This window comes from Spirosoma profusum (genome assembly GCF_014699005.1).
In the GTDB taxonomy this organism is placed as follows: Bacteria; Bacteroidota; Bacteroidia; order Cytophagales; family Spirosomataceae; genus Spirosoma; species Spirosoma profusum.
In genome coordinates this window covers 1-193,348 of the sequence record NZ_JACWZY010000012.1, presented here as the reverse complement: position 1 = coordinate 193,348, position 193,348 = coordinate 1, and the positions used below count along the sequence as shown (strand labels likewise).

Below are 193,348 nucleotides of genomic sequence, written 5' to 3'. Positions count from 1 at the left end.
TGCCCACAATGCTTACAGGAGACTGCTTCTAAGACCATTCACAAAGATGCTTGAATCAACGCAGTTAAGCCACTACCGAATTATTGCCGATATAGCAAAAAAAATAGGATTCGAACCGTTAGAATTGGCCGAACTTCACAGTCGAAATGGCCGTAAAAGGGATAGCTTTTTACGAGAAAGTGTACTTTGCATGAGAAAAACTTCGTGAACTAAATTAAAATCGCTGATTCCTTAAACCCGGGCCGCTCCCGCTTCTTCGACGCTTGCTCATACGCGTAACCCATAGCAAGTAACGGCCCTTCCTGATACGAGCCGGTCATAAACGAAAACCCGACGGGGAGGCCGTGAACGGTGCCCATCGGAACGGTTAAGTGGGGATAACCGGCCATAGCAGCAGGTGGGCAGAAGTAAAAACCGGTGTCGTAATCGCCGTTGATGAGGTCGATGCAGCAGGCGAAGCCGATGCTGGTGCCGGCGATGGCGTCTAGCTTGTTGGCTGCCATCAACTGGTCGATACGTTGCCGCCAACTTTTTGTTTTGGTCAGAGCGTCGGTGTATTCTTTGCTGGTTAGATCACCCTTGGCTTCGCTGCTTTCGAGGATTTCCTGCTTGAAATACGGCATGGCTTTGGTTGCGTTCTGCTGGTTGAACGTAATGACCTCGGCTAAGGATTTTACTCGTGCGTTGGCTTTCGATAGGTAGCGATTCAAGCCATCTTTAAACTCATATTGCAGCACCGTAAATTCGGCTCCGCCCGTTTCCCGAAGTCCTTTGCGCAACTCCACTTCTACGACCGTAGCGCCCTGTTTTTTCAGTACGTCGATAGCCGCTTTGTATAAGGCCACTACGTCCTCATGGCCTTCCAGAAACGATTTTTCGATACCGATACGTTTGCCCGACAAACTATCTGCTTTCAGAAATTGGGTATAATCGGTTACGCTCTTCCCACGACTTTCGAGGGTGACAGTATCCTCCGCGTCAATACCCACAAGAGCTCCCAGCAAAATAGCCGCATCTGTTACGGTACGTGCCATGGGACCAGCGGTGTCTTGGGTGTGCGAAATGGGAATGATGCCGCTGCGGCTGACCAGTCCGACGGTTGGTTTAAGGCCAACCAAGCCGCAATGTGATGAAGGTGCAATGATGGAGCCGTCGGTTTCGGTGCCAACCGCTACGGCGCATAGATTAGCCGCTACCGCTGCACCAGAACCTGAACTAGAGCCACTCGGATTACGGTCCAGTACGTAGGGATTTCGCGTCTGACCTCCCCGACTGCTCCAGCCGCTGGTTGATCGCGTTGAGCGAAAATTAGCCCACTCGCTTAGGTTAGTTTTACCCAGAATCACTGCTCCGGCTTTTCGCAGCTGCGCCACCACAAACGCATCTTTAGCGGCTTTGTGTCCTTCCAAAGCCAGCGAACCAGCGGTGGTCATCATCTGGTCGCCGGTGTCGATGTTGTCTTTGATGAGAATCGGAATACCGTGCATTGGGCCCCGGAGTTTGCCGTCTTTTCGTTCCCCATCCAGGGTTTTTGCCATCGTCAGAGCATCGGGGTTGATTTCAATGACGGAATTCAGGTGCGGCCCTTTTTTGTCAATGGCATCAATACGGTCCAGATAAAGTTTGGTAATGGCTTCGGAAGTAAGCTCACCCGACTGCATTTTGTGTTGAAGATCGTTGATGGTCAACTCATTGAGCGCGAACGTATCAACAAAAGGCGCGTCTGTATTTTCTGATTTTTCAGATTGGGGAGAGGAGCAAGCCGCCAGCGATGTGGCGGATACGGAAACAATTGAACTGGTTTTAATAAAGCTACGTCGGTTCATAGGATAAATCGGCGAAATGCGGGATGACACAAACGCACAAATTACCAAATTTTGGTATGTCTGCACCAACGTAGCAGCGCTACGTTTATGCCAACACGCCCTGAAATAAGCCCAGCCGTTCGCGGAGGACGTAGCTGCTCACATCCGAATTCCAGCCGCCCCGACCGCTTAGCGAAAAGATCCGTACATCGACTGGTAACGTAGCATATTTCTCCAGCGCTTTAAGCCACACACGTTGATCGCGGTAGGGAGCCAGCAACTGACGAGCCTGATTCAGCGCGCGGTGCTGGCGGGGAGACCAGATTGGACGAAGCCGGTAAGCAGCGCCCTGGCCGTTAAGCAGGTCGGGCAGAAATTGAGCGGGAATCAGCGGTAGTAATTCCGCCAGCAGATACAGCCCAAGTTCAACATTGAGCATCCGGTTGGCAACCATGCCAGGCAGCGCGTGCCGGAAGCGAAGGCGAGTGGCCAGCGGCTCCTGCCAACGTAACAAATTCGTCAGGCCGGGCCGAACGGTCAGAGGAGCAGAAGTCAATGCAGTGTTCATTAGTATCGTTGTTTTACTGTTCGTATCAAATTTCACACTCTCAGGACGTAATTATTTTACGTTGTTCTTTTTCCGCAACATTATTTTACAATTTATTTCAGCGCTCAGGCCGCAAATCGATTTTCGGGGAAAGAATAGACCCGAAATAAACCTTTGTCCTCAACAGCCCAGCCAGCTTCCTCAGCGGCTACATTGAGCCATTTCGATACTTCGGCCTCATACGATTGATACCCCTGATTGCGTAGAAATTGTTGAACAAGCAGTGTCGACGTACCGCCCTCGGCTACCATTAACGTAGCAGCGGCCTGAGACACCACAGAGGGCGTAATTGATTTCACAATTGTTTCCATTTCAGTTCGTGCGTTTACGCGTTTACAGCTATTTTTTGATCCACTTTATGACTCCAATGCGCCATTGAATCATCCGACGTAGCAAAGGAGCCGTGCCGCTAATTACGCTGCACAGGGAACGTATCAGTAGTGCGCTCACCCGTCCTCGTACCATCGTGTTCGTCAAGGTCATCATTGGTTGAATTGGTTGATAATCAGATAGTAATATTAACCAACCATCTGACGTAATGTTATAATCCGGTTCCGGAAGAAACCAACAGTTTTCTCGCCGAAGCGGCTGCGGTCGGCGCTGATATCGTATGCCTGTAATCGGTCGGGGATAGTCGTGTAGGCATCCAGCAGCGCCGACCATACGTTACGTTGCTGAATGTGGCTCAGCAGCATACGGCCGCGATTCAATAGTTTATGTTGTTTAGGTGTCCAGGTCGGCCGATCCAGGAACGACGTACCGTTATCGGCCAGCAGAGTAGGCAATGCGTCGGGCGGAGCCGTTGGCAGTAATTGCGACAACAGAAACAACCCCATTTCAATATCGAACAATTGACCTGCCGACAACGTAGCACGTTTACCAGAACGCGTAGCTGCCGATGAAGCCGACCATTGAGAAGACGTATTCAGCGCTGGAAAAAGCGAGGGCGTTAAGCCAGTTGAGCGATTCGAGTAGGTGTTCATAAGGGTGTTCATTAGTATTGTTATTTAAAATTCACAGAACAAAGTTCTACCGGCCAAAACGTAATCTTTTTACGTTCATCTTTTTTTGTGAAATTTTTTTTGATTGTTTTGTGGGGTAAAAGCTGGGATGCAGAAATGCACAGCTATACGCAGAGATTTATTTTAAAAATAACTCAGTGAATCTCCGTGTCTTTGCATCTCTGCGTCCCAGCTCTAATTCGAAAACTATGCCCATAACTCGTTCCGCCTTTCAACGTTATCGATTAATCGACGAGATTATCAGTCGATACCCGCGTCAGTATTCCAAGCAGCGTCTGTTCGAACTTTGCCAGGACAAATGCGGCATCCGTTCCATTTCGTCCTTGGAAAAAGATATTCAACGATTGCGCGAGGACCACGAAGCGCCCATCGCCTACGACAAACGACGTAACGGCTATTACTACACCGACCCGCAGTTTCGGCTGCTACGTTTGATGCTCTCGCCCGATGACATGGAAGCGCTCGACTACGCGCGTGAAGTACTTACGGCCACGCAGGGCGCATCGGTAGCGGGCGAACTGGCTAATGCGTTACAGAAAGTGCGGCAGAGTCTGGATATTATCCGGGAAGTGAAAACCGAAACGCTGACCCGGCGAGTGGTTTATGTAGAAGAGCGAATTCTGGGCGGAAACCGGCAGTACGTACCGGTATTGATTCGGGCGATCAATCAGAACCGGCAGATTTCGTTTCGATACTCGCGGCATGATAGTCCCGAAATCGACAATAAACTACGTACGTTGCATCCCATTCTGCTGCGTGAAGTGGCCGATAGCTGGTACGTAATTGGGTACGACGAAGCTTCTGGCAAAGAACGCACCTTCGCCTTTGACCGCATGCGCGACCTCGAACTGACCGACGACCTTTGCGAAGTGCCCCCAACGGTGCTCACCAACGTAAGCGAATTGTTCGAACACATTTACGGCATCACCGATAGCAGCGGCCCGGTCGAAGAAATACTCCTATCGTTCACTCCTTTGTTTGGCCGCTACGTCAAAGCCAAGCCCATTCACCAGACGCAGGAGGTGCTGAGTGACACCGATACCGAATGCGTAGTACGGCTGCGTCTGGCTCCCAACCGCGATCTGCTAATGCACCTACGCAGCTATGGCGAACACCTGACTGTCTTGCAGCCGGAGAGTCTGGTTCAGGAAATGAAAGAATCACTGGCTGCTACGTTGTCCCGATACGAGTTACCAACGTAGTGTCGATGTAGCCAGCCGTTCAGGCAGAATTTAGAAAAGAATTTGTTACCGCCTGCTACGTCGCTTGCGTACATAATCAGGCATATTTTAGCTATAAACAATCTATCTGTGGTACTATAGAAAGAAAAAGCTAAATAATTATACGATATGTTCACTCAAATACGTAGTGGTAACGTCTAAAGAAAATAGCGCCTGGATCAGCGTATCAAGACTGCACTAAACCTTCCATTCGTTGAATTGTTAACTTAGCCGTAACACTGCCGCGCCGTATGAATACGCAAATACGTTTAGCACTCGACCGTACACCTAATACAAACCATACCGGATTTTATGTAGCTCTGGCGAAAGGCGCTTATGAACAAGCCGGTCTTGATATAGAGTTTATTATTCCAGATCAGGAAAAATACCAGATGATGCCCGCCCGACGGGTAGCGCAGAACGATGCTCATCTGGCCATTACGCCTTCTGAAAGTGTAATCAGTTACCAAACCAATGGCACTCAGCTCATCGCTGTTGCTACGTTGCTAGCCCGCGATATTAGTGCTATTGTAACCCTCCGGGAGAGCGGAATCAGTCGCCCAAGCCAGTTAGATGGAAAGGTGTATGCCTCCTATGGAGCTCGTTATGAGGAAGATATCATTCGGCAGCTCGTTCAGAACGATGACGGACGCGGTAATTTCGTAGCCCATAAAATACCCTGGACGGGCATCTGGAAGGCGTTGCTCACCCGCGAAGTTGATGCCGCCTGGTTTTGGCTGACCTGGGAGGGCGTCAAAGCCGATATCGATGGTATTGATCTGAACCAGTTTCTGTTCGATGAATACGAAATTCCTTACGGCTACAACCCCGTTCTGACGGCGCATCAGGACTGGGCAAATCAAAATAAAGAAGCGCTGAGCCGTTTTCTGGAAGCAACAGCAGCTGGCTTTCGATTTGCCGTGAAAAACCCGGACGATGCCGCCCGAATTCTCATGAAAACGGCGAATCACCCGTCTCTTAGCAATCGAAACTTCGTGGAGCAGAGCCAGCAAATGGTATCGGGCTATTATCTGGACGGCGATGGGCATTGGGGATTGATGCACCGGAGCGTCTGGATGTCGTTTATGAACTGGATGATTCGTAACCGGATGCTAACCTCTTCCGAAGGTGAAATCATTCAGCAAATGGACGTTAATACCCTCTTTACCAACGAATACCTTGAGGGTGTTCCGACGATTGTGAGACTTTGATAAGATGTATGAAGTAGGGTATATGATATATTCCCCTACGCTGCAACACTTATATTATACATCCTATCTCAGACATAAAAACTTATCCTCCAATCGTAGCCATCGACTCGGTCACGGTGTCGCGTTGTTGCTCGGCTTCGAAGCCGTTGAGTGGCCGATGGGCGAACGCTTTCTGAAAGGCTGCTATCAGTTCGGTATCTGATGCACCCGAACGTAGCATGGCCCGAATATCGAGTACTCCGTTGTCGTAGAGACAGGTTTTAAGCGTGCCCTGAGCAGTCAGGCGAATTCGGTTGCAGGTGCCGCAAAAGGTACGACTGAAAGCAGCAATTATACCAATCGTGCCCAGATGCCCCGGAACCTGATACGTGGCCGCCGTTGAAAATGGAGAATCAGTGAGTTTCTGCAAATCCGGAAAGAACTCACGCAGTTCATCGGCAATACGTTGGTGCGTCCAGTAGAGAACCGGGTAATGAGTGCCTTCACCGTTGAACGGCATTTCTTCAATAAACCGCACATCAATCGGGAAGGATCGAGTTAGTTCGGAAAGCGGACGCAAATCTTCTATGTTTTGCCCGTCCATCACTACCGCATTGAGTTTAGTCTGAATACCTGCGTCCAGCAGCGCGTCGAGGGTTTTCAGAACGGCTGGCAATTCATCGCGACGTGTGATTTTTCGAAACCGTTCCCTGTCTAACGTATCGAGACTCAGGTTCACGGATTTAACGCCCATAGCTGCTAAATCCACTACGTGTGGGGCCGTCAAAACACCGTTGGTCGTTATGGATACATCTGTGAGTCCGTCAATTGCTGCCAACCGATGTAAAAAACCCATCAAGCCCGATCGCACAAACGGCTCTCCGCCCGTGATACGTACTTTATGCACACCTAACTGCGCCAGCACACGTACCACTCGCTCCATTTCTTCATAGGTCAACACCTGATGTTTGGGCAGGTACTTGATACCTTCTTCTGGCATACAATAAAAGCACCGCAAATTGCAGCGGTCAGTTACAGCCAGCCGGAGATAGGTAATGGGACGGTTATGGTTGTCGTAAATCATCGGTTTTGGACTAACACAAAATTACAACTTTTGATTGCAATAATGTATTTGTAACGGGGTTGGGCCAATACGTTCGACGTATCGAAAATAGACGTATGACTATATACGCCGACGATGTATGTGCTGCTAAAAGCAGAAATTATCCGATACGGCCTATTATTTGTTTAAAAATTAGTATTATTTTTGAACAAACTTTCCTTATTGAGTTCGTGAGAAAAGCAGTTTCTATTGGTCTTTTTGGCTTACTCCTCTACCACACACTGGCCTATGTGCTGGTGTTTGTGGGTACGTGGTGGCAGGCCGAGCACGACCTGTCGGAGCGGCTTTTGGTGTATCGCTCCGTCGATAGTATTGTTGAATTCCAGATTCCGCTGAAGGATAAGCCCGATGCCAGTGCCATTGCAAGTACTACGTCGGATGGATTCACGTATCGGGGGCAGTATTATTCGGTAGTGAGCATGGAGATTCAGGGTGATACGTTGCATATCGCTGGCCTTCAGTCGGAAAGCCATTCGTTCTGGCGTAGTGATTTACTGTCATTTCTCAACAAACACATTGCCGGTGCTACCGATTCGCAGCAAAAAGCGAATCAATTCCTGAAGTTTCTGTTGAAAGAATATTCGCCCAATCCGCGAGTTATTTTTAGTTTTCTTGCCCCTCAATGGCGCGAAGCTATTCGCATTCCAGACGTATTGTTTGTGATTGCCGCCCGTGCCCTACCTGTACATTCGCCCCCTCCCGAAATCTGATTGGCATTACCAATCGTGTGCTACGTGCCTGTTTTCTTCCGAAACAAGTCGGTTAGTTGATGCCGTCCTGTGGGAATGAATAATGCTTAATGAATTATACGTACAGGGTGGTTATCAACCGTTTGCTATTTATTCGTTAAACGCTTTTCATTAGGACTACGCTACTACGTCCCGGAAAGGATCTACTGCTCACGATGCAGGTGATACGTAATGAATAATGCTTGATAGTCTGGCTGTTAGACTAATTATTCATTACGCATTGACCATTAATTTTTCTTTTCCAACTCAGATAATCTTACTTATGAAATCGATTTTTACCATCGCTTTGGCGGCTGCGTATACATTATTTTTTACCTCAAAGACGTTGGCGCAGGGTTGCGTGGCCGTCCGGCACATGAGTTGTTCGGCGCCCGGCGGTGCTACGTCGGCCGATTTTTTTAAGCAACGTAGCGGACACTGGCAGGTGTCGGCGGGGTACCGTTATTTTCGATCGTTTCGCCACTACAAAGGCGACGTAGAGCAGCACGAACGACTCGAACAAAACACCGAAGTTGTCAACGTATCGCACGCGCTCGATCTGGGGCTGACTTACATGGTGAATCAGCGGCTGTCGTTTTCGGCGAATTTGCCGATTCAGTATAACGACCGCTCGTCGCTGTATGAACATTATGGCAACGCTGTAGCGCAGAATCCGCAGCAGAAACGGTTTCACACAGGGTCGCAGGGAATCGGTGATCTGCGTATTTCGGGAAGCTACTGGCTGATCAATCCAGTGAAACTTCCTAAAGTGAATCTGGCAGTAGGAGCGGGTATCAAATTACCAACAGGCAATTCTGGCGTAACCGATGATTACCACAAGCTGACCAAAGAAGGTACTGACTACGTAGTGAATAAGCCGGTTGACCAGTCGATTCAGTTAGGCGATGGGGGCGTGGGTGCCAGCATCGAGCTTCAGGGGTATGCACAACTCACCAGTACGTTAACGGTTTATGCCAACGGCTTTTACCTGTTCAATCCACGCGAAACCAACGGTGTTGTTCGCAATCCTGAAGTGTCGACCATCGATCTGGTAACCGGCTCGTTCTCCGTCGCCGACCAGTTTGCGGCTCGTCTGGGATTGTCGCAATCCATTAAAGCGATTCCGGGTTTGTCGGTGATGCTGGGTGGCCGGGTTGAAGGTGTACCGGCTACCGATGCGTTCGGTGGCAGTTCGGGTTTCCGGCGTCCGGGATATATCGTGTCGGTAGAGCCGGGCCTGTCGTACATGCGTAACAAAACGTCGGTAGCCGCAACCGTTCCGGTGGCTGTGTATCGCAATCGTATTAAAAGCTATTCCGACCGACTCGATCCACTGGGTGTTCGTCATGGCGACGCGGCTTTTGCTGATTACCTGATTTCGGTAAACGTATCACGCTGGTTTTAGCAACTGAAAGCTGTCTGGAGCCGATCTCACTGTTTCAGACAGCTTTCGCCAATTGATTAATAACCTTGATAATTCGTTTTTAGTAACTGTACAATCCAATTTATGAAAACAAGTCTAAAAAAGCTGGCCGTTGCTTTATTGATGGCCCCGCTGGCTGCTCACGCGCAGATGCCTCACGATGCCATTTACATGAGTAAAGGACAGGTATGTGTGGCGGCTATGTATGGGCATAGCTCCTGGAAAGAATACTGGGAAAATTCGTTCAAACGCGAAAATTTCAACATTGGTACGCACACCACTCAGAGTGTCATGCTCATGCCGGCCATTGGTATCAGCAATCGGGTCAACATTATTCTAAGCATTCCCTACGTCTGGACCAGCACGAGCGCGGGCAACCTGATGGGGCAGAAAGGCATTCAGGACCTTTCGGCCTGGCTGAAAGTGAAAGTTTTGAATACAGGTGGCTTCTCGCTGCACGGCGTTATAGGCGGATCGATTCCGGTTGGTAACTACGTGCCGGATTTTCTTCCCATGTCGATTGGAATGCAGTGCCGCACAGCCACAGGGCGGTTGATAGCGAGCTACAAAGAGCCAAAAACGGGGCTGTACGTAACGGCACATGGAAGCTATGGCTGGCGCAGTACGATAAAAGTAGATCGCGATGCCTATCAGGCTGATGATCGGGTTTATAATACAAATATGGTAAGTGTTCCAAATACGTATGATGCGGGCATTCGGCTAGGCGTACAACGGAAAGGCTGGCAGACAGAAGTGTGGGCAGAACGTAACAACTGTCTGAGTGGCGACAACATCCGCCGGAACGATATGCCATTTCCGACCAACAATATGAAGGCTACGTCGGTAGGTTGGTACGGTAAAGTACAGCCACGTAACATCGGCATTAACGCCCGTGTCGGCTATGTAGTTGACGGATTAAATGCAGGACAGAGCACGAGCTACATGGTGGGTCTGCTTTATCAAATCAATTTCAAAAAATAAGCTATCTCTATGAAACGCTATAAAAAGTTGCTCGTGATCGGTGGTGCCATTACCGTACTGGCCAGTTCCCTGATTTCCTGCGATAAAACCATTTCTGAAACCCAACGTGTTGGCTATACTCCGACGAGCGTAGACGAGAAAGCTGGTACGTGGAAAACCTACGTTTTGACGTCGCCCAACGACGTAACGGTTGCAACACCAGCCACTACGTCATCAGCCGAATATCAGGCTGACCTGGCTGATTTGAAATCGAAATCGGCCTCACTAACGCAGGCGCAACAGGAAGCTGTGGTATATTGGGGCACCGGGGCCGTGTATCGCTGGAACGAAATTGCCCGCGAACTATGCGCCCGGTACAACATACCTCCCGCATCGACTGCCGATGGCAAATACCCGGTTCCTGATGCCGCCAATCCGCTGGCCGATCCGAAATTTCCGTTTGCCAACCCACCCTACTCGGCTCGTGCACTGGCGTATGTGGCTGTAGCCCAGTATGATGCGCTGGTAGCAACCTGGAGTGCCAAGTACAAATTCAACCGGGCCGCCCCTTCGAAAGTTGATCCCAGTATACGTGTGGCGTTGTCGGTAACAACTATTCCGACGTATCCGTCTGAAGATGCCGTAGTCGCTGCTGCGTCGGCGGTGGTGCTGAAAGCCATGTTTCCAGGTGAAGTGCCATTTATTGATGCCAAACTGGCTGAAAGTCAGAACAGTCGTTTGTGGGCTGGCATGAACGTAAAGAGTGATCTGACGGCTGGCGTTGATCTGGGTAATCAGGTGGCAGCCAAGGTGATGACCCGCGCCCGCGCTGATGGAATGGGTGCTGCTAATAACCAGGCATTGACAGCTGGTATGATTGCTGATGCCCAAAAACGGGGATTGCGGGAAGCCTGGGTTAGCCAGGAGAGTCCTCTTCGGCCACCTATGCTGCCGAATTATGGTGCCGTGATGACCTGGAATTTCGATGCCGCAACCAAAGTCAAACTGCGCCCCGAAGCACCACCGGCTCTCGATAGCCCAGAGTTTACCAAAGCACTGGATGAGTTGAAGTCGATTGAGAAAAACCAGACGCGTGAGCAGGCACGTATCGCCAATTACTGGGCCGATGGCGCCGGTAGCTACACGCCACCAGGACACTGGGACCGTATAGCCGCTAATGCCGCCCACGAAGCGCGCTATAGCGAGGTACGTATGGCGCGGACGTTGGCCCTCGTTAATACGGCGGTTATGGATGCGGGCATCTGCTGCTGGGATACCAAATCGTACTATTACTATCCACGACCGCAACAGTTTGGCGTGAAAACATCGGTAGGTCTGCCAAATTTCCCGTCCTATACGTCGGGTCACTCGACTTTCTCGGCGGCTGCGGCTGTTGTGCTCGGAAGCGTTTTCCCCGAACGTACCAACGAGTTTTGGGAGCAGGCCAAAGACGCTTCGAACTCACGCATTTACGGACTCATTCACTACCGTTTCGACTGCGAAGCAGGACTGAGCGCCGGAAAAAACATTGGCACTTATGCCATCAATCGCGGTAAGGCCGATGGGTCTGGATTGTAACGGAATTCTGTATAAAATCAACGTATCGGCTGAACTGGCACAATAGTTGGAACGAACAGATAGGGCGCACATTTTCAGGGATTTGTTCCTGAAAATGTGCGTGCGTCTGACCCTGAAAATCGACAGTTTATTATGAAATACAACCGTACTAATAATAGCTATAAGAAGGGAGCGCTGCCCGCACTGATGGTCTATCTGCTAAGTGCCCAGATAGCTGCTGGTCAGCAGGATGCGGTCGATACGTTACGTTCCCGCACGCTGAATCCGGTCACGGTTCGGGGTGTCCGCTCGACCGTAATGGAAGCCTTGCCTGAAGTACATGGTACGTATCTGATGGGTGGTAAACGTAGTGAAGTGGTTCGCCTTTCAGATATCGACGTAAACGTAGCCGAGAAAACTCCTCGCCTGATTTTTTCCCGAATTCCCGGCGTGTTTGTCTATGATATGGACGGAACAGCCAATCAGATCAACGTATCAACACGTGGCCTCGACCCCCACCGCTCCTGGGAAAATAACATCCGACAGAACGGCGTCATTACCAATTCCGATATGTATGGCTATCCCGCCAGCCACTACTCGGCCCCGATGGAAAGCATTGAGCGGATTGAGATGGTACGGGGTACAGCTTCCTTGCAATACGGAGCCCAGTTTGGCGGTATGCTCAACTACGTAACAAAAGGGGCCGATACGACACGTAAGTTTGGGTTCGAAACCATTAACTCAGTGGGCTCTTTTGGCCTGTTGAGTACGTACAATGCCATCGGTGGACGAATCGGCAAATTAACGTACTATGCCTATTATTACCGACGTCACTCGGATGGGTATCGGGAAAACAGCCGATCTGAGTCCGAAGCGCAGTTTGGGCGGCTGCATTTTCAGGCAAACCCTCGGCTGGGAATCACAGCTGAACTGGGGCGTTCTATGTACCTGTATCGAATTCCCGGTCAGCTAACCGATGCCATGTTTGCTCAGGACCCGCGTCAATCGACTCGCAGCCGAAACTACTTCAATCCAGATATTTACATTCCATCGCTGAAGTTTGACTGGCAACTTTCGGATCGTACGCGGCTGCTCTGGACAAACTCGGCTGTATTGGGCGACCGTAACAGCGTGTTATTTGACCGGCTGGCGAACGTACCGGACACCATCAGCCGTGTTACGCGGACGTACGCGGCCCGGCAAGTCGACATCGACAATTTCAACAGCTACACGTCCGAACTTCGTATACTGCACCGGTATCGTATCGGTTCAGTTCAGGCTACGGCAGCAACAGGTGTGCAATTGATTAGTACGGACTTACACCGTCGGCAACTCGGCGGGGGCAGTACCGATACCGATTTCGACTTGTCGCTGGCGAGTCCGTTCCGACGCGATATGCACTTCCGCAGCAAAAACATAGCAGTATTTGCCGAAAGCCAGTTTTCGCTGACCAACCGACTTACGGTGTCGCCCGGTATTCGTGTGGAGAATGGAAAAACGGAATTTCGGGGCATGATCGATTACTACGATCCTGTCAACCTGCCAACCGACATTAGCCATAAGTTCGCCTTGCTGGGTATCAACGCACAATATCGAATCAACCAGTTTGTGAAACTGTATGGCGGTTGGTCGCAATCGTATCGTCCGGTGATTTTCAAGGACATCATTCCGACTTCGGTGTACGAACGTATCGACAAGGGTCTGAAAGATGCTTTTGGGTATAACGCTGAGGTAGGCGTCGATGCGCACTGGCAGAATCTGCACATCAACATGACAGTTTTTGACTTGCTCTATCGCAACCGACTTGGTACGTTGCTGCTGAATAGCTCGGATGGTTCGACCTATATTTTCCGTACCAACATTGGCGACAGCCGCAGTACAGGTGTTGAAGCACTGATTGAAACGCAGTTGCTACGTACTGAGAAACTTCTGGTAAGTGGCTTTACGTCAACGGCTTATAATAACGCTCGTTACATCAGTGGCCGCGTTTCGGCGGGAACGGAGAACCGGACTGTTACGGGCAATCAGGTAGAGTCGGCTCCCCGCTGGACAAGTCGCAACGGCCTGACCGCCCGCTACGGAACCGCCAGCCTGACGCTGCAATACAGCTACGTCAGCGAAACGTTTTCCGATGCACTGAATACCGCCACGCCTTCGGCAAATGGAGCCATTGGACCAGTACCTTCGTATGGCCTGTTGGATTTGAACGGAAGCTGGCGCGTGCGGAAAGGACTGCATATCCGTGGAAGTATCAGCAACCTGGCCAACAGACAATATTTCACGAAACGACCGACATTCTATCCAGGAGCTGGAATCTGGCCATCCGACGGACGTAGCGCCACGCTGACGGTAGGTTTAACCATCTGATAGGTTAGGCAGAATTCCTTAGTCCTTTCGGATTAAGTTCTCTAATTTTAGTACGATTTATTCAATCATAGGTTAGTTGCAGTACCCGGTTGCCTTGCGGCCGGGTACTCTTTTATTATAGTTACTAATTTTAATAAAAAAGTTGCATATTATTTTAAGGTATTGATAATGAATTATTAATGTTCTGGTAATGATGAATCTGAAATGTAACGGAAATAAAGTGATCGATTTATTTATGCTACGTATGATTTCATGAAAATGGTTTAGGGAAGAACAGATATTTTGGATTTTTGCAAGTTTAGAAAAAGGCTTAGCCATTCCGTTTGATAAGCAATCAACTAACAATATCAGACCGAAATGAACGAAACAGAACAACTCTTGAAACAATTACTGGAAAAGAACTAATACGTTCCTCCGGCTCAGGATGTAGTGAAGATGGATGCTACGTTGCTCAAAAAGATTGAGAAACTCACCCTCTACAATAGTCAACTGGAGAAAGCCAATCGTCAGCAACAGCAGAAGCGGCAAACGCTACGTATCGCCAATAGCCAACTCACCGAAAAGGTGCAGGTATTAGAAGCCCAACAGCAACAAAGCCAGCAGGAATTGCGGGCCATTCAACAACTTTTGCAGAAAGTCCTCAAAAATCAGGAAGGTTCTAAATAATAGCAGTCGATAGCCCGACGTTGATTTCTGGTAAAGGCTTAGTACCAACGTCGGCCCGTCGGTAGCAACGTAGCATTCAACTTCTGTCTATTCGTGCAGAATATTCTTTGCCAACGCCCATATTTCGGCTGAACAACCCATTTTTGTGTGTCTAAAACAGCCGTATGCGACTTATTTATTTTTTCCTCATTGCATTCACGATCCTCGGTTTTGTCCAGCCGATTCACGCACAGGGCCTTATGGACGGGTTTATGCGGGGGGCACGTAACGGGAGCCTCGGCATTATCGCGTCGCAGGAAACCTACGATACGTACTACGTCAACAAAACCGAAACCCGTAATCCGAATCTCGGAACCGTCACTACGCAGGCTCTGACCGTAATGGCCACCTATGGCCTCGGCTACGACCTTGATCTGATTGTAGCGGCCCCTTACGTTAGAACCGAAGCCAGTGCAGGTTACTGGGCAAAACAGGAAGGATTTCAGGACGTATCGGCTGCGCTACGTTGGGAAGCTTACGACTATAAGTTCGGCAATACGCGCTTGTCGTGGCTGTTTGGGCTAGGCTATTCCATTCCGATGCAGAACTACGTAAACGACGCGATGGTGGCTATCGGAAAAGGTTCCCGTAATCTCGACGGACGTACCATTCTGCATTTTAAAGCGCCTTCGTTCTTCATAACCGGCCAATACGGCTACATCCGTAGGGGGCAGGTTTCCCTCGACCACCCGGTGAATTTCTACGATCCTAGTCAGCTTTTGCCCTACGGTGGCTCGAAAGTGAATGTACCGGATGTTACTGAATTGATTGTTCAGGCGGGTATTGTTTCAAAATGGTTTAATATCAACGTTTGGGGACAACGCCAAACGCCTTACAACGAAGGGACGAATATCGGTCCCAGTATTCCATACCCAACCAATGCTATCGGATTCACACGGGTGGGCGCCACCGCTTATCTGCGCTTGCTGAAACAACTTGGCATAACCGGCAGCTACGGCGCCACCCTCGACGGACGTAACACCGGCAAAAGTACATTGCTAAGCGCAGGGCTAATTGTTGGTTACTGGAATAATAACAGGTAAGTAACGCGGGTTTCCACCCGCAGTCTGTATTTCAAAACTGCGGGTGGAAACCCGCGTTACACATTCAAATGAGAACAATTTTTTCGATCATACTGACAAGTAGTTTTGTGTTTTGGGTGGTAGGCTGCAAGGAACCAACCATCGACGAAGGTATTCTGCCCTTCACCGACATCACGGCAGTCGATGCTAACGGTGGTAACTGGCGAACGGTGATATTGCCATCAGCTACTACCATCAGCGTTCCTCAGCCGACAGCTACTACGTCGGCTACGTATCAAAAGGAACTGAGCGATGTAAAAACCAGTGTACAGAGCGCAACTCCCGAACAGAATACGGCTGTCAACTACTGGGCAGCAGGAGGTGTGCTACGTTGGAATCAGATTGCCCGCCAACTGGTAGCGAAGTACAACATCGTGCCGGGTTACGATGCCGCTACGGGACAGACAACACCCGCTGAATCGGCCAATGCGCTGGCTGGTGCTCCGTTTGCGGCACGTGTGTATGCAATCCTGAGCGTAGCGCAATACGACGCGCTTGTGGTAGCCTGGCGGGCAAAGTATCAGTATAATCGTCCATCGCTTGATAAACAGGGCGTTATTGCCCGCGTTCCCGTTTTGGACGTACCGTCGTATCCATCGGAAGATGCGGCTGTTGCCGAAGCCTCCTCTCAGGCGCTGGCCTATTTATTCCCGAGCGAAGCGGCCTGGCTGAAAGCCAAAGCTACTGAACACAAACAGAGTCGACTATATGCCGGTGCCTGCGTCCCGAGCGACCTAAAGGCAGGAGAAGATCTCGCCAATGCCGTCATGGCCCGTGTGCTTGTTCGCGCCAAAAGCGACCGGTTCGCGACCGCCGACGATCCGACAAACACCTGGCAAACAGCACTTACCAGAGCATCGTATGACCAGAAATGGAAAAGTCTGGAACTGCCTGCCCGTTCGCCTTTGCTGCCACTGGCCGGACGCGTGAAAACCTGGTTCGATTCCACAACCATTTATCGGGCACTACCCACAGCCCCTCCGGCCACTACGTCTGCTGATTTTCAGAAAGCGATAACTGAGGTTCAGGACGTAGCAAACAGCCGAACCCGCGACCAGTGGCGTATTGCCAATTATTGGGCCAACGGAAACAATACGTATGGATTAGCAGGATTATGGAATGCGCTGGCCGAAGACCTCATTCGGCAGGTAGGGCAGAATGAACTGCGGGCAGCCCGTACATATTCTCTTTTAAATCGGGTGATGCAGGATGGCGAAACGGCAGCCTGGGCTACTAAATATACCTACTTTGTGCCGCGCCCCTCACAGATAAACCCAGCCATTAAAACGGCAATTCCCATCCCTAATACGCCATCTTACGTAGCAGACCAGGCCACAGTATCGACAGCTGCTGCGCTGATTTTAGCCCATCTTTTTCCGAACGAAGCGACTAACCTGAATGCACAGGCAACCGAAGCGGCTATGGCAGGTTTGTATAGTGGCACGCAGTATCGGTTTGATAATGAGCGGGGAACGCAGTTGGGTACTGTAATTGGGCAGCAGGCCATCAATGGCGCTAAGGCTGACGGAGCTAACTAATAACGCTTTGTGTTGGAAGGTTTGCAAAAATATATTGACAGCAAGGCAGTAAAACCGTTTAATATATTTATTAGTTTAGTCTAAAATGTGTCTTCTCCCTAATCAAGAAGTCTAAAGTAGACCAACACCCCAAAACATGGACACAATTCACTATCTCAACGAGGAAAAGCCACTGAATGGCGAGCTGGAACAATTAATCGACACGGATGGATTAGAGAAATTTTGTGATCTAATCATCAACTGGAATGGACGTGGTGTATCGCCAAATGTGAAATTTCAACGCATTCGGGAAGTATGGAGGCTGGCGCAACGTGACTCTGAGTGAGGACATATTGTAGAGGCTGGTTCTTGCACCTACCTCCACAATACCCTGAAAAAAATACCCCGCTACGTTCTGGAACGTAGCGGGGTATTTTTTTCAGGAAGACATTTACAACGTAGCGTCTAGAAATCAGCGTCGAACGTAATGCCTTTAGGCTCTTCAACTGGTTTTGTCACTTCGGCTTCGGCATCCTGCGGATTTTGAGCAGCCGCTTTAGCTGCTTTGAATTTGGACATGACTTCACCCCGCTGGTATTCACCCACACGCTTCTCGAAGAAGTTGGTTTTGCCCTGTAACGAAATCATATCCATGAAATCGAAGGGGTTTGTTACGTTGTATAATTTCTTAAGGCCCAACGTAACGAGCAGATGGTCAGCCACGAACGCAATATACTGCTTCATCAGGTCGGCGTTCATGCCAATCAGCGATACCGGTAAGGCATCCGACACGAATTCCTGCTCAATCTCCACAGCGTCACGAATAATGTCATATAACTGCGACTCCGGCATTTTGTGCAAAATGTGGTCGGTATAAAGCATACAGGCGAAATCGCGGTGCAGCCCTTCGTCGCGGGAAATAAGCTCATTCGAGAACGTCAATCCCGGCATCAGACCCCGTTTTTTGAGCCAGTAAATCGAGCAGAATGACCCGGAGAAGAAGATGCCTTCTACGGCGGCAAAAGCAATAAGTCGTTCAGCAAAGGAGCCGTTTTCAATCCAACGTAGCGCCCACTCGGCTTTTTTCTGCACACACGGAATGGTGTCGATGGCATTGAGCAGCCGGTCTTTCTCGCCCGGATCTTTGATATACGTATCAATCAGCAGCGAGTAGGTTTCCGAGTGGATGTTTTCCATCATCACCTGAAAACCGTAGAAACATTTAGCTTCGGCATACTGCACCTCCGACAGAAAGTTAACCGCCAGATTTTCGTTCACAATGCCATCCGATGCCGCGAAGAAGGCCAGTACGTGCGAAATAAAGTGCCGTTCGTTATCATTGAGGTTGTTCCAGTCTTTCATATCCTGCCCGAGATCAATCTCTTCGGCAGTCCAGAATGAGGCTTCGTGGGTTTTATAGTACTCCCAGATATCCCAGTGCTTGATTGGAAACAGCACAAATCGGCCTTTATCTTCTTCTAAAATCGGTTCACTGACATTGTCTTGCGTCATGGCTTGCGGATGCGGTTATTATGTGGAAAAGCCAATCAAAACGAGTGGCTATGTACAGAGCAGACTACCTGAATTCTGGTTAACAAAATTAATCTTTATGCTAGCTTCTGCAAGATGTAAAAACAGAATCAGTGCTATAGAACAAATGACGTAACGTACTAGTATGGCTAGAATCAATACGTTACGTGTAATGGAGTTGAATAAGTTCTTGGAATAGTTCTGTTTGTAGGATTAAAGAGGGCTATGACGCAGAGATGCACGGAGGAGAACAGAGATTCGCAGAGAAAATTAATATAATCTCTGTTCTCCTCCGTGCATCTCTGTGTAACAACTCTTAAGGCTGAGCTAATTGATTCGGATAATTCCGGTATTCTTTCGTCCAGTTCCAGGCACCAACGGCGGCAATAAAGCAGAATACAAAATACTCAGCCCCAACCAGTTTGACGCCTTTTTGAAAATACATATACGTCAGTATGATATCGACAACCAGCCATACGTACCAGCACTCGACCCGTTTTTCAATCATCAGGAACGTAGCAACGATGCTCATCACCGTCGTAAACGAATCAAGGTAAGGGAACGCGCTGGGCTGGCTGAACAGGATGGGAAACCACTCATGCAGGTTGCTGGCGAACGTACCCAAAAGGAACGTAGCGATTACGCCTGATACGCTCCAGATAATGAATTGCCGTATCGGTATCCGGCTGATACGTAGTTCCTGATGCTGATCGGCTTCGTTCTGCTTTGGATGCGTCCACCGCCACCAGCCCTGTATGTTCGTAATGAAGAAAAACACCTGCAAAAACATGTCGGGATACAACTGAATCTGGTAGAACAGAAAGAAAAACAGCAGTACACTAAACGCACCAATGGGCCAGCTCCAGATATTGGCTTTGGCCGAAAGCCATACGGCTACGGCACCACTCACACCCCCGAAAAATTCGAGGTAACTCATGGGGTAATCCCAGACGGTAAAGAAAATGGTACGTATGTCAAAAAAATCGGGCATGGGATTCAGCAATCAAGCAGGATTTACCATCTTTAACGCCACGAAAGTACAGCTTAACCTTTTAATAAACCCTTATGCAACGTATTGCCATGCTTGGGGGCGGCTTCATTGGCCGCTTCTACGCCGATTCACTCCACGGTCAGCGCAGTCGCGATAAAGTCGTCGCTATTTACGCCCGTCGTCAGGAAACTGCCGATAAATTCAAAGCCGATTATGGCTGTAGCTTCGCTTCGACTGATATGGAAGAAGTCATTGCGCACCCTGATGTCGATATGGTTTGTATCGCGCTTCCAAATAACATTCATGAAACGGCGGTCAATCTCTGCGCAAAACACAAGAAATCAGTGGTTTGTACGAAGCCGCTGGGACGCACGGGCGAGGAAGCGTTACGTATGATGAAGACGGTGGAAGAAGCAGGCATCTTTGCGGGCTATCTCGAAGACCTTTGCTACACGCCCAAATTCCTGAAAGCGCTGGACAGTGTAAAAAACGGCGCACTGGGCCGTATTCTCTGGGCAAAATCCCGAGAAACACACCCTGGCCCGCACTCTGACTGGTTCTGGGATAAGGAACAGGCGGGCGGTGGTTGTATGCTCGATTTGGGCTGTCACTGCGTTGAAATCGCCCGGAATTTTATTGGAAAGGACGTAAAGCCAGTGGAGGTGATGTGCTGGGCCGCCACGCAGGTGAAACCCATCGACGCTGAAGATCACGCCATTGCCCTGGTTAAATACGAAAATGGCGCCATCGGACAGTTTGAAGTGAGCTGGACGTTCCGGGGCGGCATGGACCTCCGCGATGAAGTGATGGGAACAGAAGGTACCATCTGGATCAATAATTTCCTGCGAACGGGTTTCGAAATGTTCACAACGGGCAAGGGTGGTGATTACATAGCCGAAAAAGCCGAATCGAACACAGGCTGGCTCTTCCCTGTCGGCGACGAAGTGAATGACCTGGGTTATAATCACATGTTCACCGACATGTTTAAGTCGCAGGAAGAAGGCCGCGAACCCGCCGAAACGTTCTATGATGGCTACGTAGTGAATGCCGTTCTGGACGCTGCCTATCGGTCGGCTGAAACGAAACAGTGGGAAAAAGTGAACCTACCCGTCTGGCGCGGTCAGGAAGGGCTCAAGCCTGAATCAACCCTGGTGGAATACGACGCCGATCATTACCTCATCAAACAGGAAATGACTCACGACGGACGTAACAAGGTGATTTTGAAAGAAAAATCCAGCGGTAAGATTATCGAGCGGGACGTAGTATAATAGCCATTTTTGTCATGCTGAGAAACGAAGCATCTTAATGATTCTCTGTTCTCAAGTTAGGAAACATTAAGATGCTTCGTTTCTCAGCATGACAAAGTCGCACGTTTTAAAATATTCGCTCACATCAACTTCTGTTATTTCATTTCTTCAGCGTTGTTGCCCCAAGCAGTTTAAGCAACGTAGCGTATTCCTGCAACAGATACTTTTCGGTAGTGAGTATATCGGCCAGATAAATAGTGATCAGTTGATGAGTCCGGTACTGGCTTTGCGGGTCGGTCGTGATCATGTTGTGAATAAATTCACTCAGAAAAACCTGTGTCAGTCCGTCTACTTTCTGCTGGAGCGTATACACTTCATTAATCTTGTGGTAAATAGTGTAGGGAAGCAAATGCGAGACACCAGAGGAGGTTGCTGACTGGAAAGCCGCATTTTTTAGAAAAGCGGGATTCAGGCCTCTAACGCCAAATAATTTAGCTCCCCGATTTAGTGCCTCTCCTTGTGGTAATCGCAATCGTCGCCAGCTAGCCAGCGAGTCATGTAATAACTGATGATAATTTACGGTAGCTTTCAAACCAGCCTGATTGTCGCGAATTTCCTGGCGAATGGTCGCCGTGAGCTGATTTTTCAATTGCTCATCTTTCTTGTCTTCCTGCCAATCGCTTACCAGTAAGCCAAGGTATACCCCGATCATGGTAATGAAAATAGGTAACAGTATGTCTTTGAAGATCGCGATCTCGATAAGTTTTAGAGAGCGGAATAAGTTTTTCATACTCGTAAATTATAGCCTTGTCGACTAAATGACAAATTAGTTGCAGTGTCGAACAGGAATCAATTGCTGATCGAACGTAGCGACCATCGTAACAATCTTAACGAGTTGTTGGCGATAGCCAGTTGATTTCGTTTCTTGCAGTACAAAACAGATGTATAGGATTGATGTGGTTAGAAGATAAAAAGATTGTCGTCATTGGCGGTACAACAGGCATGGGCCTGTCGGCTGCGGTTGCATTTGTGCGCGAAGGGGCGCAGGTTGTTGTGGTAGGCAGAAATCCAGAAAGTTGCGCAGCCGCTGAGAATCAGCTTGATGGAAACGGTTTAGCCATGTCGGGTGATGCGTCAGATCCGCAAACGACACCCAAAGCTATTGCCCTTTGTCAACAGATTTTTGGTGATTTCGATGGCCTATACCACGTAGCTGGTGGCAGCGGACGGCGGTTCGGTGATGGCCCCCTGCACGAGTTGACGCTCGACGGCTGGAATTATACAGCTAATCTCAATCTGACGTCGCTGATGCTCTCCAATCAGGCCGCCGTGAAAGCGTTTCGGGCGCAGGGGAAAGGCGGAAGTATCCTGAACATGGGCTCTGTACTGGGCGCCAGACCGTCGCCCGAACATTTTGCTACTCACGCCTATGCCGCCATGAAATCGGCTGTTATTGGCTTCACTAAATCAATAGCTGCGTACTACGCCAACGACAATATTCGTGTTAACGTACTGGCACCGGCTCTGGTCGAAACCCCAATGGCGCAGCGGGCTTCACAGGATGATGCAATTATCGCATTCACCAAAACCAAACAGCCGCTCGACGGCGGACGTATTGGCCAGCCAGAAGACCTGGATGGTGCAGCCGTTTATTTCATGTCCGATTATTCGGCCTTTACCACTGGCCAAATTCTGACGGTCGATGGGGGCTGGAGTGTAAGCGAAGGGCAGTATTGAGAACGTAGCACTCGTATGATCACTACGTCCCGCCTGACGCTTATTCCTTTGACGCTCGACCAGCTTCGATTGTATATTGCAGACAATTATCGGCTGGAAGAGTCGCTGGGGTTGCAGAAAGGCAATCGTGTGGCCGGGGAACTCGTGTTAAGCATCATTATGCACTTTACGATTCCCCGACTTCAAGATCCTACTCGTGATCCGCTTTTTCATACGATGTGGCTGGCCATCGACCGGCAAAAACAGCAGTTTGTAGCCGAAGCCAAATTCAAAGGAGAACCCGACGAAACAGGGACCGTTGAAATTGGTTACGGTACGTATCCATCCCTCCACCGGCTAGGCTACATGAGCGAGATGGTGAGCGGATTAGTGGCCTGGGCTGAGCAGCAACCCGGTGTTCGGCGCGTAGTGGCCGATACTGATACCGAGAACGTAGCATCGCAGAAAGTGCTCGAAAAAAATGGTTTTCGCTTGTTCGACAGAATCGAAAATATGCTTTGGTGGGAGTACACGTTTGACTGACTAGTATCGGCAAAAATCAGATTCTTTCCAGTTGAAAATTGAATTGTCATTAAATTTCATCCATCAATAACGTAGCAGTTCTTTGCTACGTAGTATCCATATCCGCCAATTGTCCTGAACTGAATTAGTTGGATTTCAACCCCTAACCGTCTATTACGTTGCAACTCGTTCCTATTAAAACTACCGTTGTCGGCTCGATGCCTTTCCCGGGATGGCTCGAATTTTCGAGTCAGCATCTGACGCAGTTGGGTCCCGCCGACATTAACGAAATGATTGAAGACGCCGTCGTTACGTCGGTACATGACCAGGTTGCAGCCGGATTGGATGTTATTACCGACGGTGAACAAACGCGCTTCGATTTTAACCTGTCGTTTTACGGCTATATAAATGGTATTCAGAACAACGACACCGAATTACGTCGATTTGGGCCGCCCGCTCATGACCAGCGCGGGAAGCATAACATCATCGAAACGCTAACGGCTCCCAAAGGCCTCGGCGTGGTTGAAGAATATTTGCGTCTGAAACGGTTAGCACCCGAAGGACAATGGTTAAAGGTGTCCATTCCAGGGCCTTATACGCTTAGTGGGCGCTTACTCCCCGGCCATTTATACAAAGACCGCTGGGAAGTAACGGAGGCTTTATTGCCGCTGGTGAATCAGGAAATTGCTAGACTGGTCGAGTTGGGCGTACCGGAAATCTGCGTCGATGAGCCGTCCATGTCGTGTTACGCATACCGTGAGGATACCAAACGTTTCGTCGATATTTTCAATCGGACAGTAGCGCCCGGCGTCGGTAAAACCCGTCTGTCGATGCACCTCTGTTTTGGAAACTACAAAGGTCGGTCAGTCGGAAAAAAGACCATCGCGCCTATGCTACCTGATTTTCTGGATATGACCGTCGATGAATTGCATTCAGAAATGACCATCCTGAATTTTGCGGAAGTAAATCTATTAGAGCGTTTCGCTGAGAAATTCGACGTAGCAGTCGGCGTCATCGACGTAAAAAGTTATTACATCGAAACGCCCGAAGACGTAGCGGAACGCATCCGAAAATGCCTGCCGTACGTTCCTGCCGAGAAATTAGCCGTTGCCCCCGACTGTGGCCTGAGCCAAACGGCTCGCTGGGCCGCTAAACAAAAACTGGCAAATATGGTGGCTGGCGCGAAGCTTGTCAGAACCGGGATTTAGCCGATTGGAGGATTGTCAGGATTTTGTTTTTCGCTTCTCTGAAGCGCATAATCTGATGAAAACAAAATCCTGAAAATCCATCAATCGGCTAAATCCCGGTTCAAAGACCTACCACACACCGCTCGTTGGCCAGTTTATCCATACTTTCATCAAGCAGCATCTGGGTTTTGGCGTTGTCGAAATACGTAGCAAACGAGGTACGTAACTCTTTACGTTTCATGGCTTCCAGAAAACGCCGAACGTCATCTGGATTTTCGAGAAGGAGAGGGGGCACTTCGATAGGTTGATCATTTTCGCCTTTGGCGACCATCGTAAAATAGCTGGTATTGGTATGCTTCATGACGGACGTCGTTACGTTCTCCGCTACTACCTTGATCCCAACCACTAATGATGTTCGCCCGACGTAGTTAACCGAGGCCATTAGCGAAACCAGTTCACCAACTTCCACTGGCTGCCGAAAATTTACCCCATCGACGGACACTGTTACGCAATAGTGCCCCGCGTGCTTCGCAGCGCATGCGTAGGCAACTTTGTCCATCAGCGACAAAAGAATGCCCCCATGTACACGACCGCCAAAATTGGCATACGACGGAATCATCAACTCCGTCAACGTAGTGCGTGAATGATTAACAGGCTTAGCGGTCATCAGAACCGGGTTTAGCTGATTTAAGGATTGTCAGAACCGGGATTTAGCTGATTGCAGGATTGACGGGATTTTGTTTTCAAAATAAGCGCTTCGAAGAAGCGAAACTAAATCCTGAAAATCCATCAATCGGCTAAATTCCGGTTCTGACAAATATCTGGTAATCTATGCAGTTTAAAAACAAAAAGCCGCTACGTAGCGGCTCTAAACAAAATCCTGAAAATACTTAAATCCGGTTCTGACAATTAAACAGCAAAACTCTCTCCGCAGCCACATGTACGGCTTGCGTTCGGGTTTTTGAACTGAAAGCCCTTACCATTCAGACCGTCCGAGAAATCGAGTTCGGTACCGGCCAAATAAAGCAGGCTTTTGCGGTCGACTAGTATCTTAATGCCTTTATCTTCAACAACGTGGTCAGTCGGTTGCTGCGTAGCGTCGAACTGCAGGTCGTACATCAGACCCGAGCAACCACCGCCCTGTACACCTACGCGAATGGCGTATTCATCAGCAAGGCCATCTTTCTGCCGCAGCTCAATGATTTTATTTTTAGCAACTTCCGAAACCGTAACCATGATCGGTTAATGTATAATGAAAAATGTTTTAGCAACGTTCTGGCGATGCATTCGTAGGTTTGCAACACCATACAAATAACTTTTACGGCTTGAGAAAAGTTTCCTGCTAGACCATACCCCATTACTCATTGTACATTAAGCATTATTCATTCGATAGATGTTCACCAACGTAGAACACATTGGGATTGCCGTCCGCGATATAACCGCATCGAACAATTTGTTTACCAAACTTCTGAACGTAGCACCCTATAAATCGGAAACGGTTGCTTCGGAAGGTGTTACTACGTCCTTTTTTCGGGTTAATGAGACGAAAATCGAACTTCTGGAAGCAACCAATTCAGATAGCCCGATTGCAAAATTTCTGGAGAAAAAAGGGGAGGGAATCCATCACATTGCCTTTGAAGTAGATGATATTCAGGCCGAAATGGACCGGCTAAAAGCTGAGGGCTTTACGTTACTTAATGAGACACCCAAACGCGGAGCCGATAATAAATTAGTGTGTTTCCTGCATCCGAAAGGTACCAACAGCGTGTTGGTGGAACTGTGTCAGGAGCGTAAGGAGTAACCGAAAATGAACAAAACCATCCAGAGACTTTTAGGAATCGCTATTCTTTTCATAACAACGTTTGCCTGCGGGCAACAACTCAGTTATACGGCCCGATTTACCCAGCCGGGCGTTGACGTACTGCATTATGGATTCTCGCTGACACTCAGTGATTCAAGCAACCAGATTAAAGGCGAAACCACCATCCGGTTCACCCGCGCCGACGACCGGCAAACCGTCTGGTTCGACCTCATTAGCAGCAAATCTGATTCGTCTGTAACTGGCATGAAAGTACGTAGCGTAGCACTGGCCGATGGCAAAGCCGCACCGTTCAGCCAACGTAACAACCGGGTTTTTATTAACCTGCCTGCCGCACCCAATCAACCAACCGAACTGGTGATACGTTATGACGGAATACCTGAGAAAGGGTTGATTATCAGTAGGAATAAATTTGGTGAGCGAACGTTTTTCGGTGATAACTGGCCAAACAATGCCCGCAATTACCTACCCGTCGTCGACCATCCATCCGACAAAGCAACCTGTACATTTGCGGTTAATGCGCCCGCTACGTATCGCGTTATTGCTAACGGTAAGTTTATGGGTGAAAGCAGTTTGCCCAACGGACGAAAGCTAACCCGCTGGCAGGAAACTACGCCGATTCCGACCAAAGTGATGGTGATTGGAGCCGCCCAATTTGCTGTTGAAGAAGTTGGAGCCGTGGGTGGCGTTCCTGTACAAAGCTGGCTCTATCCCAGAGATAGCCAGAAGGGGTTCATCGATTACCGGCCAGCTAAGGAAATTCTCCAGTACTTCATCAATAAAATTGGTCCGTATTCCTATGAAAAACTCGCGAACGTAGAATCGACGACGATTTTCGGAGGCATGGAGAATGCCAGTTGTATTTTTTACAATGAGAAAGTCATTGTTGGACGTAAGGATTCGGACGTAGAAGCATTGCTGGCGCACGAAATTGCTCACCAGTGGTTTGGAAACTCCGCTACCGAAACCGACTGGTCGCAACTGTGGCTGAGCGAAGGATTTGCTACGTATTTCTCAGCGCTTTACCTCGAACATGCGTATGGCAAAGACACACTCAACGCCGTTCTGAACCAGAACAAAGGCCAGATTTTCCGCTATTCGGCGCTGAAACCAAAGGGGACCATTGTCGATTCAACGGCCAACGATTTGATGGATTTGCTGAACCCAAACTCCTACCAGAAAGGCGGCTGGGTACTGCATATGCTACGTCATGAACTCGGCGATGATACGTTCTGGAAAGGCATCCGGGCATATTATGAGAAATTCCGCAACCGCAATGCGCAAACCAGCGATCTGCAGGCAGTTATGGAAAGCGCGTCGGGCAAGAAATTAGGCCAGTTTTTTCAGCAGTGGCTCTATCAGCCCGGATATCCTGAAATCGTTTGGGGCACGAGTTATGACGAAGCGAAAAAAGCGTTAGTCATCGACATTCGGCAGGCGCAGCGAACGGGTGCGTTTTTTGCAATACCACTCACGTTCAGCATCCGCGACGCGCGCGGTCGTGAGCTTTCTCGCACTGCCCGCCTGAACATGACTGAACAAAACCAGACGTTCACCGTACCCATGGCCACTAAACCAGCCGCCGTCGCCATCGACCCCGACAATACCGTACTGATGCGCGCTGTACAAATGGGAAAGTAAATTCCTGACTTGCTGAGTTTGGAAGCTAAGCAAGCCATTTATGGTGAGACAAACGTGGTGAAAAAACAGATTCCCATCGCTAATGACATCTTGGAATCATGAGACGTTTCGTGGTTAGAATCTCGTTCCGAAAGCTTCAGACACTTCCACAATCAAGTCAAAGAATTTCTAGCCAGTTATCCATAAACACCAAAAAGCCACAGCTTCACAGCCGTAGCTTTTCTCGTTAAAAATAGCTACTGTTTAGTTCAACGTAATGGTGCGAGTAACTGTCTGAGCCGGCTTGGTCGATAACGTAACGGGATGCACCGATACGTCTTCACCCGAAACGATTTCTACTTGATAGGCACCGTCTTCCAGATCAACCATATTGAATTGGAAGTGGAAATTGCCTTGTTTCTTGTTGATCATTTGTTTCGCCAGTAGGTCGCCACTTTTGCTTTTCAGCAAAACGACCAGCACCTTACCGGGTTCGCGCTCCACAAACACATTCAGTTTGGAAGGCGTTGCCGACGGGAAAACGGCCGCTTTGTAGGAGGCCGTAATAGCGGTTGGATTGGAAGCTGGTGTGGCCGGAGCGGCAAACGTAGCAGTGCTTAACAGGACAGCAGCAATGATGGATGTGACAAAAGTTTTCATGAGTGTTATGTATTTGTTGTTGTTTGAATGAGTCAAAGGTATGGTGGTAAAAATCGGTTGAGAATTGGGATAAGTATAGACTGTCAGAAAACCCCCATGAATGGTGAAAATTCGATAACAGAGTGTTTTAGGCTTTACTCCATCTGAACATAATGATTAGCCGTTAACAACAGCCGTTACGTTCAATAAGCTCACATCAGAACGTAGCACGGCGGATACCAATAAATAGTAAGCATATTATATTTTTGGGCGCATTGACTTCTATATACTCCTGCCTGGAAACGTATCAGATAAGTATTGCTACGTTATTTGTGATATATCTAATCGCTCAGTGCCCTTATCCGACAATGATAAAGCTCATATTCACCGTTTTTTCTGTTTTCTTCCTTCTGTTTTTCAGTCCGTTACGTCCTCAACGTTCCGAGACAGCGGAATCCTCTCACCTGCTAAGCAGGGCCGACTCTCTTCCCAATGCCAGCAACTGGCCGTCTGAACTTAAACTCACTAATTTTACAGGGCCTGACCTCACACCTAGTCCCGCCTGTCTGGCTGTAGCGCCTACGGGCGAAGTATTCGTCGGTGTCGATATGATTGGTTCGCTGGGGAAAAAGCCGGGGCAGGGACGTATCATTCGACTGGTCGATTCGAATCACGATGGGAAAGTAGACCAACATACTACGTTCGCCGTGGTCGATAACCCGCGTGGTATTCTGCCTGTTGGTGATCAGGTATTTGTGCTTCATACGATGTTTTCCAAGGAAACGGGTATAGCGTCGGGAATGGATTTGGTTGTCTTTGCCGATAAAAATCATGATGGGATAGCCGACGGCCCTTCGTCGCCGATTATTGAACACATCTGCTCGCCTAAGTTCATACAGAGTCGTGGTACTGACCATGCTACCAACGGTATTCGGATGGGTATCGATGGGTGGATTTACATTGCAGTGGGCGATTTTGGTTTCCACGGCGCAACCGACCGGTCGGGAAAAAAAATGACGATGCTGGGTGGAGGCATCGTTCGGGTACGACCCAATGGTACCGAAATGGAGATTTATACGCACGGTATGCGTAACATCTACGACGTAGCCATCGACCCTTACATGAATATTTTCACTCGTGATAACACCAACGATGGTGGCGGGTGGAATATCCGGTTCAGCAATCAGATTCAATCGGGCGAATATGGCTACCCGGTTCTGTTTAAGCACTTTACCGACGAAATTATCCCGGCGCTGGTCGATGTAGGCGGTGGTTCTGGTACAGGATCGTTTTACATGGATGATGACACCTGGCCCGAAAAATACAACCACGTACCGATGATGGCCGACTGGGGCCGTAACCAGCTCTATCTTCACCGCGTTACGCCCGATCAGTCGACGTTCACGCAGAAAGAAGAAGAGTTCATCAAGCTATCACAGATTACAGACGTTGACGTGGATGCGTCGGGTGAGATGTACCTGTCGGCTTGGGCGGGAGCGGGGTATTCGGGTAATCCAAATAAGGGATTTGTGGTACGTGCCGTGCCCAAAAACTGGACGTACAAAGCGTTTCCGGACGTAACGAAATTATCGGAGAAAAAACTGGGTGCTTTGCTGAAATCGGGTAGTTCCGTAGCTCGATTGGCCGCTCAGCAGGAATTGATTACACGCCCTGCCAAGAAGTCGACAAAGCTGGCTTGGAGCATCGCAGACGATAAATCAGCTCCCCGTTACGCTCGTGTGGCCGCTATGTATACTTATGCCCAGATCACCGGCGCTGATGGCCTTGCCAATCTGGTGAAATTGACCGAAGACAGTGACATGAAGGAGTTTGCGCTACGTGCCCTGTCCGATCGAAAGCCGCTACGTCAGTCGGTGCCTATTGAACCATTTCTGAACGCATTGAAAGACCCATCACCCCGTACTCAAACGGCGGGTATCATTGGGTTAGGGCGCTTGGGTCGACCTGAGGCAGCACAAGCGTTGCTGGCCGTGAACGTACCGTCGTCGTTTGCACCACCGGCAAAAGGTACCGAAGGACCACACGCTACGCCTAATTCCGCTATCGTACCGCCACACCTGGCTGTTCGGGCTTTGGTAAGCCTGAATGCAGTCGATGCTTGTGTGCAGGCCATCGAATCGGCTCATGGTACGCTGGCACTCTGGGCGTTACGTTATATGCATGATCCCAAAGCTGTAACCGGATTGATGGCCGCCTATAAGCATACGCAGAATGAAGCGCTGAAAAAACAGATACTCGTTACGTTGTCGAGGCTGTATCGAAAAGAAGCTGATTACGATGGTTCGTGGTGGTGGAGTACACGCCCTGATACGCATGGCCCGTATTACAAAACCGTTACGTGGGAGTCGTCGCCGATGATTAAAGATTTTCTGGTTGAGGAATGGAACAAAGCTGCTGACAAAACATTTTTTGCGGATTTAGACAGCCGTCATCGTACCGAAATTCCGGAATTTGGTGCTAAGGATTCCGTTGTAGTAGCCAAGGAAGAAACCAAAGTTGATCTGGAAAAAATACGTAACAAAAAAGGCCAGATTGGCGAAACGTCCATCGAAGACGTCATGCTGGCTATGGCTAAGATTCCGGGAAATGCTACGTTGGGCAAAACCTTGTTTACGCAACAGGGCTGTGTTGCCTGTCACAGTCTCAGCAAGAGCGAAACCATGAAAGGACCATTTATGGGGCAAATCGGTTCGATTATGACACGCGAGCAGATTGCCGAATCGATTCTTAAGCCGAATGCGTCGATTTCGCAGGGATTTGCTACGGTACTTATCACAGCAAAAGGTAATAAATCATATACCGGATTTGTAACCGAAGAATCAGCAAGCCGGGTTGTGCTACGTGACATTACCGGGCAGGTTACCACGTTGAAAGCATCTGATATTCTGAGCCGCAAGGAAATGGAGACGTCAATGATGCCCAGTGGTCTGGCAAACGCGCTGTCGTACGAAGAGTTTGCGTCGCTGATTACGTTCCTGTCGCAACAGAAGAAATGAATGTTTTTGTCATGCTGACGCAGGAAGCATCTTAAAGTATCCTTACTATTTTGTTTAGATACTTTAAGATGCTTCCTGCGTCAGCATGACAAAAACTACTCTCGAATTAAATTTTAAACAGGTTCAGTTCAATAAATTCAAGTTAACACTCAACCCGACATGAAATCACAAATTACTACGTTGCTGCTTTGCTGTACGCTGGCAGCTTTTGGACAGGGAAATTCGGCCAGCAAGGAAGAATGGAAGCCGCTATTTAACGGTAAAAACCTGGATGGCTGGGATGTTAAAATCCGGGGAAACGACCTGAACGACAATTTCGGCAATACGTTCCGGGTGGAGGATGGTAAAATGGTGGTCCGCTACGACCAGTACGACGACTTTAAGAAGAAATACGGCCATATTTTTTACAAAGGCGACTTTTCGTACTACAGAATAATTGTTGAATACCGGTTTGTGGGCGAACAGGCGCCAAAAGGAGAAGGCTGGGCATGGCGTAACAGCGGTATTATGGTTCATGGACAACCGGCCGCCAGCATGGGTAAAGACCAGGATTTTCCGGCGTCTATCGAAGTTCAATTGCTGGGTGGTAGTGGTGACGGAAAGAAACGTACCACTTGTAATCTTTGTACGCCCGGAACCAACGTAGTGATTGATGGGAAGTTACGCACGCAGCACTGCATCAATTCTACGTCGAAGACATACGACGGTGACCAATGGGTACAGGCCGAAGTGCTGGTGCTGGGCGATTCGCTGATTCAGCATTTTGCCAATGGCGAAAAGGTGCTGGAATATAACAAGCCACAGCTTGGCGGTGGTTCGGTGAGTGGCCACGACGCGTCTCTGGTTGTCGATGGAAAACTGCTTGACCATGGGTCTATATCGCTCCAAAGCGAAAGTCATCCGGTCGAATTTCGGAAAGTAGAGATCCTGAATCTGAAAGGTTGCATGGACCCCAAAGCGAAAAATTACAAATCGTATTTCGTTAAAGCCGACAATAGCCTCTGCGATTATGGGAAGAAATGAGAAAGGTTGGTTTGCCAGATAACGTGAATTATGTTTTGTCATCCTGACGCAGGAAGGATCTTAAGATTTCCCGACACTCTAGTTAGGAAACCTTAAGATTCTTCCTGCGTCAGGATGACAAAAATCTTGGGAAGTTTTGTACTCGTCCGGTAATAAAAACAGTTATCGGTCCCGGAAGCGCTTCTAAGTTGCTGTGGAACGTAGTAATGAAACGTAGCGAATCGAATGCACCAGTCTGACTTACTATTTGCATCCAATAATCAGCGTGTGGTTACCATATCGACAATGCGATAATGTTTTCTATATTTTTAAATTGAAAACTAATCTGACAATTGGGTACATACCAACATTTAATGTCAATATAGCGTTGGTTCTTGACTTAAGAACAATTCTGGAAGCCTCTACCATTACGTTGTCAAGCAATGTTCAGTTAAATGCAGGAGACACAATAGACTTATTTTATTTTCCCAGTGGGCTGACACAAAATATTACCCTGAATAACACGAGCTGGACAATTACTAAAATAAATTAAACACTACGTAGCACTAGCCTTCGAAGGATTGAACGTAGCGGGTAAATCCGTTCTTATAACCGATACTCTTCACTACGTTGCTGGCTTTTATACGCTACATGCGTCTGTCAGAACGGATAGCCCACGCCGATATTGAATACCAGATTTTCTTTACGCCAGTCGCGGCTGCGAAAATTGATTTTGTCGATAACCCACTCACTGCCATCCGTTTGGTAGGGCTTACGTAGCGGTGTTCCCAAATCGAACCGAATCAGGAAATAAGACAGATCTATTCGAATACCCACGCCGGTACCGATGGCTATCTGCTCATAAAATGTTTTCGAGAATTGAGCGCCATAACCGAAAATATCGGTATTTGCATACGTCCAGACGTTACCTGCATCAACGAAAACAGCGCCCTCAAGGTATTTATTGAACTTGAGTCGCAGCTCTGTATTCGCTTCAAGCCGAATGTCACCTCCACCATCCTGAAATATTGGAACGTTACGTAGGGTATCGCGGGTAAATAAGCCCGGCCCTATAGCCCTCGGCCGAAACGCTCGTATGCTGTTACTGCCGCCAACAAAGTATTGCTTCGTAAAGGGCAACTGGTAACCTTTGGAGTTCCCGTACGTGATACCGACACCAGCAAACACCCGATTGGCTAAGGTTAAATTCTGAGCTAATTTCCGGTAGTAGCGGAAATCGGCATCCAATCGCAGAAACTGCGCATAAGGCACTCCAAATATGCCTTTCCGGTCATCGTTAGGAACTGCTTTGTGAAAGAATAAGCTGGCCAGATTCCCGGCGGCTTCAACGTTTGTCGTCAGCCGAAATGTATTCGGTGAAATGGAACGGGCTGGCGAGTTATAGTTGAAGGTATATATACTACTGAGAATTAATTGGTCGGAATTGAGAATATTGACGTATTGACGTCTTACTATCTCGGGAATATCTGTATTTCCAATTAAGTCATAAAGACCTGTCGCTTTATTTGATGGTACGTAAACGTAGTTGATATTAAACGGCTGAAATACGTGTTCAACCTGCTGATTCTGCCGCCAGGCATAGCCAAACGTAATCTGTGCCGAGTTGATACGGTATAATCCGCCCCGGATAATGGTCTGATAACCAATGGTGGTATTGGTTTTGGGCAAGGCCTGCCGCTGGTCGTAACGGAATCTGTATGGCGATACTAAACGCGGAAAACTTAACGTAGCGTCGGCACCGAACCGGTAATTGGTGATACCTTCACCATCCACGGCTGACTGAAATTCGATACCGGCATTAGCGTTGATCACCAATGACTCCGCCCGACGTAACGCATTCCGGTTCCGCCAGCTTACTATAAGCTGCGTACCCGTGAAATTATTGGAACGCGACGTACCATCTAGTTCGGCCCGCATTGATTTGGCAGGGTAGGGGGTCAGGTAATAATGCACATCCAGTACCGCCGAATCACCCTGCTGATCGGGGTCGAAACGGTTACGGACAAATTTGAATGCGCCTACGTTGATAAACCGCGACAAGGTTAAATCCTGCATTCGGCTGCTATAGAGCTTGCCCGGTTGCACAGTCACTATATCCCGAAACAGTTTCGGATTGAACCGGCGCGTTGAATCGACCACCCGAAAACTTTCATTCGTCTGATAGGCTCGTCGCTGGTTGGTGTCGTTGCGCGCTGTCGATAAGTTATAGTTCGGGTAAATAAATACGTTGCGGATGGTGTAAGGCACGCTGGCCGCTTCGGGAATATCGGGCTTGACGGCGAAATAGAGCTTGGTTTTATGCGCCACCGAATCATTATCGGCAATTACCGCTACGTAGTCGGGAAGGAAATAGTAAAAACCACGCTGCTTGATGGATTGACTGATACGTTCGCGTTCGAGTTTGATGTTGTCGAACAGATAGGGATCGCCTTTTTTGATAATGGTACGTCGGGAGGCAAACCGCAGGGCTTTCTGAACTGGGGTCGAATCGACCAGAAAACCAACAGAGTCAATGTGATAGCGTTGTTTTACATCTACGTCATAAACCCCACGCGCTTTATAACCGTCTTCTTTTAGCTGAGCCGTAGCGTCGGAGCCGAAATAGCCCGCATTTTGCAGTGTAGCCTTGAAAATAGGAATGTTTGCCGAAAGCGCTTTAGCACTGGCAAATACAGGTTCCTGCCCAAATTTCCGACGAAACCACGCCCGAAACCCCTTTGGCTTCCTAGGTTCGCCAAACAGGTAGTAAAGTCCTACTTTATACGGATAACCGAAGAGTTGCTGGTTGGGGCGAGGGCGGGCCAATCCGGATAGTTCTTCCTGTATGGCTTCCTGTTCGGAAGACGGTACGGTAGAATCGGCCTTCACAACAATGTCGGTGCCCATGTAAAGCCGCTCATTGGCTGGCAGGTGCTTGGCAACGTTACAGCCGTTGAGCAGCCAGACCGTGAGCAAAAGGCATAGACAGGTAACTAAGTTTTTCATAATACGTTAATTCAGCACGGCACCTGGCGACGTACGGCTGAAAATTTCGGAAAATGAGTTATAATCCATTGTGATGATGAACCCAATTCCGGTTTCAATGACGTAACCATCGAGTACAGCCTGGTAATCGTTACGTCGATACGCCCGCAATACGTAGCGACCGTCGCGTGTGATGCTATAATTGGCCGATACGTTGTCAAATACCTGATTCTGACTAGGTGTGGCGGCACTGGCCGCGTTGTCGAGTACAAAGTTTTTACCCACCGAAACCGTCACGCGGCCCGCCAGAAAACTACGCGATATGCCTACGTTCAGGTCGGTACGGGAACCGTTGGTAACACCGCCCGTATTGGCGCTGCCCGTTTGCGAAAGCAGGTTAAAATCAACGTCGAAGCCCTTCAGTACGTTAGAAGCCAGTCTACCTAACTGGTCAGAAATAAGTTTGCTTACACTGCTACGTGCGATGTTTTCAGCCTGTGTATTAAGCCCGCCATTGCCCGACCCAGAAAAGAAATCTGACGAATTCTCCGGCAAAAACCGGCCCAGCACCAGCAAAGCAAACACCTGTTTGTTCATCAGCGACTGATCCTGACGCAGCGTTCGGAGCTTACTATCGATGTTGCTTCCCAGCGCACTCGACTGAGCGGCATTACTTTCTTCTTCGGGCAACCGAATGTCAAAGCTCAGTTTGGGTGCCGATAAATTGTCGGAAATCGTAAGTAATACCTCGAATGGTAATTTACGTTTGGCGGCTCCTGCATCCACACTAGTCGATTCGTTGCCAATCAAATCGCCGGGCGAGGTCGACACTTTGTAAATCGCCGTCATATTGATGTCGGCCTTTAGCGGGTCGCCGGTGAAATTGATATAGCCGCCTTTCTGTAACTGGAACTGCCGTTTCAATACCTGATACGTCATCGAATATTCACCTTCCGTTACGTCATAACGGCCCAGCACCGTCATCTGACCCGCTGCATTGATGCCCACATTAAGTCGGGCGTTGCCCCGCGCCCGTAGGTAATCGCCGTTGAGCTCATCGACCACAATGGTCAATTCTGACTTTTCATCGGCTTCCAGATCAAGTGAGATGGTTGAGTTACTTAACTCATCAAATGCCAATCGAGTCGTTTTAGTCGTATCGCTTTTGGGACGGTATAGGTACTTGCGGAGAGCCAGCGAATCGCTGTGGTTTATAAACGTAACAATGCCATTGGCTTCGTTCACATTGACCGATTCGTCGGGTAGCACCATCGAAATTTTACTACCATCCTCCAGACGTACCGTACCGTTTATCGACGCGTTGGACCCTGTTCCCTTAATCCGTAAATCGGCGCTGATAGCTGCTTGTCCATACGCGTAATCGTTGTCTTTACGAGCGGCATTTAGCACCTGAAAATCGGCCGCTTTTACGCGAAGGTTGTAGGCTACGTCGGGTAAATTACGTAGCACGACGGTGCCATCCGTTGTGAGGGTACGGCCCAACGTATCGCGCACGTTGAAATCATTCAGCGTAATGGTTTGCCCCGCGAAAGCCAGTTTTTCCTGGTCGATGCGATACGTAGCGTTGAGTTGTCTGATGTTGAACGCTACCGAATCGAACGCTACACTGCCGTCGATTTTTGGATTATCGGTTGACCCGGCCACGGTGAAACCACCAACGAGTTTGCCCTTCGCCTGACGCAGCTCACCGAAACTAAACGCTTCGATGGTTCGGGCATCCAGCCGGTTCAATTTGATGGCCAGATCGAGGGCTTCTTTAGCATTTTCGGGGTTGTAAAATCCTGTAACCGTAGCATCGTTAAACGGCCCAATCAGCGTTGTGTTGACGTTGATACGACCATCCGAGGTATTGTTGAATCGGGCGGTCAGGTTGCCGATGGGCTTAGCCATCACCTGTAAACTATCGACGTAAACAGACCCGGTAAACGCCATATTATTATCCTCACCCATGTAGTCCCGAACGATGATCGTTCCATTGAGTTCGCCATCGGCCAGCGTAGTGTCCTGGTTGGCGAGTCGGGCCATACTTGCTATGTCGAGGGCGCGGGCGGTTACGCGGATGGGTGCATTTGGGTATTGTTCTGTACTACTTATTTCGAGCGATTGCTGTTGCTGCTCCAGATGCAGTCGGTTAATCAGGACACCATCTTTTCCGTACTGCGCAAAGCCGCTGGTATCGGTCTGCCAGCGTTGATAGTTGGTAAGCAGACCATTACGTGCAAACTGGAATCGGTAACTGGAATCGACAATGCTGAGCTTACCCGAAATTCCGTGCAAATCCTGATTGACCGAATCTTTGTTGACCAGGGCAAACCTGAACTGGTTGTTGGCGGCTGTCCCATTCAGATTCGTTTGCCGGATAGTCATCCCATCGTAAAGAACGCCGTCGATACGTCCATTCACAACTAACTGATTACCAACACCACGTAGCAGAAAACTACTTCCCTGCAACGTAGTGGTATCATACACGACCACGCCCGTACGGAACGTAGCAGATAACGTAGTATCGCGCGCATTGTCCAGATAGGCATCCAGACGTACCGTATCCAGCTTGGTAAGACCGGGAACGAACCCTAGCAGCAGTGGATTCTGATAGGCTTTCATATTCATCGTGAACGCGTGCGGGGGCGGAATCGCCTTGTATTTCAGATCAGGCAGGGCAATATATCGACCGATTTCTCCCGCAATGATGTCATAAAGCTGTGCGTACTCGAACTGCCCGTTGAGGTTAACCTGCGCACCCGGTACCTGCGCCGTCACCGACTTTGTATTGCCATCAGCACCCAGTTGGGCATAAAGCGAGTCGATGGGGTAACTTTTGCCATCTAAACTTAACGTAGCATCATTAACCGAAACCGTACCAACAGGTTTGGCTGGATCGGTCGAGGCCATGTCCATGATGATACGTCCCTTGATCGAAAGTGGGTCGTCATAAAGCTTGAGTTTTTGCAGATCGAGTTCATTCAGAACCGTCTGGCCTTTCACGCTTGGGAATTCACCCTTCAGTCCAACCTGCGCATCGATGTCGACGTTGGCATTCGGGTCTTTAAGTGCGCCCTTAATATCCAGATTCCCACTCGCCAGTTTACCTTTTGCATCGAGATTCTGATAGCGATACCCATTCAATTCGGCTGATTTAATCGCCAGATCGAAATCAGTTGTCAACGTATTGACGTCGATGCCGCGCCCATTGACAGTAGCCCGGCCCGTTACCTTACCAATCGTTCCGGTCTGTTTCAGCCATTTGCCCGCGTCGAAATCGGTCAGATTTAGCGTGCCTTTGTAGGTCTCATTTTTGCCCGCCACAAAACCCGCCAATCGACCGTCGAAAGCGGCTGAACCCCAAACGGTATTAATTTTTGCATCCAGAATCAGGTCGTTCAATTGACCTTGTATTTTACCAGTAAGTTTTAAGCCGGGTGGTAAATCAATCGTTGACGGAATTGAACCTTTGGGTGCCAGTTTATTAATATCAGCTAACGTAGTGCTAACTTCCCGGACGTTCATGTTTACACCAAGCCGATTGGGGTCTGTTACGTTCGTCAGTTGCCCACTCGCACGTAGTTTGGTGCCCGACAACATATCGAATTCGAGCACAGGCAAATTCAGCGCGGCCAACGTACCACTCGCCTGTGCATTTGCCTTGAACACACCGCCACGATTTCCCGCAAACGGTGGTGTATCGGCCAGATCCGGGGCCAGTTGCAATACGTCATTGACCGACAAACGACTTTGCTTCAAATTCACCCGAACGGCGACACGTTTAGCAAATCGCGGATTGCTCAACTGCGCCAGCGAATCGTAACGTAGCACCATTTGGTCGCGGAGCAACGTAGTGGGCGTCTGGATATAGAGTTTGGTGAGCGTGGTGGTTGTATCGGTATACAGCAAATTGCTCTCGAATTTCTGAAGCACAAACCCGCTCGTAGCGCGGAATCGACCGTTACGTAGCTGACCACTGATACGTTGACCGCGTTTGCCTAAATCCTGATAAACCAGAAACTTACCGTCGATGCCCAGATTGCGCAGGTCGAGATGACCATAATCGAGTCCCTGTTTCTGGCGCGGGGCCGTTTCATCATCAAATTGAATGCGGTTATTGGCAAATCGCACGTTGGTAAGCCGTGCCTGCCAACCGGGGGACGTAGTAGTTGTCGACGGCGGTGGTTCGGGCGAGGCTGCTTTTTTGGCTGGTCGAATTAACGTAGCGGCAATATCGCCGTCGGTCAACTCCAGCGTTTTAAGGCCAATTTTCGATCCCTCCAGGTAAAAATAATCGGATTCCATCGCGAGTCGATTCACCGCTCCTTTCGTCCGGAAATCGGCCGTTTCGACGCGAACGTCCCATTTCGTGTTGTTGAGTTGCCACTTACCCAGTGCCAGATTCAACGTATCGCCCGGTTTGGAAGGCGCTCCGGGTGGCGTTGGCAGACCTTCATACAAGCGTGTGAATACGTTCAGCCCATTACCAGTTACGTCTGATAAATGGTATTTCGACGTATTGACGTCCATATCGCTGAATTTGGCGTTCAGGCTGTCGAGGACAGCATTTACGTCGGCGCCTGCTACGTCGTCTTTGTATCGGATACGTACATCGCGCAGGGCAATTCCCGTGAGGTTGATTTTCATCGGTGTCGACACTGTATCAGACGGTTCGGGTGCCGTACCTGTATCGAAGGCATCGAGAATGTATTGAAAATTGAAGGCAGTGTCAGGCAATGTGCGGGTAATGTTCACACGGACGCGCTCCAGTTCAATCTGGTTCAGGGCAATGCGGTTATTGAGCAAACCCCACATATCGAGGTCAACGCGCATTCGGCCTCCGTCGAGCAACGTATCGCCTTTGGGCGTTTTAAAAAATACGTCTTCCAGCTCAATCCAGTCAGGAATGGAATAGCTGATACGTCCAATGTGAAAAGGCGACTGAAGCCGTTTTGCCAGGTACGAGTTTACCTGCTTCGTGACGAATTGCTCACCCCAGGGAGTCGTGGCGATGAGCACAACGAACCCGGCGACGAGCAGCACGAGGGCTATAATTCCCAGCAGAATACGAACAAGTATTTTTGCCACAGGCAGTATTAATTAATGAATAATGGTTAATGAATAATAGATGGCTCAGAACAGTATTCATTAACCATTATTCATTGCGCATTACCCATGTTATTACGTTCATAACGCGTTGGCGAAGTATTATGTTACGAGCCTTTTTTAAAGCTATTAAATGTCCATAATAATCACGCCTTCATTCTATTCAGTCGTTTTGCTGCTCATGAAGTCAGACGAACGCTATGTACATACGTAACAGAATGAATACGCCAATGTTGGCGTGGATGTGGCAGAAATGACTGAAAACACCCGTAACCGACCATAAAAACAGCTAACCTTTTGTCCGGATTAGGGTTCTTTCGTAAAGAATTGTTGCAGACCCGGTCGCTAGCGGGTAATTTTGGGCTTCTTAGTTCTATTCAACGGATGAGTGATCTCTTAACAGCTGAATCGATTATCAGCTTACTGACCCTGACGTTTCTGGAAATCGTTCTGGGTATTGATAACATCATTTTCATTTCCATTGCTGCCAACAAGCTGGATCGTAAAGATCAGCCAAAAGCCCGCAATATTGGTCTGATTCTGGCGATGGCCTTCCGACTTATCCTCCTTATGGGCATTTCGGTTGTTATATCGCTTAGTAAGCCATTTACGCACATCGATGCGGGCTGGTTTAAAGCTGCTTTTACGGGTCAAAGCCTCATTCTGTTTGGTGGTGGAATTTTCCTCCTATACAAAGCTACGTCCGAGATTCACCATAAGCTGGAAGGCAGCGACCATGAGGAAACGGCAGGCGGCTCGAAATCCAAAACGACCATTTCGAGTGTAATCACTCAGATTGCGATCACCAACATCGTTTTCTCGATTGACTCTATTCTGACGGCCATTGGACTGACGCAGAACGTAACAATCATGATGATCGCTGTTATTTTGTCTGTCCTGATTATGATGTTCTTTGCCGGACCCGTCGGTAGGTTTGTGAACGAGCACCCAACAATTCAGATGCTGGGACTGGCCTTTCTGATTATGATTGGCTTCATGCTGGTAGCCGAAGGGGCTCACCTGTCTGAAGTAATCATTTTCGATCAGGAAGTCGGTTCGGTGCCCAAAGGCTATCTGTATTTCGCCATTGCATTCTCGCTCTTGGTTGAGTTTCTCAATATTCGACTTCGTAAAAAACAGAAACCGATTCAATTGCACAATTATGGAGGGCAGCCCCAGCAAGACGGAATTGTTTAGTTTTGCAGGCGATAAGTCAATAGTCATTAATCAACAAGACACGTATCAACTGAAAACTAACGACTATTGATTAACGACTGACGACTCTTACTTCACTACCTTGTCTCTTACCGAACAATTACTAGACATTCTAAGCAGCCTCGGCGGTTTTGGCCCTGAGATCTGGTTAGCTGTGTCGTTTTGCGTGGTGCTGCTGATTGAACTGCTTGGCTTACAACGTAGTAAGGCAACGGTACGTCGGCTGTTGGCGGTGTTGAGCGTAGTAGCTGTGCTGGTGGCTGGACTTTGGGCGGCATTGATGCCGGTACGTGGATTCTTGTTCATGCATCTGCTTTTTGTCGATAACCAGGCCATTTTTGTGCAGGTCGTGATTGCGCTCGGCGCCGGATTTGTCTTACTTTATGAAGCCTTCACTACGTCTGATTCTGACGTAGTATTACGTTCAAACTCAGCCGAAAGACCAAACCTTCCACTGGAATGGTACTCGCTGTTGATTGCGATGACGCTGGGCCTGTTTCTGATGGCCGTATCAGTTAATCTGCTTAGTATTTACCTAAGTATCGAACTGGTGTCCATCTGCTCCTACCTGCTTACTGCGCTGGTTGGTGATCGGAAAGCGTCGGAAGGGGGCATTAAATACCTACTATTTGGGGCGATCAGTTCGGCCATTATGCTTTATGGGATGTCGTTGCTCTACGGCATGACCGGCACCCTCGATTTAACTGCCGACGTGTTCGGAACCGAACTGGCTCAGCAGGATGCGCCCGTTGTAGCCGTCGCAATGTTGCTGACCAGCGCGGGTTTGCTGTTCAAACTTGCGGGTGTGCCGTTTCACATCTGGACACCCGATGCCTACGAAGCGGCTCCGGTTCCGGTGGCGGCTTTCTTTTCAGTGGGGCCTAAGATCGCGGGTGTTTTAGTGCTGATGCGGGTTGTAACGAGCCTGCCCCTCGAAGCGCCTGGAGGTACCACGGCAGTAGTCTTGCAAACGCCCCTTGCCGTACTGGCGCTGGCTGGTATTCTGATTGGAAATTTGTCGGCCCTGCGCCAAACCGATGCTAAGCGGCTGCTGGCTTATTCGACCATTGCACACGCTGGTTTTCTGCTGGTTGGCGTTGTGGCTCTGAATGAGGCTGGTTTCGAAGCTACGCTGTTTTATGCCGGTACGTATCTGTTTATATCACTGGCGGCCTTTTTCCTGGTCGATCTGCTGGCACGTAGCAACAATAGCGATCTGACTATCAGTAGTTTTGCCGGACTTGCTCCAAAACAACCATTGCTTTCGGTGGCGCTTTTGGTAGTGATGCTGGCATTGACAGGTTTGCCGCCGACGGTTGGATTTACGGCCAAATTGCTGTCGTTTTCGGCTCTTTACGAGGCTTATCAGCAATCGGGTGATTCCTGGTTGCTGGCCTTGTTTGTGCTGGGTCTGCTGAATGCGCTGATTTCGTTGGTGTATTACCTGAAAATTCCATTCCTACTCTTCTTTCGGCCTGCTGATACGTCTTCAGAATCAGATAGTTTAGTGCCAATGTCAAAAGCTGCTGTCTGGCTAACGGTTGGTGTTACGTTGCCGGTAATTATCCTGTTCCTGAAACCGGATTTGGTGCTACGTTGGCTGGCCAATCAATAAACGGCTTTCTCCAATAGATCAGGTTTTTGTTTCTTTGTACCGAAAACATCCTGAAAGTGCCCCTATGAATCCAGTGCTGGATATGTCTATTGATGAGCTATTCGACCAGTTCGATAACCTCTGCGTGCTGATTATTGGCGACGTAATGCTTGATTCCTACGTGTGGGGTCATGTCGAGCGTATCTCGCCCGAAGCACCCGTGCCGGTAGTGACGGTCGACCGGCGCGAGCTGCGGTTGGGTGGGGCTGGTAACGTATTACTGAACGTACAGGCATTGGGCGCCGAAGCTATTATTTGTTCAGTAATTGGTACAGATCAGGCGGGCAATCAACTCGAACAACAACTTGACGAGCGAGGACTGAACAGTTCCGGTCTGATACGTAGCCAAACCCGAACTACAACCATCAAGGAACGTATCATTGCCGGTTCGCAGCAAGTAGTACGTGTTGATACAGAATCAGATAAATATATCACTGCCGACGAACGTGAGTTATTGATTGCCAAAGCCAAAGAACTGATACCGAGTTGTCACGTAGTGATTTTCGAGGATTACGATAAAGGCGTACTGAGTAAAGAAGCCATTGCCGACATTATCGATTTTGCCAATGAAAAGGGCGTTCCAACGGTAGTCGATCCTAAAAAACGGAATTTCCTTTCTTATCAGAATGCGACTTTGTTTAAGCCGAACTTAAAAGAACTAAGAGAAGGCTTAAAAGTGGATTTCGATGTGGATAACCCTATTGAGTTGGGTAACGTAGTACGTCAGTTGACGCAAACACTGAATCTGAAAGGAGCACTCATTACGTTGTCGGAGCGGGGCGCGTTCATTGATTACAATGGCGAAACGCAGAAACTGCCCGCACACATCCGCCAGATTGCCGACGTATCGGGCGCTGGCGATACCGTTATCAGCATTGCCGCCTGCTGTGTGGCGCTGAAACAATCGCCGAATATTATTGCTGGTTTATCGAATTTGGGTGGAGGGCTCGTTTGTGAATCCGTTGGCGTCGTTCCGATTGACAAGAAACAACTAAAGGAAGAAGCCAAAGAGCATTTTGGATAAATTAACTCATTGTTGACAAAATCAACAAATTGTTTTCATGTGTTTTAATAAGTTTGCTGAACGTATCAAACTGTTAAAACAATTATGAAAACATTCTTTTCAATTCTCTTCGTCAATATTTTAATAACTACTTCAGTATCGGCTCAGGTTGCACCAACGCGGGAAATTGGTCTGCGAATGAGCAATTTCAATAGTATTGGCATGGTTTACAAAAAACAGATGCGGGAAAATACGTTCCGCCGGTATCGACTTGCTTTTGGAAATCTGAGTGCCAATTTCGATCAAAACACGTCTTTGTTTAGCCTTTCTGCTGGAGGGGCTATCGGTAAAGAAAAACGCCGATCTGTTAATGATAAACTTCAATTCATTTATGGCACAGAATTGATTGCCAGCGTAACCCTTTATTCTGGTGTCAATGGTCCGGTGACCATCGATACTGGCAACGGTGGTAGTACTACCATCACGGGATCGAATAGATTTTTGGCGTCGCCTTCTATCGGTATTGGGTTTGTGCTGGGGGCTCAATACAACTTCAACCCTAGATGGTATCTGAGTGCCGAACTGATTCCCTCCATAATAGCCACTGGTACGTTCGCTAATGGAAATTCTATTTACTCGATAAATGCGGGTTTCAATTCGGGAAGCGCGGGCGTTACGGGTGCGTATCGGTTTTAAGCCAATTAGTTAACGTAGCACCATTTTCTGGAGTTTTTTTGTCATGCTGAGGAACGAAGCATGACAAAAAAACTCCAGAAAATGGTGCTACGTTTGGTTAATAGCATACTGATGATTAACATATTGGCTTAACAAACAGAAGTAGTACGTTCTAAACGTTTACTTTGTCAGTAAAAATAGACGTATGCGGCAACGGTTGGTTTCTTTGTTGGTTTTTCTGGCTATTATCTGGAATAGCCATGCTCAACAACCAACTTTGACGTTTGAACACCTGACTACCAAAGAAGGGTTGCCATCGAACGATGTCTGGTGCATCACAAAAGATAAGGAAGGTTTCCTGTGGATAGGTACAGGACGTAGCGTTTGTCGCTATGATGGCTATTCGTTCTATACGCCTGATAATCAGAAATTAGGATACAGTTCTGGCGTCTCCGTTGATTCGTCGGGAACCATCTACACCTCTATTGCAACGAAGGGTTTGTGGGAAATTGATCCCAAAACGCTGACGGCCCGAACGGTTCTCTACAATAATTATCAGGACACTGACCAAAGCAACGATATGCACGATCGGGCTTTCGTGGATTCGTATGGTCAAATCTGGGTGTGCGATTATACATCGGTGAAACGCTATGATAAGACCCATAAAAAGCTAAAGTTTTATTCGCTTTCGGCCAGGCACACCAGGCAAGAAGACGCTTCGTTTTTTGAAGATCGTCAGCGTAGGCTCTGGATTATTTCGGAAATAGGATTATACCAGTACGACCGTAAGCGTGATAAACTCATCTGTTTGCTGGGGCACGAAGCCAGTCAGCTCACGAACCAAAAGTCAGTTCGACTTGAGATGGCCTTTGAAGATTCATCGGGAAACATCTGGATGGGGGCGTACGATAGAGGTTTGGTTTGCTTTTCGCCCGCGAACGGAACATTTAGGTTTCTGACGAAAGAGTTTGTTAACCAGAATGTAATTTGTGGACAGGAATCTGTGGACGCAAATGGGCAAAAACTATTTTTTGTCGGAACTGAAAAAGGGCTTAGTGTTTATTATCCAGACCGGGATGAAGTATATCACCTGCCTGAATTCTACCGAAAAGGGATTCACGTTAAAACGATGTATGATGATCGGGCCAATGGAATACTCTGGATCGGTACGCGTAAAGGCCTGTTTAAATACCGCTATCGCAACCCCGGAATTCACACCATTGATATACCGGCCAAGATCGCTCAAGCGCAGGTGGACGTAACGAGCTTCCTGCCCATGCCTGACAAAGGCTATCTACTGGGCTTATCGAACTCAGGGGCATTGGCCTGGCAACCGAAAACGAATCAGTTTCGCTTGTGGCGCTACCCGGTTAATAGCTATACATTTCAACTGCGCTGGATTCAGGGAAAGCCCGTAGCTTTTACTGATAAGGGCATGTTTGTAGGAAATCCGACCACTGGTACGTTCTCAACTGCGGACGTAGCGCCCCATCTGTTTACTTCCACCGAGTTTAGAGATGGTTTGCTCGACCGAAAAGGGCGGCTTTGGATTGCCAATCTTACAGAAGGTTTGAAGGTAATTGATCCTAAAACGGGCGTCGAACACAAAATATGGGCCGAATCGGAGCATCGACTGCTTATTCAAAATAATTACGTTAAGACGATTTGCGAGGCTGAAGACGGAAAAATCTGGATAGCCACCTGCCCCAAAGGCCTTTACTACGTAGATGAGCAGGCTGGTTCGGGGAAGGGTAAATTTGTTGATATCAGAACGCTGCCGGTTAATAAGGGTAAGAGTTTGGGAGGGCTTTGTCTCAACGCATTGCAGCGAGGTACCAATGGATCAGTACTGGTAGCCAGCTGGGGGGGAGTCAATAAAGTTGCGTCGAACGGGCAGATTCTAACTTCTTTCGATTATCAACGTGATGAACTAAATGATACGTATTGCACCAATGTTTGTGAGGATAATTTTGGCAATCTTTGGTTTAGTACGAGCGAAGGAATTCATATTGCAAATATAAAAACGCGAAAAATTAAGCATCTGACCACTATTGAAGGATTGAACAGCAATGCACCAACTGGGTTTTTCAAAAATGGAGCCAGTGAGTTGCTGCTAGGCTATTTGAATACGGTTAATAAGCTGGATATTAATGCATTGATTCACACGCAGTTTATTCCCCAAATTGCGCTGAGTTCGGTAGATGTAAGAGGGAAACGGCTTCATCACGACACTAGTAAGGAGATTGTTCTGCAACCCGACGAGAATTCGATTACACTGAATTTCTCGACATTGAATTTTGAACCTGCCTCTAAAAACGTATATAGCTATCAGTTAGAAGGTTATGAACCGGGCTGGGTTGATATTGGCAACCAGCATACGGTATCGTTTACAAATTTGCCGGGTCGATCCTATACGCTACGTGTCAGGAGCAGTGATAGTTTCGGATTAACGACGGATAAACCACTGGCTATTCGGTTGACCGTGGAACCGTATTTTACGGACACCTGGTTTTTCAAAATTCTGATTGGGATTTTCATTGGCGGCCTGATTGTGCTGCTAATGCGCTGGCGGTTCAATACGTTGGCCGAACGAAATCAATTGGACCTTCAGATTGCCGAATGGCGGCTGAAAGCATTACAGTCGCAGATGAATCCGCACTTTTTGTTTAACTCGCTCAATTCGGTACAGAATTATTTGCTGACTAACCGAGGGATTGAAGGCGCCAAGTATCTGTCGAAATTTTCGAAGCTGGTACGTCGAATCATGGAGAATTCGAATCACCAGTATCTTTCGTTTGAACAGATTATTGAAACGCTGAAAATGTACGTTGAGATCGAATCGTTTCGCTTCAACCACGAGTTCAGCTATAGCTTCGACATTGAAGATAACGAGCAGTTACTGGATGCCATGCTGCCGCCGATGCTGTTGCAGCCCTACGTCGAAAATGCCATCTGGCACGGCCTGATGCCGAAAGAAGGAAAAAAGATACTGACTGTAACGGCCCGAATTCAGCAGAGCCATATTGTGTGTGTCATTGAGGACAATGGCGTCGGGCGAACGTTTGCACCCCGCGTCGAAGGTCATATTTCACGAGGTCAGGAAATGACCCGAGGTATTTTCGAATCACTTCGCCGAAAAGACAGCAAGGCAAAATTGGAAATTGTCGATTTGTTCGACGCTGATAATCAGTCGGCTGGTACGCGGGTAATTATGACCATTCCCCTTGCGCAGACGTAGCTTTTTTGTCATACTACTTTTGTCATGCTGACCGGGCCGCCGGAGCGGGACCGAAGCATCTCAAGGCAACTGAACAAACGAGTTAGGATGCCTTAAGATGCTTCGGTCCCGCTCCGGCGGCCCGGTCAGCATGACAAAAAATCAAGCCGCTCCTAACTCCTTCACGGCATCCACAAAACATTTCGCTTTATCCGGATCAGTATCGGGATAAATACCGTGGCCCAGATTGGCAATATAATGCTGGTGGCCAAACCCATCGAGCATACGCTTCACTTCGGTGCGAATTTGTGCGAAATCGGCATAAAGCACACAAGGGTCCAGATTACCCTGCAAAACCCGGTTTGGAATGAGTTGACGTGACTCGTGCGGGTCCATGTTCCAGTCCAGCCCCACTACGTCGCAACTAAGCTGACCGATATCTTGCCGGGCAAAGAAAGCTCCTTTGGCAAAAACCGTAACTGGTACGTTGCGGTCCGGCGGTCCGGCTATCAAATCGCAGATTTGTTTGATGTAGGGCAGTGAGAACGTAGTATACTGCTCAGGCGAGAGAATGCCCGCCCAGGAATCGAAAATCTGAATCAAATCGGCCCCGGCGCGTATCTGTGCTTGTAGGTATGCAATCGTGCTATCGGTAATCTGCTGAAGCAGCGCATGGGCAAAATCGGGATCGGTATAAAGTAGTTTTTTCGCAACTGAAAACGTTTTAGAGCCTTTTCCTTCGGTCATGTAACAGAAAATGGTGAAGGGCGCTCCTGCAAAACCAATTAACGGTACGCGATTGTTCAACTCTTTTTTAGTGAGTTTGATAGCGTCTAATACGTACCCAAGATCACTCTCGGCATCGGCTACCCGCAGGCGGCTCAACTCGCTCATGCTACGTACCGTTTGCGGGAAAACCGGGCCACGACTTTCAATCATTTCGTAGGGAAGGCCCATCGCTTCGGGCACCACCAGAATATCGGAGAAAATAATGGCAGCATCTACGTCGAAAGCGTCTACCGGCTGAATCGTCACTTCGGCAGCGAGTTCGGGAGTTTTCGCTAACGTAATGAAACTGCCAGCCTGCTCACGAACGGCCCGGTATTGAGGTAATACTCGGCCGGCTTGCCGCATCATCCAGACCGGTACACGTTCGGTCAATTCGCCCCGCGCAGTGCGGAGCAGCAAATCATTTTGTAAAGTCATGGTGCAAAGATAAACCGGGATTCAGCAGATTTAAGGATTGACTGGATTTTGCTTAGAGAGAAGCAGATTGGCTAAGATTTCTCAAATTTGCCAAAATTATACAATCGAATGCCGTCTCTTTTCATCGACGCCGAACGTCTGCGCGACCTCAATAGTGGTTTAGGACAAGTGTGTCTGCATCTAGGGCACGAGTTGGTACGTCAGTGTTCGCCTTCCTGGCGACTAACTTTTCTGGTACCCAAAGGCAAGATGGGTATTTTCGGCGATACGGTCGAGTACATCGAAGCGTCCTGGCCAAGGAAAATCTGGATTCCGGGGCAGTACGATGTCTGGCATTGTCTGCATCAGGATTCCGCCTATTTACCTTCCAGTCGGTCAACGAGACTGATATTAACGGTTTACGACCTGAACTTTCTGGAACGTACTGATTATTCGACCGCCAAGAAAAATAGGCGACTGGCGAAACTTCAGCGTAAAATCGACCGCGCTACGTTGCTGACGGCTGGCTCTGCCTATACTGCTTCCGTTATGCGGGAACATTTGCATATTCCAGCCGCTAAACCGTTGAACGTAGTGTACACAGGCGTAGCGGTCAATCCGGAAAACGCGCCAACAGAATTGCCCGGGAACCAACCGTTCGACGTATCATTTACGGACGTACCGTTTTTTCTGTTCGTTGGGGTCATCCATCCCAAAAAGAATGTACATACGCTGCTTCCTCTACTTGAAGCTTTCCCCGATTATCGGCTGGTGCTGGCTGGCCCCGATCGGCATCCATACGCACAGCACATCCGTGAGCAGGCTCAGCAACTAGGAATTGCCGACCGACTCATAATGCCCGGCCCGGTTGATGAATCAACGAAATTATGGCTCTACGCCAATTGCGAAGCATTTTTATTCCCTTCTCTGGCCGAGGGTTTTGGTCTGCCAGTTGCCGAAGCGATGACATTTGGCAAGCCTGTTTTCATTTCCCGGCTGACAAGTTTGCCCGAAGTAGGCGGAAAGGAAGCGTATTATTTTGAGGATTTTGAACCCGAAAATATGGCCCGGACGCTCGATGAAGGCTTACGTGATTTTGCGCAGAATCCACTACGTCAGGACCGACTACGCCGGCGGGCTAACGGGTTTTCGTGGCCAGCGATTGCTGCCGACTATTGGAAATTGTATGAAGAACTGGGCCGAACGTAGTAGCGCTACGTAACGCGGATCGTCTGTTTTACTGGAAAACAAAACAGGCCACAACTTAATCTAAGTTGTGGCCTGTTTTATAAAATTTGCTACGTAGTAACTAACTATTAAGCATTCGCCAACGCTTCGGCACCCCCCACGATTTCGAGAATTTCGGTCGTGATGGCGGCCTGACGTGTCCGGTTGTAGACCAGACGAAGCTCTTTTAGTAATTCACCCGCATTTTCAGTCGCTTTGTCCATAGCCGTCATCCGGGCGCCATGTTCGGCAGCGTTGGAATCCAGAACGGCTTTGTAAAGCTGAATCTTGATCGTTTTCGGAATCAGCTCCGTTACGATTTCTTCTTCCGATGGTTCGAATATGTAATTGATCGAGCTGGATGAACCGGCTGTTTCGGTAGCTACGATAGGAAGCATTTGCTCCGTCCGAATAATCTGCACGGCAGCGTTACGGAACTCGTTATAGATGACTTCTACTACGTCGTAACGGCCTTCAGCAAAACCAGCCATCGCTTCTTCGGCAGCCGCACGAACATTAGCGAAACTCAGCGAACTGAACGTATCAACGTGCGTCGTATTGACCTTCATGCCGCGACGTGCAAAAGCTTCAGCACCTTTTTTGCCGATAGCCATAATTTCTACGTTGCCCGAACGAGCCTGCGACGCATATTTTTCGTCAATCAGCGCCAACGCTCCTTTTACGGCGTTTGAGTTAAAGGCACCGCACAAACCCCGGTCTGACGTAACAACAATCAGCAACACCCGATCAACTGTCCGAGCCTGCTTATAAGGGCTTTCCGACGCCGTTTCGGCTCCCGCCGATACAGTACCGAGCATTTGGCTCAGCTTCTGAGCATAAGGGCGTAACTGCGTTATGTTTTCCTGCGCCCGACGCAGTTTTGCCGCCGACACCATTTTCATGGCTTTGGTAATCTGCTGTGTCGAGTTGATCGATGCGATACGGGCGCGTACTTCTTTAAGAGAGGCCATAGTGGTCGACAGTCGATAGTCATTTGTCAATAGGCGCTAGTTTTCTACTGACGGCTATCGACTAATGACTATTGACTAAATGTTAATAATTCGCAGACAAATCAGCGGCTACTTTCTTCAACGTAGCGGTACCCTCGTCCGTCAATTTTCCGGCGCGAAGTTCGTCCAGTACGTTCGGATGCTGAGCGCTCAACACCATTCCAAACTCGCTTTCGAACGCTTTTACTTTGTTGACAGGCACTTTATCGAGCAGACCATTCGTCGATGCGTAGATGATAGCCACCTGCTGTTCTACAGCTACTGGAGCGTATTGAGGCTGTTTCAGCATCTCCTGGTTCCGACGACCGCGTTCGATGGTCAGTTTGGTTGACGCATCGAGGTCAGAGCCGAATTTCGCGAAAGCCTCCAGTTCACGGAACTGCGCCTGGTCGAGTTTTAACGTACCAGCCACTTTCTTCATCGACTTGATCTGAGCGTTACCACCTACGCGCGATACCGAGATACCTACGTTGATAGCTGGCCGGATACCCGAGTTGAACAGGTTCGATTCCAGGAAGATCTGTCCGTCCGTAATCGAGATTACGTTGGTCGGAATATAAGCCGATACGTCACCAGCTTGTGTTTCAATGATTGGAAGCGCCGTCAGCGAACCACCGCCTTTCACTTTGTCCTGCAACGAAGGTGGCAGGTCATTCATGTTTTTGGCGATGTCGTCGTTCTGGTTAATCTTGGCGGCCCGTTCCAGCAAACGGCTGTGGAGGTAGAAAACGTCTCCTGGATACGCTTCACGGCCCGGTGGGCGACGTAGCAGCAGCGATACTTCGCGGTACGCAACGGCCTGTTTCGACAAATCGTCATAAACAACCAGTGCCGGACGGCCCGTATCACGGAAGAATTCACCAATAGCGGCACCCGTAAACGGCGCAAAGAACTGCATCGGCGAAGGATCGGAAGCGCCAGCGGATACAATTACTGTGTAGTCCATGGCACCGGCTTTGCGCAGTGTTTGCTCCACCTGCTTCACCGTAGACGATTTCTGACCGCACGCTACGTAGATACAGAATACCGGCTGGCCTTTGTCGTAAAATTCTTTTTGGTTGATGATGGTATCGATGGCTACGGCGGTTTTACCCGTCTGCCGGTCACCAATAATTAACTCCCGCTGACCCCGGCCGATGGGAATCATAGCATCGATAGCCTTGATACCGGTTTGAAGCGGCTCGTTTACAGGTTGCCGGAAAATTACGCCCGGCGCTTTCCGTTCCAGCGGCATCGGAAATACGTCACCCTGAATAGGGCCCATTCCATCAATTGGCTGACCGAGGGTGTTTACAACGCGTCCCAGAATGCCGTCGCCTACGTTCACATAGGCAATCTGATTGGTACGTTTAACCGTGTCGCCTTCTTTAATTTCTGAATAATCGCCGAGCAATACTGCTCCAACGTTATCTTCTTCGAGGTTCAGGGCCATTGCCTGAAGCCCATTGTCGAACGACAGCAATTCGCCGGCCTGCACTTTGGAGAGGCCGTAGATACGCGCTACGCCATCGCCGATTTGCAGCACCGTACCGACTTCTTCGAGTTCAGCTTCGGTTTGTGTTCCGGCCAGTTGCTGGCGCAGAATGGCTGATATCTCGTCGGGTCTTACGGAGTCCATATATGAGAGGGATATTTAGTTTGATTTTTCGGCCGCAAAGGTACAATTAAAATTTCATAAAAATGCGACGAAATGAAGAAATAACGGCTGAATGTTAGACTTTTCCGGTATATAACCCGGATTTGTTCGACCATTAAGCCTGCCCGTCGAACCGTTTATCCAAAATCGCCGTACATTAGGCTGTCAAAATTGTCATTAGCCAAATTTTCAGCTACTTTTAGTAGATGGATGTCGTTTAAAATCATGACTTTGGGGAAGACGGGTTTTTTTTCGAAACCGTTCTATAAATAAACTTTTATCCTATTCGTTCATGTTTTAGGAATAGTATGGTTCTGTAAGTTCACACGTTTAATTTTTCGCATGAAGTTTAATCAATGGATGCTGGCCGGGATGGTTTCAGCCGTTTTTATGGCCGGTTCTGCGGCTGCACAAGGGAAAAAACCTGCCGTTTCAAAACCAAAATCAGCGGCCCGTCCGACTGCTACAGCAAAACCGAGTACGTCGGCTTCAAGTCTGGCATCTACTCAGGATTCGATCAGTTATAGCATTGGCCTGTTTATGGCCCAGAACCTGAAACAACAGGGTTTGGCTGACGTTAATACTACGTTGCTGTCGCAGGCGCTAAACGATGTGCTGAAAGGCAATGATACACGGCTGACAATGGCCCAGGCTGGGCAACTTATGAACAACGTTATGCAGAAGAAGGCTGCTGTTCAACAAGCTGAAATGTTGAAAGCTTCGGCTGAGAACAAAAAGGCAGGAACAGCTTTTCTGACTGAGAATAAAGCCAAGCCCGGCGTAGTCACTACGTCCAGCGGATTGCAGTACTCTGTTGAAAAAGAAGGGACCGGTGCTAAACCAACTGACAAAGATCGGGTTAAAGTACATTATACCGGTCGCACACTCGATGGCCATGTATTCGACAGTTCAGTTGAACGCGGCCAACCCGCCGAATTTGGCGTTACTGAAGTAATCAAAGGCTGGACGGAAGCGCTACAACTGATGCCTGTCGGTTCGAAATGGAAATTGTACATTCCGTCCGACCTGGCTTACGGTGATCGAGGTACCGGTCCCGACATCAAACCCGGCGCTACGTTGGTCTTTGATGTAGAGTTGCTTGATATTGTTAAACAATAACTGAAAGAGTGAAATCGGACCGCCGAAGCGGAGCGAAAGAATGAAAGAGTGAATAGGTAACCAGATCACCACCACTCTTTCGATCTTTCCCCCCTTCGCCATTAATCTGGATCGAATGAAAAAGTATCTGGTAACCCTTTTGCCCGTGCTGATGCTGAGTTTTCAGCCGGATTCGCCCTCAGATGCATCTACGCTGAGACGTGCTTCTAGCCATGTGAGCCGAACGACTTTGCCCACCGACGACCTGAAGCCTACAGTATCGCAGGAACAGGTAGAGACGCTCGTGGCCAAATTGCTGACAACGTATCACTACCGTAAAGTGAGGCTCAACGATTCGCTGTCGTCGGTAGTCTGGGATAATTATCTGAAAGAAGTCGATGGCAACAAGACGTATCTGCTGGCATCGGACGTAGCCGCTTTTGAGAAATACCGTTACCAGATCGATGACGCCCTTATCAATGGCGACCTTTCGGCCGCTTACGAACTTTATAACGTATTCCGGAAACGGTATCAGGAACGTAGTGCTTTTGTTAAAGAGCAACTTAAAAAACCGTTTACGTTTACGACCGACGAGAGTTTTAACACAGATCGCGAAAAAGCACCCTGGCTTACATCGACCGCCGAACAGGACGAGCTCTGGACGAAAGTCCTGAAAAATCAGGCACTAGAGCTACGTCTGGGAAACCGGAAAGACAGCGCTGTAGTGGCCCTAATGAATCAACGGTATGGTAATCTGGACAAAGCGATCAATCGCATTAAGAGCGCCGACGTGTTCCAGATGTACATGAACTCGTTTGCGGAAGCGCTCGACCCGCATACGAACTATCTGTCGCCTAATAACGCTGACCGCTTCAATCAGGAAATGAGCCAGTCGCTCGAAGGTATTGGTGCTATGCTACGTGAAGACGGTGAGTACATTCGGATTTCGGAAGTGCTGCCGGGAGGGCCTGCCTTTAAGAGCAAACTCCTTCAGAAAGAAGACAAAATTGCGGGCGTGGCGCAGGGCGATAATGGGCCGATAGTAAATACCATGAACTGGCAGGTCGATGAGGTTGTGAAACTCATCAAAGGGCCAAAAGGCACCGTGGTACGTCTGCAAATTATATCGCCCAACGCCATTGCGGGAGCGCCACCCAAAGAAATTCGTCTGGTTCGTGAGAAAATCAAGCTCGAAGAGCAACGGGCTAAGAAAGAAGTCATTGAGGTGTCGGACAACGGTCGGCCATTTAAGATTGGTGTGATTAATATTCCGATGTTCTACCGGGATTTCGAAGGCGCACGTCGTCGTGAAGAAGGCTTTAGCAGCACGACCAGCGATGTGAAGAGGTTCGTTGAAGAGCTTAAAGGTGATAAAGTAGACGGTATTGTCATCGACCTTCGCGACAACGGCGGTGGTTCGCTGACCGAAGCCATTAACCTGACGGGGCTATTTATCCCGAAAGGCCCGGTTGTGCAGGTACGTGAGTCGACTGGCGAAACAGAGGTTTACACCGATCCTGACCCATCTGTTACATACGATGGTCCGATTGCAGTTCTGGTGAACCGTTTCAGTGCATCGGCCTCCGAGATTTTTGCCGCAGCCATTCAGGACTACAAACGCGGTATCATCGTTGGCGGTCAGACGTTCGGAAAAGGGACCGTACAAACCTTGATCGACCTGAATCAGTGGCTGCCCAAATCGCAGGAGAAAGTCGGTCAGGTAAAAATGACCATTCAGAAATTCTATCGGATCAACGGAAGCAGCACGCAGCATAAAGGTGTAACGCCTGATATTGAGCTGCCATCAGCTTTCTCGGCTGAAGAATACGGCGAAAGTTCACAGCCGAGCGCCCTACCCTGGGATCAGATTGGTTCAACTCGTTACGAGCAATCGACTGCGTTGAACGACAAAATTCTGACCCGCCTGCGCGAACGGTTCGATCAGCGGCTAAAATCTGACCCGGAATTGAAACAACTGGCGCAGGATCTGGCCGATTTCAAGAAGGCAAAAGAAAATACAGTCGTATCATTACAGGAAACCAAACGGCGGAAAGAGCGGGATGAAGCCGAGAAGAAACGGGCAGCTGCCAACAAAGTTTCGCAGGCTGCCAGTGCGCCCGTCGATGAAACGGGAACTCCGGCTACTCCTAAAAAGAAGAAAGACCCTTATCTGACCGAAGCGGGACTAGTGCTAGCTGATTATATTCTGGCCGTAAACAAATAAGTAATACGCCCAAACGTCATAAAATCCCGTGTGGCAAACTGTCACACGGGATTTTTCGTTTTCTCAAAGTGAACCGTTACGTTGTGCAATAACGTAGCAGTTTTCTTTCATTCATCAATAGTAACCGCTACGTCCTTTGTGGTATTTCCTAATTAAGCAGAATGCGCTCGAACAGGCGCAGTACAAACAATTGCAAAAACGCGCTTCACTGACTGAAGTCGAGATTTTCAGCGAGCCTTACGAAAACTGGTACGTCTTTTCCGTTGAGAAAGAGCAATACGCTACGTTCATGGATTATCTGGATAAGGATGGAATCGCCTATGATCTTAGCTCCGACCGACCTAGCCGCGATGAATTGCTGGATAGTATGCGATAATGTAGTCTGGACGTCCAGGCTACATTACTGGTAGAGTTCGCTTCACCCGCCGAAAGAATCGCCATGTCAGCAACGCACCTGCCAGCGTTAGTCCGGTTAGTAGGCCGATCCAAACGCCAATGGCATCTAACTTGAACGGGAATGCCAGTACGTAGCTGAGCGGAAGGGCGACCCCCCAATACGAAAACAACGAAATTATCGTCGGTACGTTCACGTCGGACAGACCGCGCAAACCGCCCAACGCCACTACCTGTACGCCATCGGAAAGTTGAAAAAAACCCGCAATAATGACCAGTGAAGCAGCTATCTGCATGACTGCTACGTTATCCCGGATATAAAGCGTTACCAGCCAATCATTAGCCGTCAGAAAGAGCAGGGCAGCCAGACTCATGAAGCCGATAGACAGTACAAAAGCAGCCACACCCGCTCGCCAGATACCTTCCCGACTGTTACGTCCCAGCGCGGCACTGACCCGAATCGCAGCGGCCGACGAAATGCCCGTTGCCATCATATACGTAACAGAAGCCATATTGATGGCAATCTGATGAGCCGCCAACTGGTTTTCGCCCAGCCATCCAACGATCACGACGGCCAGCGCGAACGTAGCAACTTCGAAAAAAAACGTTAGCCCACCCGGAATTCCTAAGCGCAGAACCGTCCAGGCTTCAGCGTTGGTTGGTTGTGGTCGAAATTCTGGTTTTAAGTATTCCTGAAAACGTTTTGCCCGATAAATGTACGTTAGCATAGCTGCAGCCATAAACAATCGGGAAAATAACGTAGCAGTTGCCGAACCCATCAGACCAAGCTCTGGAAATGGTCCAATGCCTTTTATCAAAACGTAGTTGAGCAGCGCATTGACCAGCAGCGCCGATAACGTAATGGTCATAGCAACGCGCGGATAACGTAGCCCGTCGCAAAGTTGGCGCGCTAATACGAAAATCAGCAGAGGAAACAACGATGCGCTCAGAATGAGCATAAAGTCACGTGCCAATCGCGTTACGTTGGGTGTTTGGCCGAATAGACTGAAGTTAAATGCTAATAGTGCCGATAAGCCACCCAGGATGAAGCTAAGCAACAGCGCCACGCGAATGCCCGCCCGAAAAAATCGATTGATAGCCGCCGGATCGTCCTGACTGCGTGATTTCGATACCAGAGCGGCCACAACCGACAATCCACCTACGCCAATACTCGACATCAGAAACGAGAGCGAATTGGCCAGACCAGCCGCCCCTAACGATACTGAACCCAGCAGCCGCCCGACAAATAGATTATCGGTAACACCCATGAGAACAACTCCCAATTGCGCAATGATGATCGGTACGCTCAGTCGAATCGTATCAATGAGTTCAGAACGATACGTAAAGGGTGTAGGACGTAGGAGAGCAGACATGAGGCAAAGATGCACAGTCGCTGTGCATGAAATGTGCCCGCAAAAGTAGTTTATTCTCTACGTTTGCCGATGGAACTTACGCCGATTTGAGTAATACGTTCAGGTCTAACAAAAAAAACTCCCCGAAAATGCTACGTTTCCGGGGAGTCGGGTGGAAAATCGAAACGGATTATGTCAGTGTAAAATAGACTGACTGTCAGAATGTTAATTTTGACGTGGAATTACGCCGGCGGTGGTCACGGAATAATCGAAGAGCTTAACAGCAAATAAAATACCACTCAGTCTGCTTTCTTGTTTGATCGGATAGCCATCCTGATTCAGGGTATAATCGTAGGTAAAACTGGCGATGGGCGTATTGTTGCCGGGCTTGTAATGATACTCCGCAGGAACCAGGTGAACCTGATCAAAGCCGCCAAATATTTTCAGATACGGGTCTAACACCTGTACCTGTGTCGATGGATTGAGTCTGTTTTTATTAACGACGCCCTCGTTCTGGCTACCGTAATCAAACCAGATTTTCAAATCATTCACACCAACATTATCGAAGTGGTAAATCCAGGCGATACCGTGGTTAGAGTTGTACATGAAATCCCATTGCTCATCAGTTGCTGTGTTTGTGATTTTCTTGAGGTTTCCCTTAAAGCCGAGGTTATTGTCGGAGTAATACTCGTAATCATACGATTTTTCAGCCGTAAACTGCCCCTGATTGGAAAAAGTTTTGTGTTGCGAATGCGTTGCCTTACCGTCATTGTTCAGCGTGTAGATCTCCTGTTTAATAACTTTGCCACTTTCGTATCTGGTCTTTGTGATCGTTCCTCCGGTATAGCTATAGTCGATATAAGTCGACGGACCATACGTAGCTTTCATCAGTTTACCATCACCGTAATACGACAGCTCTATATTACCGTCTTTCGTAAGGGTATATTTTTTAAAAACACTTACTACCGGTAGCTCGTTTGATACGTTAGCAGCCATATCTACTGATCCACTCTGCTGCGGCATTGGATCAACCAGGCTATTCTTATCACAGGAAAACAGACCAGACGAGAACGTAAGAATTGAGGCCACAAAAGCCAAATTTTTCACTAACTTGATCATTGTATTTGTTGTTTTGTTTGTTTTGACGCTGCGAAACTACCGCAGCTACCCAGTCGCAACCAGCCTGAATCAACAATTAGTGGGTTTGAGTCAATAGCTGGCGTCAGGAGCGGAAAACAGTACGTTTCCCCCGCGCTTAGTTACTTGCACCCTGTGGCTTTCTTCGTACTTTTGTTTTCTTAATTAAATCAGGCAAAGCCTTTGAAAGAATACGGCAGCAGTATCCAAAAGCTGGTTGACAACATGGTCAACATTGAGGATCGGGAAAAACGTACGCGTTACGCCCACATCCTGATCGAATTAATGCGGCAAATTCACCCCAACATGAAAGATGGGCAGGACTACTACAATAAACTGTGGGACGACCTGTATATCATGTCGGAATTTACGTTAGATGTCGATAGCCCTTACCCACCCCCTTCGGAAGAAGCCCTGGGCAAAAAACCGCAGCGGGTTCCATACAACACGCATCATCTGAAATTCAAGCACTTCGGACGTAACGTCGATTTACTGGTGGCGAAAGCTTCGTCGCTGGAAGACCCCGAAGAACGTCGGGCGTTTGTGTCATATCTGACCCGCCTGATGCGTACCTTCTATCAGGCCTGGAACAAAGAATCGGTTGAGGACGAGACCATTTACCAGAGCCTGATTGACTTGTCGAACGGTAAGCTTTACGACGATATTCAATTGATTCGGGAGCAGGGCCTGGTTGAATCGACTCCGCGCGAACGTACTGGCGATCAGCCACAACGTATCAGCAATACCAATTATCGGGACGGCAATCAGCGACCCAATAACCAGAACCGACCGAATAACGGGCAGGGTGGTCAGCGTAATTTCGGTAACCGAAACAATAACCAGCAGGGTCGTTCCAACAACCGCAACGACGGACCGGGAGGCCAGCGCAATTTCGGCAATAACCGCCCTGGCAATAACCGCAACGACGGCCCTCGTCGAAGACGGTAAAACATTTAGTGATGAGTAAAGAGTTATGAATGATGAGTGATGGACAGGCGATTGCGTGTGTTTATCACTCATCATTTATCACTTATAGCGCATCACTTATAATTCATCATTCATCATTCCAAAAATGGCATCTTTTCAAATCACAGGTGGACGTACGTTAAAAGGGGAGCTGATTCCACAGGGAGCAAAAAACGAAGCGTTACAAATTCTTTGCGCCGTATTGCTCACCAAAGAACCAGTTACTATTCATAATATTCCAAGCATCCGCGACGTCAATCAACTCATTGATTTACTGGGTGATTTAGGTGTATGGGTTACTAAAATTGGGGGAAATTCCTATCGTTTTCAGGCCAGCGACGTCAATCTCGATTATCTCGATACGGATATCTATAAACGTAAAGCTGCTGCGCTACGTGGATCGGTTATGCTACTTGGTCCCATGCTGGCTCGTTTCAAAAAAGGACGTATTCCCCGGCCTGGTGGCGACAAAATTGGTCGTCGGCGGTTGGATACGCACTTTCTGGGTTTCGAGAAACTGGGTGCGCAATTCAACTATGACGCAAATGATGGAGGCTATTATCAGGTCGATGCCAGCAATTTGCGGGGTACGTATATGCTACTTGACGAAGCGTCGGTAACGGGTACGGCCAACGTATTGATGGCTGCTGTAATGGCTGAGGGAACTACGACGATTTACAATGCTGCCTGTGAGCCTTACCTCCAGCAATTGAGCAAAATGCTCAACTCGATGGGCGCAAAAATTTCGGGTGTTGGGTCGAATTTGCTCACCATCGAAGGCGTATCAGAACTGAAAGGAACCGAGCACACCATGCTGCCCGACATGATTGAAATCGGGTCGTTTATTGGTATGGCTGCCATGACTCAATCAGAAATTACCATCAAAAATTGTCAGATTCCGGAGTTAGGTATCATTCCTGACCAGTTTCGGCGGTTGGGTATCCAGATGGAATTCCGGGGCGACAATATTTTCATTCCAGCGCAGGAACGGTATCAAATCGACAGTTTTCTGGATGGTGGTATGATGACCGTTGCCGATGCTCCCTGGCCGGGTTTCACCCCCGATTTGTTGAGTATTGTGCTTGTGACGGCCGTACAGGCGCAGGGTACGTTGCTCATTCACCAGAAGATGTTCGAAAGTCGCCTGTTTTTCGTCGATAAACTCATCGATATGGGTGCCCAGATTATACTCTGCGATCCCCACCGAGCTACGGTTGTGGGTTTGAATCGTCAGATTCCGCTGAAAGGTATTCGCATGTCATCACCCGATATCCGGGCGGGGGTTGCGTTGTTGATTGCAGCTCTGTCGGCGAAAGGCACCAGCATCATCGACAACATCGAACAGATTGACCGCGGTTACCAAAACATCGATTCTCGTCTAAACGCCATCGGCGCGGAGATTATCCGGTTATAGGCTTCATGATAATGGATTTTGTAAAAAGACGGATGAATTACATTCGTCTTTTTTTTTGCCTCAGGTAGGTATTAATAGCAAGCCACTAAACCTTCCCGACTTTTTTTTGTCTTTATTAGGTAACTCGTTAAGGTTGACGTCATCACACTAATTTAATCATCAGTACACTAATGAAAACGCTCCCATCCAATCTAGTTATTCTGGCTTTCGTGGCCCTTTTTTCAAGTGCTTCGTTGAGTGCCTGTGCGCAGGCTACCTCTGGAGCTGCTACGTCGAATGCGCCAGCTGCCGATCCGGCCAAAACAGCGCTTGTTCAGCCTCTGCAACAGACTATTGCAAAAATGAAAAAACTCGTTGCTACGGGCGATCCTGACTTCGACTACGCGTATCAGGCTAAACTGCATGCCCAGGGTGTCCAGGACTTACTGAATCAGGAAATCCAGAATGGCAAAGAACCTGCAATACAGCAACTGGCGAAAGATATGCTGCCCACTACCACCAATGATGTCAGCATGCTCGATGGTACCATAAAGCAGTTGAAACCTACGCGCCCAAATCAGGCATTTACCCAACAGCAAAGTCGTAACATTGAGGCTATGAACCTCAAATTACAGCAGAATGGTGCCAGCGATAAGTTGACGAGCAGTCTGGATAAAAATTTCACTACGTTGCTGCTCGATCAGCGGCAGGATGCTATCGATATGGCCACTACGTATCTCCAGTATGGCAAGAATGAAGGATTACGTGCCTATGCCCAACAGTTGATCGATAAAGCAAAGAAAGACATGGAAACAGCAAAAGCTGCCATGCCTAAATAAAACCTTTATGCCCTAAATGCAGTAATGGTAGTATCGTCAAACCTACCGTTACTGCATTTATGGAGATTACCGATACGTTTATTCCAACAGCGGGTACTGCGGGTCTGTTAGCAATGGTTACTTATTTTTTTCTACAAGTAGCCATGTATGGGTTCCTGGCCAGTTTTATCTTCTCACTGACTGTTCGCGATCAACTTCACTCTGAGCAACGTAGTACTTTCCTGTTAACAGCATTGGCATCAGCCGTGGCCGGGCTGGTCTATTACCAGATTCAAAACCACTACGTTATATCCCTTTCTGAATTAGCCACCATAACCGACAGCAACGACCGACAAACATCTATCCGTGAAGCGTATAATGCTGTCGGTCAATATCGTTACGTTAGCTGGTTCGTTACGTCTCCACTGCTCGTTATTCAACTTCTTTCTTTTCTTGCAGTGCCTTGGGAGCGTATAAAACGTCAATACGCAGGGTTGTTGATGGCTGTGCTATTTATGTTTCTGGCGAGTTATATTGGTCATCAGCAGCTTTCGTTCGATAATGAGATTCAGACCGGGCCGAAACTGACCTGGGGACTCATTGCCTTAATTGACTACGTGTTTATTGTTTTCACGCTGAACCGCCTTTGGAAAGATTTAGGTACACAACTTCCGGCTATCCCGCAAGGAACATTTCGCCTGTCGATGTTCCTACTGCTGTCAGTATGGGGAGTTTACTTAGTAGGTTATTTTCTAACACTGCTACGTCTCGATTTCAACTGGATTCACATTACGTTTACGCTGGCCGACATTGTAGGGATTCTAGTGATAGGAGTGATACGTTATCTGACCACTATAAAACCATTGAAGTCTTGAATCGGAAGAAACTTACTTCCTTGATAAGAAATCGTTTAATTGTATCCCTACTACCCCTAAATCCCCTTTAGGGGTAGTAGGGAGCTTACAGTTTTTATCTTACTGCACCTGCCCTTCAACCAGAAATTCATTCTTGTTGAAATAGGGTAATTTCTGATAACCGGTCAGTTTGTAGTGTTTCACCTGCCATTCGCGCCCGGCTGCGGGACCGCTTTCGAGCAATACGTGTCGTTCTGAAGTGTATAGGGGATTGCTGGTTTGCATCACTGCTTCGATTCGGCGGGGTTGATGCGACGTAGCATCCAATTGCACCGTAAGCGACTGGACGGCCAGATGCTCTTCAGGTTTCAGAGTGTATTGATACGTTGCTGAATCGGGGCGCGTAATTACGTAGCTGCTACGTAGTGCGGGTTTATTGATGTCGGCCTGAACAAATAATTCCAGCTCTTTCGCCCAATTAATATCGTGGGTATTCTGCTGATTTCGCTTTTCGTTGATTGACACCGTTTTACTGACCAACGGTTTCTGCGCCGATAAACCGGCAATCTGTTTCTGCACAAACCCTACTACGTCGTAATAAACAGGGGCCTGATTCTGTTGAGCTGGGTTGGTACAATTGCTGAGTAACAGCGGAACAATACTAAAAAGTATAGGAATTAAGCGCATAGATAAACCGAAATAGACCTAAAAGCCGGTAGACTTTACTGAACTACCAACACGATTTTTTGTAAATCGGTTTGGGTAATCAAATTCTCGCCCAAATTTGCATTTTGTTTCGGCGAAAGATGTTAGATAGATGATGAACAGTATGATACCGTTCAATTTTCTTTTTCTTGCGTCTACAGTCTCTCTACTTAGTCGCTTTTAAATTAATTCTATGGAATACGACGTAATTATGATTGGCTCCGGCCCGGGTGGGTACACCGGCGCGATTCGGTGTGCACAACTCGGACTCAAAACGGCCATTATTGAAAAATATCCTTCGCTGGGCGGAACCTGCCTGAACGTTGGTTGTATTCCGTCGAAAGCACTGCTCGATTCGACGGAACATTACTACAATGCCGCCCACACCTTTGCCGAACACGGCATCAAACTGGCTGATCTGCAGGTCGATCTGGCGCAGATGATTGCCCGCAAAGCAAGCGTTGTCGATCAGACAACCAAGGGCATTACGTTCCTGATGAAGAAAAATAAAATCGATGAAATTCACGGCGTCGGTTCGTTTGTTGACCCGCATACGATAAAAATCGCCAAAAGCGACGGCAGCGAACAAACCATCAGCGGTAAAAATATTATTATCGCGACCGGCTCGAAACCATCGTCATTCCCGTCGATGCCCATCGACAAAAAACGGGTCATTACGTCGACCGAAGCCCTGACGCTTCAGGAAATTCCCAAACACCTCATCGTGATCGGTGCGGGTGTTATTGGTGCTGAGTTAGGCTCGGTATATGCCCGGATTGGCTCGAAAGTGTCTTTTGTGGAGTTTGCCGATTCGATGATTCCGACCATGGATAAAACGATGGGTAAGGAATTGCAGAAAGTCGTTAAAAAACTCGGCGCGGATTTCTATTTCAGCCACAAAGTCACGAAAGTAGAAAATAAAGGCGATGAAGTGGTTGTGAGTATCGATACACCCAAAGGCGAGCAAATTACGCTTACCGGCGATTACTGTCTGGTATCGGTTGGCCGTCGCCCGTACACTGATGGTCTGAACCTGGAAGCCGCCGGTCTGAAAACCGACGATCGGGGACGTATCGAAGTCGATAATCACTTACGTACCAGCGTACCACACATTTATGCCCTCGGCGACGTAATACGTGGTGCCATGCTCGCGCACAAAGCCGAGGAAGAAGGTACGTTCATTGCCGAAACTATTGTGGGTCAGAAGCCGCACATTCATTACCGACTGATTCCGGGCGTTGTGTACACCTGGCCGGAAGTGGCTTCGGTGGGATATACCGAAGAAGAAGTGAAAAAAGAAGGGATTCCGTATAAAGTGGGTTCGTTTCCGTTCAAAGCGCTGGGTCGTGCGCGGGCCAGTATGGACGTTGATGGGCTGGTAAAAGTGCTGGCACACAAAGAAACCGACGAAATTCTGGGCGTTCACATGATTGGTGCTCGTGCCGCCGACATGATTGCCGAAGCTGTAACTGCCATGGAATTCCGTGCATCGGCTGAAGACGTATCACGCATGTCGCACGCCCACCCGACCTATACCGAAGCCTTCAAAGAAGCTTGCTTGGCGGCAACGGATAACCGGGCGATCAATATGTAATACGTTCCTGTCAGAACATAGAAACGCCCGGCTGCTACGTAGTAAGTCGGGCGTTTTTGTATCTTGCTACGTTAACCAATACAACCCCAATCATGAAAAAAACGATTACACTTCTTCTCATTCTCGTTGTTCACTACGTTCAGGCGCAATACACCGACTCGGTTACCATCCGAAAAATTTACGATGAAGCCCTCTCGAACGGAAAATCGTACGAATGGCTCCGGCACCTGACCAAGAAAATTGGCCCGCGATTAAGCGGTTCGGCTGGGGCGCAGAAAGCTGTTGACTGGACCAAACAATTGATGGAACAACAGGGTTTCGACCGGGTTTATTTGCAGGATGTCATGGTGCCCCACTGGGTACGTGGCGCCAAGGAGGAAGCATATATTCTGAATGGGAAAAAGAAAACAGTGGTGCCCATTGCGGCTCTGGGTGGCTCCGTAGCGACTCCTCCCAAAGGTATCGGCGCGGGCGTCATTGAAGTAAAAAGCTTTGCCGAACTGCGGGCAATGAGTCCTGATAAGGTCAAAGGGAAAATCGTGTTCTTCAATCGCCCGATGGACCCGACCAAAATCAATACGTTCGAAGCTTACGCCGGAGCGGTAGAGCAGCGAGCCAATGGGGCTACCGAAGCGGCCAGATTGGGAGCGGTAGGGGCCATTATCCGGTCAATGACCAACGTTCACGACGATTACCCGCACGTGGGTGGTATGCGCTACGCTACGGGCGTACCCCTTATTCCGACGGCGGCCATCAGCACCAATGGAGCCGATCTATTGAGTAAAACCCTGGCCGAAAACCCGAATGCTACGTTCTTCTTTAAACAAAACTGCGAAACCTTACCCGATGCCAAATCGTACAACGTAGTAGGCGAAATTCGCGGGAGTGAGAAACCCGACGAAATCATTGTCGTTGGCGGCCACCTCGATTCGTGGGATTTAGCCGAAGGTGCTCACGACGATGGCGCTGGCTGCGTACAGTCTATTGAGGTGCTACGTATCCTGAAAGCGTTGGGTATCAAGCCGAAACGTACCATTCGGGCGGTTATGTTCATGAATGAGGAAAATGGACTGAAGGGCGGTATTCAATACGCCGACGTAGCAAAGAAGAATAACGAGAAACACATCGCTGCCGTTGAATCTGACAATGGTGGTTTCACCCCGCGCGGTTTTGGTATTGTCGGAACGCCGGAACAACGGGCGAAGGTAATTCCCTGGAAACCACTCCTGGCTCCCTACGGCCTCCACGAAATTGGTCCCGGTAGTGGCGGGGCTGATATTGGCCCACTGGCGCAGTTAGGCACAGTACTCTTCGGTTTTAAGCCAGATTCTCAGCGTTATTTTGATTACCACCACACAATGGTCGATACGTTCGAAACCGTTAGCCAGCGTGAACTTGAACTCGGTGGTGCGTCGATGGCTGCGCTGGTTTATTTGCTGGATAAAAACGGTTTGTAGCGTGGCAAAGGGCATGGGGCGTTGGGCAGAGGGTTGCCTTTACTTTTACCCTATGCCCAACGCCCCATGCCCTTTGCCACTCAAAACGATTCGCCGGTGAGGATGTAGAAGCCTACGCCTTCGCGGGTAATGCCCATATCGGCGCGTAGAAAAACATCTTTTTTCTTGAAGAGAAGGTAGCGGATACCTGTTCCGCCGGTTGGTAGCAGGTGATTAAACTGAACCTGATTGATAGCGGGCGCGACCGTACCGACAGCTGCAAATACGACGGCTCCAAATCGCTGGCTGAATGGAAAGGGTAACCAGCGATATTCGATCTGGGCAGCCGCGTGAAACTTATCCCGATAACGGCCCATGTAGTAACCCCGCATGATGGTTTCGCCACCCAGCAGAGCCAGTTGGTTAAACGGAACGTTACCTGACGTTAAATTACCGTAGACCTGCCAGGCCAGTACCTGATTTTTTCGCATTGGATGATACATCCGTACATCGGCAAACAGATTGTGAAAGGAAAGAGCGTTGTCGCGTGATTGCCCATAATTGAGGTAAGCTACTTCACCAAAAAAACCGCTACGTGGATTTAGCGCACTCGGACGACTATCGTAAATAAGTCCGGGTCCAAGACCAATGTTCGACGTACCATTGCTACCCAGCGGAAGGTCATGCGTCATGCCTTCGGGCTGCTCGAACTCAATATGACTTAAGTGTTGAAAATCAAGCTCCAGTCCACCAAACAGGTTAGGTCGAAGTCGGCGCATGGCTCGTTCGCGAAGTTGAACCGAAAACGCATCAACTGTGGCAGGATGATCTGGTTTCGTTTGGGGACCAATGCCGTAATAAAGGATTGGAAATCGTTGGATGCGCCCGCGTCCCAGAAAATACCAGCGGTCGTTATCACCGTAAATGGTATGGTCGAGGAAAAGGCCGTATTGACCACGTAACGTAACAAAACTGAACGCCTGAAGCTGACTCAGCCGGTTCTGTTGCACCTTGTTGTTGGCATGATAAAGGTAAAGCGCCGACGCTCCAAGCTCGAAGCTGGTTTCTGGCGCATACGCCAGCGTCGGATAAAACGATACATGCGGATTGGAAGACGACGTAGTATCGTTCAGAAAACGGTTGAACAACCGCTTCACCAGCGTCTGAGCCAGTACGTCGGCAGACTGGCCCATGAATAAGCCAATCAGCAACAAGTGCCTGACAAAAGAACTGGAGTATGGTTTCCGCATAGAGTTGTTTACTTCACTACGCAAAGCATAACCAGAATTTCGCTACGTCGGTTTTGAACGTATCGACTTTAGATTAGGAAGCTGTTTAAACTTTCGAGAATACAACGCTAAAGAGGGTTTTTTGTCATGCTGAGGAACGAAGCATCTTAAACTATCCTTGTTTGTGTGTCTGGAAACGTTAAGATGCTTCGTTCCTTAGCATGACAAAAATGGATTTTAAATAGGCTCCAGAGCTAAAGACGAACGTAGCATCACAAATTTTTATCCAGCAGCTTCTGAGCTTCTTCAAAATCAGCCGGGAGCGGAGCGTTACGTTTAATGATTTTACCCGTTCGATTAATCACCATAGCCGAGATTTCGCCATCGGCACGCATCCGTTCAACGGCATCGAATAACTGGTTGTCAGTCAGCAGCAAATGGTCGCCGGTTAGGTTGTATCGGGTCGCGATTTCGGGCCAAACCTGTTTATTCGTGTCGGGCATGGGTACGTAAATCAGGGCAAAATCACGTGGGCGGTACGCACTACGTAGCCGTTGCGCGTCCTGTGCCGCCTGCCTGCCCGCTTCGTCGTTTGGTACCATCAATACGTAGATAACCTTTCCCCGATTCGAGTTTATTACCTGGTCGAACAACGTAGCGCCACTGCCCAGTCGATTCTGCGTAAAAAATACGCCGGGAGAAATTTCAACGGCTCCCTTTGCCGTATTGGCGTTCTGCAACGTCTGTACAGCCGCCCGAATACGTGTACTATCCTTTATTTCAAGTCGATACAATTCATCCAGCGACTGACCTAAGGCTGAATCGTTCACCTGCGGACGAGCATAATCGTACAGTAAATGGGCAAAATCGAGAGTAAGTCCTGGCAAGGTACTGGCCAGCCAATACGCTGCCATGTAGCTCACCGCCGGGCCGTCAAATGTCTGCCTGCTACGTTCGATCATGGTTTCGTAGTTGACCAGCCGTTGCAACGTATCAGGACTACGTTGGACTAATCGTTCAAAGAAACGCAGGTCAGCGGCACGGGCCGAATTTTTCAGGGCGTAGTCATTTAATCGTAAACGCTCGTCGGCGGTGAGGTCTTTACCGTATCGGTCGAGCAACGTAGACAGCACCCGAACCGACAGGCCATTCTTGCCATTATTGGAAATCGTTGTAGATACGCGCTGGGTAACGTAGTTGGCAAACCGGTTCATAGCCGAAGCCCGCGCCAGTGTCAGAATCTGGTCGTCGACGGGACGTAGTGAATCAATGGATATCTCCGATAAATCGTCATTTTCATAAGCAGCTTTGTCATATAGAAAGGCCGCAGCATTGTATCGATTGGTATAGCCCACCCAGCGAACCAGCAATGGAAATGGTTTTTCTTTCGCGGCAAAAGCTGCGAAGGGCGCCCGATAAGCACTGGCTACCAATTTATAAGCAGCTTCATTGCCCATGTTATTGACCTGATTCGATAGTTTTTTACCATCAGGTTTGTTGGGATAACTGGCCTCGAAAGCCTTGTAGCGGGCAAATTGCTGATTCACCTGTGCATTTACGCCACCAAATTTGAACGGCACAGCGGTCGAAAACAAAGAATCTGCATCCAGGTCAATCGTGAGTGTACCGGGTGAGGCCAGCAGAGCCGTTGAAATGCGTCCGTAATTGAAAAACAGCTCTTCCTGCGGATAAATGAGTGGCAGGGACACCCGGAACGTACCGTCGAGGTTGAGTGGGGCGGGACGTACCAACTCGCGATTGGCCTGCAAAATATTCGTCCGACTCATAAAAACAGTCGGAGCTTCGCGGTAGAGCCGAGCCGACAAATTTCGGATACGTCCGGTCACGATCACCGAATCGACTGACTGGGCGTAAGACGATACGTAGTGGAAACAGCCTGTAAAAAGCAGTAAGTAGAAATAGCGTCGATTCAGGGTTTTCATTGCTTCGAAAAAACAGATAAAGCAATAACAAACGAAAAGCCGAAACTGTCAATAGCTGACTATAAATGTCGCTGTTTTACTTTGTCTTTATGCCGTGATATTGTTCTTCTTCCTGATAGTCAACCCGGAGCGGATGACCCACCCAATCGGCGGGGAGCAGAATTCGGCGCAGGTCGGGGTGATTCTCGAACTGAATACCGACCAGATCGAAGGCTTCCCGTTCGTGCCAGTCGGCAGTTCGCCAGATGTGTGCGACGCTCGGCACCGACGGCAGACGATTTCCTCCGGCGTTACGTGGCACCACGACTTTCAGCATCAGGTTATGTTCGTAAGGAATGGATGTTACGTTATAAACAACCTCCATCGTATTGGCATCCAGACCATTATCAATGCCTGTCACGCAGGCCAGCAGATCAAAAAACAACCGTTCGTCGTCGCGAAGAAACTGACATACCGCTACCAGACGTTCGGTGGGAACGATGAGAAAAGGCTGTAGATTTTGGGTGTTGATTTGCAGGTCGCCAAATTGAATGGTAAGAAGGTCTGCGATTTCGGGGAATGTCATTCGTTTTAAAAGCCCATGCTTTTAAGCGTGGGTTGGAAATAAGGTTGTCGTATCACTCAACCGTTTTAACGGTTTGTGTGCCTATTAAACCGTTAAAACGGTTGAGTAAATGCGGTTTCTATTTCGTGAACCTACAGCTAAAGCAGTGGGCTGATATTATTAAATCAGTTTCGATTTTAACCTAAAGATACAAAAAATCACCCTAACCTTACGCCAGCCAGGCCAGCCACTGCATCCAGTTTTCGACCCAGAACAGGAATTTTGTGGCAAATTTAGCCGCCGGTGCCGACGAAGGTTCGAGGGTTAAGCTGTTGTTGTTCAAATCCGTATCCATGTAAATTTTCTGCTTTGGATCAACCTTCGCCCATACAGCTCTGGCATTTTCAGTCATCGTAAACTGCCGTTGCCGACCTTTTCCGTCCCAGAACAGCATCAGCTCTTTACCATTGTCGAAATGCACCAATACGTCTACTGGCATCCGGCCGTCGCCCTTTCGCTCAACGGTCACCGTCGACTGATAACCGCCACCCAACGTCTTGTTACGTAGTGATGCCAACCGATAATCTACAACCTGTTCGCCGTAGAGCACCTGCTCAAAAAACCAGTTCATGTCGGGGCCATATTTCGAGCTTAGTCGCTTCGGCACGATTTCGTTAACAACGTCGATGAAGTTTTGCCCGCTCGGATGTTTAAACTTCCAGCGGATTAAATACGTCTGCATAATTTCGTCCATCACCGCCCGGCCAACCAAGCCCTCCAGCGTTCGCATCCACGTAGCGGTTTTGGTATAAGTCAGTACAGCGTATTGTCCTTCAGGGAGTTGCCACGTATTGCCAAACGACGATCCAATGGCCGGGTTGTCCTGATGCACGTAACTATCCCGCGAACTTTCCAGGTCGCCCATCCGAAAGCCAAACAGATTTACGACCGACATACGGGCGCCATACGTAGCATCCATGATCCGGCCTTCATAATACTGATTTACGCCCTCATCAAGCCAGGCTTCTTCGAACTCGTTGGTGGCCAAAAGCTGCATAAAGTATTGATGGCCAAACTCATGCACAACTACCTGTTCAGGAATGCGGAAGCCTTCAGACAAAAAAGAAGCTGTTCCGGCGGTGATAAACGTTGGATATTCCATGCCGGCTGCACCGTCGGCACTCAGGGGCGGATCAACGATGGTCAAATTCGGGAATGGATATTTGCCGAGGTGTTTGTCGAAGTAAGCCAGCGCGGCTTTGGCTGCATCCAGGTGACGTTTCGCCTGATGCACGTGTTCGGGCTGCATGACCAGTTCAATATCTACGTTGCCACCCGAAGGACGTTTCCATTTATCGTTAATCACCTGAAAATGCGGAGAAGCGGTCCAGGCAAAATCCACTACGTCCTCGGCATGATACAGAATGGTTTTGGTGCCATTCTTATGCATTTTTTCGGACGTAAACAGGCCGACCGCGCTTACCCAATACTCCTTCGGTGTTGTGATATTTACATCGTAAACGCCATAATCGGCGTAGAACTCCGAATGAGCGTGAAACTGGTGGCAATTCCATTGGCCCACTTTTGCCGGTCCGACGGGGCGGTAGCGCGATCCTGCTGGCTCATAGACACCAATTTTAGGAAACCATTGTCCCACCAGAAAAAAGTCATCGTCAAAACCCGTGCGGGCAAAGATTTTCGGCAATTTAGCCCGGAAAGCAATGTCCAGCGCGATGGTTTGGCCCGGCTCCAGTGGTTTGCTCAACGGCACCCGAATTACCGTCTGGTCGCTGGTGTTGTTATCGTCGGGTTGAATGAACTGATACGTTAGCGATTGCCCTCCCTTTTCCTGCATTGAAACAATGTCGATGGAGCCATACGGATCAATGTCGGCGTTTCGGTCAATTTCGGTGCCTCGCAACTGCCCACCCGATTCGCGCATGAACGTAGTGCGGTCGTTCTTAAACGCATTGAGATACAGGTGAAACTGCAACTCGGTAATAAGGTCGGGCGATGCGTTGCGCCAGGTCAGTGTTTCGTGTCCGGTGATTTTTTTCGCGACAGGGTCAAGCGTTACGTCGATCTGGTAATTCGCCAGACGCGGGCTTAAAGGCGTCGGGAAAATGGGTTTCGTCGGTTGCGCAACACCGATAAGCGTAGTGAAAATCAGGAAAAGAAACAGGGCTTGTTTCATGGGAAATCGTATTTCTGGCGGTGGATGCAAGGTAGTTGAAAATTCGTTTTAACCTGCCAAACACTGCTGACATAGGGCTGTCACAGGGGCCATTTACCTTTGTAACGAACAATAAACCAAACAAAATCCTATGCAACTGATACCCGTGTTTTTGACCGAACTTGAGCAGGAGACCCAGACAACGCGCAAAATGTTACAACGCATTCCTGACGATAAATACGATTGGAAACCCCATGAAAAAAGTATGACAGTCAGGCAATTGGCTACGCATATCGCGAATTTGCCAACGTGGGTAACTATGGCGATAGCAACCGATGGACTGGATTTTGAGGCAAACCCGTACAAAGAAGATGAGATCAATAATACTGCTGAACTGATGACGTATCTGGAAACCTGTCTGGCTGATGGTAAATCGCTGCTTGTGCCTGAAAGTGAGGCTGTCCTGAATGATCCCTGGACGTTACGTAGCGGAGCCGAAATCTACTTTACGTCGCCCAAACACGAAGTTATCCGTACCGCACTCAACCAGATTGTTCATCATCGCGCTCAAATGGGCGTTTTCCTTCGATTGCTCGATATTCCCATTCCTGGCAGTTACGGGCCAAGTGCTGACGAGAATTAAATGATGTATGAACTAGGATGTATGATGTATTTTTCACAGCAGATATATCATGCATCCTACTTCATACATCATTCCGGTTGATTTTGCGCAGAAAAAGAGTCATATTGGTTCATTCTCTTTTTTAGCCCACTGACTCGATCTATGTATTCTCGTCTTTACGTACTGCTATTTTCTATTTTTCTTCCCGGTCTTCTTCTCGCTCAACCTTATGATCTGGTTATCCGAAACGGCCGCGTTGTCGATGGAACGGGTAATCCATGGGTTTATGCCGACATTGCCATTCAGAATGGACGTATCGCCCGCGTCGGAACGATTCCGGCGGCCGATGCTAAACAGTCCATTGATGCTAAAGGGCTGATTGTGGCGCCGGGTTTCATCGATGTACATGCCCATGTAGAAGGTAGTCTCGAAGCTCAGCCCGGCGCTCCCAATTTTATTCATGATGGCGTTACGACAGTGATAACCGGCAACTGTGGCGGGTCGAGTTCAAATCTGAAAATGTATTTCGATACGTTGCGACTGATGAAAACGTCGATTAACGTGGGTGCGCTGATTGGCCATAATTCGGTACGTATGAAAGTCATGAAAATGGCTTTTCGCGAACCAACCGCCCGCGAACAGATTGATATGGAAGCGCTGGTTGAACAGGCTATGAAAGACGGAGCTGTGGGCATCTCTACAGGGCTCATCTACACGCCCGGTACGTATGCCCGTACGCCCGAAGTGGTGAATCTGGCCAAAACGGCAGCGCGCTACGGTGGTGTGTACGCATCGCACATACGTAACGAGGGACAGAACGTAAAGGATGCTGTTACCGAGGCAATTCAGATTAGTCGCGAGGCAAATATTCCAGTAGAAATTTCGCATTTTAAAGTAGCCAGTAAGCCATTATGGGGCAAAAGCACCGAAACGGTTGAACTGGTGGAAGCCGCTCGTCGGGAAGGTTTGGACGTAACGGTCGATCAGTATCCATACACCGCTTCCAGTACGTCGCTAGAGAGTATTTTACCATCATGGGCGCTGGCTGATGGGGATTCTGCCGTGATGATCCGTTTTCATGATCCGGCGATACGTACCAAAATACGTAATGAAATGCTGGAAACACTCAGGAAGAACCTGCGGAAGAATTACGAGTACGCGGTCGTGGCCAGCTACAAACCCGATACTACGTTCAATGGTAAGAGTATCAGCGCCATCAATCAGAAATTGGGCCGTAAGAACAACGCCGAAACGGAGGCTGAACTGGTCATGGAATTGATGGAAAAAGCCAGCCTGAAACGTATTCAGATGGTGTACCACACTATGTCGGAAACCGACGTAGAGAATATTCTTCGGTATCCAAACACTATGATTGCTTCGGATGCGGGCGTAGCGAAATTTGGGTCGGGAATGCCGCATCCCCGCGCGTATGGCACCAATGCCCGCGTACTGGGCCACTACGTTCGCGAACGGCATATTATCCCTCTTGAAGAAGCCATCCGCCGAATGACATCACTTCCCGCGCAACGTTTCCGACTCGCAGATCGGGGTTTGCTACGTCCGGGTTATGCCGCCGATGTTGTTCTGTTCGATGAAAAAACCGTTGCCGATCGCGCTACGTATGACCAGCCCCACGCTTACACAACCGGCATCTCTTACGTATTAGTCAACGGAACGCCTGTGGTTGAAAATGGAAAACACAACGGCCAGCGACCGGGTCAATTGCTGATGGGACCGGGATATATAGTGGGGAAATAATTATATGTAGGCTACACTAAACTGCGAGTTGAACTTGCCATGCCTATTCAGCAAGCTTCTTCAGTCCGTAATAATATATCTATTTAATTTTTTTAAGAAATTTTATATTACGGTAGAAAAGTCTACTGTTAAATAAACTATATATCCGACAATATATACAAGATTGTTAATAATAATCGACAGCGATTTAGTGACAGTTAGGGTGTTCATGTGTAAAAATTACAACATCTGTATACTTGTTAATTGACTATCTTATTAAGAGTGTTGTTTGTACTTTTTTTATTATTAGTAACTATTCTCTTGGTAAACGGTTTCAAATAGTAAAAGCCCCACGACAGTTTGGCGACCGGACGCGGGGCTTTGAGCAGTTCAATGTTTCACTATTAAACCAGTCAAAGTTATGAACTTTTTCGTAAAGTCAATTCGGTATGCAGCTACTACTGTGCTCTGCGTTGGTCTACTCCTAATTACATCTTGTCATCCGGATGACACAATCCCAGCGGCCTCAACGGTCAAATTGGACGAAACAGACGTTGTTTTAAAAAAGATCTTAGCCTTGGGATTTAAGAAAAGTGATGTCGTTGATAAAGGAGACTACTGGGTTGTACAGGGAGATATCAAATTTGATAAGCCTAAAAAATCAAAGAATGCTAAAAAGAGCCAGACACTTGTCGACTTCACTCCTCTGGTATCTTCCTGGCATGCACCAAACGTAGCTGTAACCGTTGACCATAGCTTTCCGAATGAAACCTAGAGGCAAAAAGTCATTGTGGCAACTCAAGCGGCAATCAATAGTTGGAATGACGTTTCCTTTTGCCGAGTTAACATGTACTATACTGAACTGTATTCCCCAGATATTACCATACGGTATAATTCAAGTTTCGCGGCTGGAGAATATGGGTTGGGTACGTGGCCGTCAAATTGTAATCCTGGGCCAACGATTGATCTTAACTTTCAATCTGAATCAATGACAGATAGTCGACTGCATTACACAATCGCTCATGAAATTGGGCACAACTTTGGTTTCATGCACACAGATCTTGGTAATTTCAACAATTTCCAGGCTCCATTTTCACCATCAAGTGACCCACAGTCTGTTTTCAATAGTGGTCCAGCCACGGGCCTTACGACCGACTCAAACTCTATTCCACAGTGGAGTTCGTTTTCTGAATGGGATATATCCGCTCTAAGAGCCGTATATGGAGATGATGTAATGACCCAAATATGGTTTGATCTTATTGCTCCGCAAGGTTTCTTTAGGGAATGTCTTATCCGATGGCAAATATCCCGTTTCTGTTCAACAACTGTTACGTGTAAGATTTTCAAATCAGGTGTTTTGATTAACAAGGCAGATATACCGAATAATGCCAATTTTCGCCCTCTTCTTACTCCAGGTGTTTATGATATCTGGATACATGAAGTAGGAAATCCGGGAGGAACAATTCTTAAAACTGGAGATCGTACATTGAATTGATATTTTGAAGTACTCATTACATTGAAATGAACATACAGCGAATTTTATAACCATACTTCTCCCTTCTCAATTAAAGAATTGATTTGAAGATAGTGAGGAGTATGGTTTATTTCGGAGAAAGGTATTCCAACCCTTTGTCTATGAATATGGTCATTGGGATAAACATTAGTACCATGAAAAGTTTACTTAAAATCTTGCTAGCTTCTGTCCTTATGATAGGATCGAGCTTACTGGTTAACTGTCAGCAAAAATCAATTGCCCAAGAAGATTGTGGATCATCAACCATTGGTCTTAGTGAAGCTAAAAAACAAGCTGTAGGACGTTGGCGACTGGTATCAAGTAAATCTGGATGGACAGGAGATGTCAAAACCCCGGATAAATTACTTGAAATGGCCATTGATGATCAACAGAAAGCTACTTTATACGAGGAAGGTAAAGAAACCATCAGTTATCAATTAGTTTTAGAGCAGCCTGACAAATCGATCAGGTACAAAACGATCAATAAGTCATCAGGTACATCCGTTGTAACATTGAATCAGGGTGTTTTTAGCGTTTGTTCAACGAAACTGATTTTCGATAATACCGAATTAGACGGCAATCTCTATACCTACGAAAAAAGCAAACCTTAATGCCCTCCCACACCTGACACCAGCTTCACTTCCCGGCCGGTTTTCTGCTGCATTCGGTGAAATATGGTGATTAGCAGCAGAAGCAGGCCGATGGGGATTAGCGAAAAGTAAAAGGCTGTCTGACCGCCGTAGGCTTCAAAAACGTGTCCTGTGATGATGGAGCCAGTTGTTCCTCCCAGTGCGGAGAAAATGACGATCAGACCAGCCATTGGCCCGTGCTGACGTAGCGGCAGACTGCTTAAAATTGCCGAGTTGATGGCCGGGTAAATTGGCGCAATGCAAAGGCCAATGAGCGGGAAAACAAAAGCTGCAACCGGCGCATCGCCCCAACCCGTTACGTTACTCCCATCGACCGAAGCGGCCAGCGGAAGCGCCAGCAGAACCAACCCCGCCGATACTACAAGGCAAATCATCAGAAGCCAGTACCACGAAATTCTGTTCAGTAGAACTCCCGCCAGAAAACGTCCAGCCGCCGTTGAAGCCGCCAGAATGCTGGCCATCTGAATACTCAGCGAAACGGGTAACTTTAGAATCTTGCTGTTGAATGTTGGGAGCCAGCTCATGATGCCTTGCTCCATCAGTACGTAGACGAAGGCCGTAAAAATAAATACGAGTACAACGGGTAAAATGGCCAGACGTAGCATATCGCCCAGATCGTCGGCAAAACTCTTTGTCGCTTCGTGACGAACGCCCGACTCGTCGATGGATGTGCTGAGTAGGAGAAGGAAAGCTATCAGCGAAATTCCAGCCAACACGTAGTACGTTGTTAACCAGCTCGTCGATTGGGGATTCTTGTCATCTACGAAAGCACTGAACAGGAAATATCCCGACAATACGCCAATCATGAAAAACGATTCGAGAAAATTCATGAAACTGGCGTGTTCGTTGGCATCGTTCGTTATCAGACCGATAGTGGCAAAAACGGACACTTTGATGAGGGCAAATCCAGCACCGGTAGCGGCAAAGAGCAATTTGGTCGTCCAGAAGGCGGGTACCTGCGGCATCAACAGACAGGCCAGTGTTACCAAAGCAAGTGCGAAAAGCATCGCCCGTTTGTAGCCAATCCGGGTGATGTATGACGCGATCAGAAACGAGACAAGGGCAATGGTGAGGTCTTTAAATGCTTCGAGCACGCTGGCCGAAGATTCGGAAACGCCGTAGTTATTCTGAACCTGTAAGATAACTGTGCCTACACTATTGAGCAGAATCGCAAATACGAAATAGTTGAGAATCAGTGAAAGTTTAATACGCCAGTGGGTCATTGTACTGATCAGCTTAGGAATTTAGGTGGATAAACATACGCTTTTATTCAGGATTTCGCTTTTCAAACCGCAAAGAGCGTAGAGGTTTACGCAAGGATTCGCAGAGTGCTTCGCGGTACTTTGCGTAAACCTTAGCGCTCTTTGTGGTTAAAAAAATAACCATAAAGAATAAGGGTAGTTTAAAGAAGTATGAATACAGAACATCCTTCGCTTCAGGAGATTGGGGATTTCCTGCGTAGCGAACTGACTACTGAAAACTATCCAGCCGATGAACAGGGTGGAATTTATTACCCCTCAAAACGATCCATACGACGTATCGGCCTGGCACTGGAACCGTTTCCGACGCTGGCCGAATGGATAGCTGAACAACACCTCGACGCCATCTGGCTGCACCGCCCCTGGCAACTCGATCTCTCAACAATACCCGCCGATATTGGCGTACTGTCGCACCATCTGCCTTTCGATGAAACGATGACGGTAGGCCATAACAGGCAACTGGCGCATGAACTAGGTGCTACGTCTCCGCCTGAGCCAATTGGCTATAAGCAGTCGGTTACCGACGATGGCACAATCCTGCCCCAACGACCGCTGGGCATGATTGTGAACGTAGCGGAAGATGAGTTCGATAGCTGGCTGACCCGAATTAAAGAATTGTTTGGCGGCTACGACAGAGCCGAAGCTGGGCACCTCGCTAGTGGCTGGAATGCCGAAAGCTCTCGCATTGCCGTAGTAGGTGCCATGACCGATGCCCTTGTTCGGGAAGCGGATGGGCGAGGGGCGAATATGTACCTGACGGGAGCGTATCGAAAGCCTGCCCAAGTGGCTGTCGATGAGACTGGTATAGCCGTGGTCGCTATTGGGCACCAACGTTCTGAAGTGTGGGGATTGCAGGTGTTAGCTGAGTTAATTCATACGCGTTGGCCTGTCGAATGCGTGATTTACATGTAAACCCATAACCTGTTACGTTATCCGAATGCACTACGTTCGTAGATTGGATAAATACCGTTAAATTGTTTTTTAACGAATTTTTAATTTTTGCAAATCTATTTTATGATCGTAGCCGTATAGCCCTGTGAGTATCGTTTTCATTTATCATTTAACGACTCCCGAATGAAAAAAACTACAGTTATGCGCTACAAACAACCACTCCGCCTTTTCATGGGTTTGCTGACTGTTGGCTCCCTGATGACACTCGAATCCTGCCGTGATGCTCAGGTACAACTTGAGCCACAGGTAAATACGGCTAACGCCCGATTATCGGCTGATTTCATGTTCTACGTATTGACCGATAATAATCAGCTTATTAAGCTGAATACCCAGAATCCGTCGGCTAATATGGGCACCATAACGGTTACCGGTGTACTGAACAATGAACGCCTGACAGCGATTGATTTTCGCCCGGCAACGGGGCAACTTTATGCGGTTAGTAACGGGAGCCGGTTGTACATGATCAACCTGGCGAGTGGGGTAGCAACAGCCTTGGGAACAGGCCCTTTCTCGCCCGCTGTCAATGGCGACGTTGTGGGCTTTGATTTCAACCCAACCGTCGACCGGATTCGCCTTATTACGAACAAAGGCCAGAACCTACGGCTGCATCCAGAAACGGGAGGTCTTGCTATGGCAGATGGTGCGATTAATGGTGTTCCGGGCGTGGCACTGTCGGGTGCAGCCTATACCAACAACCGGTCGGGCGCAACCACCACTACGTTGTATGACATCGATCCGATTACCGACAAATTATACCGGCAGGACCCCCCTAATAATGGTACGTTGGTGGAAGTAGGTATGCTGGGCATCGACATCGCTGGTACGGGAAGTTTCGATATTGCACCTAATGGCGACGCTGTGGCTGCCCTGATCAGCAACAATACGCAGGGTTTTTATCAGGTGAATCTGAGCAACGGCCGCGTTGAATATCTGGGTGGTTTGCCAGGAGGAATGAGCATCGTAGGATTGGCCATTCCAACGGAGCCGGTGGCTTATTCGGCTGATGGTTCGAACAATCTGTGGATCTTCAACCCGATGTCGCCATCGCCTGTTGCGAAAGCGATTACAGGTATGCAACCGGGCGAAACGGTTTATGGGCTTGATTTCCGTCCGGCGAATGGACAGTTGTACGTACTGGGCAGTACGAGCCGTCTGTATACCATCAATCTGGGTACGGGAGCTGCTACAGCTGTTGGCGGTGGCCCATTCAGTCCGACGCTGTCCGGCACGGACATTGGCTTCGACTTCAACCCAACCGTTGACCGGATTCGGGTGGTTACCAACAGTGGTCAGGATTTGCGTCTCAATCCAAATGATGGAACGCTGGCCGCTCAGGACACACCGTTGAATCCAGGCTCGCCCGTTGTAACAGCTGCGGCTTATACCAACAACTTCGCTGGTTCTACGGCTACTACGTTGTATGACATTGACATTCGTACGGCCAACGCTACGTTGGTTATCCAAAATCCACCAAATAATGGTACGTTGGTTCCAGTTGGTGGTCTGGGCTTTAGTGCCGAAGGGGGCAATGGATTCGATATTGGCGGCACGAGCAATATGGGTTATGCACTGCTACGTTCTGGTGGAACAACAACCATATATAGCATCAATTTAGGGTCTGGTGCTGCTTCGGCTGTGGCCACCATTCCGGGTAACCCGACCGTTCGCGGCTTTGCGCTCGGTTTAGGTTTTTAAGACAGGTTCTCCTGAATAGAGTCATCCCGAACGCCCTGGTGATGACAAACGTCATCACCAGGGCGTTCGGGATGGATAAAAAAAATAATCGGCACCGGAAGCTTAGCTTTTCGGTGCCGATTATTTTTTGTAGACGTTGGCTCATTAACAAGCGCCATAGTAATAGATTGTTACTATAGCCGATCGTGTGAAGTTGAGTTGTAATTTTGTGCTAATCAGATACTTTCTCCCATTGAGCGTCTGAACTCTTAATCCGTAACAGCCATAATCAGTTTATGAAGCACGTTTCCTTGCGTCGTGTTTTTCTGACTTGCTTTCCCCTTTTAGCGCTATGGCTAATGGGGTCGGCCAGTTGGGCGCAAACGACTATCACTCAATGGAATTTCAATTCTGTTCCCTCTGATGTATCCAACAGTACGGGCACGACAACGCCGTCGACGGGCACAGGTAGTTTAAGCACTGTCGGTGGTACAACAGGATCGTTTGCCAACGGGTCTGGCTCAAGTGATCCGGCAGCTTCTGACAACACAGGCTATGGCGTTGCCAACTTTCCGTCTGCTACCCAAAACAATAAAACCGCCGGTATCGAATTCCGGGTTGCAACGACTGGTTTCCAGAGTCTGACGGTTTCCTGGGATCAACGTTTTAGCAATACAGCTGTCAATAGAGCTCGCCTGCAATACTCTACCGATGGGGGCACGTCTTACACGGATGTCACACCGCCCTTTTCCGCTACAGCAGGCGATCAATTCTATAACAACAACCAGTACGATTTATCATCCATCACGGCCATTGATAATCGTACCGATGTTCGTTTCCGTATCGTTGCGGAATTTTCGGTTCCAGCGGTTAGTCCTACAAGTTATACGGCTGCCAATCCAGGCTCAACGTATGCAACATCAGGAAATTGGCGATTCGACATGGTAACGGTAAAGGGAGTTAACATTCCGGCTCAACCCGATCTGACCGTGTCTGTGGCAGGCCCATCGTCGGCCATTGTGGACCAACCCTTTATATATAGTTTGGTTGTTGGCAACATAGGCAATGCTACGGCTACCAACGTACCGGTTTCGTTTACGCTGCCAGCGGGGGTTTCTTACGTCAGTGCAACTGAAGCAGACAATTTCACGGCGACGCAATCAGGTGGTGTCGTATCCTTTGAAGGGGGGGCTATATCCGCCAGTAGCAGTGCTAGGTTGACAGTTACTGTATCGTCGCCCACTGAGGGTACTATTACTGTACAGCCCGGTGCTGCTGTTGTTGATGAGGCCAACACCATTACAGAATCGAATAAGGTTAATAACGGCTCTACGGCCACAGTTAGCACGACGGTAGGCTCGGCTAATCTGCCCCCCGTTGCTCCTGCTATTTCCGACCAGAACGGTGTTGTTGCCGTACCCTTCAGCTATACTGTACCCACTTTTACGGACCCGGAGAGTCAGACACTTGCTTACATCATCACGGGTGTAGCGGCTGGTCTGAGTGCCGATAATGTGACACGTATTATTTCTGGTATACCAACGGTCAGCGGCCCCAATACGGTAACAGTAGTAGCCACCGATCCGGCAGGAGCTTCAGTAACGGCCACTTTGGGGATACTTATTAACGCCAATCAGCCATCGGTTGCCGCTTCGCTCAGTAATCAGACTGCCACCGTGGGCGTCTCGTTTAGCTACGTAGTACCGGCTTTCACCGACCCAGAGAGTCAGACGCTTCTTTATGCCGCTACAGGCCTTCCCAATGGCTTGTCGTTTAATGTCGTCACCCGGGCAATTAGCGGTACACCTACTACGGGAGGGTTGTCGTCGGTCACGATCACGGCCATCGATCCGGCAAGTAATATGACCACTGCTATGTTTTCCTTCTCGGTTAGCTCGACTCCAGTGGGCATCATCCGTATCACCGAATATATGTACAGTGGTACGCCCGGCGAATATTTCGAATTAACTAATGTGGGTAATGCATCCGTTAATCTGACTGGCTGGAGCTACGACGATAATTCGCGTCAGGCAGGTTCATTTTCACTGAGTGGCTTAGGCATCGTGCAACCGGGCGAATCGGTTGTTGTGACGGAGGCCGATGTGTCCGTTTTCCGAAGAGCCTGGTATCTGCCCACTTCGGTTAAAGTGCTTGGTGGAAATACAGAGAATCTTGGACGTAGCGATGAAATAAATATTTACAATACGTCGGCTACACTGGTGGATAGACTGACGTTTGATGATCAAACTATTTCAGGTTCGGTACGTACAAACGACGTAAGCGGTTGGACAGCACCTGCCAATCTGGGCTTAAATCAGACTGCTACGTATCAACTTGCCGTCGTTGGCGATGGTCAGAATTCGTATATAGCCACAACGGGTAATCTGGGTAATCCGGGTGGTTATTACGTTCCGCTGAATCGGGTGCTGGTCGTTGAATCCGGCAGCAGCACAACCGTTGTTGAAGGCGGAGCTACTGATTCATATATGGTTAAGCTCAACAGTCAGCCGGTGGCCAATGTAATCGTGTCTATCAATCCTGGTTCACAGTTGTCAGTTAGTCCTACTTCGCTGACATTCACACCATCTTCCTATAGCATAGCCCAGACGGTGAGCGTAACCGCTATTGATGACAACGTAGTGGAGGGCATGCATACTGCCCACATAATTCAAACTACTACCAGCACCGATCCGGCCTATAACGGCATTGCTACAAATTCGGTGAGTGTAACGATTACGGATAAAAATACACCACCAACTGTAGCGCAGGGCATTGGCTCACAGACTGCTACGTTAAACGTAAGTTATATCTTTACCATTCCTTCTGCTACGTTCACCGACGCCCAAACGCCGAATAACCTTACACTAAGTGTGGCTGGATTGCCTGCTGGACTTAGCTTTACTTCACCGAATATCATCTCAGGAACGCCCTCTACTACGGTCGGCTCTCCTTTTTTAATAACAGTAATTGCCACTGATCCAGGCAATTTGTCGGTAAACACTACGTTCCTGCTGACGGTAAGCCCTCCACCCCAAACACCTCCAACGGTGGCGCAGCTTATTGCTTCACAGACGGCAACTGTAGAGACGGCCTATTTATTTACTATTCCCTCCGGTACGTTCACTGATGCAGAAACCCCCAATAACCTTACCCTGACGGTGAGTGGATTACCCAATGGACTTAGTTTCTCCGCCCCAACTACCATCTCAGGCACTCCCTCTACCACGGTTGGTTCACCATTTACTGTAACGATCGTGGCTACCGATCCAATCGGTTTGTCGGTTTCGACTACGTTTACGCTAAGTGTGTTGCCGGTATCCAACACAAATCCTGCTGTGGTTCAGAGCATTGGGCCACAAGTAGCCCCTGTGAACCAGCCTTTTCTTCTGCTTATTTCCGCCAGTAATTTTACCGATGCAGAAACGCCGAACGGCCTCGCCCTGGAAGTGAGTGGATTACCAATTGGGCTCACGTTTACGGCCCCGTCAACAATCAGTGGCACACCTTCCTCTACGGTTGGTTCGCCTTTCACGGTAACGGTTGTGGTTACCGATCCAGGCGGACTGACTCTTTCGACTACGTTCCAGATTACAGTGACTAACTCGACGGCTTGTGTAAATATGTTTACGATCAAAGCTGGCGCCTGGGATGATCCGACGGTCTGGTCGTGTGGACGTTTACCGGTCAGTACAGACGTAATGACGCTGAATCACGCTGTAACGCTGCCAGCTAGCTATACGGGAAATGCCCTTCGAGTGACCTTCAGCCCGTCAGGCCAACTGATATATGCTTCAGGAAGTAAACTTAGATTGAATTAGCGTTTGTGACAGAAAAGCGGTTCAAAACCACTTTTCTGTTTTCACTTCACAGGCAATTGAACCTCTACGATACGTTGATTTCGCATCACGCGAATGGGTATGGTGCTCATAAAATGCAGTTGCTGCTGCATACTCACCAGTTGAGTGATGGTTGCTACGTCGGTGCCGTTGATGCTTCGTATTACGTCGTCTTTCTGTAAACCTGATGCGGCCAATTTGCTTTCTTTGGGTACGTTGAGCACAACGACCCCCTTTTCATCCGGCAATCCAAACGCCGACCGGTCGCCCGGACCCTGCACGTTACGTATCCGAATGCCTAACCAGGTCGTCTCCGCTACGTTCGATTCTTTGTGCGAATTGATTAACTCAGGGAGTTTCGGCGAACGGGCTAAAACTCGTAAAGACGCTTTCTGAACGCCAAACTTATTCATCGGGAAGTTCTGAAAACCAACCGCCAGCGCGGGACTTCCCTTTTCTACACTGTAATCGCCCTGCTTAGGATTAGTAAATTGTGGGTCGCCAAATTGGCTGTGGGCATCGGTGCCGTTTTGTTGTGCTTTTTGTAGAGCGGTCTGGTCGGGGAAGAAATTGTTGTCCAGCTCTTTGCCCCAATAATTCACCTGAATCGGGAAATAGCCACGCATGACGATGTTTTTCCGAAACACATCCTCACTGTTTTTGAACCAGACGTGCGGATGAAAGGAATTATTCAGAATCACATTGTTTTCGGCGGTACGGTAAAATCCTTCCCGAAATTTCAATCCGCCATTCAATAGTAGATTACTGGAAATGAGAAAGTTACTACTGCCATCGTCGAGGTCTATGTCCCAGCCGTGGTCGCAGCGGAACCGGTTATTTCGGATGACAACCGGTTTCTGCGCATCGAGCTTAATCAATTCGGGATGAGCCGCTACCAGACTATCCATCGTTTTTCGGTTGGGATGCCAGAAGCGGTCGCGCCCCCAGGAATTGAATGAACCATGATCGCCGGTTTCGAGAACCGTATCGAACACATCGTTGAACTCAATCAGATGCCCACCCCACGTACCGTCGCCAATGTTGATGCCCGCGCGGGGTAGTTGATAAATCGTATTATGACGTACCGTAATGTCGGAAGCCATGGATATTTCGACGCCGGTAGCCTGTTTTTCAATCTCGCCGATGTGGTGAATGAGGTTGTCGCTGGCTGTGCAGTTCGCCGGATACCGATTATTTTTCGGCCCCGGCCGAAGGTCCATCTTGGCATAAGGCACAAACCACTCATACCGATATGCAGGAGAACGAACCGCCGACGTATCCCCCACAAAACCAATGGCCGTAGCGCCCACGTGATGAATATGGCAACCATTAACCGTTGCGTTCCGATTATATCGACTGACGAGAATGGCGTTTCCACCCAGATGGGTAAGTTCGCAGGACTCGATACGGCAGTTTTCAGTGTTTTCCAGATAAACCGCTGCCCCTCTGTACAGCATCCAGTCGCTACGTAGCAGCGGTTCATACGGCTCCATAAACGTGCGTTCGGTGTTAGTCAGCCGGATTCCCTGAATACGTACCTGACGTAGCGGTGCCTCTGGCGCCCCAACCAACTCCACCAACGATTTTAGGCGCGATACTTCCACAACGGCTGTGTTTAGGTCAAGACCGGCGGGAGGGATGAACGAAAGCGTTTGGGTGGTTTTGTCGTAAAACCATTCGCCGGGGGCATCCAATTCCTCGTAAATATTTTCGACAAAACGCTGGTTCTTATGCATCCCCATCGGTCGGTTATTCTGCCAGCCACCTTCATAGCTAAGCGTATCCCCCGTTTTGCCCGTTATGCGGTAATGAAAACCGCCCCACTCGTGCCGGTGAATGGCGTGAACGTAGCCACCCACCGGATTTTTCCAGCGACTCGCCCGCGTTCGGCTGATGGCGTCGGCGGCTGTTCCGTTAAATACGTGGGCCGTCGAATCGTAGTTTGGATAACGAGCCAGCACCTGCTTCTTCCCGTTGACGTACAACTGCTCAAACGGTTCGCCTGCTACGTTCGCTGTCCAGATTCCGTTGTCGGATTTTTGCCAACGTAACGCCAGTTTTCGTCCGCCATTTAGCTCGACTTGCTCACGTTGGTAAGCACTGATTAACAGCGTCTTATTGCCAATTTGCTGCGGAGTGATACGTAGCGTTTTGGGTAAATAATAGACGCCGTTACGTAGATAGATGTGTACCTCGTTCTGCGGGGCTGTTTTTACGTTCGCCAGCGCTTTGTCGAGCGTTGCCAGTGGCGATGCCAACGTACCAGCCTGTTTATCACTTCCCGACGGAGCAACAAAAATTCGGGTTTGGGCGTACCCCGACGTAGCAAAACCCAGCCAGCCGACCAGCGTACATCTTATTACGTTACGTACCAGTTGGAAAGGATGGGTCATTTTCCGTAAGATGGATTTTGGTCAATGGTATTATTTTGAATCTCGTTATCAGGAATGTACCACGTATCATTATACGTACCAATTGGACGTACCAGATCGGCGCTACGTATCGTCTGGATTTTGGTCAGGGTCCCGGTACGTTTTAAGTCGAACCACGCGTTGCCTTCCTCGTGCAGTTCCCATTTGCGTTCCATATACACTGCTTCCCGGAACTGTTCTTTCGACAGGCTGGCCAAATCCGGTACGTTCGTCGCATCGCTTTTGGTAACCCGCGCCCGTTGGCGAATACGATTAATGTACTGATAAGCATTGGCCGGACCACTGACTTCGTTCTCGGCTTCGGCAGCGATCAGGTAGATTTCTCCCAGGCGTAAAAATGGTACGGTATAGCCATTGATGACACCTGAAGGCGTGGCTCCTGCGTCGATGAACGTAGTGTTTACAAACTTCTGGTAAAACGGTGCCAACGTAGCGCCATCGGGCCCTTTATAATTCTGTTTGATTCCCCATTCTTTACGTTGGTCACCTTTGGCAAAACTGCTGATGAACCAGCTCGACGGCAAGAGTATCGGTATAAATCCTTTTGCGGTGCTGCTCAACGCCTGCAAACCGTTGCCGCCAACTTCAGTTCGAAAAAGTTGCTCCCAGATACTCTCAGTCGTGTAAGCCGTGTTGTGAAATAACAGTGCATAATCGGAAACGAGCTGGAATTTACCCGAATTGATGACGGCCAGCGCTTTTTCCCGAGCATTCTGAAAATACTGCGTCTGTTTCAACGGATTACCGGCCATCGTCAGATACACTTTAGCCAGTTGGGCAGTTGCTACCAGTTTATAAACGCGCCCCTGCTGAGTTGTTTGCTCCGGCAGATTCGCTTCGGCGTATATCAAATCGTCAAGAATTAACTTATACACATCGGCCTGCGGAGAACGGGGAGCCTGCGCCTGATTGTAATCGCTCAGTGGGGTTGTGCGAATAGGCACATCGCCGAAAAACTGCACCAACTGGAAATACGCAAAAGCGCGTAAAAACCTGGCTTCAGCAGTAAGTTCCTTCTTTTTAGTAGCTGACAGATTGGTGGCGGGGTCAAGGTAACTTAGAATGAAATTCGCATTTTTTATGATCGTGTACTCATTCGCCCACTCGCCCCGCACATTGTAGAAAAAGGGTTGGTGATTATTCTGGTACGTTGGCAGCGCCTGCTCATACGAGGGCGACGGTGAACCACTGTAATCGCTGAACATTTCCCGCATCATCATGCCATTGGCAGTGAACAGACTGGGCAGCGTTGAGTAAATGCCTTTCACAACCTGTTCGTAACCATCGGCATTGGCAAAAAACGTGTTTGGACTAACGAACGTCTTGGGTTTTTCAATTAGATCTTCCTGACAGCCAGACAACGTAACAGCCAGAAAACATCCAATAACTAGAGCGATTATATAATTTTTCATGGTCGTGTTTCAGTTACATTAAAAATCAACTTTCAAACCAGCGGTGATTGATTTCATAGATGGATAGTTCCCTCGGTCCCAGCCATTTACAGAAGCTGCACTCCAGGAAACTTCCGGGTCGTAACCCGTGTATTTGGTAATGGTGAGGTAGTTCTGCGCACTCACATACACATTGACTGATGAAATCTTCGCCGACTTCAGCAACGTAGTAGGTAAGGTGTAGCCTAACGTAATGTCGCGCAGCTTTACGTAGGAGCCGTTTTCGACCCATAAACTGTTGGCGTAATCGCGAATGGAACTACCACTCTTCGAAGAGGGAACATCGAACCCATTCCCAGAGCCGGTCCAGCGTTGGTTAAAAGCTTCCTTGGTAGGTGTCCAGTTGCCGTTTAACGTAATATTATATTTCCTGAACTCATTGACAATGTCATTTCCCAATGAACCCACGAACAGTAGCGACAGGTTGAAATTCTTGTACGTCAGGTTGTTATTGAAGCCAAAGGTCACTTTGGGCGTCAGGTGCGTAAGCGTGGACCGGTCGTTGCCATCTACTACGCCATTACCATCGCGGTCCCAGAATTTATAATCGCCAGCCCGTTTGGTGGGTTCGCCATTTTTCACGGCTTCATCGTTGGTCTGATAAATGCCCAACACTTTGTAGCCGTATAATTCATTGATCGACTGTCCCACCTGTATCGGGAACCAGTTGCCGCCAGCGCCGACTTCCTTATACGTAACAGGATTGCCCTGCGGGTCATTTTCCAGTTGTAGTACCTTGGTGTTGTTGTGCGAAATGGTTACGACCGAATTCCAACGTAGCGCGCCTGTGGTGTTTACGGTGGTCAGCTGAAACTCAAAACCACGATTCTGAACAGCACCAATATTTTGCAGAACCGTACTAAAACCCGACGACGTAGGCAGACCAACATTCAGTAGCAGATCTTCGGTTTTCTTGTCATAATAGTCCAGCGTGAGTTGGATTCGGTCGCGCAGGAAACCCAGATCAAGGCCGATGTCTAACTGGCGGGTGGTTTCCCATTTCAGGTTATTGTACGCCAATGAGCCCTGCACGTAGGCAATGTTGTTGACATTGCTAAATACTACGTTCGTATTGGTAAGCCGGGCAAGCGTCTGGTAATTGGCAATTGCCTGATTGCCGGAAAACCCATACGTTGTTCGAAGCTTCAGGGTCGAAATAGTCGGAATTTGTTTCATAAATGGCTCTTCCGAAATACGCCAGGCGAAGGCCCCCGATGGGAAGAACGCAAACTTTTTATCTTCTGAAAACCGCGACGAACCATCGTATCGACCGGTTACCGTAACGTAGTACTTATCGCCGAAATTATAATTCAAGCGACCCAGATACGACACCAGTTTACTGTCTGAATAACCAGTGCTGGGCAGGCCCGGCGTGGTGGCGGCACTAATGTTATTGTTGGTAAAGTCGTTGGTAATAAAGCCAATACCGGTACCGCTGTTTAGGTTTTCGGACTGATTACTTTGATACGTAAAACCGCCCAGCGCATCAATTGTGTGTTTGTTGATGATTGTGGAATAGGTCAGGTAATCTTCGGTAACGAACGTACTGGTGTTACTGTAACCCTTGGACGCCTTTCCACCCGGCTGCCCAATGCTGATTGTCGATGGGGCGTAGTAATCGCTTTTGGTGTAGCCGCCATCGATACCCACGCTGGTATTCAGCTTCAGTCCCTTAACCAGTTCATACACAAGCGTCGTATTGCCGATGAGTCGTAGGTTGGCCGATGGATTATACAGTTCGGTCGATAGGCCCAGCGGGTTGGTTTCGCCATACGAGACGCCGGTAAATTTTGTGTAATTGCCATTGGCGTCGTAGGGCCCCTGCGTTGGTGGTATCACCATCGTGGTAAAGGGAATACCACCACCGCCATCGGCTCCGGCGTAAATCGCCTGGCGGTAGATTGAATTCTGGAGCGAAAAACTGTTGCTGACCGATAATTTTTTGCTGATGTCGTAGCTCAGATTAACGCGGAAAGACATGCGCTTGAAATTGGAATTGCGAATAATCCCATCCTGATCGTAGTAGCCGAACGAGGTATAATATTTCAGATTCTGCGAACCGCCACTAACCGATAGATCATGATTCTGAACAATGGCATTTCGATACACCAAATCCTGCCAGTCGGTGCCTCGCCCGCCCAGCGAGTCAATTTGCGCAGTCGTCCAGGGTAAAGCTTTCTGTGGCGTATTCAGACCCGACGCATTATCGTTGGTTATTACTTCATTCTGTAAAATGGCAAAGTCGCGGGCGCCAATCAGATCAACTTTTTTGCGGAGACTCTGAACACCATAATAGCCATTATACGAAATCTTTGGTTTGCCTTCTTTACCTTTTTTGGTAGATATAATGATAACACCGTTCGCCCCTCGTGATCCGTAAATGGCTGTAGATGAGGCATCTTTGAGGACTTCAATTCGATCTATATCGTCGGGGTTAAGCTGGGCGCTCAAGCCATCCAGCGGAAGCCCATCCACTACGTATAAAGGTGCGTTTCCTCCGCTGATCGAATTTGTACCCCGTATTTTAATGATCATGGCCTCGCCCGGTTGCCCCGACGACTGATTAACCTGAACCCCGGCGGCAAAACCCTGCAAAGCCTGCGCTACGTTGGAAATACCTTTTACCTGCGTGATCTTATCCGCACCGACCGACGACACCGAACCTGTTAAATCCGACTTTTTGACCGATCCATAGCCAACCACCACGACTTCGTTCAGCGATTGATTATCAGGCAGCAACGTTACGTTCAATTGAGTCTGATTCCCGACCAAAACTTCCTGACTCCGATACCCTACAAAACTGAAAATCAGGACGGCACTGGCATCGGGAACGTCAATTCGATACGTTCCCTGGGCATCGGTTGTAGATCCGCGATTTGTTCCTTTGAGGACGATACTTACACCCGGCAAACCAATTCCTTTTTCGTCCTGAACCGTACCTGAAACAGATACATCGGTAATTTTCGGCGGCTTGTTGCTGTCGAATTGAAGGTCTGGCACCAGTGATGCTTCCGGCTCCGTCCGGGAAAAAATTATCTGTTTACCAGCCACTTCGTACTGAACATGGCGCGGTTTAAGTAATCGGTTCAGTACGTCGGCCAGCCGTTCGTTGTGGGCCGTAATCGAAACACGCTCATCCGAACGTATCACTTTTGAGTTGAAAACAAATTTTACGTTGGCTACCTGACTGACCTGCATCAGCGCCTGTTTCAGGGTAGCCTGTTCAATGGTTATGTTGACTCTACGTTCGAGAACTTCCTGCGCTTCTACGTCGCCAGCGTAGCTGACGGCGGTTAGTATCAACGCCACAAAAAGCTGAATGGCAGTGATTTTCATTAGCGTAAGCGTTAATGATTTTTTCATTAGATTTAGCGGGTTTTTGTTGAAAAACAGACAAACCAATTCCTCTCATCCAAATTTTTTGGATGCTCGGGCTGAGAAAATAGAGGGAGCTTTAGAAGCCGATGGTGCCTGGCCGCACCGTCGGCTTCGTTCGTTTATCAGGTGAGAAAGTTGAGTTGGGGCATAGGCAGGGTTAGGTGTTTAGTTGATTTTTTGTCATGCTGATTATTTTTTGTCATGCTGAGGCACGAAGCATCTTAACGTTTCATCACTCACGAATCAGGATGCTTTAAGATGCTTCCTTCGTCAGCATGACAAAAATATATAGATCGTTTATAGCCAATAGTTTAAGCCACTTCATTACCGGCATCCTGTTGAATGAATCACAATTTTACCGTCGATAATCTCATACGTAGCACCGATGCCCTTACAAACGATCGCCAGTTTTTCGGTCATGGTTTCGTCGGCAAGGGAGGCTGTCAGTGCGCAGTCACGTAGCAAATCAGAATCGTAAATGATGTCGATTCCATAGGCTTTCTCAAACCGCTGAAGTACATCGCTGACGGGCGTTTCGTCGAAATCAAAATCGTTGATTTTAACGGTCTGGTCAATCACCGCTGGCTTTTCGACCAGCGTTTTCCGGAAGGCGGCATCTGCTTTTGAGAAATTGACCTGCTGATTGGGCGTGAGCGAAATAATACGTTTATCGACAACGCCTTTGTGCGTATTTTCTGACGTAGCACGGGCATACACGGCTACTTTTCCCGTACGTACCGCTACGGTTAATTGCTGTTGTTGAGGGTAGGCACTTACGCGGAAACTCGTTCCTAATACACGCGTAACAATCTGGTCAGCATACACCAGAAACGGTTTGTCAGGATTACGGGTTACCTCGAAGAACGCTTCACCAACCAGATTGACTTCCCGGCTCGAATCGCTAAAAACCGCTGGGTACGTTAGCACAGACCTGGGCGACAACGTAGCAACACTGCCGTCGGGCAGGCTCACTCGAAGAGGTTGTTGCGTATCGTTACGTTGCTCCTGCATGCCATCTGATTTTTGAACCGACGTTAGCTGCGGCCCAATAACTGCCCCATTTTCGGGACGAGTAAACCACCAGCCAATACCCAGCAAGAGCAGGACCGTTGCGGCTATAGCTAACCACCTGATGTTGTTCGTGCGCGATACAGTCTGGAAAGGTTGCCGGTGATTTTGCACGCTGATTTTTTGCAACATTCGCTGTACATCCTCCTGAATCTGCTCCGGACTGATAACGGGCTGTTCCGTCTGCAAACTCAGTAAAAGCTGACGAGCCAGTTTCACTTCATCCATTCGTTCAGGATGCTGCGTGAGCCATTCCTGCCAGAAGGCTTCATTCGCAGCCGTAGGATTCCTGACCCAGCCCTGGAAAAACGGATCGGCCAGAAAATCTTCGGTAGTGAATGTTACGTAGTCAGGCATGATAAATCACGTTCATTACCTGATAGGGAAAACAAATAAGCGGATACTGCTTTTGGTGGAAAAATTCCGGGAATTATTTCAGAGCCAGTAAAAAAGCAGCAAACAGAGCCAGAAGAACTCGGTATTTATTTGCTGACGTAGCTGCCGAAACGTGGTCTGAAACAAATTAGAAACGGATTGCTCGGATATTCCCATAATCTGGGCAATGGAAGACCTGTCTAAATTTTCGTAAAAGCGAAGATATATCGCTTCCTTAGCCCGACGCGGCAGTTTATCCAGTAATTGACCGACGCGATTTGCATGTTGATGCAGATTCTCATTGGAAATAAACTGATCTTCCGGCGAAAATGAAATGTCGAAGAATGACGTATCACTATCCTCCGAAATAGGCTGAAAATCGTATCGCTGCTGGTCCAAATAGTGTTGATGCAGCAGCCGACGTAGCATCGTCATCAGGTACGGCCTGACTTGCGCCGTACTAAGCGAACTCAATGTTGCCCGCCGATTCCAGAGTTCCACGAATATATCCTGCATGCAATCGCGGATGAAGTCGGTATTTCGATTGAACTTCGTACCGTAGTGAATCAGCGCCGTATAATGTTTGGTCATCAGTTTCCCGAGCGATGCCGAATCGCCCTGCTGAAACTGATGCCATAACAGCGCATCATCATCTACCGTATTCGAATGCATGGGGAATAAAAACGAAAAGATACTGTCAAATTTAAATTTATACTTTAAAAATAAATATTTTGAAACCAATGTAGGTGATTAAACTTTGGTTGATTTGAGCTTTTGATTTTAGGTAAAATCAACGTACTCATTGTTATTTGTGCCAATACCCATATATACGCTTACTGATGCGAAAACCGATCCTACCAGGCTTACTTATACATCTACTACTTTGTTTCTCCAGCCAGTTCGTTCGCGGACAGAACGTAGCAGAACCATTCAATTTCCAATCGGGCGACCGGGTCGTATTTCTGGGTAATTCGCTGTTCGAGAACGACATGCAATTTGGCTATCTGGAACTGGCTTTAACCACGCGGTGGCCAGACCGGGACGTAACGTATCGAAACCTGGGCTGGTCGGGCGACGACGTTTTTGGCGATGGACGTAGTGATATTACGACGCCACCGACTCCCTACGAAGCGTTAATCAACGAAATCGCGAAGGCCAAACCGACGGTGGTTTTTATCGCCTACGGAGGTATTGAAGCGCAGGAAGGCGAATCGGGACTGCCACGTTTCCAGCAGGGTTTAAACCAGTTGATCAACAAGATTGACTCGCTCGGCGCGAAAACCATTCTTTTATCGCCAATTCCAATTCTGTCGGGGCAATCCGCTGATAAACTGACGCAACGTAACGCCGAACTGGAGCAATACGCATCGGCCATTTCCAAATTGGCTTCGGATCGTAAAAAACGCTACATCGATCTGTTTAAACCGGTTCAGGAAGTCAGTAAAAAGGCCATGATAACCGACAACGGTATTCACCTGAACGAAACGGGCTACTATTATCTGGCTACTATTCTTGAAAAAGGACTTGGTCTCAACTCGCGTTTCGGCGAAATAAATATCGACGTAACGAAATCGGCGGATGCCATTGCGCCCGCTAAAATGATCAATTTCGATAAATCGACCGGGAATCTGAGTTTCAAAGTGGATGATACGTACCTGCCATTAGTGGCCCCGCAACAGGACGGAAAAATCATCGATGTGAACAACGGACGACTGATTAAAATTTCGGGACTGAAAAAAGGATTTTATACGCTTACTATCGATAACGACGATGTAAAAACGGCGTCAGCAAAAGAATGGGCCGATGGTGTTGTCATTCGGCAGGGGCCAGCTTTTACGCAATCGGCGGAGTTGCGGCAAATGATTTTGAAGAAGAACGAACAGTTCTTTTTTCAATACCGCCCCCTGAATCGAACCTACATTATCGGCTTCCGATCTTACGAGCAGGGACGGCACAAAAAGGGGCTGGAAGAGCAAAGTTTAATCATTAAATGGCTGGAAGGACAAATTGCGGTAAGCCGCCAGCCCAAATCCGCAACGTATCAGCTTACTCAGCTAAAGTAGAGACTCGCGAAAATAGAGACCATGCAACGAATTAACTCCATAAAATCCTTTCTGCGGAAAAGTCTGCTCATTCCCGTCATTCTGCTGACGACCGCATTAGTTACTCAGGACAATAACCCCGACGACGTGCCCGACCCGGACGTAAAGCGCGAACTCGAATCGTTCAAGATTGCCGACGGCTTTGAAGTAACGCTGTTTGCGGCTGAGCCAATGGTAGCGAAACCCATTCAAATGAACTGGGACAGTGAAGGGCGACTGTGGGTAGTGAGCAGTACGGCTTACCCGCATCTGAAAACCGGCGAACAGGCCAACGACAAAATTTTTGTTCTGGAAGACACCAACGGCGATGGCAAGGCCGATAAATCGACCATTTTCGCTGAAGGGCTATTGACGCCAACGGGTATTCTGCCGGGTGACGGTGGCGTATACGTAGCAAACTCGACGGAGATTCTGCATTTCGCGGATACGGATGGCGACGGAAAAGCGGATAAAAAACGCCGGATTCTGAGTGGTTTTGGCACGGCCGATACGCACCACCTGATTCATACGTTTCGTTGGGGCCCGGAGGGAAGCTTGTATTTCAACCAGTCCATATATATATATAGTCACGTCGAAACGCCGTCGGGTATCAAGCGCCTTGAGGGCGGGGGTGTCTGGCAGCTACGTCCCGAAAAACTTGACCTCGATGTGTATGCCAAAGGGCTGGTCAATCCGTGGGGTTTGCAGTTCACGCGTTGGGGCACTACGTTTCTGACTGATGGTGCCGGTTTCGAAGGCATCAACTACGCCTTTCCGGGTGCTACGTTCCTGACCGCTCCCGGTGCAGAACGTATCCTGCGTGGTCTGAATCCCGGTCAGCCGAAACATAGCGGGCTAGACGTTATTTCAGGGCGACATCTGCCCGAAGCCTGGCAGGGCAGTTTGATCACCAACGACTTTCGTGCGAACCGAATCAATCGATTCAAGCTGGAAGAGCAGGGCAGCGGCTTTGCATCCCGCCAACTGGAAGACCTGATGTGGACCGACAACGTAGCGTTTCGTCCGGTCGATATTTCGGTTGGGCCCGATGGCGCGATCTACGTAGCAGACTGGTACAATCCCATCATTCAGCACGGCGAAGTGGATTTCCACGACCCACGCCGGGATCAGCAGCACGGACGTATCTGGCGGATTGTGGCAAAAAATCGCCCGCTGGTTAAAAAGCCGCAACTGGAAAAAGCTAGTGTTCAGGAACTGCTCGACGCGCTACGTCAGCCCGAAGACTGGACTCGCCTACAGGCCAAGCAGGTACTCAAACGACACGGCGCCAAAGAGGTAATTCCCGTACTAGAACAGTGGGTTTCTAAGCTAGATACTAAAGACGCTGACAATGAACATTTGCTACTCGAAGCCCTCTGGACGTATCAAACCCTTGACGTAGTGAATGAGCCGCTATTGCTGAAACTGTTGAAAGCGGAAAAACCTGATGCGCGGGCGGCAGCGGTACGTGCATTCCGGTTGTGGCATGGCAAAATAAAAGATGAGCCGACTTTGTTGTCGAAGGCGGTAGCGGACGTGCATCCTCGCGTTCGGTTGGAAGCGGTTATTGCCCTACGCAACGTAGCATCGCCCGAAGCAGCCAAAACCGCTTTGAGCGCGCTGGATCAGCCGATGGACGAATTTCTGGATTTCGCGCTCTGGCAAACCATTCGTGAACTGGAGCCGCAATGGGCCAACCGCCTGAAAACCGACCCTAATTTTTTAGGTGATTCTCGAAAAACAGCTTTTGCGCTTAAATCACTGAGTAATGCCGAAGCGGCTACCCAGCTAACGCAGCTCTATCAAAAAGGCCAAATACCCGACGAGTATCAGAAAGATGCTCTGGCGTCGATTGCCAAATACGGTAAACCCGCCGAACTCACTACGTTGTTCGATATGACGGTGCAGGGATATGGCGCACGCGACAAAAACACCGCAGCCCGACTGAGCGCCCTAGCCGATGCTGCTCGCCAACGTAACGTAAAGCCAACCAACGACCTGAACCGAATTGCCAATTTCATCACCAGCGACGACGAAGCTGTTGCCACGAGCGCGATTCAGTTGGCTGGATTATGGCGGCTGGAATCTCTGAATGACAAGTTGGTCAGTCTGATTCGGCAGGGCAGTAAGCCCATTAAAAAAGCTGCCTTAGGTGCCCTTGCTTCAATGGGTAACGACAACGCCAAAAAGATTCTGGTCGATATGAGTGGCCCGAAAAATACGGCGGAGTTGCGTCTGCTGGCTACAGCTCAACTGATGTCGCTGGATGCAGCCGAAGCGGCCCGTATCGGCACAGACCTCCTGCGAACACTACCCGCCGAAACCGATGCAACCGAATTATTTCAGGCATTTTTCGCGAAAAAAGAAACCACGCAGGCATTAGCTGACGCTATTGACGCTAAAAAAATACCCGAACAAGTTGCGAAAGCCGGTCGCCAACTGATGCCGCGTAACATTCCGTGGAATCGGCAACGAACCGATGAGACGCTGCATTTAATAAAAGCATTCGAAGCGTCGGGTGGTACGTTACCCGTCGAGCGAATGCCGCAGCAACTCAACGATCAGGAAATTACGGCGCTGGCGAAAACCATTAGCCAGTCGGCCAATCCGATGCTGGGCGAAAAGGTATTTCGAAGAAGTGAGTTACTTTGCCAGACCTGTCATGCCATTGGCGGAGCGGGGGGACGTATCGGCCCTGATTTGAGCAGTCTGGGTACGAGTTCGCCGGTCGAGACGATCATCCGGTCGGTGCTTTATCCCACGTTATCCATCAAAGAAGGGTACGAACTGCAACGTATCGTAAAAAAAGATGGCAGTGAAATGATGGCCTATCTGGTCAGCAACGGTACGTCAGAAGTCGTGGTACGTGACGTAGCGGGTACGGAGATTGCCATCCCCAAAAACCAGATTAACACCGTCGAAAAAACGCCCGGTTCACTGATGCCCGCTGGACTGACGGCGGGTCTTGAAAAAGAAGAATTCATCAACCTGATTGGATTCCTGTCGAAAATTGGTGAGTCAGGAGATTTTCGCGTACCGACGGCCCGATTTGTCCGGCGTTGGAGTACGGTTTCAGGATCGAAAGAACTAACTCAGAAAATTGCGGCAGATGCTGGGTACGTAGCAAAAGACAACGGAAAGCTTCCCTTCACGCCTATTTACAGCAACGTATCAGGTGGGTTGCCGATTAGCGAATTGCCGATTATTGAGGTGAGTCCAACCAAAAAATACAGTATCGTGCGGTTCGACGTAGAGGTTGTGAGCAAAGGAAACGTAGAGCTAGCCCTAAACTCGACTGCTGGCGTAACCGCCTGGGCTGGACAGAGACCTCTGAAATTGACCCCAAAAGGAGCAATTGCTGAGTTGCCGCAGGGTGTGCAAACCATTACGTTAACCATCGACAGATCGCAGTTTAAAGACGAAAAACTGGCTATTCAGCTTCAGGACGCTCCGCAATCGCCCGCCCAAACCCGGCTCATTATGGGACGGTAGGTACCTTTTTTGTCATGCGGTTTTTGTCATGCTGAGGCACGAAGCATCTTAAAGCGTCCTTACTAGCTCGTTAGGAAACGTTAAGATGCTTCGTGCCTCAGCATGACAAAAAATTTCTACCGCCACCGGCTTTGTGCCAGCAGCACTTCCTTTCCAGATTCCTGCTGAATGATTCGGTGCAACAGCGTCTCTGTGGTTTCGGCTACTGACTGAATGTTGAGCTGATCGCGCCAGTGGCTTTCGGTTCGGAACACTAAATCAAGCTCGGCTAATTCCTGCGTTTGCAGCAACGTATCGGGAACGGCTTCGAGCAGCCAGCCGACATACGCTACGTTGTTAACATGGTGGTTCTGGTCGATGCTCAGCCAGCCAACCTCAACCAATTTTTCGGTATCAGGCGAGAAAGACGTAGTGGAGAAATCAGGCTTGGTTGACAGCTTGGGAAGTGGTTCAAGAATCGTTGGCGGAGTCAACTGACGAATAAAATCGGGGAGGGGAACCATCGCCCGTTTTTCCATCCCAAACACCAGCCACGTACTGGCGGCATCGGCCAGTAACGTACCATCTTCGGACAGTACCTGAAAATCGCGGTAGATGAAATACTTCTCAACAAGCGTCGGATACGTAGTCAGGCGGATGGTTTGCCCGTAGCGCGGGTACTGGTGCATCCGAAGATGAAACCGCATGAGCATCCAGCCAAACCCTCGTTGCGCCAGATCGCTGATACCGATGCCGTAATCAATCGCATTTCGGTTTGCCGATTCCTGCATCTGGTTCATCAGGGCAGTCACACTCATTCGCCCGAAGGCATCGCACTCATAGCCACGTAGCGTGAACGTATCGGTCTGCATAAAAGCCATGTTGCAAAGGTACAAAGGCCTGTTAGAGTACAGGTTGAAAAGTGCCGTTTTTGTCATTCTGAGGAACGAAGAATCTTAACGTTTCTAAACGCTAAAGTCAGGACGCCTTAAGATTCTTCGTTCCTCAGAATGACAAAAACGTATCAATACTTCTGCACTTGTAACAAAGAAGATCGATACGTTTTTATTCGAAGTGCACAGCTTTACTCCACCGCAACCGCCAGCGATTTAGGCTTGTGCGTCATGTTGTGCCGGTAAAACATTCGGTAGATAATCGGGAAAATCAGCAGCGTCAGAATGGTTGCCGTAATCAGTCCGCCGATCACAACGATGGCGAGTGGTTTCTGCGTTTCGGAGCCAATTCCCGTCGATACGGCGGCTGGCAACAGACCGATGGCGGCCATGAGTGCTGTCATAATCACGGGACGAATCCGCGATTGAACACCTTCCCGAATTGCTACGTCGAGAGGCATTTTCTGCTGCCGATTGTTATTGAAAACCGAGATCAGAATGACGCCATTCTGCACGCAGATACCAAAAAGGGCAATGAATCCAACCCCTGCCGAAATGCCAAAGTTGATGCCCGTTATGTGGATGGCCAGAATACCGCCAATCAAGGCAAACGGTACGTTAAGTAGTACCAGTCCGGCGTCTTTGGCGTTGCCAAACAGAACAAAGAGGATAACGAAAATGGCGGCTAAACTTAGCGGGACCACCTGCCCCAGCCGTCCGGTTGCCCGTACCTGGTTTTCAAATTCGCCAGTCCAGTTGATGGAATAGCCTTTGGGCAGGCTTTTTAGAGCCGCGTTGACCCGGTGCTGGGCATCGGCAATAGTACTACCCAAATCGCGTTCGCGCACCGAGAACTTCACGCCAATAAATCGTTTATTGTTGTCGCGATAGACAAAAGCAGGGCCGGTTACTTCACGGATTGTAGCAATTTCACGCAGTGGGATTTTACTGCCACGTAGCGTTGGTACCATCAGCCGCATGATATCGTCTTCGGTTTTCCGGTAACGCTCATCGTAACGGACCCGAATATCGAATTTGCGTTCGCCCTCGTACAGAATCGACGCCGTTTTGCCACCAATCGCCATTTCGATAACCGCCTGTGCATCAGCCGGAGATACGCCGTAAAGGGCCATTTTGTGGTCATGAAAGAGAACGCTGATTTCGGGCTGGCCGATGTTTCGAAGAATACCCACGTCTTTCACGCCCGGTACGTCGCGGATGGCGCCAAGGACTGTATTGGCCAGTTTGTTCAATTCGTTAAGGTCATCACCGAAAATTTTGACGGCGTTACTGGCGTTCATCCCCGCAACGGCTTCTGCTACGTTGTCGATAATGGGCTGTGAGTAGTTGTAGTTAATGCCCTGAAACTGCTTCAACTTCGCGTCCATTTCCTCAATCAGCTGGTCGGTCGTGATCTTACGTTTCCAGTCGTCTTTGGGTTTGAGGTTCACCTGCATTTGCACGTAGTAAAATCCCGATGGGTCAGTGCCATCGTTGGAACGTCCCGTTTGCGACAATACGCCGTTTACTTCGGGGAATTCCATCAGTTTTTTTCGGAGAATTTTCACCATTCCCACCGTCTGATTCAGCGAACTACTCATAGGCAATTTGGCTTCTACCCAAAGGGCCCCTTCGTTGAGCGTCGGCAGAAATTCCGTACCCATGAGCGTGGCCGATGCGAACGTAGCACTCATAAATAGAATTGCCGCCAGCAAACTGAGTCGTCGATTAGCGTAGCATCGATTGAAACCTGCCATCACGATCCGATTGAAGAAATTGACCAGCGGATTGTTTTTCTCCCGCACATTTTTCTTCAGAAGAATAGAGCACAGCAACGGCACCAGCGTGAGGGTAAACAGCAGCGCGCCAAGGAGAGCAAAGCCGAGTGTCCAGGCCAGGGGCGAAAACATTTTACCCTCTACTTTCTGGAATGAGAAGATGGGTAATAAGGCCGTGATAATGATAAGCTTAGAGAAGAAAACGGCTTTGCCCAATTCACCACCTGTTTTCTTGATAAGCCCCAGTTTCGACATCCGGTTGAACTTGCTCATACCCGTCTGATGGGCCAGGTGGTCGAGCGTAACGAAAATTCCTTCGACCATTACCACAGCGCCGTCGATGATGATACCGAAATCGACTGCGCCCATCGAGAGCAGATTCGCCGACATACCACGTATCCGCAGGCACATGAACGCAAACAGCAGGGCTAGCGGAATAATGATGGAGACGATGACCGTGGTGCGCCAGTCGGCCATGAACAGGAACACGATGACCGTGACCAGAATAATCCCTTCGGTGAGGTTATGCAGCACCGTTCGCGTACAGAAACTAATCAGATTGTCGCGGTCGTAGAACGTAACCATCTTGACGTCAGAGGGTAATATGCGTTCGTTGAGCTCATCGATTTTGGCTTTTGTGCGGGCCAGCACTTCACTCGGGTTTTCGTTTTTCCGCATCACCACGATGCCTTCCACTACGTCGTCGTTGGCGTCCAGACCCACCTGCCCGACGCGGGGCAGATTCGATTCGGCCACTTCTGCTACGTTCTTCACCAGCACCGGATTACCGTCGAGGTCTTCTACAATCAGGTTTTCGATGTCCTGAATCGACGTGAGTAAACCGATGCCGCGTACTACGTAGGCTTGCCCGTTACGTTCGATTACATCACCGCCGACGTTGATGTTGCTACGTGTAACCGCCTGATACACTTCCAGTGGCGTAATGTCGTATTTGGCTAACTGCGTGGGATTTACCCGAATTTCATAGCTCTTTTCCCGTCCTCCGAAGGCCACTACGTCGGCTATACCCGGCACGGAACGTAGCTGGCGGTCGATGATCCAGTTGTGTAGGGTAAGTAATTCGCGGCTGTCGCGGGAAGCCGATTTAAGGGTAAAGCGGAAAATTTCACCCGTAGGGCCGTAAGGTGGCTGAACGTCGGGTTCAACATTTTCGGGGAGCGAAACCGTTCGGAGCTGGTTATTAACCTGCTGTCGGGCGAAAAAATCCTCTACGTCATCATCAAAAATCACCTTGATGATGCTGAGGCCGAACATGGTGATGGAACGGACATTGGTTTTTCGCTGCACCGAGTTCATGGCGACCTCAATCGGCACCGTCACGAACCGTTCGATTTCTTCCGCCGACCGGCCGTTCCATTCCGTTACGATAATGATTTGCGTATTGGTGACGTCGGGAAAGGCTTCGAGTGGGGTATTCAGATAGCTGACCACACCGGCAATCACCAGTCCGATGGTCATGAAAAATATGAAGAAGCGGTTCTTCAGCGAGAAACCGACAACATCCCGAATGAATTTGTTCATTGGCAGAGGGGTAAGGGCAGAGGGCAGGGTTGTAATTTACCCTATGCCCTGAGCCTATGCCATTTAGTCGTTTATCGCGTCGTAGACCAGTAGCTGGTTTTTGGAAATCACTCGTTCGCCCGGTTTCAGGCCGGATTTAATGTAGGCTACATCACCCACCGATTTCAGGATGTTGACTTCGCGGGTGTCGATGTCGGAGCGGCTTCGGAACACCATGACAAAGTGTTTCGACTGGTCGAATATCACCGAGCCAGCCGGTACGGTAGCCATTTGCCCGCCATCTTCGTAATGCAACGTAACAGTGGCGTGCATCTCCGGACGTAGCTTCATGCCCTTGTTTCCCAGTCGAATACGAACGGTCATGGCTTTGGTGCCGGGATCGAGGACGGTATAGATTTTATCAACTTTGCCCCGGAATAATTCATCTGGATAGCTAAGTGTCTGAATCGTTGCATCCATGCCGATACGTACCCGCCCGATATCGCTTTCGTTGACGTTGGCCAATACCGAAACTTCACTGATTTGTCCAATGGTGAACAGATTGTTGGCGTTGTCGGAACGTAGCTGCATACCCCGGTTCACGTTTTTCTCGATCACGTAGCCGTCGATGGGCGCTTTAACCGTATACATCGACGTTTTCCCCAGCCCGTAAATCCGGGATACTTCAGCAACCCGATTGGCTTCGGCCTGCGCTTTTTCCACTTCTTTCTGAGCGGCTACAACTTCGCGTTGCGACGTGAGTTTGGTTTCGAACAGGTCCTGAGCAACGCGCAGGTTTTTTTCGGCCAGCAGCAGATCCGATCGGGCCTGAATCCCCTGCCGTTCGATATCCGCCACCTCGCCCGACCGAATGGAAGCAATTGTCTGACCTTTTCGAACGTAGTCGCCCAGTTCAACCTTTACGTCCTCTACGTTGCCGCCAACCAGTGGGAAGACTTTAATGACGCGGTTTTCGTCGGCCATCACTTTGCCCACCAAGGTGAGTTCGCTACGTACCGGCTGCGTGGTTACGCTGTCGATTGAAATCCGGTGCATCATCGTATCCGACAGCATAAACGCTTTTTCCTGTTCGGGTTCGGGTTTTGGCCCGCAGGAAATCAGGAGTGCTACGTTGCTGATGAGTAAAAAAAGAGTGGTTTTCATGGTTATTCCGGTTGATACGTCCGGTTATCTGTGGTTTCTAATTAAATGGGTAATGAGCAATTTGTATTAAGTGATGATGTCTGGGACAACCTCATCACGCATTCTACATTCTCCATTTACTTAAATAAATCTTCCCCAATGAGGTAGTTCAACTCTTCGTATGCACTCACCCGGTCGGCTTTCAGCCGGTTGAGCTGGCTGATGCTGTCGTTGTACGCTTCAATCAAATCGACAAATTCGAGTAGTGAAATATTCCCCTTCTGAAAACTGGTGACCACTCCACGGTTCAATTCATCGAACTGTTCCGTAAACTGTCCCTCAACTGATTGCACCCGTCGTTCGACTTCCCGGACTTTCTGGAGAGAGGTCGCCACTTCGTTGTTTACCTGCACGACTTTCTGCCGCTGCAACTGGTTCTGGTAACTGATCTGGCTACGTGCCGCCCGAATCGCTCCCTGATTGCGATTGAAAACCGGAAGATCAGCTGAAACTGACAAACCAACATAGTTCTGGACGTAACTACCGGCCTGGTCATACGTACCGCCTACCCGCAAATCGGGGGTTGCCAGGGCTCGTTGCAGGTTATAATTCAGTTCGGCTTGTTTGCTGAGCGACTCCGATGCTCTCAGGTCAGGGCGGTTTCGTAGGGCTATCTGCTGGAGTGTATCTTCCGACTGGATCGGTAATTTGTACTGCGCCAACGTTTCGTCAATTACTACTGGCCTAACAGGCTGATCTACACTAATCAACGTTCGTAGGGCACGCTGATCATCAGCGAGTTGAAACAGAATAGCCGTACGGTCATTACTGATCTGGAACAGAAGGGCTTTCAGACGTAGCAGCTCGCGCAGTGATACGTTGTTTCGATTATACTGCACTTCGTAAGCCGTTACGGTATTCTGCAACGTAGTAAGTTGCTGGTTGAACCGGGCCAGTGTTTTTTGCTGAAAATAAATCGAATAGAATCGGCTTCGGAGATCAAAGCGGAGACCACGTAGCAAATCCAGTACTTCAAATTGCGTAAGTCGGGTAGCTTCGGCGGCCAGCGCAATCCGTTTGTTACGTTTGCCAGCGGTGTACAGAAGCTGTTGTATACCAACGATTTTTTCGCCCTGACGCCCTACGTCCAGCACGCGCCGGGCATCACCGTTGTACGCACTCACCTCCAGACTGACGGTCGGATTGTCGTATAAACTGGCTTGCAATTCCTGCGCCTGACTGGCTTCCAATCGAAATCGCTCGGCGAGCAACAGAAGGTTGTTTTTTACAAACAGGCTGTCGGCCTGACGTAGCGTCAAGCGAAGCGAATCCTGCTGCAACGCCGAAGTCGTTTGTAACTGAGCAAATGAAAAGTCAGGTAAAGACAGGGTAGCTACGAAGACAAAAAGTAGTAGCCGCATAGAGAACTGGATGTTGGGCTACAAATGTCTTTAACCTACATTAAGACAGGATTAGAACCGGATTATAGAGGCTTTAAAAAAACATTAGAAAAATATTAGAGAAAAGCTGTGAAGATTGTCATTGGTAGTCATTCTCAGCGTGTGGCCCAAACAGGCTCTGTCTGTTTGGGCCACACGCTGAGAATGACTACCAGTTTACAGATGTGGTAGTGAAATGGTGAACTTGCTTCCTTTCCCTAATTGGCTTTCGACGGCAAGTGTGCCCCGATGCAGTTCGATCAACTTGGCCGAAATCGATAGCCCAATCCCGAAACCGTCATACTCCAGTACGTTCTGGGCGCGGTAGAAGGGCTCAAAAATATGCTGGACATCCTCAGCGCTCATGCCAATGCCCTGATCTTCAATGCTAATCTGGCAGTGTTGGGCGTTGGTGCTGATACGTATCTGAGCCGTTTGATTGGACGAATATTTACAGGCATTATCGAAGAGGTTCAACAAGACTTGCTTGAGCAAATCCTCGTTTCCGTAAACAACGGTTTCCGTTTCGGTTTCAGGGATGTTCTGATAATCGACCTCAATCCGATACGTTGATTTAGCTCCAACCAGTTCGTCTTTCGCTACGAAAATAACATCGTCGATACGTACCCGTTGAAAGAGGACATGACTACTCGACTCCATCGTGCGGGCCAAAAACAACAGGCTGTTAGTCAGACCAATAAGGCGGTCTGTGTCTGACATCAGGTTCGTTAGAATTTCCTCATATTCGCCTACCGTCAGCCGTTTGCGCAGGCCCAGTTGTATTTCCGACTTCAGGGCGGCCAAAGGAGTTCGAAGCTCGTGCGATGCGTGTGAAACAAAACTTCGCTGCTGGTCGAAAGCCTGCTCCAGCCGTTGCAGTACCGTATTAAAATTGATGGCCAGCCGGGCAATTTCGTCCTGACGATTGCCCTCGTCCAGGCGTTGCTGAAGATTGCGGGCCGTGATGGTCGATACCTGCTCATTAATCTGGCTGATAGGACGTAGCGACTGCCCCGCAAAGAAAATTCCCAGCCCGATACTAATACTTATACCGACAAAAAGCCCCCATCCCAGAGTCAGGCGGAGGTTGTCTAATTTACTTTCCCCGAATTTGTCATAGGCCGATGCCAGCACCACCAGATTGCGATCGTCGTGCTGGTAAAGCAAACCGACCAGTTCATTATGCCCGCTAAACGTTTCAACCTCTTTCCGCTGACGTACCTCATCTAATAAGGAAGACTCAAAATGAATGACCTGATCATCGACGCTGGCATAGATCAACTTGTTTTTGGCATCGAAAACCAGCACTTTCTCGTCGAACAGCGCCGTCAACGTATTACGGTCGATAATTTTGAGTAGCTTCTGATCTACCTCTTTCACTTCAATCAGAAAGCGAACCGTTGTGAGCGCTTTGTTCTTCAATCGGTCATAAAATTCCTCCCGCCGATACGTTGCCGAAATAAAATAAATCAGCACCGAAAACACCACCAGAATAGAAGCTACAATGAGCGAGAACTGAAGCGCGATGCGGTTACGAATGGTCATAGAGCATGGGGGTGAGGGCATGGGGCATGGGGCGAAGGGCGTGGGATTGGAACGTTTACCCTATGCCATTACCCCTATGCCCTCTGCTCTACGCTTCTTCTTTCACTACGTACCCCAGTCCGGGGCGGGTGTGAATGAGCTTGGGTTCGAAGTCGCGATCTATTTTTTTGCGCAGGTAATTTACGTAGACTTCCACTACGTTGGTACCAGGGTCGAAATTGAGATTCCAGACGGTTTCGGCAATATCGGCTTTCGAGAGAACTCGGCCTTTGTTCCGCATCAGGTATTCGAGTAGGGCAAATTCGCGGGCTGTCAAATCGATCAGCGTGTTATTACGCCTGACTTCTTTAGTTGTTACGTTCACCGTCAGATTTGCTACCTGCCAGACTTCCTCGCGGCTGGTTTCGGTCGTATGCGACGCCCGCCGGAAACAGGTGGCTACACGGGCGACCAGCTCGCGGAAATCGAAAGGCTTTACCAGATAATCGTCGGCCCCCAGCGACAGCCCTTCGACTTTATCTTCAATCTCGCCCAGTGCCGTAAGCATAATAATGGGCAAGTTTGGTTTCTCCGACCGCACACTCCGACAGACTTCAAAGCCATTCAACCCCGGCAGGTTAATATCCAGGATTAGCAAATCGATACCGGGTTGTAAGGCTATCTGGCGGCCATTGAGCCCTTCATACACCACTTCGGTGGAATACCCTTCTTCCTGAAGCCCCCGGCTGATGTTCTGGGCGATACGTCGGTCGTCTTCAATAATCAGGATTTTTTTCATCTGGAGAGCGATACGTCAATGGATTAACGTGAATTATGACTATGTGAACGTACTGCTGTCGAAGCTCCATGCGACAGCAGTACACTTAAAATCAATCGATTATCCTGTAAATTATAGATAGTTCAAGTTGGATCAGAACGACGGCAACTGACAATTTATGACCAACGTAGCAAATTGCTAAAAAAAACTCCCCTGTTACGTTGGCGCAACAGGGGAGCGTGGTAATTGAGGTTGTAGAACCGCTTATTTCGTGCCGTAGCGCTTGCGGAACTTATCGACCCGACCGGCAGTATCGAGCAGTACGTTCTTGCCGGTATAGAAAGGGTGCGATTGCGAACTAACTTCAATCTTAACGAGTGGGTAGGTTTTACCTTCGAACTCGATGGTGTCTCTGGTCTGAACTGTTGAGCGCGTCAGGAATTTATAATCGCTCGACAGGTCGTGGAATACCACATCGCGGTAATCCGGGTGAATGCCCTTTTTCATGATTTAATGCTCAGTTTCTTGTCATCTTCTCGGTTTCCGACCGAAAAGGACTGCAAATGTACGGCGTTTTTTGAGGATTGTCAAACGTTTTTAATGCTTCTTTTATAAGCTGATTATGAACACAGTAAATACCCCCGTTTACTAACAATCAGGTCATAATCCCTTGCATTGGGTTACTTTTCTTGTTACTTTTCCAAACGGTTTTATCTCCCTGTCAAGAACAGCGTTGCTCAGTTTCTGACCTCGTTGTCTTCTATAAAAAATCGCTGTTTATTTTCTTAGATTATTTCTGAAGTAAGACTGTTGGTAAGTCGTTCAGGATGATGACTTAACAATTTCTTAACCTACTTCTTAGAATTGTATGTTTTCAGGATTGACCAAAATCATCGAACCTTCTGAGTTGTTTTTCCGTCTGATTCAATAGAACTTTAACACGCCGTGCGCTGTCAGTATGTTTAATTCTATGAATTATTTTCTGGAGTTACTTTGTAATTGTTGCCCTGGCAGGCTCGCTTCTTCTTAACGACCAAATCGAGTCAATAATCCGCTTCAACTTTCAATTTGTACCAATCATTTTTCCATACATAACTAGCCCATCTACTCATGTTCGTACTTAAACGTGATGGCCGTCGGGAGTCTGTCAAGTTCGACAAAATCACCGCTCGAATCGAAAAACTATGTTACGGTCTCGACCCTGCTTATGTTCAGCCTGTTGAAGTTGCCGTAAAAGTCGTGAGCGGTCTCTATGACGGTGTTAAAACCACCGAACTCGATAACCTGGCTGCTGAAACAGCGGCATCGATGACCACCAAGCACCCGGACTACGCCATTCTGGCCGCCCGGATTGCCATCTCGAACCTGCACAAGGAGACGAATAAATCGTTCTCCGGTACCATCAAAAAACTGTACCAGTACGAAGACCCAAAAACCGGCGAAAATGCGTCACTGATTTCGCGGGAAGTGTATGAAGTGGTACGTCAGCACGCGGCCTTGCTCGATTCAACGATCATTTACGACCGGGATTACGGCTATGATTATTTCGGCTACAAAACCCTCGAAAAATCGTACCTGCTGAAACTCGACGGACGTATCGCCGAACGCCCGCAACACATGCTGATGCGTGTAGCTGTCGGAATCCACCAGGAAGATATCGACGCGGCCATTGAAACATATAACCTGCTGTCGGAGAAGTGGTTCACGCACGCAACGCCTACGTTGTTCAATGCCGGTACGCCGAAGCCGCAAATGTCGAGTTGCTTCCTGCTGACGATGAAAGATGACTCCATCGATGGTATTTATGATACGTTGAAGCAGACGGCCAAAATCTCGCAGTCGGCGGGTGGTATTGGTTTGAGCATTCACAACGTTCGGGCAACGGGTACGTACATTAAAGGCACTAACGGAACCTCTAATGGAATTGTGCCAATGCTACGTGTCTTCAACGATACGGCTCGTTACGTTGATCAGGGAGGTGGAAAGCGGAAAGGCTCGTTTGCGATTTATCTGGAACCCTGGCACGCTGATGTTTTTGAGTTTCTGGATCTGAAAAAGAACTCGGGCAAGGAAGAAGGTCGCGCCCGCGACCTGTTCTACGCACTCTGGACGCCCGATTTGTTCATGAAGCGCGTGGAAGCGGATGACGTTTGGTCGTTGTTCTGTCCGCACGAATGCCCCGGCCTGGCCGATTGCTACGGCGATGAATTCGAAGCTTTATACGAACGGTATGAACGTGAAGGCCGCGCACGTCGGACAGTGAAAGCGCAGGAATTGTGGTTCAAAATTCTGGAATCGCAGACGGAAACCGGCACGCCTTACATGTTATATAAGGACGCGGCTAACAAAAAATCGAACCAGAAAAACCTGGGTACCATTAAGTCGTCGAACCTCTGCACCGAGATTATCGAATATACGGCTGCCGACGAAGTAGCGGTTTGTAACCTGGCGTCTATCGCGCTGCCGAAGTTCATCAAACGTGATCCAGATGGCATTATGCGATTGGATCACCAGAAACTGTATGAGGTAACGAAAACGGCTACACGCAACCTCAACAAAATTATCGATATCAACTACTACCCGGTTGAAGAAGCCCGTCGGAGCAACATGCGCCACCGGCCAATCGGTTTGGGTGTGCAGGGGCTGGCCGATGCGTTCATCATGCTACGTATGCCGTTCGAGTCGGATGAAGCGCGTCGGTTGAACGAGGATATTTTCGAGACGATCTACTTCGGTGCCATGACGGCGTCGATGGAACAGGCGAAAGAGTACGGACCGTACGAAACCTGGAAAGGGTCGCCGATTTCGCAGGGTGTTTTCCAGTTCGATATGTGGGGTGTGAAACCAAAATCAGGTCGCTGGGATTGGGAAAGCCTGCGCAAGGACGTAGTAGAACACGGCGTTCGGAACTCGCTGCTGTTAGCACCGATGCCAACCGCATCAACCTCGCAGATTCTGGGTAACAACGAATGCTTTGAGCCCTACACCAGCAACATTTACACCCGTCGCGTACTGTCGGGCGAATTCGTGGTGGTGAACAAACACCTGCTCAAAGACCTCGTGAAACTGGGCTTGTGGAACGACGCCATGAAGAATAACCTGATTCTGGCCAATGGTTCGGTGCAGCAGATTCCGAACATTCCGCAGAACATCAAAGACCTGTATAAAACGGTTTGGGAGATTAAGCAGAAGCACATCATCGACATGGCTGCCGACCGGGGTGCCTACATTTGCCAGTCACAGTCGCTGAATATTCACATTCAGGATTCGAACTTCGGCAAACTGACATCGATGCACTTCTACGCCTGGAAAGCGGGCCTGAAAACAGGTATGTACTACCTCCGCACGAAAGCCGCTGCCGACGCTGTGAAGTTCACCGTAGTACAACCACAAGCCGAACCCCAACTCGAACCCGCCCTGGCCGAAACCGCGCCCGTTGAGAAACCACTTGATTACGCGCAATACGCCAAAGAACATGCGACCAACGCAACGCCAGCGCCTGTACCAATGGTTACAGATTTAGAACAGCAATATGCCGCCATGACCTGCTCGCTCGATGACCCGGAAGGTTGCGAGATGTGTGGTTCGTAAACGAGTTTTGATTTAAGGATTCAAGTTTCTGCTCCCGGCTGTGGTTCACATGGCCGGGAGTTTTTATTTGCCATTTGATCGATTTACAGCGAATGATTGACAGACTGATTCAGTTTGCTATTTGGACTGAATACTAACCACTTTTGAAGATTCTAAGGAAGTGAATTAAGAGTAAGCATCTTCCGTGTATAACCTATCTTCGTCCAACGACGAGAGAATTCGCGCCACTGCAAACCTTTAGGAAGTTGCCGGTCAGTTAGTTCTAAATGAATGACACGCCGGTTCGTGTTACTGGTGCTTTTGCCTGACGCATGTACTAAGAGCGGTCTCATGATCAAAAGCCCACCTTTAAGTACAGCGCAAATTGTTGCTTGGCTTTTGTTTAACGTCTGTAAGTCAGCATCGGGTAAGATGCCTAGTCGATGAGAGCCTGGAATAACCTTCAGGGCACCATTTTTCTCATCACAATAATCTAGATGAATACGAACTGTGTACAGGTAATTAAGATAATAATGGGAAGGCTGAACTGACCATGACCCATGTCGTGAATTCCAATTAGTCCAGTGGGCTACTTGCTCTTGACGATCTACCGAAATCTGTAAATCTTGATGATAAGGTACAACCTAATTCGATTGGGCGGGTTTGTCGAAATAAATGCCTTTTACACAATCGTAGCCGTAGCCAACTACAGTATCGAGTAAGCGGTTAAATGGGATAGTCCAGAGGAGCTCAGGCAAAATCGGGACTTCCTGTAATAAGTTACGAATAGCGAATAAATCGGTAGTACGCCGGAAATTAGGACTTATTGCTGATGCTTGTTCAATAGCTTCTGTAAATGCGTGAAGCACTTCATCCGTAAAGAAATCGGGAATGATGGTAAAGCCTTTTTCTGCTAAATCGGTTCTAGCCTGACTAAACATTAAAGTAAGATCCTGACTTATTGTGGGAGTAAATCTATATCAATGCCCAGCCACCGCTTTCGAAGCCTCAAAGCGTTTTAACATTTCGTAGGTCTGTCGAGCGATTGGGTCTTTTTCAATCATTTCCTGTTCAATCTCATCTAAGAAGGGTTGCATACTATCTCGGACGGCTTGCCGTTCAGCGGCAGAAGCATGGTAATACTGTAAGTGAATTTGATTTTTGATTGATTGTTGTTCAGCCTCATTACTGGTTGCATTATACTGATCAATAAGGGTGTGAAGTGTCGTTTGCATAGCTTTTTTAGTTATCGCCTGAGTTTAAGAGGTCATCTAACTTATTAATCATATCCTGATAATAAATGGCTTTCCGAGTCAGAAACAAGTAATCTTCATCGTTTGCTTTAGCTGGGTAATCAATAATTTGTTGTTGAGTTTCTTCAAAATAGAAAACTAATCGTTTACGTTGAGCCAGCCACTCAGCGCGTTCTTCATCACTCATACTTGGGTTGTTACGGATGGGTCATCAAACATACTTAAATAAACTATTATAGCCAAATGATATATTAATTACTTCGGGGTAGCTATCAGTAACAATCAATCGCCCGGCCTTCTCTGCGAAAACCGGGCGGTTATATTTACAAACCCTAAAATTAAACTAAACTGGCTGGGTCGATTTCGTCGATGTTAGCGCGGTGGTCGTGGGTGTGGTTACCAAAACGCTTTTCTAACTGGCGTTGGAGCTTGCCCACTACGTTATTGATTAGCTCATACCAGTTATCGCCGGAGTCTTCGGCGAAAGCATCGTTACCAGGGATGCCGTATTTGATGCCTACGTGTCGGTTGTTGCTACGTTGACTCGGTTCTACTTTCAGATACACATCGGCTGTGATAACATCGCCTTTGTAGAAACGTCGAAGCTTGGTGAGCGCATCCAGGACGGAGGCCCGCATATCGTCGTCCAGAGTGAACCCTACGGCTTCAATATCTAAGCGTACATTGTCTAAACTTTCGTCTGATTGCATGGCACTGTGGTTTTACGTTGAGTTAACTGCCCGTTCATAGTGGCAGCTTTTCTCTATAAAGCCTGATAGCGTCATTTTGTTTGTACCAACGTCGCCAATTAATTCACATCTTTCCCTTGCTGCAACTGACCTAGTAAGCGCTCAACGTTGGCTTTGTTGTTGTTATCAGGAGCCACAGCGAGTGCTTTTTTGCCCCAGTCGGTGGCCGATTTGTAATCGCCTACCGCCGAGTAAGCCCGCATCAGGCCCATGTTCGCCGTGAATACGTTAGGGTATTTTTTTGCATAATCCTGAAAAAACGTGAGTGCTTCTTTACCTTTTTTCTGGTTAATCAACTGTCGGCCGTATTGATAGCCCTGCTGCATGTTGGCCATCGGCAGGGCTTCTTTCATAAGCGCGTCGGCTTCGGCTGTTCGGTTTAGCATAGCAAGGAGCCGGGCTTTGGTTTGTAACGTACTGAAATTCTTTTCGCCAACAAACTGTCCGTTGATGGAATAATCCGCCCAGCGCAGTCCTTCTTCAAGGTTAGTTTTATGGTCCGCTACGTAATTAGCCGCTTGCTGATAGGCATCCCAGCGGAACCCTTTTTCGCTCCGTAGTTCGTTACGTAGCGAAGCCAGCTGCGTTTGCACGAGGTTAACCGAAACCGTAAATGGAATTGTCCATTTTTCCCATAGCAAGGCAATGACCGCCGAACTGTCGGTTTCGTTCATGAACTCATACTTGAGTCGTTCCACCGACGGCTGATTTTTCAGCGGTTTCACCGAAACACGTAGCGCATCCTCTTTGGGATCGTAAAAGTAGCTGCCCCAGGACGTAGCATTCTTCGAAAAAATCACCGTTACGTCATTTTCCTGAACGCCCATCATCAGACCATACGTACCCGCTGCCAGTGGTTTGCCTTCTACGTTCACGTCGGTGCTGAACGTAATAGTAGTGTTTTCGTTGGCCCCCGCCCGCCAGGGAGATTCTTTACTGGAACCAAATCCTAAATCTTTGTAACCATAATGCACCAGTTCACCCCAGACTTTTCCTTCGCGACCTTTCACGGCGGGTCGGTCGTAGTGAATCGTTACGTCGGTGATGCCGATACGTTCGGAGACAGACGCTTTTTTGTTGCCGCCATCGGCTGGAAATATAAGCTGGGCAACGGCAGACAGCGAACTTAAACATAGCGCGGCTGCACTGAACAGATAGGTAATTTTTCGCATGATTAGTTTGAAAATGGAGTTTAGTAAACGGTTGTTCAATAACCTCCAAAATACTGATTTCCAGACTAAGCAGGCAAGGCGAATTAGATGAACGGTTTTGCTGATACGTTATGTGGTAAACCACCAAACCGCAGACGTGAGAGTCTAACGTCACAAAGGCACATAACTCAGTTTTTGAAACGGTTCAATCTTTAACGCCTTTTTTGTCATGCTGACGAAGGAAGCATCTTAACATATCCTAACGAGCAAATTAGGGAACGTTAAGATGCTTCCTTCGTCAGCATGACAAAAGCGTTCATTTTCAAGTTGTTTCCTGAATTTTGAAAGCTTCTTTTCAACAAAACAGTAGTGGTAGGCAGATGGGTATTTAGGATTTCTTCAATTTTCTTACCATCCCAGCCTTACTCCTCCCAAACCTGATCAGCGCCGTTGATCGCTTTTTGTGCGAAATACTTCACAATCATGCGTTTAATGGCTATCCAATCCGCATCATCAACCTTGTGCGAGAACATCTTCAGCAACTCTAACTGAGGTTCGGTAAGCGGGGTTTGCAGGTTGTTTTCCATCTTGATAAATGCAGCGACCTAATCTATGAACGTTCTGACCGATGCGTTTTGTTTACTTACTAAACAAAGGTAACGAGAAATCTGAACCCATACGTAGTCTGCCCGTTGCGGCAAATTTCCGTATCTTTGCACTTATTTTTTTACCGGCCAAGTCGCTGCTGACGCAAACAGAGCGATTTAGGCCGTTTTGATTCTCTCAGCCGTGAAGTATCAGCAATATGAGTCCCTCGATTACGCGAAGATCGCGGCCGAGGTTTTGACCTACTGGAATCAGAATCAGATATTTGAGCAATCCGTCGCCATTCGCGATGGGAAGCCAAACGGTCCGGAGCTCCGGTTTACGTTCTACGAAGGTCCGCCGTCGGCCAACGGAACGCCGGGTATTCACCACGTCATGGCCCGGACAATTAAAGATATTTTCTGCCGGTACAAAACGTTGCAAGGCTTTCAGGTCGAACGGAAAGGCGGTTGGGATACGCATGGGCTGCCCATTGAGTTGCAGGTCGAAAAGGAGCTTGGTATCACGAAAGACGATATCGGCAAACCTGAATCGGAGGGAGGCATCAGCGTAGAGGAATATAACCGCAAATGCCGCGAAACGGTAATGCGGTTTACCGACCAATGGAACGAAGTGACCCAGAAAATGGGCTACTGGGTCGATCTCGACAATCCCTACGTTACGTATAAAAATGAATACATTGAATCCGTCTGGTGGTTGCTCAAACAGCTGTACGATAAAGGTTTACTCTATAAAGGGTACACCATTCAGCCGTATTCACCCAAGGCGGGAACGGGCCTGAGTTCGCATGAATTAAATATGCCCGGTACGTATAAAGATGTGCGCGATACGACCGTAGTAGCCCAGTTTAAGGTGAAGCCAACGGGTAAATCAGGATTTCTGTTCTTCGATTCGGCCGATGCCGATATCTATATTCTGGCCTGGACAACGACGCCCTGGACGTTACCCGCTAACTCGGCCCTGACAGTTGGGAAAGACATCGACTATGTACTGGTCAAGACATTCAATCCGTACACGTTTGAGGCAATCCACGTAGTACTGGCGAAGGCGTTGGTGAGCCGTTGGTTTAACGAAAAAGGCCATCAGACCGACCCAAAGAGTCCGGCCTTCGACGCGTATCTGCCAAACGACAAAGTTATTCCGTGGTATGTTGTTTCGGAGTTCAAAGGCGCGCATCTCGAAGGAATCGAGTATGAACAATTGCTGCCCTACGTAACGCCTGAAGTTCCCGCTTTCCGGGTGATTTTGGGTGATTTCGTAACGACAGAAGATGGTACCGGTGTCGTACATACGTCGCCAACGTTCGGGGCTGACGACTTTCGCGTGGCGCAGGCTGCCGGAATTCCTCCCATTATGGTGAAGGATGAAACCGGTAAGGACGTACCGATTGTGGATAAACACGGTCTGTTTGTGGATGAAATCACGGATTTTGCCGGACGCTACGTTAAGGAGGAATATTATTCCGATGAAGAACGCGACGCCCCTGATTTCAAACCAACCGACGTACTGATTGCGATCAAACTAAAGGAAGAAAACAAAGCCTTTCGCGTTGAGAAATATGAACACCCGTACCCGCACTGCTGGCGGACCGATAAACCGATTTTATACTATCCGCTCGATAGCTGGTTTATCCGCACAACCGCGGCAAAAGATCGGTTGGTCGAATTGAACAAAACCATCAACTGGCAACCCGAAAGCACCGGAACGGGTCGCTTCGGCAACTGGCTCGAAAACCTGGTTGACTGGAACCTGAGTCGCAGTCGTTTCTGGGGAACGCCGTTGCCGATCTGGCGTAGCGAAACGGGCGAAGAAGTGTGTATTGGTTCGGTGGAAGAATTGAAAGAACGCGTACAAAAAGCGCAGTGGAGCGATGCCCTGACCGATGAGCAACGTAGCAAAAACGGAGCTTTCCTGCATCAGCTTTCTCTGGGAGATTATGACCTGCACCGGCCTTACGTCGATGAGGTGTATTTCGTTTCGGACAGTGGCAACGTCATGCAGCGTGAGTCTGACCTGATCGACGTCTGGTTCGATTCGGGTGCGATGCCCTATGCGCAATGGCATTATCCATTTGAGAATAAGGATATTTTCGAAAAAGCGTTTCCGGCTGATTTTATCTCGGAAGGTGTCGACCAGACGCGCGGCTGGTTCTTTACGCTTCACGCTATTGCGGGAATGCTGTTTGATTCAGTGGCGTTTAAGAACGTAGTATCTACGGGGTTGGTGCTTGATAAAAACGGCAACAAAATGTCGAAACGGTTGGGTAACGCTGTTGACCCGTTTGCTACGTTGGCGCAGTATGGTCCCGATGCGACGCGCTGGTACATGATCACCAACGCCGAGCCCTGGGATAACCTGAAATTCAATATTGACGGCATTGGTGAAGTGCAGCGGAAGTTATTCGGTACGTTGTCGAATACGTATAATTTCTTCGCGCTTTACGCCAATCTGGATAATTTCTCGTTTGCCGGACGTACCGTTCCTGTAGCCGAGCGGCCCGAGCTTGATCGCTGGATTATCTCGAAACTGCAATCGCTCATTCAGGAAGTGGAACGCCAGTTCGACAGCTACAACCCGACTAAAGCAGGCCGGGCTGTTCAGGATTTTGTGAACGATCAACTCTCGAACTGGTACGTTCGGTTATCGCGTCGGCGTTTCTGGCTGGGCGGGGCCGACCTTTCGGTCACGTCCGACGGCGAAATGACGACCGACAAACGGGCTGCTTACGAGACTCTGCACGAGTGTCTGACTACGGTGGCTCAACTGATGTCGCCCATCGCGCCGTTCTACGCGGACTGGTTGTATCGGAATCTTACGGAAGGCGCTACGTCGGTTCACCTGACAGATTTTCCGAAGGCTGACCAGTCGCTGATTAATATCGAGCTGGAAGAGTCGATGGATGGCGCTCAGGGTGTTTCGTCGCTGGTACACTCCTTGCGGAAAGGCCACAAACTGAAAGTACGTCAGCCACTTAGCCGTGTGTTGATTCCGGTTTTGAATGCTGATACGCGTCGACAACTTTTGCACGTAGCACCGATTATTATGTCGGAAGTGAACGTAAAAGCGGTCGAGTTTGTCGACGATGCCAGCGGAATTCTGAAGAAACGAGTGAAACCGAACTTCAAGGCGTTGGGTCCGAAATTCGGAAAGCAGATGAAAGACGTAGCAGCAGCCATTACGTCCATGAATGAAGAACAACTTCGTGAACTGGAAGGGACTGATTACCTGAAAATTGGCGAGTACGAACTACGTCTGGCTGATGTCGAAATTCAGACCGAAGATATTCCCGGCTGGCTGGTGGCCAGCGAAGGCGGTCTGACGGTTGCCCTCGACGTGAACGTAACGGACGAACTACGTAGCGAAGGTATCGCCCGCGATTTTGTGAACCGCGTACAGAATCTGCGTAAAGACCGCGATTTTGCCGTGACCGACAAGATAAAAATTCAGCTCGAACGTAACGATGCGGTACTGGCGACCGCTATCGAAACCAACCGGGATTACATCAGTCAGGAAGTTCAGGCCGTTTCGCTCGAACTGGTGCCAGATTTGAACGGTTCGGCAACGGAAATTGATATGGACGAATTCCGACTACGTATCAAAGTAGATAAGGCGTAACGATTTACGTTCGCTACGTATCATAAAGAACGTAGTACTCAAAAGGGTATCTCTCAAATTTGGGAGGTGCCCTTTTTCTTTGTCAGACGTTTTTTTGTCATGCTGAGGCACGAAGTATCTTCACGTTTCCTTACTCTCAGGTTTGGGTACTTTAAGATGCTTTGTGCCTCAGCATGACAAAGAAACGTCTAACCAAAAGGTTAATAGGTCTGTTTTAGTAACTCATTTAAAATCAATAATTTATATAAACAATTCGAGTAAATCGTGCAACGGCATGAATGTTGTATAAGGCTAATTATTCCAGTAGTCATTATCCCTGATTACCCTGCGGGCATAGCTGCGTAGCACGAAATCGCGCAAGGGTTTACACCATTTGGTATGGACAAATACTACGTTCACTTTTAATCTTGTACGACTTTGATCGATTATTTACGCACAACGCTGCACTCATTCGTCAATAATTATCAGGCCGTTATGTGGCGGTTACGGGAGTGCCCACTCAATGATGAACAGTTAGGAATTTCGATCGGACTTAGTGGCAATGCCATCCGGAATCGTCGGGCTAAACCCGATCTTTGGAAACTGTCGGATGTCGAACGACTGGCGTCTCTTTTTGCGTTGCCGTCAACGGCCAGCATTCAATTAAGTCAGGTACTGGACGATATGCCCTCGCGTATGAAAACGCTTCCTGCCGACGAACGACGACGGATCGAGCGAATGCTGCTGCTGAAAACCAGTCAGCTCGAATCGTACAACAAAAACGACTGGCCTGTTCGGTATCTTCTACGAATGCACCGTTCCTTACTGACAATCAGCCGATAAACGGCGGCATCAGAAAGGGTAAATGTAGGATGTTCTGACTAGCGACTGTATTTTTGCGGTAATCTCTTTGATAACCGTATGAAATTCAGTCGCTTTGTCATTATCCTGTACCTCTTAATTTTTTGCCAGGCTGTTTATGCACAGAATGCGAAAATCACGCGAGGTCCTTATTTGCAGGTGCTTACGCCAACTTCGGTTGTCGTGCGGTGGCAAACCGATCAGCCTACTGTTGGTCGAATCTGGTACGGACCGCAAACGAATCAGCTAAATAGTAACATAAGCGAATCGCAGTCGGGAGTTGAACACAGCCTGACTATAAAGGGATTGCAACCCTCCACACGCTACGCTTACGCTGTTGGGTACGATGATAAACAGCTCGGAGCAGGCGATGATTACTACGTTAAAACAGCACCAGTTCCAGGTGATAAGCAATCGATTCGACTCTGGGCGCTAGGCGACTTTGGGGCAGGTAATGATAATCAGAAAAACGTTTATCAGTCCTACCTGAATGCGACTGTTAACAAGCGCGCCGATGTTTGGGTCTGGCTCGGCGATCACGCCTATTGCTGTGGTCAGGAAGACGAATACAATAAGTATGTTTTTTCGGCCTATCCGCAAACTCTCCGAAATTTACCCATCTTCACAACACCCGGTAATCATGACTATGCCGATAGTGAAGTAAACTTTAATATACCGTATTACAACCTGTTTTCATTTCCGCAACAGGGCGAAGCAGGTGGGGTTCCATCAGGTTCAAAATCGTATTTTTCTGCTGATTATGGCCCGGTTCATCTGATTTCACTCGATTCTCAAGGTAGGCAGGAGGGGCAGTTTCGGCTTTATGATACCACGACAACGCAGGTACAATGGCTCAAGCGCGATCTGGCCGCTAATAAACTGCCCTGGACGGTCGTCATTTTCCACCATCCACCTTATAGTAAAGGGGGGCGTAACTCCGACACCGAAGAGGCCATGCGGCTCATTCGGGAAAACCTGACGCCCATTCTGGAGCGTTACGGCGTTGATTTAGTCCTGAACGGGCATAGTCATGGGTATGAGCGAACGTATCGAATGAAAGGACATCGCGGACTGGCCAATACCTACGACAAAAATGCTTACGTTGTCGAGAATACGACGGGTCGCTACGATGGATCGCCGAACTCGTGCCCAATTCTGACGAAGGGACAGGGAACCGTATACGTAGTGAATGGGTCGGGTGGGCAGCTTGGCGGGCAGGCTGTTGATTACCCGCATCCGGCTATGCTGTATTATAACAATATCATCGGCGGCTCCATGTTGCTGGACGTAGTGGAGAATCGGCTGGATGCGCAGTTTCTGACCAGCGATGGCTCCGTTCGAGACCGTTTTACCATCATGAAGAACGTAGCAAAAACGACCGCTTTGGCTACTGAGTTTGGTGATACGTTGCAATTTTCGGCTTCGTGGATAGGCGATTACCGATGGCCCGGCGGGCAAACAGGGCGTTCGTTTCGCTACGTTGCCGACAAGGCGGGTGCTTTCCCGATTTCGGTTACAGACGGCCAGCAGTGCTTAACCGACCAGTTTAATGTAACGGTACAAGCCCCTCCTCGCTTAACCGCTAAAGCAACCGGTACGACCTCCGTTTGTCCAGGTGGTACGTTCACCGTAACGGCCACACCGGAGAATACGACCAAAGCGGCTGGCTGGCAATACGACGTATTACTTTCGGATGCGTCCGGTAATTTTGCGACGGAGCGAATCGTAGGTTCGGGCACACTTGCTACGTTAAAAGCGACGATTCCGGCGGGTCTTCCGGTTGGTTCTGGTTACCGGGTGCGCGTTCGTCCGCGCGGAGTTCCTTACGCCGAACTCGTGGCAAGTGATGGTTTTGCCATTAAAGCACCACCCACCGCCACCCTGACCGGTCCTGCGACGGTATTACAGGGGCAACCTGCGTCGTTAACCATCTCCCTCACCGGCGACGGACCCTGGACTGGTACGTTATCGAATGGCTCGTCATTATCGGCTTTTTCAACAACGATTACCCCCGCCGTCATCCCCATTCAGGTTACGGCAACCACTTCTTACTCCATTGCAAGCGTTGAAAATGCTTGCGGCAAAGGAACGGGATCAGGGCAGGTAGCCATCAATTTTTTGCCGCCGAAAGTGACAGCTAAAACCGTTACGTCGGTCTGCATCGGCGGAAGTTTCGACGTAACGGCGGTTTCTGAAAATGCGTATCAGCCCGAAAACTGGCAGTATGACATAATACTTTCGGATGCAACCGGTAATTTCTCCGGCGATAATCTGGTCGGTTCTGGTACGTTAGCCAGCCTGAAAGCTACCATTCCCGCTAACGTACCGGCTGGCTCGGCGTATCGCGTGCGGGTTCGTCCACGTGGTATCGCCAATCCGCAACTGGTTCCGAGCGATCCGTTCACCATTAAACCGTTGCCAACTGCTACGTTGACGGGATCAATGTCGGTTTTGCAGGGGCAACCCGCTTCGCTTTCGCTGGCGTTCACAGGCGATGCTCCCTGGCAGGGTAGTCTCTCCGACGGAACTAACTTTTTAAGCAGCGTCACACCAACCGAACTCCGTGTTCGGCCCGCCCAAACCACTACGTATTCGGTAGCGAGTGTCGAGAACGGTTGTGGTAAAGGAACGGCAACTGGGCAAGCCCTTATCAACGTAGTGATACCTACCGAAGCCGAGAAATTTGCGGGTGGTCAGTTATGGATTTATCCTAACCCGGCTCACGACGTAGTACGAGTCGAACTTACGCTGACACAGAAAAAGGACGTAACGCTACACTTGCGCGATTTACAGGGGCGATCTGTTTTTCAGAAACCTTTCGGCCCGGTTTCTTCGCTGACCGAATCCATACAAATGCCCGACATCGTGGGGACGTATCTACTTACGATACAGGTCGGTCAGGAAATGCTGACGCGCAAGATTGTGCGGGAATAATAATGCTTACGGCAAATGGATAAGCAGCGTTTGGTTTCTCAAAAATGAAATAGTTGGGCACATACAAGTGTGTTTTATTTTGTGCCAGATGAGGGTCTATCTGGTATCGTTTGCTGAAATTTCGACTGTTGCAAAGAAATGAATGGAGATTAAAAAAGTGGCCTGGCTTACCGCTGTAAACCAGGCTGACTTAACTCTGCATAAAATGAAATGGTTCTATAAGAATGGCATATAGACTTATTCCTTAGCTTCATCTTGTTCGGCGTGCCCATGAATATATCCATCGGCCAATTCTTCCTGATCGTCTAAAGGCGTATTTCCTGGTTGGTGCTGTCCTTCCTGACTCTGATTGGAGTCATTGTCATTAGCTGTGTTTCCTCCTTGGTCTGCGTCGCCCCCTGGCGAATACCATCTAATCGATTGCATATGAGTCTGGTTTTTGAGCGAATTATCTCCTGAAAAACTAATGAACGAAGAGAAAGTTTATTAATAATTGAATTTGGTCATTGTGTAATACATACGACCTCGCTAGGCAGATTAATCAGGAATTTAGTGCCAAATGTAATTCTTACTAGCTGTTGTAATTGTCAAAACAGACGGCCATTTTCTATAAAACCTGGCCCACGCCAAACAGAATCACAAAGAGCAAAGTAGAAAGTGCCAACTGCCCCAAACGAGCGTTCAACTCGACAGGGCGTTTGTGGGTAGCGACCGCACGACCGTTTAGAATGAAGAGCGGAAAAGCAAGAAGATAAAGGTAACTGACCCAGGCAGCATTGGTCAGGAAGGAGTAAACCAGGGCGCAGAACATACCCGTCAGCAAAAGTCCCCAGTGATAACGAATGGCCAATAGCAAACCGATTCGGGCTGGAATCGACTTTTTGCCAGTTAACGTATCGGTTTCAATATCGCGAATGTTGTTAACGTTAAGTACACCCGTTGCAAACAAACCAACGCTCGTGGCAGGAAGCAGTAAGAGTGGATTAAATGATAGCGTATGCAGAAAATACGTACCCAAAACGCCTACCCAACCAAAGAAAATGAGTACGGCAATATCACCAAAACCGGCGTAGCCATAGGGTCGCTTGCCGTTTGTGTATCCGATAGCAGCCGCAATACTCAGTAAACCAATCACCAGAAAAAACCAGAACAACTCCGCACTGACCTCCCGAAAGGCAACCACCAGCAGTCCGATACCACTAATGAGCGAGAGAACACTAGTAACAATAATTCCCCGAAGCATTGCTTCTTTGGAGATATCGCCCGTAGCCACCGCCCGACGTGGCCCAACCCGAAGTTCGGTATCTTTCCCCGAAACCGCATCGCCGTAATCGTTGGCAAAGTTGGAAAGGATTTGCAGGAAAATGGTGGTGAGAACGGCCAGTAAGGCAATCAGCCAGCTAAATCGCCCGCTGGCTGCTGCCAGAAAACTACCCAGAATAATGCTGGCCAGAGAGAGTGGTAACGTACGTGGCCGGGCAGCGGCAATCCAACTTTTCATAGTCAAACAGTGAATGAGCGAAAGAGTGAATGAGCGAAAGTACCTGCCGGATAATTGCTACCGGATGGTCTTTCGCTCATTCACTCTTTCGCTCATTCACTAATTAAATTCCAACAGCTTTCTTGAATTCTTCATCTTCGGGTTTCACTTTCGAACCGAAGAAATTGGTCAGTTTGCCTTCTTCGTTGATAACGTATTTGCAGAAATTCCAGGTAGGGACCTGCTCGTTCCAGCCATTCATTTCTTTGGTTGTCAGCCATTTGTAAAGCGGAGCCTGATCGTCACCCATTACAGATACTTTCTCGAACATCGGGAACGTAACACCGTAGTTTTTCTTGCAGAACTCAGCAATTTCTTCGTTAGAACCGGGCTCCTGGCTTTTGAAATTGTTGGCCGGGAAACCCAATACTACGATTTTGCTACCGTGTTCTTTATAGAATTTTTCCCAGTCGGCGTACTGAGGAGTAAAGCCGCATTTCGACGCTACGTTCAGAATTACCACTTTTTTGCCTTTAAATCCACTCAGCGCTACAGGTTTGCCATCAAGTGAATTTACTGTGAAATCATACAGGCTTTTGGTGGGTGCTTTGGCATCGGCTGGTGCCGAAATAGCTGCATTACGGCCAAAGAAAATACCTTTCAGTGTTGAGAAGGACATAAAGCTGGATAAAATGAAGACAGACGCGAGAGCCGTCAGGGTCAATGCAAAATTCTTTTTCATGGTTGGTTGTTTGGTCAAAAGTGAACTTTAAAATCAGATACGTTAGATAAGTGACAATAGATTGTGATGAATTTCCATTACCAAAGGTAAAGCGAAAACCGTGGCTTTATTAACTACTGAAACTGAACAATTTAATCACATTTTATCAGGAACGTCTATTCCCATTAAACCCATTGCCTTCCGAATAGTTTCACCAACCACTTTGGCCAAAACCAGGCGCGTGTGCAGCTTCACTGGATCGACCTCCTTCAGAATCGACAATTTATCGTAAAACTGATTGAAAGTTTTGGCTAACTCGTAGGCATACTGCGCCAGATAGGAGGGAGCGTAGTCTTGCCCGGCCTCTTCAACTCGCTGCGGATACTGACTTAACAGAAATACAAGTTGCTGCTCAATTTCGTCAAGATCGGTTGCCTCCACCGGCTTATCAGTCAATACGTTTAATTCGACAGCTTTACGTAAAACAGACTGAATACGAGCATGAACGTACTGAATATACGGCCCCGTATTGCCATGTAAATCAACCGATTCGGCTGGATTGAATTGCATCCGCTTCTGCGGATCGACCTTCAGCAAATAGTACTTCAACGCACCTAAACCCAACGTAGTGAACAAGGCCGCTTTCTCGGCGTCACTGAATTCGTCGAGTTTTCCTTTAGCCGCTTCGTCGGCAGCCGTAGAAGCCGCTTCGGTCGTTTCCTGAATCAGATCGTCGGCGTCAACTACGGTGCCTTCCCGTGATTTCATCTTGCCCGTGGGCAGATCGACCATACCGTACGACAGGTGATACAGATTGTTGGCATACGGGCGCCCCAGCCGACGTAGTATAGCAAATAATACGTTAAAATGATAGTCCTGTTCGTTGCCAACTACCCAAATCTGGCGGTCATTATGAAAATCCTGAAACTTCAAATCGGTAGTGCCGAGGTCCTGCGTCATGTATACCGACGTACCATCGGAACGTAGCACCAGTTTCTGGTCGAGTCCTTCCTCTGTCAGATCAATCCAGACTGAACTATCAGGTTTTTGATAAAAAACGCCTTTCTGAAGGCCTTCTTCAACAATCTCTTTTCCAAGAATATACGTGTTCGATTCGTAGTACGTCTTGTCGAAGCTAACGCCAATTGTCTGATACGTAGCGTCGAAACCTTCATACACCCAATTATTCAATTTACGCCAGAGCGCTACCGTTTCGGCATCGCCCTGTTCCCACAGACGTAGCATTTGCTGGACTTCCTGCATCAGCGGAGCCTGCTTTTCGGCCTCTTCTTTGGGCGTTCCCTGCGCCACCATTTCTTCGATCTGCGTTTTATACGCTTTATCGAACAGAACGTAGTATTTGCCAATCAAATGATCGCCTTTCATACCAGCCGATTCAGGCGTTTCGCCATCTCCGAACATCTTATAGGCCAGCATCGATTTACAGATATGAACGCCCCGATCGTTAACAATGCAGGCTTTCACTACGTCATATCCGTTGGCAGCCAGAATCCGGCTCACTGAATCGCCCAGGAAGTTATTCCGTAAATGCCCCAAATGCAGCGGCTTGTTGGTGTTTGGTGACGAAAACTCAACCATTACCGACTGATTTTTAGCGGGTAACGTACCAAATGCTACGTCGGTAGCCATGTCGTTCATCACCGTAATCCAGGCAGAATCATCAATGCTGAGGTTCAGAAATCCCTGTACTACGTTGAATTGACTAACTATAGGGCTGTTATCGACCAGCCACGTACCAATCGACTGACCGATTTGCGCGGGATTCTGGCGGAGAATTTTGGTCAATGGAAACGTAACGAACGTGTATAGTCCGTCAAATTCTTTTTTAGTAGGCTGTAATGCAACCTCACCGATTTCCTGCTGATACAGTTCGGTGATGGCTTGTTTAATGGCAACTTTTAACTCTTCCTGAATATCCATCCGATGACGACACTACGTAAAAAGCAGTTTCGTGGTGCAAAAGTACGAAATGTCGCAGGATGTAGCGTGGGAAAAGCGACGGCGTTACGTTAAGGCTGTAAACGCGTGGTTGATTCGGCAACTGTCTGGATTTTTTCTTTCGAGAAATAGACCGGGAAATAACCATTCTCGGCCCACAACGGAAACAAATCGGCGTAGTGCGGATCGTCAGGGTTTCCAGATTGGCCGGGATTGTTAATTCCCAATGTTTTATCCCAGTTTTCTGTATCGATCAGGATACGAAACGAAGCACCATTTGTCTGGTTCAAATTCGCCGACGTAGCGTTGACCGTTTCGGCGTACCCACCCCGAATAGCCGGACCGAGGTTTATTTTTTTACGCATGGCCTCGTCGACCATGTTGCTCAGTGGGTGCGTAATAGTAATGTGTTTATTTTTCCGTTGCCCGTAATTCCAGTCGTTCATATCGTTGCCCAGGCGAGTACTCAATTCGGCCACAGCACGGTCAAGACAGCCTAGCAGCAACGTATCGCGGTCGGGCGTTGGCACCAGTATGACGTCGAAAACGCGCTTCGACGGGAGGTTTTCCAGATAAGGCCGAGCTTTTTTCGGGACCAATTTTTCGTAAACAGTCTTCTTCAATTGATCCTCCCATGCTACGTAAATAGCGGCTGCAATGGAGTTAGGCTCCAGTTTATAATCCCAACGACGCAGGTAATTCAGAGACTGTTCGGTCTGGTTAGTAGACGAGGCCAGGTTTTGCAGCAACGGTACCAGTGTGCGGGCCGGAATCGACAGGTAATCAGCTTGTAAAGCCGTGAAATCACTCATGGTTTTTCGCGTCCCGTTTGCCAGTACTTCTTCGATACGATGCGCTCTATTTGGTGATGACCAACTCCAGCCAATGGCGTTTCGGTACGGGAAATTGGGTGGGGTGAGATTGTTGTTTGCTGTCGCAATGAAGCCTTCTGTTGGATTCAATTTATTGGGCAACTGCTGAATGGGTAAATAACCACTCCACTCAAAACGGCCGTCGCCGGGAACGGGCACCAAACCACTGAAATTTTTTCGAATAGGCGCTAAGCCAACCGTCTGCCAGCCAATAGTGCCCGTTCTGTCGGCCCAAATCATATTTTCACCCGGCACTCGACTGAACATGCAGGCCTGTCGAAATTCGGTCCAGTTCCGGGCCTGATTCATTCGCAAGCTTGCCAGATAAGGCGCACAGCCCATTTCCAGCGAACCCGCCCGAATCGCATACGCTTTATGGCGAATTCTATCTTCGAACACAACCGGTCCGTGCCGTGTGTATTTCAACGTAGCAGTAACAGGCTGGCCACCCTTCACGGCGATACGTTCGGTCAACGTGGTCATTGTCAGCCAGCTCCCTTTGTATTTATATTGATTCGGATTGGTCGGATTGGTTTCGTAAACGTAGAGATCTTCGTTATCAGTCTCGAAAATGGTCAATCCCCACGCGCCGTAATCGTTGTGGCCGATGGAAATTCCCGGCAGCGTCGGTTCGCCTGCACCCACTACGTTCCAGCCGGGAGCATTTAAATGGACCCAGTAACGTAACGAAGGTGTTGCCTGAGATCGGTGCGGATCGTTGGCCAACATGGGATAGCCACTGGCCGATTTATTACCCGAAATCACCCAGTTATTCGAGCCAACGTACTGTTTTTCGGTATTCCACCAATCGTCGATTGACTGTTTTGTGCGATTGCTCGCGTCTTCGTCGGCTTTGCTGGCCTGGCCCTGAAATTTCAGCGGAAGCCGAAATGCTTCGTATAGTTCCAAAATGGGCTGAAACAATTCGTCGCCGTTTACACGTAGCGTCAGATCGGGTTCGGTTGGTTTGGTAGTGGGGTGAAACCATTCCAGTTCACGGAGTTTGTCGGCACCAATCAGTTTCACCAGCCGACCATAATCCAGTTCGTCACGGACGTTGTAAAGCAGTCCCTGATGCCGACTGATAACTACGGCAGGTGTCCAGGGTTGTGGTTTTGTCTGAAGTACATTGAATTCGAAAGGTAGTTTTTCGGGTGTTTTCAAAATTTCGGAAATGTAGGCGTTAATGCCATCCACAAATGCCTGAACAATCTGCGCTCCGCGTGGATGATAATGCGTTAATTCCTGCGCCATGCTGCCCCGAAACTTGAACAGCCGGGTACCAATGTCGCGTTTAATTTCCTGTGGTCCCAGCAGTTCGGCTACGGTACCGGTCGCCTGTCGACGCCAGATTTCGAGCTGAAAAAGCCGATCGCGGGCGGCCGAATAACCCTGTGCAAAAAATAAATCGTGTTCGTTTTTGGCGTAAATGTGATTGACTCCCCAACGATCACGAATGATGTCAACAGGTTGCTGAAGGCCGGGCGTACGTAGCGACTGCGTGGATTGGGAGTGGCAGGCTATGGGCAAAAAGAGTACGAGCAGGAAAAGCAGTTGCGGCATAGCGTTGATCTATTTTCTGGTAAGATAGTTAACAATCCATAGTAAGGATCTTTAACTGGCATTTAACTATTTATTTGGTATATGTAGTTATCTTAATAGACGAAAATCAACGCTTCTTAGTTATGAAAACGCTCTACAAATGGCTTGTTGTAACTATAATGGTTAGTTTGACAGGCTGCGTCACGGTGAAATCGAATGTTCAGGCAGACGCTATCCCAACGTTCAAGCGCGTGCTGATTGTGACGAAACTACGGAAGGCTTCGGAAAAGTATGTCCAGGGATTCGCCCGTCAGTTTCCAAGGAATTACGACGTATGCACGCTGGCATTGACTCCACTGTCGTTCGGTAATCCAGACGAGGAAATCCGTAAGCAGGTAGCCAACTGTCAGAGTGACGTCATACTAACACTCGAACTAGTTCAGCGGGGCCAGTCGAGTCAGTATACCAACGTACCATATGAGTATGATGTTGACATGAAAACTGCGGCCACAGGTCAGCCATTCTGGAAAGCCATTGTTTCCTCAAATCCAACGTATGGCGAACAGGTGCCACCCAGCAGTATCATCAAACGCTTACTTGAAGACCATGTTATTACGGGCAAAATGGCTTCGGGCGAGACTGCTCAAGCCATAAATTGAACTGTATTCGCGTTAAAATGTAAAAGCCAGTGATCTGATAGTCAGATTACTGGCTTTTACATTTTAAACGTGAATTTCCTTATTTCTTAGCGAAATTCTGCAGGTTTGTTAGCGCGATTACATTGATTATTTTCCAGTTGCCGTTAATCTTCTCGACTACGCGTGTCTCTTTCGAGGTCGTTTTGCCGTGGCTATCCAGCAACGTCTGGTCGTACGTAACAAACGCCATATTGCCATTCTGATGGATGGTGTAATTGGCGTTCTGCACCGTGACTTTATCGATTATCTTCTTACTCTTGAACTGGCTCGCGAACTGTTTTTCCAGATCGGTCCAGCCTTTGATTAGCCTGAAATCTCCGCCATACAAATTAGCGGCAAAATTGACGTAAGGTGTATGAGCCCAGGAGTCGGCCCATCGCGCTTTATCACGTGTAAAAAAACCTTCAGTCTCATTAAACAGTACCCGTTTAATGGCCTCGTTTTCTGACTGGGCGTAGCTGCCCGATATACCATTCAACAAAAGGGCGAATACTAGAACGGAAGTTTTCATGACCTTAACATGTTGATTGTACGGTCAAGATAGCTAGCATTTTTGAATTATAAAAATATTAATTTGTGTTTTTCCGCCGTTGCTTCCCCTCCAAAAGGTTGTGACAAAGATGCACGGAGACACACAGAGATACGCAGCGTTTTTAGTTTCTTTCTCTATGAATCTCTGTGTGTCTCCGTGCATCTTTGTGTCACAACTCTTTTAACGCTTTATCACCCTGACCGTCTGCTGCTCACGGGCCGTTTGTATACGTATCAGAAATAGCCCATTGAGATTATTAAGCGGCACCTGCACCTGCTCCTGTGCGCCCGCCTGTCCGATACGTTGCTGGTGTAACACAGTTCCCTGCTGACTAACCAGCATCAACTGTACTGGCTGCCCTTCGGCTCCGCTGATCTCCAGTTCGGCAGCTGATCCGGTCACGGGGTTACCCAGCACGCGTACCTGTAGTTTCGGGCCAATTTCCGATACGCCTTCCCGCGCCCGATTACAGACCGATTTTAAATTCCAGACATAGCTCACCGTTACGCCACTCTGACGCGCCATCAGGTTGAATGGTGCTACGTCGTTGGCCGTCCGGCTATCCTTGTCCACAAACTGATTGGGATTAGTGGTCCAGCCGGTGATGCCGGGGGCGAAGTACTCAATCGACGTACCATCGCCCCCGGAGGTATTGAAGCGGAAAGCACCTGTGGCACAGTCGTAAGTCGGTGCCAGCAAGCTAAGCGAACTTCCTGTTGGAGGTGTGGGCGGTGTTGGTGGGTTGGGTGGCGTAGGCGGATTGCCAGAACAGTAGGCACCAAAATCGAACGTATACGTAGCCGTTTTACCACTCTGCATGGCCGTAATGGTAATGGGTTTAGGGTCGCCACGTAAGCCCGCTTCTATGGTCCCAAAATTATCTGTGACCGAAGCGCGGGAGATACCGGGGGCCATATACGTAATGGGCGAGCCATCGCTCCCGCTAACATTGAACGTAATGGCACCCGTCTGGCAGTTGTACGTAGGCTGAGTTAGCGCGAAGCTGCCACTTGGTGGCGTAGGCGGTTGCGTTGTTGTTGACACCGTAATTCTAAACGTAGTGCTGGCCGAACCTCCGGTTGTTGAAGCTGAGATTCTAACATCATAAACACCTATAGTAGTAGCTGTGCCGACAAGGACGACGGCTGGTGTGAACGGAAGCTCAGAAATCTTGGCAGAGAGGCCCATTCCCGGCGGCAGACCGCTGGCAGAAATATTCCAGTTAGATCGATAATTGGCGTTGATACCGAAGTTCGGATCGGAGAAATACGTACCAACCGGAATGTAAACCGATTCGTAAATTCCAAAAGTCCTGTCAGGAATATTCTGAGTCACACGAGGAGGTAACAGGCCCGTAGGGGAGCAGGCAGCTTTTAAATCAAAATCGACACTTACACTTACTCCTTTTTGTATGGCCGTAATTGTAATCACTTTGGGATCGTTACGTAGTCCGGGTTCCACAACACCGAATCGATCGGTTGGTGAATTGCGCTGGATGCCGGGCGAAATGAACGTAACGGCCGAACCATCTCCGCCCGATACATTGAACATTATTTGGCCCGTTGGGCAGTTATAGGATGGCGAAATCATCTGGAGTGGGTAGACGGTCGGTGGTGTTTCTACCTTCAGTTTAATTACCTGAAGATTACTGCTAATCAGTACCAGACTACCGTCACCAGCCCGTGTAATTCCTTTCAAAAAGCCATCCGATGGGCCATCGAACGTACGCTCATTTATCACAGCAAACAACCCCGGATCGCTCAGGCCAACGTTGGCCGTACTTACCTTTATGACGTGCGGATCAGCCCCATTAGTGCGGGACGTATTACCCACTACGTAGTAATTAAGTCCATTCGGGTCAGTATAAGGCGTAATGAACGCTTCGGTTGGCTGTGGATTGACACTTCTTGCGCGTTTGAAATTTCCGTCCCAGTCGACTTCAACCAGAGCGGTTACGGCGGCTGCCGGTACGTGCGCACTAGGCGTGAGTGCCGTTCCTACCAGCGCATATCCGTTTCCATCGGCGGCAGGAATTACATCATTGATGGTGAGCATTCGAACAACCGAATTCCCTACAGGGCCATTACTGGTATTGGTAATGGGCAGTGCACCCAACAGCTTTTGCCAGACCACATTCCCTTGCCCGTCGAGTTTTGCTATCCACCCAGTGTTATCTAACGACGTACTGTTATTCAAATCCTGTACAGTGCCTGTTGTGTTATGATAGCCCACAACCAGAAAACCGCCGTCGGGTGTGTTCAGCACGGCCTCGCCTTTGGTAACACTCTGGTCTGGGTTAGCTGTTGGGTAGGCAATCGCCCAACTCCAGCTACTTGCACCAGTTCTCTGGACAGAAACCACTGTTTTGGTAGTTGACGGGGACAGGGTGTTCAGAAATACTGTTCCACCGTCGGGCGTGTTTATCATGTCTTCCTTAGCACCCCCGTATTGCGAAGTTCCAGGGGCTGCACCCGATGCATTTATGGTATTGTGTATCCCGGCTCCACCCCATTCCTGACCCGCCAGCACAATTGATCCATTAGGTAATGGGGCCAGTTGATCAATGTTCGTGACAACGGCGTATCCACCTACACAGGGGCAATTGGTAGGGATTTTTCCGGCAATGTACGATGCGCCTGGTAGCGGCCCTGTGCGCCAGACCTGATTGCCCTGCAAGTCATACTTTACCACATGAGCCATCTCGTCCGATACGACAACGTTACCATCGGATGAGATAGCCACTGCCGTTCCAATTCGGGCCCACTGAGCGTCTGGAATGGATTGTGCTCTTACGCTCAGACCAATCAGCAGCCCCATACCAAACAGGGCCAGCCAAACGCCTTTTGCTACTGATAAATAGTTCTTTTTCATGGTTATAGAAATTTAGCATGGCTGTTTTATTCGACAGCCCAACCGTTAATCGGGTTGGGCTGTCGAAGGTAAGTCATCAGGTTACGATTTTTTTTAGGACACGGCCAAGAGTCCCTAAATTGAAAGCAATAGAGTCAGGTTTATAAGTGGGGAGGGATGAGGGGTTATGAACCCCACCCTAAATCCCTCCCCAGAAGGGAGGGACTTTACTTCGCTCGTAGTTGAAGCCCCTCCCTTCTGGGGAGGGGTTGGGGTGGGGGTTTATTAAGCTTTCGTCAACCCAGACGCTATAAATTCGGTAGGCGTTTTCTGGTAAAAATCCTTGAAAACAATAGTAAAATAAGAAGGTGTTCGGAAGCCAACCCGATAGGCCGTTTCGGCGACAGTATGCCCTTGCAGGAGGAGTTCGGCTGCCTTGCGGAGCCGGTATTGACGTATCAGTTCGTTGGGCGACAACTGAATTAAATTATGAATTTTGCGATAGAGCGTTTTACGACTCATAGCCAGTTCATCGGCCATCCAATCGACATTGAGCGACGTATCAGTCAGGTGTTTGTCAAGCAACTCATAAACCCGGCGGAGAAAAATATCCTGCACGTTTTCAGGTGATTGCGACGTATCAGGATGCGCTAATTGCTGACGATATTGCTGTTGTAGTTTTTCGCGGTGCAAGAGCAGATTACGTAGCCGCAACTGTAGCTCGTCCAGATGGAACGGTTTCGCCAGGTAATCGTCGGCTCCTTCCTGCAACCCTTCGAGTCGGCTCTGATGCGCTGCTTTCGCTGTAAGCAACACCACCGCAATATGGTTTGTATCAGGATGTTGCTTGATATGACGAGTTAATGCAAAGCCATCCATACGGGGCATCATTACGTCGGAAATAACAATGTCGGGCAGTTCGGTTTGAGCGAGTTGCCAGCCCGCTTCGCCATCGCTCGCCCGTAGAATCTGGTACGACGTAGCCAGTTCACCCGCCAGAAACTCACGCAGTTCATCATTATCCTCTACAATTAACACCAGAGGATCCTGGTTCTTTTCCCCAGTTAGCTGTTCAGATGTAGCAGAAACGACCGGAATTGGCGGTTTCTCCGTAATGGTCGGTTCATGAACTGGCAGCACCACATACGGCACTTCCCGATTAGCCGATACGGGTTCAACAGGCAGTGTTACGATGAACGTAGTACCTACATCAGGCTGGCTCGCTACGTTAATCGAACCACCGATCAATTCCACCAACTCTTTAACCAGCGACAGCCCAATGCCTGTACCTTCATAAGCTCGCGTACGGGACGTATCAACCTGATAAAATCGGTCGAAAACATGTGGTAGATTTTCCGCCGAAATGCCGATACCGGAGTCGCTGATTGTTATGGTAAAATGAGTAATTACGCCATCTGACGACGTAGCATTGGGTGTCAACGAAACCGCTACGTTGCCGTTCTGACCCGTAAACTTCACCGCATTCGCCAGCAGATTAGTCAGAATTTTTTCCCACTTGTCGGCATCGAACAGACAATCGTGGGTGCTACGTTCGCTGGTGAAAATTAGCGTTACGTTCTTCTGCTCGGCCGCCTGCCGGAACGATTCCACTACGTGTTCGACGAATTCAATGGCCTCTCCGCGCATCAACGATACGTCCAGCCGCCCGGCTTCCAGCTTCGAGAGATCGAGAAGTTGGTTAATGAGACGTAGTAACTGGTCTGCGTTACGTTTCATCAGCCCCAGTGTTTGTCGGGTCGAGGTATCGAATCGGTTGTCATGAAGCAGTTTTTCAACTGGCGAAATGATGAGCGAAAGGGGCGTCCGAAACTCGTGTGTAATGTTCGAGAAAAAGCGCGTTTTCAGTTCATCGACGGTTTTGAGCTGTTCGGCTTCCCGGCGGTTCAGTTCCAGTTCCTGCTGCTGCCGAAGCCGATTCAGGTAGAAACGTATCAGCCCCCAGATAATCCCACCTAATAGCAGAATATATAGGCTATATGCCCACCAGGTGGCCCACCATGGCGGCTGGATAACAACCTGAACAGCAGCTTCGTTTTCGGTCCAGGTACCATCGCTGCTAGAGGCTTTTACCCGGAACGTATAATCGCCGGGGGGAAGATTGGTGTAGTTGGCAAAATGGCGGGTTCCGTTCTGAATCCAGTCTTCATCGACGCCAACGAGTTGATACGCATACTTGTTCTGCTGATTCTGCCTGAAAGTCAGTGCCGCAAAGCTGAACGACAAAAAATTTTCATTATACGTTAACGTAACGCGAGATCCGGTAATTGGTCGGATTTGGTCATGAACGTTCAACTCGGTGATTTGTACGGGTAACTGGCGCGTATCGTCGTGAATGCTGTCAGGATTAAAATGAACGACGCCATTCAGCGTACCGAAAAAGAGCCGATTTTGCTGTTTAAATACAGCATTTTTGAGAAAATCATTACTAGGTAACCCGTTCGTCGTCTGATAATTACGCGCCCGCTTCGTTCGTGGATCGAACCGGCACAGGCCCTTGTCGGTGCTTATCCAAAGATTACCCGCCTGATCGCTGGTAATACCGACAATGTTATTACTCGGTAGTCCGTCGCGGATGGTAAAAGCCGAGAAACGCTCTGTTTTTGCGTCGAAGCGGTTGATACCACCCTGTTGCGTACCGAGCCAGATGGTTCCTGATCTGTCTTCGTGAACGGTAAGGACAGCATTGTTATTTAAACCACTTTTCGAACCAGCCAGATAATGATCAAAACGACCCGTTTTCGAATGTAACCGGGCAATCCCCTGTTTGCGGAACGGTATCCAGACATCGCCATTCCGACTGGCGAGCAGCCCATGAACGTATTGATCGGGCAAACCATTCGGACTTTTCGGGTCAAATTTATAATACCGATACCGGTGCGTTTGCGGATTAAAAGCGGCAATTCCGGACTCAGGCGCAATATACCCACCTACCCATAACTCACCCGTTGGCCCCCAGCTCATGTACTCGACCGGAACCTCAGCCGGGTAACTACTAAACCGATTCGTTGCTCTATCGAAATGGTACAAACCCTTCCAGGTTCCTAGCCAGACGCCATTCCGACCATCGGGTGCGAGCGCCTGCGTGTAATTTTTATACGTACCAATCGAGCCCAGTATGGCGGGAGGAATCGGTTCGGATGTCTGTCTGTTACGTGGTCGATAAACGGTATAGCCGTTGCTGGTCCAGAAACCGCCGTTTTTATCGGGTAGTAGCGCAACTACTTTGTTCTCAGATAGATTCGCCGTGCCTTTGTTCGGACGTACCTGATACGTAACGAATGGCTTATCGTGCATGGACTGTTGGTCGATACCGTTATCCGTACCTACCCAGAGCGTGCCCATTCGGTCGATATACACCGTCTGTGCCATACTGCTGCTGATGCCTTTGGGCTCATTTGGATTAGGCCGATACGTATAAACCTGATTACGTACTGGGTCGATACGTTGTAAACCCGTAGTGGTTGCCATCCAGAAAATACCGTCGGCATCGCTACGTAGCGAATTCAGAAATGTAAACGGATTGATTTGGCCGTTCGGATTATAAGGCTCCAGTTGCCAGGGCTGCCGTTTCAAATCGAGCCGGAACAAACCATAACCCGCTGTGGAAGTACCCATCCAAAGAACCTGCCGGGCGTCGAGATGGAAGGCAATGAATGTCGGTTGATAATCGCCCGCTGGCACGGGAACCGGCACCAATGTATAGCGTCCTGATGTGCGGTCGAACAGGTACAAGCCCCGGTACGTGCCAACCCAGAGCCGGTGCTGTGGGTCTTCAAACACGGTTTTTAAAGTGGCTTCAGGATCAGGAACCGGAAAAAGCGTAAAAAAATGTTTCTCTGGTTCATAACGAGCTAGTCCGGCTAACGAACTAATCCACAATACGTGTTGACTATCTTCAAAAACGGAATGCTGGAAATTCCACAAATCGGCGTTGCGGACGGAACGTATCAGGTGCGGAATTACCTGCCCCGTCTCCTTATTGATTTCGTGCAAGCCGCCCTGCGTAACGGCCCAAAGTCGGTTGGCGTGATCTTCGCACAGGCCAGACAGTAAGTCATTCTGAAAACTATGCTGCGGGTCGTTCGGGTCCGATTTGAGTACGGTGAAATTGTAGCCGTCGTATTTATTTAAGCCATCGTTGGTACCAAACCACATGAATCCTTCCCGATCCTGTAGAATGCAGTTGACCGAGTTATCGGACAGCCCATCTTTTACCGACAAATGCTCGAACTGATTGACAATGGATTTTCCGACGGGTGCTGCTACGTTCGTCCTGCCAGCCTGACTGGGCTGGGTGAACCCCGGCAAGTGGGGAGTCAGCAGAAGCAAAAGCAGCGAAAGGCGCACCATACAAGCCAGCGACAGATTTAGCTCGCAAAAAAGAACGATTTCTCTATTTTCTCATTGTGCGAATAGCCAACTAACTGAACGGCAGACCCAACTAGGTCGATTGCCTCACGAACCAATACGTAAAATTAGATGGAAAACTTAAACTATTCGTCCTGTTTTTTTACGATGTGCACGACTTTCCCATTTTCGATAAGCCGGGTTTTCAGGACGGTTTGCTTCGGAATAGTAAACAACAACGTAGGATGAACGGCTGTTGGTAATGGGTTTTTCGTTAACGTAGTATCGGTCATCCGAATGTAGCGTATCGTCAGGGTCGAATCCTGCACAAAAACTCGACTGACAGCCAGCTTAGGCGGTTTGTTAGTCGATGGGAGAACAATACCGATGGCTGTTTCTTTAGTGAAATTTGGTACGTTCGATTTCTTCTTCGACGATGTTTCGGTGGCGTCTGGCGTAAACGCCTTCTCGAAATCGTCGGCTTGTTCCAACATAAGTAAGGTAGGTTTGCCTCTGGTAAGCTTGGCATCGGTGTTGAGCGTATAGGCAGTCAGCAAACGATGCGTCAGGTTAATCTGGGCAAGCGTAATGACACTTAAAAGCAGACTAAAAACAGCAAGAACAGAAAAAAAACGAAAACGAGGTGATTGACGAAATGAAGCGAAAAAAGACATAATCAAACGTAACGAGGTAAGCATACTCTACCTCTTAACGTCTGGTTGCCCGATTCTGTGTATATATGAACAGAAAAGATAGAGTAAATGGAGATTATTCTCAAAAAAGAATGCCATTACCTGAAGTAAGGGCATTCGTCATTTTATTGTCTGTTAAGCGTATTAACGCGGATTTTGGCTAGTTGATTGGTCTGGATTCCGGATATTCATTCCCGATACGTTGAAGCAGGAATTATAATTATCGCTCTTGCATTCGAACAAATCGAATTGTTCGATTCCATTATCAAGTCGTTCGAAATACAGAATAAACGGCACAATTTCGCTGTTTTTGATCTCGCGGGAATCGGGCGTCATCGGAATTCCCTCGGTTTTCAAAAGTTTAAACGTCCGCTTCCCATCGGCAGAGGCTAACAACGCTTTGGGATTAAACGAAATGCTACTGCTGCCGTAGTAATTGTTATCACGGTCGTTCGGACTTTTCCCGTAGGTCATGTACAGCACCGTGTAACTGGCCGTCAATCGGATGTCTGTTACGCGAATATCCGGGTCCTGCGAATGGCCAAGCCCGCCCTGAGGGTCGGGGTAAAGCCGCTGTTGAAAGTTAGCGAGTGGCTGACTGGTCTGATAATATTCGGCCCCATCAGCGGGCGCATCTACGCTCAGTGGCCGAGTTGATTTACAGGCTGTAAACAGCAGGAGAACGGCGATCAGGGCTTTCATGGTTTTAAATTAAAACCTTTCCTACGAATAACCAAGAAATCAGGCCTTCTGTTTTTTGGGCGATTCAACCGCCAGTATTTCCCAAATCTGGTCATAAACATCGGTGGCAGCCAACGACTTCCCTAGGTTTTGGCTGCTAACAAAAACCGGATGATGTTCGGTCGGCACACCCACCCGCCCGTGCGAACCTTTTACTAACGTAGCATCCAGCGAAATTACGTTCATCAGGTAGCGGAAACCGAGCAATTTTCGCCCCAGTTTGTAGCCCGCTTTCAGCTTAATAAGCGGGTTTGTCTGATCCATGAACATCTCGACGGGGTCGTAACCGGGTTTTTGGTGAATAGCCACCAAACGGGCATAATCAGGGGCGCGCGCATCGTCGAGCCAGTAATAATACGTGAACCAGCTAGTAGCGTCGGCCATCACGACAAAATCGCCCGAACGGTCGTGGTCGATATGATATTTTTTCTGCTGCTCCTTGTCCAGAACTAGTTCAATACCCGGCGTTTTTTCGAGCAGCGAACGTACTTTGGTATAAACCGAAGGATCGTTGACATACACGTGCGCAATCTGGTGATCGGGTGTAGCGAATGCCGGGGAAGCCCCCCCATCGAATACTTCCAGGCCGCGTTCTTCTCGGTAACGTATCATCCCCGCTTCACGTAGTATCCGGTTGATATGAATGGGCTTCGATACGTTGGTAATGCCATATTCCGACAGCACAATCACCTCGGCGTTTTGTTTCTCGTAGAACTGAATCAGGTCGCGGCAAACGTCGTCGATTTCGCGCAGATCGTTGCCAATTTTTGAGAAATCCTGGCCAAATTTCTGGAGACAATAATCCAGGTGGGGCAGGTAAATTAGCGTGAGCGTCGGGTTGTGCCACTGATCTACCAGCATCGACGCATCGGCAATCCAGCGACTGCTTTTAATGGTCGTAGCCGGTCCCCAGAATTGAAACAGCGGGAATGTACCAAGCTCCTTTTGAAGCTTGTCGCGGAGGTCGCCGGGGTGGGTGTAGCAATCGGCAATTTTCATGCCGTCGGATGGGTATTGCGGGCGTGGTGTAGCCGAAAAATCGGCGGTAGAATACATGTTGTACCACCAGAACATTTTCGATACAGTGAAATTCGGGTCGATTTTCTTGGCCCGTTCCCATATTTTTTCGCCACCAACCAACTTGTTCGACTGTTTCCAGAACTTCACTTCGGAGTCGGTCCGGTCGTACCAGCCATTGCCCACGATACCGGTTTCGCTCGGCCATTTGCCCGTTACGTAGGTCGATTGTACCGACGTAGTAACGGCGGGCAGCATGGGGTCAATAGTCGCCTGATGTTTACCCGCGAACCACTGTTTCAAAAAAGGTGTATGTTCGCTAATCAGCGAATAAGACAGCCCAACTACGTCGAGTACTACGGTTTTTTTCATGTATCAATGCAGGCTAATGGAGAACGAACTTGCCTTATATTATTCATCAGCGATTTTTTTGTCATTCTGAGGTACGAAGAATCTTAAGGTTAACTAACCTGAGAGCTATGACGCTTTAAGATTCTTCGTACCTCAGAATGACAAAAAAATGCTCATTACTCATTTTCAATTACCCACTTCATTTCTCGGTCAATGGAATCGACGATGTCTTTTTTCAGATCGTCGGGTAATACGCCCCAGGTATAGGTTTCGACTTCGAGTTGATTGGTGAACCGTCGCTCCGCCTGCAAACGTAGCACTTCCCGAATATCATCTTGGGTCGACTGAAGAACGCCGTAATCGTTCACAAAAATCGGTACGTGGAAGTGAGAGCGCCATTCGGCATGATTTTCGTTGAAAGCCACCAGCGCGTCGGGTAAATCCCGGAAACGTAGCAGTTCATCCGACGTAGTACGCGCTACTACCTGATGCAGATACGTTGGCTCGTTGAACTGCGCAAATGCCTGTCGAACGGCTTCACGGTCAGCTTCGGAACTGGTTGGAAACTGAGCTTTTAGCGCGGCACTGATTTGTATTTTACCAATTCTCAAACCGTATTCCTTCATCTTGTCCAGTACGTCGGCGGGTCGTTCGTAACCGACTGCAAAATGGCAAACATCGTAGCAAAGCCGGACGTGTTCGCAGATAACAGTTTCAGCTTCAGTATCTGACATTCCGAATTCTTCGGTCAGTTGCTCAATGCCCATCGGCAGGAGATAGTCGGTAAACCACGCGATGAACTCGTCGGCAGTTTCGATAACCCCATCGGGTTCAGGCTCCAGATCGAGGTGCATCAACCGGTCGGTTTGGCGATGGAGACGTACCATCTCCGAAACCACTTCCAGTACGTTCTGGGTCGTTTGCGACAGAATATAATCGCGGGCTGCGGGCTGTTCCCACTCAAACCAGTAACGATAGGAAAGGGGCGACGTAGAAACGCCACCCTGAATGGCATTGCCCAATTCATCGACCGGCAGTAAAACCGACAAAATCCGAAACAACCGTTTGGTGTATTCGACACGCGCTTCGGTGGTCCAGTCGGGCGTGTGAACGTGGTCTTTCACGACCATATCGTGGAATCCGCCAAACGGGAAACCATTCATTGTGAAGACGTAGCAGTTAGTATCGGCCAACCAGTGCTGAAACTGGATCAGATTTTCGGGCTGCTCCAGTTCTTCGCTCGCTTCGTTCGACAACCGCAGGCCGATACCAAAAGGAGCATCGGGCGACAGTCGTTTTTTTAATTCGGGAATTGCCTGTTGGAGAGCCGCAAAATGAGCTTCCCAAGATTCGCCCGCATGAATATTGGTGCAATAGCCGAGGTGACCAAGAGATGTTTGCATAACCAGCAGCTACAGAGTTTCCAATACGTTGTATGTTAGGTCGTTCGATTCTTTCAACGTAGCGATGGACTGCCTGATTCGTTCATTGTCCATGTCATGAACCTCCACACCGCGACCAATGCCTTCGAGCAACATGATCGTCAATTGACCGCCCAAGTGTTCACGGAATTCAGAAAGTCCTTTCAATAGACCCGCGCTATCATCGGCATCAAGCATCGGATGGTAGAGATTGAAACCCAGCGTCCGTAACGTACTGAGAATCCGGTTGGTATCCGTTTCATCCAGCCAACCCAATTGCTGTGAATACAACGTATCAAGCGCAATTCCGATAGCAACGGCCTCGCCATGACGTAGCGAAAAATTGGTGAGTTGCTCCAGTTTGTGAGCGCTCCAGTGGCCAAAATCCAGTGGACGCGACGAACCCATTTCAAACGGATCACCACCGGCAATGTGCTGAAGATGCAATTGTGCGCATTGGTGTATCAGGTAATCCATTGCTGCACGATCGCGGTGGGCGAGTGCCTGAGCGTTGGTTTCGAGCCAGTTGAAGAACGTAGCGTCTTTGATAAGCGCAACTTTTACGGCTTCCGAAATACCCGAACGCCAGTCGCGGTCGTCGAGTGTGGTTAAAAATTGGCTATCGTTGAAAACGGCTACGGGTGGCGCGAATGTGCCCAGAAAATTCTTCTTGTGGCGGTAATTCACGCCATTCTTTACGCCAACTCCCGAATCATTTTGTGACAGCACTGTAGTCGGAATCCGAATGTGGCGAATACCCCGGTGCGAAATTGCAGCCGCATAGCCCACCAGATCAAGCACAGAACCACCACCAACAGCCACTACGTATGCGTGACGGTCGATGCCGAAGCGGTCAACAGCATCGACTATTTTTTCGACCAGCGCCGGATCATTTTTAGCCGCTTCTCCACCCGGAACAGTCAGTAATTCAGGCGTAAAAGCCGTGTGTTTTGCCAGATACGTAGTAATAGAAGCAGCAAGCTTCGGATGCGCTTCAGTAACGCCAGCGTCCAGCACAAATAAGATCGGTTTGGCTAATTTGTCAGCTGCTTGCTGTCTAAAAAAATCGGCAAAGAGTAAGTTCTTGGTATCAAAAAGCTGTTCGGTAAAGAAAACTGTATAAGTAAACCGAACGGCAAATGTCTGCTTTAGGTGGTCCATAACGGATAATGGCAGCTTTAGCCAACTGCCTTCATCCTTCAAAAATACAATCGAATCGTTAATGGTTCCTCATTGGGAGTTATAAAGTTGTAGGGTTATAGGGTTGAAAGGTTTTGCTACAGCCCAAATGCGTCAGCCAACTTTACGACCCCAGATAGATGCTCAACCATCCGGAGTTATTTCATCAAACTGAAAGGTTTCCTAACTTTCAAAGTGGGACAAAATCCGAGCCATTCTGTATGTATAATTTTTTAAAGAATTTTCTATCCTAAAACATTACAACTGACAATCTCCCATCTTTTAGTTGATAGCAATCAAACTTAAAATTGATATAAAATAACAGTGTTTTCCTGAAATTGAATACGAATATGTGTCTATAAAATATGTATAAATTATTTAATAAGTATTAAAATAATACTTATAGATATACTTGAATTTTGTTACTTGGCATAATAAAGCCCTACAACAGTTTGACGACCGGAGGTAGGGCTTTGAAGGTGTCCAATGTTTTGCCATTAAACAATTCAAAATTATGAAAAAGTTATTGACATTCCTTTTCTTGGTATTGCTTGTTGGTTGCAACCGGCCAGGAAATGATCAGACGCTAAAGCCAGGTGATCAAATTCTGAACTATGGAGCAAAATTCGATAAGCTTCTATTAGGCGAAGAGAGCAAGAACGATGAGATTACTTTAACCGAAGAATTAAAAATTGGGAATCAGGGGCTTACGCTACCAATAGGCACCATTTTAAGAAAGATCAAAGATGATCCCAGTAGTTTTTCCTATACGTTACCTAATGGGTATAAGGTAATTGGACAAACTACGGACGGCAAGGCAAGATCAGCAGCGGGAGGTAGTGTGACCTGTACCTGCACTAGAGGAAATGGATGTTCCCCTTATTATGCTACACTCGGAGGAAAAGTAAGCATGGGCTGTGCGGCCAAAAATTGTACTGCATGCAACATGACGACTAGCGGTTCGGCCAGGATTGGTGTTTCAGAGGAAACATTCAATACCGCTGAAATCATCAATTTTAATCAACCCATCCACTTTGTAACAAGCAAAGCAGAGTTAAGTACGTTGGTATCTCCAAGCCATTCAATGATGCAGCTAGAAGAAATACGCAAGCAGATTGTGGCATTTGCTAAAGGCTATCAGGTTGATGATTTGGATGCTTTAAACAAGAGTACTGGGCCTGCCGATTTACCTTCCAGTTATCAGTATATACATGTAAATCTCTTTGGCAGGTTAATCATGCTTCCCGTTCAAACCAATATTACGCTCTCCGTAGATCCACTGGTGAATGAACTAATGAGAGATGACAAAAACGCTGGAGCCAGAGCCGCAGCAACTGTTTACAAATGCAAGTGTAACAGTGGTAATTCAGGTTGTTCTTTAAATTCCGGCAGCTTACTTTTTGCTAAAGCAGTTTATTGTGATGCTGGTGGTTGTGCTAGTTGCACATTGAGTTGGATCTAGTATGATATATTTTCTGTGAGTTTTACGAATTAATTATTGTGTATTGATAGAATCGCGGCTTTTCAATAGTACCGCGATTCTCAGTTCAAAGTTTAATGAAAAAACTTCTTCTTTTCTTTTTAGCCCTAGTGTCAATTAATACGGGAATTTGCCAGAAAAATTTTACGCTTGGTGTGCTGGCAGGTGTGGGCAAACCTGAATTGATCCTTGGCTATATCTCTTCATCATCCTGGCAATTAGGTGGTCTCTCTTTACTAAGGCCAGTAAACCTTGGAATTTATGGTGATTATGCTATTACGAAACAAATTCATGCCGGTACTGATGTCAGCTACTATCGACTGATTTTACAGGAATCCAATAAAAATGGTGACCCTATTATCCAGGATAAGTTTCATTATCTAAATATCGCGCCCTATGTTGCCTATGAGCCTATTAAGTGGGTTTCGATTGCTTTCAATATAAGCCTTAGACCCCTACTTAAATTTGAACAGGGAAATGCTCTGTATTCGACGGCGGCTACTTTACTCTCCTATTATGGGCCTCGTTTAACGTTGAAACCAATTAAGCAGATCGGTATTGATATTGGTTATGAGAATGGAGCCCGATCCTTCGCTGTGGGACATATCGGACCTGACCCGACTCTTCTAACAAATACTGTGTGGTATACCAACATCCGTATTGCTGCCTTTGCTAAATAGCGTAACTCATAATCAGTAAATCTTTCTACCCCATGCCCTTACCCCTCTGCCCTATGCTAAAGATAAAGTACCTTATACTTGAACGCTCCGTAGAGACGCCAATAGATCGATAAAAAAGGGGTCGCAATCGCAGTTACAACAGCATGTTTAATGTCGAGCCAGGTGAGCGGATTGCGCGGAAGATGACGTATCACCAAGTCGGCCGTGAAAATTGTCCAGATACTCAGGCCAATCAGGGTGAAGGCTAGCTGACCGGTTATCAGGCAAATCAGGCTCAACGCAATGCTTAGAACTGCCGAATAATATTGCCGGGTTTGTCGACGGTACGACGGAATGCGCTTTTTGAATAAGTCCGGGTGCCGTTTGTACAGTAAGGCGTCGTAGCTATTTTTTCGTTCGTCCTGCAGCAACCCATACCAGGGATACGGACGAATATGATAAACAACCACCGCTTCCGGGCACTTGCTGATCAGAATACCGGCACGTAACAATTTGAATTGCAGGTCGCTGTCTTCGCGCCACGACGTATCGAAAGCTTCTTCAAAACCGCCTACCTGCTCCAGAGCGGATTTTCGGACAAAACAATTCGAGGAAACAAATTCAGTACGTCGGAGGAGCGTTGCGGTTCGGTCGAGTGGTGAAGGATGGTCGGGCAAAAGCACGCGCATTTGTCCGCTGACCACCTGCGCCCCCCTCTGAAAACAGGCCAGCGCCGACGAAAGCCAATCCGGTTCGGGTAGACAGTCGTCGTCCGTAAACGCAATAATATAGCCCCGTGCCGCCTGCCAGCCCCGGTTTCGGGCGGCTGCCATACCCCGGCGTTCAGGCTGTCGGAGGTAACGAACTTCGAGAGGACTTCCGTCGCGGGCAATTTGTTTGGCAAAAAGCTGAACAGCGGTTTCTGTCTCCGACGAGTTGCCCTCATCGACCACAATAATTTCAAACTGATGACGCGGGAGCCGCTGCCGTCCCAGTGCATCAAGGCATTTAAGTAGTAGTGCTGGTTGCTGATACGTTGGAATCACAACCGAAAATTCAGGTGTCATGGAGTTGTACTAAAAATAAATTGATTGAGCGCAGCAGAGCTCTATCGCAACTTCTGTCGATACGTTGAGGAATCGAATGGGGTTGCTTAACTCTGATCGGTCTAATACAAAAACCTAACCAAACTTCGAACCACCGGCCAAAGACTGCATATTTTCGACTGAATTGTTTGGGAAAGGCCCAAAACCTTTTGTCGGGGCTTTATCTTTACCGTTCCATCTATCGTTTATTGTATCTATGTCTCGTATTGCTCTTATTACTGGTGCTACGTCGGGGATTGGACGCGCAACCGTCGAAGCTTTTGCCGATCTTGAATTCAGGTTGATTCTTTGCGGTCGTCGGCAGGACCGGCTGGATGAATTGCAGGAACAGTTAAGCCAGAAAACGACGACGACTACGCTCAATTTCGACGTGCGCAACTGGGTAGAAGTCTATGAATCCATCAATACGTTGCCTGAAGAGTGGCAAAGCATTGATATTCTGGTGAATTGTGCGGGAAATGCACACGGGATGTCGGCCATTCAGGATGGCGACGTAGCGGACTGGGACCAGATGATCGATGGGAATGTGCAGGGCTTACTCTACGTATCAAAAGCCGTGATGCCGGGTATGGTTGAACGAAAGAAGGGACATATCGTGAATATCAGCTCGATAGCCGGTAAAGAAATCTACGCCAACGGAGCTGTGTACTGCGCCAGTAAAGCCGCCGTTGAAGCGCTCAGCGCGGGTATGCGTCTTGATTTAACCCAGCACGGAATCAAGGTAACCAACGTAGCACCAGGTGCCGTCGAAACGGAGTTTTCGCTGGTACGTTTCAAAGGCGACCAGGAGCGTGCCGCAAAAATTTATAATGGCTTCACACCCCTCACCCCCGACGACATTGCCGATGCCATTGTGTATGCCGTAACGGCTCCCGCGCACGTTACCATTGCCGATATGACCATTCTGGCGGGTGCACAGGCAGGCGCTATGACGATTCACCGTAAGCAGAGTTAATCGTTTTAAGGATAAGTCTTCCTCGGTGGAAGCCATATTAGCCCACTGCTGAAGCGGTGGGCTGTTACGATATCATTCTCTGGATATTGCGTATATGTTGCTGATTATTAGAAACTTGAAAGTAAAAATTTAAACTTATTATAATAAGTTATTTATTCTTCAAAAGATTGTCTTTACTTTCGTCAGTGTAAATCAACAACGTCGCTTCGGCGTTCATTACCTTTTTACGTATTGAAAACCATTGGCATCGACCTCGGCGGCACCCGCATTAAAGGCGTCTTACTCGACACAGATACCGGCGAGGTGCTGCATAAACAATTGACACCCACCAACGACGGCGAAAAAGGGAGCGGCTGGAAAGGGGCTATCGCGCAGACTGTTACCGATCTGAAAACACTGATTTCAGAACCTATAGAGCATATTGGGTTGGCAGCTCCGGGGCTTCCCACGGTCGATAATACGGCCATCGCCTGTATGCCGGGTCGATTGGAGGGGTTGGAAGGATTCAATTGGTCCGAATATCTGGGACAGCCAGTACACGTACTGAACGACGCGCACGCAGCTTTAATGGCCGAAGCCAGATTTGGAGCGGCTCGGAACCTCCGACACGTAGCGATGCTCACGCTGGGTACGGGTGTAGGTGGAGGACTGTTGGTGGATGGGCAGTTGTATCAGGGCTTTTTTCAGATGGCCGGTCACGTAGGGCACATCACCGTCGATGCCGACGCTGAACACCTGGACGTAACGAATATGCCCGGTAGCCTGGAAGACGCCATCGGCAACGTAACGGTGAGCCGCCGGTCGTACGGCCGTTATCAAACCACACACGAGTTGGTAGATGCGTATCGGCAGGGCGAACCACTCGCTACGTTGGTCTGGCTCACATCGATACGTCGATTGGCGGTGGCATTGGCGTCTATAGCGAATTTGTGTTCGCCGGAGGTTGTCATCATCGGAGGAGGCATTACGCAGGCGGGTGATGCACTGTTTAGCCCACTCGCTACGTTCATGGACCTGTTCGAATGGCGACCGTCGGGCAAAAAAACAACCATTGTCAAGGCGCATTTCGATGACTGGGCAGGCGCTATCGGAGCCGCTTCTTTCTGAAACTGAAAACATCACGCATGATGAGCGTAATCAAACAATATCTGCAACGTACACAGGGTATTTTGAACACCGTTGAACAACAGGAAACTGCTATTGAACAGGCGGCCAAATGGTTCAGCCAGACCATTTTGTCGGGCCGGATGGTACACCTGTTCGGGAGTGGCCACAGCCGGATTATGGTTGAAGAAATGTGGCCGCGCTACGGGTCGTTTGCCGGTTTCAACCCCATTGTCGAACTCTCGCTGTCGTTTCATAATCTGGTGGTAGGAGCTAATGGGCAACGTCAGGCCATGTTTCTGGAGAACGTATCGGGGCTGGCCGACCGGATTCTGCGGAATTACGATCTTTCTCCAACAGATTCGGCGCTGGTGATTTCGTCGAGCGGTTGTAACGTAGTACCCATCGAAATGGCCGAATTGTTTCAGCAACGGGGCGTTAAAGTAGTGGCGTTGGTGACGAAACAACACGCCGAAAAAAGTACCAGCAAACGAAAAGACGGGAAAAAACTGACCGACTTTGCCGATTTAGTGCTGGATACCGGCGCACCGATGGGCGATGCAATGGTGACTGTTCCGGGCCTTGATACGCCTGTATCCCCCGGCTCAACGGTTGGTGGAGCGCTGATTGTAAACTGCATCAAAGCCGAAGTGGCGCGTCTGCTTACCGAAGCAGGACAGCCCCCCAAAGTATTATCGGCCGCGAACGTAGTGGGTGCTGAACGGGCCGTTACGTTGTTTGAAGGAGCCTACGACGAACACGCCCACAGGCTAGCCAAACTCTATCAACAGGTTGGAATTCCGTCCTACGTCAGCGGTGCTACGTCAACGGTTCAAACACCGGAAGCATGACTACGATTATTAATCACGTAGCGGTGCCGTTGTTGGCTGAGGTCGACGTACTGGTTATTGGCGCGGGATCAGCAGGGTGCGTAGCGGCTCTGGCTGCGGCAGAACGGGGCCAAGGATTGTCGGTCATGCTGGTGGAGCGGTACGGTTTTCCGGGCGGTACGTCGACGCAGATGCTCGATACGTTCTACGGCTTTTTTACGCCCGGCGAAACACCGCGAAAAGTGGTTGGCGGCTGGCCCGACCGCGTCGTGAACGAACTCGACAAAACGGGTAATATTTTTCTGCGTCCCAATACGTATGGAGCTGGTACAGGCGTCAACTACAACCCCGAACGGCTGAAACTCGTCTGGGATCAACTAATTCAGCAACAGGGTATTCGCTACTTACTGCATACTACATTGATTGATGTTAATTCAGCCGGTGAACGCTACAGTTGTGTTTTCTGGAACAAAGGCGGTTTTTGTAAAGTACTGGCCCGGCGGGTTATTGATGCCTCGGGCGATGCCGATTTTTGTCATTTAGCCGGTTTTGCTTACGAACGCGCAGGTGAGCACGAACCCGCTCAAAGTATGACCACTACGTTTCGGATGAGCAATGTCGATTTGGACGAATATGAACGGGCGGGTGGCAAGAAAATGTTGGTGCGAGCTATGCAGGAAGCTGTCGATAGTGGCCACCATCCATTGCCTCGCAAAGAAGGTTCGGCACATGAAATGAACGCGAAAATGTGCATCTCGACGGTTGCCGTAAAAGTAGCAGGGCTGTCAGCATTGAATGCCGAAACATTAACACAGGCCGAAATTGAAGGTCGACGACAGGCTTTTGTGTACGAAGATTTTTTCCGCGATGACGTACCGGGGTATCAGGAGTCGAATATCATCGGTCTCTCGCATCAGATTGGCGTGCGCGAAACCCGGCGCGTCTACGGCGAACATCGGCTCACAAAAGACGAATGCCTGGCGGGTCTGCTCCCCAACGACCGTATTTTCCTTTGCGGTGCCCCCATCGAAGACCATCGACAAGGCGCAGACGGATCGTCGGAGACGTATTGGGAGTACATTCCCGGCGCGGGCGTGTATGGAGTTCCCTACGGTACTATAGTCCCGAAAGGAAGCCAGACGGTCTGGGTGGTGGGTCGGTGTTTTTCGGCCACGCACGATGCCCATGCGTCGTGTCGGTCGATGGCGCAAACCATGTCGATGGGGCAGGCTGCCGGACTCGCAGCCGTACAGTCACTACGTAACGATGAGCCAGCAAATGCTATAGCCATCAAGCAGTTGCAGGAGGATTTGCTGCAACTTGGCGCTGTTCTGGACGTACCAGATGCTGTTGCTGATACGTCGCGTAACGGCTGGCGACATAATGTTCCGGCGCGGCATATATACAACGTAGCATGACGTTTATTCGAACCGTTCTGGGCGATATTGATCCTTCACAGGCGGGCGTTACGTATGCCCACGAGCATATCATTATCGAGGAAAGTTTCCCGACACAAACGAACCCGGATTTTCTGCTGAACGACGTAGCGAAAATAACGGCAGAATTGACGCAGGTGTACGCAGCCGGTGGACGTACAATGATCGATACAATGCCTGTTAACTGTGGGCGTAACGTAGTGAAACTGGCCGACGTATCAAGCCGATCGGGTATTCATATTGTAGCACCAACGGGTATTCATCTGGAAAAATATTACCCAGCTTCACATTGGCGGTATCAGTATTCAGAAGATCAGCTAACGCGCCTGTTCATTGCCGACGTAATGGAAGGTATCGACCGTTACGATTACAACGGCCCCATTGTTGAGCGAACCTCTCACCGTGCGGGAATGGTCAAATTAGCCACTGGTGATGAAGCCATTACGTCTCATCAGGAGGTTATTTTCCGAGCAGTGGTCAATACGCACCGCGAAACGGGCGTACCGATCCTGACTCATACAAACGAGGGGCGACAAGCGATGGAACAAGTGAAACGCTTCGATACGTTAGGAGCCAATTTGAGACACGTAGTACTTTCACACGTGGACCGTCGCCCGGACGTAACGTATCATCAGGAACTATTGAAAACCGGTGTGCGACTTGAATATGACAGTGCGTTTCGCTGGAAGAAAGACGAACCGAATGGAACGTATCATTTACTGGAAACCCTTCTGCCCGATTTTCCTGATCAGATAGTAGTGGGTATGGATGCCGCCCGCAATACGTACTGGCAATCTTATGGCGGGAAGCCAGGTTTGGTGTTTTTATTGACCCATTTTCGTGAAGAACTTGAGCGCCGGGGACTGAGTGGCTACTGGCGAAAACTCATGGTTGACAATCCAACTGCTTTATACACGTTCAAAAAAGTATAATCTGCTACGTTGGTAAAAAAGAAGCGGTTGCTGCTACGTATCGAAAATGCGTAGCAGCAACCGCTTCGGATTAATGGATAGGAAGCCTTACAACTGAGGTTGTTGAGCCACTAATTTTTCATCGACATGGCCGGGTTTGCGATTGCGCATCCAGAACCAAAGAACGACGAACGCTACGATGAGGAAAATCGGGAACATCGTCATTTTGGCCAGAGTTGCCTGACCAGCAGCCAGTTCCAGCGCGTCACCAGTAATACCCGTTGCCGCTTTTTCAACACGGGCTTCATCAATCCAACGGCCAATGATAGGTTGCCAGATTGAGGTCGAGAACATACCCACGCCACCAATAACCGACATACCTAAGGCACCACTGGCTGGTATATTTTCGGCAATGAAACCAATCATGGTTGGCCAGAAATAACACACGCCAATCGCAAAGAAAACAGCGGCCACATAAGCCATAGAGCCAGTTTGCGTACTAAATAGATAGATACCAATGGTTGCAAAGACGGCACCGCCCAGCAGAACTCCTGTCTGGTTGAGGCTATGGATGATTGGCCCACCGAAATAACGACCGATAGCCATCAGCCCCGTTGTCAGAGCGAGAATGTACATGGGTGTAGCTCCACTTTTTGCCATGATCAAGCCAACCCATTGCTGTGGCCCAAATTCAGAAATAGCCGTGAAGGCCATACAAACAAACATAAACAGGAAAAGCGGGGTAAGCATCGCCTGGAAATTGCTACTTAACGACGTAGCATTCACCACTTTTGATGTTGGAAAGGCCTGGCCGAAGAACAGGAATACGTAAATCAGCGTCGGTATCATAATTATCCAAACCTGCGTCTGCCACGAGTAGCCAGCATCGGTCATAAATTTGGAGAGCAGACTTCCGATAACAATACCACCCGGAAACCACATGTGGAAGCGGTTCAGCATTTTGTTCATTGTATTGCCCGAAAACATATCAGCAATCAATGGGTTACAGGCAGCTTCCGTACAGCCATTACCGATACCAATTAACAGCGTAGAAATCAGTAGCGTATTGTAGCTTCCCGCGTAGATTGTCAAAAGAATGCCTAGTGTATGGCACGCAAAGGCAACCATCATGATTGTACGGGGACCTACTGTATAATAAACCAGCCCACCGATAATCATAGAAATGGGGAAACCAAAGAACCACATGGAGTTGATAAAACCGAGTTGCTCGGCCGTCAGTCCGAGTTCAGTGCCTAATTGAGGCAGAATACCGGCTCGGATACTAAACGAGAAGGCCGTAGTTATCAGCGCGAAGCAACTGGCGTAGAAGAGCCGGTTTGGATTAACTTGGTTCATTTTCTGCAGGAGGGGATTTAGTAAGTTATGGATTTGATTATTTCGTAAAGGCAAAACGAAGCATAAACTCCCCGTTTCGGTGTCGTTTTTGTGCAAAATTTCCGAAAAATAAGAGAAAACAGCTAATTTCCGCCCACAAAAAAGCGAGAGCTACAGGGAAACGATTTTTCGGTTCAGGTTCCAGGTTTGATGGTCAAGGTTTTAGTCAACCAGTCCTGAAAATCAAACCTGAAACAAACTACAGTAAACCCAACCCTGTCGCGATCTTTTCCAATCTGTTTTAATCAACTTCATTACCGATGCACAGAAAATTGCGAATGGGTATGGTGGGCGGAGGGCTTGATGCCTTTATTGGTGCCGTTCACCGTCGGGCGGCTGCTTTCGATAACGAAATCGAACTGGTGTGTGGCGTATTCAGTGGAACGCCTGAGAAATCGAAGGCAACGGGTCGTGCGCTTTATCTTCCCGAAAACCGGACTTATACCTCGTATGAGGAAATGATTGAGCAGGAAAAGAAGCTCCCGGAAGGTGAACGCATGGATTTTATTTCCATCGTAACGCCGAACCACATGCACTTTCCACCCGCGAAAATGGCCCTCGAAAACGGTTTCCACGTTATCTGCGACAAACCGATGACGCTGAATCTGGAAGAAGCCAAAGAACTGGCGCAGATTGTCGAAAAGTCTGGTTTGGTATTCGGTCTGACGCACAACTATACGGGCTATCCAATGGTGAAAGAAGCCCGCGACATGGTACGTAACGGCAAACTGGGTCCGCTTCGGAAAGTGGTTGTGGAATATCCGCAGGGGTGGCTGTCGAAAAAAGAAGAAGACAACAATTACAAACAGGCTATCTGGCGTACCGACCCGGCTAAATCGGGGGCCGCTGGTTGCATGGGTGACATCGGGACCCACGCCGAAAATCTGGCTGAATACGTAACAGGCTTGAAAATCAGCGAGCTCTGCGCCGATCTTACTACGTTCGTTCTGGGACGAATGCTCGATGACGATGGCAACGTATTACTTCACTTCGAAGGGGGGGCCAAAGGGGTATTGCACGCTAGTCAGATTGCAAACGGTGAAGAAAACGCACTGAAAATCTTCGTGTATGGCGAACTGGGCGGTTTGGAATGGCATCAGATGGAACCCAATACACTTAAGTACAAAACCCAGGAAGGACAACGTATCATCCGCCCCAACGTAGGCGATTTATCGGCATCGGCGAAGGCACACTGGCGGATGCCGTCGGGACACCCTGAAGGATTTTTCGAAGCCTTTGCCAACCTATACCGCAACTTTGCTTTTGCTGTAAAAGCGCACATGGAAGGCAAACCCGCCGACCCTCTTTACGATTTTCCAGGTGTTGAAGATGGCGTGCGTGGACTCGCTTTCATCGATACCGTCATTGCGTCGAATACCTCTTCGGAGAAATGGACAAAGTTTGTTGAATAAATTGCTGAGACAATGCTGGGACGCAGAGATGCACAGAGAGACACGGAGACACACAGAGAGTTATTTTAATTTCTCTGCGTATCTCTGTGTTCCTCTGTGCATCTCTGCGTCCCAGCATTGTGTCATAACCTTTTCCCCCTAAATCAATGCAAAAAATTAATGTTGGTGTCGTTGGCACCGGATTCATCGGGCCTGCGCACATCGAAGCCCTGCGTCGTTTACCCAACACCAATGTTCTGGCGCTCTGCGAAGTAACGCCTGAACTCGCTCGTCAGAAAGCCGACCAGCTTGGCATCGAACGTTCCTGTACGTTTGACGAACTACTTAAGATGGACGATATCAAAGTCGTACACATCTGTACGCCTAATTTCCTGCACTACTCGCAGTCGAAAGCGGCTCTGGAAGCAGGTAAACACGTAGTATGCGAAAAACCACTGGCGAAGGATTTACACGAGGCTGAAGAACTGGTTGCGCTGGCCGAGAAAACGGGCTTAGTCAATGCCGTACACTTCAACCTGCGTTATTATCCGCTGGTACGTCAGATGAAAGTAATGCGCGAGCAGAATGATCTGGGCGACATTTATTCAATCATCGGCTCTTATTTACAGGACTGGCTCTTCTACGATACCGATTATAACTGGCGGCTCGAACCCGATAAATCGGGCGATTCGCGGGCGATTGCCGATATCGGTTCGCACCTGATGGATAGTCTTGAATACATCACCGGCCTGAAAACGGTAGCGGTTATGGCCGACTTTAACACCGTTCACAAACTGCGTAAGAAGCCCCTTAAGCCTGTAGAAACGTATTCGGGTAAGATGCTGAAGCCGGAAGATTATGCCGACGTACCGATCAATACCGAAGACCACGCCAACGTACTGCTACGTTTCGACAATGGTAACAGAGGAGTTATTACGGTATCGCAGGTATCGGCCGGACGTAAGAACCAGATGAAACTGGAAATTGCTGGTTCGAAAAAAACCTACGCCTGGAACTCGGAATCGCCTAATGAAATGTGGATTGGTAACCGTGATGGTGCCAACGAATCGTTCATGCGTGATCCATCCCTTGCCCACCCCGAAGCACGTTCAGTTATCTCGTTCCCCGGTGGACACAACGAAGGTTTTCCCGATACGTCGAAACAATTATTCAAAGAAGTTTACGACGCGATTGCCGCTGGAAAACAACCCGAAAAACCAACGTATCCAACCTTCGCCGACGGCTACCGTGAACTGCTTATCTGCGAGAAAATCCTCGAAAGCAACCGCAAACAAGCCTGGGTAGAGATTTAATTTTCAATGAGTGAATGATAGAATGGCCTGAGCGCGGAACAGTGAATAGCACAAGGCTTTTGACCTATTCTATCCTTCACTTATTCACTCATTCAAAAATTGACCATACATGAAAACAATGAAAGGTCCGGGCATATTTCTTGCCCAATTCCTGGGCGATACGGCCCCCTTTAATTCCCTGGAAAGCATTGCCAAATACATGGCTGATTTGGGTTACAAGGGCGTTCAATTGCCAACCTGGGACCCGCGCGTCATCGACCTCAAACAAGCGGCTGAAAGCCAGACCTATTGCGATGAACTCAAAGGGAAACTGAAAGATATTGGTGTTGAAATCACCGAACTGTCGTCGCACTTGCAGGGGCAGTTGGTTGCGGTGCATCCGGCCTACGCGGCCATGTTCGATGGTTTTGGTCCGGCTGAATTGGCTGGTAGACCGAAAGAACAGCAAGCCTGGGCCGTCGACCAATTGATGCTGTCAGCTAAAGCGTCGAGAAATCTTGGCCTGACGGGTCACGTTACGTTCTCTGGTGCGTTGCTGTGGCCGTTTATGTATCCGTGGCCGCAACGTCCGGCTGGGCTGGTCGAAACCGGTTTTACGGAACTGGCGAATCGATGGAAGCCCATTCTGGACGCTTTCGACGAAGCAGGTGTGAACGTTGGGTATGAGCTTCACCCTGGCGAAGATTTACACGACGGTATTACGTTCGAGATGTTTCTGGAGAAAGTGGGCAATCACCTACGGGCCGGTATCAACTACGACCCGAGCCACTTTGTGCTGCAACAGCTTGATTATCTACAATTCATTGATTTCTACCACGAACGTATCTACGCTTACCACGTGAAAGATGCCGAGTTTAACCCAACCGGCAAGCAGGGCGTTTACGGTGGTTTCCAGGGCTGGGTCGAACGGGCCGGGCGGTTCCGTTCGCTGGGCGATGGACAGGTTGATTTCTCCGGTATTTTCAGCAAACTAGCTCAGTACGATTATGATAGCTGGGCAGTACTGGAGTGGGAATGCGCCTTGAAACACCCCGAACAAGGTGCTGCTGAGGGAGCACCTTTCATTGAAGGGCACATCATCCGCGTCACCGAACGCGCTTTCGACGATTTCGCCGGTACCGGCGCCGATGAGAATTTTAATAAGAAAGTACTAGGATTGTAAGCAGTTAAAATTACTGATTTTTGTGGTGTCGGGTTAGACAACTCGGCACCACAATTGTTTATATCATTACGTAATCAAGCAGATAGACGTAACGATAATAATATGGCAGGCCAAGGATCGGGTGGTAACGTATTAGCCGCCCTTTGTAGTTTTTTCATTCCAGGGCTGGGGCAACTTTTGCAGGGCCGGCTAGGTATTGCAATTGTTCAGTTCGTGCTGGCAGCCATTCTGTGGTTTATCTTGCTGGGATGGATTATCCACCTGTGGTCGATTCTGGATGCCGCGCGTTATAAGCCGAGCGCTTAGAGGAAGTGAACGATTCGGTCTGGACCGTCTTTCCGTAAGGAGGGAAAAATTAAGAAAGCGAACACGCAACTGGGTGAAGCTTTGCTGACTACCAACCTATGATAACAATACGTTACGTTGACCTACGTGCATAATAGGCCTGGAGCGTCTGTACCTACAAAAGAATATTACATTTTGATGAATTAGTTACATTGAATTGGCTAGTTTTGCCATTATTTTGGCAAGCGGCCAGACGAGATCGGATGGCGAGTGTTAATACGTCGGTATGAAACCACAGCTCCTCAAAATTTCTATCGCATCCGATTTCTCTTTTAGTGTCCGCCACGACATTGGGCCCCATTTTTACAACCGCTGGCACTATCATCCCGAACTGGAGTTGTTGCACATCGAAGCCGGAACCGGAACGCAGTTTGTCGGTGACAGCATTCGGAATTTTCAGGCGGGCGATACGTTGCTGATTGGGGCTAATTTGCCCCACTACTGGCGGTGCGACAAAGCGTATTTTGAACACCGGCCAGACTTATTTGCCAAAGCGACAGTCGTGCATTTCCGCGCCGATTTCTGGGGCGATACGTTCCTGCATTTACCCGAAAATCGACCGATGGTTAAACTACTTAACCTGGCACAGCAGGGGTTGCGTATTTATGGGCAGACGAACCAGCGATTGAAGGCATTATTGACTCGAATGCTGGACGAATCCGGTCCTGAGCGATTGGTTACGCTTCTGAAAACGCTGTCCATTCTGGCTAATTCCGAGGAGATGGAAGTGCTATCGACAATCGATTATCCCAGCCATTTCGATGAAGGAGATACCGACCGAATCAATCGGATTTATGCATATTCGATTGCCAATTTCCAGCGCAAAATTTCACTGGAGGAGATTGCAGAAGTTGCCAGCCTAAGCGTTAATTCATTTTGTCGGTATTTCAAAATGCGCAGTCGTAAATCGTATTCCCAGTTTCTGCTCGAATTGCGTGTACATCATGCTTGTAAATTGCTCATCGATAGTACGTTGAGTATTAGCCAGATTGGTCTGGAGAGTGGCTTTAATCAATCGTCTGGTTTCAATAAATATTTCCGTCAGATCACCGGTAAATGTCCGATGCAATACCGGAACATGTTCGGAAAAGTGTTATAACGTAACGTTTTAAAGAACGTATCAAGTAGTACAACCACCTAATGAAAACATTTCCAGTTTCATCCTCTATTTTATCTACTACCCATCTGGCCGATTTCCTTCGTGAGCAATACGGGTTTAGCCAGAATGCTACGTGTCAATTGCTGAAAGCAGGTGTTAATCATTCATACCTGATTACCGATGTCGAGTTTAAAGCCGTTTTTCGTATTTATAGTCTGAACTGGCGCACTGAAACGGACATTTCTCAAGAGATCAGCCTGTTGAATCGAATTAACGAAGGCGGCATTCCCGTGTCTTACCCGCTGACTGATACAAGGGGGCACTACATTCAGCAACTGAACGCACCAGAGGGCAGCCGTTTTGGTGTATTATTTTCGTTTGCAGCAGGTGAAAAACTGCTGACGTTTCCAGCGGAAGTGCATTATAAGCTGGGGCAAATTATGGCGCAGTTTCACCAAATTACAGTGAATCAGACCATCGACCGTGTTACGTATACGCCCGAAGTTATGTTGGTCGATCCGCTTGAAAAGCTCAAACCTTTTCTGTCTGAAGACACGCCTGAAATGCAGTTTATGCTGTCTACACAGCGTTTTTTGCTGAACGAGTTTGCGAATATAGACCATGCAAAAACTCGCCAGGGAGTTGTGCATCTGGACATCTGGTTCGACAATCTGAACATTGCGAAAGACGGCACCGTTACGTTGTTCGATTTCGATTTTTGCGGAAATGGTCTTCTGAGTTTCGATATCGCGTATTACATTTTGCAGATTCATAGCACCGAAACCGACGTAGCAGAATTCCATAATAAAAAAGAAAGCTTTCTGCAAGGATACGAGTCCATTACAGAAATTAGCGAAGAGGAAAAACGGTTGTTTCCGATGCTGGGCGAAAGCATTTATTTCTTCTACATTGGCGTGCAGTGTGAGCGGTTCGAGAACTGGTCTAATACGTTCCTGAATGAATTATATCTGAAACGCCTTATTAATCTGCGCGTCAAACGCTGGTTCGATTTTAACGCATTGGCGGTGAGCTAACGTAACGTATTACATCTCTTAATCGAAATGGGTAAATTCCACGAATTCATCAAACCGACTCATCAGAAATTCATCGAAGAGCAGCACATCTTTTTTGTTGCAACGGCCCCCCTTAGCGCCGACGGCCACGTCAACCTGTCGCCTAAAGGACTTGATTGTTTCCGGGTTTTATCGAAGGCAAAAGTGGCGTATATGGACTTGATTAGCAGCGGTAACGAAACCTCAGCGCACACGCTCGAAAATGGACGTATTACGTTCATGTTCTGTTCGTTTCAGGGCGCGCCTAATATCCTGCGACTATACGGCAAAGGGCAGACTGTACTGCCCGGTACGTCGCTTTGGGATGAGTACGCTCCGCACTTTATCATTTACCCCAGTACGCGTCAGCTCATTGTGGCCACTATTGACTTAGTGCAAACTTCCTGTGGCTTTGGCGTTCCTTTGTTCAAGTATACTGGCGAACGGGATGTCCATTTTAATTGGGCGGAGAAAAAAGGAGCTGACGGCCTTCAGGAATATATTCAGGAGAAAAACCTGGTAAGTCTCGATGGCTTGCCTACCAATTTAGGACTGCTGCAATGAACGTCATTTTTTTCAAAGATCAGACTGAATTTCGTGCGTGGCTGGCTGAGAATCACGATAAAGCGACGGAAGTACTAGTTGGTTATTACAAAGTTAGTTCAGGAAAAACCTGTATGAACTGGTCGCAGTCGGTCGATCAGGCGCTTTGCTTTGGCTGGATCGATGGTGTACGACGAACCATTGACGACGAAAGTTATTGCAACCGCTTCACCCCTCGAAAGCCAAAAAGCAACTGGAGTGCTGTGAATATTCAGAAAGTAGCCGAACTGACTCAACAGGGACTCATGCAGCCTGCTGGAATAGCGGCTTTTGAAAAGCGTGAAGAAAGCAAATCGCGAATTTACGCCTACGAACAGGTCGAAGCGGGCTTGTCTGACGAGTATGAAAAGATATTCAAAGCCAACGAAACTGCCTGGTCATTTTTCCAGAAACAAGCACCCTGGTATCGGAAGCAGGCCAGCAATTGGGTCATGACGGCCAAACAGGAAGCTACCCGGCTCAGCCGGCTTGAACGACTGATAAGCGTCAGCGAAGAGGGCAAGCGGTATTAACGGATAAGCGCATCGAAATCGAATGAAAAAAGCACAATACTGGTTCGGGTGTGTTACGTTCTGCCTGCTGCTTCTGGCTATTAACCGGCCAATTTTCGGGCAGACAAAACAGCCCCATTTTCGGGTAGTAGCTATGGCTGAGCCGGCAAGTATGCATGCGCCTTTTGTGGCAGCCGCAAAAGTATGGTTAGGAAAACTTGCTACTGAAAATGGATTTACCGTCGATTACATCGAAAATGCTGAATCGATAAACGCTACGTTTCTGTCTAACTATCAACTGTTTATTCAATTAGATTATCCGCCCTACCGGTGGAGTGATACGGCAAAAACGGCTTTTCAGCAATACATTACCGAAGGCAAAGGTGGCTGGGTTGGCTTTCATCACGCGAGTTTGCTGGGTGAATTCGATGGTTTTCCGATGTGGACGTGGTTTTCGGAATTTCTGGGTGGTATTCGTTACAAAAACTACATTGCTACGTTTGCTAAAGCTACCGTCAACGTAGAGGCTACGAATCACCCGTGCCTGAAAGACGTTCCAACTACGTTCGTTGTTGAGAAAGAAGAGTGGTACACGTATAACAAAAGCCCGCGACCGAACGTAACGGTGCTGGCTTCGGTCGATGAATCGACGTATTCGCCCGACAGTAATATAAAAATGGGCGATCACCCCGTAATCTGGTCAAACGAGCACCTTAAGGCACGTAACGTGTACATTTTCATGGGCCACCATCCCGACTTGTTTAAAAACGAAGCCTTCGTGAAAATTTTCCGAAACGCCATTTTCTGGGGAGCCGGGAAGCCCTAATTAGAAATTTTATGCGTAACGATACGTCTTCGGTTTCGACTTTGAACTGGGAGCAATACAGTCATCTGGTAGAGGAAGTGAGTGTGCCTGCCCGAACTGTTTTGTTGCGTGAAGGAGACGTAGCAACGAATGCTTATTTTGTGAAGAAGGGTTGTCTTCGGGTTTGGTTCAACAACGATGGCAAGGACGTAACGTTTCAGTTTTTCTTTGAAGATCAGGGTGTTTCGTCAATTGAAAGTTTTCGTTCGGGTAAACCGAGCCTGTTCAGTATCGAAAGTATTGAGCCGTCGACGCTGTGGGTGATCAGTAAAATCAATCTGGACGTATTGATCAGGGAAATTCCTGGTTATCAGGAACTCATGCAGGACCATATTCTCCAGCGCATGAACCACTACGCCCGATTGTTTATGTCCCATATCAAACATAATCCGGAAGAGCGTTACCTGGAACTCATGGCCGAAAGTCCGCACATTATCCGGCGTGTACCGCAGCACTACGTAGCGTCGTATCTGGGTATTACGCCTGTGTCGCTAAGTCGAATCCGGAACAAACTCATGCGGCAGAAAAAATAATCACTACGTTATTTGTTAACAATTGTTATCGTGCCCCAGGCGTCGTCAGGCAGACCTTTGTCTGAAAAAAACGACGATAACTATGAAAGCCGCAGTCATTCATCAATTTGGCGAAGTGCCTCGCTATGAAGATATTACCGATCCTGTTCCACAAAACGAACAGGAATTAGTGATGACGGTAAAAGCCGCATCGCTCAAAAACATCGACAAAGGACAGGCCAACGGTTCACATTACGACAGTCATAAGAAATTTCCTGCTGTTGTAGGAACTGATGGGGTGGGCGTACTGCCCGATGGAAGCCGGGTCTTTACATTTTTTTCGGGTGCAACCATGGCCGAGAAAGCGATTGTTCAGAAAGGTAGCTTCGTCCCATTACCCGATACTATTGACGACGTAACGGCGGCTGCTTTGCCCAATCCGGGTTTATCGGCCTGGTTTTCGCTGGTTACGCGAGCGGGGTTGCAACCCGGAGAAACGGTGTTGATAAATGGAGCCACCGGCATCACTGGAAAAACGGCGATTCAACTGGCTAAACAGTTGGGAGCCGGGAAAATAATCGTCACAGGACGTAACGCACAAAACCTTGCTATGTTACCTGAACTGGGTGCCGATGTTACGATCTCGCTGCTGCAATCCGATGATGACCTACGAACCGCTTTTAAGGAAGAATTCAAAAAAAGCCCAATAAATGTAGTGATCGATTATACCTGGGGGCATCCGGCTGAAATCCTGCTTAGTGCCCTTACTGGTAACGATTTGATGGCGGTTGCTCATCGAACCCGCTACGTTACCGTTGGTTCAATGGCTGGCCCAACTATTCAACTGGCGTCGGATACGCTACGTAGTGCAGCCATTGAACTGTACGGCGTGGGAGGAGGAAGTATTCCGAAAGAAGTCATGCAAAAAATCCCAACCGAAATTTTACCGCAGCTTTTTGACCTGGTGGCTACTGGCAAACTAAAACTGGACACCGAAGCAGTGCCGCTTAGTGAAGTGAGTAGCGCCTGGGAACGTAGCGGAACTGCTGGAAAACGATACGTGCTTGTGCCCTAGAAAGCGTTTGAATTAGTCGAATCGTCACGTAGCGACCTGATGTTTGTAGAGATATCAGCGGTAAAAAGAAACGTCGCGTAGCGACCAAACAAATCAGCTACGTTGTTAGGTCCCTACGCGATGATGCAATTAACGGAGTATACTAGAGGAACGTAGCCTGTTACGTTCCTCTGTAACTAACGAAGAGTTTCTTAGAACAACTTTACTACGCGGGATAGCACGGCTGAAATGATCAGAATAACCGCCACGAACCCTAATCCGTAATAAAGCCCAAACGCTTCGGCTACGAAACCAATCACTGGCGGTCCTGCCAGAAAACCGATGAAGCTGAACGTAGCAAACGTAGCGAGACCAGCCGCCGGTGGTATACCCGGTACGCGCATCGAAGCACTGTAGAGAATTGGCGCTCCTAACGAACAGCCGGCTCCCAATAAAGCAAATCCGATTAAGGCAGTAGCCGGATAGGGAAAGGCTATAGCAATCAGTAAGCCAATTGCTGCCACCACAGCCCCGAGTTGCAGCCAGTTTTTTGCGCCAATTTTAGGAATGATACCGTCGCCGAGGAAACGAAACGAAGTCATTGTCAGCGAGAAAGCGCCGAAACCAAGCGCAGCAATCTGGCTGGTAGCTCCCAGTGTTTCGCGCAGGTACACCGCACTCCAGTCGAGGGCAACGCCTTCGCCCATTGCTACGGCTAATCCAATCAGAATCATCAGCAACAAATCCAGATTCGGTACTACGAATGACGAGCCCGATGGTTGAGCCGGGTCAGTTTGGCCATCTACCGGGCGGCTGCTTGATGGGACGGTTTGCAGAATGGGCTGAAGCAGGAACGTAGCAAGCAGTACCAATCCCGACATGATGGCCATGTGAATAGACGGCGATACATGCAGTGCAATCACCAGACCAGCGATTCCCGAACCGATTAAGCCACCCAAACTCCACATGCCATGACACGACGACATGATGGAAATGTTCTGTGAACGTTCTACGTTAGTAGCGGACGTATTCATTGCTACGTTCAGCAGCGCACTACTCAGTCCCAGCAGAAAAAGCCCCAAGGCCATTACCAACGTATTGGGTGCATTAATCGGAACGCAAACGGCTAGTGCTACGCCAACTGCCGACCAGAAACAGGCTTTTGCTTCACCAAGTTTAGCGACGATCCAGCCGGTTAGCGGATTCATGATCAGTAAGCCAACGGGCATGGCGAAGAGCGTAAGACCCAATTCTGCATCGGAGAGGTGCAGGTTCGCTTTTACATGCGGAATGTGCGCGACCCAGCTCCCAAACAGGAGGCTGTCCGACGCGAATACCAATCCAACGGCCAGCGCTTGCCGATTCAGAAAAAACGTCAGCAGGTTTTGCAGAAACACGTTTCGATTGGTCTTGTTGAGTGAAATGGTTGTATTCATGGCACAAAAATAGCCGCCCGGAAGCGGCTCTTTTGGCAATCTATTAGCAAATACTAATGCTGTATTGATGTTTTAAGTCGACTACTTATTGGTCCATTGTTAACGCTGTATTATTTTTGAGGTGACCGGCCATCGCTTTACGTAGTTTTTCGACCTTTGGGAGCGAAACACGCTGTATGTATGGTTGGTCGGGGTGGAGGGCAAAGTAATTCTGGTGATAATTCTCGGCGGGATAGAATGCTGTAAGCTGGGTTACCTCCGTAACAACCGGGTTTGGATAGTGCTTCGATTCGTTGGTACGTTTGATAGCAGCCTGAATCTCAGCTTTTTCTTCGGGTGTCCGGTAAAAAGCAACCGACCGATAGTCGCGGCCAACGTCTGGTCCCTGGCGGTTTAGTGTTGTGGGGTCATGACCGGCAAAGAAGGCGTCGAGCAGTTGGGCGTAGCTGATGACTTTGGGGTCATAATACACCTGAACCGATTCGGCATGGCCAGTTTTGTCGGTACCGACCTGTTCATAGGTTGGATTTTTGACATCACCGCCGGCATAGCCCGAAACTACTTCCCGGACTCCTTTAAGCTGGTTCATGCCTTCTTCCAATGCCCAGAAACATCCGCCGGCAAACGTAGCAACGGCCTCGCCAGATTTCAGGGTTGGTAATTTTGCAGGAGCGTAATCTTTCGATTGACCCTGTGCGCAGCCCGCGAGAAGAAGCAGGCTAAGCGCGTATAAATGAATGCGTTTCATGCTGTGTTGTTTTAGTATATAAACGATAAAAAGCCGAATGCGGTTTCAATGGCAGAGGGCATGAGGATAATGGCAAAGGGTAAAACCAGCACTATCCCTCTGCCATTGTACCCATCCCTCTGCCCATTACTTATGAAACTTCAATTTGAAAAAATAGAGCCCGAAGCGGGGAGTTCGTTTCGGGTCATTCATAACACCGAGCCGGAAACCTGTCGGGTATACTGGCATTATCACCCAGAATACGAAATTGTGTACCTGCCGTTTGGCAACGGACAGCGACGTGTTGGTACGAACGTAGCACGCTACGAATCCGGCGAATTGGTGTTTATCGGGCCGAATATGCCACACCTGAACTTTAGTTATGGACGTATAGGGCAGTTCGAAGAAATTGTGGTGCAACTGCGGGACGACTTTATGGGCGATAAGTTTCTGCAAAAACCAGAACTATCTGCCGTTCGGCGGTTATTTGAACGCGGACACGTAGGACTGGCTTTTGGTGAAGATACCAAACGACGTGCAGGAGCGTTGTTGTCAAAACTTCCCAAAGCGGGTTCTTTTGAGCGATTTCTGTCCCTGCTCCAGATTTTACAACTGCTGGCTAATGCGCCCGATGCCGAAGCCCTCCACACGAACGGCGCCCGGTTTGACCTAAATCCAAAAGAACAGGAACGTATCAACCACATTTGTCAGTACGTCGAACAGCACTACGTTGAACCAATTGATATTCAGGACGTAGCAGATATAGCCAGCCTGACTGTGCCGGCCTTTTGCCGGTATTTCAAACGTATGACACACCTTACATTTACTGATTTTGTGAACGAATATCGGGTCAATCAGGCGCGTCGGTTACTGCATTCTGCCCGAACAGTGGCTGATATTGGTTTCGCAGTGGGGTTCAATAATTTATCGCATTTCAATAAGACATTCCTGAACGTAACGGGCCAAACACCTAGCGCTTATCGGAAAGCATTTGTAGGATGATACGTTGTCATTGGTTCTAACGTAGTAATCTTGTTACGTTATCTGCCATAAAAAACGCCCCAACGATTATCAATCGTTGGGGCGTCGTTATTAAGATGCGTTAGGTATTAGTTTGGATAACCTGGATTCTGAGGAGTCAGATTTGGGTTATTCAACATCTCCTGTCTTGGCAATGGTAGCAGTAAGTGTTTCTGCTCCAGTGCTTTGTTCGTGCTGAGGTTTACGTGACCCACAAAATTATCGAAGCCTTTGGTGGTTTCGTTAAACACTTTCCGCAGACGAACCATGTCGAACCACGTAAGTTGTTCGTAGCAGAACTCATACCAGCGCTCACGCCAGATGGCTTCACGAAGGCTGGTCTGGTTGTACGTACCAATCGCAGGCGTTGTCAATTTAGCCCTGTCGCGAATACGCTTGAAGGCGTCGTAAACAGGCTGTGAAGGTCCTGCTACTTCGTTTTGTGCTTCGGCGTAAATCAGCAGCGTTTCAGCAAAACGAATCTGCGGAACGTTCAGGTTGTTCTGACGAGTACCGGCTACACCCGACGTACCATTTGCCGTACGGTTGAAGTGCTTGAACACATAAGGAGCTCCCAGTTCGAAGCGAGCACCCGTACCGTTGGTGAAGTACGTCGTGTAGAAATAGCCATCCTGATCTTTTGTCCGTAGGTCACCAGCTTCGAACGATTTGTAGAACGAAGGGGTAGGTACAGAGCTACCGGTTCCTGTTGGCCCGTTGTAGTTGATAGGCTTAAAGTTTCCGTAGAAATTGTCCATCGGATTGCCAGCGACAGTCGTATTGTACTGAAGCATGTAGATATGCTCCAGCCTGTTTTCTGTGCTTTCTTTATGAATATCTTCATAAGTCGGGAACAGGTTGATGGTCGATGGGTTCGCGTTAGCGTATGTAATGACTTCTAACGCCTTGTCGGCTGCCAGTTTAAAATGCGAAGCGCCTTTGCTCAGCGGAAAGCCAGCCATCGTTAGATAAACCTTGGCTAACTGTGTTTTTACAGCGGCCAGATTTACACGACCACTTACGTCCATCCAGGCTAGACCAGCGGATTCAGCAGCCAGCAGGTCATCAACAATCAGCTTATAGATGTCTTCCGTTTTTGCACGAGTTGGCATAAAATCCGCAGAAGCCGCTGTTTGAGGCTTGGTAATCAGTGGAATATCGCCCCACAACTGAACGGCCGTGAAATACGCTGACGCACGCAGAAACCGGGTTTCGCCCAGAATTCTCGTTTTCTGAGCAGCGTCCATAGGCGTAATGGCAGGCACTTTCTCAAGTACCTGGTTTGCCTGGGCAATTACACGATACAAGCCATTCCAGTAGTTGACAACGTGTGCAGTGTTGCCATCGTGCGACATACTATACAGGTTGTTCAGATCGGAATTCTGAGCTGTTTCGGTAGTCGATGTTCCCGTCATGGCTTCCAGCAACTGCCAGTTTGACGAGAAGATACCAGCTCCATCACCAAAGAAACGTAGCGAAGCATATACAGAAGCAAGGCCGGCTTCAGCGTGGTCAGGAATGGTGTAGAAGCTGTCGTTCGTCAGGTTCGAAGGAGCTTTTTCCTCCAGAAAGCTGGAGCAGCCAACGGGACCCATTAGAACAGTGCCACACAACAGAGCCTTTGTAATGGTTTTTATTACGGTAATTCGCATGATAAATGTCGTTCTAGTTAAAAGTAATTTGTGGGTTAGAAGCCAACCTGTAGGCCTAATAAATAAGTGGTTGGTTTCGGATAGTTGTGCCAGATCATCCCTTGGGAGAAAGCACTGTTGCCATCACCTTGGTTAGTAGGCGTAACTTCTGGGTCACCCACGATTGGGTCTTTAACCATCAGGAAGAAATTCTGCACCGTAGCGTATACCCGCAAACGGCTCATTTTCATCCGGTTCGTCAGAGCTGACGGGAGCGTATAACCCAGCAGTACGTTCCGACCACGTAAGAACGAACCATCTTTAATCCACCAGCTATCTACGTTCGTTACGTAACCGGCACGTGTTTCCCGAATCTCGGCAATCATCGTGTTCTGGTTTTGGGGCGTCCACGCATTCAGCACCGATTTGTAGCTGTTAGCAATAGCCTGACGGTCTTCGCTGGGGTGCAGGTTCATGAGCATTACGTCGTTGCCAAACATGAACTGTAATTCCACCGTAGCGTCGAATCCTTTGAATTTGAACTGGTTTGTAAAAGAGCCCCAGCCTTTCGGGCTACCGTTACCAATAATGCTGCGGTCGGCATCGGTAATGGTTTTGTCGCCGTTCACATCCAGATACTTGATGTCACCGGGCAACATGGTCAGGTTGTTCCGATAGCTGGTGAACTTAGCCGCTTCTTCACGTTCTGCTTCACTCCATACACCCAGACGGGTCAAACCGTAGAAAGCTCCTACTGGCTCACCTACACGGATCACGTTGGTTGGGTTGGTAAAGTTAGGACCACCTACGTTAAAGATATCGGATGGCGTTGCCAGCGAGAGTACTTTGTTCTGGTTGAAGGAAATATTGAACGTAGTGTTCCAGCTGAAATCGCCCCGGTTGATGTTGATCGTGTTCAAACCAAATTCAAAACCGTAGTTCTGCATCGAACCTACGTTCCGACGAATGGTTCCGTAACCGCTGGTACGTGGAACAGGAGCATCAAGCAGCATGTCGGTCGTCAGACGGTAGTAGTAATCTGCTTCCAGGTTAACACGACCTTTGAATAATCCAACTTCTAAGCCAACGTCTGTTTGAGCTGTTTTTTCCCAGCGCAGATCGGGGTTAGCCAGACGGTCGATACCGGTTCCACCAACCCGTGTATCGTTGAGGATCGTCGAATAGTTTGAGCTGAGCAACGCCAGCGACGTATATGGCGGAATTTCAGAGTTACCCGTCAGACCGTAGCTGGTACGTAATTTCAGGTTATTCACAACTGGGTTGCCTTTCAGGAAGGTTTCTTCCGACACACGCCAGGCCAGAGCCGCCGATGGGAAGAACGCAAACTTATGGTTCGCTCCGAATTTCGACGAACCATCGGCCCGACCTGTTACGGTCAACAGATATTTGTCGAAGAGGCTATAGTTGATCCGACCAAAGTACGAGTTAAAGGCAAACCGCGATGCGCCAGAACCAACCTGTGGGTTAACCGAACCAGCGCCCAGGTTATTGAAACCAAAATAGTCAGTGGCAAAATTATTAACGTTTGCACTAACGTTGAAAATGTTGGTTTCCTGCCAGGAAATACCCAACAGCCCCGTAAAGTTGTGCGCAGTACCAATCTGTTTGTTATACGTCAGGTAATTTTCCAGCGACCAGAAGCTTTCTTTACGGTTCCGGGCGGCTGAATATCCTAAGGCGCCTGGGTCCAGTACCCGCGTCCGATACTCATTGTTTTCCTGTGTCTGAATATTTACGCCCAACACAGTACGCATTTCCAGTCCTTTCGCCAGATTGATGTTGGTATACAAGCTACCCAGCGTGGTTTGCGTATTCAGAATGAATCGGCGATCTGCCAGGCGAATTGCCGAGCTAAACGTTCCTTCTGCGTTTGGATAGTCACGGTTGTTAGCATACGTACCATCAGCATACTTCACAGGTAAGAATGGGAAGTCTTCAACAATCTGCCGGGCAACGGCATCATTGATATCAACAAGGTTCTCAGTCTGGTTGTTGTAGCTTAACGTACCGCCTATTTTCAGCCATTTCTTCACTTGATCATCGATGGTGAACCGGCCAGAGTAGCGTTTCAGGTATGAGGTTTTGATAAGACCTTCATCGTTCCGATAACCCAGCGAGAGCGAATACTGCGTTTTTTCGTTACCACCGCTGAAACCCAACTGGTGGTTTTGCGACAACTTATTCTGAACGGCTTCCTGGAACCAGTCGGTATCATAAAGAGGATTCAGGTTGGCATCAAAAACACCTGGGTATTTAGCGCTGTAGGCTTTCCGACGAGCTACTGGATCAAGATAGGTGTATTTGCCAGATGCCCAGCCTGCGGGGTCATACTTCGCGATGTTTGCATAGGCCAGGTCTTCAGTCGCCAAATATTCACGAGCATTGAGCACTTGAGGACGGTTTGGACCAATTGTGTTTACGCTGAAATCAGCATTATACGTAACAGTACCTTCGCCAGCCTTCCCTTTCTTGGTGGTTACCAGAATAACGCCATTGGCACCCCGGGCACCATAAATAGCCGTCGAGGAAGCGTCTTTCAGTACCTCAATCGAAACGATATCGTTCGGGTTGATGTAGTCGATAGCCGAGCTGAATTGGTTCTGGTTCCCTTGTGGCAGCATTACACCGTCCACTACGTAGAGTGGGTTGTTAGACGAGTTGATCGAGCTAAAACCCCGAATCCGAACCGTAGTACGTCCACCTGGGCGACCTGAGTTCGTATTAACCTGAACACCCGGCATACGGCCAGAAAGTGCCTGGTTCAGCGAAGGCGCAGGTCGCTCCATCAGTTGTTCGGTTTTTACCGTACCAACAGCGCCCGTCAAATCTGATTTTCTGGCAGTACCATAACCGATAACCACAACTTCGTCCATCATTTTGGCATCGGCTTTCAGGCTTAGGCTAATGGAGTTCTGGCTTCCAACAGCTACTTCCTGTGACAGATAACCCACAAATGAAAATACCAGTGTTACGTTCCCATCGGGAATTTCCAGTCGGTAACGGCCATCTGCATCCGTAATTGTACCCCGCTGTGTTCCTTTGATAAGTACACTAACGCCAGGCAGTCCTTCATTCTTCTCATCTGTTATACGACCGGTTAAGGGGCGGTCGGCAGCTCGAGTCGGAGCAAGGCTATTTGTTGCAGTTGGCGCAGCAGCTAATACAGACGTAAACGTGCAACAAAGGAGCCCTAATAAGAAAAACGAGGTGATTTTACTAAGCCGTTTAACGGGCCCAGTAGGGGGAGGTAAGTGTTTGAACATAGGTTTTAGCCGCGTGAACGGCTGCTTAGGTTAAAGAAACGTTAATAATAACGAGTATAACTTTGGATAAAAACAATAAATACTATTAACTACTCATGCAAAAGTAGAAAAAATTAAAAAAGAATTAGTACCAAATTAAAAAGATTAAAAAAGTAGAAATACCTAAGCTTATTATTGAATACTTAAAGTAGTTTATGGAATTAATTCTTTAGGTTATTAATAAATAGCCGAACAAATTAATGATCGTGTATTAAATCTGGTTTTAGTACTATTTAATGAATGACTACTTAGATATTTACTAATAGTTAAGCTTGCAATTTTTGCAGACTTACATAAAAACAGTTGCAAAAGATTGCAGTAGAGAGACTGTCTGACAGTTTAAAATGAGGTTTTAGGATAGGCATACTCATCCGAAAACCTCTAACGTCATGTTGAGTAGATTAAGTTATAATCTGCTATTTCTATATAAAAGTTTCCAGAAATATTTCCTTCCATGATTCGAATCATAGTTTGCCTTACGAGTATAGTCATGCTCGTTGGCCTGACCGCACCTGAACCGACACCCACCTTTCGCCGGTATTTTGTGGCGGCTGAGAGTTATGAATCCGTAGGCGTTTTTGATGTAGACAAAAACGATACGCTCGACTTGGTTTCCGGCGACTTCTGGTACGAAGGCCCCCATTTTCGACGTCGGCACCTGATTGGGAATGAGCCCCGCAAAGACCAGTACTACGACGATTTTTCGACCATTCCAATGGATGTGAACGCTGATGGTCGTCAGGATTTTGTAACCGGCGGCTGGTTTGATCAAACAATACGTTGGGTCGAGAATCCAGGCGATGGTAAAAAGACCTGGCCCTTGCACGAAATTGGCAAAGTCGGTAACGTAGAAACGACGCGTGCCTGGGATATCGACGGAGATGGTAAACTTGAAATCGTACCAAATAACCCGAATCATCCACTGAAATACCTGAAGTTAACTGAGCCTGGTACGTTCAAAACGATTAACGTAGCACCCACACAAGGGCATGGCCTGGGGTTTGGTGATGTGAATGCCGATGGCCGGGGCGATATTATTGTGAGCGATGGTTGGCTCGAAGCTCCCGTTGACCGGGAGTCAGGCAACTGGACGCTGCATAAAGAATTTGCACTGGGTACGGCCAGTGTGCCCATCATCGTGGCCGATGTGAACGGCGATAAACGGGCTGATTTAATTGTTGGGCAGGGACACGGGTACGGCCTGCACTGGTATGAACAAACGGGCGATGGCAAAGCGAAACGTAGCTGGACCAAACACCTGATAGACGATAAAAACTCCCAATACCACTGCCTCGAATGGATAGATATTACGGGCGATGGCCGGCCTGACCTCATTACCGGTAAGCGGTTCCGTGCCCATAACGATGGCGACCCCGGCTGTTACGACCCGGTTGGGCTTTATTATTTTACCTGGAACGTAGCACAAAAGAAGTTCGAGAAGCACGACATTTCGTATGGCCAGGCTGGCGTAGGTAAAGGAACAGGTATCTATTTCGCTGTAGCCGATTTGCACAAAACTGGCCGGAAGGACATAATTGTAGCCGGAAAAGATGGTCTATTTGTATTTTTTAATGAAGGTTCATCCAAAAAATAGTACGTTGCTGAGGGTGTTTACGGATTTTTGCTTTATTTTTATCCTTCTTTTTTCATCCTTCCGTAACGAACCGATTTATGCAACGTGCTCAATTAAAAGAATTTTATGGCTACGGCCTTATTGTACTTATCCTGATTGTGGTACAGAGCTACGCTATTTACGTAGCATTCACGACTGAACTGACACTCACCTGGAAACACTACGTAGGTTTTAGTGCAACTGCGTTAACCAGTATTCTCTGGGCAGTCCGAAAACCCACGTATCTCTTTTATGCACTGGGACTAACGCTTATGCTGGGTTACGAAAACCTGATTGGTTTTACACCTTCGCTCCAGTTTACGTCTACCCGTTACTACGTCAATAATCTCGCTCTACCCGTTTCTTATCAGGACTTTTCGATGTATATGCTCCTGATTTGGGCCTACGTAGCACAGAGTCGGCTACGTACCATGGTGCAGGGATTATTCACAAGAGCATAAAAAAATCAAACCCCGCTACGTTCAACGTAGCGGGGTTTGATTCAATGTCGCAGATGTATTAAGCCGTTAACGACCAGCCATCGCGGTATACTCGCTTCACGAATTGGTTAGCCTCGTCGAAGTTGGTAATTTTCATATTCTTACCGTCCCACAGCAGTTTTTTACGTCCGATAAAGTTCGCGTTACGTCCTTCACTGCCTGGGGCACGAAGCATGTAGCTACGTATCGCCAGGTTACCCATCAATACTGACTCGGTCAGCGGGCCGGAGAAGTCGAAAGATGAGGTAAGTTCTTTATGCTCCTTACTGTTGAAACCAGCTTTACAAGCTTCTGTCCATAAAACTTGGTGACCATTTTCAGGTAATGGTTTCCCATCGGCAGGTTTGGGTTTTGGTGGAGCTACAATCTTCTCACCGCTTTTGGTATATAATTTCGGATCATCGCCATACAGTCCGCAGGCCAGTAAGGCTTTATCGCCGATCATAAACATACCACTGGAACCATTTTCTGGGAAAGCCTCACCTTCGGGCAGCCACTCAGGCCGGAACGGACGAAGACCGCCATCCTGCCAGGTCATGTGAACAGCCGATTTGTTTTTAGCCGATGCTGGAAACTTCAGTTCAACAACTGACGACGGTGGGCAACCTTCCGGAATGTATTCCGCCACCCAGTCTTTCAAGAACACCTGCCCAACGCTGGTTTCAACCTCGCTTGGATAACCTAGCCCCAATACACGGAAAGGAACATCCATGATGTGGCAACCAATATCGCCTAACGCACCAGCACCAAAATTCCACCAGCCCCGCCATTTGAAGGGGTGATAAGCCGGCGTATAACCAACTTTCTGCGCGGGCCCAAGCCACAGATCCCAATCCAGATCAACCGGAGTTTGGTCGGCGGCCGCTGGTACAGGAATACCTTGTGGCCATACAGGGCGGTTCGTCCAGAGATGAACGGTATGAACTGTTCCGAGCATTCCTTTATCAAACCACTCCACCATAGTTTTTTGTTGCGGGTTCGAGGCTCCCTGATTACCCATTTGCGTAACCACTTTATATTTACGAGCCGCTTCGGTTAACATCCGGGCTTCGTAAATATTATGCGTCAACGGTTTCTGCACATACACATGTTTGCCCCGCGACATGGCAGCCATCGCTACAACCGCGTGCGTATGGTCGGCAGTTGACACCGTTACAGCGTCGATGGTTTTGCCTTCCTTATCGAGCATTTCACGGAAGTCCTTATAACGTTTCGCATTCGGGTGCTTGGTGAAGTTTTCCTTCACGCGCGGAAGACCCCAGTCTACATCGCAAAGAGCTACAATGTTGTTGGCACCGTTGTTATACGAGTTATTCGTGTCGCTAAATCCTTTACCGCCAAAGCCTACGCCGGCAATATTGAGTTTATCACTTGGCGCAATAAAACCTTTGCCGCCCAGTACGTGGCGAGGCACGATGAAGAAACCCGCCGTGGCCAACGCGCCAGCCTGAATAAACGCACGGCGGCTTGTGCCTGAAGCAGTCTGGCTGGGTGAATCCACGCCCGACTTCGACTTATCTGATTGGTTCATGAGAAAACGTATAGGAATTGTATTAGTAAATAAGGAGAAACTGGCTGCAATTTACCTAATCTGGCATCATGATTTTTCGGAGACCAGATACATCTGCTGGTCACCCAACTGATAAGGCAGCTTTTCTATTGACTTATAAACGGCGATGGTCTGTAATCCGTGCCTTGCCAGCAACCGTTTTATCTCGGAAAGCGTGTACACATAATGCTTAAAATGATGCACCTCCGACCGGTCTGGTTTAGTATACGTGAGTTCTGTGGCCATGTAGCTCTCGCCAACAACATATTCATTATGAATATCCATCGTCAAATCGCCAAGCACGTAGCGGTTTGTCTTCGGGAAATTGACCAGGATACTTTCGGCTACTACGCCTGAGTTGATAACAAAGCGAGCTCCTGTTTTCAGCGCGTTTGCCACTTTCTCCACAAACATGTCCATTCCGTCGTAATCGACGTACCCGAAACTGTTGCCTAAACAGTAGGCGCCATCGAAAGAATCGTTAATCGTGGTCGTTAAGATATTTCCATGAATGACCTGGATTGGCAGTTGTTCAGTGTTTATTCGTTCTCGCAAGGTTTGGAGGAATTCGGCAGATATATCGATACCCGTCAGGCTAAAGCCCCGTTTTGCCAGTTCGACGGTGTGCCGACCAAATCCGCAGGGAATATCTAAAAGCGTAGCGCCGGGTTCGACATTTAGCACAGAAATTACAAAATCAGCTTCTTGTTTCGTCCATTCGGGTGTGACGGCTCGTTCCCACAGTTCACAGTTGAGGCCAGAAAAAAAAGTCTCGTACCACTGGTCTTTAATTGTTGTGATCATTGTCTGAAAGAATTTTTGGAAATCTTGTTTGGTAAATGCAACACATCAATCGGCAACCGCTTTATCTACGGTCCGAGTGTGTTGATGGATAATTGAATAGAGATTTTGTCCGTATCAACCAGATACGGCATGAAAAGCGCACGCAACAGAATAGTCGTCTGCGTGGGCAGTTCGTAATAGAGGAGTAAAAAAGACTACCAGGAAAGGCAGCCCGGCCACTTAGGGCCTAAACCAGGGAGATCACAGGCATTTCTGTTTTGATCGGCAAAAATACGTGGTGAACGTATAGAGACCAAGTTCCTTTTATTGAACGGTTATCTGACGAAAATCCGGTGGTTGATAGAATGAGAAAATAGGGAAATAGGCTTTCCAGAAATTTACAACTCAAGGGACGCAGCAACGTATTAGCTTAGCCTTAATATGCTCGACCATCTACGTAACGTATTGCCTGATCCCGAAGCACTTAAGAAATTATTGAATTGACGTTTCCCCAAAACAACATTCCCATCATTCGCTCAAACTCCGACTGCCAGGGAGCACGTATCACAATCCGTTCCGACGTAGCAGGATGGTCGAATTCAATACGTTGCGCATGTAGCAGCATGGTATTCATCTCGAAATGCTCCTTAAAAAGTTTGTTCTGCTTGTTGCAGCCGTGGGGGCGGTCGCCAATGATGGGATGGAGGATGTGCGCCATGTGTTTCCGCAACTGATGCATACGCCCCGTTACCGGATTAAGTTCGACCAGGGAGTAGCGGGACGTAGCATGTTTGCCAAAAGCGAACGGAATCTCAGTACGTTGTAGCGTTTTGAGGAACGTAATGGCTTCCTGTACTACGTTCGAGTCTGGTCCGTCGTCTTTACGTAGTGGATAGTCGATAGTCATGGCATCGGGTGTGTAGCCGCGTACGATTGCTACGTATGTTTTATGGACCCTACCTTCTGCAAAAAGCATTTGCATCGCCGAATTCATCGACTCGTTCAACGAGAACAAGAGTACACCGCCCGTTTTTCGATCCAGCCGATGAACCGGATACACGCGCTGCTCCAATTGATCGCGCAATCGTTGAACCGCAAATTCACGGACATCACTAGCCATCGGCGACCGATGAACGAGCAATCCGTGCGGTTTATTAATAGCTACCAAATCCGATGATTGGTAAAGAATAGGTAACGGTAGCGACGTAGTAGCTGGCAGAATAGGCGAATCCATATTAAAGCAAACGAATGGCGGAAACGTAACATACATTCGATTATCGAGAAATTTAAAACTACACGGTATCTCTGATAGCCCTTACGTAGCAACGATGAGAGCTGAATATTACCATTTGCGGGATTTGCTTTACATTTGTCATTATGAGGATGGCACCAATGCTTTAAAATTTCTTTCCACTGTCTTTCTGACATCTGGCCTTTTTTAGGCTCATTTCCCTATTGCTTTTAGCGAGGGTTATTTACAGGAGCTTATTAGGCTAAGCCCCTGATTCGCATCTTTTTGCTTCGACATTAGGACTCTTGCTCACTGACCTTCGGCTGACTCAGGCATACCTATAATCTGTATAGTACCTCATTTCCTGTTACGTAGTCATGGAAGAAATTTTGACAAAATACCAAATAGACCAATTTATAACGAAGGGATTTATTCGTATTGATAACGCATTCCCTTCTCAGTTAGCGGAGGCCGCTCGAAACATCCTCTGGCGAGATACAGGCTGTGATCCGAATGATTCATCCACCTGGATAAAACCAGTAGTCCGACTTGGTATGTATGTGCAGGAACCGTTTGTTCAGGCAGCTAATACACCAATTCTTCATCAGGTATTCGATCAGTTGATTGGTCGTGGAAGATGGATTCCGCCGATGAGTATGGGCACATTTCCAGTCCGTTTTCCGTCGGATGAAGACCCCGGCGATGCGGGCTGGCATGTGGATGCCAGTTTTCCGGGTGCAGATCCTGATAACTATTTTGATTGGCGTATTAATGTGCGCTCGAAAGGCCGGGCACTACTGATGTTGTTCCTTTTTTCAGATGTTAGCGAACAGGATGCCCCTACGCGCATTCGTGTTGGTTCGCATCTGGACGTAGCAAGACTATTGGCACCAGCTGGTGAACAAGGGTTATCATTTATGGGATTAGCCAACAAACTGGAAGGGTTGCCAGAACGTAACGTAGTGACAGCAACTGGTATGGCAGGAACGGTTTATTTGTGCCACCCTTTTCTGGCTCATGCGGCTCAGGCGCATCAGGGTAAAGAACCTCGATTTTTAGCGCAGCCTCCCTTGTTACTTAGAAATGAGTTGACAATTGAAGGGGCTAAAGACGGGTACGCGCCCGTAGAGAAAGCGATCCGGTTAGCGCTGGAAAGGTAGCTGGTGATTTATAGTCCGTATAGTAAAAAACTGCATCTGCTAACTTATTAGGCCATTCTATACAGCCAGTTTGTAAGCAGATGCAGAATCACATCGAACGAAGAGATTTTATAAAATATTCGGCCAGCATTTTGGCTGCCTTGCCTACGTTGTCTGCATTAAGTAACGTATCTTCCGCCGGACTCACACTGCCATTGGGCATTTGTACTACGTATGATAAAACTGATTTACTGAAACGGTTAGGCTGTTCTTTCGTGGAAGAAAGTGTTGGTAAATTTTTAATTCCAGATACCGGGGGGGACGCTCAATACGAAATGAACAAAGCGGCATTGAAAAAAGAAGGCCTTCCGGTACGTTCCTACATCTATTTTTTTCCGGGAAAACTAAAGTCCGTCGGGCCGGATATTCACCATGAAGCCATTTTAGAACGAGCTGACCTGGCGCTACGTCGGGCGAAGGAATGTGGCTCGAAAAATATTGTTTTTGGCAGTGGTGGTTCACGGTTCATTCCCGACGGTTTTGACCGGGACAAGGCCAAAGCACAGCACATCGCCCTCTGCCAGAAAATGGCGCCAATTGCCGAAAAATATGGCGTCACGCTTGCTGTAGAACCGCTTAATCGGGGAGAAACCAATTTCATCAACAGCCTGGCCGATGGCGTCGAAATCATTCAGGCCGTTAAAAATCCCTGGTTTAAGTTGCAGTGCGACATTTATCACATGCTAAAAGAAAGTGAAAGTCCGCAGGAAATTGTGAAATATGGCGATTATATCACGCATTGCCACATTGCCGAAAAAGAAACACGTAGCGCACCAGGCGTGAAGGGCGATGATTTCCGGCCGTATTTCCGGGCTTTAAAACAGATAAAGTACCAAGGCGGCTTGTCGCTGGAGTGCGTCTGGAACGATTTTGACGCTGAAGCCACCAAAGGTATAGCCGTGGTGAAACAGCAACTTGCGGAGGTTTGACAAGCGTAGGGCAGAGGCATAAGGAAAAGTTTCATTCCGTGCCCTATGCCCCTACCCCTCTGCCCTACGCAAAAAAACTACATCCATTCCCACGCACTCTGATAAGCATTCAGATTTTCGGAATACGTAATGAAATCGCTGTAGAACGGCAGGCTGGCCAACGTAGCACTGTCGCCCACAACGATTAGTTTTTTGCGGGCGCGGGTCATCGCTACGTTCATTCGTCGAATGTCCGACAGAAAACCAATGTCGCCCTCGGTGTTGCTACGCGTCAGGGAGATGTACACAATGTCACGTTCCTGCCCCTGAAAACTGTCGATGGTGTTTATCGAAATTTTGTCTCGGTATTCTTGAAGTTCAGCGGTTTGTAGCAACAATTCTTTCAAAATGCTGATCTGCTGTTTGTAGGGAGAAATAACCGCAATAGTCGGAAAGTCTGCCCGGATGTAGCGCGTACTCAGATTGGTTACCAGTTGAGTTAAATGCTTCATCAGCAAAGCCGCTTCTTCGGGATTGGTCGAACTGGTACCTTCCAGCTTTTCCTCGAATCCGCAACCCGCCGTATCGACAAATGCCAGCGACGTATCACCATCAAACAGGGAATGACGCGCTACTGATTCGTGGGCCTTCACTTTACTCTCATAAAACACCTGCGATGAGTAACCCATGATGTGCTCGTGCATTCGGTATTGCTCATTGAGCAACGTAACAGCCTCTGGTTGAAGTGCTACACATTTTTCGAGCAACGTAGTGGCCAGTCCATTCCGGGCCGATTCGGGCGATTTGATAGTCGGTGGAAGCTGGCAATGGTCGCCGGCGAGAACTAATTTTTGTGCTTTCAGGATGGGAATCCAGCAGGCCGGTTCCAGTGCCTGACCCGCTTCGTCGATAACTGCCGTATGATACGTTAAATTACGAACGGTGTAATGATTAGCACCCACCAACGTAGCGGTAATGACCTGCGCTTTAGCAATCAGATCGTCCATAACGTACTGCTCGGTGTTTGCTACGTCCTTCATGATTCGGTGTGCTTCATCGAACAGGGCTTTCCGTTGGTCGCGTTCGGCTTTGCCAAAATTTCGCTTGTATTTGTGGGCCATATTGCGAAACTCATTGGCCTGCTTTTTCAGCTTTTTGGCTTCTTTCATCGCCGGATGTTCGCTCACTTTCTGATCCAGCGTCAGGGCCATCAGCCGCTCCGATACGCGAGCCGGATTACCGACACGTAGTACGTTCAGTCCTTCATCGTGCAGTTTCTCGCTCAGCAAATCGACAGCGGTGTTGCTGGGCGCGACAACCAATATTTTCTTACTGTCCTGTTTATGAAGCGCTTTTATCGCCTGAACCAACGTAGTGGTTTTGCCCGTTCCCGGCGGGCCATGCACAATCGCCAATTCGTTGGCAGACAGGATTTTTCCAACAGCCGCTACCTGACTGGGATTCAGTTTCGGGAAAGTTGGCATAAATGTTTCTGTGTGGAACGTAGCAACTTTTTCTCCGGTCAGGATTTGAATGAGCCGGTTTTCAGATTTGTCGCCTAACGTATTGGCCGTTTTGAGCGCCGATTCCATTTCGTCGTAGCTATTGTCGTCGAAAAGGGCTTCCACGCCCAGCTTGCCATCGCGCGACCAGTCAGGGAGTTCGTCGGTACGTAGCGTAATCTTGAGTCGGTTGCCGCTCTGGTGAGTTACGGTGCCTTCGACGCGGTCGTTACGTGGGTCGTGGTTGCTGAACAAAACGGCAGGCATTCCAAACCGAAGCTGATGCGGAATGTCCTGATGTGTAGTACGTTCCACTTCGACGGTCAGGTAATCACCCCGGCTCATTTCGTTGCCGCGAATGGCAATCGGATACCAGGTCAGGCCAGCGGCCCGGCGTTCGGCTATTGACGTAGTTTCGGTGAGTTTCTGGTATTGACGCTGATCTTCATCCCGTTCGGTTTTGAGTAATTGGAGCAGGTTTTTGAAATAATCCATTCACAAAGGTACAATGCGGTACGTAGAGAATGGATTCAGCCATGCACTATAGTATTTTTTGTCATTCTGACGAAGGAAGAATCTTAAATTTCCAACACTCTTAAATTCGGATGCTCTAAGATTCTTCCTTCGTCAGAATGACAAAAAATGCTCATTTAGGAACTTGATTTATAGGTTACGGAAGGATAACCGCGCTCCCGATTCATAGCGTATGCGACCGGTCGCGGTCATGCTGGCGCGCTGGCAATACGCTACGTAGCTGGTTGGTAACGTAACACTGTACTGAATTTCAATCATGTCGCCTGTCTGCGGCACAAACCCAATTGACCAGACACTGGCATCGTTCCAGTTGCCGGTTTTCGTTGTAAAAATAGGACCACCCGACCCCTGAAACTCATAGGCGCCGATATCGATACGTCCGCGACTGAATCGAGGAGCGCCAGCCAGATCAGAAAAGAAAAGCCTGCCTGATTGGTAGTCGTGGCTGGGCCGCCCATATTGACCATTGGAGAACCTAGTTTCAGTCGTAAATAGCCGAGAGCTGCATTTTCGACCATTGGATCCTGCTGGATGTTGCCTATGACCGTTGTTATGCTCTGTACATTACTATATGTTATGTTCAGTGAGCCATATACAGAGTTCGCGTTTAGGGCGGTATTATTCCAAACTATAGTGTTGAGCAACGTAGCGTTAGCGCCAGCGTCTGCACCAATCCCACCGCCATTCAGTACGTGGTTATTCATCACGGTACAGTTGATCAACGTACTGCTTCCGGTACTAGTTAATAAGGCTCCGCCATTATCGGCCTGGTTACCGGAGAAAGACGTATTCACGCACATCAACGTACCACCAAAAACACCAATGGCTGCTCCTTTCAGTCCTCTATTTCCGTGGAATCGGCAATTGGCGACCATGATTTGACCACGACTATATAACCCTGCTCCACGATCATCGGCCCCAGTAGTAATGACTACACCACCTGTTATGATAAATCCATCGAGCCGAGCTACAGCGGAAGGGAGCACGGTCACTACGTTGGAACTGTTATTCCCCTTCACGTCCGAAATGCTTTCGGCAATGCTATTTCCATCTGTATTTGTATCGTCATTATCAATGTCGCCACTGAGAACTGTCGGGTTAAGCGACAGATTTCGACCAACCAGGCTGGTTTCATTACCCGCAAAGCCACCGTAAACTGACACACCGTTAGCTATCGTAAAGCTAATCGCACGGTTGGTGGTAGCGGTCGGTTTGTATACGCCCCTGGCGACCCAAACCTCCGGGAGCGGACAGCCGGGTTGAAGGGCCGACTGAAGACTGGTAATGGCATTGGGCCAACTGGTGCCGTCGTTAGTTCCAGTAGCGCTCCTTACATACGCTCGTCCGGTTGGGACATTTATGCTGAGACTGAACACCGTTGAGGTCAGGCTTGTGCAGGTATTTGTTACGACCGCTACGTATTCGCCCCCACTGGCTTGCTACGTCCTGATACAAATAGGGGAGGGCTTCTCGATGTTTCCCCTGCAAACGTAACGTATTACCCAGATTGCCGCTTCCAATACCAACCCAGGTTATGTTGTTCTGCGCTTTTGCCAGGCACATTACGTTCCGAAACACCTGCTCGGCTTTGGCGTATTCTTTCAATCGCTGATAGGCCATTCCGAGCGTATTCTGACAATAGAACTATTGCGAAGCATGCTGCCGGATTCTGTCGCAGGGGTATTTGGCGGCTAGTTCCAGGTAATGAATGGCATTTCGATAATCTTCGAACCAGTAATAATCTTCGCCCAGTCGGCTGAGATAAATAACGGCATCGGGTAGGTTGGCATAGCCGACCTTTTCAAAAATGTTACGTACCCTGAAAAGAAGCCGGAATGCTTTCGTGAAATTTTTTTCCTCGTATAGGTAAAATTGCCCCTGCATGAAATAATAGCCTCCTCGCACGGATTCGACAGGGGAGGTTTCCATAAGTGCATCAGCGTTGGCATAAGCAGTTACTGTTTTTTTTGCAATACGTTGAGCAGTAGCCCGAATAGCAATCTTTTGTACGGTCGTATACCAGTATAATCGTTCGTCGTTAAGTTGTCTGGCTAGTTGCCTGATGCTGTCGATCTGGACCTGCGTGGTGGTGTCTTTATCCCAGTTACTATTACAGAGCCAGATTATCCGGTCATCGGGCGACAGGCTAGCCAGTTGATTGATCTGGGCAGATGTTTTTCCCGCGTTCAGCCATGTTATAGCCAGCAAACAAGCCACTTGGAAAATGACTGAACTACGAATCATAACGGGTAAAGGAGTGGAGGATATCTGGGCCCCAAAAGCACGAAGTTACATGATAATTTTATCTGTTAAGGTCAGCTACACTACTTTTGAAAAGGTTGATTTTCAGTTGTATAAATGATTTATAATACTAAGCTGTATAGGTTGACAAAAATCCGCCGATTCGCTTTGTTTAGCGCGAAATGGCGGTTCGTTATGGCTCCGGACACATAGCTTTAGTCGTTACGAATAGCGCTTTATATTCCTTTTCCATTTGTGCATCTGGCGTTGCGTAGGGAATGCGCTGCGTAACGAAACGCCACCAGCCCTGCATCAACTCTACCTGCGCCATCGCTACCCGATTAGGGCTGTTGAATTTCTTTTTGAACTCACGTTCTAACTGTTCAGGTAATCCGCTGGTCTTTTTCTGGTCTTCATGTAGCTGTTTCCAGGCCGACAGGAGTGTAGTTGAATCGCCCGCAATGAGCGCATTCACATACGGAGCAGCCGCTTTATCGTAGGTGGTCTGACGTAGCAACGCTGGATTTTTGTAGGCGTTAATGGCTAGTATTTTCAACTGATATTCCGAGTCAATAGATTGCAGTCGCTGCTCCTTCAACTTTTTCCAGTAAGGCACATCAACAACGGTCAGTTTTTTCAATTTCTCCTTCGTGCGTAGATAGTCCTGATGGAGCGTATCGAGATTAAGTTGCTGTATATCTTCGGGAATACCTGCAATGAAAAAAGACTCAAGATACCAGCTGTCGTACCAGAGAGCAGACGTAGCAATCAATTGTGATTCGGTGTAACGCCCCGGATCATACGTACTTACATACTCACACTGTTCTGTAGACCATTTATGCGTAAGTGTGTCGGATGGAGAGCCGTTTGCCGAGGCTTCGTTCGCTTGCTTCTTTTCTGTTTTACTAGTGCAACTCGTCCACAATAAAATTACTGTTAAACTGCCGACAAGTATTAATGACCACTTTAAAACGGGTCGAAAATCCCACTTCAACCACGTAGCGACAGCAACTGTACCCACCCCAATCAGTAGGAGTAACCCGCCCAGCGGAACGGTGAGGAATAGCGTTGAACCGATTCCCGAATTCCGGCTGTCTCCATAATCGATTCCGCCAATCAGGGTCAGGTTAATAACGATCACGCCAATTATTCCGGCTACACCGATACGTAGTAACCACCACCAAAGATGGTCGCTGACCCAGAATAAAGGAATGAATGAAACCAACACACCCAGCAGGGCAACGTACCATTGCAGATTTTCCAGTTGGGCGTTTCCGTCTGGCGTGGGAGGCTGATTATTGTTAGTCAGTACACGGGCACAAATGTACAACAAGAGCCAGACCAGTTCGGGACCAATTAAATACGTAGTGATGCGATTCATAATGTACGGTAGTTTCTGATACTATTAATTTTAACGACGAGCGAGGTTAGGTCTCTGCCTCAAATTTAATCGTAGTCGCTTGACAATTACAGCGTTGCAATGCAAAAAAGAAAAGGTTTTGCTCTGGAAAATACTCAAAATGGGATTAATGGGCCAAAGAAGAATTACTTTATAAAAGACAAGTCCACTTGGTAAAACCAAGTGGACTTGTCTTTTATACCGAAAAATTGGGTTGTATTACTCCCCTCCAAACAGGAAACCTAAGGTGAGACCAAAGGCTGTATTCGTGGTTGTTTGATTAGACCCATTCGCCAGATTAGCCAGTCCGGGTGAATAGAAAGCCGAAATAGATAATCCGGAAGATAACTCATAACCACCCGATAAACGCAGTCCATAATCAAGGCGTTTTACCTGATCTTCAGCTGAACCGAATTCAATGTTTTCGCTACCCGACTGTCCCTGAACAGACCCGCTTGTCGTTCCGCTCAGCGCGTAACCGACATATGGTCCTGCTCCCAGCACCAACCGCCCCGGACCCGCTTCGAGTCCATAAGTTACCTGGATTGGAACTTCGATATAGTTAAAGGCTAAGGTTACATTACCGTTTGCCAATCCGCCGGATAGACCCCCTAAATCAAATTTTGTCCCTTTTACAGAATATAAAATCTGCGGTCTGATTGAAAAACTTTCGGATAATGCAGCATCGATCAGCAGGCCGGCCGTGTAGCCAATTCGGTTGGTTCCGCTGATGGAAAAGCCACCAATGGAATTCTTCTGGTTCGCCATTTGCAAACCCCCTGTTACGCCAATTCTCACCTGCGCAAACGAGGTTAAAACAGTAATGAACAGACAAACGGTGAGTACTGTAAATTTTTTCATGCGTGATTAAATTAATTAGTGAAACTGGGGCAATAATACGAAATATGTACCTAAATGTATGTTTTCTGTTAACATTGAAGTACATTAATTATTTACAATGCCTTCACTATGGCGATGACTACTTTAGCGGAATTGCGGGCCGCCATTGGGTAAAATTTGTCGTAAGCGATATGAGCTTCGGCGTCGGCACGATCACTTAGACTCCGAATAATTAGGTGGGGAACCTGAATCTGGTAACAAACCTGCGCAACAGCGGCTCCTTCCATTTCAGTAGCATCGGCGCCAAAATCGGCACGCAGACTACTCACTTTGGTCGGCGATGCCACAAATACGTCGCCCGTCACCACCGTACCCGTCGTCACTTTGACGGGCCGGTTTGAAACACCGCCCGAAGCCAGCGGAATGCCTTCAAACGATACGTTGCTGACAACGGTTTCGGCCAGATGGAGCAGCGTGGAATCGGCTGGAAAAAAGACTGGATTAAACTCTTTTGTAATGGCATTCCGGGTTTGGCGCGTCGGCGTGTTTTTGTCGGTGATAGACCCGTAATCATGGTGTGCCGTCTGACGGGCAATCACAATATCACCCGGTTGTAAATCCGGATTCGTGCCGCCCGCAATACCCGTAAAGAGTACTTTTTGGGGGCGAAACCTGCTGAGAAGCAACGTAGTAGTCATGGCCGCATTTACTTTTCCAATACCTGTTTCAGCGAGTACAACCCGTTGTTTTCCCAGCCGCCCACAGGTGAACGTAACACCATCGACCATCACCGCTTTGGGCTTTTTGAGAGATTCTTTAACAAGCGCAACTTCGGCCCCGAAGGCACCTAATAGGCCAATAACGGGTTTCGGTTTATAACGCTGCCCAAAAGCAAGTTGGGCAAGAAGTAATAGGAATATCGTTTTTTTCATTAGAGATCAGGTCGATACGTTACGTTCACTATGTAGCATAACGTGAATTATGAGTATTTGAAAGAGTAAATAGTTGATTAATAAAGCTTTGTCGGATTTTTGTCATCCTGACGAAGGAAGGATGACAAAAAGTAACTACCCATAAGTTACGTTATTTACTGCCCGGTCGTCAACGCCAGTATGCAAAACACATCCACAATCCAGAGGCCGAGCGACACTTCTTTATGTTTGCCTACGGCCACTTTTATCACAGTCCAGGATAAAAATCCCCAGATGAGTCCCTGCGTGATGGAGTAACTGAACGGAATCAGCACCAGCGCCAAAAAAGCAGGCAGCGCGTCGTCCAGTTGCCCCCAGTTGATGCGCGTGATGGGTTGCATCATGAACGCGCCCACCAACACCAGCGCCGGAGCTGTAGCAATGGCCGGAATGACGGATAAAAGCGGAGAAAGAAACAGAAACGGTAAAAAACAACAGCCGGCAACTACCGCTGTCAGACCGGTACGTCCGCCCTGCGCAATGCCCACTGCCGATTCGATATACGCCGTGCCGGGACTCGTACCAAACACGCCCGCCAACGTAGTAGCCACAGCGTCGGTCAACAGGGAGCGGTTCAGGTTTCGAGGATTGCCATCGCTGTCCTGCAAACCACCCGCTTCGGCTACCCCAACGAACGTAGACAAACTATCGAACAAATCAGTGAAGGCAAAGGCAAAAATAACCGGCCACAGTGACCATTTCAGCGCACCCATAAAATCCAGTTTCCCCAGCAACGAAAAGTCAGGATTGGCCCAGATTTCGCCAAAATTGACCAGCGTTTTCTGGCCGAAATTAATCGCCGATGCATCACCCCAATACCGGCCAATGGGCCACGCAACCAACGTAGTGAGTACAATTCCGATGATAATAGCCCCCGGTACGTCGCGCACGACTAACACACTCGTGAGCAGCAACCCGAATACAAATGTCAGGATGATCGGATCATTCAAACGGGCAACGCTGACCAACGTAGCGGGATTGGCAATGATGAAATGCGCATTTTCAAAACCAATCAACGTAATGAACAGCCCAATACCCGCCGAAACTGCGTAACGTAGCGGTTGCGGAATTGCCCGCACAATGGCCGACCGAACATTCAGTACCGACAACAGCAAAAACAGCACGCCCGCCCAGAAAACGGCCCCCAATGCTACTTCAGGCCGGATACCCATGCCTTTCACCGCCGTAAACGTGAAAAACGCATTCATGCCCATCCCCGGCGCTACTACAATCGGGTTGCGGGCGTAAAGTCCCATCATCAAACTGCAAAAAAACGATAACAGTACCGTAGCAGTCAGCACACCACTAAACGGCAAACCCGACTGACTCAGAATCGCCGGATTCACCACAATGATGTACATCGTGGCTAGGAATGTGGAAATGCCTGCGAGAATTTCAGTACGTGTATTTTGAGCGTTTTTGGTCATTATGTGCTCATTTGCAATGCGTTACAAAAGCTGTCCTGCTGGTTCATCAAACCAGACCCTAATATTGGAACCCGTTTGCACGATGCTGGCAGGTAATTCTTCGGTAACGGGACCAGTAAGTGCCTCACGTAACGTAGCGGCTTTCTTTTCGCCACTCACCAGCATAATGGCATCGTGCGCGCCGGTCAGATGGCGTAGCCCCAACGTAATGCCTTGTGTTAACGTTGTTTCTTTCTCAAAATACTTCTGCCCGACGGTGACGGTGCTTTCGGCCAGATCGCCAACGTGGCATCCCAGCGTAAACGGCGTTCCCGGCTCATTCAGCCCAATATGCCCGTTCATGCCCATACCCACCAGCATTAAATCCAGCCCGCCATGTGAGTCGATCAACGTATCAATACGTGCGCATTCAGCTTCGAGATCGTTGGAGGTAGCATCGAAAATATAAATTTGCTCCGAAGGCAACTCAAGCGGGATAAATAGGTCGCGGAAGAGGTAATTCGTGCAGCTACCGGCGTCGGAGGGGGTAAAACCAACCCATTCGTCTAAACCAACAAACGTGCATCGGCTAATATCTGCGTGTCCGGCCTGTACCAGTGCTGCAAACCGATGATACGTTTCGGTAGGCGTATCACCCGACGTAACACAAATCAGTGCGTCTGGTTTTTGGTTAATAACAGCCACCATGTGTTCGGCGGTACGTTGTGAAAGAGTTTCGTAATCAGGAAATTTCTGGATAGTCATGAATTTTGATACTTGGTGGCAGTTGCCTGAAATTGGAGCAAAGTTGGTAATGAATCAGTTTAAACAGTCATACCTAAGGCCCAAAAAGAGCATTTTTGTCATGCTGAGGCACGAGGCATCTTAAAGCATACAAACTTGAGAGTGATGATACCTTAAGATGCTTCGTGCCTCAGCATGACAAAAATGCTAGCTATTTCAACTCGCTGGCCCGTAAATCACGGCTCCATCGCTCGGTGCCTTTCTGGTCAAATACTTTTATGTTGAGCACCCGATCATTTAGTGGGCCACTCACGCTCAGCAAACCGAAATTCCGTTCGGTAACTAACGTATTATCCACATAAGTTGACTGTTTGAGTTCGTCGGCGCGGGGTTGTGCTACGGACGATGTCAAGGGAGAAATGGTCAGATCGTATAATGGATACGTACCAGAACGATCTAATTTATGCAGAATGGAATGGTGTCGGTCGCCGGTGATGAACAGCACACCCGGAATTTTCGCTTCGGCAATCGCGGCAAAAAAACGCTTTCGCTCGGTGCCGTAAATGGAGTAGTTTTCAAACGCTTCCGTCGGATTGATGATCTGACCGCCCGTTACGATAAATTTGAACGTAGCACGGCTGAACGTCAGGGCATCCACCAGCCACTGAATTTGCGTATCGCCAAAATACGCCTTGGCTGGACCGTCGGGCATGTCGTTGGGCGCACGGAATGTACGGTCGTCGAGCAGAAAAAACTGGCAATCGTTCCAGAAGAACGTACCGGCGCATCCCTCCGGAAACACGTAGTTCGGATTTGTCCAGAACAGTTTGAACGCTTCCAACGTAACGGGTTTGAGCCAGTACGAGCGGTCGGCGTCGTTCGGGCCGAAATCGTGGTCGTCCCACGTAGCGTAGTTATGCGTATTCGCCAGCAGCGGCTGCATTTCGGGCAACGAGCGTGTGTGTGTGTAGCGTTTTAAAACACCGGTTCGGCTGTTCCAGTCTACCTCGCGGGTATACGTATTGTCGCCCGTCCAGAGCATGAAATCGGGTTTCTGCGCTGAAATAGCCGAAAAAATTTCGTAGCCTCCGCCGTAGGGTTTGCCAGGTCGGTCGTATTCAGGTTCGTTGACGTAGGTGCAGCTTCCGACGCCGAAACGAAAAGCCGTCGGGTCCGTCCGCCACTGCCACAGGCTTTGGGTTTGAAACTGGGTCGGGTAGGGCAGGCTCACCTTCTGGCCCCCGATTAACAGCTCGTACTCGTACTTTTTTCCGGGGTCCACCTGATCGGCGAGCAGGTGGGCTGTAAAAGCCGTTTTCCGGTCGGTTAGTACTTCATTGGTCAGATGGACGGGTGTTAACTTGCCCACTTCATGATAGCGAATCTGAACTTTGGCGGGCTGTTTAGTCTGTGCCCAGAGCATCACTTCGCGCGTATCGGAATAGCCAACCATCGGTCCTGACTGGAGCTGAGACGTAACGTTTGCCTTCTGGCCTCCGTGGCCACTGATGCGGGCTTTAACAACCTGAGGCTGTTGACCGAACGAAGGATAAACGCATCCCAGCGTAAGTGCCAGCAGATAATATTGAATCTTGTACATGGGGGAAAGATAGCGTAATTTTGCGGCTCGTTTCAGGAAAGTATGCAACTCAATAACCAAACCTATCAGATTCAGGGTGTCAACGTACTGGATATAGCCGACGAGTTCGGCTTGCCTTTATACGTGTACGACGCCAACAAAATTATCGAAAAAATCGGCGCACTTCGGGACGCGTTTCCCGGTGTGAATCTGAAGATAAAATATGCGGCCAAAGCCCTGACCAACGTATCGATCCTAAAGCTGATGCGATTGCAGGGTATCGACATTGAAGTGGTGTCAGTCAACGAAGCCCGACTGGCGTTGCTGGCTGGTTTCGAGCCAGCGCAGATTATGTTTACGCCCAGCGGTAATTCATGGCCCGAAATTCAGGAAGCGCTTGAGATGGGGCTTCAACTGAACGCCGACAGCCTGCCCCTGCTCGAACTGATCGGGCAAATGTATGGTAACAAATATCCGGTGGCGCTACGTATCAATCCCAGCATCACCGAAGGCGGAAACCTCAAAATTCAGACCGGCCACGGCAATTCCAAATTCGGTATTCCAAATGATTACCGGGCTGAAATCAAGGGTATTGTCGAGAAGTACGGTATTCCGCTGGTGGGCCTGCACATTCATACGGGTTCCGATTTTAAGGACGGCAATACGTTCCTGAAAATCGCCGATGTGCTGTTCGACCTGGCTACCGATTATCCTAATCTACGCTTCATCGATTTTGGTAGCGGTTTCAAAGTTGCCTACCGCCCCGGCGATCATTTCACGGATTTAACCGATTTGGGTAAAAAAGTGTCGGCGGCATTCCGGTCGTTCTGCGACCGTTACGGGCGTGAACTGGAATTGTGTTTCGAACCCGGCAAACTGCTGGTGAGCGAAAGCGGGCATCTGCTGACGGAAGTGAACGTAGTGAAAAAGAACCCAACCCGTACGTTCGCGCAGGTCAACTCGGGCCTCAATCACCTGATACGTCCGATGATGTACGATGCGTATCACCACATTCTGAACGTATCAAATCCGACCGGTGAGGAGCATCTTTACGACGTAGTGGGCTACATCTGCGAAACCGATACGTTCGCTACAGATCGTATGCTGCCCGAAGTTCGTACGGGCGACGTACTATCATTCGAGAATGCAGGTGCGTATGGATTTTCGATGTCGTCGAATTATAATTCGCGGCCCCGGCCCGCCGAAGTACTGGTCTACGAAGGCAAACCGCATCTGATTCGTCAGCGCGAAACCTTCGAGGATTTGCTACGTGGTCAGGAAATTATTGAACTTGAAACAACGGTTTTAAATAAAATAGAACGCTGATCTTTATGATTGATCTGATTTACCTGTTCTTAGTTAGAAAATCAGATCAATCATAAAGATCAGCGTTCTATTGACATACATTCTTCATTATACATTGTTCTAAAAAATGGGACGCGCATTTGAATACCGGAAAGCCCGCAAAATGAAACGCTGGGGGCAAATGGCCAAGACTTTTACCCGCATCGGCAAAGACATCGTAATGGCCGTGAAGGCCGGAGGCCCCGACCCGGATAGTAACGGCCGGCTTCGGGCTATCATCCAGAACGCCAAAGCCGCTAACATGCCGAAAGACAATGTGGAGCGGGCCATCAAAAAAGCTTCGTCGAAAGATCAGGAGGATTATAAGGAAATCGTGTATGAGGCCTATGCGCCACACGGTATTGCACTGGTTATCGAAACCGCTACTGACAATCACAATCGCACCGTTGCCAACATTCGGAGCTACCTGAATAAACTCGGTGGCAGCCTGGGTACGCAGGGGATGCTCGACTTTATGTTTGACCGGAAATCGGTATTTCGAATTCCGGCGGAGGGTATTGACCAGGAAGAACTCGAACTTGAACTGATTGATATTGGGGGAGATGAAATCGAGCTTGACGATGAAACGAATCAACTCGTCATCTACGGCGAATTCACTGCTTTCGGAAGCCTTCAGAAGTTCCTGGAAGAAAAAGGCTATGAAATCAAACAGGCTGAATTTGAGCGGATTCCGAACGATTACAAAGAATTAACCGACGAAGAAGTCGCCGACGTAGAAAAACTCATCGAACGTATCGAAGAGGACGACGACGTTCAGACGGTGTATCATAACATGAAATAGAAAGGAGTGATAATTGATGAACGATGAGAGATGAGTTCGCTGACGCATGCTTTTATTTTTGGCGTCAGCGAACTCATCTCTCATCGTTCATCAATTATCACTCCTTTCTACCGCATCGTCACGCCTTCGCGCAGGATTTGCACCCAGCCTTTGACGATTTGCGGGGGGGCGTTCCTGTCAGCCACCGCGAAACTGACGGTGGCTTCGTAATAATACAG

The 193,348-nt window shown here is 48.6% G+C and carries 152 protein-coding genes and 1 pseudogene; 75 read left to right on the top strand and 78 right to left on the bottom strand.

The window, feature by feature from the left end; all coding sequences use genetic code 11:
• Nucleotides 1-209: 209 nt before the first annotated feature.
• The 5 genes from IC229_RS15940 to IC229_RS15920 all read right to left on the bottom strand — a co-directional run bounded on the left by IC229_RS15940 (nt 210) and on the right by IC229_RS15920 (nt 3,407).
• Nucleotides 210-1,826 carry an amidase gene (locus IC229_RS15940; protein ID WP_190887991.1) on the bottom strand — a complete coding sequence of 539 codons (1,617 nt, stop codon included), beginning with the start codon at nt 1,824-1,826 and terminating at the stop codon, nt 210-212.
• A gap of 85 nt (nt 1,827-1,911) precedes the next feature.
• Complete coding sequence (locus IC229_RS15935) at nt 1,912-2,373, bottom strand: pPIWI_RE_Z domain-containing protein (RefSeq protein ID WP_190887990.1); 462 nt, start codon at nt 2,371-2,373, stop codon at nt 1,912-1,914.
• Nucleotides 2,374-2,477: 104 nt separating this feature from the next.
• A complete protein-coding gene (locus tag IC229_RS15930; RefSeq protein WP_190887989.1) occupies nt 2,478-2,723 on the bottom strand; it encodes a hypothetical protein in 246 nt (81 codons plus the stop codon).
• A 28-nt stretch (nt 2,724-2,751) separates the two neighbouring features.
• Nucleotides 2,752-2,898: a hypothetical protein gene (locus tag IC229_RS15925; protein WP_190887988.1), complete on the bottom strand. Its 147-nt coding sequence runs from the start codon at nt 2,896-2,898 to the stop codon at nt 2,752-2,754.
• Between the two features lie 32 nt (nt 2,899-2,930).
• A complete protein-coding gene (locus tag IC229_RS15920; RefSeq protein WP_190887987.1) occupies nt 2,931-3,407 on the bottom strand; it encodes a pPIWI_RE_Z domain-containing protein in 477 nt (158 codons plus the stop codon).
• 215 nt (nt 3,408-3,622) lie between these two features.
• On the opposite strand from IC229_RS15920, the gene IC229_RS15915 reads away from it, so the two are divergent.
• Together IC229_RS15915 and IC229_RS15910 are read left to right on the top strand one after the other, a co-directional pair.
• On the top strand, nt 3,623-4,636 hold the full coding sequence (locus IC229_RS15915; RefSeq protein WP_190887986.1) for a helix-turn-helix transcriptional regulator: 1,014 nt from the start codon (nt 3,623-3,625) through the stop codon (nt 4,634-4,636).
• Between the two features lie 269 nt (nt 4,637-4,905).
• Complete coding sequence (locus IC229_RS15910) at nt 4,906-5,865, top strand: ABC transporter substrate-binding protein (RefSeq protein WP_190887985.1); 960 nt, start codon at nt 4,906-4,908, stop codon at nt 5,863-5,865.
• Nucleotides 5,866-5,947: 82 nt separating this feature from the next.
• Here the strand turns inward: IC229_RS15910 and moaA are convergent, their stop codons facing one another.
• Nucleotides 5,948-6,928, bottom strand: coding sequence for a GTP 3',8-cyclase MoaA (gene moaA / locus IC229_RS15905; protein WP_190887984.1), 981 nt, complete (start codon nt 6,926-6,928; stop codon nt 5,948-5,950).
• A 209-nt stretch (nt 6,929-7,137) separates the two neighbouring features.
• Here moaA and IC229_RS15900 point away from each other — a divergent pair, with 209 nt between their 5' ends.
• From IC229_RS15900 to IC229_RS15860, 9 genes are all read left to right on the top strand, one after another.
• Nucleotides 7,138-7,677, top strand: coding sequence for a hypothetical protein (locus IC229_RS15900; protein ID WP_190887983.1), 540 nt, complete (start codon nt 7,138-7,140; stop codon nt 7,675-7,677).
• Between the two features lie 301 nt (nt 7,678-7,978).
• The gene (locus tag IC229_RS15895) at nt 7,979-9,100 is read left to right on the top strand and encodes a hypothetical protein (protein WP_190887982.1); all 1,122 of its coding nucleotides are present in this window, start codon (nt 7,979-7,981) and stop codon (nt 9,098-9,100) included.
• A gap of 102 nt (nt 9,101-9,202) precedes the next feature.
• Nucleotides 9,203-10,099: a hypothetical protein gene (locus IC229_RS15890; RefSeq protein WP_190887981.1), complete on the top strand. Its 897-nt coding sequence runs from the start codon at nt 9,203-9,205 to the stop codon at nt 10,097-10,099.
• Nucleotides 10,100-10,108: 9 nt separating this feature from the next.
• Nucleotides 10,109-11,656, top strand: a complete 1,548-nt coding sequence (locus tag IC229_RS15885; RefSeq protein WP_190887980.1) for a phosphatase PAP2 family protein — start codon at nt 10,109-10,111, stop codon at nt 11,654-11,656.
• Nucleotides 11,657-11,788: 132 nt separating this feature from the next.
• Nucleotides 11,789-14,002, top strand: coding sequence for a TonB-dependent receptor family protein (locus tag IC229_RS15880; RefSeq protein ID WP_190887979.1), 2,214 nt, complete (start codon nt 11,789-11,791; stop codon nt 14,000-14,002).
• 435 nt (nt 14,003-14,437) lie between these two features.
• Entirely contained in the window at nt 14,438-14,668 is a 231-nt protein-coding gene (locus tag IC229_RS15875; protein ID WP_190887978.1) for a hypothetical protein, read from the top strand.
• Nucleotides 14,669-14,832: 164 nt separating this feature from the next.
• Nucleotides 14,833-15,750 (top strand): hypothetical protein, encoded by a 918-nt coding sequence (locus IC229_RS15870; RefSeq protein ID WP_223834014.1) that lies wholly within the window; start codon nt 14,833-14,835, stop codon nt 15,748-15,750.
• A gap of 68 nt (nt 15,751-15,818) precedes the next feature.
• Nucleotides 15,819-17,327, top strand: a complete 1,509-nt coding sequence (locus tag IC229_RS15865; protein ID WP_190887977.1) for a phosphatase PAP2 family protein — start codon at nt 15,819-15,821, stop codon at nt 17,325-17,327.
• Between the two features lie 136 nt (nt 17,328-17,463).
• Nucleotides 17,464-17,652, top strand: a complete 189-nt coding sequence (locus tag IC229_RS15860) for a hypothetical protein (protein ID WP_190887976.1) — start codon at nt 17,464-17,466, stop codon at nt 17,650-17,652.
• A gap of 119 nt (nt 17,653-17,771) precedes the next feature.
• On the opposite strand, the gene IC229_RS15855 is transcribed toward IC229_RS15860, so the two are convergent.
• Entirely contained in the window at nt 17,772-18,818 is a 1,047-nt protein-coding gene (locus IC229_RS15855) for a ribonucleotide-diphosphate reductase subunit beta (protein ID WP_190887975.1), read from the bottom strand.
• Nucleotides 18,819-19,152: 334 nt separating this feature from the next.
• Nucleotides 19,153-19,827, bottom strand: a complete 675-nt coding sequence (gene pnuC / locus IC229_RS15850; RefSeq protein WP_190887974.1) for a nicotinamide riboside transporter PnuC — start codon at nt 19,825-19,827, stop codon at nt 19,153-19,155.
• A gap of 74 nt (nt 19,828-19,901) precedes the next feature.
• On the opposite strand from pnuC, the gene IC229_RS15845 reads away from it, so the two are divergent.
• The gene (locus IC229_RS15845; RefSeq protein ID WP_190887973.1) at nt 19,902-21,095 is read left to right on the top strand and encodes a Gfo/Idh/MocA family protein; all 1,194 of its coding nucleotides are present in this window, start codon (nt 19,902-19,904) and stop codon (nt 21,093-21,095) included.
• A gap of 139 nt (nt 21,096-21,234) precedes the next feature.
• On the opposite strand, the gene IC229_RS15840 is transcribed toward IC229_RS15845, so the two are convergent.
• Nucleotides 21,235-21,864 (bottom strand): hypothetical protein, encoded by a 630-nt coding sequence (locus IC229_RS15840; protein WP_190887972.1) that lies wholly within the window; start codon nt 21,862-21,864, stop codon nt 21,235-21,237.
• 164 nt (nt 21,865-22,028) lie between these two features.
• Here IC229_RS15840 and IC229_RS15835 point away from each other — a divergent pair, with 164 nt between their 5' ends.
• From IC229_RS15835 to IC229_RS15825, 3 genes are all read left to right on the top strand, one after another.
• On the top strand, nt 22,029-22,811 hold the full coding sequence (locus IC229_RS15835; protein ID WP_190887971.1) for an SDR family NAD(P)-dependent oxidoreductase: 783 nt from the start codon (nt 22,029-22,031) through the stop codon (nt 22,809-22,811).
• 15 nt (nt 22,812-22,826) lie between these two features.
• Nucleotides 22,827-23,333, top strand: coding sequence for a GNAT family N-acetyltransferase (locus IC229_RS15830; protein WP_190887970.1), 507 nt, complete (start codon nt 22,827-22,829; stop codon nt 23,331-23,333).
• 158 nt (nt 23,334-23,491) lie between these two features.
• The gene (locus IC229_RS15825) at nt 23,492-24,520 is read left to right on the top strand and encodes a methionine synthase (protein WP_190887969.1); all 1,029 of its coding nucleotides are present in this window, start codon (nt 23,492-23,494) and stop codon (nt 24,518-24,520) included.
• 100 nt (nt 24,521-24,620) lie between these two features.
• Here the strand turns inward: IC229_RS15825 and IC229_RS15820 are convergent, their stop codons facing one another.
• Together IC229_RS15820 and IC229_RS15815 are read right to left on the bottom strand one after the other, a co-directional pair.
• Complete coding sequence (locus tag IC229_RS15820) at nt 24,621-25,166, bottom strand: acyl-CoA thioesterase (protein WP_190887968.1); 546 nt, start codon at nt 25,164-25,166, stop codon at nt 24,621-24,623.
• Nucleotides 25,167-25,408: 242 nt separating this feature from the next.
• Entirely contained in the window at nt 25,409-25,735 is a 327-nt protein-coding gene (locus tag IC229_RS15815) for a HesB/IscA family protein (protein ID WP_190887967.1), read from the bottom strand.
• A 157-nt stretch (nt 25,736-25,892) separates the two neighbouring features.
• On the opposite strand from IC229_RS15815, the gene mce reads away from it, so the two are divergent.
• Both mce and IC229_RS15805 read left to right on the top strand, forming a co-directional pair.
• A complete protein-coding gene (mce, locus tag IC229_RS15810) occupies nt 25,893-26,300 on the top strand; it encodes a methylmalonyl-CoA epimerase (RefSeq protein WP_190887966.1) in 408 nt (135 codons plus the stop codon).
• A 6-nt stretch (nt 26,301-26,306) separates the two neighbouring features.
• Nucleotides 26,307-27,959, top strand: coding sequence for a M1 family metallopeptidase (locus IC229_RS15805; RefSeq protein WP_190887965.1), 1,653 nt, complete (start codon nt 26,307-26,309; stop codon nt 27,957-27,959).
• 243 nt (nt 27,960-28,202) lie between these two features.
• Here IC229_RS15805 and IC229_RS15800 read toward each other — a convergent pair whose 3' ends face one another.
• Complete coding sequence (locus tag IC229_RS15800; RefSeq protein ID WP_190887964.1) at nt 28,203-28,598, bottom strand: hypothetical protein; 396 nt, start codon at nt 28,596-28,598, stop codon at nt 28,203-28,205.
• A 347-nt stretch (nt 28,599-28,945) separates the two neighbouring features.
• On the opposite strand from IC229_RS15800, the gene IC229_RS15795 reads away from it, so the two are divergent.
• Both IC229_RS15795 and IC229_RS15790 read left to right on the top strand, forming a co-directional pair.
• Nucleotides 28,946-31,594: a DUF7133 domain-containing protein gene (locus tag IC229_RS15795; RefSeq protein ID WP_190887963.1), complete on the top strand. Its 2,649-nt coding sequence runs from the start codon at nt 28,946-28,948 to the stop codon at nt 31,592-31,594.
• A 159-nt stretch (nt 31,595-31,753) separates the two neighbouring features.
• On the top strand, nt 31,754-32,617 hold the full coding sequence (locus IC229_RS15790) for a 3-keto-disaccharide hydrolase (protein WP_190887962.1): 864 nt from the start codon (nt 31,754-31,756) through the stop codon (nt 32,615-32,617).
• Nucleotides 32,618-33,256: 639 nt separating this feature from the next.
• Here the strand turns inward: IC229_RS15790 and tamL are convergent.
• Both tamL and IC229_RS15780 read right to left on the bottom strand, forming a co-directional pair.
• Nucleotides 33,257-35,602 carry a translocation and assembly module lipoprotein TamL gene (gene tamL, locus IC229_RS15785; protein WP_190887961.1) on the bottom strand — a complete coding sequence of 782 codons (2,346 nt, stop codon included), beginning with the start codon at nt 35,600-35,602 and terminating at the stop codon, nt 33,257-33,259.
• A 6-nt stretch (nt 35,603-35,608) separates the two neighbouring features.
• On the bottom strand, nt 35,609-40,672 hold the full coding sequence (locus IC229_RS15780) for a translocation/assembly module TamB domain-containing protein (protein ID WP_190887960.1): 5,064 nt from the start codon (nt 40,670-40,672) through the stop codon (nt 35,609-35,611).
• 402 nt (nt 40,673-41,074) lie between these two features.
• Between IC229_RS15780 and IC229_RS15775 the strand changes: the two genes are divergently transcribed.
• The 5 genes from IC229_RS15775 to IC229_RS15755 all read left to right on the top strand — a co-directional run bounded on the left by IC229_RS15775 (nt 41,075) and on the right by IC229_RS15755 (nt 48,475).
• Nucleotides 41,075-41,887 (top strand): TerC family protein, encoded by an 813-nt coding sequence (locus tag IC229_RS15775; RefSeq protein ID WP_190887959.1) that lies wholly within the window; start codon nt 41,075-41,077, stop codon nt 41,885-41,887.
• 100 nt (nt 41,888-41,987) lie between these two features.
• Complete coding sequence (locus IC229_RS15770; protein WP_190887958.1) at nt 41,988-43,520, top strand: NADH-quinone oxidoreductase subunit N; 1,533 nt, start codon at nt 41,988-41,990, stop codon at nt 43,518-43,520.
• Between the two features lie 64 nt (nt 43,521-43,584).
• Nucleotides 43,585-44,583 carry a bifunctional heptose 7-phosphate kinase/heptose 1-phosphate adenyltransferase gene (locus IC229_RS15765; RefSeq protein WP_190887957.1) on the top strand — a complete coding sequence of 333 codons (999 nt, stop codon included), beginning with the start codon at nt 43,585-43,587 and terminating at the stop codon, nt 44,581-44,583.
• A gap of 84 nt (nt 44,584-44,667) precedes the next feature.
• Nucleotides 44,668-45,258: a hypothetical protein gene (locus IC229_RS15760; protein WP_190887956.1), complete on the top strand. Its 591-nt coding sequence runs from the start codon at nt 44,668-44,670 to the stop codon at nt 45,256-45,258.
• A 256-nt stretch (nt 45,259-45,514) separates the two neighbouring features.
• Entirely contained in the window at nt 45,515-48,475 is a 2,961-nt protein-coding gene (locus IC229_RS15755) for a two-component regulator propeller domain-containing protein (protein ID WP_190887955.1), read from the top strand.
• A gap of 141 nt (nt 48,476-48,616) precedes the next feature.
• On the opposite strand, the gene hemE is transcribed toward IC229_RS15755, so the two are convergent.
• The gene (gene hemE / locus IC229_RS15750; RefSeq protein ID WP_190887954.1) at nt 48,617-49,660 is read right to left on the bottom strand and encodes a uroporphyrinogen decarboxylase; all 1,044 of its coding nucleotides are present in this window, start codon (nt 49,658-49,660) and stop codon (nt 48,617-48,619) included.
• A gap of 108 nt (nt 49,661-49,768) precedes the next feature.
• Here hemE and IC229_RS15745 point away from each other — a divergent pair, with 108 nt between their 5' ends.
• Nucleotides 49,769-50,848, top strand: coding sequence for a glycosyltransferase family 4 protein (locus IC229_RS15745; protein WP_190887953.1), 1,080 nt, complete (start codon nt 49,769-49,771; stop codon nt 50,846-50,848).
• A gap of 107 nt (nt 50,849-50,955) precedes the next feature.
• Here IC229_RS15745 and atpG read toward each other — a convergent pair whose 3' ends face one another.
• Nucleotides 50,956-51,837: an ATP synthase F1 subunit gamma gene (gene atpG, locus IC229_RS15740; RefSeq protein ID WP_190887952.1), complete on the bottom strand. Its 882-nt coding sequence runs from the start codon at nt 51,835-51,837 to the stop codon at nt 50,956-50,958.
• 82 nt (nt 51,838-51,919) lie between these two features.
• Nucleotides 51,920-53,494: a F0F1 ATP synthase subunit alpha gene (gene atpA / locus IC229_RS15735; protein ID WP_190887951.1), complete on the bottom strand. Its 1,575-nt coding sequence runs from the start codon at nt 53,492-53,494 to the stop codon at nt 51,920-51,922.
• A 360-nt stretch (nt 53,495-53,854) separates the two neighbouring features.
• Between atpA and IC229_RS15730 the strand changes: the two genes are divergently transcribed.
• The 3 genes from IC229_RS15730 to IC229_RS15720 all read left to right on the top strand — a co-directional run bounded on the left by IC229_RS15730 (nt 53,855) and on the right by IC229_RS15720 (nt 57,210).
• Nucleotides 53,855-54,631: an FKBP-type peptidyl-prolyl cis-trans isomerase gene (locus tag IC229_RS15730; protein ID WP_223834013.1), complete on the top strand. Its 777-nt coding sequence runs from the start codon at nt 53,855-53,857 to the stop codon at nt 54,629-54,631.
• Nucleotides 54,632-54,746: 115 nt separating this feature from the next.
• Nucleotides 54,747-56,834 carry a carboxy terminal-processing peptidase gene (locus tag IC229_RS15725; RefSeq protein ID WP_190887950.1) on the top strand — a complete coding sequence of 696 codons (2,088 nt, stop codon included), beginning with the start codon at nt 54,747-54,749 and terminating at the stop codon, nt 56,832-56,834.
• Between the two features lie 136 nt (nt 56,835-56,970).
• Nucleotides 56,971-57,210 carry a hypothetical protein gene (locus IC229_RS15720; protein ID WP_190887949.1) on the top strand — a complete coding sequence of 80 codons (240 nt, stop codon included), beginning with the start codon at nt 56,971-56,973 and terminating at the stop codon, nt 57,208-57,210.
• Nucleotides 57,211-57,229: 19 nt separating this feature from the next.
• On the opposite strand, the gene IC229_RS15715 is transcribed toward IC229_RS15720, so the two are convergent.
• Nucleotides 57,230-58,600, bottom strand: coding sequence for an MATE family efflux transporter (locus IC229_RS15715; RefSeq protein ID WP_190887948.1), 1,371 nt, complete (start codon nt 58,598-58,600; stop codon nt 57,230-57,232).
• Nucleotides 58,601-58,626: 26 nt separating this feature from the next.
• Between IC229_RS15715 and IC229_RS15710 the strand changes: the two genes are divergently transcribed.
• Entirely contained in the window at nt 58,627-58,788 is a 162-nt protein-coding gene (locus IC229_RS15710) for a hypothetical protein (protein ID WP_190887947.1), read from the top strand.
• Between the two features lie 16 nt (nt 58,789-58,804).
• Here IC229_RS15710 and IC229_RS15705 read toward each other — a convergent pair whose 3' ends face one another.
• Nucleotides 58,805-59,698, bottom strand: a complete 894-nt coding sequence (locus IC229_RS15705) for a hypothetical protein (protein WP_190887946.1) — start codon at nt 59,696-59,698, stop codon at nt 58,805-58,807.
• Nucleotides 59,699-59,899: 201 nt separating this feature from the next.
• On the opposite strand from IC229_RS15705, the gene IC229_RS15700 reads away from it, so the two are divergent.
• From IC229_RS15700 to IC229_RS15685, 4 genes are all read left to right on the top strand, one after another.
• Nucleotides 59,900-60,664 carry a DUF4290 domain-containing protein gene (locus IC229_RS15700; protein WP_190887945.1) on the top strand — a complete coding sequence of 255 codons (765 nt, stop codon included), beginning with the start codon at nt 59,900-59,902 and terminating at the stop codon, nt 60,662-60,664.
• A gap of 124 nt (nt 60,665-60,788) precedes the next feature.
• Nucleotides 60,789-62,096: a UDP-N-acetylglucosamine 1-carboxyvinyltransferase gene (murA, locus tag IC229_RS15695; protein ID WP_190887944.1), complete on the top strand. Its 1,308-nt coding sequence runs from the start codon at nt 60,789-60,791 to the stop codon at nt 62,094-62,096.
• A gap of 170 nt (nt 62,097-62,266) precedes the next feature.
• Complete coding sequence (locus IC229_RS15690) at nt 62,267-62,914, top strand: DUF305 domain-containing protein (protein WP_190887943.1); 648 nt, start codon at nt 62,267-62,269, stop codon at nt 62,912-62,914.
• A 59-nt stretch (nt 62,915-62,973) separates the two neighbouring features.
• Entirely contained in the window at nt 62,974-63,768 is a 795-nt protein-coding gene (locus IC229_RS15685; RefSeq protein WP_190887942.1) for a bacteriorhodopsin, read from the top strand.
• Nucleotides 63,769-63,867: 99 nt separating this feature from the next.
• Here IC229_RS15685 and IC229_RS15680 read toward each other — a convergent pair whose 3' ends face one another.
• Nucleotides 63,868-64,434, bottom strand: a complete 567-nt coding sequence (locus tag IC229_RS15680) for a hypothetical protein (RefSeq protein ID WP_190887941.1) — start codon at nt 64,432-64,434, stop codon at nt 63,868-63,870.
• A gap of 211 nt (nt 64,435-64,645) precedes the next feature.
• On the opposite strand from IC229_RS15680, the gene lpdA reads away from it, so the two are divergent.
• Together lpdA and IC229_RS15670 are read left to right on the top strand one after the other, a co-directional pair.
• Nucleotides 64,646-66,046, top strand: coding sequence for a dihydrolipoyl dehydrogenase (gene lpdA, locus IC229_RS15675; RefSeq protein ID WP_190887940.1), 1,401 nt, complete (start codon nt 64,646-64,648; stop codon nt 66,044-66,046).
• Nucleotides 66,047-66,138: 92 nt separating this feature from the next.
• On the top strand, nt 66,139-67,503 hold the full coding sequence (locus IC229_RS15670; RefSeq protein ID WP_190887939.1) for a M28 family peptidase: 1,365 nt from the start codon (nt 66,139-66,141) through the stop codon (nt 67,501-67,503).
• Between the two features lie 80 nt (nt 67,504-67,583).
• Here IC229_RS15670 and IC229_RS15665 read toward each other — a convergent pair whose 3' ends face one another.
• From IC229_RS15665 to IC229_RS15650, 4 genes are all read right to left on the bottom strand, one after another.
• Nucleotides 67,584-68,732, bottom strand: coding sequence for a BamA/TamA family outer membrane protein (locus IC229_RS15665; RefSeq protein ID WP_190887938.1), 1,149 nt, complete (start codon nt 68,730-68,732; stop codon nt 67,584-67,586).
• Between the two features lie 251 nt (nt 68,733-68,983).
• Nucleotides 68,984-70,654 carry a hypothetical protein gene (locus tag IC229_RS15660; RefSeq protein WP_223834012.1) on the bottom strand — a complete coding sequence of 557 codons (1,671 nt, stop codon included), beginning with the start codon at nt 70,652-70,654 and terminating at the stop codon, nt 68,984-68,986.
• 76 nt (nt 70,655-70,730) lie between these two features.
• Nucleotides 70,731-71,219 (bottom strand): NADH-quinone oxidoreductase subunit C, encoded by a 489-nt coding sequence (locus tag IC229_RS15655; RefSeq protein ID WP_190887937.1) that lies wholly within the window; start codon nt 71,217-71,219, stop codon nt 70,731-70,733.
• A gap of 208 nt (nt 71,220-71,427) precedes the next feature.
• Nucleotides 71,428-73,392, bottom strand: coding sequence for a M1 family metallopeptidase (locus IC229_RS15650; protein WP_190887936.1), 1,965 nt, complete (start codon nt 73,390-73,392; stop codon nt 71,428-71,430).
• A gap of 130 nt (nt 73,393-73,522) precedes the next feature.
• Between IC229_RS15650 and IC229_RS15645 the strand changes: the two genes are divergently transcribed.
• The 5 genes from IC229_RS15645 to IC229_RS15625 all read left to right on the top strand — a co-directional run bounded on the left by IC229_RS15645 (nt 73,523) and on the right by IC229_RS15625 (nt 77,854).
• Nucleotides 73,523-74,014 carry a DinB family protein gene (locus tag IC229_RS15645; protein WP_190887935.1) on the top strand — a complete coding sequence of 164 codons (492 nt, stop codon included), beginning with the start codon at nt 73,523-73,525 and terminating at the stop codon, nt 74,012-74,014.
• Between the two features lie 141 nt (nt 74,015-74,155).
• Nucleotides 74,156-75,751 (top strand): N-acyl-D-amino-acid deacylase family protein, encoded by a 1,596-nt coding sequence (locus tag IC229_RS15640; RefSeq protein WP_190887934.1) that lies wholly within the window; start codon nt 74,156-74,158, stop codon nt 75,749-75,751.
• 400 nt (nt 75,752-76,151) lie between these two features.
• Nucleotides 76,152-76,505, top strand: coding sequence for a hypothetical protein (locus IC229_RS15635; protein ID WP_190887933.1), 354 nt, complete (start codon nt 76,152-76,154; stop codon nt 76,503-76,505).
• Between the two features lie 15 nt (nt 76,506-76,520).
• Complete coding sequence (locus IC229_RS15630) at nt 76,521-77,225, top strand: M57 family metalloprotease (protein WP_190887932.1); 705 nt, start codon at nt 76,521-76,523, stop codon at nt 77,223-77,225.
• Between the two features lie 173 nt (nt 77,226-77,398).
• Complete coding sequence (locus IC229_RS15625; RefSeq protein WP_190887931.1) at nt 77,399-77,854, top strand: hypothetical protein; 456 nt, start codon at nt 77,399-77,401, stop codon at nt 77,852-77,854.
• Here IC229_RS15625 and IC229_RS15620 read toward each other — a convergent pair.
• Nucleotides 77,851-79,116 carry an MFS transporter gene (locus tag IC229_RS15620; protein WP_190887930.1) on the bottom strand — a complete coding sequence of 422 codons (1,266 nt, stop codon included), beginning with the start codon at nt 79,114-79,116 and terminating at the stop codon, nt 77,851-77,853. The two genes, IC229_RS15625 and IC229_RS15620, sit on opposite strands and share 4 nt — an antisense overlap.
• A 189-nt stretch (nt 79,117-79,305) precedes the next feature.
• Between IC229_RS15620 and IC229_RS15615 the strand changes: the two genes are divergently transcribed.
• Together IC229_RS15615 and IC229_RS15610 are read left to right on the top strand one after the other, a co-directional pair.
• Nucleotides 79,306-80,064, top strand: coding sequence for a Nif3-like dinuclear metal center hexameric protein (locus IC229_RS15615; protein ID WP_190887929.1), 759 nt, complete (start codon nt 79,306-79,308; stop codon nt 80,062-80,064).
• A gap of 162 nt (nt 80,065-80,226) precedes the next feature.
• A complete protein-coding gene (locus IC229_RS15610; RefSeq protein WP_223834010.1) occupies nt 80,227-81,798 on the top strand; it encodes a DUF4394 domain-containing protein in 1,572 nt (523 codons plus the stop codon).
• Here IC229_RS15610 and IC229_RS15605 read toward each other — a convergent pair.
• A complete protein-coding gene (locus IC229_RS15605; RefSeq protein WP_190887928.1) occupies nt 81,795-81,956 on the bottom strand; it encodes a hypothetical protein in 162 nt (53 codons plus the stop codon). The genes IC229_RS15610 and IC229_RS15605 overlap by 4 nt on opposite strands.
• A gap of 117 nt (nt 81,957-82,073) precedes the next feature.
• Between IC229_RS15605 and IC229_RS15600 the strand changes: the two genes are divergently transcribed.
• Nucleotides 82,074-85,595, top strand: a complete 3,522-nt coding sequence (locus IC229_RS15600; RefSeq protein ID WP_190887927.1) for a putative Ig domain-containing protein — start codon at nt 82,074-82,076, stop codon at nt 85,593-85,595.
• A gap of 41 nt (nt 85,596-85,636) precedes the next feature.
• On the opposite strand, the gene IC229_RS15595 is transcribed toward IC229_RS15600, so the two are convergent.
• From IC229_RS15595 to IC229_RS15575, 5 genes are all read right to left on the bottom strand, one after another.
• The gene (locus IC229_RS15595) at nt 85,637-88,006 is read right to left on the bottom strand and encodes a PDZ domain-containing protein (RefSeq protein ID WP_190887926.1); all 2,370 of its coding nucleotides are present in this window, start codon (nt 88,004-88,006) and stop codon (nt 85,637-85,639) included.
• Nucleotides 88,003-89,457, bottom strand: a complete 1,455-nt coding sequence (locus tag IC229_RS15590) for a RagB/SusD family nutrient uptake outer membrane protein (protein ID WP_190887925.1) — start codon at nt 89,455-89,457, stop codon at nt 88,003-88,005. The genes IC229_RS15595 and IC229_RS15590 overlap by 4 nt, the downstream gene beginning before the upstream one ends.
• A gap of 18 nt (nt 89,458-89,475) precedes the next feature.
• Nucleotides 89,476-92,859 (bottom strand): TonB-dependent receptor, encoded by a 3,384-nt coding sequence (locus tag IC229_RS15585; RefSeq protein WP_190887924.1) that lies wholly within the window; start codon nt 92,857-92,859, stop codon nt 89,476-89,478.
• A gap of 339 nt (nt 92,860-93,198) precedes the next feature.
• Nucleotides 93,199-94,299 carry a FecR family protein gene (locus tag IC229_RS15580; RefSeq protein WP_190887923.1) on the bottom strand — a complete coding sequence of 367 codons (1,101 nt, stop codon included), beginning with the start codon at nt 94,297-94,299 and terminating at the stop codon, nt 93,199-93,201.
• A gap of 78 nt (nt 94,300-94,377) precedes the next feature.
• Nucleotides 94,378-94,989 (bottom strand): RNA polymerase sigma factor, encoded by a 612-nt coding sequence (locus IC229_RS15575; protein WP_190887922.1) that lies wholly within the window; start codon nt 94,987-94,989, stop codon nt 94,378-94,380.
• A gap of 167 nt (nt 94,990-95,156) precedes the next feature.
• Here IC229_RS15575 and IC229_RS15570 point away from each other — a divergent pair, with 167 nt between their 5' ends.
• Nucleotides 95,157-96,380 (top strand): GDSL-type esterase/lipase family protein, encoded by a 1,224-nt coding sequence (locus IC229_RS15570; RefSeq protein WP_190887921.1) that lies wholly within the window; start codon nt 95,157-95,159, stop codon nt 96,378-96,380.
• A 21-nt stretch (nt 96,381-96,401) separates the two neighbouring features.
• Nucleotides 96,402-99,890, top strand: a complete 3,489-nt coding sequence (locus IC229_RS15565; RefSeq protein WP_190887920.1) for a PVC-type heme-binding CxxCH protein — start codon at nt 96,402-96,404, stop codon at nt 99,888-99,890.
• 116 nt (nt 99,891-100,006) lie between these two features.
• On the opposite strand, the gene IC229_RS15560 is transcribed toward IC229_RS15565, so the two are convergent.
• The 7 genes from IC229_RS15560 to IC229_RS15530 all read right to left on the bottom strand — a co-directional run bounded on the left by IC229_RS15560 (nt 100,007) and on the right by IC229_RS15530 (nt 109,452).
• The gene (locus IC229_RS15560) at nt 100,007-100,750 is read right to left on the bottom strand and encodes an acyl-[acyl-carrier-protein] thioesterase (RefSeq protein WP_190887919.1); all 744 of its coding nucleotides are present in this window, start codon (nt 100,748-100,750) and stop codon (nt 100,007-100,009) included.
• A 203-nt stretch (nt 100,751-100,953) separates the two neighbouring features.
• Nucleotides 100,954-104,082, bottom strand: a complete 3,129-nt coding sequence (locus IC229_RS15555; RefSeq protein WP_190887918.1) for an efflux RND transporter permease subunit — start codon at nt 104,080-104,082, stop codon at nt 100,954-100,956.
• A 63-nt stretch (nt 104,083-104,145) separates the two neighbouring features.
• Entirely contained in the window at nt 104,146-105,225 is a 1,080-nt protein-coding gene (locus IC229_RS15550; protein WP_190887917.1) for an efflux RND transporter periplasmic adaptor subunit, read from the bottom strand.
• 116 nt (nt 105,226-105,341) lie between these two features.
• Nucleotides 105,342-106,625 (bottom strand): TolC family protein, encoded by a 1,284-nt coding sequence (locus IC229_RS15545; RefSeq protein WP_190887916.1) that lies wholly within the window; start codon nt 106,623-106,625, stop codon nt 105,342-105,344.
• Between the two features lie 195 nt (nt 106,626-106,820).
• Complete coding sequence (locus tag IC229_RS15540) at nt 106,821-108,188, bottom strand: sensor histidine kinase (RefSeq protein WP_190887996.1); 1,368 nt, start codon at nt 108,186-108,188, stop codon at nt 106,821-106,823.
• Between the two features lie 88 nt (nt 108,189-108,276).
• A complete protein-coding gene (locus IC229_RS15535; protein ID WP_190887915.1) occupies nt 108,277-108,966 on the bottom strand; it encodes a response regulator transcription factor in 690 nt (229 codons plus the stop codon).
• Nucleotides 108,967-109,209: 243 nt separating this feature from the next.
• A complete protein-coding gene (locus tag IC229_RS15530) occupies nt 109,210-109,452 on the bottom strand; it encodes a type B 50S ribosomal protein L31 (RefSeq protein ID WP_190887914.1) in 243 nt (80 codons plus the stop codon).
• A 603-nt stretch (nt 109,453-110,055) separates the two neighbouring features.
• On the opposite strand from IC229_RS15530, the gene IC229_RS15525 reads away from it, so the two are divergent.
• Entirely contained in the window at nt 110,056-112,536 is a 2,481-nt protein-coding gene (locus tag IC229_RS15525; protein ID WP_190887913.1) for a ribonucleoside-diphosphate reductase subunit alpha, read from the top strand.
• A 152-nt stretch (nt 112,537-112,688) separates the two neighbouring features.
• Here IC229_RS15525 and IC229_RS36130 read toward each other — a convergent pair whose 3' ends face one another.
• From IC229_RS36130 to IC229_RS15490, 7 genes are all read right to left on the bottom strand, one after another.
• Nucleotides 112,689-113,132 carry a phytanoyl-CoA dioxygenase family protein gene (locus IC229_RS36130; protein WP_190887995.1) on the bottom strand — a complete coding sequence of 148 codons (444 nt, stop codon included), beginning with the start codon at nt 113,130-113,132 and terminating at the stop codon, nt 112,689-112,691.
• 27 nt (nt 113,133-113,159) lie between these two features.
• A complete protein-coding gene (locus IC229_RS15515; protein ID WP_190887912.1) occupies nt 113,160-113,456 on the bottom strand; it encodes a hypothetical protein in 297 nt (98 codons plus the stop codon).
• A gap of 39 nt (nt 113,457-113,495) precedes the next feature.
• Nucleotides 113,496-113,750, bottom strand: a complete 255-nt coding sequence (locus IC229_RS15510; RefSeq protein ID WP_190887911.1) for a hypothetical protein — start codon at nt 113,748-113,750, stop codon at nt 113,496-113,498.
• 7 nt (nt 113,751-113,757) lie between these two features.
• Entirely contained in the window at nt 113,758-113,955 is a 198-nt protein-coding gene (locus tag IC229_RS15505) for a hypothetical protein (protein ID WP_190887910.1), read from the bottom strand.
• A gap of 151 nt (nt 113,956-114,106) precedes the next feature.
• Complete coding sequence (locus IC229_RS15500; RefSeq protein WP_190887909.1) at nt 114,107-114,478, bottom strand: HPF/RaiA family ribosome-associated protein; 372 nt, start codon at nt 114,476-114,478, stop codon at nt 114,107-114,109.
• Between the two features lie 98 nt (nt 114,479-114,576).
• Nucleotides 114,577-115,689, bottom strand: a complete 1,113-nt coding sequence (locus IC229_RS15495) for a DUF2911 domain-containing protein (protein ID WP_190887908.1) — start codon at nt 115,687-115,689, stop codon at nt 114,577-114,579.
• Nucleotides 115,690-116,090: 401 nt separating this feature from the next.
• Nucleotides 116,091-116,255 carry a hypothetical protein gene (locus IC229_RS15490; RefSeq protein ID WP_190887907.1) on the bottom strand — a complete coding sequence of 55 codons (165 nt, stop codon included), beginning with the start codon at nt 116,253-116,255 and terminating at the stop codon, nt 116,091-116,093.
• Between the two features lie 202 nt (nt 116,256-116,457).
• Between IC229_RS15490 and ileS the strand changes: the two genes are divergently transcribed.
• The 3 genes from ileS (at nt 116,458) to IC229_RS15475 (ending at nt 123,663) form a co-directional block, all read left to right on the top strand.
• A complete protein-coding gene (gene ileS, locus IC229_RS15485) occupies nt 116,458-119,889 on the top strand; it encodes an isoleucine--tRNA ligase (protein WP_190887906.1) in 3,432 nt (1,143 codons plus the stop codon).
• A 417-nt stretch (nt 119,890-120,306) separates the two neighbouring features.
• A complete protein-coding gene (locus tag IC229_RS15480) occupies nt 120,307-120,711 on the top strand; it encodes a hypothetical protein (protein WP_223834008.1) in 405 nt (134 codons plus the stop codon).
• A gap of 78 nt (nt 120,712-120,789) precedes the next feature.
• A complete protein-coding gene (locus tag IC229_RS15475) occupies nt 120,790-123,663 on the top strand; it encodes a metallophosphoesterase (protein WP_190887905.1) in 2,874 nt (957 codons plus the stop codon).
• A 237-nt stretch (nt 123,664-123,900) separates the two neighbouring features.
• Here IC229_RS15475 and IC229_RS15470 read toward each other — a convergent pair whose 3' ends face one another.
• The 5 genes from IC229_RS15470 to IC229_RS15450 form a co-directional block, all read right to left on the bottom strand.
• Nucleotides 123,901-124,089 carry a hypothetical protein gene (locus IC229_RS15470; RefSeq protein WP_190887904.1) on the bottom strand — a complete coding sequence of 63 codons (189 nt, stop codon included), beginning with the start codon at nt 124,087-124,089 and terminating at the stop codon, nt 123,901-123,903.
• 181 nt (nt 124,090-124,270) lie between these two features.
• Entirely contained in the window at nt 124,271-125,164 is an 894-nt protein-coding gene (locus IC229_RS15465; protein ID WP_190887903.1) for a 1,4-dihydroxy-2-naphthoate polyprenyltransferase, read from the bottom strand.
• 103 nt (nt 125,165-125,267) lie between these two features.
• Nucleotides 125,268-125,885 carry a glutathione peroxidase gene (locus IC229_RS15460; RefSeq protein WP_190887902.1) on the bottom strand — a complete coding sequence of 206 codons (618 nt, stop codon included), beginning with the start codon at nt 125,883-125,885 and terminating at the stop codon, nt 125,268-125,270.
• A gap of 135 nt (nt 125,886-126,020) precedes the next feature.
• Nucleotides 126,021-127,805 carry an arginine--tRNA ligase gene (argS, locus tag IC229_RS15455; protein ID WP_190887901.1) on the bottom strand — a complete coding sequence of 595 codons (1,785 nt, stop codon included), beginning with the start codon at nt 127,803-127,805 and terminating at the stop codon, nt 126,021-126,023.
• Between the two features lie 89 nt (nt 127,806-127,894).
• Nucleotides 127,895-130,258: a penicillin acylase family protein gene (locus IC229_RS15450; RefSeq protein WP_190887900.1), complete on the bottom strand. Its 2,364-nt coding sequence runs from the start codon at nt 130,256-130,258 to the stop codon at nt 127,895-127,897.
• 122 nt (nt 130,259-130,380) lie between these two features.
• Here IC229_RS15450 and IC229_RS15445 point away from each other — a divergent pair, with 122 nt between their 5' ends.
• Nucleotides 130,381-130,896 carry a hypothetical protein gene (locus IC229_RS15445; RefSeq protein WP_190887899.1) on the top strand — a complete coding sequence of 172 codons (516 nt, stop codon included), beginning with the start codon at nt 130,381-130,383 and terminating at the stop codon, nt 130,894-130,896.
• Nucleotides 130,897-130,975: 79 nt separating this feature from the next.
• Here IC229_RS15445 and IC229_RS15440 read toward each other — a convergent pair whose 3' ends face one another.
• The 8 genes from IC229_RS15440 to IC229_RS15405 form a co-directional block, all read right to left on the bottom strand.
• A complete protein-coding gene (locus IC229_RS15440; protein WP_190887898.1) occupies nt 130,976-131,446 on the bottom strand; it encodes a hypothetical protein in 471 nt (156 codons plus the stop codon).
• A 201-nt stretch (nt 131,447-131,647) separates the two neighbouring features.
• Nucleotides 131,648-134,338, bottom strand: coding sequence for a hypothetical protein (locus IC229_RS15435; protein WP_190887897.1), 2,691 nt, complete (start codon nt 134,336-134,338; stop codon nt 131,648-131,650).
• A 264-nt stretch (nt 134,339-134,602) separates the two neighbouring features.
• A complete protein-coding gene (locus IC229_RS15430; RefSeq protein ID WP_190887896.1) occupies nt 134,603-138,688 on the bottom strand; it encodes a hybrid sensor histidine kinase/response regulator transcription factor in 4,086 nt (1,361 codons plus the stop codon).
• A gap of 143 nt (nt 138,689-138,831) precedes the next feature.
• Nucleotides 138,832-139,359, bottom strand: a complete 528-nt coding sequence (locus tag IC229_RS15425; RefSeq protein ID WP_190887895.1) for a hypothetical protein — start codon at nt 139,357-139,359, stop codon at nt 138,832-138,834.
• 162 nt (nt 139,360-139,521) lie between these two features.
• Nucleotides 139,522-140,079, bottom strand: a complete 558-nt coding sequence (locus tag IC229_RS15420; protein WP_190887894.1) for a hypothetical protein — start codon at nt 140,077-140,079, stop codon at nt 139,522-139,524.
• Nucleotides 140,080-140,118: 39 nt separating this feature from the next.
• Complete coding sequence (locus tag IC229_RS15415) at nt 140,119-141,507, bottom strand: alkaline phosphatase family protein (protein ID WP_190887893.1); 1,389 nt, start codon at nt 141,505-141,507, stop codon at nt 140,119-140,121.
• Between the two features lie 155 nt (nt 141,508-141,662).
• Nucleotides 141,663-142,889: a metabolite traffic protein EboE gene (gene eboE, locus IC229_RS15410; RefSeq protein ID WP_190887892.1), complete on the bottom strand. Its 1,227-nt coding sequence runs from the start codon at nt 142,887-142,889 to the stop codon at nt 141,663-141,665.
• A 9-nt stretch (nt 142,890-142,898) separates the two neighbouring features.
• Nucleotides 142,899-144,068, bottom strand: a complete 1,170-nt coding sequence (locus tag IC229_RS15405) for a 3-dehydroquinate synthase (RefSeq protein WP_190887891.1) — start codon at nt 144,066-144,068, stop codon at nt 142,899-142,901.
• A gap of 532 nt (nt 144,069-144,600) precedes the next feature.
• Here IC229_RS15405 and IC229_RS15400 point away from each other — a divergent pair.
• A complete protein-coding gene (locus IC229_RS15400) occupies nt 144,601-145,548 on the top strand; it encodes a hypothetical protein (RefSeq protein WP_190887890.1) in 948 nt (315 codons plus the stop codon).
• A 95-nt stretch (nt 145,549-145,643) separates the two neighbouring features.
• Nucleotides 145,644-146,246 (top strand): hypothetical protein, encoded by a 603-nt coding sequence (locus IC229_RS15395; protein ID WP_190887889.1) that lies wholly within the window; start codon nt 145,644-145,646, stop codon nt 146,244-146,246.
• Between the two features lie 56 nt (nt 146,247-146,302).
• Here IC229_RS15395 and IC229_RS15390 read toward each other — a convergent pair whose 3' ends face one another.
• Nucleotides 146,303-147,292, bottom strand: coding sequence for a glycosyltransferase family 2 protein (locus IC229_RS15390; protein ID WP_190887888.1), 990 nt, complete (start codon nt 147,290-147,292; stop codon nt 146,303-146,305).
• 235 nt (nt 147,293-147,527) lie between these two features.
• Between IC229_RS15390 and IC229_RS15385 the strand changes: the two genes are divergently transcribed.
• The 5 genes from IC229_RS15385 to IC229_RS15365 all read left to right on the top strand — a co-directional run bounded on the left by IC229_RS15385 (nt 147,528) and on the right by IC229_RS15365 (nt 152,588).
• The gene (locus IC229_RS15385; protein WP_190887887.1) at nt 147,528-148,286 is read left to right on the top strand and encodes an SDR family NAD(P)-dependent oxidoreductase; all 759 of its coding nucleotides are present in this window, start codon (nt 147,528-147,530) and stop codon (nt 148,284-148,286) included.
• A gap of 231 nt (nt 148,287-148,517) precedes the next feature.
• Complete coding sequence (locus IC229_RS15380; RefSeq protein ID WP_190887886.1) at nt 148,518-149,393, top strand: ROK family protein; 876 nt, start codon at nt 148,518-148,520, stop codon at nt 149,391-149,393.
• A gap of 20 nt (nt 149,394-149,413) precedes the next feature.
• Entirely contained in the window at nt 149,414-150,241 is an 828-nt protein-coding gene (locus IC229_RS15375) for a sugar isomerase domain-containing protein (protein WP_190887993.1), read from the top strand.
• The gene (locus tag IC229_RS15370; RefSeq protein ID WP_190887885.1) at nt 150,238-151,638 is read left to right on the top strand and encodes an FAD-dependent oxidoreductase; all 1,401 of its coding nucleotides are present in this window, start codon (nt 150,238-150,240) and stop codon (nt 151,636-151,638) included. The genes IC229_RS15375 and IC229_RS15370 overlap by 4 nt, the downstream gene beginning before the upstream one ends.
• A complete protein-coding gene (locus IC229_RS15365) occupies nt 151,635-152,588 on the top strand; it encodes a phosphotriesterase family protein (RefSeq protein ID WP_190887884.1) in 954 nt (317 codons plus the stop codon). Before IC229_RS15370 ends, IC229_RS15365 begins: the two co-directional genes overlap by 4 nt.
• An 87-nt stretch (nt 152,589-152,675) precedes the next feature.
• Here IC229_RS15365 and IC229_RS15360 read toward each other — a convergent pair whose 3' ends face one another.
• On the bottom strand, nt 152,676-153,923 hold the full coding sequence (locus IC229_RS15360) for an MFS transporter (RefSeq protein ID WP_190887883.1): 1,248 nt from the start codon (nt 153,921-153,923) through the stop codon (nt 152,676-152,678).
• Nucleotides 153,924-154,240: 317 nt separating this feature from the next.
• Between IC229_RS15360 and IC229_RS15355 the strand changes: the two genes are divergently transcribed.
• The 11 genes from IC229_RS15355 (at nt 154,241) to IC229_RS15305 (ending at nt 163,870) form a co-directional block, all read left to right on the top strand.
• Nucleotides 154,241-155,374 (top strand): Gfo/Idh/MocA family protein, encoded by a 1,134-nt coding sequence (locus tag IC229_RS15355; RefSeq protein ID WP_190887992.1) that lies wholly within the window; start codon nt 154,241-154,243, stop codon nt 155,372-155,374.
• A gap of 146 nt (nt 155,375-155,520) precedes the next feature.
• Nucleotides 155,521-156,666 carry a Gfo/Idh/MocA family protein gene (locus IC229_RS15350; protein WP_190887882.1) on the top strand — a complete coding sequence of 382 codons (1,146 nt, stop codon included), beginning with the start codon at nt 155,521-155,523 and terminating at the stop codon, nt 156,664-156,666.
• A gap of 109 nt (nt 156,667-156,775) precedes the next feature.
• Nucleotides 156,776-157,828 (top strand): sugar phosphate isomerase/epimerase family protein, encoded by a 1,053-nt coding sequence (locus IC229_RS15345; RefSeq protein ID WP_190887881.1) that lies wholly within the window; start codon nt 156,776-156,778, stop codon nt 157,826-157,828.
• A 102-nt stretch (nt 157,829-157,930) separates the two neighbouring features.
• Nucleotides 157,931-158,134, top strand: a complete 204-nt coding sequence (locus tag IC229_RS15340) for a hypothetical protein (protein WP_190887880.1) — start codon at nt 157,931-157,933, stop codon at nt 158,132-158,134.
• 265 nt (nt 158,135-158,399) lie between these two features.
• Nucleotides 158,400-159,272: an AraC family transcriptional regulator gene (locus IC229_RS15335; RefSeq protein WP_190887879.1), complete on the top strand. Its 873-nt coding sequence runs from the start codon at nt 158,400-158,402 to the stop codon at nt 159,270-159,272.
• A 41-nt stretch (nt 159,273-159,313) separates the two neighbouring features.
• Nucleotides 159,314-160,306 carry a phosphotransferase gene (locus IC229_RS15330; protein WP_190887878.1) on the top strand — a complete coding sequence of 331 codons (993 nt, stop codon included), beginning with the start codon at nt 159,314-159,316 and terminating at the stop codon, nt 160,304-160,306.
• A 27-nt stretch (nt 160,307-160,333) separates the two neighbouring features.
• Complete coding sequence (locus IC229_RS15325; RefSeq protein WP_190887877.1) at nt 160,334-160,888, top strand: pyridoxamine 5'-phosphate oxidase family protein; 555 nt, start codon at nt 160,334-160,336, stop codon at nt 160,886-160,888.
• Complete coding sequence (locus IC229_RS15320) at nt 160,885-161,439, top strand: YdeI/OmpD-associated family protein (RefSeq protein ID WP_190887876.1); 555 nt, start codon at nt 160,885-160,887, stop codon at nt 161,437-161,439. Before IC229_RS15325 ends, IC229_RS15320 begins: the two co-directional genes overlap by 4 nt.
• Nucleotides 161,440-161,461: 22 nt before the next feature.
• Nucleotides 161,462-162,244, top strand: coding sequence for a ThuA domain-containing protein (locus IC229_RS15315; protein WP_190887875.1), 783 nt, complete (start codon nt 161,462-161,464; stop codon nt 162,242-162,244).
• A gap of 11 nt (nt 162,245-162,255) precedes the next feature.
• Nucleotides 162,256-162,816, top strand: a complete 561-nt coding sequence (locus tag IC229_RS15310; RefSeq protein WP_190887874.1) for a Crp/Fnr family transcriptional regulator — start codon at nt 162,256-162,258, stop codon at nt 162,814-162,816.
• Nucleotides 162,817-162,898: 82 nt separating this feature from the next.
• Nucleotides 162,899-163,870, top strand: coding sequence for a quinone oxidoreductase family protein (locus IC229_RS15305; protein WP_190887873.1), 972 nt, complete (start codon nt 162,899-162,901; stop codon nt 163,868-163,870).
• Nucleotides 163,871-164,061: 191 nt separating this feature from the next.
• On the opposite strand, the gene IC229_RS15300 is transcribed toward IC229_RS15305, so the two are convergent.
• Together IC229_RS15300 and msrA are read right to left on the bottom strand one after the other, a co-directional pair.
• Nucleotides 164,062-165,285 (bottom strand): MFS transporter, encoded by a 1,224-nt coding sequence (locus IC229_RS15300; protein WP_190887872.1) that lies wholly within the window; start codon nt 165,283-165,285, stop codon nt 164,062-164,064.
• An 85-nt stretch (nt 165,286-165,370) separates the two neighbouring features.
• Entirely contained in the window at nt 165,371-166,033 is a 663-nt protein-coding gene (msrA, locus tag IC229_RS15295) for a peptide-methionine (S)-S-oxide reductase MsrA (RefSeq protein ID WP_190887871.1), read from the bottom strand.
• 132 nt (nt 166,034-166,165) lie between these two features.
• On the opposite strand from msrA, the gene IC229_RS15290 reads away from it, so the two are divergent.
• Nucleotides 166,166-167,014, top strand: coding sequence for an AraC family transcriptional regulator (locus tag IC229_RS15290; RefSeq protein ID WP_190887870.1), 849 nt, complete (start codon nt 166,166-166,168; stop codon nt 167,012-167,014).
• A gap of 107 nt (nt 167,015-167,121) precedes the next feature.
• Here IC229_RS15290 and IC229_RS15285 read toward each other — a convergent pair whose 3' ends face one another.
• Together IC229_RS15285 and IC229_RS15280 are read right to left on the bottom strand one after the other, a co-directional pair.
• Nucleotides 167,122-168,684, bottom strand: coding sequence for a RagB/SusD family nutrient uptake outer membrane protein (locus IC229_RS15285; RefSeq protein WP_190887869.1), 1,563 nt, complete (start codon nt 168,682-168,684; stop codon nt 167,122-167,124).
• A 35-nt stretch (nt 168,685-168,719) separates the two neighbouring features.
• Nucleotides 168,720-171,947 (bottom strand): SusC/RagA family TonB-linked outer membrane protein, encoded by a 3,228-nt coding sequence (locus IC229_RS15280; protein ID WP_190887868.1) that lies wholly within the window; start codon nt 171,945-171,947, stop codon nt 168,720-168,722.
• Between the two features lie 493 nt (nt 171,948-172,440).
• On the opposite strand from IC229_RS15280, the gene IC229_RS15275 reads away from it, so the two are divergent.
• Nucleotides 172,441-173,580, top strand: a complete 1,140-nt coding sequence (locus IC229_RS15275; protein WP_190887867.1) for an FG-GAP repeat domain-containing protein — start codon at nt 172,441-172,443, stop codon at nt 173,578-173,580.
• 77 nt (nt 173,581-173,657) lie between these two features.
• Nucleotides 173,658-174,059 (top strand): hypothetical protein, encoded by a 402-nt coding sequence (locus tag IC229_RS15270; RefSeq protein WP_190887866.1) that lies wholly within the window; start codon nt 173,658-173,660, stop codon nt 174,057-174,059.
• Between the two features lie 58 nt (nt 174,060-174,117).
• On the opposite strand, the gene IC229_RS15265 is transcribed toward IC229_RS15270, so the two are convergent.
• The 3 genes from IC229_RS15265 to IC229_RS15255 form a co-directional block, all read right to left on the bottom strand.
• Nucleotides 174,118-175,629: a Gfo/Idh/MocA family protein gene (locus tag IC229_RS15265; protein WP_190887865.1), complete on the bottom strand. Its 1,512-nt coding sequence runs from the start codon at nt 175,627-175,629 to the stop codon at nt 174,118-174,120.
• Between the two features lie 66 nt (nt 175,630-175,695).
• Entirely contained in the window at nt 175,696-176,451 is a 756-nt protein-coding gene (locus tag IC229_RS15260; RefSeq protein WP_190887864.1) for an SAM-dependent methyltransferase, read from the bottom strand.
• Between the two features lie 463 nt (nt 176,452-176,914).
• Nucleotides 176,915-177,664 (bottom strand): pseudouridine synthase, encoded by a 750-nt coding sequence (locus IC229_RS15255; RefSeq protein ID WP_190887863.1) that lies wholly within the window; start codon nt 177,662-177,664, stop codon nt 176,915-176,917.
• A 374-nt stretch (nt 177,665-178,038) separates the two neighbouring features.
• Here IC229_RS15255 and IC229_RS15250 point away from each other — a divergent pair, with 374 nt between their 5' ends.
• Both IC229_RS15250 and IC229_RS15245 read left to right on the top strand, forming a co-directional pair.
• Nucleotides 178,039-178,821: a phytanoyl-CoA dioxygenase family protein gene (locus IC229_RS15250; protein WP_190887862.1), complete on the top strand. Its 783-nt coding sequence runs from the start codon at nt 178,039-178,041 to the stop codon at nt 178,819-178,821.
• 80 nt (nt 178,822-178,901) lie between these two features.
• Nucleotides 178,902-179,789 (top strand): sugar phosphate isomerase/epimerase family protein, encoded by an 888-nt coding sequence (locus IC229_RS15245; RefSeq protein ID WP_190887861.1) that lies wholly within the window; start codon nt 178,902-178,904, stop codon nt 179,787-179,789.
• Between the two features lie 77 nt (nt 179,790-179,866).
• Here IC229_RS15245 and IC229_RS15240 read toward each other — a convergent pair whose 3' ends face one another.
• The 11 genes and pseudogenes from IC229_RS15240 to IC229_RS15195 form a co-directional block, all read right to left on the bottom strand.
• Nucleotides 179,867-181,765 carry an AAA domain-containing protein gene (locus IC229_RS15240; protein ID WP_190887860.1) on the bottom strand — a complete coding sequence of 633 codons (1,899 nt, stop codon included), beginning with the start codon at nt 181,763-181,765 and terminating at the stop codon, nt 179,867-179,869.
• A gap of 168 nt (nt 181,766-181,933) precedes the next feature.
• Nucleotides 181,934-182,062 (bottom strand): hypothetical protein, encoded by a 129-nt coding sequence (locus IC229_RS35735; RefSeq protein ID WP_262893392.1) that lies wholly within the window; start codon nt 182,060-182,062, stop codon nt 181,934-181,936.
• Nucleotides 182,059-183,180 (bottom strand): hypothetical protein, encoded by a 1,122-nt coding sequence (locus IC229_RS15235; protein ID WP_190887859.1) that lies wholly within the window; start codon nt 183,178-183,180, stop codon nt 182,059-182,061. The genes IC229_RS35735 and IC229_RS15235 overlap by 4 nt, the downstream gene beginning before the upstream one ends.
• Nucleotides 183,116-183,430 (bottom strand): annotated as a pseudogene (locus IC229_RS15230) (tetratricopeptide repeat protein); the annotation flags it as partial. The gene IC229_RS15235 and the pseudogene IC229_RS15230, both read right to left, overlap by 65 nt.
• Before the next feature lie 18 nt (nt 183,431-183,448).
• Entirely contained in the window at nt 183,449-184,048 is a 600-nt protein-coding gene (locus tag IC229_RS15225; RefSeq protein WP_190887857.1) for a hypothetical protein, read from the bottom strand.
• A gap of 190 nt (nt 184,049-184,238) precedes the next feature.
• Nucleotides 184,239-185,426: a hypothetical protein gene (locus IC229_RS15220; protein WP_190887856.1), complete on the bottom strand. Its 1,188-nt coding sequence runs from the start codon at nt 185,424-185,426 to the stop codon at nt 184,239-184,241.
• 237 nt (nt 185,427-185,663) lie between these two features.
• Nucleotides 185,664-186,305, bottom strand: a complete 642-nt coding sequence (locus tag IC229_RS15215) for a porin family protein (protein WP_190887855.1) — start codon at nt 186,303-186,305, stop codon at nt 185,664-185,666.
• A gap of 92 nt (nt 186,306-186,397) precedes the next feature.
• Entirely contained in the window at nt 186,398-187,216 is an 819-nt protein-coding gene (locus IC229_RS15210; RefSeq protein ID WP_190887854.1) for a 5'-methylthioadenosine/adenosylhomocysteine nucleosidase, read from the bottom strand.
• 155 nt (nt 187,217-187,371) lie between these two features.
• Nucleotides 187,372-188,682 (bottom strand): NCS2 family permease, encoded by a 1,311-nt coding sequence (locus tag IC229_RS15205; RefSeq protein ID WP_190887853.1) that lies wholly within the window; start codon nt 188,680-188,682, stop codon nt 187,372-187,374.
• 21 nt (nt 188,683-188,703) lie between these two features.
• Nucleotides 188,704-189,426 (bottom strand): 6-phosphogluconolactonase, encoded by a 723-nt coding sequence (locus IC229_RS15200; RefSeq protein WP_190887852.1) that lies wholly within the window; start codon nt 189,424-189,426, stop codon nt 188,704-188,706.
• A 190-nt stretch (nt 189,427-189,616) separates the two neighbouring features.
• The gene (locus IC229_RS15195) at nt 189,617-191,005 is read right to left on the bottom strand and encodes an alkaline phosphatase D family protein (protein WP_190887851.1); all 1,389 of its coding nucleotides are present in this window, start codon (nt 191,003-191,005) and stop codon (nt 189,617-189,619) included.
• Nucleotides 191,006-191,047: 42 nt separating this feature from the next.
• On the opposite strand from IC229_RS15195, the gene lysA reads away from it, so the two are divergent.
• Nucleotides 191,048-192,310 carry a diaminopimelate decarboxylase gene (lysA, locus tag IC229_RS15190; RefSeq protein ID WP_190887850.1) on the top strand — a complete coding sequence of 421 codons (1,263 nt, stop codon included), beginning with the start codon at nt 191,048-191,050 and terminating at the stop codon, nt 192,308-192,310.
• 106 nt (nt 192,311-192,416) lie between these two features.
• A complete protein-coding gene (locus IC229_RS15185; RefSeq protein WP_190887849.1) occupies nt 192,417-193,130 on the top strand; it encodes a YebC/PmpR family DNA-binding transcriptional regulator in 714 nt (237 codons plus the stop codon).
• Nucleotides 193,131-193,348: the final 218 nt, after the last annotated feature.

Coding starts and splice junctions, on each gene's coding strand:
- IC229_RS15940 (WP_190887991.1), bottom strand. CDS start 1,826: ATGAACCGACGTAGCTTTATTAAAACCAGTTCAATTGTTTCCGTATCC.
- IC229_RS15935 (WP_190887990.1), bottom strand. CDS start 2,373: ATGAACACTGCATTGACTTCTGCTCCTCTGACCGTTCGGCCCGGCCTG.
- IC229_RS15930 (WP_190887989.1), bottom strand. CDS start 2,723: ATGGAAACAATTGTGAAATCAATTACGCCCTCTGTGGTGTCTCAGGCC.
- IC229_RS15925 (WP_190887988.1), bottom strand. CDS start 2,898: ATGATGACCTTGACGAACACGATGGTACGAGGACGGGTGAGCGCACTA.
- IC229_RS15920 (WP_190887987.1), bottom strand. CDS start 3,407: ATGAACACCCTTATGAACACCTACTCGAATCGCTCAACTGGCTTAACG.
- IC229_RS15915 (WP_190887986.1), top strand. CDS start 3,623: ATGCCCATAACTCGTTCCGCCTTTCAACGTTATCGATTAATCGACGAG.
- IC229_RS15910 (WP_190887985.1), top strand. CDS start 4,906: ATGAATACGCAAATACGTTTAGCACTCGACCGTACACCTAATACAAAC.
- moaA (WP_190887984.1), bottom strand. CDS start 6,928: ATGATTTACGACAACCATAACCGTCCCATTACCTATCTCCGGCTGGCT.
- IC229_RS15895 (WP_190887982.1), top strand. CDS start 7,979: ATGAAATCGATTTTTACCATCGCTTTGGCGGCTGCGTATACATTATTT.
- IC229_RS15890 (WP_190887981.1), top strand. CDS start 9,203: ATGAAAACAAGTCTAAAAAAGCTGGCCGTTGCTTTATTGATGGCCCCG.
- IC229_RS15885 (WP_190887980.1), top strand. CDS start 10,109: ATGAAACGCTATAAAAAGTTGCTCGTGATCGGTGGTGCCATTACCGTA.
- IC229_RS15880 (WP_190887979.1), top strand. CDS start 11,789: ATGAAATACAACCGTACTAATAATAGCTATAAGAAGGGAGCGCTGCCC.
- IC229_RS15875 (WP_190887978.1), top strand. CDS start 14,438: ATGGATGCTACGTTGCTCAAAAAGATTGAGAAACTCACCCTCTACAAT.
- IC229_RS15870 (WP_223834014.1), top strand. CDS start 14,833: ATGCGACTTATTTATTTTTTCCTCATTGCATTCACGATCCTCGGTTTT.
- IC229_RS15865 (WP_190887977.1), top strand. CDS start 15,819: ATGAGAACAATTTTTTCGATCATACTGACAAGTAGTTTTGTGTTTTGG.
- IC229_RS15860 (WP_190887976.1), top strand. CDS start 17,464: ATGGACACAATTCACTATCTCAACGAGGAAAAGCCACTGAATGGCGAG.
- IC229_RS15855 (WP_190887975.1), bottom strand. CDS start 18,818: ATGACGCAAGACAATGTCAGTGAACCGATTTTAGAAGAAGATAAAGGC.
- pnuC (WP_190887974.1), bottom strand. CDS start 19,827: ATGCCCGATTTTTTTGACATACGTACCATTTTCTTTACCGTCTGGGAT.
- IC229_RS15845 (WP_190887973.1), top strand. CDS start 19,902: ATGCAACGTATTGCCATGCTTGGGGGCGGCTTCATTGGCCGCTTCTAC.
- IC229_RS15840 (WP_190887972.1), bottom strand. CDS start 21,864: ATGAAAAACTTATTCCGCTCTCTAAAACTTATCGAGATCGCGATCTTC.
- IC229_RS15835 (WP_190887971.1), top strand. CDS start 22,029: ATGTGGTTAGAAGATAAAAAGATTGTCGTCATTGGCGGTACAACAGGC.
- IC229_RS15830 (WP_190887970.1), top strand. CDS start 22,827: ATGATCACTACGTCCCGCCTGACGCTTATTCCTTTGACGCTCGACCAG.
- IC229_RS15820 (WP_190887968.1), bottom strand. CDS start 25,166: ATGACCGCTAAGCCTGTTAATCATTCACGCACTACGTTGACGGAGTTG.
- IC229_RS15815 (WP_190887967.1), bottom strand. CDS start 25,735: ATGGTTACGGTTTCGGAAGTTGCTAAAAATAAAATCATTGAGCTGCGG.
- mce (WP_190887966.1), top strand. CDS start 25,893: ATGTTCACCAACGTAGAACACATTGGGATTGCCGTCCGCGATATAACC.
- IC229_RS15805 (WP_190887965.1), top strand. CDS start 26,307: ATGAACAAAACCATCCAGAGACTTTTAGGAATCGCTATTCTTTTCATA.
- IC229_RS15800 (WP_190887964.1), bottom strand. CDS start 28,598: ATGAAAACTTTTGTCACATCCATCATTGCTGCTGTCCTGTTAAGCACT.
- IC229_RS15795 (WP_190887963.1), top strand. CDS start 28,946: ATGATAAAGCTCATATTCACCGTTTTTTCTGTTTTCTTCCTTCTGTTT.
- IC229_RS15790 (WP_190887962.1), top strand. CDS start 31,754: ATGAAATCACAAATTACTACGTTGCTGCTTTGCTGTACGCTGGCAGCT.
- tamL (WP_190887961.1), bottom strand. CDS start 35,602: ATGAAAAACTTAGTTACCTGTCTATGCCTTTTGCTCACGGTCTGGCTG.
- IC229_RS15775 (WP_190887959.1), top strand. CDS start 41,075: ATGAGTGATCTCTTAACAGCTGAATCGATTATCAGCTTACTGACCCTG.
- IC229_RS15765 (WP_190887957.1), top strand. CDS start 43,585: ATGAATCCAGTGCTGGATATGTCTATTGATGAGCTATTCGACCAGTTC.
- IC229_RS15760 (WP_190887956.1), top strand. CDS start 44,668: ATGAAAACATTCTTTTCAATTCTCTTCGTCAATATTTTAATAACTACT.
- hemE (WP_190887954.1), bottom strand. CDS start 49,660: ATGACTTTACAAAATGATTTGCTGCTCCGCACTGCGCGGGGCGAATTG.
- IC229_RS15745 (WP_190887953.1), top strand. CDS start 49,769: ATGCCGTCTCTTTTCATCGACGCCGAACGTCTGCGCGACCTCAATAGT.
- atpG (WP_190887952.1), bottom strand. CDS start 51,837: ATGGCCTCTCTTAAAGAAGTACGCGCCCGTATCGCATCGATCAACTCG.
- atpA (WP_190887951.1), bottom strand. CDS start 53,494: ATGGACTCCGTAAGACCCGACGAGATATCAGCCATTCTGCGCCAGCAA.
- IC229_RS15730 (WP_223834013.1), top strand. CDS start 53,855: ATGAAGTTTAATCAATGGATGCTGGCCGGGATGGTTTCAGCCGTTTTT.
- IC229_RS15725 (WP_190887950.1), top strand. CDS start 54,747: ATGAAAAAGTATCTGGTAACCCTTTTGCCCGTGCTGATGCTGAGTTTT.
- IC229_RS15715 (WP_190887948.1), bottom strand. CDS start 58,600: ATGTCTGCTCTCCTACGTCCTACACCCTTTACGTATCGTTCTGAACTC.
- IC229_RS15710 (WP_190887947.1), top strand. CDS start 58,627: ATGAAATGTGCCCGCAAAAGTAGTTTATTCTCTACGTTTGCCGATGGA.
- IC229_RS15705 (WP_190887946.1), bottom strand. CDS start 59,698: ATGATCAAGTTAGTGAAAAATTTGGCTTTTGTGGCCTCAATTCTTACG.
- murA (WP_190887944.1), top strand. CDS start 60,789: ATGGCATCTTTTCAAATCACAGGTGGACGTACGTTAAAAGGGGAGCTG.
- IC229_RS15690 (WP_190887943.1), top strand. CDS start 62,267: ATGAAAACGCTCCCATCCAATCTAGTTATTCTGGCTTTCGTGGCCCTT.
- IC229_RS15685 (WP_190887942.1), top strand. CDS start 62,974: ATGGAGATTACCGATACGTTTATTCCAACAGCGGGTACTGCGGGTCTG.
- IC229_RS15680 (WP_190887941.1), bottom strand. CDS start 64,434: ATGCGCTTAATTCCTATACTTTTTAGTATTGTTCCGCTGTTACTCAGC.
- lpdA (WP_190887940.1), top strand. CDS start 64,646: ATGGAATACGACGTAATTATGATTGGCTCCGGCCCGGGTGGGTACACC.
- IC229_RS15670 (WP_190887939.1), top strand. CDS start 66,139: ATGAAAAAAACGATTACACTTCTTCTCATTCTCGTTGTTCACTACGTT.
- IC229_RS15665 (WP_190887938.1), bottom strand. CDS start 68,732: ATGCGGAAACCATACTCCAGTTCTTTTGTCAGGCACTTGTTGCTGATT.
- IC229_RS15660 (WP_223834012.1), bottom strand. CDS start 70,654: ATGAAAACCCTGAATCGACGCTATTTCTACTTACTGCTTTTTACAGGC.
- IC229_RS15655 (WP_190887937.1), bottom strand. CDS start 71,219: ATGACATTCCCCGAAATCGCAGACCTTCTTACCATTCAATTTGGCGAC.
- IC229_RS15650 (WP_190887936.1), bottom strand. CDS start 73,392: ATGAAACAAGCCCTGTTTCTTTTCCTGATTTTCACTACGCTTATCGGT.
- IC229_RS15645 (WP_190887935.1), top strand. CDS start 73,523: ATGCAACTGATACCCGTGTTTTTGACCGAACTTGAGCAGGAGACCCAG.
- IC229_RS15640 (WP_190887934.1), top strand. CDS start 74,156: ATGTATTCTCGTCTTTACGTACTGCTATTTTCTATTTTTCTTCCCGGT.
- IC229_RS15635 (WP_190887933.1), top strand. CDS start 76,152: ATGAACTTTTTCGTAAAGTCAATTCGGTATGCAGCTACTACTGTGCTC.
- IC229_RS15625 (WP_190887931.1), top strand. CDS start 77,399: ATGAAAAGTTTACTTAAAATCTTGCTAGCTTCTGTCCTTATGATAGGA.
- IC229_RS15620 (WP_190887930.1), bottom strand. CDS start 79,116: ATGACCCACTGGCGTATTAAACTTTCACTGATTCTCAACTATTTCGTA.
- IC229_RS15615 (WP_190887929.1), top strand. CDS start 79,306: ATGAATACAGAACATCCTTCGCTTCAGGAGATTGGGGATTTCCTGCGT.
- IC229_RS15610 (WP_223834010.1), top strand. CDS start 80,227: ATGAAAAAAACTACAGTTATGCGCTACAAACAACCACTCCGCCTTTTC.
- IC229_RS15605 (WP_190887928.1), bottom strand. CDS start 81,956: ATGGCGCTTGTTAATGAGCCAACGTCTACAAAAAATAATCGGCACCGA.
- IC229_RS15600 (WP_190887927.1), top strand. CDS start 82,074: ATGAAGCACGTTTCCTTGCGTCGTGTTTTTCTGACTTGCTTTCCCCTT.
- IC229_RS15595 (WP_190887926.1), bottom strand. CDS start 88,006: ATGACCCATCCTTTCCAACTGGTACGTAACGTAATAAGATGTACGCTG.
- IC229_RS15590 (WP_190887925.1), bottom strand. CDS start 89,457: ATGAAAAATTATATAATCGCTCTAGTTATTGGATGTTTTCTGGCTGTT.
- IC229_RS15585 (WP_190887924.1), bottom strand. CDS start 92,859: ATGAAAAAATCATTAACGCTTACGCTAATGAAAATCACTGCCATTCAG.
- IC229_RS15580 (WP_190887923.1), bottom strand. CDS start 94,299: ATGCCTGACTACGTAACATTCACTACCGAAGATTTTCTGGCCGATCCG.
- IC229_RS15575 (WP_190887922.1), bottom strand. CDS start 94,989: ATGCATTCGAATACGGTAGATGATGATGCGCTGTTATGGCATCAGTTT.
- IC229_RS15570 (WP_190887921.1), top strand. CDS start 95,157: ATGCGAAAACCGATCCTACCAGGCTTACTTATACATCTACTACTTTGT.
- IC229_RS15565 (WP_190887920.1), top strand. CDS start 96,402: ATGCAACGAATTAACTCCATAAAATCCTTTCTGCGGAAAAGTCTGCTC.
- IC229_RS15560 (WP_190887919.1), bottom strand. CDS start 100,750: ATGGCTTTTATGCAGACCGATACGTTCACGCTACGTGGCTATGAGTGC.
- IC229_RS15555 (WP_190887918.1), bottom strand. CDS start 104,082: ATGAACAAATTCATTCGGGATGTTGTCGGTTTCTCGCTGAAGAACCGC.
- IC229_RS15550 (WP_190887917.1), bottom strand. CDS start 105,225: ATGAAAACCACTCTTTTTTTACTCATCAGCAACGTAGCACTCCTGATT.
- IC229_RS15545 (WP_190887916.1), bottom strand. CDS start 106,625: ATGCGGCTACTACTTTTTGTCTTCGTAGCTACCCTGTCTTTACCTGAC.
- IC229_RS15540 (WP_190887996.1), bottom strand. CDS start 108,188: ATGACCATTCGTAACCGCATCGCGCTTCAGTTCTCGCTCATTGTAGCT.
- IC229_RS15535 (WP_190887915.1), bottom strand. CDS start 108,966: ATGAAAAAAATCCTGATTATTGAAGACGACCGACGTATCGCCCAGAAC.
- IC229_RS15530 (WP_190887914.1), bottom strand. CDS start 109,452: ATGAAAAAGGGCATTCACCCGGATTACCGCGATGTGGTATTCCACGAC.
- IC229_RS15525 (WP_190887913.1), top strand. CDS start 110,056: ATGTTCGTACTTAAACGTGATGGCCGTCGGGAGTCTGTCAAGTTCGAC.
- IC229_RS15515 (WP_190887912.1), bottom strand. CDS start 113,456: ATGTTTAGTCAGGCTAGAACCGATTTAGCAGAAAAAGGCTTTACCATC.
- IC229_RS15510 (WP_190887911.1), bottom strand. CDS start 113,750: ATGCAAACGACACTTCACACCCTTATTGATCAGTATAATGCAACCAGT.
- IC229_RS15505 (WP_190887910.1), bottom strand. CDS start 113,955: ATGAGTGATGAAGAACGCGCTGAGTGGCTGGCTCAACGTAAACGATTA.
- IC229_RS15500 (WP_190887909.1), bottom strand. CDS start 114,478: ATGCAATCAGACGAAAGTTTAGACAATGTACGCTTAGATATTGAAGCC.
- IC229_RS15495 (WP_190887908.1), bottom strand. CDS start 115,689: ATGCGAAAAATTACCTATCTGTTCAGTGCAGCCGCGCTATGTTTAAGT.
- IC229_RS15490 (WP_190887907.1), bottom strand. CDS start 116,255: ATGGAAAACAACCTGCAAACCCCGCTTACCGAACCTCAGTTAGAGTTG.
- IC229_RS15475 (WP_190887905.1), top strand. CDS start 120,790: ATGAAATTCAGTCGCTTTGTCATTATCCTGTACCTCTTAATTTTTTGC.
- IC229_RS15470 (WP_190887904.1), bottom strand. CDS start 124,089: ATGCAATCGATTAGATGGTATTCGCCAGGGGGCGACGCAGACCAAGGA.
- IC229_RS15465 (WP_190887903.1), bottom strand. CDS start 125,164: ATGAAAAGTTGGATTGCCGCTGCCCGGCCACGTACGTTACCACTCTCT.
- IC229_RS15460 (WP_190887902.1), bottom strand. CDS start 125,885: ATGAAAAAGAATTTTGCATTGACCCTGACGGCTCTCGCGTCTGTCTTC.
- argS (WP_190887901.1), bottom strand. CDS start 127,805: ATGGATATTCAGGAAGAGTTAAAAGTTGCCATTAAACAAGCCATCACC.
- IC229_RS15450 (WP_190887900.1), bottom strand. CDS start 130,258: ATGCCGCAACTGCTTTTCCTGCTCGTACTCTTTTTGCCCATAGCCTGC.
- IC229_RS15445 (WP_190887899.1), top strand. CDS start 130,381: ATGAAAACGCTCTACAAATGGCTTGTTGTAACTATAATGGTTAGTTTG.
- IC229_RS15440 (WP_190887898.1), bottom strand. CDS start 131,446: ATGAAAACTTCCGTTCTAGTATTCGCCCTTTTGTTGAATGGTATATCG.
- IC229_RS15435 (WP_190887897.1), bottom strand. CDS start 134,338: ATGAAAAAGAACTATTTATCAGTAGCAAAAGGCGTTTGGCTGGCCCTG.
- IC229_RS15430 (WP_190887896.1), bottom strand. CDS start 138,688: ATGGTGCGCCTTTCGCTGCTTTTGCTTCTGCTGACTCCCCACTTGCCG.
- IC229_RS15425 (WP_190887895.1), bottom strand. CDS start 139,359: ATGTCTTTTTTCGCTTCATTTCGTCAATCACCTCGTTTTCGTTTTTTT.
- IC229_RS15420 (WP_190887894.1), bottom strand. CDS start 140,079: ATGAAAGCCCTGATCGCCGTTCTCCTGCTGTTTACAGCCTGTAAATCA.
- IC229_RS15415 (WP_190887893.1), bottom strand. CDS start 141,507: ATGAAAAAAACCGTAGTACTCGACGTAGTTGGGCTGTCTTATTCGCTG.
- eboE (WP_190887892.1), bottom strand. CDS start 142,889: ATGCAAACATCTCTTGGTCACCTCGGCTATTGCACCAATATTCATGCG.
- IC229_RS15405 (WP_190887891.1), bottom strand. CDS start 144,068: ATGGACCACCTAAAGCAGACATTTGCCGTTCGGTTTACTTATACAGTT.
- IC229_RS15400 (WP_190887890.1), top strand. CDS start 144,601: ATGAAAAAGTTATTGACATTCCTTTTCTTGGTATTGCTTGTTGGTTGC.
- IC229_RS15395 (WP_190887889.1), top strand. CDS start 145,644: ATGAAAAAACTTCTTCTTTTCTTTTTAGCCCTAGTGTCAATTAATACG.
- IC229_RS15390 (WP_190887888.1), bottom strand. CDS start 147,292: ATGACACCTGAATTTTCGGTTGTGATTCCAACGTATCAGCAACCAGCA.
- IC229_RS15385 (WP_190887887.1), top strand. CDS start 147,528: ATGTCTCGTATTGCTCTTATTACTGGTGCTACGTCGGGGATTGGACGC.
- IC229_RS15375 (WP_190887993.1), top strand. CDS start 149,414: ATGAGCGTAATCAAACAATATCTGCAACGTACACAGGGTATTTTGAAC.
- IC229_RS15370 (WP_190887885.1), top strand. CDS start 150,238: ATGACTACGATTATTAATCACGTAGCGGTGCCGTTGTTGGCTGAGGTC.
- IC229_RS15365 (WP_190887884.1), top strand. CDS start 151,635: ATGACGTTTATTCGAACCGTTCTGGGCGATATTGATCCTTCACAGGCG.
- IC229_RS15360 (WP_190887883.1), bottom strand. CDS start 153,923: ATGAACCAAGTTAATCCAAACCGGCTCTTCTACGCCAGTTGCTTCGCG.
- IC229_RS15355 (WP_190887992.1), top strand. CDS start 154,241: ATGGGTATGGTGGGCGGAGGGCTTGATGCCTTTATTGGTGCCGTTCAC.
- IC229_RS15350 (WP_190887882.1), top strand. CDS start 155,521: ATGCAAAAAATTAATGTTGGTGTCGTTGGCACCGGATTCATCGGGCCT.
- IC229_RS15345 (WP_190887881.1), top strand. CDS start 156,776: ATGAAAACAATGAAAGGTCCGGGCATATTTCTTGCCCAATTCCTGGGC.
- IC229_RS15340 (WP_190887880.1), top strand. CDS start 157,931: ATGGCAGGCCAAGGATCGGGTGGTAACGTATTAGCCGCCCTTTGTAGT.
- IC229_RS15335 (WP_190887879.1), top strand. CDS start 158,400: ATGAAACCACAGCTCCTCAAAATTTCTATCGCATCCGATTTCTCTTTT.
- IC229_RS15330 (WP_190887878.1), top strand. CDS start 159,314: ATGAAAACATTTCCAGTTTCATCCTCTATTTTATCTACTACCCATCTG.
- IC229_RS15325 (WP_190887877.1), top strand. CDS start 160,334: ATGGGTAAATTCCACGAATTCATCAAACCGACTCATCAGAAATTCATC.
- IC229_RS15320 (WP_190887876.1), top strand. CDS start 160,885: ATGAACGTCATTTTTTTCAAAGATCAGACTGAATTTCGTGCGTGGCTG.
- IC229_RS15315 (WP_190887875.1), top strand. CDS start 161,462: ATGAAAAAAGCACAATACTGGTTCGGGTGTGTTACGTTCTGCCTGCTG.
- IC229_RS15310 (WP_190887874.1), top strand. CDS start 162,256: ATGCGTAACGATACGTCTTCGGTTTCGACTTTGAACTGGGAGCAATAC.
- IC229_RS15305 (WP_190887873.1), top strand. CDS start 162,899: ATGAAAGCCGCAGTCATTCATCAATTTGGCGAAGTGCCTCGCTATGAA.
- IC229_RS15300 (WP_190887872.1), bottom strand. CDS start 165,285: ATGAATACAACCATTTCACTCAACAAGACCAATCGAAACGTGTTTCTG.
- msrA (WP_190887871.1), bottom strand. CDS start 166,033: ATGAAACGCATTCATTTATACGCGCTTAGCCTGCTTCTTCTCGCGGGC.
- IC229_RS15290 (WP_190887870.1), top strand. CDS start 166,166: ATGAAACTTCAATTTGAAAAAATAGAGCCCGAAGCGGGGAGTTCGTTT.
- IC229_RS15285 (WP_190887869.1), bottom strand. CDS start 168,684: ATGCGAATTACCGTAATAAAAACCATTACAAAGGCTCTGTTGTGTGGC.
- IC229_RS15280 (WP_190887868.1), bottom strand. CDS start 171,947: ATGTTCAAACACTTACCTCCCCCTACTGGGCCCGTTAAACGGCTTAGT.
- IC229_RS15275 (WP_190887867.1), top strand. CDS start 172,441: ATGATTCGAATCATAGTTTGCCTTACGAGTATAGTCATGCTCGTTGGC.
- IC229_RS15270 (WP_190887866.1), top strand. CDS start 173,658: ATGCAACGTGCTCAATTAAAAGAATTTTATGGCTACGGCCTTATTGTA.
- IC229_RS15265 (WP_190887865.1), bottom strand. CDS start 175,629: ATGAACCAATCAGATAAGTCGAAGTCGGGCGTGGATTCACCCAGCCAG.
- IC229_RS15260 (WP_190887864.1), bottom strand. CDS start 176,451: ATGATCACAACAATTAAAGACCAGTGGTACGAGACTTTTTTTTCTGGC.
- IC229_RS15255 (WP_190887863.1), bottom strand. CDS start 177,664: ATGGATTCGCCTATTCTGCCAGCTACTACGTCGCTACCGTTACCTATT.
- IC229_RS15250 (WP_190887862.1), top strand. CDS start 178,039: ATGGAAGAAATTTTGACAAAATACCAAATAGACCAATTTATAACGAAG.
- IC229_RS15245 (WP_190887861.1), top strand. CDS start 178,902: ATGCAGAATCACATCGAACGAAGAGATTTTATAAAATATTCGGCCAGC.
- IC229_RS15240 (WP_190887860.1), bottom strand. CDS start 181,765: ATGGATTATTTCAAAAACCTGCTCCAATTACTCAAAACCGAACGGGAT.
- IC229_RS35735 (WP_262893392.1), bottom strand. CDS start 182,062: ATGATTGAAATTCAGTACAGTGTTACGTTACCAACCAGCTACGTAGCG.
- IC229_RS15225 (WP_190887857.1), bottom strand. CDS start 184,048: ATGATTCGTAGTTCAGTCATTTTCCAAGTGGCTTGTTTGCTGGCTATA.
- IC229_RS15220 (WP_190887856.1), bottom strand. CDS start 185,426: ATGAATCGCATCACTACGTATTTAATTGGTCCCGAACTGGTCTGGCTC.
- IC229_RS15215 (WP_190887855.1), bottom strand. CDS start 186,305: ATGAAAAAATTTACAGTACTCACCGTTTGTCTGTTCATTACTGTTTTA.
- IC229_RS15210 (WP_190887854.1), bottom strand. CDS start 187,216: ATGAAAAAAACGATATTCCTATTACTTCTTGCCCAACTTGCTTTTGGG.
- IC229_RS15205 (WP_190887853.1), bottom strand. CDS start 188,682: ATGACCAAAAACGCTCAAAATACACGTACTGAAATTCTCGCAGGCATT.
- IC229_RS15200 (WP_190887852.1), bottom strand. CDS start 189,426: ATGACTATCCAGAAATTTCCTGATTACGAAACTCTTTCACAACGTACC.
- IC229_RS15195 (WP_190887851.1), bottom strand. CDS start 191,005: ATGTACAAGATTCAATATTATCTGCTGGCACTTACGCTGGGATGCGTT.
- lysA (WP_190887850.1), top strand. CDS start 191,048: ATGCAACTCAATAACCAAACCTATCAGATTCAGGGTGTCAACGTACTG.
- IC229_RS15185 (WP_190887849.1), top strand. CDS start 192,417: ATGGGACGCGCATTTGAATACCGGAAAGCCCGCAAAATGAAACGCTGG.